The sequence below is a fragment of the Janthinobacterium sp. SUN033 genome (assembly GCF_030397595.1).
Lineage (GTDB): Bacteria > Pseudomonadota > Gammaproteobacteria > Burkholderiales > Burkholderiaceae_D > Janthinobacterium > Janthinobacterium kumbetense.
In genome coordinates, this window is sequence record NZ_JAPQNV010000005.1 from 172319 (window position 1) to 403004 (window position 230686).

The following is a 230686-nucleotide window of genomic DNA, read 5'->3' on the forward strand; positions in this document are numbered from 1 at the left end:
AATGCGGGCGCCCTGATCGGCTACGCGCGCTACCGCAACATGCTGGCGCAAAAGTCGGTGCAGGGCTACAAGAAGCACCCGATCCTGTTCCAGGAATGGGCGTACATGGATATCGACAGCACGGGCACGCCTGTGGCGCCTGTTGCCGATTCTGCTAAAAAATAAGCGCGGCTTATAACAACAAGGAATCATTATGTTTGCTTATATCCTGCGCCGCTTGTGGCAGATGCTGCCCACCATGCTGGGCGTCGTCCTGCTGGTGTTTATCTTGTTCAACTGGGTGGGCGGCGACCCCGCCTACATCCTGGCCGGCAAGATGTCGAGTGCGGAAAGCATCGCCAACATCCGCCGCCAGCTGGGCGTCGACCAGCCGTACTACGTGCAACTGTGGATCTTCATCAAGCAGATCGTCACGTTTGACTTCGGCCAGAGCTGGGCGACGGGGGAATCCGTGTCGCACATCATCACGTCGCGCCTGGGGCCGTCGATGATGGTGCTGATCCCGCTGACCGTGCTGGAAACGTTTTTTGGCGTGGCGCTGGCGCTGGCCATCGCGTTTGTGCGCGGTTCGCTGACGGACCGCGCCGTCATGATCGCCTGCACGGTGGGCATGTCGATTTCCATCCTCGTCTACATCATCGTCTTCCAGTACGGCTTTGCCTACAAGCTGGGCCTGTTCCCCGTGCAAGGCTGGGGCGACAGCTTCTGGGAAAACCTGCTGCGCTATTCCACCTTGCCCATCCTGATCGGCCTGGCCGTGTCGATCGCGCCCACGCTGCGCCTGTTCCGCACTTTCGTGCTGGACGAGGCCAACCAGGATTACGTGCGCACGGCGCGCGCCAAGGGCTTGAAGGAAGGCCGCATCATGTGGGTGCACGTGCTGCGCAATGCCGGCATTCCCATCATTACCTATGTGATGTCGAACTTGCCGGCCCTGCTGATCGGCGCTTTCCTGCTCGAGCGCTTCTTCGGCATCCCCGGCATCGGGCGTGAAGTGATTCTGGCCGTCGAGCGCAGCGACTTTCCGGTGATCAAGGCGATCACCGTGTACGTTGCCGCCGCCACCATGCTCTTCAACCTGCTCACCGACCTGCTGTACCAGGCGGTCGATCCTCGCGTACAACTGAAGTAGAAAGAGACGATGTCGAAACCTCATACATCGCCCGGCCTGTGGGCCCTGGCGTGGCGCCGTTTGCGCGGCGACAAGATTGCAATGGTATCGCTGGCCGTGGTCGGCGCCTTTTTCCTGCTGGTGCTGGCCTCCGCCAGCGGCCTGGTGGCCTCGAACTGGGAAGACGAAGTGGCCGTCAGCTATGCGCCGCCCACGTTTGTGGGCGCCGACAAGGACGCGGCCGCGGCCGGCGACGGGGCCATTCCCCTGGCCGACGAGCGCAGCGCGCCCACGCCCGTCAACGTGCTCGATCCGCTGGCCGACGACATCGCCGAATTGCGCGCCGAGTTGAAAAGCGATCCGTCCGCCGGCGTCGACATGTATGGCGTCACGGACCCGCTGGCCGACGACTTGACGGCCTTGCGCGCCGGCATGGGCAAGGCCAAGAAACTCGTCACGCACAAGGCGGCAACACTGCCGTTCGGCGCCGACAAGTGGGGCCATGACATCCTCCAGAAAACCATCAAGGGCGGCGAAACCTCGATCGTCGTGGGCCTGGTGGCCGCCTTGCTGGCCGTCGTGCTGGGCACCATCTTTGGCGCCGTGTCCGGCTACTTCGGCGGCATCGTCGATGATTTCTTCAACTGGTTCTACAGCATCTTCACGTCGATCCCGTCCATCCTGATGATTTTGACGGTGGCGGCCGTGCTGCAGCAAAAGGGCGTGCTGACCATCGTGCTGATCCTGGGCTTGACGGGCTGGACGGGGCCGTACCGCCTGATCCGCGCCGAATACATCAAGCACAAGGCGCGCGAGTACGTGATGGCGGCCGACGCCATCGGCGCCTCGCACTGGCGCAAGATGTTCTCGCACATCTTCCCCAACGTCAGCCACGTGGCGCTGGTGCAGATGTCCATCCTCGTGGTGGGCTTCATCAAGGCGGAAGTGATCCTGAGTTTCCTCGGCTTTGGCGTGCCGGTGGGCACCGTCTCGTGGGGCAGCATGCTCAACGAGGCACAAAATGAACTGATCCTGGGCAAATGGTGGCAGTTGACAGCCGCCGCCACGGCGATGGCCGTGCTGGTGACGGCGTTCTCGCTGTTTACCGATGCCTTGCGCGATGCGCTCGACCCCAAAGTGAAATAGGAGTTGCTCATGGACCAGAATAACCTGTTGGAAGTGCGCGACCTGCGCGTCACTTTCCGCCTGGACAAGAAGACCACGTTCGAAGCCGTCAAGGGCATCTCGTTCAACGTGCCGCGCAACAGCACCGTCGCCCTGGTGGGCGAATCGGGCAGCGGTAAGTCCGTCAGCTCCCTGGCTGTGATGGGCTTGTTGCCGCCGGACAATACCATCATCGACCCCGCTTCCAGCATCCATTTCGGCGGGCGCGACTTGCTGCAACTGTCGATCGCCGAGCGGCGCACCATGTGCGGCAAGGATATCTCGATGATCTTCCAGGAACCGATGTCGTCCCTGAACCCAGTCTTCACGGTGGGTTTCCAGATCGCCGAAGTGTTGCGCCAGCACATGGGCATGAACCGCAAGCAGGCGCGCGCGCGCACCCTGGAATTGCTCGAGGAAGTGGGCATACCCGACCCTGCCACGAAAATCGACGCCTACCCGAGCCAGATGTCGGGCGGCCAGCAGCAGCGCGTGATGATCGCCATGGCCATCGCCTGCGAACCGAAGCTTTTGATCGCGGACGAGCCGACGACGGCGCTGGACGTGACGATCCAGAAGCAGATCATGGACCTCATCGCAGCGCTGCAAAAGAAACACCAGATGTCCGTGCTCTTCATTACCCATGACCTGGGCCTGGTGGGAGAGATTGCCGACCAGGTGATCGTCATGCGCCACGGCGAAGTGCGCGAGACGGGGGATGTGCGGCAAGTGTTTGAAGCGCCGCAAGACAGTTATACGAAAGCGCTGCTGCATTGCCGCCCGTCCCTGGACGAGCGCCCTTGGCGCCTGCCCGTTATCGCCGATTATATGGATGGCAAGGCGGGTCCCGGCATCGAGGTGAAGCAGCGCACGCGCGGCTACACGCCGGGCGACGAACCCGTGCTGGTGGTCAATAACTTGAGCAAAAGCTTTTATACGCGTACAGGCTTGTTCGGCAAGCGCGAATTCCAGGCCGTCAAGGATGTGTCGTTCACTTTGCCCCGCGGAAAAACGCTGGGCGTGGTGGGCGAGTCCGGTTCCGGCAAGACGACGGTGGGCCTGACCCTGCTGCGCCTGCACCAGGCGACGGGCGGCACGGCCATGTTCCACGGCAAGGACCTGATCGCCATGCCGAACAAGGAGTATTTGCCGTATAAACGCCGCATCCAGATCATCTTCCAGAATCCATATGCCTCGCTGAACCCCCGCTTCACGGTGGGACAGATCCTGCTGGAACCCATGCGCATCCACAAGATCGGCGCGACGGACCAGGAACGCATCGCCAAGGCCTACTGGCTGCTCGATAAAGTCGGCTTGCCGGAACAGGCCTTCCACCGCTATCCGCACGAGTTTTCCGGTGGACAACGCCAGCGCATTGCCATTGCCCGCTGCCTGACGATGCAGCCGGAAATTCTCGTCTGCGACGAATCCGTGTCGGCGCTGGACGTGTCGGTGCAGGCGCAGGTATTGAACTTGCTGCAGGATTTGCAGGATGAATTCGGATTGTCGTACATCTTCATCTCGCACGATTTGTCCGTCGTCAAATACATCGCCGACCAGGTGATGGTGATGCACAAGGGGCAAGTGGTGGAACTGGCCGATTCGGATGAGCTGTACCGCAATCCCGTGCATCCGTACACGCGCACGTTACTAAGCGCCATACCGAAGGGCGTGCAAATATAAACACGCTTTTACGGTAAGATAGCGGCCATGCCCAACCTCATTTACCTGCTCGAACATTACGGTGTCCTGATTGTCTTTGGCATCGTGCTGGTGGAGCAGCTCGGCCTGCCGATTCCCGCCTTTCCCATCCTCGTGGTGGCGGGGGCGCTGGCCGTCGATGGCGACATGAATGGGGGACTGGTGCTGGCCGCCGCGCTCAGCGCCTGCCTGATCAGCGACTTCACGTGGTTCCGCGCGGGTCGCCATTTCGGCAAGCGCATCCTGCGGCTGCTGTGCCGCATCTCGCTGTCGCCCGATTACTGCGTCAGCCAGACGGAAGACAAATTCAAGCGCTGGGGCCCGAAAGCCCTGATCGTCTCCAAGTTCGTGCCGGGATTCAATACCGTGGCCGCGCCCATGTCGGGCGCGCTGGGCACGCCGCCGGGCCTGTTCTTCCTGTACGCGGGCCTGGGCGCCTTGCTGTGGACGGGCACGGGCATCGTCGTCGGCGTGATTTTCCATGCCAGCGTGCAGCAGGTGCTCGACTTGCTCAGCACCATGGGCAGCACGGCCTTGCTGATGCTGGCCACCTTGCTGGGCTTGTTCCTGCTGTACAAATTCCTCGAACGCCGGCGTTTCCGCCAGGCCTTGCAGATCGAGCGCATCGGCATCGATGAATTGCTCGAACTCATAGAGCAGGGCGAAGAGCCGCTGATGGTCGATGCGCGCAGCGCCACGGCGCAGGCGCTGGAACCGGCCGTGCCGGGCGCCTTGTTCTTCAATGGCAAGGAACCGGTGCCCGCCATGATCGCCATGGACAAGGACCGCCACATCATCGTGTATTGCAGCTGCCCCAACGATGTGACGGCCGCGCAAGTGGCCAAGCTGCTGCACCAGCACGGCTTCCACCGGGCCAAGCCCCTGCATGGCGGCCTCGATGCGTGGAATGCCGCCTACCGCTCGGACCAGCCGGCGCCCGCGAGCCTGCTGGGCGAAGGCTTTCCCTCCTGATCCGGGCTGCCGGCGGCACGCCAGGCTGGCAATAAAACCCGCAGTAAAAACCGGTAGTAATAATACGAAAACACCTTTGCGGCGCGCCCAGGAAGGCAGCGCCGCACCAGCGCCGCCGCGTACCAAGCGGCTTTGCGCAAACTCCGGCATACTCTGTTTTCAAGGTGATTCCTGCTGCTGTGCAGCATGCTTTTCGCGTGCCTGACGAGTGCAAGTACTTACTATAAATCATTGTTTCTAAGCAATTTTGACGCTGCCTGTTGCATTTGGAGTGGAACTACCAATAAAGGCTTGTTTTGATGTACTTAAACTACAAACTTTGCTTGCCTCCGGGCGCATTCATCCTTTAAGCTTGGCGTCCCATGCGTCCCACTTCATCATTTAAAATCATGAGCGCTTCGTCTTCTCCCGTACTGCCGACTTCCGCCTTCGCCGATGGACCGCGCCTGCTGGCCGACGTGGGCGGCACCAATGCCCGTTTCGCCCTGGAAGTGGCCGCCGGCCACATCACCCTGGTGGAAGTGTTGCCCTGTGCCGATTACCCGAGCCTGTCCGCCGCCCTGCAAGCCTACCTGGCCCTGCCGCACATCGCCGCGGCCGGCGGGCAAGCCGTGCGCCATGCCGTGATCGCCATCGCCAATCCGGTCGACGGCGATTTCCTCAGCATGACGAACCACCACTGGTCGTTCTCGATCCGCGCCATGCGCGAAGAGTGCGGTTTCACGACGCTGGACGTGGTCAACGATTTCACGGCCCTGGCGCGCGCCTTGCCGCAGTTGTCCAACGAGCAAAAGCACCAGGTGGGCGCGGGCACGGCCCGTCCGAACACGGCCATCGGCCTGATCGGCGCCGGCACGGGCCTGGGCGTATCGGGCCTGATTCCTTCGCATGGCGGCTGGATCGCCCTGCAAAGCGAAGGCGGCCACGTCAGCTTCGCGCCGTTCAATGAAACGGAAGTGAGCATTCTGCAGTTTGCCTGGCGCGAATACGAGCATGTCTCGGCCGAGCGCCTGATTTCCGGCGATGGCCTGGAATTGATCTACCGCGCCCTGGCCGACCGCGCGGGCGTGCCGGCGGAAGACTTGCCGGCGGCGGAAATCACGCGCCGCGCGCTGGCTGGCGAATCCCAGCTGTGCGACGACGTCATCGAAGCGTTCTGCTGCATGCTGGGCACGGTGGCGGGCAACGTCGCCGTCACCCTGGGCGCGCTGGGCGGCATCTATATCGGCGGCGGCATCGTGCCGCGCCTGGGCGCACGTTTCGACCGCTCCGGCTTCCGCGCCCGCTTCGAGCGCAAGGGCCGCTTCGCCAATTATGTCTCGCAAGTGCCGACCTTCGTCATCACGGCGCAATACCCAGCTTTCCTGGGCGCATCGGCCATTCTCTCGGAGAAACTCGCCTCCCTGTGATGCGGGCAGCGGGCGGGATGTCGCGCCAGAGCCGGGTAAAACGCGTGTTTTACCCGGTTTTGCGCTTTTCCGCTTTTTATCAGGTACAATTGGCATCGTTGGATGAAACGACGACTGTCGCTTTCCCGTCTGGCTGCATCGTCGCCACGGGAAAAGCAGCTGCTCCGGAGTTCGTTTCATTGCTGGTTATTTAAGGCCAGCACCATGGATGGCAGGACTTTCACTGCATCCGCTTTAGTCCCGCTTTGCGCGCATCGGCCAAGGCGTCGGAAAAACAGCCTCAACTAGTAACCCAGCACGGCGTCATCATCGATGTCTGCCCTCTGTTACGTTGAAATGAACGTTTTTGATTTCTTTCTCTGCATACGAATTGCAACACACATCCGCACAGAATTGCTATGAATACAATTGAGGCTAAAAAAGTCCTCGAAACCGCGTTGCTGTGCGCTCGTGAATCGCTGACGATCCACAGCTTGAAGAAGCTGTTCGTCGATGCGGACGAGAATGGTCGCGTGCGTGGCGTCGGCGTCGGTGCCGACACGATCAAGCAATTGCTGGAAGAGTTGCGCGATGAGTGGGAAGGGCGCGGCATCGAGATCGTCAGTCTCGCTTCGGGCTGGCGCTTTCAAAGCCGCCCGGAAATGAAGATGTATCTCGATCGCCTGACGCCCGAGCGGCCGCCCAAGTATTCGCGGGCGACCCTGGAAACCCTGGCCATCATCGCCTACCGCCAGCCGGTGACGCGCGGCGATATCGAGGAGATTCGCGGCGTTGCCGTCAATTCGCAGACGATCAAGATGCTGGAAGACCGTGGCTGGGTCGATGCCATCGGTTACCGCGATGTGGTGGGACGGCCGGCCTTGCTGGCCACCACCAAGCAGTTTTTGGATGACCTGGGTTTGCATTCGCTGTCCCAGCTGCCGCCGTTGCAGCAAATCAGTGAAATGCAGGGCAATGGGCTGGAAGCCCTGGAAGCAGCCCTGCAAGAGAATTTTGACAAGGCAAGCAATGAGCTTGCCCCCCAGCTTGGTGCAGGTAGCAATACGGCTGTGACAGATGTAGATGTGACAGCAAGCCTTGATGCCGGCCCCGATGCTTCGCCCACGGACGAAGCCTACACTCACGACCCTGCGCCAGAACTAACGGTTGACGCTGCGCCAGGTCAGCACAGCCAAGAAACGAAGAATGAATAATCCGAACACACCCGAGACAGTAACCGCCAGCGACGAAGCCATCGTTGCCAAGCCCAAGCGCCGCACCAAGGCTCAGATCGAAGCCGATACGGCCGCTGCCGCCGCTGCAGGCGACACCGCCGCTGCCAAGCCGAAGCGCCGCACGAAAGCCGACGTGGCTGCCGATGCGCCCGTCGTCGTCGCCGCTGCTGAAACTGAAGCGGCGCCAGCCGCCAAGAAAACCCGCGCCAAGCCGGCCCTGAAGGCCGTGGCCGACGCCGCCGAAGCGGCTGCCGAGGCGGTTGCCGCTCCGGCACCGCGTCCGCCGCGCGCCCGCGCCGCCGCCAAGGCCGCTGCCGCCGTCGCTGAAACGGCGCCGGAAGTTGCTGCCGACAAGCCGGCCGAAGCGCGCCCGACGCGCGGTCCGCGCCAGATGCGTGGTGTACAGGCGGAGCGCGCGCTGCGCCAGCCGCCGCGCGCCGAAGCGCCGCAGGCAGCGGAAGCCGCCCCTGCCGCCGAGCAAGCTGCCGCGCCTGTCGCCGATGTGTTCGATGCCGAAGGCAACCTCGTCTCCGGCCCGCGCCTGCCGCGCGGTCCGCGCAACGACGTGCCGGGCGCCGGCAAGAATGCCGGCAAGAGCCGCAAGAAGGGCAAGGGCCGCCAGGCTGCGCCGGGCAAGCTCAGCGACGCTGATGCTGTCTTCTCGTTCGTCACTTCCGACGCGTTCGACAGCGAAGAAGGCGGCACGGGCCGCGTACAGAAAGCCGTCGTGCGCCGCGACCTGACCTCCGACGACGATGCGCCGAAGCTGCACAAGGTGCTGGCCGAAGCCGGTCTCGGTTCGCGCCGCGACATGGAAGACCTGATCATTTCGGGCCGCGTATCCGTCAATGGCGAGCCAGCCCACATCGGCCAGCGCATCCTGCCGAGCGATCACGTGCGCATCAATGGCAAGTTGATCCAGCGCCGCGTCAGCAAGAAGCCGCCACGCGTATTGGTCTACCACAAGCCGGCCGGCGAAATCGTCAGCCATAATGACCCGGACGGCCGTCCATCCGTATTCGACCGCTTGCCGACCATGAAAGCCGGCAAGTGGCTGGCCGTTGGCCGCCTCGACTTCAACACGGAAGGCTTGCTGCTGTTTACCACTTCCGGTGACCTGGCCAACCGCCTGATGCACCCGCGCTACGGCATCGACCGCGAGTACGCCGTGCGTACCCTGGGCGAGCTGGAAGAGGGCATGCGCCAGAAGCTGCTGGCTGGCGTCGAGCTGGAAGACGGCCTGGCGCAGTTCTCGAAGATCGCCGATGGCGGCGGCGAAGGCATCAACAAGTGGTACCGCGTGGTGATCGGCGAAGGCCGTAACCGCGAAGTGCGCCGCATGTTCGAAGCCATCGGCCTGACCGTTTCGCGCCTGATCCGTACCCGCTACGGCGCCATGACCCTGCCGAGCGGCCTGAAACGCGGCCGCTGGGAAGAGATGGATGAAAATACCGTGCGCGACCTGCTGACCGCCTACGGCATCGAAAAGAAAATGCCGGCATCGGGCGACCCCCGCGCCGCTGGCGCCGCCAAGGGTCGCGAAGCGCGCAAGGCCAGTCGCGATGACGAGCCGAATGGCAACCGCATCGATGTGAGCAACCGCAACGCCGATCCTTTCCCGGTCGCGCCGCGCCGTGGCCAGCCGCAAGGCCAGTTTGCCCGTCCGCAAGGCCAGGGTCGCCCAGGCGGCGCCGGCCGTCCAGGCGACGCGCGTGGTCCTGGTCGTGGTCAGCCGCAAGGTCCGTTCCAGGGTGGTCAGCCCCGCTCGTCGGCATCGTTCGAAGGCGCGCCGCAAGGCCAGGGTCGTCCGCCGCGTGCGGCAGGCCAGGGTCAAGGCCGTCCGGGTGGCGAAGGCCGCGCACCGCAGCGCGGTCCGCGCCAGCCCGATCCGCTGCAAACGGCGTTCGGCTTCGCCAACACGGGTCCGCGCCGCAATACGGGGGGCGGTGGTGCTGGTGGGCAACGTTCCGGTGGCCAGCCGCGTGGCGGCATGGATCGTGGCGGCATGGATGGCATGCCGCGCCGCCGCAGCAAAGGTTAATCGGGAAGAGTTTCTTCTTGCGCGCCCGCCGATCTGCCGCGGGTGCGCGCTCTTGTAACTGTTGTAAGCCGGGCCGCTCCGCGTGTGCGGCATTGCGGCGAAGTTAATAAGAGGTTATAATCTGCAGCCTAATAAAAGTTCTCCGCAGGGTTGTTTGGTGGGGAGTGCTTTCATCTGGTTGGGGAAATACAAGAAGATGGGCAGATGCCCATTTTTTTTTTGTTGAACCGTTTGTAATGGCTCCGCAAGGGGCCATATATGACTTGAATGCGTGTTTTTGCATGTTGTAGGCGCCCGATGTGGCGCTGTCATGCCGAAAACGGGCCTTATTTCTGGAGAATTTCTTGCAGCAGTTGGGATTAATTGAAAAGACAGTTACAGGTCTGGGCTATGAGCTCGTTGATGTCGAACGTGCCGAGCGCGGACTGCTGCGCGTCTTTATTGATTTCAGCGCCGCCGATGCCGCTGAAAAAGGTCCGATCACGGTCGAAGACTGTGCCACGGTGAGTCACCAGTTATCGCATGTGTTGACGGTAGAGAACGTTCCTTACGAGCGCCTCGAGATTTCTTCCCCGGGTCTGGATCGTCCGGTGCGCAAGCTGGAAGACTTTGTCCGTTTCGCAGGTCAGGAAATCATCGTCAAGCTGATGGTGGCGATGCCGGGTACGAACAACCGGAAATCGTTCCAGGGGATCTTGCAAGAACCCGTGGGCGATAAATTGTCGTTGGAATTTGAAGGTAAGGATGGTCCGGCGATGTTGGAGTTTACGCTCGCGGATGTGGATAAGGCACGCTTGGTGCCGCAGGTGGTTTTTAAGGGACGCAAAGCATGAGCCGCGAAGTTTTATTATTGGTTGACGCGCTGGCGCGCGAAAAAAACGTCGATAAAGATGTCGTCTTCGGCGCCCTCGAATTCGCGTTGGCGCAAGCCACGAAGAAACGGTATGAGGGTGAGGTAGACATCCGCGTTTCGATCGACCGCGAAACGGGCGAATTCGAATCGTTCCGCCGCTGGCACGTGGTGCCCGATGAAGCGGGCCTGCAATTGCCGGATCAGGAGATCCTGCATTTCGAGGCAAAAGAACAGATTCCGGATATCGAAGTCGATGACCACATCGAAGAACCGATCGAATCCGTCGAATTCGGCCGCCGTTTCGCCCAGGATACCAAACAGGTCGTCCTGCAGCGCGTGCGTGACGCCGAGCGCGAACAGATCCTGGTCGACTTCCTGGAACGCGGCGATTCGCTCGTCACCGGCACCATCAAGCGCATGGAACGTGGCGACGCCATCGTCGAATCGGGCAAGATCGAAGCGCGTCTGCCGCGCGACCAGATGATTCCGAAAGAGAATCTGCGTATCGGTGACCGCGTGCGTGCTTTCATCTTGCGCATCGACCGCAACATGCGCGGCCCGCAAGTGATTTTGTCGCGTACCGCGCCAGACTTCATCATGAAGCTGTTTGAACTGGAAGTGCCGGAAATCGAGCAAGGCATGCTGGAAATCAAATCCGCAGCCCGTGATGCTGGCGTCCGCGCCAAGATCGCCGTCTACACGGCCGACAAGCGCATCGACCCGATCGGTACTTGCGTCGGCATGCGCGGTTCGCGCGTGCAGGCCGTGACCGGCGAACTCGGCGGCGAACGTGTCGACATCGTGCTGTGGTCGGAAGATCCGGCGCAGTTCGTCATCGGCGCCCTGGCGCCGGCGAACGTGTCGTCGATCATGGTCGATGAAGAAAAACACGCGATGGATGTCGTCGTGGACGAAGAAAACCTGGCAATCGCGATCGGCCGTTCCGGCCAGAACGTGCGCCTGGCCTCGGACCTGACCGGCTGGAAGATCAACATCATGACGGCCGAAGAATCGGCTGACAAAGCTGCCCAGGAAACGGCTGCCGTGCGCATCCTGTTCATGGAAAAGCTCGATGTCGACCAGGAAGTGGCCGATATTCTGGTGGAAGAAGGTTTCGCCAGTCTGGAAGAAATCGCTTACGTGCCAATTTCCGAAATGCTGGAAATCGAATCGTTTGACGAAGATACCGTCAATGAACTCCGTACCCGTGCGCGTGATGCGCTCGTGACCGAAGCGATTGCTTCGGAAGAGGGTCTGGAAGGCATGGACGAGGCGTTGGTCGGTCTGGAAGGCATGGACCGCATTACCGCCGGCAAGCTGGGTCTGGCTGGTATCAAGACCGTTGAAGCATTTGCAGCACTGGCATACGACGAATTTGGCGCAATCCTGGCCTTGTCTGCGGACCGTGCGCGTGAACTGATTACAAGTGAATTTAAAGATGTGACCGACGATGAGATGAAGTTGGTTGACTCGAAATACGACGATCGTGCCAAGGCGTTGCAAGCCAAGGCATGGAGTCTGGCCGAATCCGCAAAGGCTTAATTTGAGTATCTTTATCATCTCCGCGACACATAGAAAAGAGGACTGAATGGCGAGTAACAACGTAGCCCAATTTGCCACCGAACTGAAGATGCCTGCAGATTTGCTGCTGACGCAGCTGCGTTCTGCCGGCGTCGAGAAAAGTTCGACGTCAGATCCATTGTCGAAAGATGATAAGGACAAGCTTTTGGATCATCTGCGCCGCACACACGGCGCAGCGGCTGACACAGAAAAGAAGAAAATCACCGTGACCCGCAAGGAAACGACTGAAATCAAGCAAGCTGACGCCACCGGCAAATCGCGCACCATCCAGGTGGAAGTGCGCAAGAAACGCACTTTCGTCCAGCGTGACGAAGCTGCGCCGGTCGCGGCTGAACCGGTCGCGCCTGCCGCACCGGTGATCGATCCCGCCGACGTGGCGCGCCGTGAAGAAGAAGCCCGTAAACAGGCTGAACTGATCGCCCGCCAGGAAGCCGATCTGCGCGAAAAGCAAGAACGTCTGGCCAAGCTCGACGCGGAAAAAGAAGCCCAGGCGAAAGCCACGCAACAGGCTGAATTGGCTGCGAAGAAAGAAGCTGAAGCGGAAGCGAAGAAAGCGGCCGCCAAGGCTGCCGCCGCGCCTGCCGCCAGCGCCGCTGCGCCTGTCGTTGACGACGCCGCCGCCGAAGCGAAAAAAGCTGCTGCCGCTGAAGAAGCGAAGAAGAAAGCCGCCGCCGCTGCTGTTGCCGCCAAGGAAGCCGCTGACAAAGCGGAAGCCACCGAGCGTGCACGCAAGGCCGTGGCCGACGAAGTCGCCCAGATCAAGGCCATGATGAACGCGCCACGCCGCGCCATCAAGGCTCCTGAGCCTGCGCCGGTACCGGTCAAGCCGAAGGCGCCGGAAGGCACGCTGCACAAGCCTGCGGACAAGAAACCTGGCGACAAGCCGGGCGACAAGAAGCCTGCTGTTGCAGACAAGAAATCCATCAAGTCGGCGAATGTGTCGTCCACCTGGTCCGATGACGCGAAAAAACGCGGCACCACCGGTGGTCCCAAGCCACGCGGCAACAGCGGCCCAGGCGGCCGTGACAGCTGGCGCGGTGGCGCGAAGGGCCGTCGCCCGACGCACCATGACGACCGTGAATCGAACTTCCAGGCTCCTACGGAAGCCGTCGTCAAAGACGTGCACGTACCGGAAACGATCACCGTGGCCGAATTGGCGCACAAAATGTCCGTCAAGGCATCCGAAGTCATCAAGCATTTGATGAAATTGGGCCAGATGTGCACGATCAACCAGGTGCTGGACCAGGAAACCGCCATGATTCTGGTGGAAGAAATGGGCCACAAGGCGTTTGCCGCCGAACTGGACGATCCGGAGGCGCTGCTGGCCGACGTGGGCGAACACGCGCACTTCGAAACCAAGCCACGCGCACCGGTGGTCACCGTCATGGGTCACGTCGACCACGGCAAGACCTCGCTGCTGGACTATATTCGTCGCGCCAAGGTTGCTTCCGGCGAAGCGGGTGGCATTACGCAGCATATCGGCGCTTACCACGTCGATACGCCACGCGGCATGATCACCTTCCTCGATACCCCGGGTCACGAAGCGTTTACCGCCATGCGTGCCCGTGGCGCCAAGGCAACCGATATCGTCATTCTGGTGGTTGCCGCCGACGATGGCGTGATGCCGCAAACGAAAGAAGCGATTGCCCATGCGAAAGCAGCCGGCGTACCGCTGGTGGTGGCGATCAACAAGGTCGACAAACCAGGCGGCAACGTTGACCGCGTGACGCAGGAACTGGTCGCCGAACAAGTCGTGCCGGAAGAATACGGTGGCGAATCGCCATTCGTGCCGGTGTCGGCAAAAACGGGTCAAGGTATCGACGACCTGCTGGAACAAGTGCTGTTGCAAGCCGAAGTGCTGGAACTGACGGCACCGGTCGAAGCGCCTGCGCGCGGCCTGGTAGTCGAGGCGCGTCTGGACAAGGGCCGTGGTCCTGTCGCGACGATCCTGGTGCAGTCCGGTACCTTGCGCCGCGGCGACGTGATCCTGGCTGGCTCTTCGTATGGCCGTGTTCGCGCCATGCTGGACGAGAACGGCAAAGCCATCGCTGAAGCGGGTCCTTCGATTCCGGTCGAAATCCAGGGCCTGACGGAAGTGCCGGTTGCCGGTGAAGAAGTCGTCGTCATGGCTGACGAGCGCAAGGCGCGTGAAATCGGTCTGTTCCGTCAAGGTAAGTTCCGCGACGTGAAACTGGCGAAACAGCAAGCTGCGAAACTGGAAAACATGTTCGACCAGATGGCCGAAGGCGAAGTGAAAAACTTGCCATTGATCATCAAAACCGACGTGCAAGGTTCGCAAGAAGCGCTGGTCGGTTCGCTGCAGAAACTGTCGACCTCCGAAGTGCGCGTACAAGTGGTCCACGCTGCCGTCGGCGGCATCACGGAATCGGACGTCAACCTGGCAGTCGCCTCGAAAGCGGTCATCATCGGCTTCAACGCCCGTGCTGATGCCCAGGCACGCAAGCTGGCCGAGTCGAATGGCGTGGACATTCGCTACTACAACATCATTTACGATGCGATCGACGAGATCAAATCGGCGTTGTCGGGCATGTTGGCACCAGAGAAACGCGAAACCGTCATCGGCCAGGTCGAGATCCGCCAGGTTATCCTGGTCTCGAAAGTGGGCGCGATTGCCGGTTGCCTGGTCACCGATGGCGTGGTCAAGCGTGCTTCTTCCGTCCGCCTGTTGCGCAACAACATCGTGGTGTGGAGCGGCGAGATCGACTCCCTGAAACGCTTCAAGGACGATGCGAAAGAAGTTCGCGCCGGTCTGGAGTGCGGCCTGTCGCTGAAGAACTACAACGACATTCAGGTTGGCGACACGCTGGAAGTGTTCGAAGTCCAGGAAATCGCTCGTACCCTGTAATCACAGCAGCAATGGCGCGGACATATCTTTGTCCGCGCAAACACGTGGGGCGCATTGGTCAACGGGCAACCGTTTGACCCATGCGCCCTGCGGCACTTAGGACAGCATAAAATCATGGCTAAACATAGCAAAACCATGCCAGCGCGCGGCTTGCGCGTGGCCGACCAGATCCAGCGCGATCTGGCAGAAATCGTCGCCTACGAATTGAAGGACCCGCGCGTCGGCACGATGATCACCATCACCGAAGTGCAGATCACGCCCGATTACGCGCACGCCAAGGTGTTTTTCACGATGTTGAAAGACAGCAAGGAAGCCATCAAGAACACCACCGAAGGCTTGATGGCCGCGGCCGGCTTCATCCGTGGCTTGCTGGGCAAGCGCCTGCACATCCACACCTTGCCGATGTTGCATTTCGTGCACGACAGCTCGACCTCGCGCGGCATGGAAATGTCCTTGCTGATCGACAAGGCCAACGCCACGCGCGCGGCTGACGCCGAGCCGGACGCGAAACCCGAGACGGACGAGCAATAACAGTGGCGGGTCCGAAGAAACCACCGGGCATCAAGCGGGTGCGCGACCTGGTCGATGGCGTCTTGCTGCTGGATAAGCCTGTCGGCTGGTCCAGCAACGACGCCCTGATCAAGGCCAAGCGCGTGCTGAACGCGAAGAAGGCGGGCCATACGGGCACGCTGGATCCGTTCGCCACGGGCCTGTTGCCGCTGTGCTTTGGCGAGGCGACGAAATTCTCGCAGGACTTGCTGGAAGCCGATAAGACCTACGAAACCCTGGTGCACCTGGGGCAGACGACGGATACGGGCGACACGGAAGGCGAAGTGCTGGAAACGCGCGACGTCAACGTCACCGAAGAGCAGATCGAAGCCGTGCTGGCGCAGTTCCGCGGGCCTATCCTGCAGACGCCGCCCATGTACTCGGCCTTGAAAAGGGACGGCAAGCCCTTATATGAGTATGCAAGGGCCGGCATCACCCTGGAACGCGAAGCGCGCCCGGTGACCATCCACAAGCTCGAGTTCCTCGGCTACGAAGCCCCGTTCCTGAAATTGTCCGTGATGTGCAGCAAGGGCACGTATATCCGCGTGCTGGGCGAAGACATCGGCCATGCCTTGGGTTGCGGCGGCCATTTGAACGCCTTGCGCCGCACGCAGGTGGGCAACCTGACCCTTGACGGCGTCGTCACGCTCGATGAATTGACGGCGCACGCCGCGCCGTTGAGCTTGTTGGCGCCCGTCGATGCATTATTGTCGAGTTTCCCCGCCGTCCAGCTGACGGAAGAATTGGCCAAGCGTTTCCTGCACGGCCAGCGCATCGCGCTGGGCAAGGAAGACGTCGCCGTGCCAGCCGAGCCGGGCAGGGTGCGCGTGTATCACGACAGCAAACTGCTGGGCACGGGCCAGTTGCAGGAATACAGCATCCTGGCGCCAGAACGCTTGATTGCCACGGCGCATCAATAAGTCACAGCAACGTCATATTACCCAGCGACACTCGTTAAACAGTGTCGCTTTTTTAAACAAACCGTCCCCGACTGCGGGAGCCGCCAGCATTTTTAGATAGCGTTGCAACGCAACATGCTATACTACGCGGTTCCGGAAATAGATTAGCATTCGGGTATCTCGTACATCTTGTACGCACTCCGCAGTTTTTCAGTAACTACTACGACCATGTCAAATACAAAACGCGCAATTCGTAATATCGCCATTATCGCCCACGTTGACCACGGCAAAACCACGCTGGTGGATCAGCTGCTGCGCCAGTCCGGCACCTTCCGTGAAAACCAAGCGGTCGACACCCGAGTCATGGACTCGAACGACCTGGAAAAGGAGCGCGGCATTACGATTCTGTCGAAGAACTGCGCCGTTGAGTACGAAGGCACCCACATCAACATCGTCGACACCCCAGGCCACGCCGACTTCGGCGGCGAAGTGGAACGTGTTCTGTCGATGGTGGACTCGGTTCTGCTGCTGATCGATGCGCAAGAAGGCCCGATGCCGCAAACCCGTTTCGTCACGCGCAAGGCGCTGGCACTTGGTCTGAAGCCTATCGTTATCGTCAACAAGATCGACCGTCCAGGCGCACGTCCGGACTGGGCCATCAACCAGACGTTCGAACTGTTCGACAAGCTGGGCGCTACCGACGAACAACTGGACTTCCCTATCGTTTACGCTTCGGGCTTGAACGGCTATGCCGGCCTGACCGAAGACGTGCGCGGCGGCGACATGAAGCCGATGTTCGACGCCATCCTGGAACACGTTCCAGTACGTGACGACAATCCGGAAGGCCCGCTGCAAATGCAGATCACCTCGCTGGACTACTCGTCGTACGTCGGCAAGATCGGCATTGGCCGCGTCAACCGCGGTACCGTCAAAGTCGGCCAGGACGTGCTGGTCATCAATGGCCCAGGCGCTACCCCGATCAAGGGCCGCATCAACCAGGTGCTGAACTTCAAGGGCCTGGAGCGCGTGCTGGTGGACGAAGCCGTCGCCGGCGACATTTGCCTGATCAACGGTATCGACGAAATCGGCATCGGTTCGACCCTGTGCGCAGTGGACACCCCAGAAGCGCTGCCTATGCTGACCGTCGACGAGCCGACCCTGACCATGAACTTCATGGTCAACAACTCGCCACTGGCTGGCCGCGAAGGCAAGTTCGTTACCTCGCGTCAACTGCGTGACCGTCTGGAAAAAGAATTGAAAGCCAACGTTGCTCTGCGCGTGGCACCAACCGACGACGACACGATCTTCGAAGTATCGGGCCGCGGCGAGCTGCACCTGACGATTCTGATCGAAAACATGCGTCGCGAAGGCTTCGAGCTGGCCGTTTCGCGTCCACGCGTGGTCTTCAAAATGGTCGATGGCGTGCGCCACGAGCCGTTTGAAAACCTGTCGGTCGACGTGGAAGAAGCCAACCAGGGCGGCGTCATGGAAGAACTGGGCCGTCGTCGTGGCGACCTGCAAAACATGGAATCGGATGGCAAGGGCCGCGTGCGTCTCGAGTACCTGATCCCGGCACGTGGCCTGATCGGCTTCCAGGGCGAATTCATGACCCTGACCCGCGGCACCGGCCTGATGAGCCACGTATTCCATGAATACGCACCAGTCGACAACACCCGTGGCGAAATGGCTGGCCGTCGTAACGGCGTGCTGATCTCGCAAGACGACGGCGCCGCTGTTGCTTACGCCATCTGGAAACTGCAAGACCGCGGCCGCATGTTCGTGTCGCACAATGACCCGGTCTACGAAGGCATGGTCATCGGTATCCACTCGCGCGACAACGACCTGGTCGTCAACCCGATCAAGGGCAAGCAGCTGACCAACGTGCGTTCGTCGGGTACCGACGAAGCGGTGCGCCTGGTACCGCCAATTCAGATGTCGCTGGAATACGCAGTCGAATTCATCGAGGACGACGAACTGGTGGAAATCACGCCTAAATCGATCCGTCTGCGCAAGCGCTTCCTGAAAGAGCACGAGCGTAAAAAAGCGTCGCGTGATTCGTAATCTGTTGTAGAGCATGGCCTGCGGGCCATGCCGCTCCGGCCCGCTGCGCCGCGTCACCGTCACTGGTGAGGCGCGCAGCGGGTTTGTCATTTGCAGCTCCTGTTTTTTGTAGACACCATGACTTCCTCTTCTTTGCCTTCCCGCCGCCTGTCCGTTGCCCCCATGATGGACTGGACCGACCGCCATTGCCGCAAGTTCCACCGTGAAATCACGCGCCACACCTGGCTGTACACCGAGATGGTGACGACGGGCGCGCTCGTGTACGGCGACGTGGAGCGCCATCTGCGCTTCAACGAGGAAGAGCATCCGGTGGCGCTGCAGCTGGGCGGCAGCGACCCGGCAGACCTGGCCACCAGCGCCAAGCTGGGCCAGCAGTGGGGTTACGACGAGGTCAACCTGAACTGCGGCTGCCCGTCCGAGCGCGTGCAAAAGGGCGCGTTCGGCGCCTGCCTGATGGCCGAGCCGCAACTGGTGGCCGACTGCGTGAAAGCCATGCGCGACGTGGTCGATATCGACGTCACGGTGAAACACCGCATCGGCATCGACGACAGCGAATCGTACGACTTCGTGCGCGACTTCGTCGGCACCGTGGCCGACGCCGGCTGCAAGACGTTTATCGTGCATGCGCGTAACGCCATCCTGAAAGGGCTGAGTCCGAAGGAAAACCGTGAAGTGCCGCCCCTTAAGTATGACTATGCCTACCGTTTGAAGCGTGATTTTCCGCAATTCGAGTTCATTATCAACGGCGGCATCAAGACGCTCGAGGAAATCGACCTGCACCTGCAGCACCTCGACGGCGTGATGCTGGGCCGCGAGGCGTATCACAACCCGTACGTGATGGCGCAGTTCGACCAGCGCTATTACGGCGACGACGCTCCCGTCAAAACGCGCGAACAGGTGCTCGAAGCGATGATTCCTTATATTAGTGCGCAGCTGGAGAAAGAAGCGGGGCGCTTGAAGCTGAACAGCGTCACGCGCCACATGCTGGGCCTGATGCAAAACCTGCCCGGTGCGCGCGGCTTCCGCCAGACCTTGTCCGATTCGAAGAAGCTGGCTTCGGGCGACCCCCGTTTGCTGCTGGAAGCGGCGGCGCGCCTGTCGTTGCCTGCCTGATGAGCGGCGATTGCCATGGTCTTGCGCGCCAGATTGACGGCTACCTGCAAGCCGTCAGCGCGCTGAAGGACGATGGCAGCCTTTTCGCATGCTCCTGTCTGGGCCCCGTGGCACCGCAGGCGGCGTTCGACGCGCTGTGCCGCGCGCTGGAGATCGCACCGGACGGCATGCGCCTGCAGCCGATCGGGAGCGTGGTGTGCAGCGGCGTCCTGTGCACGCCGCGCCAGTGGCTGCTCGAGCGCTTGCACCCGGCGAGCGAGGCCGACCGCCAGCCGCTCGATGCGCGCCTGTTCGATGGTTTCGAGAGCGAACTGGCCGTACTGCTGGGCAGTGCGCCCCGCTGGTATCAACTGGTATCGTCCGGTCAGCGCAGCCTGACCAGTCAATTGGGCGCCATCTGGAGCGTCTTTGTCTTTGGTACAGAGCGTCACGCCTATGTGATGCATTGCAGCTGGGACCGCTGAGCAAACTTGTCTATACCGGTGCCCCGGCGCACTGGTATTGTCCGCACCACCCCCTCCTCTGAATACCACTTCCGAAACGATGTCATATGGCTATGCCATGTGTTGTAAATGCGCTGTTTCGGCGCACGGCCGCACTGTCGTGGGGCATTTCTATGGGGCAAGAAACGGCGTTGTTGCCATTTCCCCGAAGAAAGTTAATCAGCCATTTATTCAGGTACTTATTGCTTGCTTTGAGGCAAAATTTACACCTATAATTGATTATAGACAAATATTTCTCATATGAATGTTTGATGTTGATCTCACATCATCGGTGTCAAAAATTCAGTCCGTGGAACAAATTTGCATTCGCAGTCACTGGGGGTTTTCAGGGCTGTTGTAGACCAGGAAGTACCCCAGGCTGCGTGCGGCCGGATACCGCCAGCATACCAATGGGTAAGGGCGGATGCCGGTGTTGCGCAGCCTTCGTCTTGTCGTGCCGGGCAAAAATCCTTATCAATAGTTTCATTTACGAAGAGCCGAAATGAATTTAGCAAAAATGAAGGTTGGTACCCGCCTGGGCCTGGGTTTCGCCCTGGTACTGGTTCTGCTGGTGGCCGTGACCGTCCTCGGCATCGCGCGCATGGCGCAAATCCAGGAACGTCTCGATCACGTGATCAATGTCAACAACGTCGTCACCCGCCTGGTGATCGACATGCGTGGCAACGTCAGCGACCGCATCACCTCGCTGCGCATCCTGACCCTGATGACCGACGCGGGCGATATGGAGCCGGAAATGGCGCGTATCAAGACGCAAACGACCACCTATCAGGAAACGCAGAAGAAGCTCGAAGAGAAATTTGCCGTCGAGTCGACTTCTGAAGAAAAAGCCCTGCTGACCTCGATCAAGGAATACGAAGCCGCCGCCATGCCGGCCATCGCCAAGGCGTCCGCGCTGTGGATGGCCAACGATGCGGAAGGCGCCACGCGCGTGATGATCAAGGAAATCCGCCCGGTACAGAAAAAATGGATGGAAGCGCTGGAGCAACTGGCCGTGCTGGAAGACAAGCTCAATGAGCAGATGCAGTCGGACGCCCGCAAGGCATTCGACAGCGCGCGCCTGTTCATGATCATCCTCGGCGTACTGGCCGTGGCGATGGGCGTGGCGGCGGCACTGGTGATCACCCGCGGCTTGCTGAAACAGTTGGGCGGCGAACCTGACTACACGGCATCGATCGCCGGCAGCATCGCCAATGGCGACCTGTCGATCGGCATCCACACGCAGCCATCGGACAATTCCAGCCTGCTGGCGGAAATGAAGGAAATGCGCAACAGCCTGGTGGGCATCGTCGGCCAGGTACGTGTCGGTACGGAAACCATCGGCACGGCGTCGCGTGAAATTGCCGACGGCAATATCGACCTGTCGTCACGTACGGAAATGCAGGCCAGCGCGCTGGAGAAAACGGCGTCGGCCATGGAAGAGCTGACCTCGACCGTGAAACAGAATGCGGACAATGCGCGGGAAGCCAACAAGCTGGCTGCCACCGCCTCGGACGTGGCCCTGAAGGGCGGCTCCGTGGTGTCGCAAGTGGTTGACACCATGAGTTCGATCAATGAATCGGCGAAGAAAATTGTCGACATCATCGGCGTGATCGATGGCATCGCCTTCCAGACCAACATCCTGGCGCTGAACGCGGCCGTGGAAGCGGCACGCGCCGGCGAACAAGGCCGCGGCTTTGCCGTGGTGGCGTCGGAAGTGCGCAACCTGGCCCAGCGTTCCGCTGGCGCCGCGAAAGAAATCAAGATCCTCATCGACGATTCAGCCGAGAAGACGGAACGCGGTACGCGTCTGGTCGGCCAGGCTGGCGTGACGATGGGCGAAGTGGTCGACAGCGTGCGCCGCGTCACCGACATCATGAGCGAGATCGCCAGTGCCAGCCAGGAACAAAGCGCCGGCATCGAACAGGTCAACCTGTCGATCATCGAGATGGATGGCATGACGCAGCAAAATGCGGCCTTGGTGGAGCAGGCAGCCGCCGCGGCGCAAAGCTTGCAAGACCAGGCGGCCGAACTGGCCCACGTGGTCAGCATCTTCAAACTGGTCGAAGGCGAAGAAAAGCCGGCAGCGTATGTGCCGGCCCCCGTGGCGGCTGTGGCTGCGCCCGTTGCCGCGCGCAAGCCGGCGCCCGCATTGCGCCCGGTGAAATCGCTGGCACGCAAGGCGGAAGCGGCAGCTCCCGTGGCTGCTCCGGCGCCGCGCAAGGCGGCAAGCGCCGGCAACAATGACGAGTGGGAAGAGTTTTAAGCGCGGCCAACAGCGCACAGGAAGTTGTAATTACCGTATCTGATAATCATGGGGAAGCACATGTTTGAGAATAAGCGTTTGATGAGTGTTGCAGCAGCCTTGCTGGTGTCCGTTTCTTCCGCAGCTTTCGCTGCCGAGGTGCCGGCGTCGTTCGATGCCAAGAACTGCAAGGCCGACTATCCGAAAGCTTCGTTGATGAACGAAGAGCAGGGCACCGTGACGATGTCCTTCCTGGTCAATGCCGATGGTAGCGTTGCCGATTCGAAAGTTGAGAAGAGCAGCGGCTTCAAGAACCTGGACAAGGCCGCCATCAAGGCCCTGTCCGCGTGCAAGTTCAAGCCGGGCACCAAGGATGGCGCCGCAGCGCAGACCTGGACCAAGGTCGACTACGCCTGGAAGCTGGACTGATCCACCTATTGCCGGGAGCCTGGCTCCCGGCATGAGCTCTCCGCTACGGGCGGCGCCTGCAAGGGTGCCGCCCGTAGTGTTATGTGTGCCAGCCAACGGCACTGTCGCCGCCGATTCTGTTACCCTCGAAACATACCTTCGGGATCTCCCACCACAAGAGGCCTACCATGCAGCGCATCCTGACACTTTCCCTTCTTGCCGCCAGCGGCATGCTGCTTTCCGCCTGCGCCTCGCTGGGCACGCCCGTGGGCTTGCAGGCGGGGCAGACCGTGGCCGTCGTCAATAGCCTGAGCTGGGACAATCCCCTGACGGGCAAGCGCGACGGCGTGCGTACCAGCTGGCCCATCAAGGACGGCAAGATTGCCCCTGAGTATTTTCCGCTGGCGCAGCTGAAGCAATGCGAGGCGGGCGGCAAGCCTTGCGCCTGGGGCGTGATGCGGGCGCAGCGCGGCGCGCCCGCTTTGCAGTATGCGGACGGCGGCGTCGACCTGGCCGTGAACGTGGCTATCGACGTGGCGCGGCGCCAGGATGCGCGCCAGGGAGAAACGCAGACGGCGATGGCGATTCCGCAGGATGTGGCTGCGCTGGCTGGCCGGCAACAGGTGCAGCCTAGCTGGAAATTGAAGTATGGAAAGGTCGAGCAGGTGGAGCTCGATTACGGCGTGCGCTACCAGGTGTGCGTGCAGCGCTACGATGCGGCCGGCAAGGCCATCGATACCTGCGCGATACCGTTTATTTGAGGAAACATGCCGCGCGCGCCGTTTGTGGCGGCTTTGCGACACTTCATGTTGCGGCGTGCGTCGGGGTGTAACAATCGGTAAAAGCACAGCAAAGCGCGGCGTAATTTCTTATAGTACTTAATTAAGGTAGTACACCAGTATTGGTACCCGAGGAGAATTGCAATGAAAACCCTGTTGGCAGTAATTTCGCTGGCCGCCCTGGGGGGCTGCGTCGTGGCGCCGCCTGGTCCCGCGTATTACGGTTCGCGCGCGCCACAGGGGGCTTACAATCCCTATGAATGGCATACGGTCTCGTCCGAGCCGGTGCAGTCATCGCGCGTGGTGAGCGCGCCGCGCGTGGAATACACGAATGAACCCGTGTATGTGCAGCAGCAACCGGTGTACGTACAGCAGCCCGTGTATGTGCCGGCGCCCGTGTACGCGCCGCAACCGTATTATTACAATCCGCCCGTATCGATCGGGCTGGACTTCGTGTTTGGCTTTGGGCGCTACGGTGGACACCGCGGTGGCTGGGGTGGGCACGGACGTTATTACGGCCGCCGCTAGTCAACATCCCACCAAATTTACTGCGCGTCGCGATTCGCGGGCTGCGATGCTCGCTGTACTAAAGTACAGCTGCGCTTCTCCCCCACGACTCACTGCCGCTCGCTACAATTTGGTGAGAGTTGTGACGTAATATGAACTCAGTGGAAATACACGGAACTCTGGTGCAGCACGTCCGCCGAGCACAGGATGTACATCGCCGCCGCTGCCAGACCTATTTGCAAGGCGCCAAAGCTGATCGGGATGAGGCGGGACATGTCGTACTCCTGAGTAGTGTGAGGTGTGGTCAGGCTTTCATCATAGGATGACTCGGTGCCTTAGGGCATCGGATGAATGTCCGCCACGATGTAGGACAACACCTCGTCCCTGGCGCCCCGTCTCGCTCTCCGGCCGCCTGAGTAACCCCCAATCAATTATTCCGATTTCTGACTTCCATAACCGGCGCTCTGCGGTGTTGCCCACTGCTAGCAGTGCTCGCACTGCGTCGCAGCGGGCGCCTTGCATAGCATCCGGTTCTGTTCGTCATAAATTCACAATAATTTCCTGAGGATTACTTAGCGGTTTTTCCAGCGCACTACAGGCTCTTCCGGCGCCGTGTCCGGCACGTTCGAGATCGCCAGCCAGTGCGTCAGGCGTTCCGGATGCTTGAGATTGATGCCCATGCCATCGATGATGCCCACCTGTTCCAGCATGCGCGCATCGATTTTCGCCTTCGACACCGTGGGCGCGCCCATGACCATGCGGTCATATGCCTTGCGCGCCTTGTGTTCCCACTTGTGCAGATTGCTTTCGTCGAAGCGGTTCGCTTCGAAATACACGGTCAGGGTGCCATCGAGGTTGCCGAAGCCGACAATGCCCGCGCCCTTGCGGATGGTGGTGGTGTTGTCGATGTCAAATTCCGCCGTGGGCACGAAAATGCCGGCGCGGCCATCGATGTCGGGACGTCCCACGGGCGTTTCCTTGCCGTAGGAACTCGTTTCGGTAATGGTTTTTTCTGCAGACATGGTGCGTGTGGTGGCCGTGCCGGGAGCGCGATCGGGCCCGGCAGCGCCAGTCATCCTGTTCAAAAAATGCGTGCTGATGATCAGGGCGGGGTAGTGGCCCTGGCGGAGCGATGCTTGGCATTGCTTGATACCCCGCTATTGTAGCGTCAATTTAATTCTTTTTGGCAACATTTCCTGGGAATTATGCTTCCGTTTGGGCCATAAAAAAAGCCGCCCGGCCTGATGGCGGAGCGGCTGTTGCACGACGACTTCAGACTCAGGCGGCAGTCTTGCGGCGTGCCATGAAACCCAGCAAGCCCAGGCCCAGCAGCATCATCGCGTAGCTTTCCGGTTCCGGCACGGCCGTCGTCACCGAGACGTTGTCCAGGTAGGAACCATAGGTTGGCGCGGAGGCCGGGCCGATCGATTCGAAGCGCAGCAAGGTGGACGAACCGAGCGCGGTCACGTTCTGGCTGTAGGTTTGCCACACGCCGGTGGTATTGCCGACCAGGGCCGTTGGCGTCAGCAGGGTCGAACCCCAGTAGACGTTCATCAGGCTGCTTGCTCCGCCTGGCGTATTCGGGCGGCCCGAGTAGGCAAACGACAGCGCATACGTGCCGCCGGCCGTGGTGGCGAGCGATTGCGACACGGACGTCAGGCGCTCGGCGTTGAGTTCCAGGTATTGCGTGCCGGCGGCAGCGACGGGGTTGAAGCCGCTCTGGCCGCCTTGCGTGGCGCCCTTCTGGATTTCAAAGGCCGTATTGCCGCTGACGGATGAGGTCCAGCCCGTCACGGCGCTCAATTGTGCGAATGGGGTGGTGATGGCGTTGCTTTCGAAGCTGCCGTTGACGACCAGTTCGGTCGCGGCGTTGGCGCCGCCGGCAGTGATCAGGGAGGCCAGCGCGGCAATCTTGAAGAGGGTAGCAGGCATTTTCATGTGGGTCCGTTCTATTATTTAAAAGTTAATTTCATTTCCTAAATGACATTTAAAGAATATCACTAAAACTCACGAAAAAAACTGCTGCACGATAAAAATATTTGTAATTGTGAAATCATTCATGTTCAAAATTGCATTAATTTCCATGGTGAACCAATTGCAGTGCTGCCGCAGGGTGAGCGCGGCCCTGAGGCTGCTTGCCCCGGAGTATTTTTGTGACATCGGGACGTAAAAAAACCTGCATCGAAACAACAACGATGCAGGTTTTTTGCGTGCCGCCCGCGTGCGGGTCCGGCTATTGATGCCATAGCCGCGACGTGCGCGGGACTAGAACGCCAGCCGTCCTTGCAGGTAAACCATGCGCGGCGCGCCCACCAGCTTGCCCAGGTTACCGTCCGAGGTGCGCGTGAAATAGCGCTTGTCGGCGAGGTTGTTGACGCCAGCAACCAGTTCCAGGCCGTTCTGGCCCGGTACTTTCCATTTCACTTGCGTGTTCCACGTGCGGAAGCCGGGAATGACGCCCACGCTGCCGGCCAGGTTTTCCGCCACGGTGTTGGCCTCGTCGGAGAACTGGCGGCTCTGGTGGCTGCTCGACAGGTCGAAGCCCCAGGCGCCCAGCTGGTAGTGGGCGCCGACGGTGTCCGTAGTGCGCGAATAGAAGGGCACGTCATTGCCCGCGTTCACGCCATCCTGCAAGGTGGCCTTGGTATAGGTGTAGGTGGCGTAGGCGTTCAAGCCGGCCAGCGGGCCGGATTGGTCGAAGTGGTAGTCGACGGCCGATTCCAGGCCCCGGTGATGCGTGGCGCCCACGTTGTAGAAGACGACGTTCTCGCCGCTGCCGACGGACTGGATCTGGTTGTCGAACTTGATGTTGAACAAGGTCGCTTCGGCAGATAGCTGGCCGCTCTTCCAGCGCGCGCCCAGCTCGGCGGTTTTCGCCAGTTCCGGCTGCAGCGGGTTCTTGCTCGACTGTGCATTGAGCTGCGTATTTTGCACGGCGCCAAACGAGCTGTTGTAGTTGCCGAACAGGGTGACGTTGTTGTTGAGCAAGTAGGCCACGTTCAGCGAGGGCAGGGCTTTGTTGTTGAGCAACTCGATCTTTTGGTCGGTCGGCAAGTGGTTGAAGCGCACCGTCTTGATGTGCTCGTAGCGTACGCCCGGCGTGATGCGCCAGGCGTCGATGGCGATCTTGTCGTCGATATACACGGCTTGCGCATCGGTGGAGTTGTCGGCGAAGCGCGTCGGCGCCTGCTGCACGCCGCTGGCGATGACGACGTTGTAGATGCTTTCATCGGCCCGTTCGACCAGATAGCGGTAGCCGACGGTGACGTCCTGCGACACCTTGCCGGTCGTGAAGCGCTGCGTGTAGCGCGGTTCGATGGCCGTCGTTTCATAGTTGCGCGGCTGATGCCCCAGGTTTTTTCCGCTGATCAGCGTGCTTTCGCGCGAGCTCTTGTTGTAATAGGCGCGCACCTCGAATTCTTGCGTGCCGGAAATGGCATTCAGGTAGCCGATGTCGAAGGCCTTGCGCTCGCCGCTCCAGAAGTCGGTGGGGCGCGTGTTCTGGAACGGGTCCTGCTTGTATTGCGCGGCAGTCAGGCCGCCCGGCGTGCGCGACGTCACGTCATAGTAGGACAGCTTGCCGTACACCTCGGCCGTCGGGCTCAGGTCGTAGCGGAATTTGAGGGCGAAGTCGTTGACCTTTTCATCGCTGCCCACGCGCCAGTCGCTGCCGCGGATGCCGGAATACAGCACGGCCAGGCCCAGGCCGCTGTCGAGCTGGGTGCCGGCAAACACGCTGGCCTGGGTGTTATGCCCCACTTCGCTGTACGAGTTGTAGCGTACGGTGGCGTCGCCCGTGATGCCTGGCGTGGTGGGCACGCGGCGCGTCTTGAAGTTGATGATGCCGCCCACGTTTTGCGGGCCGAAGCGCACGGCGCCGCCGCCGCGCACCACGTCGACCGTTTCCACATTGGCCAGGCTGACGGGTGCGAACGACAGTTGCGGCTGGCCATACGGTGCCACCGACATCGGAATGCCGTCGAGCAAGACCGTGCTGCGCGGCGAATAGCGTCCAGCCAGGCCGCGCACGCCGATATTCAGGGAAATGGCGCTGCCGGCGCTGCCCGAGTTGTCGCTGATCTGCACGCCGGGAATGCGGCGCATCACGTCGCTGAGGCTGGTCGCGCCCGAGTTTTCGATGTCATCCTTTTGCACCACCGTGCGGGCGCCCGCGAAATTCTTCGTGCTGGCGGCCATGCTCGTGCCCAGCAGGTTGCTGCTGACCTGGATGGATTCCAGGATGGGACCGGCGTTATCGGGCGTATTGGCGTTCTGTGCCTGCGCGGCAAGGGACGTACCCAGGCAGGCGAGGGCGATGGCCAGCGCGCACGGGCGCAGCGAAAAAGGCAGTGGGGAAAGTGTGGCAGCCATGCATGGATCTCCGTAGGGACAATGGTTGCGCGGGCATTTTGGGCGGCGCGACAACATCGTGGCGTGGGCATCCTGCGCAAGGGGATAAGAATGATAATGATTCTCATTTTATCCGTCAATTGCGAATATTGCGTAGTGGCGGTATGCCTGCCCGCAGGGTGGGGAAGTGTTGCTGGCGCGGTACAGCGGGCGGCCTTGATTGCCGCTTGGCACCAGTGCTCGGGTGCGGCGGCATTGTGCGCGCTTCTTGTATACTCCCGTTTTTGCAGCCGTCAGACGTGAACGTACAATGAGCCAGACAACTGAAACGACACCAGGCAATCCCCCCGTGGAACGCCGCCAGGGCGACCAGCCGGCAAGTGCTGCGCGCAAACTCAATCTGCTGGTGGTCGACGACAACCAGGAAGTGGGCGAATCGCTGGCCATGCTGCTCGAAGCGCTGGGCCACCACGCGGTGGTGGTGCGCAACTGGCAGATGGCCGTCGAGCAAGTCAAGCTGTGCGTGCCCGACGCCGTCTACCTCGACATCGAAATGCCCGGCATCAGCGGCATCGAAATCGGCCGCCGCCTGCACCACAACCCCGAAACGGCCAACGCCGTGCTGATCGCCGTCACCGGCCACAGCCTGCCCATGTACATGGACGACGCGCTGGCCGTGGGCTTCCGCCACTTCCTCGTCAAACCCGTGCGCCTGGACGACCTGGCGACGACGGTGCAGTCGGTGCTGGCGGGCTGAAATGTGTGCTATGGTTTGCGGCCCATCCCCGGGCATCCGGATACAGGCACGCAATGACCATGCATTCCCCGCAGCAAGCTGCAAGCACCGACCTGGCCAGCCGCTATCTGGGCGTACTGGCCGATTTTGATACGGCCTTGCTGGACCGCCATGCGCCGCATGCCGATGCGGAAAAGCTTTCTGGCCTCTTCCTTCCCAGCGTGCCGCCCAACTGGCTTGGCGCCCGGCAGCGCATCATGATCGTGGGCTGCGAAACGCGGCAATGGAATGTGTTGCCGGTAGGGGAGCGTTTTAGTTCGCTGGAGTACTATGTTGAGCGGTCGATGGCCGTGCATCAGGCTTATTTTGCGCAGCAATTGTCACGCGCGGATATCAAGGGCCGTGCCTTTCATAATTTCACGCGCGCGGTGGCCCGGCGTTCCGGCAGCGATGGCTTGATCTATGCCAATCTGCTGTGCATGGCGTGGAATAAAGGTAGTCCCGTCAAATGTCGGCATTTTGAGGTCATCAAGAAGTACTCCAAACTGCTGCTGGATGTACAAATCGCTTTCTTTCAGCCCGAGATCATCATCTTTGCCAACGGCAGCGCCACGGCCGGACATCGGCGCGATTTCTTTCCGCTGGCCCGCGATGCGCAGGGCAAGGCGCTGGGCTGCGATTACGTCGAGGATGGCATACCGAATGCGCAATTGTGGCAGTTCCCGCTGCACCACAGGGATTGCTACCGCATCCAGCATCCTTCGTCGCGCTCGCCAAGTGCGGCGCGGGCGCGCGAGTTTTTGCTGGGCCTGCTCCCCGCCCGCTGAGAGGACGCCCCGGCAGTGGCATGCCGCCGGGATACTGTTCGTCTGTTAGGGCCGGCTCAGCGACCACTGCTGATTATTCGCATTGGTCAGGTTCCACTGGATGATTTGCGCGTTTTCCAACGTGCTCAGGTTCAGGACGTCCAGGGTCAGGTTGCTGTAGCGGTTGGTAATTGTCTGGTAGCCGGACGCGGGGCTGGCGAAGCGCCATTGCTGGCCCAGTCCGCCCCAGTAGCTCCATTGGGCGATATTCGTGCCCGCCGTGGTCGAGTTGTTGTAGTCGTCCAGGCCCAGCAGGCTGTTCGCATTGATCAGGCTATAGTACCCGTCGCCATGCCCCACCACATACCATTGCTGGTGTTTTGCTCCCGTATAAGTTTGCTGCTGCACCAGCGCGCCATTCGCCGTGCCGGCGCCGGCCACGGCCAGCGCCTTGCCGCTCAGGCGCGAGTGCAGCACCGTGGGGCCGTCCGAGATGCCGCCGCAGCTGGCGACCGTAAAATTGCGCGTCAGGCTGGGCCAGCCATCGCCGTACGTCATCTTTAATATGTCGAGCTTGGCCGCGCCATTGTCGTTGACGTCGTAGTAGTGGACCGAGGTGTAGTTGCAGCCATCCTGCTTGAGCACGCCGATATGGCCCGGTCCCTTGTATTTGCCGTCAAGGTTGGGCAGCACCGTGCGCGTGCCGCTGTACGGCCCCGTGACGCTGCTGGCGCGCTGCACTTCTACATAGTATGTGCTGGCGGCGCCCTGGCAGCATTTGCCGCGGTTGACGAACAGATAGTAATACTCGCCGTCGCGCGTGATGTAGGGCGCTTCGATATCCTTGCCGCCGCCACCGAGGATGGTGGTGACGTTGCCGCTCGTCTTGCCTGTCGCCTGGTTGATTTCCGTCACGCCGATGCCGCCGAAAAACGAGCCGTAGGACATATAGACCTTGCCGTCGTAGTCGCGGAACAGGGCCGGGTCGATGGCATTGATTTCTCCTCCGCCCCCATACGATTGCACGACGATGCCCAGGTCCGTCCAGCTGGGGTTTTTCAACGAAGCCGAGCGGGCCACGCCGATGGCCGACACGGAGGTACCGAAGGTGGACACCGAGTAATACAGATAATAGTAGCCATTCATGTGGATCACGTCCGGCGCCCAGTACGAGCCGCTGAAGTTGGGGATTTTATTGGCGATCCAGGCCGGCGGCGTGCTGAACACGGGCGCAGGGCCGGCCGACCATTTCAGCAGGTCCGTCGAGGTGGAATACCAGATGCCGTCGCCCGTGGTGAAATTGAAATACGTGTCGCCGTCTTTTGCCAGGGTACCGGGGTCGTGCGCGTTCGGCACGCCCGTCAGGGTGATCGCCTGCGCATGGGCGCAGAACATCAGGCAGAGTGCTGCCAGGATTTGCTTCATCGTTGTCTCCGTACTGTTTTTATGGGGCGGTCCAGGCCGCACGCCAGAGTAGGGCGATGGTCGAATTTGCACTAATGAATTTTTTGCAGGAAGCGATACCGGGGCCGATATCGGTGAAGGCAGAAAGCGGCGCCGGAATAGAAAAAGCCCGGTTCGAAAACCGGGCTCTTCTTTATTCTGTGGGGTGGCTGATGGGGCTCGAACCCACGACAACAGGAATCACAATCCTGGACTCTACCAACTGAGCTACAGCCACCACTGTCTTACTTACCTGTTTAGCTGTTTTGCTGAACAGGTGCCGAATTATACAAAGAACTCGGCAAAGTGGCAAATCTAAATGCAGTCTTTTTTAAAGAATCGAAAGATTGCATGAAAACGGTCGCTTTTGCTCACCCAGCTCACACGGACAGGTGTTCGACGGGCGGGTGCAAGTCCAGCAAACCGGCGAAGGCTTTCGCCAGGGACTCGACCTTGGCCGTCGTGTAGCCTTGCAGCCGTGGCGCGTCGTTGTTGATGCGGCGCAAGCTTGCCGCATCGAGCAGGCGGGCCAGCTGGCGTGCCACGGCGTCGCCCGTGTCCACCAGGGTGATCTGTTCCTGCGTATGGGCGCGTACCGTGCGTTCGATGGCTTCCTGCACGAACAGGTAGTGCGTGCAGCCCAGCACCAAGGTGTCGACGCCTTGTTCCAGCATGGGGGCGATGTAGCGTTCCAGCATGGCGCTGGTGGCGTCCAGCGGATCGGTGCCCAGTTCGCATTGCTCGATGCGGTCGGCCAGGCCGATGCAGGGCTGCAAGATGAACGTGGCGCCCGTGGCGGCGCTCACCTGCTCGCGCAAGGCCAGCAGTTTGTCGCCGCGCAAGGCGCGTTCCGTGGCCAGCACGGCGATCTTGCCGTTGCGGCTGATGCCTGCCGCCGGTTTCAAGCCCGGTTCGACGCCGACGATGGGCAGGTCGGGGTAGCGCGTGCGCAAGGCCTTGATGGCGGCGATGGTGGCCGTGTTGCAGGCCACGACCAGCGCCTTCGCGCCTTGCTGCAATAAAAAGGCGGTGATCGCCAGCGAACGGTCGATCACTTGCTGTTCCGTCTTGTCGCCATACGGGGCATAGCCGGAGTCGGCAAAGTAAATCAGGTCTTCCTGCGGCAGCTGCGCGCGGATATGGCGCAGTACCGACAGGCCGCCCACGCCGGAGTCAAAAATGCCGATGGGGGCGTCCGGGCGGGCATTGCTTGCAATAGAAGTCATATAAAGCCGAAGAAGATAAAAAAACGCCGCGCTGTGTTGCCGCGCGGCGTTAATGGTAGTGCTTGTTTAAGCGACCGTCACGGGAATCTTGCTGACGCTATTGAGTTGCTCGATCTTTGCCTGCCACTCTTTCGGGCCCGTGTTGTGCACGGAGGTGCCTTTCGAGTCCACGGCCACCGTCACCGGCATGTCGACGACGTCGAATTCGTAGATGGCTTCCATGCCCATGTCGGCAAAGCCCAGCACTTTCGCGCCCTTGATGGCTTTCGACACCAGGTAGGCGGAACCGCCCACGGCCATCAGGTAGGCCGACTGGTGTTTCTGGATCGATTCGATGGCGACCGGACCGCGTTCGGCCTTGCCGATCATGGCGATCAAGCCCGTCTGTTCCAGCATCATGTCGGTGAACTTGTCCATGCGCGTGGCGGTCGTCGGGCCGGCCGGGCCGACCACTTCGTCGCGTACCGGATCGACCGGGCCGACGTAGTAAATTACGCGGTTCTTGAAGTCGACCGGCAGCTCTTCGCCCTTGGCCAGCATGTCCTGGATGCGCTTGTGCGCGGCGTCGCGGCCCGTCAGCATCTTGCCGTTCAACAGCAAGGTCTGGCCCGGCGTCCACGAAGCGACTTCTTCCTTCGTCAGGGTGTTCAGGTCGACGCGCTTGGATTTTTCCGTGTCCGGCGTCCAGTGCACTTCCGGCCACGACGACAGCGATGGCGGTTCCATGTAGGCAGGGCCCGAGCCGTCCAGCACGAAGTGGCCGTGGCGCGTGGCGGCGCAGTTCGGGATCATGGCGACGGGCTTCGACGCGGCATGCGTCGGGTGCATCATGATCTTGACGTCGAGCACGGTCGTCAGGCCGCCCAGGCCCTGCGCGCCGATGCCCAGCGAGTTGATCTTGTCGCACAGCTCGATACGCAATTCTTCCAGTTTATTTTGCGGGCCGCGTTGTTTCAGCTCAAACATGTCGATGTCTTCCATCAACACCTCTTTTGCCATCAGCATGGCTTTTTCGGCCGTGCCGCCGATGCCGATGCCCAGCATGCCAGGCGGGCACCAGCCGGCGCCCATGGTCGGCACGGTCTTCATGACCCAGTCCACCAGCGAGTCGGACGGGTTCATCATGATCATTTTCGACTTGTTTTCCGAACCGCCGCCCTTGGCAGCCACTTTCACGTCGACGGTATTGCCTTCAACCAATTCCATGTGCACGACGGCTGGCGTGTTGTCCTTGGTGTTCTTGCGGTCGAAATGCGGGTCGGCCACGATGGAGGCGCGCAGCTTGTTGTCGTCGAAGTTGTACGCGCGGCGCACGCCTTCGTTGACGGCGTCGGTAACCGTGCCGCTGAAACCTTCGAAGCGCACACCCATGCCGATTTTCAGGAAGACGTTGACGATACCCGTGTCCTGGCAAATCGGACGCTTGCCTTCCGCGCACATGCGCGAGTTGGTCAGGATTTGCGCGATCGCATCTTTTGCCGCCGGGCTTTGCTCGGCCGCATAGGCGCGCGCCAGGTGTTCGATGTAATCAGCAGGGTGGTAGTAGCTAATGTACTGCAACGCTGCGGCGACGGATTCGATCAGGTCTTCTTGCTTTATGACAGTCATGGTGTTCTCGCGGTAGATAAGAAGGGTAAGACTTTGATGCTAGTTACTTGATGCCTGGTGCTGCTTGCTAATTAGTACGGGAGCGCCAGAAAAATGTTCAGGGCTAGGCGCCTTGCCGAAGGCAGTACGAATGTACGGCGAGGCAAGGCAACAACGCCCTGGACTTTTTTATGGATGCTCCTTAATGCGGTCGTGCCTGGTTCTGTGTCACCGTCATGATGCGGTCGGTGTACGCGATCGCCATGGCGGAAATGATGAAGACCATGTGGATCACCGTCTGCGCGATGATCACTTCCATCTTGTAGGAGTTGGCATTGATGAAAGTCTTCAGCAGGTGGATGGACGAGATGCCGATGATGGCCATCGCCAATTTCGTCTTCAGCACGGAAGCATTTACATGCGACAACCATTCCGGCTGGTCTGGGTGGTCATCGAGGTGCATGCGCGAAACGAAGGTTTCGTAGCCGCCAATAATGACCATGATCAACAGGTTCGAAATCATGACCACGTCGATCAGGCCTAATACCACCAGCATGATGGTCGCTTCGTTCAGCTTGGTCGGCAGGGCGCTGCCGGGCACGGCGACGGCCGTCAGTACGTGCTGCAGGGCTGCATCATTGCCGAACACGGCGCCGATCAGGTCGGATAATTCCACCCAGAAATGGAAGACATACACGCATTGTGCGAGGATCAGGCCCAGGTACAGCGGCAACTGCAGCCAGCGCGACATGAAGATGAAGGCGGACAATGGATGCAGCTTGGTATGTTTGGCAGACGGTGGTAGGTGGTCGATCATGTAGGGGTTCCTGGGGGAGTAAATACCAATTTTTGGCATGCCCGACATTTTACACTTGCTGTCGATTACTGCGCATGGCCTTGCTCTGTATTATTGGGTTTGATGAAACACAAAGTGGTATTGAAGCTTCGGCGCGCCAGGCATTTTCCCAGTGAAAATACTGTACGGCGTCCCCTTGACGCCCATCGCCGAAGGCGCTTATGGTTAGCCTTGACAGAGGAAAACGCTGCAGAAAATGCGCAATGTAAGGCGTCCGTAAGACAGGGCGCTTATCGTGTTAGCAAACAATTACTACACTGGAGACAAGCATGGCCGCTACAGAAAACCAAGGACAGGGCACGCAGCAGCAAGGACCAGAAGAGTCGCGCGTATTTGAACCATCGGCGGCCTTTGCCGCACAAGCCACCATTTCCGGCATGGCCGCGTACCAGGCCATGGTGAAAGAGGCGGAAACCGATTACGAAGGCTTCTGGGCCAGGCTGGCGCGCGAAAACCTGAGCTGGAAAAAGCCGTTCACCCGCACCCTGAACGAAGACAATGCCCCGTTCTACAAATGGTTCGAAGACGGCCAGCTGAACGTGTCGTACAACTGCCTGGACCGCAATATCGAAAATGGCCTGGGCGACAAGACGGCTATCATCTTCGAAGCGGACGACGGCACCGTTACCAAGGCTACCTATAAAGAACTGCACGAAAAAGTCTGCAAGTTCGCCAACGGCCTGAAATCCAAGGGTATCGCCAAGGGCGACCGCGTCATCATCTATATGTCGATGTCCGTCGAAGGGGTTGCCGCCATGCAAGCCTGCGCGCGCATCGGCGCCACCCACTCCGTCGTGTTCGGCGGCTTTTCCGCGAAATCCTTGCAGGAACGCATCATCGACGCGGGCGCCGTGGCCGTCATCACGGGTGACGAGCAATTGCGCGGCGGCAAGAAGCTGCCATTGAAATCCATCGTCGACGAAGCGCTGGCGCTGGGCGGCTGCGATACCGTGAAAAACGTCATCGTGTATAAACGCACGGGCAGCGACTTGCCGATGGTGGCGGGCCGCGACACGTGGCTGCACGACCTGGTCGCAGGCCAGAGCGCGCAATGCGAACCGGAATGGGTCGATGCCGAGCATCCATTGTTCATCTTGTATACGTCCGGCTCGACGGGCACGCCGAAGGGCGTGCAGCATTCGAGCGGCGGCTACCTGCTGTGGGCCGCGCTGACGATGAAGTGGAGTTTCGACATCAAGCCTGACGACGTCTTCTGGTGCACGGCCGACATCGGCTGGGTGACGGGCCACAGCTACATCGCGTATGGCCCGATGGCCGTGGGTGCCACGCAAGTGGTGTTCGAAGGCATCCCGACCTACCCGAATGCGGGCCGTTTCTGGGAAACCATCAAGAAACACAACGTCAGCATCTTCTACACGGCGCCAACGGCCATCCGTTCGCTGATCAAGGCGGCCGACGTGGACCCGAAAGTTCATCCAGGCAACTACGACCTGACGAGCCTGCGTTTGCTGGGCACGGTCGGCGAGCCGATCAATCCGGAAGCGTGGATGTGGTACTACAAGCATATCGGCGGCGAGAAATGCCCGATCGTCGATACCTTCTGGCAAACGGAAACGGGTGGCCACATGATCACCCCGTTGCCGGGCGCGACGCCGATGGTCCCCGGTTCCTGCACCCTGCCATTGCCGGGCATCATGGCCGCCATCGTCGACGAAGCGGGCCAGGACGTGCCGAACGGCCAGGGCGGCATCCTGGTGGTCAAGCGCCCATGGCCATCGATGATCCGCACGATCTGGAACAACCCCGAGCGTTTCAAGTCCAGCTATTTCCCGGAAGAACTGGGCGGCAAGATGTACCTGGCAGGCGACGGCGCCATCCGCAACAAGGACACGGGCTACTTCACCATCACGGGCCGCATCGATGACGTGCTGAACGTGTCGGGCCACCGCATGGGCACGATGGAAATCGAATCGGCCCTGGTGGCAAACCCGCTGGTGGCCGAAGCGGCCGTGGTAGGCCGTCCGGACGACACGACGGGCGAATCGATCTGCGCCTTCGTCGTGCTCAAGCAAGCGCGTCCGACAGGCGAGGAAGCGAAGAAGCTGGCCCTGGAGCTGCGCAACTGGGTCGGCAAGGAAATCGGCCCGATCGCGAAGCCGAAGGAAATCCGTTTCGGCGACAACCTGCCAAAAACCCGCTCCGGCAAAATCATGCGCCGCCTGCTGCGCGTGCTGGCCAAGGGCGAAACGATCACGCAAGACGTGTCGACCCTGGAAAACCCGGCCATCCTGGAGCAGTTGAAGGAAGCGTCGTAATGAAAGGTCGGTCCCTGCGGGGGCCGACCATGGCCTGTATTGGGCCGCGGCTTGTCGTTGTGTGCTTTAACTTTTACCCCATGGTAAATAACTTTGGCAGTCCGTAGAATCTTTGCTATAATCTGCGGCTTCGCGACAAGCGAGAAATAGTACGCAATGCGAGCAAGTAGATGCATTGCCTGCAGGAGAGGTGGATGAGTGGTTGAAGTCGCACGCCTGGAAAGCGTGTATAGGTTCATAGCCTATCGGGGGTTCGAATCCCCCTCTCTCCGCCACGGATAGTAATTAAGTAAGATCAGGACGTCTCAGGAAGTCCCTCAAAAACCGCTTAGAGCCTTGATTCTAAGCGGTTTTTTCGTTTTTCAGCGTCTCGGGATGTGCCAAGGCATATCAGGATATCCAACTTTTTTGAGGGAATGCGCCGGGCCGGATTCCCCCATTCTTGGCTACCATTCCCGCATAACTGTCCTATAGTGGTTCCAGACGCATTTGCGAAGGAGACCACCATGGCAAAGCTCATCGTCCCGCTGACCGAACTTCAGGTCAAAAACGCCAAACCAAAGGAAAAACCATACAAGCTGTCCGATGGCGGCGGCCTGTTCGTGGAAGTCATGCCGAGCGGGTCCCGAATCTGGCGCTGGAAGTTTCGCCAGGCCAACGGCAAGGAGAACGCACTGACGTTTGGTCCTTATCCGGAAATTACGTTGCAGGATGCGCGTGAAAAGCGCTTGGCTGCGCGGCGCTTGATGCTGCAAGGAATCGACCCCGCCAAGCATCGCGACGACGCCAAACGCCTGGCAAAGGATAAGGCGTCCAACACCTTCGAAAAAATCGCGCGCGAGTGGCACGGCAACAAAGTGCCGACGTGGAGCGAACGCACCGCCAAGAACACCATCCAGCGCCTGCAAGCGGACATCTTCCCAGCCATCGGCCGCATGCCGATCGATGAGATAAAGCACCGCGATCTGATCGCCGCACTGCGCAAGATCGAGGAGCGTGGCGCAAGTGAAGTCGCCCATCGCCTGAGAGCGCTATGTGCGTCAATTTTCAGCTACGCGATTCAATGCGGATTCACAGAGCGCAATCTGGTCACCGATATGAAGGATGTGTTGAAGACCGTCCGCGCCGGACACTTCGCCGCCATCAACGCCGACGAACTACCGCAGTTCCTGGCCATTCTGGACCGCAACGAAGCGCGCATGTTCGCGCCGACGCGCATTGCGCTGCGGCTGATGCTGCTGTGCTTTGTGCGCACCAGCGAGTTGATCGAGACGCCCTGGAGTGAAATTGACCTGGAGCGCGGCGAGTGGGTCATTCCATGGCAACGCATGAAGCGCGGCAAGCTGACCGTCAATCCGGATATGACCAACCATCATGTATGCCTGTCGCGCCAGGCGCTGGAGCTGCTGCGTGAACTGCACGCGATCACGGGCCGCAGCAAGTACCTGTTCCCGAATCAGCGCGACCACGAAAAGCCGATCAGCAATAACACGATACTGGTGGCGCTTGGACGCATGGGATACAAGGGCAAGATGACCGGCCATGGCTTCCGGGCGCTGGCCATGAGCACCATCAAGGAGCGCCTGGGCTACCGGCATGAAGTCGTGGACCGCCAGCTGGCACATGCGCCGAAGGACAAGGTGACCAGTGCCTATGACCGGGCGCAGTTCCTGGCGGAGCGGCGCCGGATGATGCAGGATTGGGCCGACTACATCGATGCCGTCAGCGGCAAGGGAGCGCCGCCGCTGACGCCCAGATTAACGCTGGTCAGCGATGAGTTCAGTCCGGATGGCGGAACAGGAGGGCACCATGTCTGAGTATGTACTGCGCCTCATGGATGCGCTTATCAAGCAGACCGCTTCCAAGGAAAAATTACATAAACTGGCTATCGGAGTCTTTGTCCGGGCTGCAACGCTGCCGGTCAATGCCAGTGGCGCCAGTCCAGCACGCGCCGGTTCCAATTCTGCGTACTACGAAAAGCGCACTTGACGAAACGAACCACTTGCAAACGTCGATAGCAGGCATAGAATGAAGCTCTCTTATGTGGGAATCGCTCCCACGAGGGCATGCATCGAGCATGTACCTATGCTTAGCGGCATAGGCGTTGCGGTCGTTACCCGCCACCATGATACATAGCAGTTTCTGCTAGATATATCGCCGGGCCATGCAGAAGCATGCACATCTCGGCACGATAAAGCGCTGCCTTCAGCGTCTTCATATCCCACAATCCGCAAGACGGATTGCCTGGATGATTGCGCCCGATGGGCGCTTCCTCAAACAGGAGCAAGACTCCTGCCCTGATTGGTTCGCATGCCCCGCGAGGTAGCGCACCGTATGAAGCACAGCATGGCTTTGCCGCAAGCCGCACCGTCAGCAGAAATGCCAGCGATGCGATGCCATCGCGGCTGCTGCCAGCGCATGTGCTTCAGAGTCGCCAGTATCGTTACCGCGAGTGCGATGCTGGCTTATATGCCGTCGCCTGCCATGGCTGCGTGCACGCGTCGTTACTGGCGGCGTGCTGCCAGTGACGACGCGCCGCCGACGGCATAGGCCCAGGCGGCAAGCGGAATTCCACCGCGTGATGTTGTTCAGTGACGGGGCCAGGCGCCCCCCATCGCAGGCAAGCCTTGCGATGTCCTTTGCCCGCTACGGGCTGATTAGTAGAAGTTGATCCGTGCACGATGTGCACTCCATGGACCCTGGGTGATTGGTCCCCGCTGCGGCAGCTTCCTCCGGGAGCGCGCAGCGGTGCCACACGCGCATGCGGCGCGGGCAGGCAGTAACAGCAACCGCATACACGGGAGTGGTGTCCCGAGGCCCTTGATTCAACCTTTCCTGCCGAGGCAGTGAGGGTGGCCAGAAACACTTACCAGACAGGATTACACCACGCGGCATCGATGTGAAAACCAATGATCGGAAGGATGACTTTGCCATGCGCGACTTGAACTACCAGCTCAAGCAACTGTGTCACCGCAACCGGGATGGCAGCTTTGCGACGCAGGCCGACCGCGAGCGCCTATTAAACCTGTGCGCCAACGACCTGGCGGAACGGGGCTTCCAGCATATGAGCGTGGACAGTCTGAAACCAAAGCATGTGGCGGCGCTGCTCGACAAGTGGAAGCAGGATGGCGTCAGTACTGGAACGATCAAGAATCGCATGAGCGCTCTGCGCTGGTGGGCCGAGAAGATCGGCAAAGAGAACATCATTGCGCGCACCAACGGCGAATACGGCATCGCGGAGCGGGTGTTTGCCACCAACGTCTCGAAGGCGAAGGTGCTCGACGCCGATACGCTGGCCCGCGTGAGCGATCCCTATACGCGCATGTCCTTGCAGTTGCAGGCAGCGTTTGGATTGCGGCGCGAGGAAAGCATCAAGATCAAGCCGGGATGGGCCGATGGCGGGAACATCCTGCGTCTGCGGGATAGCTGGACCAAGGGCGGTAAGTACCGGGAGGTGCCGATTGCCACCATGCAGCAGCGCGCCGTGCTGGAAGCGGCCAAGGCGCTGGCAGGAAAAGGCAGCTTGATTCCGGCGCGGTTGCGGTATCGGGACCAGTTGAACCGCTTTCGTGCCCAGTGCGACAAGGCTGGCATACATGGTGTGCATGGGCTGCGCCATGAGTACGCGCAGCGGCGCTATGCCGAGTTGACTGGCCGACCTTGTCCAGCCAGTGGCGGCGCGACGTCCAGGCAGCTGGATGCGTCGCAAAAATTGGTGGATAACGCTGCGCGGCTGAAGATTTCGGCGGAGATGGGGCATGGGCGTGAGCAGGTTACGTCCATTTATCTGGGTAGATGACCGCCCACTTGCATCAGGGGCGCAGCGCATGGAATAGAAGAGATGCAGAAGGGGCAGCGCTGGCGCTGCCGGAATGATCGCGGAGAGTCGGCATGACTCTTCATTGTTTGCTGTTCATCAATCGAAGGAGAATCTTATGAGCACGACTAAAAAATTCCTCCGCTTGCCTGCGGTAATCGAGGCCACCGGCTGGTCTCGCGCCACAATCTGGCGCAAGGTGAAGGCGGGCGTGTTGCCAGCGCCGATTCCCATCGGCCCCAAGTCCATCGCTTGGGACGCTGAAGAAATCGCCCAATGGCAACAGCGCTGTATTGACGCTAGGCGTGGAGCCGCTTGAGTGTGAGTTAATGGTGGCTGGATTAGAAGCGCCCCACCTCGTAAGACCTCACGGGGAAGGCCTACCGGCCCTCTCCGAATCGTGCGGTGCTGCCGCGCAGCGGCAGCACCGCACGCCTGCGGCGCGCGTTCATGGTTCTAATTAGCTATCAACTGAGCATGCTTTTACGGCGTCCAATGCATCAGTCTGTGTCCGAATGGCGGACCTGATCCTGATTGCCCACTACTGGTGGCCCATTGAATGTGACTATTAATTGACGCATCTATAGATCTAATAGCTGCTCTGATTTTTATTGATGTAAGTGCGCGTCATCTATAAGGCCAAGAGGCAGGCCATTTTCTCCCCTACTGCTAAAGTGCGCAACTGTAAAGCCCGAATAATCTCGTTGAACGTCAACCGGTACATCATTATCAACAAGTAGTATTTGACAAGGTATGTTAAGATCTTCTGCCGCTTCTGCCAATGAGAGCATATATGAATACATATTCTTATATTTTGTTGGGTCAGAGACGCCTTCCTTGGTATCTTCTTTTAAATCTGTTTCGTTATATTTGGATTGAGTTTTCCCAAGGTATTTCCCAACAGTATCTACCATTAAAAATGCCGGTAAATTCATATCTCTACGAAGTGTTAAATTAAATAATATGGATAGATATCCAATGGAGAGAATTGTTCTAAGCCCGCCAGAAGTAATATCTCCATAGTCTCGATTGCGTAGCACCGGTAGCAAAGTGCTCTTGGATATGGAAATATCGCGCCTATCTTTAATATTTACAATCTCTAAATAACTGGAAAGTAAATCTCCGAGCGTAGAAAGCACCTCCTCTAATGAAGGCGCTAACTTACGCATTTCATTAAGTTTGGTTGTTAAATTTACGATTCTTTCTCCCAGAGACGTAGCCTCGTCAAAAAGCAATTTGTGCTGACGACGAATTTTTGCGCTGTCCTCTACTTGGCGGAGCTTTTCTTTGACAGTGGCAAGCTCTGAAGAAATTCCGTCCCTTTCCGATAAGTAAGGCGTTATTATTTGGCTGGTTTCTACATCCAATAACCGCCTTGCCTTCTCTTCATCTTCCTTTAACACTAACATTTCGCTTTTTGCGATAGAAAGTTTGTCTCTCTCCTGTTGAATTAGAAGATTTATGTCCTTAATGCGGCGATTAATGGAGTTGATTTCGTGTGTTGCATTTTTGCTCTCGTCAATCTGATATTCTTCGTTTATTTCGTTCAAATGGACTGTATTTTCACATATTGGACAGGGAAATGTACTTTGGGCGGCATCTCCAATAAGCGCCTTTGCTTCAACAATACTTTTTATTTTATCAACGTCAATCTGATAATCATTCTTTAATCTGGAAAATCGCTCTATTGCAGCCATACTTCTTTCTGTATGAAGATCGTTAAGTTTAATTCCCAAGGAAATTTCAACTAGCTTCTCTTTTAGGTAAGCATAAGATTGGTTGTCAGATACAATTGATCGGTTTATGAGGGACAAATTTTCTTGTAGTATCGTTACTTGTCGTGTTAACTCGTCACGCGAATCTAATAGTTCAATTGATGATTCAAATCTCGTCTCGCGTAAAAATTCAGATATTGAATCATATTTGCTGTCGAGTTTATTTTTTTGTGCTGTTACGCGTCCAAGCTCATCTTCCAGACCCGTAATATTCGAGTCGAGTAAGTTGAAAATATATTTGAATGTTTGTTTATTTTTGTTTGATAGTGGCCAGTTTCCATTGCCCAGAAATCCTTTACTGCCCACATCATCCTGCTTCAGATAATTATATTTAAACAAATCTCTGAAGCTAAGCCTTACCATCGATGATTCTACTTTTGATGGTGCTTCCTTAACCTTGAGAATTGGAAGATTGAGAGCACTAAGCAAAAAATCGGAAAGGTAGCCATCTGGCGCTGAACTTGATGAAAAATCAGCAGCTAGCAGTTTAGGATATACGGTATCTAGAGTATCGAAGGTCGATTGATAAACTTCGACATGTTTTTGTGGCTGGAAAATATCGCGCTTGATTACATAGGTAATATTATTTAGCGATAATTCGATAGCAAGGTATTTTACAGATGTTTCTATCTCACGTTCATAAATGAAGTTCTTTGCCCCGAGCGCGTAATTAATTAATTCAAGAATGCTAGATTTGCCTGTGGCAGAATCGCCGTAAATAATATTTACGCCTCGGTTAAATTGGGTGACGTAATTTTTTCGATGTCCGACTAAGATAAGCTGGTTAATGATAATGCTTGGCTTGGTTGACATATCACTCTTCTTCTCTGAATGTTTGGTTTAACATTTTATTGATATTGGATGTTGATTCTGATTTTAGTGATATTAATTCTGATAAAAAATAACTCACTCTTGAGAAGTATTCGCTCTGTAGTGAGTTAGCTGTTATCTCGCCATCTTTGGATAATTGATAAAGAAAACCATCTTTTTTCCGATATACAGGCTCGATAAGTTTTCTTGCAATCAAATGTTTAATTAAGGTTTTTACCCATTGTCTATCAAAAAGTGAATCCAGATTTACGGTAATGCTATTGATTGACGTAGACTCATTATGATTTAGCGTTACATCGCCTCGACCGTATCGCTGAAGAGTTTTTTGAAGAATGGTTGGATTTTTTATTAAATAAAAAAATACCGAAACTCTTTCATTATTCAAAAGTGGAATACCTCGCGAAGATAGGCCAAGATATTTGAATATCAATAATGTTAGACCAATGTTAAGACTTAGATCCCGATCCGGTATAATGAAAGGTAGTTTTTTCATGGTTGATGTTCTAAGCTAGCTCTTACCTTGTCAAGGGCAGTAATCGAACACTCTTCCGTCCACCAAATATCATCTGATAAATCATTTGCTAGCTGATGTAACATTCCCTTTTTATGTAATCCATGGATAAGAGGAAGTGCACTCTTTAAATAAGTGGAATCTTCAGATATGATTTTTTCGTGGACTTCACTTACTAGTTTGCCGGGTGTCATTTCGTTTGTATGCAGAAATTTATCGTAAGAATCATGATATAAAGTTCTTATTCTTGTATATAAATCGCCTAATTTTTTTTGATCTGATGCGCTACTAAAAAGTTTCCTTGCATACTCGGCGTTTAAAAAATGCTCTTTTGAATGTGTAATTGTTGCCTGATGTACATCCGCTAAAATCAATTTGATTACGAAATGTTCATCTGAAAATTGCTCTGCATTTTCTAATTTTTGGGCAGCAAGTTGTATTTCGCCGCTGCCCTGTATAAATTCCTTGAGGAACTTATTGGTCGCGATCACGACTGTCGAATATTCGGACTCTGGTTTGCAAATTGAAAGATGTGAGTCATCACAGGCAATAATATCTTTGTCTTCGCAATCTATACTACTCGCGCTAGATTTTTTTACGACATCATCATAAGTTCCATAAAAATACTTGATGGCCGGTTTTATCGATAGTTTAACCCACTGTTCATTTAATTTTGGGCAAATGTCGCTTAGCGGAGCCAGGTCGCGAATCTGTTCGTGACTGGTAAATAATTGGCCAAATGATGCTAATTCTGTGCCTAAATGTGGAACGGCGAGAGAAATAACAAGCTTAATTTTTGTAATTCCTGCTTCTAAAGTTTCTTTTACAATAAAATTTTTTGTTATTAAACCACCCATGCTATGCGCAATAATTATAATATTTTCATAATCATCTAAATGGAACCGAATGTTGGTCTTTAATAGTTCGGATATTTCGTCAATTCCGATATTTTTCTCGTTCTTTTTCGATGAAGTCTTGAACAGCGATTTCAGTTTGTCTAGCATGTTGTTAGCTGCTACTGACGTGTTTGAAAATTTCGAAAAATAATCAAATGTCGCGATATCAAAATGCTCGGCAACGATAGCGGATTTTAAGATATGCTGATAGAAATGGGACCCGTTTTCGTGTTTCCAGGTTTCCACACCTCCACAGAAACCGTGGACAAATAGGATCACATTAGGCTTGTTAGATTTGGTGAGAATGTTCAGCATAACCGTTTGTATTGGGTGAATTTGCTGAAGCGTAGCGCATAGATTAATTAATAGCAATCAATTGAGCAAAAAAGGCGCTGGCGCCATGCGTATATCCACCTCACTGAATCCTGCGTGACCTCTCGAATCTTGCCTGTGTTGTCGTAATGGCATTGATCCTCCGTCCTGTGACGTTGTATGACGTCGTTGTATACTGAAGTCATCAAATATTGATAGAGGCAATGATGAGCATGAGTGAGCAATAAACTCGGTTGCTAACCCAAGAGAAGCTGGCTGCAGCATAAAAATGTTACTGGTAAGCAGTAGCTGGTTTCAAGCGTAGTTGACAGAAGTTACCAGTCTGAAGGTATGCACGATTCAACGTTTTAAGTTAGATGTACCGTCAATTTTCAGCGTATCGCATGTCCTTGCCAAGGCATTTGGATGCGAAGACATAGCCGTATCTTGTTGATGAAATCCAGCTTGTTACACGTGTACAATGATCTGATGGCTCGCCCCGTAGGCCATCACACCATGGTGAAATCGGCCATCGCATTTTCGATTGCAGCAACCATGCTGCAACTATGCCAACATCGGTAAAAGCCGCGTAAGATGCAGGCTTCGCGGGCGTAGCTCAATGGTAGAGCAGTAGCTTCCCAAACGGCTAACGCATATGGCCAGGAGGGGTATGTTTTGGGTTATGTTGAAATTTCAAATCGCCATAATCTAGGATGTATGCGGGTCCTGGCTGAGGATTTGTATCCCCCTCTCCGCCATAGACACAAAAGCAAAAGGCCACCCTCGGGTGGCCTTTTTGTTTTTGTGCTTGGCGGAGAGAAGCAGGGCGCCTGCGCGCCCTGCGCGGGGGATTCGAAGGGTCGGGCCTACCGGCCCGGCCCTCTCCGAATCTACTGACTGCTGCCGCTGCGCGGCAGCCCGCGCGCCTGCGGCGCGCGTTCGTGGTTCTAATCGGATTTCGATTACTCAAGCTTCCACAGCGCCCAGAGCATCAGTTCATGTCCGAATTGCGGATATGACTCCGGCCCCGCGCAACCCGGTGCATTAATTAGTTTGTATCCAAATGACGACTTTTCCCCAGCGCCGCGCGTTAAGCTGGACACGCGCCCTACTCCATATTCTTACATTTAGGAGGACTGCTAAGTAGATAAAGCCTATACTCGCATTGCGAACGGTACGCGCGGATGCCGACTCTAGGAGTAGTGATGCGAAAACTAAAAATGACTACAATAATGTTTGCCATGCTTGTATTAGCGGGATGCGCATCAACTACTTTGGAGAGCAAGGTATTCAAATCATATAGAGTGGGCGAGACAAAGACTGCGACAATAGGGGATGCTTTTCTAGTCGATCAAAATGGCTCGGAAAGAACCGTGAGAACTTGGGTTGGGATTCTAAACTCCGCAGACGGCTGGCAGGTTTCGAAGGTGGCGTCAGAGGACTATATTCGCCGGGAGTTACTTTACTCTGGTAGGTCGGGGGATATTATTAAAGTAGCTTATCGAGAATATCGAGGCGGGATGGCGGCACCAGCATTTTTCCAAAACGTCGAGTACGACTTGAGTACCTCGAAAACCATAAGGTTTATGCGATTTACACTTGATGTCGTCAGTGCGACAAATCAGTCAATAACCTACAAAATAGTCTCCGATAGAGAGAAATGATCGTGTTTAGACTGCATTTCTATTTATCCCAAAGTAATGAATGAAATGGGTCCGAAAAATCAAGTCAGAATGTTCTCATTATGCCGCATATGATACATGTGCAATGTGTATTTTTGCTAAGGTAGGGCAGTTTTTTTAACCTGAAAATTGACATGGCTGGGGCCAGGTCGTAACGGTGGACCTGACCCTCGTCTACGCACCGAAGGTGCGCGTTCGTGGTTCTAATCAGGTTTCGACTGAGCATGCTTCTACGGCGCCCAACTCATCAGTCCGTGTCCGATTGACGGACCTGACTTCGGCTCTTCATTGCCCCCCCTTTGCTGTACAGCCGCCACATACGCATGCGACTGCTTGCATCTCACTCCACCAATACCTGCCAGTAATTGTTACGACCCGCCTCCAGGGGAGGTCTTTTTTTCTGTGCGGAAAGGCGCAGCTATTGGGGGAGAAGCGCGCTATTGCCGTGTAGTACTCGTACAGCAGACTATGAAAATTTGTTGCTGACATCGATCAAGGTCGGCACAGATGCATGTCAAATGTTCCCATTTTGACGCTGTCTATTACCGTTGATCTACCGTGCTAGCTTCGGCCTATATTCCTGCTAAATCTGCTCTCGTACCTGCAAAAAATGGTTCGGTCGAAGTGTTACCCGGTGATTTAATGGTTCAGTCGCTGCACAGAGCGGGGCAGGATAGGTGAAGTTAGCTAACCGAAGGTTAGCTAACTTCCCACCTGCTTATTCGCACTTTGTGCTCAACGTAACGCTCCAAGTTGGATTTTCGAATGAGCATGCATTTACTGCACCTTTTCGTGAGTCCGTGTCCGAATAGCAAACCTGACCCTTGCTCCCCCTGTTCCCAACAGATCGTCCTCTCGCGGACCACTACAGCCGGTCGGCGCGTGTTGGTCGTGATTTGAACCGTATGCTGTGATTATCGAAAAACGAGCATGCAGGTGGTCGCCACCGGCCACAAGCGGAGTCTGGACATTGTAGTGATAATGTATGAGTTTCCTGCATGGAAAATTGGTATTGTTGACAGTTGACGGGTTCAGTGCGGCATTCTTTCAGGAATTCGGCTACTTCTGATATTCGGCTATTTTTTGATTTCAAGGCGCCTCCCTTCGGCTAGAGGAAAAAAATGCCAATGGTAACGCTGAGGCGGATGGGATACTCTGTCGGCCTTGCCCGTCTACAATTTCCTTCCTGTGATTGCATCGGCAATCATTGTCCCGAAAATATGAGTCTGTATCTATTTTCATTTTTAGCATGGCGAAGAGAGGCAAGCTGCCTGCGCGGTTCGCGCGGAGGATTCGAAGGCATCGCCCATGCTTGGGCGTGCAGCTCCGAATCGCCCAATTTGCTGTTGCTGCGTAGCAGCCTCGCTTAAAAGTGGGTTTTTAGAAGTATCCTAACGACATAGGGAGACTCCCCAAAGCTTTGCAGCACAAAGTTTCCACTAAACTAATTTAGCTCTAAGTGATAAAATTTAAGAAAGACCCTCTGTGAAAAATAGGTGAGAAAATAATGACGGATGCCCAATGTTTTGTTGCGGATATTGTTTTGCTAACAGTTAACAGGCACGAATTGTCTGAACTGACGGCCGTACTTGAAAAACATATAGCTGGTAAGTTAAAGCGATACCAAGGGGAAAGCAACGAGATATATCTTGATGCAGGCGAGATCAACGGTCAACGGGTAATGGTTGCAAAATCTCTTCTTGGTTCTACGGGCGACGGGGCTTCCTACGACACCGTCACTAATATCCTAGCAGATCTTTCTCCTCAAGTGATTGTTGCGGTAGGGATCGCGTGGGGGGCAAAAAATGTCGATGGACAAAAAATTGGTGACATCCTCTTGTCTACCAGACTACGCGATGCGCAGCACCACAAGGCGGTGGACAACAGTATCGTTGCACGTGGTACCATCTCAGCTGCTACTGGCACGCTACTAAAGACTTTTACTGCCGCTGCTGACATGAATGGTCAACGTACGCATGAAGGGCTTCTAATATCTATCGAAACACTATTTGATGATGAGAAACATCGCGATAGGTTCATCGCTGCCGACCAAGGCCAAGCGATCGGCGGTGAAATGGAGGGGAGTGGTCTACTAATGTCACTCCGCCGAGCAAAAGCAGACAGGGTCGAGTGGCTAATTGTCAAGGCTATTTGTGACTGGGGATTTAAGAAGAATGAATCTCAAGAAAAGAAAGAGCTAGATCAACAAGTAGCTGCAAAGAATGCTGCAGAATTGTGTGTCACTACAATTGCAAATTTCCGGTTAGTTGCAGCAAAGAAAAATAGTGGTATTGCTCCTTCCTTGCCCTTGGCGCCGCCTTCTATTGTGACTTCCGAATCCGACATTATGAGCCCACTTTCCTTAGAACGGAGCATTGAAAAAACCGTTCAGGCGTATATTCGAAAAAATTCTAGCTTCTCTTTAGACGTAGGATTTCCGATCAAGCACAAAGATTGGAATGAGAAAATAGTTTTCGAATTATACAAGCTAACTGAAGAACTTGGTGGTTCGAAATATTTTCTTTATGTACACGAGGGTGCCAATCAAAGTGGCACTCATCTCTTCTTACGAACAAGCAAACATTTGCAAAATGGATTCCCATTAGTTATCTTGACAGAAAAACCTTCTGCGCTAAAAGAAAGTGAGCGTAGAAAAGACAATCTGAAAGCAGTTTTTAACACCAATAATGTATACTTTATTGACGACTTTGGAAGGCAATTTTTATATAAGGAGTACATTGAGGGATTTATCCCTTACAACGTACCCGTATACGTCGAAAGCCTTACTAAAACAAGCCATGCTGGCGACTCGGAGTCGGCGCTCCATCAATTAAAATCTTGGTACGGCTCAATATCCGCTCCACTTATGGTGGTAAAGGGATATGGTGGAATTGGAAAGACCACACTTATTAAGAAATTCCTGAATGAAATCCACTTAAGCAATCCTGAAACAGGAATTTTTTTTGTTGACTCTCCAGAGATAATTGGAGAACTGGAAACGATTACCCGCTCTCGTAAAAAGATTGATGATATCTATGATTTTTATCATGCACAATCAATCAAGCAAACAGCTGATACAGAAAAACTTAGTAAAGATCTTCTTTCTCTTTCAGTTGATAACGGAAGCTTAATAATAGTGCTGGATGGAATTGATGAGGTTATTGCAAAACTGGGAGCAAAATTTGATGCGGTTAGTTTTATTGGTTCAATTTCAACTATTTACTCAACAAATCTTCAACGCGCAAAAATAATTATTACATGTCGAGATTATTTCTGGGATTCATTGCAACATGGGGTGCCTGTAAAAAGCATAGATTTACAACCATTCAGCCGCTCAATGGCTGATGAATTTTTTCAGAGATCACTGGATACACCGCCGAAAATTCAGAAAGCACTCTCTATTGCTGATAAATTTGCGCTTAAGTCAGAGGAGCCAGGCGAGGTCTATATCCCGTATGTTTTGGATTTAATAGTCTATTTAATTAAACAAAAAACGGAATTCGGCAATGAAACTTTAAGTAGGATAGATCATGGCCCCTTACTTAACCCATTAATATCAAATGATTTCCTGGTTGCAAATATATGCCACCGAGATATTACAAAGCTTCATGCTATCAGTGTGGAAAGTCAAATTGAGTTTTTTATACATCTTTCTGTTGCTAAAGATGGTCACATCTCAGTTTTTGACGTAAAAAATCTTCTTGGCGGCTTGCCAACACAAGCTGATGAGGTGGGGGATGACACTATAGAGCGACTAAAAGGACATCCGTTGTTGGTGTACTCATCTAACAAGCTTTACTTTCGATATGATTTTTTTAATGATTATTTTAAATCATTATATTTGGCAAAATATTTTCTAACGAAAAATATTGACCTGTTGAATAGTGAGTTTGTTGAAATCTCCGCCTACTACCTTCGATTCGACGGCGAATTTATGCAATCAGTATCAGAGCGATTACATTTTGATGATGAGTTGACACTATTTGGAATTGAAACTGTTGACAAGCTTCGTGATGGATTGTATTCCCTAGAGGGACGCACTCGTTATAACTACTTGCGCGCCTGCTCTGCGGTATTCTGTTTATTTTTAAATTTGCTAAAAAACTCTGGGAGTATTAAATTTGATGTCTCAGCTTGCAGTAAATTACTAAGAGATTTTTTTGCAAAGGATGAGCAAATTAATGGATTGCCGCTAATTAACGTAGGAAGTAATTCGGCTGCGAAGCCAATATTTGATTTCCGAGGCTTGATATTGAATGAATGCTACTTTGAGGAATATGACTTCTTCTGGGAGTGCTTCATCGATGAGGGTACGCAGTTTATTAATTCAACATTTAAGTCGCTGGAGCCAAGAAAAGGGGTTCGCCCTAATTTCTATGTGGACACCTTCGAAAATTGCGATATATCAGGAATTTCACATCTGCTTACAGCAAAGAAGGCGGCTGCGTCGAGTCACATGAGTGAGGTCAGAGAGGACTTGGTACAACTCTTCAGGCTCTTCTATGAACGAGGTAATTTTTATCCTCGTAAGCAGGAACAAATTCGAGGTAGAGTCTTTACTGGAAAATACCTTCCTACTTTACTTAAACACGGTGTAGTTGAAGTATTTATTGATCAAAAGAAAACAAGCTTGGGCCAGCAATATCGTGTCAAGCCGGCGTTTTCATCTATTGTCAAACATCTAGAGCAAGGCGGTCCATGTATCGAACTCGATCGTGCAGCTCACCTATTTGCGAAGTAAGTCCAAAAATTACACATGTTCCGCCATATGGGTACTTTTAGCGTGAGTATTCAGCCTGATCGAGCGGCCAAGGACTATAAGGAATTTTTCATACCCTTTGACGACTAGTTGGTTACTATGTAATAGTGTTGGTGCTGATTGAAAATTGATCCGGTAGGTCAGGTTTCGACCAGCGTCAACGCCAAAGAAAAGAATAGATAGACGTATTTGAATCGAATTCTTCTATCTTGGTCACTTGCACTTCCTGTGTATTATCAATGGCCGCTTGTGTTATTAACGGGAGGGCGAAAACTTGTTAGCCGAGCGCTGCTCAATATTAGCTAGACTAAATTATTACCTTACAGATTAGGCGATTGATTGTGTAATTAATGCAGCAGGTTTTTAATTTGGTAGAAAAATTAAGAGATTTTTTAAAACCCCATTTTTGAGAAAACCTATTGCTAATAAGTAAAAATATGTTTCATGCTGACCGAAATAAAATTGAGGGTATCCTCAGGTCAGAAGTTCATCGAAAGCACTTTATTTTGTGGTTTCCAGAGCATGATTCGAATTCCCCTATCGTGCTACGTAACATCTAGGCGAAGAAAGCCCGCCAAAGCGGGCTGTCTCACTCCACAACCAAACCAACAACTCAGAACTGGTTCATCGTATTGTCTTTACCAGCCGCCTTCAGCGCCGCTTCGCCGCTGAAGTAATCCTTGTGGTCGTCGCCGATGTCCGAGCCGGACATGTTTTGATGTTTCACGCAGGCGATGCCCTGGCGGATTTCCTTGCGCTGCACGCCGGCCACGTAGCCCAGCATGCCCTGGTCGCCGAAGTATTCCTTGGCCAGGTTGTCCGTCGACAAGGCTGCCGTGTGGTAGGTCGGCAGGGTGATCAGGTGGTGGAAGATGCCGGCTTCGCGGGCCGAGTCGGCCTGGAAGGTGCGGATCTTCTCGTCGGCGGCGATCGCCAGTTCCGTCTGGTCGTATTCCACGCTCATCAGCTGGGCGCGGTCGTAGGCGGACACGTCCTTGCCTGCCGCTTTCATGCCGTCGAAGATTTGCTGGCGGAAGTTCAGGGTCCAGTTGAACGACGGGCTGTTGTTGTACACCAGCTTGGCGTTCGGGATGACCTTGCGGATTTCGCTGACCATGCCGCCGATTTGCGCGATATGCGGTTTTTCCGTTTCGATCCACAGCAGGTCGGCGCCGTTTTGCAAGGAGGTGATGCAGTCGAGCACGCAACGCTCTTCGCCGGAACCGGCGCGGAACTGGAACAGGTTGCTTGGCAGGCGTTTCGGACGCAGCAGCTTGCCTTCGCGCTTGATGATGACGTCGCCATTGCCCAGCGCGTCGGCCGACACTTCTTCGCAGTCGAGGAAGGAGTTGTATTGGTCGCCCAGGTCGCCTGGTTCATTGGTGACGGCGATCTGCTTGGTCAGGCCGGCGCCCAGCGAGTCCGTGCGGGCAACGATGATGCCGTCGTCCACGCCCAGTTCCAGGAAGGCGTAGCGGATGGCGCGGATCTTGGCCAGGAAGTCTTCGTGCGGCACCGTGACTTTACCGTCCTGGTGGCCGCATTGTTTCTCGTCGGATACCTGGTTTTCGATCTGGATGCAGCAGGCACCCGCTTCGATGAACTGTTTCGCCAGCAAATAGGTGGCTTCGGCATTGCCGAAACCGGCATCGATGTCGGCGATGATGGGCACGACGTGGGTCACGTGGCCGTCGATCTTCGCCTGGATGGCTTGCTTGGCATCGCCCTGGGCCGCGTCCAGCTGGCGGAACAGGCCGCCCAGTTCGCGGGCATCGGCCTGGCGCAGGAAGGTGTACAGTTCCTTGATCAGGGCCGAGACGGCGGTTTTTTCATGCATCGACTGGTCCGGCAGCGGGCCGAACTCGGAGCGCAGGGCGGCGACCATCCAGCCGGACAGGTAGAGGTAGCGGCGGTCGGTGCTGTTGAAGTGCTTCTTGATCGAGATCATCTTCTGTTGACCGATGAAACCGTGCCAGCAACCGAGCGACTGGGTGTACTTGGATGGGTCCGCATCGTAGGCGGCCATGTCGTTGCGCATGATCTTCGCCGTGTACTTGGCGATGTCCAGGCCGGTCTTGAACTTGTTCTGGGCGCGCATGCGGGCGGCGGACTCGGGATTGATGGCGTTCCAGGCGCTACCTTGTTGGTCTTTCAAACCAGCAACAGCCTTGATGTCGTCTTGATATTGGGACATGTGAATCTCCTAAAAAGAAAAGCTATGTTTGAGAAAATCGCCGAGTGCGCCACAACGTCTTGTCGAAGCAAACTGCATGACTAAATAGTAGGCCGATTCGCGCCGATCTTCAAGTCTTATATAAGACATATAACTTAAATTTAATCGTTATTTTTCAACGACTTAATTATAATTTTTCAGGATGTGAAATGAATTTTCAAAAAGTGAGAGCATTAATGGATGAGTCTGCCGTTTGAAATCCCGCGATGTGAAACGCCTTTTCAGATTTTGGTGCAGCGCGACAAATCGGGGCGAAAGGAGCCACCCGAAGGTGGCTAGCGGTACATTTGTTTTAATATCATGCTCCGCTTGTGAAAGGTAACGTCAGCGATGCAGATTAACGGTATGGATTTACCCGGCGAGTATATTGCTTTTGCGGCAAGATATCGGGATGCGGCAGGATTCTGCAATGTGAGGCTGAAGGAGGAGCTCGATTCTTTCGGTCGCGTCCTGCAGACGGAATTGGCGCACATCTATACGGATGCCGTCGAATTGACTGCCCGGACAGCGCAGCTTGGGGCGTATTTCGTCGGCGATGGCTGCTATGGGGAGCCTGGAAGCGGCAGTACTGGCCCGGGAGCCATGCCGGACATCATTGATTTTACAGAAATCATCTGTTTCGGCATGGCCGGTGACGGGAGTCCATTCTGTCTCGATTTCAGGGGCGCCCGGGGCGCACCATCCGTCATCTTGTGGGACGATGATTACTGGCGGAAGATTTCAAACTCCTTTGCAGACTTTCTATCGCTATTTTCCTGATCGCTTGCCGGGACAGTTGCTGCAACGCACGAGGCAAGCCCGTGCGCTGCCCGAGGCTAGCGTCCCACCGTCTGCCGCTGGTCCTTGATGAACAGGGCCGTCAGCATGCCCACCACGCACACGCCGATCACGTAATAGGCGGGGCCCAGTACGTTGTTCTTCAGCATCAGGGTCACCACCACGGGTGTCAGGCCGCCGAAAATCGCATACGACAAGTTGTAGGAAAACGACAGTCCCGAGAAGCGTACCTGGGCCGGAAACGCTTGCACCAGCACGTAGGGCACGGCGCCGACGACGCCGACGAACAGGCCCGTCATGGCGTACAGGGGCAGCAGCAGGTCGGGGCGGGTGCCGACGGTGGTGTAGAAGAGGTACGTGGAAATGGCCAGCAGCACGGAACCGACGAAGATCACGCGCTTGCCGCCCAGGCGGTCGGCCAGCATGCCGGCGATGATGCAGCCGAAGGCCAGGCACAAGGTCGCCACGGTATTGGCCACCAGCGTGGTGCGCGGCGCGATGTGGTGGATCTTTTGCAGCAGGGCAGGCGTCATCAGGATGACGACGACGATGCCGGCCGACAACATCCACGTCAGCAGCATCGATACGACGACGGCGCCGCGGTGGCTGCGCAGCACGGATTTCAAGGGCATTTCCGTCGCCAGCGCCTTGCGCTGCTGCATTTCCGCAAACACTGGCGTTTCATGCAGCCAACGGCGCAGATACATGGCGCCGAAGCCGAAGATACCGCCCAGCAAGAACGGATAGCGCCAGGCGCCATCGGTGATTTCCGCCGGCGTGTAGACGGTATTCAAGCCCGTCGCCACGAGCGAACCCAACAAAATACCGACAGTCAGGCCGGCCGTCAGCACGCCGCAGGCAAAGCCCGTGAAACGGCTGGGCACGTGTTCGGACACGAACACCCAGGCGCCCGGCACTTCGCCGCCCACGGCCGCGCCCTGGAAGATGCGCATCAACAGCAGCAGCAGCGGGGCGGCCAGGCCGATGGTGGCATACGTGGGCAGCAGGCCGATCAGCAAGGTCGGCACGGCCATCATCAGGATGGAGAGGGTGAACATGCGCTTGCGGCCGAGCAAGTCGCCGAAGTGGGCCATGACGATGCCGCCCAGCGGACGCACGACGTAGCCGGCGGCGAAGATGCCGAAGGTTTGCAGCAGGCGCAGCCATTCCGGCATTTCCGGCGGGAAGAACAACTGGCCGATGGCGTTGGCAAAGAAGACGAAGATGATGAAGTCGTAGAATTCCAGGGCGCCGCCCAAGGCGGCCAGCGACAGGGTCTTGTAGTCTTGCTGGGTGAGGGGACGGCTTGCGGCGTTGCTTGCGGCGGTGTCGGAGGTAGGCATGTGTCTCGTTCTTGTGTGTTATGGGAGATTGCCAGACCTAGCATACGCATTTCCGCCGCGTGAGTAAATGCGGGGGAGGGGGGAGCCGCCTCAGCTGTGCTTAATACAACGCCGCTATCATCGGCGTTGACTTCATTGCAAAGGACACAGTATGCACATCATGATCGTGGGCGCCAGCCGGGGCCTGGGACGCGCGCTGGTGGACGGTTTGCTCGCTGACGGGCACGCCGTCATCGGCGTATCGCGCCAGCAACCTGCCGACTTGCCCGCCGGCCAGGGCACGCAGCTGCAATGGATCGCGGCGGACCTGGCGGCGCCCGCCGAGGCGGTCGAACGCATCGCGCGTGCAGCGCCGGCCGCGCTGGACGCGGTGATCTACAACCTGGGCGTGTGGGAAGAAAAGGCCTTCAGCGACGAGTATGCTTTCCTCGGCGATGCGGACGACGCCATCGTCGACATGGTCAATACGAATATCACGGCGACGATCTTGCTGCTCAAGCGCCTGGTGCCGCGCTTGCTGGCCAGCAACAAGCCGCAGCTGATACTCACGGGGTCGACGTCCGGCCTGCGCCAGAGCGGCCGCCCGGAAGTGACGTTCAGCGCGTCGAAATTCGCCTTGAACGGCATCGCCGACGCCTTGCGCGAAGGTTTCCGCGAACAGGGGCTGGCCGTGACGGCGCTGCAACTCGGTTACCTGAATACCTACGATGGCTTGTCCGTGCCGCTGGCGGACGCTAGCGCGCGCGGCGAAGGCGAGCTGATACCCGTGCATGACGTCGTTGCCGTCGTGCGCATGCTGCTGAACCTGTCGAACGCCTCGTTCGTGCGCGAACTGGTGATGCCCGCGCTGCGCGACGAGCGTTTCTGACTCTTACGCGTCCTTGCCGTAGACCTCGGACCAGCCGAGACGCTCTTCCAGCCACTCGTCCGCTTCGGATGAGTCCATCTGCAGCAGCAGGGCGCCCAGGCGCAAGTTGCCCTTGGCCAGGGCCAGCACGGCGAACACGGATTCCAGCATGACGGGGTCGAGCTGGCCCTGCAAGTCGCGCGCGGCGATGGCGGGCAGTTGCGCCCAGGCATCGCGGTAGCTGTCGGCCAGCCAGTCCGGCAGAGGCGGATTGTGTTTGCGGTGGCGCTCGATTTCAATCAGGGCGATGAGCGCATAGAAATCTTCTTCGCGCGCTTGCGCGCCGCCCAGCATGGCGACGAGCTGGGGTACGGCCGCATACGAGGCGACGCCCACGTCGCCCTGGTGGTGCAGCTCTTCCCACAGCTCATGCCAGACGTCTTCGCCCGCCTGCATGGCCTTGAGCGCCTCGGCCACGTCGTAAGGTACGCGGTAGCCGCCTTCTAGGGTGGGCCAGAGGGGATCGTCGAGTGATAACAGCATGGTTTTCCTTGATGGGACAGCTCGGCTGAGCAAACGCGCACTATACAAGCACCCGGCGCACGCAGAGCGCGTAGCCGTCGAACTCGCGCAAAGTCTGATAGGCGACGCCCGTGTCAAAGTCCTTGCACCAGGCTTCGTCTTCGATGTCGCCCGGCTCGCTCGACCAGTGCCAGTTTGGCCGGAATGCCTCTTTCAATGTCGCATACAGCAAGGTCTGCTCGCGTCGATCCGGCAAGCTGTGGCCGAGGCTGGCGGCCCAGTCCGACGTGGCTTGCCACGAGTCGTACTCCGGCTCGAGCTTGTCCGGCTGCAATAGCAGATGGTAGTCGGGCGCGCCATCCTTGCCGAGAATCAGGCCGGCATAGCGCTCGCCCTGCCGCAAGGGGACGGGGGCGGCCGCCGCTGGCGCCAATTCGACCCGGCGCACGGCGCAGGCGCGGCCGCTATAGGTCTTGCGAAAGTTGTATTGGGTGCCGTTATCGAAATCGTGGCTCCAGGCCAGGCGGGGCAGGATGGCGTCCGCTTCCGACGACCAGTACCAGGCATCCGGGAAGGCGTCGCGCAAATTGGCGTGCAGCAAGGCCAGTTCGCTGCGCGTGGGCAGGCAGGCGCCGCGCGCCGCGGCCCAGTCGAGCGCGGCTTGCCAGGGCAGGGCGCCGGCTTCGCCGGGCAGCAGGAACAGCTGGTAGCCGGGGGCGCCAGCGTGGCCAGGCATGATGCCCGCGTAGCGTTCGCCGGCAATGGCGCCCAGCACGCCAGGGCAATGCCCGAACCAGCCATCGTCTTCTTCCTCGGCAATAAAGGCCGTGATCAGCGCCTGAGGCGCGGGCGGCGCGCCGGCCAGCAGGGAGTTGAAGCAATTGATGGCCGAGGCGTGGGGCGTGCCGGCGCCATTGGCGATACCGACGAGAAATTCGCCCGCCCAGTCGGGCAAGGTGGTGATCAGGCGCGGCAGTTCGTGCAGCAGTGCCATGCAATACGCCGTCTCGCCGTAGCGCCAGGCGGCGCGGTTGGCTATCTGATAGGCGCCGTAATCGTGTTCGGCTTGCACGGATTGAAAGATGGCCAGTGCGTATTGCGCGCCTTCCTTGCCCGTCAGCGCATCGAGCATGGCGCAGTAGCGCTGGAAGCGCTGCTGGGCTTCATCGGGCGGCGTGGTGCTGTCGTCGTCCTGGATGATGTTGCCCAAAATTAAAAGTTCGGCTTTCCAGTGTTCGAATGAGGATGGCATGGAATGAATGAAATGATCGCGACGAGCTGCCATTATGACCTGTGCCGCCCGTGATTTTATTGATGGTGGCAGATTTCTTTTCGATCAAAATGCATCGTCCTTGTTTTCGTGTTTATCAATTCGGCTTCCTGTGGTGACTCATCGTTACAAATGAATTTTATTAGATGGTTGTGGTGCGATATTTTTCTCTGCTTGAAATGGATAATAAGAAGGCGGCGCTGGAATTAATATATTTTTATGCCGTTCAATTCAGCAGTTGCCTATCATATTTTTTACTTATCGTGAATAATTCGGGTCGAGTGAAATATCATTAACCTGATCGGAATATCACGTGAATAGTAGAATTTTATTTTGTGCGTTGGCTTTTGCTGCCTTGTCGGCCTGTGGCGGCGGCAGTAATGACGCGGCGGACAATGGTGGCGTCGTGGCGCCACCCGTAACTCCCCCCGTCACCGTGGTCAATACGCAGCCAGTCGCGCAAGCCGGGCCGGCCCAAAGCGTGGTGGTTGGCAGCGTCGTGACCTTGGATGCGAGTACCAGCTCCGACGCCAATGGTGATGTATTGACCTACAAATGGGTGATGAGTTCCAAGCCCGTCACCAGTGCCGCCGCCCTGGATTCCTTATCCGCCGTGAAACCAACCTTTACCGCCGATGTGGAGGGGGTGTACGTGGCCACGCTGATGGTCAATGATGGCAAGATCAGCAGCGAGCTGTCGTCGGTGACGGTTGCCGCGTCGGTAGCCAATGCCCCGCCTGTCGCCAACGCGGGGCAGTCAATGACCATTGTTGCGGGTATGGGTATCATGTTGGATGGTAGCGCAAGCAGCGATGCGAATGGCGATATCCTCACCTATAAATGGAGCCTGGTATCGAAACCTGCCGGCAGTACTGTACGGATCGTGGATGCAAACTCCGTGCGTCCGTATGTCGGCGTGGATTTGCCGGGTGCCTATGAACTGAGCCTGGTTGTCAACGATGGCAAGGTCGATAGTGCGCCGGCTTTCGTGACGACGACGGCGGTTGTCGGCAATGCCCGGCCATTGGCCAATGCGGGCGTGGCGCAGAACGTGCTCAAGGGGAACACCGTTATTCTTGATGGCAGCGCAAGTTCCGATGCGAATGGCGATGCCCTGACGTATTACTGGACCCTGACTTACCGTCCTGCGGGGAGTACTGCCACGTTGTCGTCCGCAACGCTGGTGAAACCCTCTTTTATCGCCGACAAGGCTGGCACGTATGTCGCCACGTTGCGTGTGTGGGACGCAACGACATCGAGCGATTCAATGAGCGTCACGATTACGGCGACGTCCACGAATGCCGCCCCGGTGGCGAATGCCGGGGTGGATCAGCGTGTGCAGGCAGGTGCGTATGGTGTGACCCTCGATGGCAGGGGCAGTTCGGATGCGGACGGCGACAATCTCAGCTATAAATGGACGTTCATCTCCGTGCCGCCAAATAGCATGCTGCAACCGTTTCCCGGCGAATTGTACCGCAGCCAGGCAGTCAGCAGATTTTGGGCGAATGTGCCGGGAACCTATGTCGTCAGCCTTGTCGTCAATGACGGTACGGTCGACAGTGCACCATCAACCGCCACCATTATTGCCACTGCAAGCTCGACCAATGCGGAGCCGATGGCCAATGCGGGCATAGATCAGGTTGTCGCACCAGGAACGACCGTGCGTTTGACGGGACTTGGCAGTACGGATGCGGACCACGATGTCTTGACATACCGCTGGCAGTTGAAGAGCAAGCCTGCTGGCAGTGCGGCCGTGCTGTCGTCGCTGACTGACGCGCAGCCGACATTTGTCGCAGATATGGCCGGTGATTATGTCGCGACATTAATCGTCAACGATGGCTCGGTGAATAGTGGCGAAGATAATGTCACGGTAACGGCGACGCCGAATCTGCTCAATTTATACCAGGTGCAGGACAATGGGGCCGGTCCGGTCGAGACGAAGACCGGCTTGCCTTACCTCGCCAATGCGACGGTACAGAAGTCGTGCTCGGGATCGTGCGCGGCCAACTTTACGGTCGATACCTTCAAGGTGGCCGCCGCCGGGACGAGCTTCATGATTACCAATGTGACGGCCGTCGACAGTACCGGCAAGGTCGTTCCGGCCATCGTCGGTCTGGTGTCGGGCCAGGTCATTCCTGCCGGCAGCAGCGCCACCTTCTCGCTGGTGTCGCCCAAGACGAATGGCGCAACGGCTAAACTGAGCTATAAGTTCTTTGTGGCGGACACGGGCCAGTCTTTCGTTTATAACGCCGACTTCACGTCAAACTAAGTGATGTAACTCAGTGATGTAACTAAATGATGTAACTCAGTGATGTAATATGGCGAACGCCGGGCTTCGGTTCCGCGTTCGCCAGCCCCACTTGCCTCCATGCCCCATGCCCACCTGGACTTCCCCGCCACAACTCGTCGCCCTGGCCGCCTTTTATGCGCAGGCGCAAGCCCATCCGGGTGCCATCGGCGACGCGGCCTTTTTCGACGCCGTCACAGCCGCACACTGGCCCACCAACTGCTGGAGTTACGTGGAAGCATCGTTCGCCATCATCGCGCCCGCCTGCCTGCTGCGTCCGCATCTGACCGCCGAGCTGATCGCCTTGCCGATCGACGCCATGATCGCGGGCGGCCTGGACGATGCGGGGCAAGTCATCGCCATCGGCCTGGCCTGCGCCACGCGCGATGCGCCGTATGTGGCGGTGAGCGCAGAGGGCAAGCGCTGGCTGACGCAGGTGTGGCCGGGACTGGAAGAGCTGGTCGAGACCGTGTTTCAAGCCAGGCTGCAGGAGGCGCTGGCGGAAGATGAGGACTAGGCAAGCCAGCCCTTGACTTGGAAAGCCCGTTTACGTTATGGTATACGTAACTACTTACATATATCCCGCCCAACATGTCTTCCAACTTGCAAACCTACGGCTCCCTGATGCTGGCCAGCCGCCTGCGCCGTCTTTCCGATCAACTGTATGCGGGCGTCGATACCAGCTATCTGGCCGCTGGCGTCGAGCTGACGTCGCGCTGTTTCCCCTTGTTATTGCTGCTGCGCGACAACGGCCCGACGGCGATCACGGCCCTGGCCGCGCAGATCGGGCAGACGCACCCGGTGGTGGTGCAGCTGGGGCGCAAGCTGCTCGATGCCGGCGTGGTGGTGGAGATGCCGGACGCCAAGGATGAGCGGCGCCGGCTGCTGGCGCTGTCCGACGCCGGGCAAGCGTTGCTGCGCAACATGGCGCCCCTGTGGGACGATGTGCGCGCGGCCGTCGATAGCGTCTTCGAGCACGGTACGCCGCAGCTGATGGCCAGCCTGGACCGGGCCGAAGCGCGCCTGCAGGCGCAAGGTTTCGGCGAAACGATCGCCGCCTGCCGGCGCCTGCGCGAGCGGGCGGCCGTGGAAATCATCGATTACGCCGCGCAATACGCGGCAGACTTCAAGCGGCTGAACATCGCCTGGCTGGAGCGGTATTTCTATGTCGAGGCGCTGGACGACAAGGTGCTGTCCGATCCGCAACGCTCGATTCTCGACGCTGGCGGGCAGATCTTCCTCGCGCGCCTCGATGGCCGCATCGTCGGCACCTGCGCCCTGATCCGCGCCGGCGACGCCAGTATCGAGCTGTCGAAGATGGCCGTCACTCCCGAATGCCAGGGCCTGGGCATCGCGCGCCGCCTGATCGAACGGGCCTTCGACGCCTTCGAGGCCAGCGGCGCGCAACTGCTGTTCCTGGAATCGAACAGCAAGCTGGCGCCCGCCATCCGCCTGTATGAAAGCAGCGGTTTTACGCACGTGGCGCGGCCGGCCGGCGACGCCCATTACCAGCGCGCCGACGTCTACATGGAGTGGCAGGGCCGCTAGCGCACGCGAGGGCGCCACGCGGCGCTCCCCATCGGCCGTCTCCCGCGTTACAATACGCGCATCCATAACGGAACTTAGGTTCCACTATTCCGAGACGCCGACGCCGCATGCCTTCCTTCCCGATGCCCTTCCCGCAGTTGATCGTTCCACCCGAGCCCACCCAGGCGCGCAGCAAGCTGGCCTTCGAGCGCTTGCTGCTGGTAGGGGAACAGTTGCTGGCGGAAAACCGTTTCGATGAAATCGGCGTGGCCGACCTGGCAAAACTGGCGGAAACCTCGGTGGGCACGTTTTACCGTTTATTGGGCGACAAGGACACCTTGAGCCGCTTGCTGCTGCAGCGCTTTTTTTCCGACATGGTGGAAAAGGTCGAAACCCTGACGGAGCTGCGCCAGTGGGAAGGGCGCAGCCTGGAAGACTTCATCCGCGCCATGGTGGCCATGTTCGTGGCCGTCAACATGGGCCGGCGCGGCGTGCTGCGCGCCCTGATCACGCGCTGCTCGCAGGATGCGCAGTTCCGCGACAAGGTGCACCAGATCAACCATCTGATCTCGCAGCGCACGGTTGCCGTGCTGGCCAGCAAGTCGGCCAGCATCCGCCATCCGAATCCCACGCAGGCGATGATGGTGGTGCCGCCCGTGCTGCTGGGCATCCTGAACCAGCACGTGTTGTCGGGTTCGCTGTCCTTCCTGTCGGCGGCCGCGCTGGAAGATGAGCTGGTCCGTGTTGCTTTAAATTACCTGACTTGAGATATTTAGCGATTTAACTTGAAATCGGAATTCGGATTCCGTATTATGTTTTCCAACAGCAGGAAAATATATTCCTGCACCTGAACACAAAGCATGTTCAACAGCAAGGAGACAGAATGCGGCGTCACACGACATCCGATGTTCCATTGCATTATCTCGACCTCGGTCCCGGCACACAGGCAGGGCAGGGCGATCCCGTGTTTTTGTTGCACGGCCTCGGTTCCTGCGCCGAAGACTGGCGCCCGCAAATCGACGCCCTCGGCAGCAGCCATCGCCTGATTGTGCCTGACCTGCGCGGCCATGGCGCCAGTCCCGCGCCCAACGGCGACTGGCAGATCGGCGACTTCGCCAACGACCTCTTCAACCTGATGGACCAGCTTGACGTGGCGCGCGCGCATATCGTCGGCTTTTCCCTGGGCGGCATGGTGGGCCTGGAAATGGCCAACCGCGCCCCCGGCAGGGTCGCCAGTTTGTGCCTGATCAATTCCCAGCCGTTCCAGGGCAGCAAACCGGCCGCGCTGCTGTTTGCCTACTGGCTGCGCCGCACGGTGATCGCCACCTTCGGCTTGAAAGCCATGGGCAAGATCATCGGCAAAAAACTGTTTCCCGATCCTGAACAGCAAGCCCTCGTCGAGCGCTTTGCCACGCAGATGGCGGGCATGGACAAGCGCGCCTACCTGGCCGCGCTGGACGCCATTTTCCACTGGGATATCGACACCCATTTCCAGGCCCTGGCCATGCCCGTCCTGATCATGGCGGCGGACCAGGATTACACGCCCGTCGCCAGCAAGCGGGCCTTTGCCGCACAGTTTCAGCAGTGCGAGATCGAGATCATCGCGAACTCGCGCCACGCCACGCCCCTGGACCAGGCGCAGCGTGTGAATACCTTGTTGCAGTCCTTCCTTACCATAAATTCAAAATAAACAGGCCACTCGCCGCACGGGCCGGGGGCCGGAACACAGTCATCGCAGGGCAGGTGCACGCTTTTTGCGCGCGGGTACCGTTACGTCTTGCGATTCTGGAATCCGGCCGTTTTCCCTGGCGGTAAGCAAGCCTGACATTGGAGACGCTATGAAACTTGCTTTGAAATTGATGCCCGCCGCCCTCGCCGTTGCCGGCGCGTTTGCCACCCAGGCCCAGGCGCAGGAAGCCAACCCGGCAACTGCCGTCAGTGCCCAGGAAGCCAGCGATGCGAAAGAACGCATGGAAACCGTGACGGTCTCTGCCCGCCGCCGCGAAGAGCGGCTGCAGGACGTGCCGCTCGCCGTCACGGCGTTTTCCGCCAAGGCCCTGGAACGGGCGAATATCCAGAACCTGGCCGATTTGCAGGAGCGCGTGCCGAACCTGACCGTGTACGCATCGCGCGGCACGAATACCACCCTGACGGCGTTTATCCGCGGCGTCGGCCAGGCCGACCCCGTCTGGGGTGTGGACCCGGGCGTGGGCATTTATTTCGACGACGTCTACATGGCCCGTCCGCAAGGCGCGCTGCTCGACGTGTTCGACGTGCAGCGCATCGAAGTGTTGCGCGGCCCGCAAGGCACCTTGTACGGCAAGAACACCATCGGCGGCGCCATCAAATACATTTCGCGTCCGCTGGCGAAGGAAAACGGCGCTTCGGCGGAAGTGGGCCTCGGCAACTACAACCAGCGCAACTTCAAGGCCGCCTTCAACGTGGCCAACGAAAACGGCACGTGGCGCGCGCGCCTGGCGGCTGCCAAGCTGGACCGCGACGGTTTCGGCCGCAACACGTTCAACGGCGAACAGGTCAGCGACCAGGACAGCACGGCCGCGCGCCTGTCCGTCGGTTACTTCCCGCAGGACATCCCCTTGACCGTCGTGCTGAGCCTGGACGCCACGGACGACAAATCGGGCGTGCGCGGTTTCCAGCGCATGGGCGTGAGCGCTTTCGATCCGCTCAGGCGTCCGCCCAGCACGGATGCGTATGACATCCAGAGCGGCATGCCGGGCAATAACTTCACGCACAACCGGGGCGGTTCGCTGGTGGCCAACTACACCTTGTCGAACGACTGGTCCGTGAAAGTGATCGGCGCCAAGCGGCGCAGCACGTCCGAGCAAACCATCGACTTCGACGGCTTGCCGCAGCCCATCGCCGACGTGTTTGGCGATTCGCGTGACGAGCAGAAAAGCCTGGAATTGCAGGCGTCCTACAGCGGCGACTATGGCGCCGGCGTGATCGGCCTGTACCGTTTCGAAGGCACGGCCGGCGGCGGCATCTACAACAATTTCCTGGGACGCCAGTTCCAGGCCGCCGTCAGCACGGTGGAGACGGACAGCACGGCGCTGTACACGGACTGGACCTGGCCCGTGGGCAAGGCGTGGAGCATCAATGCGGGCTTGCGCCACACGCGCGAGGAAAAGCGCGCCATCGTGCTCAACCGTGCTTTTGCCGACGTGGGCTTCACGCGGCCGATCCAGACGGCGGCCGATTTCGACAAGTCTTTGTCGGTCAGCAATACCTCGCCGAAATTGTCCGTGCGCTATGAAGCGTCGAAGACGACGAATTTCTACAGCAACTTGTCGCGCGGCTTCAAGTCGGGCGGCTACAACGTGCGCGCCAACAATCTGGTGGTGCCCGATTCCGCGCGCCCGTACAAGGATGAAAAACTCGATGCGCTGGAAGTGGGCATGAAGTACGCGGCGCCGGACGATACCTTCGACGCCAACGTGGCCCTGTTCTACAACCGCTACAAGGATATCCAGTTGTCCGTCTTCACCAGCTACGTGCAGCCGGGCGGCTTGCCTGGTTTCTATGGCGACTTCACGAATGCGGGCAAGGCCACCGTGAAAGGCGCGGAGTTCGAATTCTCGTGGCGGCCGAACCGCCAGTGGGAAGTCAACGGCTTCCTCGCCTTGCTCAATGCCAGCTATGACGAGTTCATGAGCGGCGGCAAGAACATTGCGGATACGCAAAAGTTCAGCAATACGCCGCGCCGGCAAGTGGGCTTGAACCTGACGCGCACGGACCGCGACGTGTTTGGCGGCGCCCTGCGCAGCATGGTCGGTTACGGCTACCGCAGCAAGGTGTATCCGACCACGGACTTGAGCGAAGTGCTGGCGCAGGGCGGCTACAGCATGTGGACGGCTGGCGTCGTCTGGGAAGCGCCGAAGAACTGGACCTTCAGCTTGCATGGCAGCAACCTGGGCAATAAACGCTATCGCACGGATGGCTACAACATTCCTGCGCTGTTCATCCTCGACGGTTTCTATGGCCCGCCGCGCCAGATCATCGCCAAGGCAGGCTACAAATTTTAAGGTTCTCAACTATCGGGGCTGGACCCGCCGGGTCCGGCCTCGCTGGTCGTAAGTGCCGGCTTGATATGCATCAAGCCGGTTTGTTGTCGCTGTTTTCGTCCTTAATAATAATCAGGAGACTGGCATGGCACATCTGAATCAGCAACTGCGTCACTTCTTATCTGCACTCATCGCCGCCTGCGGCTTGCTGGCCGCGCTGCCGGCCGCAGCCGGCCAGTGGGACTTCGGCCTGTACGCGAGCCTGTGGGGCTCGCGCGAATACCAGGTCTGGCTACCGAGCAACTACAATCCGAACACGCCGCTGCCCGTCGTGTTGATGCTGCACGGCTGCGGCTCCGAGCCCAACAGCATGGCCGCCGTCAGCCGCTACAACGAACTGGCCGACAGCGAAAACTTCATCGTCGTCTATCCGCGCCAGAACGTCACGGCCAACCCGATGCGCTGCTGGAATTTCATGTTGCCGCTGAACCAGGAGCGGGGCACGGGCGAACCGGCCGTGCTGATGGGCATTTTGAACAAGGTCAAGAGCAAGTATGCGGTGCAGGACAGCCGCGTGTATGTGACGGGCATCTCGGCCGGCGGCGCCATGGCGTCCATCATGGCCGCCTGTTATTCCGACGTGTTCGCTGCCGTGATGGTGCATTCGGGCGGCATGTACAAGGGCGCCACGGGCATGATCACGGCCGCCGATTCCCTGTTCAACGGCAGCTCCTTCGACCCGAAAGTGCGCGGCAAGGATGCCTGGCGCTGCTCGGGGTCGCCGCGCCGATTGATGCCGACGATGGTGTTCCACGGCACTTCCGACATCGTCGTCAACCCGATCAACGGCGAGCAAACCATCGAGCAATTCCTGCAAACGAGCGATTACGGCGACGATGGCCTCGACAATGACAGCGTGCGCTACCGCGCCGACAGCATCGTGCGCCAGACGGTGCCATACGGCCGCAGCTATTCCATCGACACGTATTTGCACAACGGCGCCGTCATCGCGCAAAAGTACACGGTCGAGGGCATGAACCACGCGTGGAGCGGCGGCCCTCCCGGCTGGCCATTCAGCGACGAGCTGGGCCCGGACGCTACCGTGATCAGCTGGAATTTCTTCAAGAATTACCAGCGCTGATGGCGTAGGGAAATTTTCATCTTGTAGAATGGGGCGCCGCGATTGCGCTCCACTGTATGCCTGTGAAAAATCCCATGCCCGCTTGCCGCCTGCTGTCCTGCCTTGCCGTCGCCTTGCTGTCCGCTTGCGCCAGTGGCGGCCCGCCCGCCCCATCGGCGGCCTACGCACTGGCGTTCGAGCGTGCCGCCCTGCAGGACAGCATGCGCAGCGAATGTGACTGGAGCGTGCGCTACGCGCCCGTCGCAGCAAAGGACGTCAGCGTGGCGCAGTTGCAGGCGATCGCCACGGCGCGTCTGGCGGCCTTGCAACTGGCGCCCGCCTGGACCTTGTCCATGCCCGGCAGCGCGGCGCACGCCTTTACGGAGTCGGAGCAGGACCGTGCCGGGCTGCAATTGCTGCTCAGCATCGTCTTGCCGGCCATGGAGCGCTACCCGGCCGGCGTCTTCGCGCGCACGGGCTTGCGCCACGTCGTCCTGGTCAAGGATTTGAGCGTGGACGGCCAGCGCCGCCTGGCCATGCCGGCGCCGGAAATCGACAGCGTCGTCTACGCCGACAACCTGCTGGCCGCGATGTGTCCGTCCGGCATGGAGCTGCGCGTGCACCACGAGTACTACCACTTCATCGAATACCGGCTGTTCAACGATTTCTATTACCGCGACCCCGCCTGGCTGGCCCTGAACCCGCCCGGCACAGCCTACGGCCAGGGCGGCGCCACGGCCTATGGCAAGGGCTTCCAGAACCTGGGCCACCCGCAGCCGGGCCTCGTCAGCCTATACGCAGCCTACGGCCCCGAGGAAGACAAGGCGGAAGTGTTCGGCTGGATGATGACGCCCGCGTATGCGTTGCGGCTGGAGCAATGGAGCCTGGCGGATGCGGCGCTGGCGGCCAAGCGGCAAAGCTTGACGGAAGTAGTGGGAACCTTGGCGGATTCTTACTAAATATCAAGTATTTCCTTGCCATCTCATGGCATTTTCGGTTCTCCAGCTTGATTAAGAGCATATCCCAGTAGGGAGCGTCTTCTGCTGGCAGCACATCAGGAGCGCGGACAAGGCGTGAGGAGGACGCGTGGCGAGCCACGCAACGACGATCAACGCAGTCCCCGCTTCTGAGGCGCGCCAGCGGGAGATGTATTCATCTACTGGGATAGGCTCTAAATGCAAGTGCGAATGAGGAGAACTCCATGGACGGTGACGAGTCGATATCGGGTGCCCAGCGTCCCTTGCGCCTGCGCCTGGGTGTCTCGCCCAAGGTGCCCGCCGGCGTGCTGATACCGCAGCGTATCGCCGGCAGCGAGGCGATCTGCGGTGGTATCGAGTACCGTGTGCTGTGTGTTTCGACGCATGCCGACTTGCCGCTCAGTAGTTTGATTGCCTTGCCAGCCGCCATCGATATCGTGACGGATCAGGGCAGGCTGCGCAGTATCTGCGGCCTCGTCACGCAAGCGAGCGCCGGCGACAGCGACGGTGGGCTGGCCAGCTACCAGCTGGTGCTGACGGATGCCTTCGCCATCATGGAGAAGCGCTGCAATACGCGCGTCTTCCGGCGCCTGACGGATATCGAGATCGTCAAGACCCTGCTCGACGAGTGGATACGCAGCAATACCGTGCTGGCGCACGCCTTCCAGTATGCATTTGCCGATTTCTTCGAGGCGCAAATGTATCCGCAGCGTGAATTTGTCATGCAGCACAATGAATCCGATGCAGCCTTCGTGCGCCGCTTGCTCAAGCGTAGCGGCGTCGCCTGGTTTTTTCGTGCGGTGGGCAATACGGATACGCATGCCGAGCCGGCGCATACCCTGGTGCTATTCAACCATGCCGATGGCTTGCGGAAAAACATGGCGGATACCGTGCGCTATCACGCGGACCGCGCGACGGAACAGCGCGACACCCTGACGTCGTGGAGCGAAGTGCGCAAGCTGCAGGCGGGCAAGGTGACGCGCCATAGCTGGAATGAAGAACACCCGCGCGCGCGGCCGTTCATGACTGCCGATGCCTTGGGGCGTGGACAGCAGGGCATGCATGGCAATGCCGTTGCCGCCACGCTTGATGATTACCGCGTGCTGCCTCCGCGCGCGGGCATCGATCATGAGGCCTTGTGCCAGCTGGGCATGCTGGCCATGCAGCAGCACGATTACGAGAGCCATTGCTTTCACGCCGAAGGCAGTGTGCGCGACCTGTGCCCGGGCGAATACTTCAGCCTGGCCGAGCACCCGGACATTGACGCCTTGCCGGTGGCCGAGCGTGATTTTGTCATTACATCGCTGCAGGTGGCAGCGCAAAATAACTTACCCCGAGAGCTTGCCGCCAGGGTAGCACGCCTGTTTGCGCGCAACCGCTGGCTGGCCGATGACATAGCGCTGTCGCAGCGCGAACTGGCGGCGGCGGTGGATGATGGCCCCCTGCGCATGCATATTGCACTGACTGCCGTGCGGCGTGCCCATCGTCCCATCCTATGACACGCGCATCGACCTGCCGTCAGTCACCATGCAAAGCGCCGTGGTGGTGGGGCCGGAGAATGAGGAAGTTCATTGCGACGCGATGGGCCGGGTCAAGGTTCGCTTTCCCGCCACGCGCAAGCTGGACCACGAGCATGCGGGCGGCACGGGCGCCTCCGATACGGATGCCGATTCGGCCTGGATACGCGTCGCGTCGAACTGGGCGGGGAACGGACCTGGCAGCATGCAGCAATGCGGCTACCTGGGCTTGCCCCGCGTGGGCAGCGAAGTCCTGCTGGCCTTTCTCGGGGGCGACCCGGACCGGCCTATCGTCGTCGGCCAGCTGTACAACCACAACGCGCAGCCGATCGCCCTGAGCAAGGCAGGCGACTTGCCCGGTAACCGTTACTTGTCCGGCATTAAGAGCCGCGAAATCAAGGGCACGCGTGGCAACCAGCTGCGTTTTGATGATGTCCATGGGCAAATCAATGCCCAGCTTGCCAGCGATCATGGTTCCACTCAGCTCAACCTGGGCTGGCTGACGCAGGATAGGCGCAACGGCCAGGGCACGGCGCGCGGCGAGGGTGCCGAGTTGCGTACCGACGAGCAAATGGCCATGCGGGCGGGCAAGGGCATGCTGATTTCGGCCTGGAAGCGCCTGAATGGCGATGGCAGCCATATGGCACGCAGCGAATATCTGGGCCTGATGGAAAACTGCCTGGAATTGTTTCGCTCGCTGGGCAGCTATGCGGTGGCGCATCAGGCACTGGAACAGGAAGACCAGGCGCAGCAGGCATTGCAGCAAAGTTTAAAAAGTTGGGAAGGCGGCAGCAATACGGAGCCCCGTGCCGAACTGGGCGCTGCGGCGGCGATTGCCGTCACGGCGCCCGCCGGCATCAGCTTTGCCAGTTCGAAGGCCATCGTCAGCTACGCCGCCAGCAATGTCGATACGGTGGCGCAGCAGCATCTGCAAGCGGTCGCGGGCCAGCGCTATAGCGTGAATGCGGGCAAGGGCATATCGCTGTTTTCCCATACGGACGGCATCCGCGCCATCGCGCACCATGGCAAGTTCCTGCTGCAAAGCCAGCATGACGACATGGAACTGAATGCGGGGAAAAACCTGAAACTGACGGCCAGCGACGGCAAGCTGACTGGCATGGCCGATGAAATCGTGTTGATCTCCAAGCACGGCGCCTTTATCCGCATCGCCGATGGCATCACCTTCGGCAGCAAGTCGCCGCTGAATTTCAATGCACCCAACTTCGTTTTCAATGATCCGCAGAGCATGGCGGTGCAATTGCCAAACTTTGCCGAGGGCAAGACCGACCAGCAATTCATTTTTCAATACGAGGGCGACGACAGTCCCGTCGATGGCGTGCCGCAAGAACCGCAGCTGGCGCCGCAGGCGCACTTTGCAGTGAAGCTGGGCGATGGTTCAGCGGCGGATGGCCGCAGCGATGGGTGCGGCAAGACGGACGTGCTGGAGCGCACGGCGATGCACCTGGCCGCCATCGAAGTGTTCAACAACAAGGATTGATGACGCCAGGAGAGTGCGATGGGCAGTTATCCGACAGTGCCGTATGTCGTGGGCGACGATGTGGCGATCCTGCATTGCGAACGCAGCGTGTGCAAGAAGGTCAAGATACGCCGCAATCTGCCGGGCAATATCATCGTCATTCATGGCGTCAACGATGTGGGCGTCAGCTACAAGGCGGTGGAAGAGGGCTTGTGCGAAGGCCTGACGCAAAGGCTGGGTCGCGGCTTTACGGCCGCGTCTTACCGCATGCCTGTGGCGGCGGACAAGGACAGGCTGGAAGACGATCCCGACGCCGTCTTCTTCAAGCGCACGATTGCCAAGGACACCAACAGTCCCGTGATTCCATTTTACTGGGGCTACCGCGAAGTGGGAGTGAAATGCAGCAATATCAACGGCCAGTTCGTCGACCGCTACGGCAACCGCCTCGACAAGGACCTGTCCAAGGAAGGAGGTCCTTTCGGCAACGCCACCAGCAGCTTACCCGACATGTGGCGTCCGGGCATGTATGCACCTGCGGATCCCATGGGCGATGCTTTGCGGCCCCTGAGGACGGCGCCCGGGCGCATGTACATGGTGCTGGCGGCGCAGCGCCTGGCCGCACTCATTTCCATGATCCGCGATTATGACGCGGAAGACACCGTCAGCATCGTTGCACATAGCCAGGGTTGCCTGCTGTCGCTGCTGGCGCAAGCCATGCTGATGGAAAAGGGACTGGCGCCGGCCGATAATCTGATACTCACGCATCCGCCGTACAGCCTGGTGGACAGCCTGCCCCTGTTGATGCGAGGTGCCGCCTGGTTCGACGGCGGCGAGGATGCGGCAATGAAGTCCTATTACCATTTGCTCAGTGGTGCGCAGACCTTGGGCGCGCGCCTGAAGACCTTGGTGAATATAGTTACCGGCGTGGCGAAGGGCAACGGCCAGGCATGCAAGCCGCCGTTTTCCGACCTGAAAAAGGACGAACATCGTGGCATGGTCGGCAGCCGCTGGCAGAGTGCCGACGACCGCGACAATCGCCGCAAAGTCTATCTGTATTTTTGCCCTGAAGATATGACCGTGGCGCTGGATAACATCCAGGGCATAGGATGGGATGGCGTGCCCGATTATGCGTCGGGAAGTGAATTGATGGAAGAAGAGGAGACATCCAGTCTTGATGGGTACAGTATTTCTTCCGGACATACCAAGATGGTGGAACACAAGCAGGTACGCGGCGCGCTGGCGGAACTGGGGGGCAGATTTTATCAGCGCGTATTCAGCGAGAAGACCAGGCTGGATCCGGCCACTGGCAAGACCACGGTTTCATTGGTGGGCAAGCCGCCGCCTTTTGATTTTCCGTTGCGCCTGCCGACGGAAACGGAGCAGTCGCACGTGGAGGTTTCGCTGCGAAAACACCGTGCACAACATCAGGCGGTGGCCTGGCCTGTCAATGCCCGGTTGGGAAAGATGGAGCAGCGCAATGGCATACGCACCATTACGGGCGAAGCATTGAAGCAGCCGGTGGCCGCCGATTTACGCGGCATGTCGCAAATCGATCCTGCGAATATCCCGGCAACGTCCATGATGAGAAACCGTCCTGTTGCCGATCAGGGACCCGCGGAGGAGGTTGATCCTTGCGATGCTACGGTCGCACTGACGAGCGGGACTGGCATGCAGTTACGTAGCGAATATCGTCCTGATCCGGGAGGCTATCAAAAGTTTCCCGAGCGGCTAGAACACCTTAATCCACGAGAGTTGGCATTGATGACGGCAAGCTACAACAAAGAACAGGGACTGCACGTGAAAGACAAGCTTGATCAACGTGAAATCGTGTCCGCGCTACGCTACCCTGACAGCAACGTCGTGGCGAAAATTCAGGAAAGTCCGAACGAGGCGCGCTTGCGCTGGCAGCGCGAGGTCAGTGCCAAATCTTTCCACAGTTCCATTATCGGTAGCGCGAAGAATCATCGCCAAGTGACGGCGTATGACGTGGCCATTGGCAGTGGCAAGGCGTCGTCGGATCCGCAGTTTTATGCGTATCTGTGTGCGGTGGCGGATTGGCGGGTGAAGAACCTGAAGAGCAACGAAAAAGGGCGTAAGGGAATACGGATAAAAGATAAATTCATATTGGAGTTTGCTCCCTATTTATCCGTAGAACCTGGATGGAGAAGTGCTGCGATCAATGGCAGCATTGACTATTACAACACTGGGATCTTGCCTGTAGGATTGCCCTTGCTATCAGGGCCGTTGTGGAAAATTGTAGTGTCACAAACAAAAAACATAAAAATAGTGAGTGAAAAAAGCAAAATAAAAGAATTGTCGAAGCCCCGTCGGTAGCAACTTGCCTGGGCCGAATATTGTCTCGCCGGAATTGCAGACCAAAAGGTGATAGCTATGATGACGCTTCGTTGGTTGGGAATATCATTAGTTGTTGTAATTTTATTTTTTGGTTTTTTATGGCTCAATGCCTTATCGAAGAGTCAGGCGCGTGAAATTGCATCCCAGTTGCAGGCGCAACAGCCAACGAAACCTGTGGAATCTGGGCAAGAATACGTGCTGGAAGTGATCGGATTCGGTGTGACAGTGGACAAATACCGTCAGGGTAAATTGTGGGAAGCTTTGCAAAAAGGAAGTGCTTATACCAGCATACGCGAACAAGACCCCAAGAAATACCCATGGACGGGTGATGACAAGGATGGGGAGGGCGGCAGTAGGGCCTACGATGCGCTGGAAAATGGCATCAATTTCACTCCGATGAACTGGGGCTTGCCATCCTTCTATGCAGGTACTCCCATCCTCGACCCGGCCGCACAACCGAGTTTGATAGAGCCGATGGCGGGACTCGTGGCTGGCGCTGGTACGGGGGGCATGCCCTTGCATCTATTTTCCGTGGCTTCATGGAAGTTGGATGAACATCCCGATCAATTGCTGATTGATGTTTTTGATTTTTTCGATAAGCATCCTGACGTACCCTACGTCGCCTTACACTCGGAGGACAGCGTTGGTACGCGGGATGGCAACCGGAAGCCAGGTACTGCAAGGAAATTGGTAAACGGATATTTCATTCCAGATATGCCCGATGCCACGGCAGTATTTATCCTTGCGCGCCGAGAGCGAATAGAACCGTTGCGCCCTTTTGTATGGGATGACCCAGCGAATAAATTCGTTAGGGAACAACTCCGTGCCATGTACAACGAACTGATGCAATCGCTTCCCTCACGCGAGAAACAGAAACGACCTGACGCCTTCAGCGAGCGTCAACCCACCGTCGCCGAATGGCTCGCCGCCGCCGCTACCTTCGCTCAGCGGCCCGATATCCGCGGCGTGGGCTTGCATACCTTCGATAAACTCAACCCATGGGAAAATCGTCCGCCGCGCGACTGGAAACCGACGCCGTGGTTCCCCATTCCATGGAACCGGGAACAGATGGAAACCTTCGACCGCTTGCCCTCGTTCGGTTTCGTGCACCGGCCCGTATTCGTCAAATTTACGGATGAGGAAGGCAAGCCTGTCACGCGGCGTGATGCGCGCCAGAAGATATTCAATGCTGGCTGGCAGCAGGCACTGCAGACCTTGCCGGAAGCGGAGCGCGGCAAGGGGCCGGCGCGCGTCGTGGCCGGTACGGGCAAGCAGCCGGAACAGTTGCTGATGCTGGAAGGCATGTTGCATGACTACGCGGCACAGGGCGGCCCGGAAATCGACAGCGGCAAGAGCGCGCAGTTCATCAATACCGATCATCGCCTGGGCAATACCGGTGCGGCCACCTGGTTCATGCAGATGGCCATCGGCGTGATGGGCAGCTATCGCGACGGTGGCGCCAGTGCGGCGATCAATCTGCGTGACAATAACGAGGCGAGCATTATCTTCATCACACCGCCACCGGACGCAACCCGCAAGAAACAGGATGCCGGCGGCGATATCTTCCGCAGCCGTATCACGCCAGCCGTCGACCCCGCAAACTACGCGGCGCCATCGGTGGAAGCCATCCTGGAAAGCCAGGCGGGACAATGATTCTGGAGGCAGCATGCGCAAAGTCATCCGGTTGGGCGACGCCACTTCGCACGGCGGCAAGGTGCTCAGTTGTGCCGCCACGCATTTTACGGTCAATGGGATTCCTGTCGCCTGCGTCGGGGACTTGTGCAGCTGCCCCATCAAGGGACATCAGGGTTGCAAGATTGCCAGCGGCTCATCCCGGCACAGCATCAACGGCATCGCTATCGCCTTCGAAGGCGATAGCACCACCTGCGGCGCCAAGTTGCTCGCTGGCGGCGCCAGCTTCCGCACGTCCTGACGTCCGCTCCTCTTGGTATTTCCTGGTAACTATATAATCTGCGCTTGGGCGATACCCGCCCTTGAACGTCGATGAAGGAATGCCATGCCTGGATCCATGCCTAGATATATCGTGCGCCCCTTGGCGCTGTGCGTAGTGTCGGCTGTGTGCCTCTCTGCCAGTGCCGCCGAGGCGGTGGCGGTGGATGCGCAGCAGCGCGCGTCCTTGCTGGAATTTTATGCGCAGCAATATCCGGGCGAGCCGGCTGCGCGCACCGTGTTCGAGAGCGTGCCCGTGGTGGGCGGACGCGGCAGCGAAGTGGTGGGCAGCGTGGAAACGGCGCCGTATCGCGGTCATGGCGCGCTGTGCCGCACGCAGCGCACCAAGTTCGTGCTGCACGGCGAGGGCAGGCAGGCGCGCTGGCAGGAGGCGGGCATGGAATATTTTGCCTGGCTCGACCGCGGCACTTGCCGCGCCGTGGCCGAACCCGTGCGCATGCTGCAGCGCGTCCCCGATGCGGAACTGGAAGGCGTGTTGCTGTACCAGAAACCGCTGCTGGAGCGGGCGCGCTTATTGATGGCGGGTAACACGGCCTGCGCCCCGTTGCGGGCGCTGAAGTTTGCGCTGGCGGCCGTCGACGTGGGCGCCGCCGCACCGCGCGCCGAAGAGCGCTATGCGCTCGTGTTCAAGAGCGACCGCGACAGCTACGCCCGTGTCTGGCTGCGCAAGAGCGGTGCCCAGTATGACGCGTGGAATGTGACTTGCCCGCCAGTGCTGTAAGCTGCGCCCCCTCGATTGTTTTTTTTGACTGTTGCAACCATGAACGAAAATTCCACTTCCGCCCGCAGCTGGGGCACCATCGTCACGCACAGCGACGAGATGGCCATCATCTACCGCTATGTCGACACTTTCCATGACGATTGGGACCTGTCGTCGCAGCCGGACCGCATCATCATCGCCTGGCGTTATGAGGACGAGACGGGCATGCCCGCGCCGAACGAGCGCGAGCACATGGAAGAGCTGGAAGCGGCGCTGGCGCCCGTGGTGGAAGAGCAAGGCTTCGCCACGCTGGCGCTGGTGTCGACGGGCGAGAACCTGCGCGAATGGATTTATTACACGCAGTCGGGCGAAGAATTCTTCAATCGCCTGAACACGGCGCTGGCGCCGCGTCCAAAGTTCCCGATTGAAATCCGCAGCGCGGCCGACCCCGCCTGGTCCACGTATGCAGGCTTCATGGCCGCGTTACCGAAGTAATTACGTCAATGAATTACGTCAACGCGGCCGTCACGATGCGCGTGGCGGCCGTGATGATGTCCTGGTTCGTGTCCGCTTTTTTCTGTTCGCGCGTGTAGTACACGGCGATGATCAGCGGCGCGCCGCTGGCCGGGTAGGCGACGCCGATGTCGTTGACGCTGCCATACGCGCCCGAACCCGTTTTATCCGCCACCTGCCAGCCGGCAGGCACGCCGGCGCGGATGCGCTTGTCGCCCGTCGTGTTGCCGCGCATCCACGCGTCCAGTTGCTGGCGCTGCGGTGCCGGCAAGCTATTTCCCAATAACAATTGCTGCAAGCTGTGCGCCATGGACGCGGGGCTGGCCGTGTCGCGCACTTCGCCGGGGATGGCGCTATTCAATTCCGTTTCCCAGCGTTCCAGCTGGAACACCGTATTGCCGATGCTGCGCGCAAACGCCGTCACGGCTTGCGGTCCGCCCAATATTTTCATCAAGAAATTAGCCGCGCTATTGTCGCTGTACTGCAAGGTGGCGGCGCACAGGTCGGCCACGTTCATGCCGTCGGCCAGATGCTTTTCCGTGATGGGCGAATACGTGACCAATTCTTTTTTCTCGTAACGCACGTGCTGGTCCAGCAAGCCCGGCTGGCTGACGCTGCGGGCCAGCACGGCGCCCGCCAGCATGGCCTTGAAGGTGCTGGCCAGGGGGAAGCGTTCGTCGGCGCGATAGGCAACGCGCTGTTCGCTGCCGTGGCGCCAGGCGGCAACGCCGAGGCGTCCGCCTGCGGCCTGTTCCAGCGCGGCCAGCTGCGTCTGGGCGGCGGCGATGCCGGTGGCGGGCGCGGCAAACAGCAGCGGTGTCGGGCACAGCAGGGCGGTGCCGCCGGCCAGCAGGAGGTGGCGGCGGACGTGGTTCAGGGATTCAGTCATGGTCGGTCAGTGTTGTTGAAGTGGAAAGGGTGGCCAGCAGTTCGCCGATGGCAAGCAGGTTGGCCGGTTTGGTCAGATGGTGGTCGAAGCCGGCCGCGCTCGATTGGCTGCGGTCGTTTTCGGCGCCCCAGCCCGTCAAGGCAACGAGCACGACGTTGGCGCCGGCCGGTATCCGGCGCAGTGCGCGCGCCACTTCGTAGCCGTTCATGCCGGGCAAGCCGATGTCGAGGAAGATGACGTCCGGTAAAAATTGCGGCGCCACGGCCAGGGCCTGTGCGCCGTCGTGGGCCACTTGCGTGGCATGGCCCATCATGTCGAGCACGGCGGCAAGGGTATCGGCCGCATCGACATTGTCGTCGACCACCAGCACGCGGAAATGCGGGCCGCCGGCGGCGCTGGCGGGCGTGGCCACTGTTGCGGGCGCTGCCGCTGCCTCCGCCAGCAGGGGCAGGCGCACGCTGAAGGTGCTGCCCAGGCCGGCGCCGGGACTGGCCGCCGTGGCGCTGCCCCCATGCAACTCGGCCAGGCGCCGCACCAGCGACAGGCCGATGCCCAGCCCGCCCTGCGCGCGGCCCATGTTTTGCCCCACCTGCGTAAACATGTCAAACACGGTCGTGATCGACTCGGCGGGAATGCCGACGCCGCTATCCTTGACCTCGATCAATGCCTCATTGCCATCGCGCCGCGCGCGCAAGCTGATCTGGCCACCGGCCGGCGTGTACTTGGCGGCATTGTTGAGCAGATTGCCCAGCACTTGCGCCAGGCGCGTGGGGTCGGCCTCGAGCGGCAGCGCCTGCTCATCGACTTGCACCTGCAATTGATGGCGGCTGGCCTCGATCAGCGGCATGCTCGTTTCCACGGCGCTGGCGATGATGGCTTTCAGATCCGTGCGTTCCAGCTTGAGTTCGATCTGCCCCCGCGTGATGCGGGCCACGTCCAGTAAATCATTGACCAGATGCACCATCTGATTGACTTGCCGTTCCATCACGTCGCGCACTCTCGCCACGGTGGCAGGCTTGTCGGCGGCCAGGCGCATGATTTGCAAGCCGTTGCGGATGGGCGCCAGCGGGTTGCGTAGTTCGTGCGCCAGCGTGGCCAGGAATTCCGTCTTGCGCCGGTCCATTTCGGACAGATTGTCGGCCAGTTGGCGCAATTGCTGCTCAGAACGCTTGCGCTCGCTGATGTCGCTGAACAATACCGTCAGCAGGCGGCTGCCGGGGCCGCCCAGGCGCGCGGCGAAGACTTCGAACCAGCGCTCCATGGCCACGGCTTCGTTTTCGTAGCGTACGGGCTCGCCGGTCTTGACGACCTGGTCGTACAGGTCGAACCAGTGCTGGTCATGGTCGGGCACGAAGCTGCGGATGGTCTTGCCGATGGCATTGTCTAGTCCCGATTGCTTGACGAAGGCGGGGTTGCCTTCCAGGTAGCGGAAATCGACGGGGCGGCCTTGCTCGTCGTACAGCATTTCGATGACGCAAAAAGCCTGGTCCATCAGCTCGATCAGGGTGCGGTAGCGCTCCTCGCTGCGGCGCAGCGCATCTTCCACCTGTTTCTGGCGCGTGATGTCGAGCAGGACGCCGGGCAATTGCAGGGGCGTGCCATCGGGCGCGTATTCCGCGCGGCCCCGCGCGATGACCGAGCGGTACTGGCCATCGCCGGCGCCGACGCGGTAGCTGGCCTCGAACGGCGTGTGCGCCTGCAGCGCCTGGGCAATCTGCGCGCTGACTTGCTCGCGGTCATCGGGATGGATGATGTCCAGGTAGCGCGCCAGCGGCGCCGCCGTGGCCGCATCGGCATTGACGGGGAACAAGCGCGCCATATTGCTGTCGGCCGTGACCCGGTCTGCCACGATGTCCCAGTTCCAGGTGGCCACTTCGCCGGCCGCCAGGGTCAGGCGCAGGGTTTCCTCGTTCTGCTTGCTGGTCGTCAAGTCGAGCGAAATGCCGGACAGGGCGATCACGTTGCCGGCGCCATCGCTGGCGCAGGTGCCGCGCATGTGCGCCCAGTGCAGTGAACCGTCGGGCCAGCGCACGCGGATGTCGATTTCGAAATCGCTGGCGCTGGCGATGGCCGCGTGCACCACCGTTTGCCAGTGCTGCAGGTCGCCGTCGAGCATGGCGCCCGTCAACTGCGCGTAATCGATGCGGCTGTCAGGCGGCAGACCCAGGTTCGCCTTGAAGGCGTCGGAGCCGGCCATGCTGCCGCTGCCCAGGTCGATCTCCCACGTACCCATGCGGCCGCCCTGCATGGCCAGGCGCAGCCGCTGTTCCGTTTGCCGTTGCCGCGTCACGTCGCTATGCGAGCCCAGCCACTCAACGATGCTGCCATCGGGCGCCAGCACGGGCAGCATGCGCACGAGCATGTTGCGGTAGGCGCCGCTGACGTGGCGCAGCCGGTATTCCGCTTCGAACACGCTGGTCAGGTGCGATGGCATGACGTAAGGCAAGTTGCGGTCATCGGGATGCAGGGCATTGACCCAGCCGCGGCCCAGCAGTTCGGCCTCGGTCTGGCCCGTGAAGGCGCGCCAGGATGGCTGGTCGGCATCGAACTGGCCGAAGGTTTTCGTGCTCCAGACGATGTCGCAATGGGCGCTCAGCAGCAGATGCGCCGCCTGGGCGGCGACGGTGGAGGACGGGACGGCGTTGCTGGGCTGGCTGGGTTCTGGCATGGAGGCTATCGACGATGGTGCAGGGGGGCGCCGCCGCACTGGAATGGGGCGGTCTGGCAACTTCATTCTGGCGATATTACAACTATTTTTACCCTCGGGGCTGTCTCGCAGGGCAGCAATTCCGCTTTCGGCTGGCCTGGCGAAAAGGCGCGTCACGCGGCATGGCATCGGAGGAAATAGCAAGGCGAGCACGCTATTGTGGCTGAATAACCACTAGTCTGGCCTTTATGTTGATGAATGAATATTTTACATAACAATATTCTTGCAGCGTATAAGGCGCTTGAATTAAATTGGCGCCTTACTTAAAAGTTGGTGTTCATCAGACATCCCGGAGATGCGGCCAGAACCGCTGTCAGCTTGGACGACAGCCAGGGCAGAGCCAGTGACGCCGAGAGCGGAGAAACATCCGCTCGCGCTGTTGCACCGAAATGGTGCAAACGATCATCCAGCGCCGTACATAACCCGGAGACAGGTTTCGCAATTCTTTTTTAAACTTCTGGGAAACAACATGATCAAGATGTCCAAGATGCACAAGCGTTTGTGCGCCAAAAGCGCTGCTATGCTGGCACTGTCCGCTGCCTTGCCTATCGGCTCGGCTTATGCTGATGAAGTCGCTGCTGATACGACCCCTGCCGCCAGCCAGCTGGAAACCGTGACCGTGACGGCGCAGCGCCGCAAGGAAAATATCCGCGACGTGCCCGTCTCCGTGTCGCTGCTGCGTGATGAAAAGCTCGACGTGCTGGTGTCCGGTGGACAAGACATTCGCGTGCTGGCCGGCAAAGTGCCGAGCCTGAACGTGGAATCGTCGAATGGCCGCACCTTCCCCCGTTTCTACATCCGCGGCTACGGCAATACCGACTTCAACATCTTTGCATCGCAACCTGTTTCCCTGATTTACGACGATGTCGTGCAAGAAAACCCTATCCTCAAGGGCTATCCGATTTTCGACGTGGCTGGCGTGGAAGTGCTGCGCGGCCCGCAAGGCACCTTGTTCGGCCGCAATACGCCTGCCGGCGTGGTCAAGTTCGAATCCGTCAAGCCGAACCTGGACAAGGTTGAAGGCTATTACAACGTTTCCGCCGCCACGCACAACACCACCAATTTCGACGGCGCCGTCAACGTGCCGCTGAGCAAAGAATGGGCCATGCGTGTCTCGACCTTGCGCCAGCACCGCGACGATTACGTCGACAACACGTTTACGGGCCAGAAAAACGCGCTGGACGGCTACAACGAACACGCGGAACGCGTGCAACTGATGTATGCGCCGAACGGCACGTTCAACGCCCTGTTCAACGTGCATCAGCGCAGCACCACGGGCAGCGCACGCGTGTTCTTCGCCAACGCCATCAAGCTGGGCACGAATGACCTGGTCGACGGTTTCAATCCGACCAAATCCTACACCGATGCCTTGAACTTCCAGGAGCTGCGCACCAATGGCGCCAGCGCCCGCCTGAGCTGGGAACTCGACGGCGTCAAGCTGTACTCGATCACCGGTTTCGAACGCGTGGGCAAGTATGTGTCGCATGGCGACATCGACGGTGGCGCAAAAGGCATGGTGCCAGCGATTCCATTCCCGGTGGAAACTGCTGGCGGCATCAAGAGCGTGAAACAATACTCGCAAGAATTCCGCGCCGAATCGAAAAATGCCGGTCCGCTCAATTGGCAGGCTGGCGTGTACTACTTCAACGAAGATGCCAACGGCTACACGGATAACTTCGGCGGTAGCGACCATGCGCTCGTTTCGCACCTGGCCAGCCGCCAGAAAAACAGTGCCTGGGCCACCTTCGGTTCCGTCAACTATGCCGTCAACGATGACTTCATGCTGCGTGCAGGCTTGCGTTACACCAAGGACAAGAAGGATTTCAACACCGTTGAAGCGGACCGTATCGTCCAGATTTCTCCGACCAGCGCCGATGTCAGCAAAGCCAAGGTCAACTGGGACCTGAGCGGTACCTACAAGTACAACAAGGACGTGAACTTCTACGGCCGTGTCGCTACCGGTTTCCGCGCGCCAAGTATTGCGCCAGCCAGCGACAAGGTGTCCGTAACGGTTGCCGACGCGGAAACCATCACCTCGGTCGAAGCGGGCATCAAGGCCGACCTGTTCGAGCGCCGTGCCCGCGTTGCTTTCAGCCTGTACAACTACCAGGTCAAAAACCAGCAACTGACGGTCGTGGGCGGCACCTCGAACGTGACGCGTTTGATCAACGCAGCCAAGACGAATGGCCGCGGCGCGGAACTGGAACTGGAAGGTTTTGTTACGCCTAGCCTGAAGATGTCCCTGGGCGGCAGCTACAACTTCACGGAAATCAAGGATCCGAGCCTGTCGGTGGCCACGTGCCGCAGCTGCACCGTGACCGATCCGAAAAACGCCGCCGGCTTCGCCATCATCAATGGCAATCCGTTGCCGCAAGCGCCGAAGTGGACGGTTACCGCCACGGGCCGTTATTCGATCCCGATGGAAAACGGCGAATTCTTCGTCTTCACGGACTGGGCTTACCGCAGCAAGATCAACTTCTTCCTGTACGAGTCCACCGAGTTCACCGGCAAGCCGATGGTCGAAGGTGGCTTGCGCGTGGGCTACACCTGGGATGCCGGCAAGTATGAAATGGCCGTTTTTGGCCGCAACATCACCGACACCCAGCGTATCACGGGTGCCATCGACTTCAACAACCGCACGGGCTTCATCAATGAGCCACGTCAGTTTGGCGTTCAATTTAAAGGCAACTTCTAATTGCCAGACTTCAGGTGCCGGCCATGTGCTGGCGCCTGCATTGCTACCCGCCCGGTTCGCCGTGGCGGGTTTTTTTATGGGTGCTCGGGAAGCTGCGCCAGCCGCCGCGCCCACGCGGGAATGGCTTGCCGCCAGAAATCGTCGATGGACTCGGCGCGTACGTCGAGACCGAGGAAGCGGGCGGCCGGCAGCAAGGCCGACGCCAGCAGGTCGGCAGCATTGCTTGCCGTATCGAAGGCGAGGGCGCCCGTCTGCTTCGACAGTTTTTCGCCACTGTCGTTCGTGACGACGGGCACGTGCAAAAAGCCGGGATGGGGCAGCCCCAGCACATCCTGCAGATACAGCTGGCGCGGTGTGGAATCGAGTAAGTCCGCCCCGCGCACCACCTGCGTGATGCCTTGTGCGCCATCGTCGACGACGACGGCCAGCTGATACGCCCAATAGCCATCGCCGCGCAGCACGATGAAGTCACCCACTTCGCTGGTCAAGTCCTGCCGCTGCGGGCCGGCCCAGCGGTCGGCAAAAGCGTACACCGCATCGGCCCCTTGCGGCACCCGCAGCCGCAAGGCCCGTGCCGCCTTGCCTGGCGCCAAGCCGTGGCGGCAAGTGCCCGGATACACGGTAGCTGCGCCCTTGGGCCCGCCCGCCTGCAGCACCGAATCCTGGATCTCCTTGCGCGAACAGCCGCACGCATACACAAGGCCATCATCCTGCAACTGTTTCAGCGCCGCCTCGTATAGCGGCAAGCGCCGGCTCTGCCACGTCGCCTCGCCATCCCACTGCATGCCGCAGCGCTGCAGGCTGGCCAGGATGCCCCGATCGGCACCCTCGACATTGCGGTCATAGTCCAGGTCCTCGATGCGCAGCAGCCACGTTCCATGATGCACCTTCGCATCGAGATAACTGGCCATGGCGGCAACGAGCGAACCCATGTGCAGTGGGCCGGAGGGCGAGGGGGCGAAGCGGCCGATGTAGGGGACGGGCGTTGAGGTCATGCAAAAATTTTTATGAAAATCTGATGTGCTGGTGTCGCAGAGTTGATTGGCATATTGTAAGTCTGCAATGGAAAGTATCGTTCAGAGTGAAAAGTAAGTCAAATTCGAACTTGATTTTTTAATTTTTTGCTCTTAAAAATAGTTTTTTAAATTGTCTTCCATGCATACTAATATAGATAGTGGCAAATAATTGATGTCGTAAGATTGTGAGGGTCATAAAATGCATCTACCTCGCCCCATGATCCAGATTGTGGAAGAGTAAGTTGGAAGTTTTCAAAAAACCATCCCCTCATTTTTTTCGTGTATTTCCCTTCCGATTTTGATTGAATTTCATTAGTATTTTTTTCTGGTCCAATATCCCAGAATTTTATATGGCCATTATTTTTTTCAAAAAAAACAATTGCAATTATGGTTTCTTTCGGTTTATTTTCGTTTTTTAATGTTGTCTTGTAAGATATTATCTCGCCATCTCTTTTTATCCAATCCTTCCATATTTGTTTTTTTGATTGTGATAGTAAATCATTTCGTTTCATACCTCTGAATAAGGTAATGAATTTTCCGATATTGATGGATCCGTCAGTAGTATTTATTTTCATAATTTATCTCATTTTAATTTTATTTTTGGACCAATTTTTACAACCTTGGTTTTGAAATCGGATAGGAAAAATTGTTTGCCTCCACCATTGCCAAAAATAGTGGCATCTTGAGCCATTGCAATGCTAGTTGCTACACACGTATCTTTTTTAACTTTATAAGCCTGTACGTCTGGACGATAACCAAATTTTCTATGCGGTAATACTTGCAGTAATTCACCTAGCTTTGACTTGCTTTCAGATGCTTTTGTCAATGTATCATCGTCAAAATAAAATCCTGATTGTCCTGGAACTCCTCCGTAAATAATGGTATTTGCTTTCAAGATCGTATTTTTCCAGTTGTCTCTACCTTTGTATATACCATGTCCTTGCCATTGGCTTGCCCAAGCTGCTGGATTTTTGCCAATACATGGATCGCAATTTGTATTTTTATTGCATTTTTTTGATAACCCTAGTGGGTCGACCCAACCAGTTGGATTTGTTGCATATCTATAGCTATTTAATCCTCCCAGTAATTTGATGGGATCTTGCGTCAGGTAACGTCCTGGCTCAGGGGCATAATACCTATAGCGATTGTAAAACAGCCAAGTCTCTTGATCTTCATACTGCCCCTGAAACCGCAGCGGCTGCTCGATTTCCCCTTCCACATGCAGCAAGCGCCCCCAGGCTTTGTAGCGCCCGCTCCAGACCACGTTTCCTTGCGCATCTGTCAGCTCGCGTGGCGTGCCCAGGTGGTCGCAATGGTAGTGGGTGATGCGGTCGTGTGCTGCGGCGCCGCCGGCTGCTGCCTGGATACCTTGCCATGCCGATACATGATGCGCTTCAATGTCCGCCTGTTCTTGCGCAATGGCTGCCTGCAGTTCGGCGTCGTGCCGGGTGGCGGGTAAATCCCACTGCGCGATGCGCGGCAGGTAGACCGCACTTGCCTGGCGGCAGGTTGGCGAACTGATCCTGGCCAGCGGCACGAAGCTGTCTGGCTCGTACAAATATGTGACCGTTTCTTCGTGTCCAAGTTCCTGCGCCAGCGTGTCACCGTCCCAGACGAAGAAGGTGGTGGCGGCGCTAGTGCGTACGGGCTGGTCTTTGGTGATGTCCTGCCGATTGCTCCAGTGTGCTTCTTCTACCCGCTTGGCGATGCGGCGGCTGAAGGCGTCATAAAAATAGCGGGCGCGGTGGCGCGACTGGCGTTCTGTCCTGGTGGTGTGGCTGAGGCGGTTTTCGGCGTCGTATTCAAGCGCCAGGTCGCTCCACGTCGATTCCCTGCCCGGTGGATGGAAGCGCTTGCCGGTGGCGTTGCCTTGCTCGTCGTAGTCGTATTCCGTATCGCCGTAGCGTTGCAGGACGTTGCCGGCGGCGGGAGCCGTGTCGAGCAGATTGCCGGCCGGGTCGAAGGTGAAGTGTTCGGCCAGGCCCGCTTGCACGGCAGACAGCAATTGCCCGACGGGGTCATAGGCGTAGCGCAGATTGCCAAGCGGGCCGGTGGCCGTAGTGCCCGTCTGCAAGATGGTGCGCAGGTTGCCTTGCGCATCGTAGTCGAAGCGGCGTTCGCGCACAGGGGCGGGCGCGTCGGCGCCGCGTGCCAGGGTCAGCTGGGTGAGCCGCGATTGCGGGTCGTACTGGCGCGTGGCCAGCAAGCCGCTGCTGCCCAGCTGCCGCTGCTTTTCCCGGTGCAGCTTGTCGCGCTCCACGTCGACCACGGCCTTGCCTTGCCACAGCACGCCATGCCAGTGGCCGGAGCCGTAGCGTAGGGTATCGATGCGGCGTCCGTTCGGCAAGACCGTCTGGATGCGGTTGCCCAGTTCGTCATAGGCATGCGTCATGACAAAGCTGGCGTCCGGTACGCGCGGGGCGTTCGGCAACCGTGCCGTCTCTGGCAAGTCTTGCAGGAAGCAGGCGCTGCGCTCCTCGATCAGCTGGCCCAGCGCATCGTGGACAAAGCGCTGTTCGGCTTGTGGCGCGGACACGGCCGTCAGGCGGCCCAGCGCATCGTAGGCGTAGCGCACCACGCCATCCGCCGTGGTCTTGACTTGCAACAAACCGAGCGCGTCGCGCAGCAGCTGCGTGCGCTGGCTGCCGCACTCGGTAGCCGTCAGGTTGCCGGCCTGGTCGTAACTGTATTCGGTGCGCTTGCCGTCGAAGCCTGTTTCCGACGTCAGCCAGCCTTCCGCGTGATACGCGAGCCGGTAGCTTTCGCCCTTGGCATTGATCAATTCCGTCAGTTGCAGCGCGCCATCGTAGCGATACTGCAAAGTTTGGCCGATGGCGTCCGTGCGTTCGACGGGCAAGCCCTGGCCGTTGTAGCGGTAGCGCGTTTGCTGACCGGCCGCATCCACGTGCAGGAGCAGATTGCCGTCCCCATCGTAGGCGTATTGCTCCCAGGTTTGACTGGGCGCCGTGAGACGGATCAGCCGGCCCAGCGCGTCATACTCATAGCGGGTGGCATGGCCCAGTGCATCGCGGGCCGCTGCCAGCCGCCCCAGCGCATCGTAGCGGTATTCGCTGGTGTGGCCGGAGCAATCCGTGTAGCTGGTCAGCGAACCCTGGCGGTTGTACTGAAAATGCTTGCTGCCGCCCCTGGCGTCGATCAGCTCCACCAGTTGGCCACGCTGGTCGTAGCGGTAGCGCGTGACGTGGCCCAATGCATCCGTGATGCTGACGGGACGGCCTGCCGCGTCGTATTCGCGCAGGGTGGTGTTGCCCAGCGCATCCGTGAAGGCGATAGGTTGATTTCCGGCATCGTATGCGATGCTGCTGCTGTGTCCCTTGGCATCGATGCTGCGGGTCAGGTTGCCGGCTGCATCGTAGGTGTAGCGGATAGCGGCGCCGTTGGCGTCGATATCGGCCAGCAGCATGCCGTCGCGGTCCCATTCGCGCCGGCCCAGCGAGGCGGTTTTGCCATTGATGACGCGGCGCACTTCGGTGACCAGCCAGTTGGCGTCGAAGGTGTATTCGAGGACGCCGCCGTTTTCCGTGACGCGGCTGGTGTCGTTGTCCACGTAGTCGATGCGTGTGTGCTCGCTGCCATCTTGGGCGCGCGTGGCGACGGCGCGCGCCTGGTAGCTGTTGGCCAGGGTGACGGGGAAACGTTCGACCAGCTCCTGCTCGCTCAAGGGGGAACCGCTCCAGCGGGCGCGCAGCGCGTCCAGGCTGATCCATTCCAGCTCGTAACTAAAACCCGTGTAGCTGCTGCACGACGTGAGCAGGTGGTGACGATAGCTGTAGCAACGCGTGTCACCGAGCGCATTCGACTGGCTGATCAGGTTGTGGCGCGGCGGGAAGGGCGCCAGGGTATCGTTCGTCTCGACGGCATAGGCGTAGCGGACGTGGCAGAGGCGGCTGCCGTCTGGCAACACCTCGTCGACTCTTCCGATGTGGATGGCCTTTTCCGACTCCCCGCGCATGGCTTCGAGCACGCCGCCATCGTCGCTGCGCAGGCGCAGCACTACTTCGCCCGGTTTTGCATCGATCAACCGTTCGATGCTGATGCCGCGTCCATCGCGCCCTTCGCTACGCACGAGTGCAAAGCGTTGCGTGGCGACGGGAGCGGTCGGGGCCAGCATGGCGTTGACGCCGTCGTAGCCATGCGGCAGCCAGCCGCCTTCAGCGCGCGCATAGCGGTCGATGCTGCCGTCGCGCCACAGCACGGTAAAGGTGTCGGCGCCGTCGCGCGTGAGCGTAAAACCTTCCTTGCGGCTGTCGTGCCGCTGGCCCGGTTCCAAACCAGGCAGGCGCAGGGCGCGGCCGCTGTCGTCGTGGTAGACGATGCCTGCCTTGCACAGCGACAGGCTGGTGGTGTAGGGCGTGGACCAGCGCGCGCCCAGCAAGCCCCCGTCTTCGCATTCGGCGCCGGAGCGGTAGCAGCGCGTCCAGGCGATGGGGATGCTGCGTTCGAGCGTGAAATCCGTCTGGTACAGGATTTCCTGCCCCGTGCCGAAATGCACGGGCTTGCGGCCCTTGACGGGTTTTTTCGCGGGGCCGCTATCCTTGGGGCAGCAGTCGGAAGGCGGCTCCGATTTCGGTTCTTTCTTGCCACGGCTCTTGCCGTCGTCGCCGCCGTTTTTTGGGGGAGGTTTGTCGAGTTTTGGCGGCGGCTTGTCCGGCTTTTTGCCGACCAGCTTTTCCTTCACCTTGTTGATGGTCGGCGCCGCTTTTTTGCCGAGAAACTTGCTCAGTATTTTTCCGCCGGGAATCTTGCTGAAGAGCGCCGTTTGCAGTAATGTGCCTGCCGCATTCGTGACGATGTCCGAGGCCGTACTGAGTAAATCAGGGGTCTTGCCTGTCAATATGTAGTCGGCCGCCTGGTCGAGCACCGTGGCCGACGCTTCCATGGCCGTGCCTGTCACAACGGTCACCGTGCCGGTAACCGCGCCAGTTGCTGCCGCTGTTTCCATCGCGGCAGCTGCCGGCAGGCCAACGCCGGTTGCCGCAGCGCCCAGTCCGGCGACACCCAGCACGGCACTGCCTGTCAGCACGGTGCCCCCCACGTCTACCAGATCTTCGGCGGTGCCATGCATTTTCTTGGAGCCATGATCCTTGTAATCTTGTGCCGCTTCCCGTGTCGCCGCCTTCAGTTCCTTGAGCATGGGCTTGGCCGCTTCCGCGCCCCGTTCATAAATCTTGCCCATCGTATTGCGCGAATTCATCCATACTTCGCGCCCCATCTGCACCAGGCCGGCGCCGTTGGCGCGGTGGATGGGGCTGGCGACCTTGGTGTCGACCTGTTTGCCGACGGTGCCGCTCTTGACGCCACCCGCCTTGCCGGCCGCGTCGCCCTTGACGGTGGGAATGATGCTGCGCTGGTGCAGGATGACGGGCTCGCTGTGCGACTTGACGTTGGGCGAGGCGTTTTGCGCCTCTGAAAATTCGCCGATGATGTTGTAGGGAATAGGTGGCGTGCTGGAGCCGACGGGTGTCTTGCAAATGTCGGGGCTGAGGCTGACGCAATAGAAGCGCGAGGCCTTGGTGACGGTTTCATTCGTCATGGTTTCTTGCCTTGCCCGGCGGCTTCGCCTAGCGCTTCCTGCGCCTGTTCCAGCAGTTCGATGCGGGCGATTTGCGCCGGCTCCATCACGTGCAGCAGGCGCGACGCGACCTGGCCCGCGTCGGCCGGTACGATGGCGCGCCACACCAGTTCCACGGTGGCGGCCTCGGGATCGACCAGCACCGTATCGATGGCCAGGCGCCGGACGAGCAACTGGTCGTTCTTGTCCGCCAGCAGCAAACACAGCACCTGCCGAGGCAGGGAAAAGCGCAGCACCGTGTTGCCGCGCGGGTCGATGCGGGCCGAGCGATGGTCGTGACGGCACAGATTGGTCAAGGTGAATTGTTCCAGTCCCGCCAGATGCGGGCATTGCTGGTCGGGCGGCGTGCTGTTCCAGTAGGCGAAATCGAAGTCTTCCGGCAGGGCGGGGATGTCGTCGGCATCCCATTGATCCTTGACGACGATGTTGCCGGCCAGCGCGCGGCGCGGCAGCCAGCCACGGCCGATAACGGCCAGCCCCGCTGGTGGCGGCAATTCCTTGCCGCCGGCGCCTTGCCAGAACTGGGCGGCCGTGCACGGCAGCGACGGCTGCGTGATACGGGGCGCGGGCAGCTCATCGATATGTTTCCCATCCAGGTACCAGTGCCGCGCGAAACCGCGTCCCAGGGGATTGGCCTGGCAGGAGTCGTGCGCCGCCGCGGTGCAGTCATCGGCCGCGATGCGGCATTGCCCGCCATACGCGTAGGCATAGTGCAGCGGCAATTGCAGGAACGCTACCGGTGCAGATAGCTGCCACGGATTGGGCCGCAGCAAGCCCACGGTGGCGATGCGGGCACAGCCTTGCACCAGGCGCGTGAGGACGGCTTTCTTGCGGAAGGCGCGTTCGCCGCATACCTGCAGGGTTTTGTCGATCAGGGTTTTCTTTTCCGATTGCACCTTCAGGTTGACGAGAAATTGCGGCATCGCCTGGCCGCGCGGCGCGTGCGCCACGCCATTGACGATCACGTCGCAACCCGGCTTGTATGGCGCGAAGTCGCTTTCCTGCACGGTGCCCGCCTGCGTGTCGTCGTCCAGGTGCAGGTCTTGCGTGGCCAGCGGCGACTGGCGCGCCATGGGCAGCAGGCTGGCCAGGCCATCCGCGCCGCAGGGGCCAAGCATGTAGCCCATGCGCGCCACCACCACATGGAAGGCCTCGCCAAACTGGTCGAGCATGTCGAACTGGCTGGCCGCGTGCGGCGTGCGGTTGTCGAACAGCAGGTTGGGGATGTTGAAATGGGCTGTGCCGGCGTCGTTCATCGTCAGCCCGGATTGTTGTCGATGTCGTCGCCATGGATCTGCACCTTCGATCTGCCGCGGATGATGATTTCATCGGCAACGAGTTCGATGCGACCCGGCGTGATGGTGATGCTGGACGTGCCCACCGTCATCGTGTGCGAGTCGGCGGCCGTGAGTGTGCTGTCGGCGCCGACGATGACGCTTTTCGCCAGGCCGATCTGCTCGGCCTGCGCCAGCACCACGGTGGTGTTCATGGCGCCGATGACGGTGGTCTGGTAGGCGGCGCCGATGGTCAGCACCTTGGCCAGGCCGATGGTTTCGTCCTTGGCCAGGGTCACCCGTTCCGAGCGGTGGCCGTCGATCTGCACCTGCTCGTTGCCGCCCACGTGTTCGCGGCGGTTGTCGCCAATGTCGATGTGTTCGTCATGGTCGACGCGCTCACGGCGGTTGTTGTGCACGGTGATGTCTTCATCGTGGTCCACCGTTTCCGTGCGGTCGCGCTTGACGTGCACGGTTTCATCGCGGTCGACGGTTTTGCGCCGGTCATTGCCCACCCAGTGCGATTCGTCATGCTCGACCTCGATGCGCTGGTCTTTTTCCGCATGCAGCCACAGTTCTTCCGCATCCTTGCGGTCTTCGAAGCGCAAGGCGTTGGCGTGCGCGGTCGAACCTTTCTTTGAGGAACGGCTCAGCATGCCGCTCTGCGTCTTGTTCGCCGGTAGCTCCCACGGCGGCATGTTGCGCGCGTTGTAGACGCAGCCGATGATGAGGGGCATGGCGACGTTACCGTCGAGAAATTGCACGGCCACTTCCATGCCCACCCTGGGCAGGCTGATGTGGCCGAAATTCGGGCCGGCCCAGTTCGATATCACGCGTATCCACGGCGAACTCTTGTCGTCGAAGGTACCCAGGCGGTCCCAGTGGAATTGCACCTTTACGCGCCCGTAACCGTCCGTGTGGATTTCCTCGCCGGGCGGCCCGACGACGGTGGCCGTCTGCACGCCGTAGATCTTCGGTTCGCGGCTGTGGAAATTGCGGCCGGGGCGCCAGGGGATGGCGCGGGCGATGCAGGTAAAGGTGTTGCTGTAGTGCGAAGTGGCGCCGTGTCCTTGCTGATAGTTGTTGCTGGCGTAGTGGTGTACGGACAGGATCAGGTATTCGCTGGCGGCGCTGTCGAAATGCCCGCCCAGGGTGAACCAGCGCCCTGGTTGCGCCGTGCGATCGTTGCCTTGCGCCTCGAACAGCTGTCCCTGGGCGTCGCGCTCTTCCATGCGGCGCCGGGCCAGCTGTTCTCCATCGTCGATGTTTTTAAAACCGTAGCTGCCCGTGTTTTCATACACTTCCAGCGATGGCACGGCGCCCTGACGGTTCAGCGAGTCGCGGCTGGCGCGGGCGCTGCGCGGATTCTTGAAATTGAAGCTGGCCACCGTCATCTGGCTTGGCGCCATGCGCCGCACGGTGCTCCATTGATGTACGCCATCGTCTTCCAGGGAGCCGGCCTGGTGCTGGAAGGGGATTTCACTCAGATCACCATCGATGGGCTTGCCGGATGTGCTGTCGTCGGACAGCCACAAGGTGTGGCCGTCAAGGCGGTGTTCGTAGCGGTAGTGCCAGCCCAGTTGTTCCCAGTGGCGGTGCAACAGGTTGTGGTCGCTCTCGTTGTGCTGGCACGTGTAGGTGATGGCGGGATCCGGGCCGCCGGGGGCCAGCTTGTAGTCGCGCATCAGGTAATCATCGAAGACCTTGTCCGTCAGCGCCGCCACCGTCAAACCGTGGAAGGCGACATTGTTTTGGCGCAAGTGCAGGTGCGACAGCCACGGTTCCAGCACCATCTCGTAAAACGCAAAACCGCCGTCCGTGCGCAGGAAGCGAAATTCAAATACGTAGCCATTGAAGTAGCGCAAGGTGCCGTCTTCGCGCACCAGGTCGACGGTCACCATCTTGCCCATCACTTTGTCGAGCGCGATGGCGGCGTCGTCGGACAGCACTTCCACCACATAGGAAAAGTCGCGCGACAGGCTTTCGCTCGCGGCAAGGCTGTTGGCCAGGAACTGGATACCGGCGGGGCCATCGCCCTGCGGAAAGTGCAGGCGCAGCAGGCGCTGGCCCTGCATGTCGCCCGTTATTGCCATCCATGCCGCCGTCGTATCGGGGAACTGGCTCATCGTGCATCGCTTCACGGTAGGGATCGTTGGCCGACTGTAGCAATAGCGAACACAAGCGTTTTGCGCGGCCGCAAGGTTCAATCGTTGAATGAGGGCATCAATTGCATTTCGTAGTGCATGTCATCGCGGTGGCGTGGCGCTGCCGTATCGCCGAGGAAACTGTTGCAACCGAGGCCGCCTTGTGGCGCGGCCGTCAGCGCCATGCCCCGCACCTCGCTGGCGCGCAGCATCAGCACGATGTCGTAGCGCACGAGCGGCTGGCCGAACAGCATCAGCATGTGGCGCAGCGCCTGGCTGGCCGGGGCACGGGGCAGGAAGCTGGCGTGCTGCTGCGCCGTGAGCGGGCCGAGGCGCAGGCGCACGGCCAGGTCGGGACGGCGGCAGCGCGCGCCGACGAGGGCGCGCTGGCCCAGCACGGCGTTTTCCCTGCCCAGCGCCGTTTGTTCGCGCGGCGCCAGTACATCCATGGCGCCCGTCGCCTCGTCGATGTGGCAGGGCACGCCGAAATGGTCGCCGAGGATGCGCGCCATGACGATGGACGAGACGTCGTGTTGCTGGAGCAAGCCGCTGTACAGGCCGGCCGCCGCCTCGTCCTGGTCCGGGCGGCAAGCGGCCAGGGCCAGCAGGCGCGACAGGAAGTCGCCCGCATGGCCGGCTTGTTCGATGCGGTATTTTTGCCAGGCCTGGTAAAACAGGGCGACGGCGCGGCTGGAAAACAGGTCGAGAAAAGCGCGCGGGCCATTCTCGCGTTCGCTATGCTGGTGCGCGGCGATACGCTCCGAATAGTGGCTGGGCAAGCTGCCCTGGCAACCCAGCAGGCCCATGAAGGCGGGCGTGAGGTGGATGGGCTGGCCGTGACCGGACAGCAACGCTTGCAGCAGGGTATCGGCATCGGCTATGCCGCCGGTCGTGAGCGCCTCGACCTGGCTGGCGGGAAAGCGCAGCGAGACGCTATTGTCGAAGCGCACGAACTTTGCCAGCGCCGTGTGCTCGTCGACGCCGTGTGCGGCCAGCCAGGCCAGCAGCAGGCGCAGCGCCTGGAAGCACTCGAAGCGCTGCGGCGCGTCGAGCAATTGCTGGATCACGCTGGCGTGGCGTCGGCGCTGCGTTCCGGGCATCGCAGGATTTCCTCGCCGCTGCGTTGGGACCGCAGCGTCAGTTGGGTAAAGCAGTTGAGCTGGCTGTTCAGGGCGAAATAGCGCTGCAGCACCTGGGCAAAAATATAGATGCTGCAGCCGACGAAAGCTTGCTCGTCGATGCCCAGGCGGATGGCGATGCCGGGCATCAGGGTGGGAAACGGTACGGTGGGCATCCACGCGCGCGTGCTGCCGTGCTCGAGCGTGAGGATGCCCTGGATCAAGCGTTGCGTGGCGGGCGAGCGGGGCAGGTCGTACAGACTGAGCATTTTCTGGAATTCGCCCAGGCCCGCTTGCGTCAGGCTCGAGTAATTGAGCGACAGATGCGCAATCAGGCGCCAGTGCGTGTCTGCCAGGAAACGCACGCTGGGCGTGGGCTTGCGCAAGAAGCGCGCGGGGATGCCGTCGGGCACGTCTTCGGCCAGCAGGTCGCCGCCGGGCAAGCCGTAGTGCAACTGCACGGGCAAGTCGCGGTTGCTGCACAGCAGCTGCGTCGAGACGGTGGCGCTGGCCGGGCTGTCCGGGGAGAATTGCGGGTCGATCAGGCTCAGGCGCATTTCATGGCCGGGGCTGATGGCGGCCACGGCTTCGTCGCGGCGCGCCAGCCAGTATTGACCATATTCCTGGCCACGCTCCTGGTCATATTCGGCCTGGGCGCCTTGCAGCGAGGCATACAGCGGCAGGAAGGCGCTCAGGCGATCGCCGGCCTGATCCTTGCGCACCACGGTGACGGCTTCGATGCTGTGGATGTCGTAGGCAAACGCATGCGTGGCATCGGCCACCAGGGCGTAGTCGGGCTCGGTATGCGTGAGGCGGATCGGCACGCCGGACTTGGCGAACAGGTTGACGACGGGCGTGCAGCCGAGCAGCAGGTTGTCGCGGCTGGCGCCGGACAAGAGCCGCGCTTCGTGGCTGTCGCTGCGCACGCCCTTGAGCGGCAGGTGCAAGGTGAATTGGCGGCACTGTTTTGGCAGCAGGGGCGCCAGCAGCGACCATCCGATATCGATGAAGTGAAATTTTTCCGGAAAGGCAAAGTATTCGGTCAGCAGGCGCAGGGCCGGGTGTGAACGGGCGGAAATGGGAATCAGCGCCTCGTCGTCCGCATAGCCGGCCGGCGCCAGCAAGGTGCCATTGACGGCTTGCCACGGCCCGTGTTCGTCCAGCGCCACGTAGGCGCCCGCGCCGTGCAGGAACAGGGCGTCGAGCAGGGCCGCGCGCACGGACGGTTCGCCATCGGCAAACAGGCGCAGGCTGGAAAAGCCGGCCTGATCCAGGTGGTACTGCTCGCTGCTGCTGGTGAACTGAATGCTCAGCAAGGCGCTGGCGCCGGCTGGCAGGCGCAGGCCGGGCGGCGCGTCGAGGAGCGGTGAAAAATGCAGGCGAGAAATGGTCAGCGGCGCCAGGGTCACGTCATACGCGCTGGTGAACTTGCAAGCCACGCCCTGCACCGGCTGCGAGCGCAGCACCGTGCCGCGCGCCACATGCGCAAGCTGGGCCAGCTGGCCGCCGCCCGGCGCTTCGTCGGCGGCGATGCGCACGATGGAGCACGAGGGAAACGGCCGCAGGTAGTGCGGATACAGGGTTTCGAGCAGGGAATGGGTAAATTGCGGATAGGCGTCGTCGAGGCGCTTGGCGACCCTGGCCGTGAGCAGGGCGACGGACTGGATCAGGCGCTCGATGTGCGGGTCTTCGCACGTCTCGCCGGCGATCAGCAGGCGCCCGGCCGCCTTCGGATAGCGGCTGGAAAACTCGCGCGTGTACTGGCGGAACAGGCCCAGTTCACGCTCGTAATACGGCAATAGTTGTTCCACGGTCGCGCTCTCCGCCAGCAGGAAAGCTCCATGCTGGCATCAGGCGCGACCGTGTGTGTTGATGCGTAACAATGAATTTTAGAAATGGTACTCCGCGCGTATCATCGGCGTCTTCGCCGTCTGGCCCACGTTGCCCGTGGTGGCGGGCGAGTTGCCGAACTTGTTCTTCCAGTACTGGTATTCCAGGCCCACGCGGAAGGTGTTCTTGGCGCTGCCCAGGGCCGCGCCTACGTCGAACATCACTTGCATGTCGATATTCGTTTCCACTGCCGTCTTGCGCCCCACTTCATCGTTGCCTTTTGAATCGATGAGATTGAAAAAACCTTCGAACGAGAACAGCGGCGACAGGGGGATGCCCCAGGCGCCCGTCAGCATGGCGTGCGTTTTATACGTGTAGCGGCCCGTCACTTGCGAGATGGGCGGGAAGGCGCCGCTGGGGGCGTTGCTTTCGCGCAGCAACAGCAGGCTGGTGTTGAAGAAGCCGGGCACGTCCCACATCAGGGTGGGGCCGGCCACCAGCATGCGCTTGCGCGAGTTGTAGCCGACGTCATTTTTCGTGTTGACGTCGAAGCCCAGGGTAACGCCGACGCCGCGCACAGGGCCGAACTTGATGTCGCTGCCGCGCACCTTGCCGATGTCGATGGTGTTGCGGTAGACCAGGTACGCCTCCTGTGCGCCGGACGTTTTGCCCAGTGCGCCAGGGTCCTTGCTGTCGGACATGAGGAAATCGAGGTTGACGAAATTGCTGCCGTATTTGTAGCCGCTGGCGTGCGTGATGGCAAAGATGTTTTTCTTGATGTCGTCCGGATTGAATGGCTCGCGGTAATCATTGCCGGCGCGCCAGCTCAGCGCGGTATCGCTCCATTCGGCAGCCTGGGCGGTCGCGCCCACGCCGAGGGTGGTAGTGAGGCAGAGCAACAGACACGGTATGGTTTTTGGCACTTTCGGCTCCTGATGGCGGTGTGGGAAAACGGGAACTGGGGATGGCTGGACGCGTAGTCTGCATGTAGCGCTGCAATGGGATAACGCGCGCCGTTCAATCCATGATGCAAGCATCGCCGCGCCGGGCGATATGTCTTGTGCGCATACTTACTATCAGTTCCTGCATATAATCATCGCACCTTCTCGTCCTTGCGGGGCAAGGCGGACGCTGCAAAGCTGATAATTTTTTTCAAAATTGTATACAGGTGTTGTTTTTTTGTGGAAATAGAAATGCACGCCGCCGCGCCCGCCCCCCAAGCGCCGCGGATGCCGATACGATAGAGACTGAGTGTTGATTTTTTCCACCGATCGGCATCCCGCATACCACGCAGCGAGGCACGAAAAAAACAATGACGGCACGCCTGGAACTCATCGATATCAGCAAGCGCTATCCGGCCGTGGTGGCCAATGACGGCATCTGTCTCACCGTCGCGCCCGGACAGATCCATGCCGTGCTTGGCGAAAACGGCGCCGGCAAATCGACCTTGATGAAAATCATCTACGGCGCCGTGCAGCCCGATGGCGGCCGCATCCTGTGGAATGGCCGTGAAGTCGAGATCGCCAACCCGTCGGCCGCGCGGGCGCTGGGCATCGCCATGGTGTTCCAGCACTTTTCCCTGTTTGACACCTTGACGGTCACGGAAAACATCGCCCTCGGTTTGCCCGCCGGCACTAACATGGCGGAGCTGGCGCAGCGCATCGAAGCGACGGCGCGCCAGTACGGCCTGGACCTGGAGCCGCAGCGCCACGTGCACACGCTTTCCGTCGGCGAATGCCAGCGCGTGGAAATCGTGCGCGCCTTGCTGGCCAAGCCGCAACTGCTGATCCTCGATGAACCGACGTCCGTGCTGACGCCGGGCGCCGTGGAAAAACTGTTTGCCACCTTGCGCCAGCTGGCGGCCGAAGGCTGCAGCATCCTGTATATCAGCCACAAGCTCGACGAGATCCGTGCCCTGTGCCACACGTGCACGGTGGTGCGCTCCGGCAAGAACGCGGGCGTGTGCGACCCCTCGCAGGAATCGGCGGCCAGCCTGTCGCGCATGATGATCGGCGCCGAGCCGCCCGCCGTCACGCGCGTGGCGCGCACGCCGGGCGCCGCCATGCTGAGCGTGCGGCAGCTGGATCTGCCGAAGAGCCACCCGTTCGCCACGCAATTGACGGATATCAATTTCGACGTGCGCGCGGGAGAAATTGTCGGCATCGCGGGCGTGTCCGGCAATGGGCAGCAAGAATTGCTGGCGGCCTTGTCTGGCGAGGACATGCGCGCGGCCGCCGGCAGCATCGTGCTGAACGGCACGCCGACGGGACGCTTGCCGCCGGGACGCCGGCGCGCCCTGGGCTTCGGCTTCGTGCCGGAAGAAAGGCTGGGACGGGGCGCCGTGCCCGACATGGGACTGGCCGACAATGTGTTGTTGAGCTTGCAGACACCTGCCACCATCCGCCACGGTTTCGTGCGCCACAAGGCCATCGCGCAGCGGGCGGCCGCCATCATCGCCCGCTTCCAGGTGAAGGCGGGCGGGCCGCAGGCGCTGGCGCGCAGCCTGTCGGGCGGCAACTTGCAGAAATACATAGTCGGACGCGAAGTCCTGCGCGAACCCACCGTGCTGGTGGTGGCGCAGCCGACCTGGGGCGTGGACGTGGGCGCGGCCGCGCAAATCCGCGCCGAATTGCTGGCGCTGCGCGACGCGGGTTGCGCGCTGCTGGTCGTGTCGGAAGAACTCGACGAATTGTTCGACATCAGCGACCGCTTGCTGGTGATGGCAAAGGGAAAGATCTCGCCGTCGCTGGACGTGGGCGAAGCCAGCGTGGCGCAGGTGGGACAATGGATGAGCGGGCTGTGGCCGCAGGAGGCCATCCATGGCTAAGTTTGCCTTGCGGCTGGAAGCCCGTCCCACACCGTCGCGGTTGATGTCGTGGCTGTCGCCCGTGCTGGCCGTGCTGCTTACGGTGCTGTGCGGCGCGCTGTTGTTTCTTGCGCTGGGACACGATCCGCTGGCGGGCCTGGCCGTCTTCTTTGTCGAACCCTTGCGCGACGCGCACGGCTGGTCCGAGCTGGGCATCAAGGTGGCGCCCCTGCTCTTGATCGCCGTGGGCCTGGCCATCTGTTTTCGCGCCAACATCTATAACATCGGCGCGGAAGGACAGCTGACCCTGGGCGCCATCTGCGGCGGCGCGGCCGCCCTGTACCTGGATGACGGCGTGGGCGGCGCGGCCATCATCGGCGTGTCCTTGCTGGCCGGCATGGCGGGCGGCATGGTGTGGGCGGGCCTGGTGGCCTGGCTGCGCGACCGCTACAACGCCAGCGAAATCCTCGTCTCGCTGATGCTGGTGTATATTGCCCAATTGTTGCTCAGCTATCTCGTGTATGGCGTGCTGCGCGACCCGGAAGGGTTTAATTTCCCCCAGTCGAAACTGCTGTCCGATGGCTTGCTGTTGCCGATGGTGATCAGCGATACGCGCTTGCACGTGGGCATCGTGTTTGCCTTGCTGGCCTCCTTGGGCGGCTGGCTGTATCTGTCGCGCAGTATTGCCGGTTTTCGCCTGCGCGTGGGTGGCATGGCGCCCGCCGCCGCCCGCTATGCCGGTTTTTCCTCGCGCAAGACCTTGTGGTCATCGCTGCTGATCTGCGGCGCCCTGTCCGGCCTGGCGGGCGCCTGCGAAGTGCTGGGACCGATGGGACAGTTGACGCCCACGGTGTCGCCCGGCTATGGCTTTGCCGCCATCATCGTCGCCTTCGTGGGGCGCTTGCATCCCGTGGGCGTGATTTTTTCCAGCTTCGTCATGGCCCTGTTTTATATCGGCGGCGAACTGGCGCAATCGCGTCTCGGCTTGCCCAGCGCGATCACGGGCGTGTTCCAGGGCATCTTGCTGTTCGCCTTGCTCGCTTGCGACGTGCTGATCCAATACAAATTGCGCTGGAGGAAACATGGATAACCTGGCTTTCACCATCGCGCCCCTGATCGCCGCCAGCATCAATGCGGGCACGCCGCTGATGCTGGCCGCCCTCGGTTTATTGGTGAATGAAAAGGCGGGCGTGGTGAACCTGGGCGCGGAAGGCATGATGCTGGTTTCCGCCATCACGGGCTTTGCCGTGGCCGTCAACACGGGCAGTCCCACCCTGGGTTTCTTGGCGGGGGCGGGCGCCAGCATGCTGCTGTCCGGCTTCTTTGCCTGGCTGACCGTATGGCTGGGCACGAACCAGTACGCGACGGGCCTGGCCTTGTCTCTGTTCGGCGCGGGCGCGTCCACGTACATCGGCTTGAAGTATGTGGGCAACAGCTTGCAGAATGGCCGCTTCGGCATCCCTTACCTGGAAGACATTCCCGTGCTGGGGCCGGCCCTGTTCCGCCAGCATGCGATGGTGTATCTGTCCTTGCTGCTGTGCGTGGCCATCGCCTGGTTCCTGTACCGCACGCGGGCGGGCCTGGTGCTGCGCGCCGTGGGCGAGTCGCCCGCTTCCGCGCATGCGCTGGGCTATCCCGTGCGGCGCATCCGCCTGGCGGCCGTGCTGTTCGGCGGCGCCTGCTGCGGCCTGGCCGGCGCCTTTTTGTCGCTCGTCTACACGCCCCTGTGGGTCGAGGGCATGGTGGCGGGGCGGGGCTGGATCGCGCTGGCGCTGACCACCTTTGCCACCTGGCGCCCCGCGCGCGTGGTGGGCGGCGCCTACCTGTTCGGCGGCATCACGATATTGACTTTCCACGCGCAGGCGCTGGGCGTGCCCATCGCGTCGCAACTGCTGTCGATGCTGCCGTATCTGGCGGCCATCGTCGTGCTCGTGCTCATTTCCAGCAATGCCAATTACATCAAGCTCAACATGCCCGCTTCGTTGGGGAAAAATTTCAATCCCGGAAATTAATCACTCACCACAAGGAAAACCATGTCCAAGAAACTAGTATGCGCCGCCGTTTGCAGTGCTGTTTTGATGCCCGTCATGGCCGCCGCTCCCGCGACGGCTCCGCTGAATGTCGGCTTCGTGTATATCAGCCCCATCGGCGACGCGGGCTGGACCACCCAGCATGACCTGGCCCGCAAGGAAATGGAAAAGGCGCTGGGCAGCAAGATCACCACCAAGTATGTGGAAAACGTGCCGGAGAGCGCCGATGCGGAACGGGTGATCCGCGACCTGGCGCAAACGGGCAGCAAGCTCGTCATCACGACTTCGTTCGGCTACATGAATCCCACCTTGAAAGTGGCGAAGCAATTTCCTAATGTGAAGTTCATCCACCTGACTGGCTACAAGACCGCCGTCAACGTGGCCAACACGAATGCGCGTTTTTATGAAGGCCGCTACCTGGCCGGCGTGTTGGCGGGCAAGATGAGCAAGACCCATGTGGCCGGTTATGTGGCGGCGTTCCCGATCCCCGAAGTGTTGCAGGGAGTTAACGCTTTCACGCGCGGCATGCGCAGCGTCGACCCCAAGGCGGAAGTGAAAGTGGTGTGGGTGAATAGCTGGTTCGACCCGGGCAAGGAGCGCGACGCGGCCATCACCCTGATCGGCCAGGGTGCCGACGTGGTCACCCACCACACGGACTCGACCGCCGTGGTGCAGGCGGCGGAAGAGAAGGGCAAGTATGCGATCGCCTACCACTCGGACATGAAAAAGTACGGTCCGAAGGCGCAGCTGGCCGCCGTCACCCACCATTGGGGCGACTACTATACGAAGCAGGCGCAAGCCGTGCTGGACGGCACGTGGAAGTCCAGCAGCACCTGGGGCGGCATCAAGGATGGCATGGTCAAGCTGGAAGGCATCAACGCCGCCGTGCCCGCCGACGTGAAACAGTTTGTATTGGCGCGTGAGAAAGACTTGGTAGCTGGCAAGCTCAATCCTTTCAGCGCGCCGATCAAGGATAACGATGGCAAAGTGCGCCTGGACAAAGGCGTGCTGGACGATGCAGCGCTGACGAAGATGGATTATTTTGTCGAAGGCGTGGCAGGGAAAGTTTCCGGAAAGTAATAGGTTTGAGTATAAACTTGCTGTAATATTGCCGGAAACGGGAGCAGGGCCGGGGATACATGCGCATTCCCGGCCCACCCACAGAGCAGAGCTTGAACAAGCCCGTACCGGAGATTGACCCATGGATAGACTGGAAGTATTCAAGATTATCGCGCTGCAAGCGAGCAAGGGCGAGCTGACGTTCCCCGCCAACGTCAAGGCCACCTTGAAGCTGCAGGAAGCGCTGGACGACCCCGATTGCCATATCGAAGCGGCCGCCCGCATGGTCATGGCCGAGCCGCTGTTGTCGGCCAGGGTCGTGGCCTTGGCCAACTCGGCCGCCTACAACCGTTCCGGCAATGAAATCGCCAACGTGCGCGCGGCCGTCTCGCGCCTGGGTTTTGCCACGTTAAAGTCGATGGTGGCGTCCGTCATCGTGCGCCAGCTGGGCAGCCAGATCACGGACCCGCAATTGCGCGCCAAGGCGGCCAAGCTGTGGGAACACACGGCCCACGTGGCCGCGCTGAGCCAGGTGATCGCGCGGAAAGTCACGCACGTGGACGTGGAAACGGCCATGTTCGCCGCCATCGTGCACGAAGTGGGCGGCTTTTATCTGCTGTCGCGCGCCGAGGAATATCCGGGTTTGCTGGACGACAATACCGAAGACTGGATCGAATACGGCGAAAAGCTGATCGGCCGCGGCGTGCTGCGCCAACTGCAAGTGCCCGACATGGTCTTGCAGGCCGTGGAAGGCATGTGGCATGGCGGCAGCCCGTTCCCGCCCCGCACCCTGGGCGCGACCCTGGTGCTGGCCAACGATCTGTCGCCTGTCGGCTCGCCCCTGCATCCGCCGGAAAGCGCCGCGCGGCGCCAGGCGGCCGCGAAGATCGACTTCGGCATCGGCGGCAGCACCTTGCACACCATCCTCGACGAATCGGCGGAAGAGATCGAATCGCTGGCGGCGGCCTTGTTGGTCTGACGCGGCTTCCATCGCCCATCCCCGCCTCTGCCGCGGGGATTTTTTTCGTCCGCATTTTGATCCATCTTTCCCCATGGCATACAATCGCCGGCTCGGCCATCCGCCGGACCGCTTTCCTCCTCTTACCCAAAGGATATTATGCAGAAGCTGTTTTCTTCCCTCGCCCTGACTGCGCTGGCGTTTTCCGCCCAAGCCGCCAGCGGTTTGCCCATCGTGCAGGAAGCGCCCCTGCGCGCCCACCTGGCCTTCCTGTCCAACGATTTATTGGAAGGCCGGGGCACAGGCCAGCGCGGCGCCGACCTGACGGTGGCTTACCTGGAAACCCAGGCGCAGATGGCCGGGCTGCAACCCGTGCGCGGCAGCAGCTACCGCCAGAGCGTGCAAATTGCCGGCGTGAAATCCTTGCCGCAAGAGAGCAGCCTGCAAGTCGTGGCGGGCGGCAAGGCCGTGCCGCTGGCGTTCGGCCCGGACTGGGTCTGGGCCACGGGCGACTCCGTTGCCGCGCATACCTTCGATGCGCCGCTCGTGTTCGTCGGCTACGGCATCACGGCGCCGGAAGAAGGCTGGAACGATTTCAAGGGTGCCGATGTCAAAAACAAGATCGTCGTCATGATGGTCAACGACCCGCAGCCGACCGCGCTTGATCCGAACCGTTTCGCCGGCAAGGCGCTGACCTATTACGGCCGCTGGACGTACAAATTCGAGGAAGCCAGGCGCCAGGGCGCCGCGGGCGTGTTGCTGATCCACACGAAACCGTCCGCCTCGTATGACTGGAGCGTGGTGCAGAACAGCTGGAGCGGCAGCGAGCGCTTCCAATTGGCGGACCGCACTGCCGGCACGCCGCTGCAGGGCTGGATCGCGGAAGACGCGGCGCGCCGTCTGTTTGCGGCTGGCGGGCAGGACCTGGACGCCTTGCGCGCGCAGGCGGAAAGCAAGGACTTCAAGGCCGTCGCGCTGAACGCCAAACTGTCGGGCGAAATGAAATCGGCCGTGCGCAAGGTGGAGCAATTCAATATCGCCGGCATGGTGCCGGGCACGGACCCGAAACTGAAGGATGAAGCCGTCATCTACAGCGGCCACTGGGACCACCTGGGCAAGCAAGGCAAGGATGACGAAAAAGCGGGCGACACGATCTACAACGGCGCCGTCGACAATGCCTCCGGCACGGCCGGCTTGCTGGCCATGGCGCAGGAAGCCGTCAAGCAACCCGCGAAGCGCACGCAGATCTTCCTGTGGGTGGCGGCCGAAGAACAGGGGCTGCTGGGCAGCGCCGCCTACGCGGCCGACCCGCTGTGGCCTTTGGACAAGACGGCGGCCGCGCTTAACCTCGACAGCTTGAATTTCGTGGGCGCCACGCGCGACATCGGCGCACAGGGCAGCGAGCGCACGGAATTGGGCGCGATCGCCGCCACGGTGGCCAAAGCCATGGGCATGCATATCGCGGCAGCCCGTCCCGACCTGGCCGGCGGTTATTTCCGTAGCGACCATTTCAGTTTTGCCAAGGCGGGCGTGCCCGCGTTTTCCATCAATGGCGGACGCGAGTACATCAAGGATGTCGAGGCATCGAAAGCCAAGGCGGCCGCCTACGGCCCCCGCTACCATCAGGTCACCGACGAGTACGACGCCAGCTGGGATTTGTCCGGCATGACGCAGCAGGCGCAATTTACGCTGAACCTGGGGCAAGCCGTGGCAAATGGCGCGAAGATGCCGGCCTGGAAGGCGGGCGATGCGTTCGGCAAGGCGCGCGCGCCAGCGAAATAGGGACGTAAAAAAACCGCTCGGCCGAGCGGTTTTTTTTCGCGCTGGTTCAGGTGGCGCTTGCCCGTTCCAGCCGGCGCTGCGTGTGGCGGTACTTGCTCCACACCAGCAGCATCAGCAGCGGCATGGCGCCGCCCACCATGCACAGGGCGGGCCAGCCGCCGGCGGCAAAGCTGGCGCTGGCCAGGGCCGAACCGGCCGAGGCGCCGATGAAGCCGCCCGCGATGAAGACGGTGGTGACCCTTGCCCGAGCATGCGGCGCCAGTTTATAGATGATGGATTGGTGCGTTACTTGCAGGCCCATCACGCCCATGTCCAGCAGGACGATGCCGATCAACAACAGCACCAGCGAATGGGCGCCAAAGCCGATCAAGGCCCAGCCTGCGATCGAGGCGACGGCCAGCAGCCAGGTGGCCTGGCGCGCGTAGCCGCGGTCGGCCATGCGGCCCGCCGTGTTGGCCGCAAAGGCGCCCGTGGCGCCGGCCAGGCCGAACAGGCCGATCTGCATTTCCGAGTAGTGATACGGCGCGCCGCTGAGCAAGAAGGTCAGCCCCGTCCAGAACACGCTGAAGGTGCCCAGGCCCAGACCCGAGAACAGGGCGCGCTGGCGCAGCAGCGGTTCCTGGCGGATGATGTCGGCCAAGGAGGCCATCAGCTTGCCGTACTGCAGCTTGCCACGCGGCGCTTCATTGGGCAGGATGCGGCGCAGCATGACGAGCAGGGCGGCCACGACGATGGCGGCCAGCACGTAGACGGTGCGCCAGCCGCCGCTGATCTGCGACACCGTGCCGGACACGGTACGCGCCAGCAAGATGCCCAGCAACAAGCCCGTCATGACGGTGCCCACCATGCGGCCCCGGCTGTGATCCGGCGCATACGACGCCACCATGGCCGTGACCACCATCAATGCGCTGGACGTGATCCCCATCAAGACGCTGGCGATGGCAAAGACGATAATATTCTGGCTGGTAGCGGCCAACAGCAAGGCGCCGATCTTGGCGATCAGCATCCACGTCAGCAACTGGCGGCGGTTCAGTACGTCGCTGAGGGGCACGAGGAACACGATGCCCAGCACGTAGCCGATCTGCGTGGCCGTGACCAGGTAACCGGCTTGCGGCACGCTGACGCCGAACGAGGCGGCCAGCATGGACGTGAGCGGCTGCACGTAATACAGGCTGGCGACGAGCACGCCGGCGGACAGGGCGAACAACAGGATGCGGGTGGAGCTCAGCAGGGTGCTGGCATCGACGGAAGAGCTTGCAGATTTCATGCGGTACAGCTTTCTTGGAATAATGCTTTTGGATGAGCATGATAGCGGGGCTGCACATTTCCTGCCGGGCCGGGCCGATTTTGCGGCAGGGGGCAGGCAAGACGGCAGGCAAGACGGCAGGAAAAACGGCGGGTAAACACGCCAGGCAAAAAAATCCCGGCGATCGTTGCCGATGGCCGGGAAAAGGGTATAGGGGGATATACCGAGGGAGAGTTAAAACTTAACGAGCGCCCGCCAGTTCCGCATGCACTTGCGCCGTGATTTCATACGAGCGCAGCCGGTGCTTATGGTCGAAGATCTGCGAAGTGATCATCAGCTCGTCGGCGCCCGTTTCGGCGATGAAGGCGGCCATCTTCGCCTTGACGGTGTCCGGTGCGCCGATGGCCGTGCACGACAGGACGGAATCGAGCATGGCGCGTTCCTGCGGACCCAATTGCTCCAGGTAACCGGGCACGGGCGGCTGCAAGCGCGACGGGCGGCCCGTGCGCAGGTTGACGAACGCTTGCTGCATCGACGTGGCGCGCAAGTGCGCTTGCTCATCCGTGTCGGCGGCAAACACGTTAAAGCCCAGCATCACGTATGGTTTCGCCAATTGTTTTGACGGCTTGAAGTGTTCGCGGTAATACGCCACGGCTTGCATCATCATCTGCGGCGCGAAGTGCGAGGCGAATGCATACGGCAAGCCCAGGTGGGCGGCCAGCTGGGCGCCGAACAGGCTGGACCCGAGTATCCACACGGGTACTTTCGCGCCCTTGCCGGGCACGGCCAGCACGCGCTGGCGCGGCTCGTCGGACATGTAGTCGATCAATTCCAGCACGTCTTGCGGGAACTGTTCCGCATCGGATTGCAGGTCGCGGCGCAGGGCGCGCGCCGTCGTCTGGTCGGAGCCGGGCGCGCGGCCCAGGCCCAGGTCGATGCGGCCCGGATGCAGCGCTTCCAGGGTGCCGAACTGTTCCGCGATGACCAGCGGCGAGTGGTTCGGCAGCATCACGCCGCCCGCGCCCACGCGGATGGTCTTGGTACCGGCCGCCACATGGGCGATCACGACGGCTGTGGCGGCGCTGGCGATGCCGGGCATGCCGTGGTGTTCGGCCAGCCAGTAGCGGTTGTAGCCCCAGCGTTCGCCGTGCTGCGCCAGGTCGAGCGTGTTCTTGAACGACTGGCTGGCGTCGCTGCCTTCGGCGATGGGGGCCAGGTCGAGTATGGAAAATGGAATCATGGTAGCGATATCGGGACGTGGTGGAAAATCACAATGGACGATTTGTCTATCCCCTGACCCCAGTAGGGTCGGCCTTGGAAGCGGCAGGGATGACAGGCTGTGCACATGATAATGCGAATCGGGAATTTGCGTACTGATCGGTAAAAAACTCGTATCGATTGGAAATCGGTGCGGGCGATGCTAGAGTTGGCCTCCCCACTTTATGCGCCCCGCCATGTTCAAGAAACCCATCCTGCTGACTTTGATGAGCCTGCTGCTGCAGCCCTCCGTTCACGCCGCGCCCGTCAGCCAGCAGGCGCAGGACACGGCCCGCTACGCGCTGGCCACCTATCCCGAACCGCTGATCGCCAGCCTGGCGAAGATGATCAGCTACAACACGGTGGCCGACCCGGCTGTGCCCTTTGCCGACAATCCACAGCACACGGGCTTCAAGCGCTACCTGGCGGCCGAGGCGCAGCGCCTGGGATTCGATTTCCAGGATCACGGCCACGTGCTCGTCATCGGCATGGGCAGCGGCAGCGAACGGGTGGGCGTGATCACGCATGGCGACGTGCAGCCTGTGAACCCCGCGAAATGGGCCCGTTCGCCGTTCGAGCTGGATCGCGGCAGCGAACCGGGCAAGCTGCTGGGACGGGGCACGGAAGACGACAAGGGGCCCATCGCGACGGCCCTGTATGCGATGAAAGCCATCCAGGACAAGCAGGTGCCGCTGAGCAAGCGCATCGAGCTGTACGTGTACATGGCCGAGGAATCGGACTGGGAACCGTTGAAACAGTTCCTGAAAACCCATACGCCGCCGCAGGTCAACATCACCATCGATGCGGAATACCCGGTGGTGACGGCCGAGAAGGGCTACGGTTCCATCAAGCTGACCCTGCCGCCGCGCACGGCCTTGCCGGCCAAGGGCGGCCCCGTGCTGGCGAAGCTGGCGGGCGGCTTTTTCGGCAGCCAGATCCCGGAAGACGCACAAGCCGTGATCGACCACGCGCCGGCCGCGCTGGAAGCGGCCATCCGCGCCCGCGCGCAGGGCCAGCAGGGCGTGCGCTACAGCTACGCGCGCACTGGCGATACCTTGACGGTAACGGCGCTGGGCGTGTCGGCCCACTCGTCGAAGCCGGAAGACGGCGTCAACGCCATCAGCATGCTGGCCGACGCGCTGGCCGTGCAGCCCTGGCAGGGCACGCAGGCGGCCGACATGCTGTCGTTCCTGAATGAACTGGTGGGTACCGGCATCTACGGCGAGCGCTTCGGCCAGATCGCCTACCGCGACGGTTTCATGGGGCCGATGACGGTAGCGCCTACCGTACTCAAGCAAGATGGCGGCGCGCTGGAACTGAACATCAACCTGCGCCGTCCGCAAGGCAAGACGGCGGCCGTGCTGCAGCAACAGGTGACGGCCGCCTTCGATGGCTGGAAGGCGCGGCGCCAGGTGCCCGCTACCCTGCAGGTGCAGATCGGCGAACCGTGGCTGCAGACGGACGCGCCGCAGATTCCCACCCTGCTGTCCGTGTTCGGGCACTACACGGGCATCGCGCATCCGCAACCAGTCGCCATCGGCGGCGGCACCAATTCGCGCCTGTTCCCGAACGCCGTCAGCTTCGGCCCGGCCATGCCGCACACCGTGTACACGGGGCATTCCGAACACGAGTTCATCACGGAAAAACAGCTGCTGCTGAATCTGCAGATGTACACGGCTGTCCTGATCGAGCTGGCGAAATAGCGGCTTGCAAAAACAGAGGGAAGTCATAGACTGCAAGCCTGAGACGCATCCGGGCACTGAACTTTTGATGGGGGCGCCGGTCTTACGTTTCCATGTAGGAAGGGAGCAGCTATGCATGCACAACAGGAGACCCGGCTGGCGCCAGGCAGGGCAGGCGGCGTCGCGCCGCGCCGGAGCCCGCACGAGGGGCGGTCATGAACTGGCCGCTGGAACTGGAAGTGGCGCACAAGCTGGCGCAGATGCGGGGCTGGCTGGAAGACCAGCGTGCCGGCGCCGTGCGCCTGCGCGGCGGGGACTGGTTTGCGTGGGCCACTGCGGGCGCGTCGAACAGCCACTACCATACCGCCGAGTGCGGCTGCGCGGAAGTACTGGTGACGCGCGACGCCGCCTATATCTTGACGGACGAAGCCGAAGCCATGCGCATGCGCGAGGAAGAAGTGCGCGGGCCATGGACGTGGCAAGTGTCACCCTGGATGCAGCCGCAGCTGTATGAATTGCGCGAGCATTTCGTGCAGCATGCGGCCGGTGGCGCACCGGTCCTGTCCGACCGGCCGGGCTTGCACGAACGCAGCCTGCCCGTAGCCTTGCGCGAAGAGCGGCTGGTGCTGCTGGAATCGGAACAGCTGCGCTACCGGCAGGTGGGGCAGCTGGCTGCCCGCGCGGCCGCGGATGCGTTGCGCCAGGCCCGCCCCGACTGGAGCGAGCTGGAACTGGCTGCTGCCTGCGCGCGGGCGCTGTGGCTGCGGGGCTTGCAGGCCGTGCACGTGCTGGTCAGCGGGGCGGAGCGTCAACAGCGGTATCGTCGCGCACCGCCAGCCCAGGTGGAGCTGGGCCCGCAAGCCGTGCTGGCCCTGTGCGCGCGGCGTTTCGGCCTGTGCGCTAGCCTCAGCCGTCAACGGCGCTTCGGCCCGGCGCAGCATCGCGCCGATGGCGCGGCGGTGGTCATGGACGATGCCGATGCGGCCATGCTGGCGCTGGAAGCGGTGGCGCTCGACGCTTGCGAAACGGGCCATGCGCTGAGCATGGTGTATCACGCGCTCGACAGCGCCTACGCGTATGCAGGCCAGCCCGACACGGTACGCACCAGCCGACAGGGCGGCATCCACGGCTACCTGGCGCCCGAAGTGGCGGCCGGCGCGCACACGGAAATCATCCTCAAGCGGGGCATGGCGCTGGCCTTCCACCCCAGCCTGCCCGGCAGCACGGTGGAAGACACGTTTTTGCTCGACGGCAGCCAATTGCACAACCTGACGCATGACCCGGCCTGGCCCTCGGCCTTGGTGCAGGGGCGCAGCCGGCCGCTGACCCTGGCCTTGGCTTGAAAATGATAACTGCGTGCCAACTGCGTATCAAGTGTGTGCCAAGTACGTGCCAAGTGGCGGCCAGGCGTGGAGGAAAGCGGCCAGCGCCGGCCAGCGTTGATACCGATCAATAGCGCTGCATCACGCCTTTTTGCACGCTGACCTTGTCGCCGATCTGGAAGGCGGGCTGGGTGTTTTGCACAAAGGTGCGCGTCGTGCCGTCGTCCAGGCGCAAGGTGACGCGGTACAGCATGTTGCCAGCCGCCCCCGAAGTGCTGCCGGCCGTGCCCGACGTACCCGCCTGCATGTCGCCACTGCCTTGCTCCATGCTGCGCGGCACGGTTTCTATCGACTGCACCGTGGCCGAGCTGATGTTCATCGTGGACTGGTTCGCGTCGTTGCGCATGTCGTTGCTCATGCTGCTCTGGGCGTTGCTCGTATCGGCGGCCGTGCTGCTGGCGGTGCTGGCCGTGCTGCTTTGCGGCGTCGTGCCGGCCGGCGCGGCATAGGTTTCGCCGCTATTGCTGCGCGCCAGACTGGTTTTGTCCGTGGAATGGCAGGCTGCCAGCAAGGCGCATGTCAGGCCGGTCAGCAGCAGGGTGGTTTTTGATCTCATCTTGGTCTCCTCATGGTCGCACATTCAGGATCGGCACCCGCGGTGATGCGGATGGCGGCGATTGCTGCATGTAAGAGCATGGCGGAACAGGGATGTTCGGCGGCCGTCATTGTCGATTGAGCTAGATCAAGTGTCTAATTGCCGTGCTTGGTATAAACGATGCTGGCAATTACCACTTCGTGCGGCTGCACGTTTCCTCACTGTTCAATCGGGAGAAAAAATGTCATCTGGCCCTACAGCAAAACTGATCGATGAATTGGTGCTGGCCATCGGCGGCACTGCGCACGATGTCCGTGCGCGCCATGTGCTGGCCCAGGCCTTGCATGGCCTGGTGCGGCTGGCGCGCTCGGAACAGTTGCTGGAGATGCAGCGCGATACGGCACGCGCCATGGGGGCCGGCAGCCGGCGCGAGACGCGCGCCCTGATGCGGCGCCTGGGCAAGCGGGGCCAGGGACAGTTGCGGCTGGCACTGCAGGATAGCGAAGCGGACCGCGCCTGACGGGCGCGAGCCATCCCCCGTTCAGGCTTCGGGCAGCGGCGCGTCCTTGCCAAGGGCAGCGGCGACCATTTTCGGCCACAGGAAATACAGCGGCAGGCAGACCGCCGCGGCAGCCGTGACATCGACCACCCAGTCGCTGACGGCGCCATGTCGGTAGGGCAGGAAACTCTGGATGAATTCGTCCAGCGCGCCCATGGCCGCCACCATCAGCACCGACAGCAGCGCCCGGCGCGCCATGCCGCCGCCCGTGCCGCTGAACAGGATCAGGGCCAGCACGCCATAACCGAAGGAGTGCAGCACGCCGCCCGACGCATACTGGCCCACGTCCGCGCGCACGCCGGGAATGTCGCCGATCAGGATCACCAGCACATATAGCACCAGCGCGGTGCGGTAGCGCAGGCGTTCGTAACGGTCGGCAAAACACAGTTCGGGCAAGGGTGCAGGCATGAGGCGTCAGGACAGGTGGAAAGGACGCCACAATATCATGGGCAGGGCGGGCCACCGTGTTTTTGCGCAAGAGCTTGCTGGACAGGCAAAAAAAAGGCCCGCGGGGGCGCGGGCCAAAAACCCAAATGAAATGGGTCAAGAGTTGAGAGTTGCTCGGTACTTACCATGTCGCGCGCCTTGCGGGCGCCCGCCACGGTCGTGAAAGGGGAGTGGTGTGCCATCGCGGCACACCTGTCTGTAGTCAGGCATATCGGTTGCCTGTACAGCAGATGAAGCAAGTATAGGAGGTGAAGATGACGGCCTGATGACACGCCGCAACATTTTTTTGCGGCAGCGCAAATTGTCGGAAAGAGTGTGGAGCATGGCAAGAATAGCCATGTTTCAAGACTGATAGCGAAAAAAAAGCCCGCTGGTGAAAGCGGGCTTAAAACTATTTTCTTGGAGGAGAATAGTGGAGACAGGTGCATTATGCTGCGTTGCACGATATGTGTCTAATGATCTTTTCGGATAACCATTATTCTTTTTTGATATAACTTACCGCGCCTGCCTTCATTCCTTCACGGCCACCGTGTAATTGAGCGCCATGCGCCCGCCATCGACATAGATGGTCTGGCCCGTCATGTAGGTGGCGTCGTCGCTGGCCAGGAAGGCGGCGATGCCGGCCACTTCTTCCGGCTCGCCACAGCGGCCCAGCGGCGTGCGCGACAAAATCGTGTGGCGCGCTTCCGGGCTCGACAGCACCGCCTGCTTGGCCAGTTCCGTCAGGATGGTGCCCGGCCCGATGCCGTTGACGCGCACGCCGTGCGAGGCCAGGTTCAGGGCCATGACCTTGGTCAGCTGGTTGATGGCGCCCTTCGACACCACGTACGGCACCTGGTTCGGAATGGCCAGTTCCGCATTCACGCTGGACATGTTGATGATGCAGCCGCTGTTGCGCTTGACCATTTCGCGCGCCACGGCCTGGCCGCACAGGAACATCGATTTCAGGTTGATGCGCATGACCCGGTCGAAATCGTCTTCGCAGACGTCGAGGAAATCGGCCGCGTGCGTGACGCCCGCATTGTTGACGAGGATATCGATGTGGCCGAACTGGGCCAGGGTTTCCTTCAGCATGGCGTCCACGTCCGCCTTCTGGCTGACGTCGGCGCAAAAGAAGCGCGCCTGCGGGCCGAGGGCAGCGGCCGCCTGCGCGCCTTCTTCCTTGATGTCGACCAGCATCACTTGCGCCCCTTCGGCGATCAGGCGGGTGGCGCAAGCCAGGCCGATGCCTTGCGTGGCGCCCGTGACGATGGCGGTTTTACTGACTAATTTCATGTGTGCTCCTCGGCGGGGTATGGGGGCCGCGCTGCCAGGAACACCAGCCCGCGCGGCAATGGGCAGATTTTAATCCCTGGGCAGGAATCAGAGGAGGATGGGCTCGTTCGGCAACTGGTTGCCGCGCGTGCCGTTGGCGGGGAAGTGGCTTTGCAGCAGGGTATTGAGCTGCGCCAGCGCTTCCAGGGTGCTGTCGTGGTAATTGCCATCCTTGAACCCTTTGGTCATGGTGCGGCACACGGCTTGCCACTGTTCCGGCGTGACGCGGCGGCCCACGTTGCGGTCGGCCACGATATCGACCTGGTGTTCGGCCAGGTTGATATAGATCAGTACGCCGACGTTGTCTTCCGTATCCCACACGCCATACTGGGCGAACAGTTCGCGCGCCCGCTCGCGGTTGCTCACGCCCTGGTACGCCATGCCCGGCGTCAGGGCCGCTTCGACGATCAGGCGCACTTCCGCCTGGTGCATCGCTTCACCGTCGGCGATGGCCGTCTCGATGGCTTTCAGGGTGCGTTCCGGAAAGGCGTGGCGCGCCGTCGCCGGCGTGCCCCGCAAATGTTTCAAGGCCCGTCCGCAGCGTTGTCCGAATGTCAGTTGTTTCGTCATTACCAATCTCCCGAGGCGCCGCCGCCGTCAAAACCGCCGCCACCGCCACCGAAACCACCGCCGCCACTGCTGCCACCGCCAAAACCACCGCCGCCGCCGAAGCCGCCGCCGCCGCGGTTGTTCAGCGCCTGGCTGAGGATGCTACCCAGCACGACGCCCGTGGCGCCGCTGGACCAGTTGCTGCCGCGCTGCAGGCGCGTCGGTCCGCCGCGCGAGCGGAACAGGGTCAGCACGACGAGGAAGCCGAAGAACAGCAGCGGCAGCCAAAAGGTCATGCCGCCCGCTTCCACGGTGGCTGGCGCCTTTTGCTGTGCCGCAGCGGGGAATTGCTCCTGGTTCAGCAGGGTGGCAATCGAGCCCACGCCGGCCACCAGGCCGCCGTAGTAATCGTTTTGCTTGAAATGGGGGGCGATCACGTCTTGCAGGATGCGTTTCGATTGCGCATCCGTCAGCACGCCCTGCACGCCGCGGCCCGCCTCGATGCGCAGGCGGCGCAAGGACGAGGGGTTGTCCTTCGCCACCATCAGCAGCACGCCGTCATCGACGCCCTTGCGGCCCAGCTTCCAGGCATCCGTCACGCGGATGCTGTATTGCTCGATGGCTTCCGGTTCCGTGCTCTTGACCAGCAGCACGGCGATCTGGCTGCCCGTCTTGGCTTCATAATCGGCCAGCACGCCTTCCAGCGCCGCCTTTTGCTTGGCGTCCAGCATGCCGGCGTTGTCCGTCACGCGCGCGGCCAGCGGCGGCACGGGCTGCAAGCCCTGTGCGCCGGCTGGCGGCATCGTCCACAGCAGCAGCGCCGTCGCCAGCGCCGCGAGATAGGACCAGGCTTTCATCTTATTTGCCAAAGTTGACGGTCGGTGCGGTCGAGATGGCTTTTTCATTTTCCACCGTGAACGATGGCTTGACCTTGTAGCCGAAGACCATGGCCGTCAGGTTGTTCGGGAAGCTGCGCGCATGCACGTTGTAATCCTGCACGGCAACGATGTAACGCTGGCGCGCCACGGTAATGCGGTTTTCCGTGCCTTCCAGCTGCGACTGCAAGTCGCGGAAGCTGGTGTCGGCCTTCAAGTCCGGGTATTTCTCGGACACCACCATCAGGCGTGACAGGGCCGACGACAGCTGCCCCTGCACTTGCTGGAATTTTTCGAACGCGGCCGGGTCGTTCAGCACTTCGGGCGTGATCTGGAAACTGGTGGCGGCGGCGCGCGCCTTGGTCACCGCTTCCAGCGTTTCGCGCTCGTGCGTGGCATAGCCCTTGACGGTATTGACCAGGTTGGGGATCAGGTCGGCGCGGCGCTGGTACTGGTTGACCACTTCGCCCCAGGCGGCCTTGGTGGCCTCGTCCTTGCTCTGGAAGTCGTTGTAGCCGCAGCCCGTCAGGATGCCGGCCAGGACGGTGACGCTCAGCGCCAGGCGCAGCCATTTGGTGAATTGATTGGTGATTTGCATGATGGGTTCCGTGCAGAGTAAGGGAGGTGAGGCAAATATACCTGAAACGGCCCGTAATGTCGGTTTAATAAGCGCCGGCGGCCGCCCCCGGCTGCCTTGCTTGGCCTGCGCCGCGTTACAATACGGGGTTTGCAACTGAATATAGAGAAGGTGTGCCGTGAATTTCATCAATAAATTATCCGCCGCGTGGACGGCCAATAATTCCCTGCTGTGCGTGGGCCTGGACCCCGACCTGGCGAAACTGCCGGCCGAACTGCGCGACCTGCCTGATGGAATCACCACCTTTTGCACGCGCATCATCGATGCCACGGCCGACCTGGCTTGCGCCTTCAAGCCGCAGATCGCGTATTTTGCCGCGCTGGGCGCGGAAAAGCAGCTGGAAGACATCTGCCGCTACGTGCGCGAGAATTATCCGCACATCCCCCTGATCCTCGACGCGAAACGGGGCGACATCGGCGCGACGGCCACGCAATATGCGCGCGAAGCGTTCGAGCGCTACGGCGCCGACGCCGTCACCGTGAACCCGTACATGGGCGAGGATTCGCTCGATCCCTACCTGGCGTGGAAAGACCGCGGCGTGATCATCCTGTGCCGCACGTCGAACCCGGGCGGCTCGGACCTGCAATTCCTGAATACGGACGGCGAACCGCTGTACCAGCGCGTGGCGCGCCTGGTGGCCGAAAAGTGGAATAAAAACGGCCAGTGCGCGCTCGTCGTCGGCGCCACCTTCCCTGAAGAACTGGCGCAGGTGCGCGCCATCGTCGGCGACATGCCGCTGCTGGTGCCGGGCATCGGCGCCCAGGGCGGCGACATCGCCGCCACCGTCGGCGCGGGCCAGACGGCGAACGGCATGGGCATGATGATCAGCTCGTCGCGCGCCATCATCTACGCCACGCCGCAGGCGGGCGAAGACTTCGCCGACGCGGCGCGCCGCGTGGCCATTGAAACGCGCGATGCGATCAACGCGCACCGCGCGTCTGATGGTGGCTGACATAAGCTACTGCGCGTCGCGATTTGCGGCCGGCGATGCTCACTGTGCCATAGCACAGTTGCGCTTCTCGGCCGCAACTCCCATCCGCTCGCTACGCTTCTGTCAGGCACCGTGATGACTGTTGTTTGTCATCCATAAAAAATGCCGGGCTAGCCCGGCATTTTGCATTTAGTCACGCTGTGGTGCGACGATCTCCGCGTAATCGTAGAGTTCTCCCAGAATTTCCTCGCCCCGCTCATCGACGGATTCCGACAGCACGTCGATTTCCGTAAACAGCATTTCGATGGTGCGGGCGCCGGCGTCGCCGTCGAACAGGCGGGCGGCGCGGTGCTGTTCCCAGCGCAGGCTTTCCGCTTCGCTCAGGGTTTGCGGGAAATTGCGGGCGCGGTAGCGGAACAGCAGTTCCTGCAGGCGTTCATCGGCAAACGAGGGGCGGGCCGTGGCCAGCTTGGCCGGCGTGTCGCGGCGCAAGGATTCGAGCAGGCGGCGGTCGTCGTTGCTGACGAAACCATTGTACAAATCTTCATCCACGTCCAGCGCGGTATTCGCGCCCGGGCGCTGGAACACTTCAGCCCAGACGGCATCCATGTTCGGCGCCGCGGCGGCGAATTGCGCGTTGACCTTCGCCGCGTCCAGATCGATGCCCCATTGCGCGGCCATGGTGGGCGACAGCGTCTTTAAATTGCCGACCAGCATGGGCGACTTGTTCAGGTGCACGCTTTTCACGGGCAGGCGCGTCATGCCTTCCGGCATGGCGTCCTTGCGCGTGAACAGGCGCGTGCGGATGGTGTCGGCGTCCAGCTGGAACAGCTCGCGCGGGTCGTAGGCGCAATCCCAGACGAGGATTTCATTTTTATTGCTCGGATGCGTGGCCAGCGGCCAGACGACGCCCAGGCAACCCCGTTCGGCGGGGAACATGCCCGACACGTGCAGGAAAGGCTGGCGCTCGCCGGCGGCCAGGTGCATGCCCATTTCGCTGGCGACCCTGTCCTTCTTGTGCAGCGCCAGGCAGAATTCGAACAGTTTCGGCTGCTTTTCCTTGATCAGGCGTGCCAGGGCGATGGTGGCGCGCACGTCGGACAGTGCATCATGCGCCGCTTCGTGGACCAGGCCATTGGCCTTGCTCAAGTGTTCCAGTTTAAAACTGGTCTGGCCATCGTCGCGCTTCGGCCATTGAATGCCTTCCGGGCGCAGCGCGTGCGTCATGCGCACCACGTCGAGGATGTCCCAGCGGCCGCAATGGTTCTTCCATTCGCGCGCATACGGGTCGATCAGGTTGCGCCAGAACAGGAAACGCGTGACTTCATCGTCGAAACGGATGGTGTTGTAGCCCACGCCGATGGTGCCCGGCTCCGAAAAGGCCGCTTCGATGGTGGCGGCGAACTGGTGTTCGGGCACGCCCAGCTGCAGACACTGCTGCGGCGTGATGCCCGTGATCAGGCACGATTGCGGGTCGGGCAGGAAATCATTGGCAGGCTGACAATACAGCATGATGGGTTCGCCGATCTCGTTGAGGTCGGCATCCGTGCGGATGGCGGCGAACTGGGCCGGGCGGTCGCGGCGCGGCTGGGCGCCAAAGGTTTCGTAGTCGTGCCAAAGAAAGGTCTGGTTAGTCATTGATGGTCGTTGCTTGATTGGTTATCCGGGCCGCCAAAAGCGGCCGCTGCTACAGTTTTCTGAAAACCTGCCGATACTACACGAGAGGATGGTCATCATCGCGTTTCCCGCATGGTGGCATACATTGCCCGTTCAAGGAGGTCTATCGTGTCAATTCCCATCGCCGCAAGCGGCAATTCCACCCCTTCCGTGACTTCCGTCAGTACGGGCGTTGCCGGCAAGGACGATAAAGTCCAGCAAAAGGACGGCGTCAACGCTGAAATGAGCGTGAATGACCGCACCAAGCTGCAATTGAACGCTTCCATCATGCAGGCGTCGCTGAACGTGTCGATCGGTTCCGAGAACGAACCGCTGGCGCTGCTGTACAAGACGGCCATCACCAACATCAATGAAGCGCTGAAGGGTCAGTACGGCGAGGATGCGATCCAGAACGCGGCTTCGCAGGATAACAGCGCCGAAGCGACGGCGAACCGCATTGTATCGCTGTCGACAGGTTTTTTTGATGCCTTCAAGAAACAGAATCCCGGCCTGGACGACGATACGGCCCTGACCAAGTTCATGGACACCATCAGCGGCGGCATGGAAAAAGGCTTCAAGGAAGCGCGCGACATCCTGGGCGGCTTGAAAGTGCTGAATGGCGACATCGCCGGCAATATCGACAAGACGTACGAGCTGGTGCAAAAGGGCTATGCCGACTTCATCGCCGCGCACAGCAGCAAGAAGGATGATGCCGCCAAGCCGGCCGACAGCAAGGCCGCCTGATCATTATTACGCCGGAAGCGCCTGAGAAAATGTCCAGGGCTAGGCGCATTGCCGAAGGCAGTACGAATGTACGACGAGGCAATGCAACGACGCCATGGGCTTTTTATCAGGTGCTTACCCGGTTGCGGCCGCCGGCTTTTGCCCGGTACAGCGCCGCGTCGGCCGCGGCGATCAGCGCATGGTCGTCCTGTTCGGCCGCCAGGCTGGCCACGCCGAAGGAACCCGTGATGTGCGGCAAGGCGCTGCGCATGTCGGCGAAGATGACGGCGAGCTGCATGCGCTCGCACAAGCGCTCGGCCACCCGCAAGGCCACGTGTTCGTTGGTATCGGGCAAGATCACCATCATTTCCTCGCCACCGTAGCGCACGGCAAAATCCGTGGGCCGCAGGGCCGCGCCCAGCACTTGCGCAGCGATGCGCAGCGCCTGGTCGCCCGCCTGGTGGCCGTGCGTGTCGTTGAAGCGCTTGAAATGGTCGAGGTCTATCATCACCAGCGACAGCGGCGAGCCGCTGGCGTGGGCCGTGACGATCATGTTGGGCAGTAAATCCGTCAGCCAGGCGCGGTTGTACAAGCCCGTCAGGCTGTCGACCATCGACAGCTGGCGGTAGAATTCGCCCAGTTTCTGGCGCCGGCGCAGCAGGGCATTGGCGGCGCGGATGCGGAAGGACAGCAGCCGCAGCAGGTTGCGCGCCAGGCCGTTCGACTGTTCGATCAATTCCCAGACGATGGCCGCGTCGATCACCAGCAAATCGGTTTCTTCCAGGGCGGAAATGGCGGCCAGGTTGCTCGCTTCATCGAGCACCGATTGTTCGCCCACGCTTTCGCCGGGCAAGACCTTGCTGACGGTGCCGTCATCCATGCCCGTGTGGGTGTCGGCGGCCACGGCCAGCGAGCCGCGCAGGACGATGTACAGGCTGGCGCCTTGCGTGTCGGCAATGGCTTCACCCGCTTCCAGGCGCATCACGGGGCAGGGCGCCAGCATGGCGGCCGTCTGGCTATCCGCCCCATCGCGAAATAGCTGTAAATCGCCGATGTTGCAGCCTGAAGCGCCGAAGTTGCCGATCTGTTCCACAATCACACTTTCAAAAAGCCGGCGCGCGAGCAGGGGGCCGGTAGCTTCATGATAGCGTAAAGCGGCCTTGGCTGTAACGCCAAAGGCTTGCTTGAGGTCACTTACTGTGAGAAATACGACAATTATTTCATTGCCGCGTCAATACGCTGGAATGCTTGCGCTTTTGTTATGGATGTTGCCGCGCGCGAAAGGCGGGCCGGATGTGCAAAGGCAGCCTTGAACGGCTGCCTCAGTCTCTGAAAATCCTGCGGGTGGGGATTACTCGGCGGTTTCTTCCGCTTCGGCCGTATCGATCACGGCATTCTTGCCGGTGGCGTGGCGCTTGCTGTCTTGCAGGCGGCCCAGGGCGCTATCGATGGCGCGTTTCAGTTTGTCGGTGGCGCCGGCAACGGATTGATGCACGGTGGCGTTCTGTTCGGTCACGGCGATCGGTTGATAGCCAGCAACGCGTGCTTCCATGACGCAGCGGATATCGTCGGCGCCGCCTTTCGGGCCATTCGTGTCGCTGATGTGGACTTCGATGCGGGTCAGGTTGTCGCGGAAGCGGTTCAGTGCGCTTTCAAGTACGGATTGCACATGTTCGTTCAGTCCAGCGGTGTTGGCGATGGTGCTGTCGGTATGAATATTGATTTGCATATGCTTACTCCTGTCAATTCAAAAAAAACCCATCTCAGGCGCTTTGCATGGCAGTGGTCAAACCCGCTGCCAGGGCGCGTCGGCGCCTGGTTCTTGCCTCATGCACTTGATCCCTGTGCATGACTTATCTTACTCCTCTTTCCAGTATTTCAAGAGGGTGCGCACGATTAAGATGAGCTTAACCCTTCAGCCAGGTCAAGTTCCCACTACGAAATTATTTACCCTCAGCCATTGATGAGACCGGCCGCGATATTGATCGACAGCCCCAGCACGACCAGGTTGAAGAAAAAGCTCAGCACGGATTGTCCCAGCACGATTTGCCGCATCATGCGCGTCTGCACGGAAACGTCCGACGTTTGCACGGCGACGGCGATGGTGAAGGCGAAATACAGGAAATCCCAGTAATCGGGGCTTTGCTCGTCGTCGGGAAACTTCAGGGGGCGCAGCGCGGGATCGGCCTGGTAGTACAGGTGGGCGTAATGAAAGCAGAACAGGGTGCCGACGAGGAACCAGGAACCGACCAGGGTGAGTATCGTCAGGCCGTAGTGCAGCGCGCGCTCGTCCGGCGCCATGTCTTTCATCGAGGATAGCTGCGAAACGATGGCCACCAGGCTCATCACGGATGCGACGGACAGGGCCGACAGGACGGTTGCCGCCCGCTCATCCTGGCGCGCCGCCATGGCTTTGACCTTGTGGTGGTTGGCGCGCATCATCATCCAGGCCATCGTCGCCAGGTAGAACCAGACGGCGACATTCCACGCCGTCAGCAGGCGCGTCATCTGTTGCCAGGATGCGGGCAGCAGCAGGCCGGCCGCCACGCCGATGGCCGTGGCCATGCTCAGGTGGGGGCGGCTGCGGATGAAGCCGTGGAATGGAAGCGTGATTTTCATGGTGCGGATTCGTCAGTGGGGATAGCGCATCTTAGACCTTATGCGCTCGCCGCGGTGGCCGTCCTGGCGGCCGCTTCCTTCTCGTGGTGGGGGAAGCGGTCCATGCGCGACAGCACGGGGAACAGCACGGCCCAGATACCCGTCACGGCCAGGGTGGCGGCGCCGCCGAAGAGCACGGCGCGCACGAGGCCGAACCAGCCGGCCGTCAAGCCCGATTCGAATTCGCCCAGCTCGTTCGAGGCGCCGATGAAGACGGCGTTCACGGCGCTGACCCGGCCGCGGATCTCGTCCGGCGTCTCGAACTGCACCAGCAGGTGGCGGATGTAGACGCTGACCATGTCGCCGGCGCCCATCAGGAACAGCGCCGTCAGGGCCAGCGGGAAATAGCTGGTGCTGCCCAGCACCAGGGTGCCCAGGCCGAAGACGGCCACGCCGCCGAACATCCACGCGCCCACGCGGCGCGTGATGGGAAACATGGCCAGCGCGATCGAGCACAGGGCGGCGCCGGCGCCCGGCGCCGTGCGCAGCAAGCCCAGGCCGCTGGGTCCGGCATGCAGCACGTCATGCGCGAGCGCCGGCAGCAGGGCCGTGGCGCCGCCGAACAGCACGGCAAACAGGTCGAGCGAAATGGCGCCCAGCACGATGGGCTTCGACCAGACGAAGCGCAAGCCTTCGAGCAGGGTATGCCAGCTGACGGGTTCGCGCTTGACCACTTGCGGCGCCGGGGTGGTGGCGCGCATCAGCAGGACGGACACGACCAGCAGCGCGGACGAGATCAGATACACGACTTTGGGGCCGAAGTAATACAGCAAGCCGCCCAGGGTCGGCCCCAGGATGATGGCCACGTGGGAACTGGACGAGCTGAGCGCGACGGCGCGGCTGAAGTGTTGCGTGGGCACCATGTTGACCAGCACGGCTTGCGTGGCCGGCATCATGAAGGCGCGCGCGCTGCCGAACAGCACCAGCACGGCAAACACGGGCCAGACGATGGAAATATTGCTTAACGTAAACGCCAGCAGGGCCAGCGCGCAGGCCAGCTGCGCCGCCAGGCACCAGGCGATGATGTTGCGGCGGTTGTAGCGGTCGGCCACGTGGCCGGCCGGCAAGATGAGCACGAGGAAGGGCGCGAATTGCGCCAGGCCGATCAAGCCCAGGTCGAACAGGCTGCCCGTGATCTGGTACACCTGCCAGCCGATGGCCACGCTTTGCATCTGCACGGCCACCGTGCCCAGCACGCGGGCGGAAAGATAACAGGCGAAGTTGCGGTGACGCAGGATACTGAAGCCGTTGCCGGCAGAGGCGAGAGACATGAAATTTCCAGGAAACAGCGGGGTGGAGCGGCAGCGGATGCCGCGCCAGCAGCACCCCGCTGTCTGGATGCTTACTTGGCCAGGTCGGCTTCCGTGGTGAAGGCGTCCGCGTAGAATTCGTCGGCCGGCAATTGACACAATTGCACGAAATCGCGATTGGCCGACTCGACGACGATCGGTGCGCCGCAGGCATACACTTGATACGCGGACATGTCGGGCAAGTCGGCGATGACGGCCTGGTGCACGAAGCCCGTGCGGCCTTGCCACGCGTCTTCCGGCAGCGCGTCCGACACGACGGGCACATAGGTGAACTGCGGCAAGTCGGCGGCCCACTGGCGGCACAGGGCGTCCATGTACAGGTCGTGCGGACGGCGGCCGCCCCAGTACAGGGTGATCGGACGCGGCGACTGCTCGTTGATCATGTGCTCGACGATGGCTTTCAAGGGGGCAAAGCCCGTGCCCGAGGCCAGCAGCACGACGGGCTTGTCGGAATCTTCGCGCAGGAAGAAGGTGCCCATCGGGCCTTCGAAGCGCAGGATGTCGCGCTCCTTCATGCTGCCGAACACCTGGTCGGTGAACAGGCCGCCCGGCATGTGGCGGACGTGCAGGCTCACGGGGCCGCCTTCGACGGGCGCGCTGGCCATGCTGTAGCTGCGGCGTTTGTTGTCGCGCAGCATGATTTCGATATACTGTCCGGCGCGGTAGTGCAGGCGCTCGCTGGCTGGCAATTGCAGGGTCAGCACGACGACGTCGGGCGCGACTTTTTCGATGGTGGTCACGCGCGACGGCATTTTCTTGATCGGGTAGTCGCTGCTGCCCGCCACTTCGCGCGCCTGCACCACCAGGTCGCCCTGGGGCACGGCGCAGCACAGCAGCGAGTAGCCGGCCGCCGCTTCATCTTCCGTCAGGGAGCGGGCCTGGTATGGCTTATGCTGTACGCTGCCGGACACGATCTTGCCCTTGCAGGAACTGCAGGCGCCGCTTTTGCAGCTGTACGGCAGGCCGACGCCGGCGCGTATCGCCGCCGACAGGACGGTTTCGTCCGCTTCGCAGCTGAATTGGTGGCCGCTGGGCTGAACAGTAATTTGAAAAGTCATACAATCCTTGAGATGAAAAATATGTTAATGCACTCTTTGCGCAAGCCTTCAGGCTTGCCGCGCTTGCTGATCCTGGGCTGCGGCGACGTCGGCATGCGGCTGCTGCCCCTGCTGCGCGCGCGCTTTCGCGTCTTTGCCGTCACCAGCCAGCCGGCGCGCTGCGCGCAGTTGCGGGCGGCCGGCGCCGTGCCCATCGTGGCCAACCTCGACGAGCGCGCCAGCCTGAAACGGCTGGCGGGACTGGCGACGATGGTCGTGCACCTGGCGCCGCCCATGTCATCGGGCTTGCTGGACCGGCGCACGCGCAATCTGGTCGCCATTTTACCCGAGCATGCACGCATGGTGTATGTGAGTACCAGCGGCGTGTATGGCGATTGCGGCGGCGCCTGGGTCGATGAGACGCGGCCGACGGCGCCGGCGAATGCGCGCGCGAAGCGGCGCGTGGACGCCGAACAGGTCTTGCGCGGCTGGGGCGCGCGCCGCGGCGCCAGCGTGGCCATCCTGCGCGTGCCGGGCATTTATGCGCAAGACCGCCTGCCGCTGAAGCGCTTGCGCGAAGGCACGCCAGCCCTGGAAGCCAGCGACGACGTGTACACCAACCATATCCATGCCGATGACCTGGCGCGCGTCATCGAACGAGCCCTGTGGCGGGGCAAGCCGGGACGCGTGTATCACGCCAGCGATGACAGCGAACTCAGGATGGCCGAGTATTTCGATGCCGTGGCCGATACGTTTGGCTTGCCGCGCCCGCCGCGCCTGCCGCGGGCCGAGCTGCGGCAAGTGGTCACGCCGATGCTGCTGTCGTTCATGTCCGAATCGCGCCGCCTGCACAATACCCGCCTCAAGCGCGAGCTGGGCGTGCGCCTGCGCTACGCGCGCGTGGCCGATGCCTTGCAGGCGATGGCAGCCGATGGCGCCGGCATCGGGTAAAATGGCCGGTTATCTGCGCACTTTGCTGGGCCGGCGCGCAGCGCGCCGTTCCCGCGCTGCGCCACTCACTTAAGGACTACAGCATGAGCACCCTCACTTACGAAGAATACCTGGACGAGGTCACCACCGTCCTGACGGAACTGTACGACCTCGACGACGAGGCCGCCATCAAGCTCGTCGTGGCCGCGCAGGACGCCGAATTTTTTGTCCCGCACGATGCGCATGAGGAAATGCGTACCGTCGAACAAGCCAAGAAAGATGCGGTCACCTTGTTCGAGCGCAAGCAGAATCGCCAGCAAACGCAGGAAAAGCAGCAGCAGCGCGTGCGCCAGCAAAAGAAATAAGAACGTGGGCCTGGCCGCTGGGGCCATGGCGCAGTACGGGTCTCGGCGCAACACCGGGGCCGTGACCTTTGACGCAGCGCAAACGCGTCATGGCGCGCTGGCGATATGGTGAGCAATGTCGTCACGCGTCTGGGCTCTTGTGGCGGGCTCCGCATAGCGTGACGCTGTTTCCCGTCAGCAGGAGCGAGCCATGCGAGCTACGAGTCACCCCAGCAAGGAACAGGTACGCGCTTATATGCGCCGTCGCGAACGTGCGCTGCAGCCGCCGCCGCCGCCCGATGAAATCCGCCGGCAACTTGCCTGGTGCCGCGTGGATGCCGTTCCGGGTACGTGCCAGCTTGCCACCCCGGCCGGCGTGGCCGCGCAAGGCTGGCATCTATCTGCCGAAATGGCGCGCCTGAGCGCCCTCATGGCCATAGTTTGGCTCATGCATAGCGGTGTTGCTCATCGTAAAAATTGATGACTTGCAGCAAATTTTTCCAATTTGAGTTATCCTCTAGCACATTCCAAGTGCGTCAATTCTCTTCAATTATCACAATTTTGCGTTAAGTTACGCAAAAATCAACAATAGCGTGTATTATATTGTTTGCGGCGTAAAAGCCGCATAAGTGATGGCGCTTTTTAGTGTGTTTACCCTGAATTATTGCAGAAGAGACATTCGGTTTCTTTTTGCTCTAATACAACAAGTACGGATTTTCGATCATGTCTCTCAAACAAATTACCTCTTTGCCTACCTACAACCCGAATCGCGTCCTCGATGCGATCATCGACAAGCTGCAACTGAAAAACGATGCCGCCTTGTCGCGAGCCCTGGAAGTGGCGCCACCGGTCATCAGCAAGATTCGTCACAACACCTTGCCGATCGGCGCCACGATCCTCATCCGCATGCATGAAATCAGCGATTTCAGCATTCGTGAACTGCGCGAGTTGATGGCTGCCTAAGAGCGCCTGACAGACGGCAAACTGAGAGGTGCCGTCTGGGTACGTCAGGCTTGCCGCGTGCGGCAGCCACATCTGTTTTCCGCTTTTCTATTGCGGGTCGCGGTTCAGCACCGGACGATCGACATAGAAGCGCCCCATTTCCAGGCCAGTCGAGGACGACTTGACCACCGCTGCGGCCAGTGAGGCAGGGGCGCTGGAAAATGCGGTGCTGGCAGCCCCGGTCGCGCGGCCCGAATACGCCGTCGCCTGTACCGCCGCACTGGAAAACGCCGTTTGCACGGCCCGGCCCGAGTAAGCAGTCGCTTGCACCGCCGCACTGGAAAACGCCGTTTGCACGGCGCGGCCCGAGTATGCCGTCTCCTGCACCGCACGTCCCGAATACGCCGCCTGTACGGCGCGCCCCGAATACGCGGTTTCAGCGCGGATATAATCTTCCCCGAACGTTTGTTCATACAACTGCTTCATGCGCTCGCCCACGCGATGGTGCGCCGCTTCGTCGTCTTCGCCGCGCAAGCCGATGTAGGGGAAGTGATGGAGGAAGTAGCCGAACACCTGTTCGCAGTCGGCCGCATATTTCAGGGTATCGAGGATGTGGTAGTGCCAAAAGGTATCGACGTCCATCAAGGGCGCCGTCTCTTCTTGCGGAAACTGTTTCATCAGGATCAGGAAGCGGCGGTATTCGAATTCCACCGCGTTGGCCTTCTCCAGACTCCATCCTTCGCCTGACTCCCGGTGCATCAGTTTGACCTTGATCGCGTCCAAATTCAAATCGGCAATAGCCTTGAAACTGTCGTTCGTATCCATGAATGTCCTTTGGTAAAGAGCGTTGTGGGAAATACGGTGAAACAAGGGAAAGCGGCGCGTGTGTACTCCTGGCAAGTAGTCAAGGAATGCCTTGCCCATGGCGGGCAGGCGCTAAGTTGTTCTACATCAATATTGCATCTTATTACGAAATATGCAAGCTGAGCTTGATTCATGCGGGGCGCGTGCCGGTCAGCCGCTGGCCCGGCTTTCTTCCTCGTAGGGAAACGCGGTGGCGTCCGCGCCCAGCGGCACGCTGACGTGCACGCTCATGCCGGCGCCGGGGCTGCTTTCGATGTAAAAAGTGCCACCTAGCAACTTGATGCGTTCTTCTATCCCCACCAGGCCAAACGAGCCGAGCTTGTTGCGCCCGTCGATGGCCGCGCCCACGCCGTTGTCGCTGACGCTCATCGACACCGTATCGCGGCACTTTTCCAGCTTGACCTGCACGCGGCTGGCATTCGCATGCTGGGAAATATTGCTGAGCGACTCTTGCAGGATGCGGAACAGGGCCGTCGCGCATTGGTCGCTGAGGCAAATGTCGTCATGGCTTTCGCTCACTTCGCAGGCGATGCCCGTGCGCTGGCGAAATTGCGCCACCTGCCATTCGACGGCCGCATTCACGCCCAGGTCCAGCACGGTAGGGCGCAAGTCGTTGATGATCTGCCGCACGCTCTTGATGGTGGCGTCGATCTGCTCCAGGGTCGAACGGGCGCGGGCATTCAGGCGCGGGTGGCGGCGCTGCGTGCGCGAGGCCAGCATGTCGGCGTCGATGCGCAAGACGAGCAGATTCTGTCCCAGGTCGTCGTGAATTTCGCGCGCGATGCGCTTGCGCTCTTCTTCCTTGATCTGGTCGGCATGCGCGGCCAGGCGGCGCAGTTTCTGGTGCGACAGCTGCAATCGGATCTGGCTGGCGCGCAATTCCTCCGTCATGCCCGTCGCCATCTGGATGGCGCGCCGGCGCGACGACGCCAGGGTGTGGAACAGTACATACAGCAGCATGGTGCTGGCAAAGCCGATCAGCAGGGCCAGCCACGGCAGGAAGGCGTCGAAGCGCGAATACAGGTCGCTCTTGCGCACGCTGAACAGCGCTTGCCAGGCGCGGCCATTGTGCTCGATCAGCAGCGTGCTGCTCAGGTAGCGGCCCGAACTGCCGGGCTGCCACCATGGCGCATGCATGCCCGCCGCCGTGCTGTCGAAGATGGGGCGCATGTCGTGCGGCAATTGCAGCGGCACGTCCCGCTGTTGCAGCGCCTGCGGGCCGATATCGAACAGGGTCAGGCGGACGTTGCGTACCGGCATGTCGGCCAGCGCGCTGCGCATCATCGTCACCAGGTCGTAGCCGATGCCGACGGACCCTTGGTAGGCGGCGCGCCTCTGCTCCACCGTCTCGACGGGCATGCCGAAGCGGTACACGGGCAGGCGCATGGCCATGCCCGTCAACTGGGGACGGCCGTCCATCGGCACGGGCACGCCGGAATTGCTGATGTGGCCGGAATCGCGCGACTGCGCCAGCGCTTCGGCGATCTGCGGGCGCGAGGCGATGTCGTAGCCATACTTTTCCGGGGCGCTGGCGATCGGCTCGATGTATACGAGCACGGAATACTGGGCGCGCGGGCCGGGCGGATGGATGGCAAACGCCGGATAGCCGTCGCGCCCGGGCGGATAGTCGCGCCGCATGACCGTTTCATAAGCGGGGCGCTGCGTCTCGTCGAGTTCCTGGCTGTAATTGAGATTCATCACGCCCGGATAGTTCTGTTGCAGGGCGATGTTGGCCACGTAGCGGTGGAATTGCTCGCGGCTCACGTGTTCGTTGGCCTGGAACAGGCTGGCCGTACCGCGCAGCAGGTTGGCATACGACTTGGTGCGCGATTCGATGTTTTTCTGGGTGTTGCGCGCCAGATTGCTGAATTGTTCGCTGGCATCGCTTTCGATCGACAGCGAAGCGGCCATGTAGAACAGCAGGCCCACCATCGTCGACACGACAAAGCCGAACAGCCACAGCGGTCTTTTTTCAGCAGCTAAGGGGTGTTCGCCGGCAGTAGAAGACATCGCCATCCGCATCAGGAAGAGGAATCGGGTGCCGCCTGTGTGGTGGTGGCTGTACTCAGTTGCACAAGGACTATCGAAATTGCAAATTGCTCAATAGCTGCCTAATATACAAAACTATCGTGAATATAGTCAACAGGCAATATTTCTCTTTGAAACGAAAAAAAACCGCCGCAGCGGTTTTTTTCGTGTGCCGTCCAGCCCTTATTTGGCGGGCTGCCAGCTGTCTTTCAGGGTGACGATGCGGTTGAAGACGGGCTTGCCCGGCTGGCTGTCGACCCGGTCGGCCGCAAAATAGCCGTGGCGCTCGAACTGGAAGCGCTGTTCCGGCTGGGCCAGTTCCGCGCCCGGTTCCAGCCACGCCTGCACCACTTCCTTGGCCAGCGGATTCAGGGCCAGCTTGAAGTCCTTGCCGCCCGCGTCCGGCTGCGGGTCCGTAAACAGGCGGTCGTACAGGCGTACTTCGGCGGGAATGGCCGTCGGCGCGCTGACCCAGTGCATATTGCCCTTGACCTTGTAGTTGGCGCTGCCTTCCGTGCCCGACTTGCTGTCCGGGAAGTAGGTGCAGTGCACGGCGATGACCTTGCCGTTTTCATCCTTGTCAAAGCCCGTGCACTCGATGACGTAGCCGTAGCGCAGGCGCACCTTGCTGCCCGGCTTGTCGTCGATGGGCGGATACAGGCGGAAATAGCCCTTGTTCGGCACTTCCATGAAGTCGTCTTCCTCGATCCACAGCTCGCGCGAGATGGGGAAGGTGCGCAAGCCGCGCTCCGGGAAGTGCGGGTGCACGGGCGCCGTGCATTCCACGCTGTCGTTTTCAGGGAAATTGTCGATGATCAGTTTCAATGGACGCAGCACGGCCACCGAACGGGGCGCCTTCGGGTCCAGGTCTTCGCGCAAACAGCCTTCGAGCACGCTGTAGTCGATCCAGCCGTCGGACTTGGTCACGCCCGTGCGTTCGCACATCAGTTGAATCGCTTCCGGCGTGTAGCCGCGGCGGCGCATGCCCACCAGGGTCGGCATGCGCGGGTCGTCCCAGCCGTCGACGATTTTTTCTTCCACCAGCTGGCGCAGCTTGCGCTTGCTGGTGACGATGTAGGTCAGGTTCAGGCGCGAGAATTCGAACTGGTGCGGCACCGGTTGCTGGAAGAAGCCGCCGGCGGCCAGGGTTTCCAGCAGCCAGTCGTAGAATGGGCGGTGGTCCTGGAATTCCAGGGTGCAGATCGAATGCGTGATGTTTTCCAGCGCGTCCGAGATCGGGTGCGTGTAGTCGTACATCGGATAGATGCACCAGGCGTCGCCCGTGCGGTGGTGGTGCGCATGGCGGATGCGGTAGATGGCCGGGTCGCGCAAGTTCATGTTCGGCGAACTCATGGCATCTTCGCTCATCTTCGCGCGCAGGATGTGCTCGCCATCCTTGAACTGGCCCGCCTTCATGGCGCGGAACAGGGCCAGCGATTCGTCGCGCGGACGGTCGCGGAAGGGCGAATTCTTGCCCGCCTGGCCGAAATTGCCCCGGTTGGCGGCCATGTCTTCGGCGCTCTGGCTGTCCACATAGGCAAAGCCGGCCGTGATCAGGTACTCGGCCATCGCGTACAGCTGGTCGAAATAGTCGCTCGCGTAGTGCAGGTGGCTCTGGCCATCGGCCTGCTTCGGTTCCCAGTCAAAGCCCAGCCATTTCACGCTGTCCATGATGGTGTCGACGTATTCCTGCTCTTCCTTCGCCGGGTTGGTGTCGTCGAAACGCAGGTTGCACTGGCCGGCGTAATCGCGCGCCAGGCCGAAGTTGACGCAGATCGACTTGGCGTGGCCCACGTGCAGGTAGCCGTTCGGTTCCGGCGGGAAACGCGTGATCACCTGGGGCAGGCCGGGACGCACATGGGCGCCGGCAGCCAGGTCGGCTTCGATGATGTTACGCAAGAAATTGGGCGCCAGCGCCGGCGCGGCGTTATTCGGTTTATCGTTGCTCATTGATCAATGCGGAAGAGTGACAGTAAAAAGCATTTTACCGTACCGCAAGCGCTTTATAAGCACGTATTTGCCCCCATTTCCCGGCATGCAAGCGACGCGGGCGCCGTTCTATAGGATAATTCGCCTTTAATTAGTAGAAAAACGTGACCCCGGAGCCTTTTATGGAAAATTTATATAACGTCCTCGGTGTCGCGCCCAATGCCAGCGACGATGAAATCAAGAAGGTTTACCGTTCGCTGGCCATGCGCTTCCACCCCGACCGCAACCAGGCACCCGGCGCCGAGGCGCGCTTCAAGAGCGTCACCAAGGCGTATGAGATCCTGGCCGACCCGGCCAAGCGCGCCGAATACGACCAGAGCGTGAACCACCGCATCATCATCGATCCGGAAGCGGAAGCCTATGCCCTGTGGTGCGGCGTGTTCCGCCTCCACGGTACAGTATTACCTGCCGATTAAATCGATGCGGCCCGCATCAGCCGGCCAGAATTACTTGAAAAACAACAACAACGGCGCTGTTCATCCAGCGCCGCGCATCACATTGGAAAGCACAGCATGAGAAGAGTACACCCTGAATTCGCGTATCAGTCGCGCGAGCTGGAAGGCCAGATCGAAGGCATCCTCGGCGACCCGCCGAACCGCAAGAACTACAAGAGCATGGTCGACGCGCTGGTGGGCGAATACGCGAGCGGCGGCGGCATCGAAGACGTGAACATGCTGGCCTTCGCGCTGGTCGACCACATCACCTTCAGCGACCCGAAAGGCTTGCTGGCCGAAAGCGAAGACTACGAATTCGGCGATACGGCCCGCGTGTTTTCCATGGCCGCGTGCGCCGCGCCGGAAGCGGCCAAGATGTACGCCGCCATCGAGGAAAGCTTCCCCGACCTGGCGCGCCAGGCCATCATCACGGCCTTCCTGCACAAGAATCCCCGCCTGTGGGACGACGACGACCAGTCGCTGGACCAGCTGGCCGCCAATGACGACGGCGACGACGAGCACGATGAAGACGAAGCGACCGACGATTTCGCCCAGATGTTTGACCAGGATGGAGATGACCATGGCCGATAATAATGATCAAAAGAGCAATCTTCCCGCGCTGACGAAACAAGTCACGGAATTGGTGCTGTCCGGTTCGCTGGGCCACGCCGAGCAGGCGTTTGCCGACGCGGCCGACCAGTACGGCGATCTGGCCGTGGTGGAAGTGCTGAATGCCATCCCGCCGCAAGTGACGGCCCTGCACCTGGCCGGTTTCGACGGCGGCAAGATGTCGCTGGCCACCTTGCTGGTGCCGCCGAAAGCCTGGGCCGACAGCCTGGCCTTCATCGCCGCCACCTGGAGCGACGACCAGATCGAGGACGATCCGGAACGCATCGCCGAAGCCCTGTTCGCGCATATCCACGGCGTCGTGTTTTCCACCGACGACGCCGAGCGCCGCCGCGAGCTGCTGCTCGAAGCGTCCGCCACCGACTGGGGCGCCACGGCGTTCGCCATCCTGTTCTCGATGGCGCCGAAGGAAATCCTCGAAGTGGCGGGCGAAATCGTCATCAAGGGACCGTACGTGACGGGCGTGACGTCGTCCGACAACGACGTCGTGCCGCTGGCCATTGAGCTGGCGCAAGCGAATGAAGATGGCTGGGACCGCTCGCTGTTCGAACTGTTCCCCGACTTCCGCCACAGCGCCGACCTGGCCGACGCGGAATACTCGGACGACCCGGACGAAGAGCCGACCATGTTGCAGCGCAGTACCAAGGAATTGCTGTACCGCCTGCGCAAGCAAGTGCCGAGCACACGCAGCGCGCCGCGTTCCAGCACGCGCCGCAGCCTGGGCACGGGCATTTTCTCGTAATGAAAGCAGGGAACGTCTAATGCTGCCAGCAATTGTTGTAGAGAATCTTCCGCGCCTGGTGCGCGCCATCAAACTGTTGCCGGGCGACCCGCGCGAAGACGCGGCCCTGAACCTGGCCGATGAATTGACGGGCATCACGGCCATGGTGGCCGAGAAGTTCACGAATGAACGCACGGCCGACGGCATCCAGAAAGCGCTGTATCTGACGGTGGGCGGCGTGTCCTTGGGCCTGGAGCAGGCCGTCACGCATGAAGGCGACCAGGCCGCGCTCGATTTCCTCGTCGAGCACGGCGCCGAGCACGCGTTCCAGGTGGGCTTTCGCCTGATCAAGGAATTGTCGCAGCTGCCCGAAGACGCCCTCGTCGGCGAATACGACCAGGATCCCGTCTACCTGCAGCGGCGCCTGCGCGAGCTGTTCATCGATATTTGCCAGGCCGACCCGAACCAGAACTGGGCCGGCTATGAAAAGTATGCGTTGCAGTTGCAACAGCGCAAGGAAGTGCAAGCCGTCGTGCGCCTGGCCGGCTGGCTGCGCCGCCACCACGACAATGGCCCCGTCAGCGACAGCGACTTGAATGCCGAAGGCGTCATCGCCCTGGCCATCATCTTCGCCATCGAAGGCGGCGGGCGCGTCATCGCGCGCACGGGGCAGAAGGAGTTTGAACGTTTCGTGCGTTCCGTGCGCAAGAACAAGCCCGACTTCGAGGAAGGCTGGGCCGCCCTGGTGGCCAAGGTGCCCGTGCAGCATCACCCGGTGTTGCTCGACCGCATCGCTTCGTACCGCCGCAGCTGCACCGTCGTGCATAAAATCCTCACGCGGGCCAGCATGAAGAGCCTGTTCGAGGACCTGGAAAACTATGCGGGTTCGGAGCTGGACGCCGACTACTCGTAATGCAGTACGTGGGCCGGCGCCTGCCGGCCTACGCTCCCCCTTCCAGCGCCGCTTCCTCGGCCAGTTTCACGAATGCCGCCACCAGCGGCGACGTTTCTTCTTCCCTTTGCGCCAGTAACAGACTGGTCGTCGCCTGCGGGTCGTCGATCGGGCGGTAGCACACGCCATCCATGCGGATGCGGTCGAACGAGGCGGGCAGCACGGAAATGCCGCAGCCGGCCGCCACCAGGCCGATGATGGTCGACGCCTCGCCCGCTTCCTGCGCCACCTGGGGCACGAAGCCGGCCGCCTTGCACAGGCGAAAGATCTGCGGATAAATCCCCGTGCCCGCATCCTTGGGATACATGACAAAACCTTCGCCCGCCATGTCGGCAATCGCGATGGCCTCCTTGGCCGCCAGCGCGTGGGCGACGGGCAGCACGAGGAACAGCGGGTCCTGGCGCAGTTGCGTCAGCTTGATATCGGAGGGGTACGTCGTTTCCGGCGGGCGCACGAAGCCCAGGTCCATGGTCCGCCCCGAGATCGCTTCCAGTTGATGCAATGTTGCCATCTCGTGCAGGGTCAATGTGACGTGCGGAAAGAGCTGGCGGTAGCGGTTGATGACGGTGGCGAAATATGGCGTGAACGGCGTGGAAAAGGTAAAACCGATGCGCAATTCGCCCGCTTCGCCCCGCTGGGCCCGGCGCGCCGTCACGGCCGCCTGTTCCGACAGGGCCAGGATGCGCCGCGCATCGTCGAGGAACAGCGTGCCCGCCTGCGTCAGCCGCACGGAGCGCTTGTTGCGCTCGAACAACTGCGCCCCCAATTCCGCTTCCAGCGCCTGGATTTGCTGGCTCAGCGGCGGCTGGCCGATGTGCAGGCGCTCGGCCGCGCGCGTGAAGTGCAACTCCTCGGCGACGGCGACAAAGTAACGCAGGTGGCGCAGTTCCATATTCGTCCAGTAATCGTTTTAAAGTATGAGTTGGGCCTTAAATATATATTGGACGATATGAGTTGGCAATCCTAAGATGAGGACTCGCTTCTTTCACGAACACGGCCATGTCTGATTCATCGCTTGCCTTTGCCTCCGCCGCCACTCCGGCGCTTTCGCCTGCCGCTCCCGCTTCCCGCACGGCCATCGCCAAGGGTTCCATCGAATTCAAGCGCAGCAACCGCGCGCTGTTCTTTGGCGGCTTTTCCACTTTCAGCTTGCTGTACTGCATCCAGCCCCTGTTCCCGCTGTTGTCGCACCAGTTTCATCTGACGCCGGCGCAAAGCAGCTGGTCCCTGTCCGTGTCGAGCGGCTTGCTGGCCATCTCGCTGGTGCTGCTGAGCGCCGTGTCGGACAGGGTGGGCCGCAAGCCGCTGATGGTGGCGTCGATGTTTTCCGCCGCAATATTGACCATTTTGTCTGCGTTCGCGCAGGATTATGCGCAGCTGCTGGCCATCCGCGCCGCGCTGGGCGTGGCCCTGGGCGGCATGCCGGCCGTGGCCATGGCGTACCTGGGCGAGGAAATCGAAGGGCCGTCGCTGGGCTTGTCGATGGGGCTGTATATCGCCGGCAGCGCGTTTGGCGGCATGTCGGGACGGCTGGTGGCATCCATGCTCAGCGATTTCCTGTCGTGGCGCTGGGCCTTGGGCGTGCTGGGCGTGGCCGGCGTGCTGGCGGCGGCGGAATTCTGGCGCAGCCTGCCCGCGTCGAAGAACTTCGTGCCTAGCACCAAGGGCTGGAATGCCTTGCCGCATGCCATCAAGCAGCATTTTTCGGATAAGGGCTTGCCGTGGCTGTTCTGCCTGGCGTTCGTGCTGATGGGCTGTTTCGTCAGCCTGTATAACTACATCGGCTACCGCCTGCTGGCCGCGCCCTTCGGCTTGCGCCAGAGCACGGTCGGCTTGCTGGCCTTTTTGTACCTGATCGGCATCTTCAGTTCCGTCTGGGCGGGCCGCCTGGTGGACCGCCTGGGGCGCCGGGGCGTGCTGTGGATCATGCTGTCGGTGATGCTGTCCGGCATTGTATTGACCCTGTTCGACTCGCTGCCGCTGATCGTCATCGGCATGGCGCTGGCCACCTTCGGCTTCTTTGCCTCGCACTCGATCGCCAGCAGCTGGGTCAGCCGCCGCGCCCGCGCGCCGCAGGCGCTGGCCTCGGCCTTTTATTTGCTGTTCTATTACCTGGGTTCCAGCCTGATCGGGTCCGCCTCGGGCATGATGTGGGGCTTCGACGGCTGGACGGGCGTGGTCGTCATGCTGGGCCTGTGCCTGGGCGGCGGCGTGCTGATCGCCTTGCGCCTGCGCCATTTGCAGCCGTTGGGCGCGCGCGAAGCCGTCGGCTGAGCGGTTATTTGGGGCAGTTGCCGATCATCGTTTCCCCCTGCTTGCCCGCGCGCGTGGTCACGCACAAGGTGCCCAGTGCGCTGGTGATTTTATAGGTGCGGCTGCCCTTGGCCTCGTTCGCGCCGATCTCCTCGATCCTTGACGCTTCATACCATTTCGGCGGCACGGCCGCGTAGGCCTCGGCAAATCCCTGCTGCATGCGCTTGAAACCCGTGTCCTCGAATTTCTCCCCACCCCGTTGCGGGAATTCCTTGCGCAGCTCCTTGTCGATCTTGCCCACGTCGCGCTTGGCTTGCGCCAGGATGTCGGCCGCGCTGGGCGGCGCGACGAGCGTGATCGCTTCCGGCATTGCCGGCGCCGGCGCCTGTTCGGCGGCGGGAACGGGCAAGGGGCGGCTGACGGGCGCCGGCACGGGCAGGCGCGGCGGGCGTGCGGCGGCCGGTTTTGCGTCGGGCAACGGTACGGGGACCGGCTTGGGCGGCGCCGGGAGCGTGTGGCGCAGCCAGGTGATGGCCGGGCCTTGCGGCAAGTGTTCATCCATGACGGCGCGGGGCCGCGACTGCAAGACGATATACGCAAAGCCAAGGTGCAGCAGGACGATCAGCAGCAGGCCGGGAGCACGGCGGGGCAGGGTAGTTGGCGAGGTCATGGAGGGCATGGTGGTTCAGGTACGTCAATGTATCTGAAGGATTTGATAATTATCTAAAATGTCACCAGTGCTTACAAAAAAGTGCCACATGGAAATTTCGATGCCATGGCGGCTGGAGGGGAACCCTGCGCCAGTCTGGTGATCCAACCCGGACACCACGCGAACAGGAGATCATCATGATGCAAGTAAAGGAAGTGGCACGGCGCTTTGGCGCCATTGAACATGCGATCGGCCAGGCGGCCCAGCTGTGCGGCAAGCAGCAGGGCATGCCGATGGACTTGAAGGATTGCATAAACCAGCTGGACCAGCAAAAGAACGCCGTGCGGCAAGCCATCGACACGCAGGACGATGCGCGCATCCGGCAAGCCGTCGACCAGATGGAATCGCTGGGCGACCGCGCCAAGCGGGCATGCGGCACGGCGGCCAGCGTGACGCCGGAAATGAAGAGCGCCGTGCTCAAGGTGCATGATGAATTATCGGACCTGAAGCACCAGCTGCATTAGGCGTGCTACATCTGGCGGAACAAATGGGCATATAAAGGGCTGACGCGCAGTTGCGCCGGATGCTGGCGCAGGGTCAGCGACAGCTTGCCGGCATCGTCACGCACGGCCGTGGCAATGGCGCTGGCGTTGACGATGGTGCCCCGGTGGATTTGCCAGAATTGTTGCGGGTCCAGCTGAGGCAGCAACTCTTTCAGGCTCGTGCGTATCAGCGCTTCGCTATCCTGGCACACGACGTTGATGTATTTGTCCAGCGCTTCGAAATACACGACATCGGCCAGGGCGATCATGCGCACGCTGTTGCCGACGGCGGCCCGTATCATTTGCAGGCGCGGCGCGGGCGGCAGCATGGCTTGCAACTGGCTCAGCAGGCGGGCCATGTTGCCGTCGCTGGCGGATTCGGCTGCCGACGCTGCCGTGGCGGCTGGCGCCGTCGCTGGCGTTGGGCTTGCCGTAGCTGTAGCTGTACCGTTGCCGCCGGCGCTGTCGCGCAAGCGTTGCTGCAGGCGTTCCACCGTCTTGCCCAGGCGCGCATCGTTGACGGGTTTTAAGACGTAATCGGCGGCCGCGTGTTCGAAGGCGGCCAGCGCGTATTCGTCGTAGGCGGTGACAAACACGATGTGGGGGAAAGGCACGCCGTCCGGCCACTGTTCCGCCAGTTCCTCGGCCGCTTCCAGGCCCGTCTTGCCCGGCATCTTGATGTCGAGAAAGAGTATGTCGGGTTGCAGCGCCAGGCCTTGCTGCAAGGCTTCCACGCCGTTGGGGCAAGTGGCAACGATGTCGAGCTCCGGCCACAGCCGTTGCAAGGCGTGTGCGAGGGCGGCGGCGAGGATGGGTTCGTCTTCGGCGATCAGGGCGCGCGGCGCGCGTGGGGTATGTGGACTCATGCGAGGTGGCTCGTGATGGTGGGTGGAAGGGGAAGTGTCAGGCGGGCGGTCGCGCCTGCCGGATGGTTGGCGCTCAGCGACAGGCTGGCGGCATCGCCATGCATGCCGTGCAGGCGTTCGCGGATATTCGCCACGCCCAGGTGCGTACCCTTGGTCTGGCCCGGATGGTCGAGGCCCAGGCCATCGTCGCTGACGGTGAGCAGCAGCACGCCTGCGTCCGTGGATGCCTGCACGTGGATGTGTCCGCCTTCGATCTTCGGTTCCAGGCCGTGCTGGATGGCGTTTTCCACCAGCGGTTGCAGCAGCATGGGGGGCACCTTGATCTGGCGCAAAGTGTCGGGCAAGTCCAGCGTAAAGCGCAGGCGCGCACCCATGCGTATCGACATCAGGCCCAGGTAGGCTTGCATCAGGGAAAATTCCTGCTCCAGGGTGGTGGACCCGGCACGCGAGGAAGAGAGGGTGGCGCGCAGATACTGGATCAGCTGGTCGAGCAGCAACTGGGCGCGCTCCGGGTCAAAGCTGATCAGGCCTTGCAGGTTGGCCAGGGTGTTGAACAGCATGTGCGGCTCGATCTGCGCCTGCAGCAGCTGCAGCTGGGCTTGCATAGCCTGGCGCGCCACGGATTCGGCGCGGGCCTTTTCCTGGGCGGCTTCCATTTGCAGGCGGGCAATTTTTTCGCGGCTGGAGAAAAACAGCACGGCGCCGCCCGTGGCCAGCAGGGTGAATACGAGCGTGCCCATCATCTGCGTGGGCAGCAGGTTTTCGAAGCCGCCCACGTCCACGCCCGTCAGCCAGCTGAACAGGGTCAGGCCCAGCATTTGCGCCACGGGCACGGAAATGAGGATGATGAGCATGAAAGGCAGGAATTTCGGCCGCTGGCCTTCGCCCCACAGGGTCAGGCGCATGCCGTCGATCAGCAAGAAGGCGATCGTGCCGATGCACATCGAGGCGATCAGGTTTTGCCCGAAATGGCTGCCCGGATTGAGGATGAAGGTAATGACCAGCGCGCAAATTACGTTCAGCGCCAGCGCATAGCGCGCGTCGGGCAGCATGCGGTAGTACGGGGACCTGGCCTTGGCAACTGGCGCAGCGGCGGATGGAGCGTCGGTTTTCATGGTGGTGTCTGCTGGTAGCGATGGGGCATTGTGTGCCAGCGCAAGCCTGGGCGCAACCGGGCTGCGACGAAACGGGGCTGGCGCGCCGCCATTCGCCGCGGAGGATCGCCAAACGGGGCCGCTTTACTTTTCAGGGCAGGCACGCAATAGTATGGCAAGACAGTCTGTATCCATGGAATTGCTATAAAGGAAGCATCATGTGGCCTTATCCACGCACCCTGGCGCACCGCGGCGGCGGCACCCTGGCGCCTGAAAACACCCTGGCCGCCCTGCGCTGCTGCCTGGCTTACGGCTACCGCGCCGTGGAATTCGACGTCATGCTGGCGTCCGACGGCGTGCCCGTCGTCGTGCACGACCTCGAACTGGGCCGTACCGTGGCCGGTCGCGGGCATATCAACGATTACACGGCCGCGCAGCTGGGCGCGATGGAGGCGGGCGCCTGGTTCGGCCCCGCTTTCGCGGGCGAAGGCGTGCCCACCTTCGATGCCGTCGTGAACTATTGCAAGGCGCAGCGCATCTGGATGAATATCGAAATCAAGCCGGCGCCCGGCTTCGACGTACCCACGGGCAAGACCGTGGCGCTGGCCACGCGCGATCATTTTGCGCAGGAAATCGCTGCAGGTGAATTATTGCCGCTGCTGTCGTCGTTCAGCATTGCGGCGCTGGACGCGGCGCGCCAGGCGGCCCCGGAACTGGCGCGCGGCTGGCTGGTCGAACAGATACCGGATGGCTGGGCGCGGACGGCCCGCGAACTGGGCGTGGTGGCGCTGCATTGCGACCACCAGCAGCTGACGCGCGCGCAGGCGCTGGAAGTCAAGGAAGAGGGATTGGGATTGTTTTGCTACACCGTCAACACCCCGGAACGGGCCTGCGAGCTGCTGGCCTGGGGTGTGGACGGGTTTTGTACGGACAGGATCGATCTGATCGGAGCGACGGAATAATGCGATGCATACTCAGCGGAAATCCGGGGTCAGTCCCTTCGGGAGTGGAATTTTCCCCATTGGAAAAAATTCCCCCGGACGGGGCTGACCCCAGCAGTTGCCGTCTAGTCAAACATTAAAAGGTGATACGCATGCCGACCGTCAAGTTGCGCCCCGTCAACGGCGCCGCATTCTTGATGAACGAGGTGTGGCTGTACGCCAGTTCATTCGTCAGGTTGTTCGCCTTGATGTAGAACTGGGCTGGCGTCGTGCCGATGCGCGTGTCGTAGTTGGCGGACAGGTTCAGCATGTTGTAGCCCGGCGTGGCCGTTTCGAACGCTGCCACTTTATCCTGCTTGCCCACGCGGTAGAACTCGGCCACGCCGCTCCATGCCTGCCAGTTGGCGTCGACCTTCACGCCGACGCGCTGGGCCGGGATGCGCGGCAAGTTGCCTCCGCCGTCGGCCAGCTTGGCCCGCACGTAGTCGCCGAACACGCTGGCGCCGAACATGGGGTTCAATTGCTGGCGGATCTGGCCTTCCACGCCAGTAAACGTGGCGTCGCGCTGGGCGTACTGGATCAGCTGGAAGCCTTCGTGGTTGTCCAGGGTGGAGCCGAAGATGTAATTATCCACCTTGTTGCGGTAGGCGCTGGCCGAGAAGGTCGTGGCGCCCGCATATTTGCGCAAGGTCAAGTCGATATTGTTCGACGTTTCCTTGCCCAGGTTTTGATTGCCCAGCTCATACGTGGCCGTGGCCATGTGCACGCCGTGCGCATACAGTTCCTCGGCGCTGGGCAAACGGTGCGTGCGGGAAATGGTCGAACCGAGCGAATATTGCGGCGCGAATTTCCACACGGCGCCCAGGGAGATCGAGGTGCCCTTGGCGCTGCGGTCTTGCAGGGTGGTGCTGTCGACCGTGATGTCTTGCCATTCGTGGCGCAAGCCCGCTTCGAAGCGCCATTGGTCGAGCTTGTATTCCTCGACCAGGAAGGCCGCGTGCTTCTTCGTTACCGTCGGCGCCACGTACGCTTCTTCGCCCAGGGCGGAGAAATCGCGCTTCGACGTTTGCAGGCCGACCACGCCGCGCCAGCCGAAGACGGGATGGTGTTCCATTTCCAGGCGTGCATCGTGGCCCTTGTTCTTGAAGGTGGTGGCGATTTCCGTGCCTTCGATTTCATCGTGCTTGTAATCGGTAAACGAAGCACGCAGGCGCAGCTTGGCGAAGCCGGGCACGGGGTCGCGCAATTCGCCGCGCACGTCCCAGCGCTCGCTTTTCAGTTTCACGTACGGCACGCTGCCGTGGTCATGGTCGTGCTCTTCTTCATCGCCATGGTCGTGGCCTTCGTGGCCACCGCAGTGCAGATGCGTGCCGTGCGGGTGGCAGCTTTCGAATTCGTGATTGTGGCCAGGCAAGCCGTATTCCGCATGCTGGCTCGTGAAGGCCAGGCCCAGGAAGCCGCGCTGTCCCACCCACGACACGCCCACGCTGCCCGTGTCCGTCTTGTTGTAGCTGCCGGCCACTTTCGAGCCGCCTTCCCAGCCGCTGCCGACCTTGTATTCCTTCGCGTCGCGCTTGACGCCTTCCGCGTGGAAGGCGATGTTGCCGGAGCCGCCAGTGACTTCAAAGGCACCCGCCTTTTCGCGCGCGGCCGAGTTGGCGCGCACTTCCGCGCTGCCTTCAAAACCTTTCACCGGCACGCGCGTGGGGATTTTCTTGTCGATCACATTGACCACGCCGCCGACGGCGCCGCCGCCGTAGGCCAGCGCGGACGGGCCGCGCAAGACTTCGATCTGTTCCGACAGCATCGGTTCGGCCGCGACGGCATGATCGGGGCTGATGGTCGACGCGTCCTGCACTTCCGCGCCATCGGACAGCACTTTCACGCGCGGGCCATCCATGCCGCGGATGATGGGACGACTGGCGCCGGCGCCGAAATGGCTGGACGTGATGCCCGGCTGGCCGGCCAGGGTTTCGCCCAGGGTCGCTTCGCGGGCGCGCACCAGTTCCTCGCCTTCGAGCACGGTGACGGGCGTGCTCATGTCGTCGCTGCCCAGGGCCAGAGCACTGGCCGAGACGGTCACGGCGGGCAAGGTTGTCGCCTGTTGCGCCATGGCGCTGGCAGGGGCGGCAAAGGCCAGCATGATGGCCAGCGCGAGGGGAGTGGGTTGGTGAGGACGGACGGACATGGGCAAGAATTCCTTTATCGGCGATCGGTTTGACGGGTCGGGGCAGGCCATTGCCGGATGGGGTGGCTGCCAGAAGATGATAATGATAACCCATTATCATTACTGTGTGACAGTTTTTCCGGGCAGGGGAGTCAGGCGGATGGTGTATTCTGTCGGCTATGGAACGCACAACACGTCAAAAAACCGCTATTCAAGCCGCCATCGAGTCGGCCCAGCGCCCCTTGTCGGCGCAGGAAATCCTCGAACAGGCCAGCTTGCAGGTGACGCAGCTGGGCATCGCCACCGTTTACCGCAACTTGAAATCGCTGGTGCTGGAAGAAAAGGTACACGTGGTGACCTTGCCGGGTGAAAACCCGCGCTATGAGTCGAACACGGCCGCCAATCACCACCACCACCATTTCCAGTGCACCACGTGCCAGCGCGTGTTCGACGTGCATGATTGCCCGGGCGACTTGAAGCGCATGGCGCCGCAAGGCTTTGTCGTCGAGCGCCACGAACTGACCCTGTACGGCCGCTGCGCCGACTGCAATGCGGCCGCCGGCGCCACGGCCACAGCGGGGAGCGCCGTAGTTGCCACCACTGTGCACGCCTGCGCCAGCCACCACGACCCGGCCTGAGCGGGCAGGTTGTCGATGTTGGCACGGGCGCAACAATGCCCTGGCCCGCCGTCATTGCCGCACCCCATATCACGTATAATCTTCCCTTTAAAGCTGCCGCCACTCTTTGCCAAAAAAACATGAAATCAACTGAAATCCGCGACAAGTTCCTCAAATTTTTCGAGTCCAAGGGCCATTCCATCGTCCGTTCCAGCTCCTTGGTGCCAGGCAACGATCCGACCTTGCTGTTGACGAACAGCGGCATGGTGCAATTCAAGGACGTGTTTACGGGCACGGACAGCCGTCCGTACACGCGTGCCACTTCCGTGCAGCGCTGCGTGCGCGCCGGCGGCAAGCACAACGACCTGGAAAACGTCGGCTACACGGCGCGTCACCACACTTTCTTTGAAATGCTGGGCAACTTCAGCTTCGGCGACTATTTCAAGCGCGACGCGATTCAATACGCGTGGGAACTGCTGACCAAGGTATATGGCTTGCCGGCCGATAAGCTGACCGTCACCGTCTACATCGAAGATGACGAAGCGTACGATATCTGGGCGAAAGAAATTGGCGTGCCAACCGAGCGCATCATCCGCATCGGCGACAACAAGGGTGCGCGCTACGCGTCGGACAATTTCTGGCAGATGGCAGACACGGGCCCATGCGGTCCATGCACGGAAATCTTCTACGACCACGGCGCCGACATTCCTGGCGGCCCGCCGGGCTCGCCTGACGAAGACGGCGACCGCTTCATTGAAATCTGGAACCTGGTGTTCATGCAGTTCAACCGCGATGAAGCGGGCGTCATGCACAAGTTGCCGAAGCCATGCGTGGACACGGGCATGGGCATGGAGCGCCTGGCCGCCGTGTTGCAGCACGTGCATTCGAACTATGAAATCGACCTGTTCCAGCACCTGATCAAGGCCGCCGCGCGCGAAACGGGCGCCACGGACCTGGAAAACAAGTCGCTGCGCGTGATCGCCGACCACATCCGCGCCGCCGCCTTCATGATCGTCGACGGCATCATCCCGGGCAGCGAAGGCCGCGCGTATGTATTGCGCCGCATCATCCGCCGCGCCTTGCGCCATGGCCACAAGCTGGGCCAGACGAAACCGTTCTTCTACAAGCTGGTGGCTGACCTCGCCATCGAGATGGGCGGCGCCTATCCCGAGCTGGAAGAAGCGAAGGACAACGTCGCCAACATGCTGAAGGCCGAGGAAGAGCGTTTCGGCGAAACCCTGGAAACGGGCATGAAAGTGCTGGAAGCGCAGCTGGCCAAGGATGCCACGGGCATCGACGGCGCCACCGCCTTCACCCTGTACGAAACCTACGGCTTCCCGCCGGACTTGACGGCGGACATCTGCCGCGAACGCGACATCACGTTCGACCAGGCCGGCTACGACGCGGCCCTGAAGGAAAGCCAGGAACTGTCGCGCAAGGGCGGCAAGACGCACAAGGACAGCAAGGTCGAGTACACGGGCGAGAAAAACACCTTCGTCGGCTACGATCAATTGACGTTCAGCAGCAAGGTCGTCGCGCTGTACGCGGCCGGCACGCAGGTAGCTGAACTGAAAGCCGGTGAAGCGGGCATCGTCGTGCTCGACACGACGCCGTTCTACGCGGAATCGGGTGGCCAGGTGGGCGACCAGGGCGTGATTTCCTCGGGCGCCGGCAGCTTTGCCGTCAGCGATACCCTGAAAATCCAGGCCGACGTGTTTGGCCACCACGGCGTGCTGGAATCGGGCGTGCTGAAGGTGGGCGACGCCGTCTCGGCACAAGTCGACACGGCCAAGCGCGCGCGCACCATCCGCAACCACTCGGCCACGCACTTGATGCACAAGGCCTTGCGCGAAGTGCTGGGCAGCCACGTGGCGCAAAAGGGTTCGCTGGTCGACCCCGATAAAACCCGTTTCGACTTCAGCCACAATGCACCGATGACGGCAGAGCAAATCGCCGCCGTGGAAACCATTGTCAATAAAGAGATCCTGGAAAACCGTGCCACGCAAGCGCACCTGATGTCGTTTGACGATGCCGTCAAGCATGGCGCGATGGCCCTGTTCGGCGAGAAATACGGCGACGAAGTGCGCGTGCTCGACATCGGCAGCTCGAAAGAGCTGTGCGGCGGCGTCCACGTGCAGCGCACGGGCGACATCGGCCTGTTCAAGATCATCGGCGAAAGCGGCGTGGCCGCCGGCATCCGCCGCGTGGAAGCCGTGACGGGCGAAGGCGCGCTGGCGCTGGTGCAAACCATCAACCGCCGCCTGGTCGAGGCAGCCAATGCCCTGAAGGCGCAGCCGGAAGAGCTCACTGCCCGCATCGGCCAGGTGCAGGACCACGTGAAGGCGCTGGAGAAGGAACTGGCCGCGCTGAAATCGAAACTGGCGTCGGGCCAGGGCGATGAACTGGTCACGCAAGCCGTCGATGTCCACGGCATCAAGGTGCTCGCAGCCGTGCTGGACGGCGCCGACGTGGCCCGTCTGCGCGAAACCATGGACAAGCTGAAGGACAAGCTGAAAACGGCCGCCATCGTGCTGGCCAGCGTGGCTGACGGCAAGGTCAGCCTGATCGCCGGCGTCACGGCCGACGCGACTGGCAAGGTCAAAGCGGGCGAGCTGGTGAACTTCGTTGCACAGCAAGTGGGCGGAAAAGGCGGCGGACGCCCCGATATGGCGCAAGCGGGCGGCACCGATCCGAGCGGCCTGGCGAACGCCCTGGCCGGCGTGCCGGCTTGGGTCGGCGAACGCGCGAAATAAGGCGTAAGCTAGGCCCCATGCGGGGTTTTCGCCCCACAGCCCCTTGAAAACGGCCCGCAGACGGTGTTTGCGGGCCGTTTTGCCGTGTGGAATCTCGTTGTGACACCACAACAGCCGATGAACTATTTTGGTGCAGCGCGTCAATGCCCCTGATTTAGAGTAGTATGTCGAAAATCAGTACAACAAAAATGGCGGGATATTGATGATGAGCGACACACTACTTGATACCGAGATTATGGAATTTCATAAAGAACTCGACGCGCGGGGTTTGAACTGCCCCTTGCCGATTCTGAAGGCGAAAAAGGCTTTGTCAGAGCTGCAGAGCGGGGAAGTGCTGCGCATCATGGCAACCGATCCCGGTTCCGTGCGCGACTTCCAGGCTTTTGCCAAGCAAACGGGCAATGCCCTGCTGTCGCATGTGCAGACGGGTACCGAATTCGTCTTCCTGATGCAACGCAAATAATTCTGCCAGCCGGGGCCGCCGTGGCGCGGCCTGGTGAATACCCTGCCGTGTGCGTCACTTTCATGCCCTTTTGCTGCCTTGCAGCGTAGCGGCGGACTCCCCTGAAATCCTCAAAGCTGGACAGTTTAGATGGATTGCTCTAACAAAAAATCGCACGATCGTGCTTAAATTCGGTTCAAGATTCAAATTTCTCTTATAATCGAACGCACAATCAGCACTTGATCCGTCATTTTTATAATTTCCCAAAGGCATAGCTATGAAAGTCTTGGTACCCGTCAAACGCGTGGTCGACTATAACGTCAAAGTCCGCGTCAAGAGTGACGGCACTGGCGTCGATACCGCCAACGTCAAAATGTCGATGAACCCTTTCGATGAGATCGCGCTGGAAGAAGCGATGCGCCTGAAAGAAGCCGGCAAGGTCACTGAAGTGGTCGCCATCTCCTGCGGCGTGACGCAGTGCCAGGAAACCCTGCGCACGGCCATGGCCATCGGCGCCGACCGCGGCATCCTGGTGGAAACGACGACTGAACTGGAACCGCTGGCCGTGGCCAAGCTGGTCAAGTCCCTGGCCGAGAAAGAACAGCCGCAACTGATCATCCTGGGCAAGCAAGCCATCGATGATGACAGCAACCAGACCGGCCAGATGCTGGCAGCCCTGCTGGGTTGGCCGCAAGCCACGTTCGCCTCGAAAGTCGTGCTGGAAGACGGTAAAGTCACCGTCACCCGCGAAGTCGATGGCGGCCTGGAAACCCTGGCATTGACCTTGCCAGCGATCATCACCACCGACCTGCGCCTGAACGAGCCACGCTATGTGACCTTGCCGAACATCATGAAGGCCAAGAAAAAGCCGCTCGAGACCGTCAAGCCGGAAGACCTGGGCGTCGATGTTGCGCCACGCCTGAAGACCCTGAAAGTCGTCGAGCCAGCCAAGCGCTCGGCCGGCATCAAGGTCCCGGACGTCGCTACCCTGGTCGCCAAGCTGCGTACCGAAGCCAAAGTCATCTAAGCGGCTTTGCCGTCTACCCAGAACAATTACAGGACATATCATGGTCGCATTAGTTATTGCTGAACACGACAACGCTACCTTAAAGGGCAGCACCCACCACACCGTGACCGCGGCTGCCCAATGCGGCGGCGACGTGCACGTGCTCGTCGCAGGCTCGAACGCATCGGCCGCCGCCGCTGCCGCCGCGCAAATCGCCGGCGTGACGAAAGTCATCGTCGCCGACGCGCCATACTTCGCCGACGGCCTGGCCGAAAACGTGGCCGAGCAAGTGCTGGCCATCGCCGGCAACTACAGCCACATCCTGGCGCCAGCCACCGCCTACGGCAAGAACATCCTGCCGCGCGTGGCCGCCAAGCTGGACGTCGCGCAAATCTCGGAAATCACCAAGGTCGATTCCCCGGACACCTTCGAGCGCCCGATCTACGCCGGTAACGCCATTGCCACCGTGCAGTCTGGCGACAAGGTCAAGGTCATCACCGTGCGCACCACCGGTTTCGACGCCGCTGCCGCCACCGGCGGTTCGGCTGCCACGGAAACCGTTGCCGCCGTCGCCGACGCGGGCAAGTCCGCTTTCGTGGGCCGCGAACTGGCCAAGTCCGACCGTCCTGAACTGACCGCCGCGAAAATCATCGTGTCGGGCGGCCGTGGCATGGGTTCGGCGGAAAACTTCCACATCCTGGAACCGCTGGCCGACAAGCTGGGCGCCGCCATGGGTGCTTCGCGCGCCGCCGTCGACGCCGGCTTCGTGCCGAACGACTGGCAAGTGGGCCAGACGGGCAAGATCGTCGCGCCATCGCTGTACATCGCCGTCGGTATCTCGGGCGCGATCCAGCATCTGGCCGGCATGAAAGATTCGAAGACCATCGTCGCCATCAACAAGGATCCGGAAGCGCCGATCTTTGCCGTGGCCGACTACGGCATCGTGGGCGATCTGTTCGAGATCGTGCCGCAACTGGTCAAAGAACTGGGTTAAGTCACACCCCTTCCGGTTTTGTTACTGACAAAGCCACGCCGGCCCGCCCCACACGGCGAGCCGCGCGTGGCTTTTTTCTTGGAGAAAAGAAGATGAGCTATCAAGCCCCGCTGAAAGACATGTTGTTCGTGATGAACGAACTGGCCGGCCTGGCCGAAATCCACACCTTGCCCGGCTGCGAAGACGCCACGCCCGACACGGCCGAAGCCGTGCTGGAAGAGAACGCCAAGTTCTGCGGCGGCGTGGTGGCCCCCTTGAACGGCCCCAGCGACAAGGAACCGAGTTTCTGGCACGACGGGCAAGTCACGACGTCGAAAGGCTTCAAGGAAGCGTTCAAGGCGTATGGCGAAGCGGGCTGGCAGGGCGTGCAGCATCCGACGGAATTCGGCGGCCAGGGCTTGCCCAAGCTGCTGGCCACGCCGTGCATCGAAATGCTCAACTCGGCCAGCATCTCGTTCGCCCTGGTGGCCCTGCTGTCGGACGGCGCCATCGAAGCGCTGCTGACGGCCGGCAGCGACGAGCAAAAGGCGGTGTATCTGGAAAACTTGGTGTCGGGCAAGTGGACGGGCACGATGAACCTGACGGAGCCGCAAGCGGGGTCCGACCTGGCCGCCGTGCGCACGCGCGCCGTGCCGCAGGACGATGGCACGTATAAAGTCTTCGGCACGAAGATTTTCATCACGTACGGCGAACACGACATGGCGGAAAACATCGTCCACCTGGTGCTGGCCCGCACGCCGGACGCGCCCGCCGGCGTGAAAGGCATTTCGCTGTTCATCGTGCCGAAATTCCTCGTCAACGCCGATGGCAGCCTGGGCGCGCGCAACGACGCCCATTGCGTGTCGATCGAACACAAGCTGGGCATCAAGGCCAGCCCGACGGCGGTATTGCAGTTCGGCGACCACGGCGGCGCCATCGGCACCCTGGTGGGCGAGGAAAACCGCGGCCTCGAATACATGTTCATCATGATGAACGCGGCCCGCTTCGGCGTGGGCTTGCAAGGCATCGGCCTGGCCGAGCGCGCCTACCAGCAAGCCGTGGCGTTCGCCAAGGACCGCGTGCAGTCGCGCGACCTGGCCGGTTCGCCTGGCCCCGTCTCCATCATCCACCACCCGGACGTGCGCCGCATGCTGATGTCGATGCGCTCGCAAACGGAGGCGGCGCGCGCGCTGGCCTACGTGGGCGCGGCCATCAGCGACGTGGCGCACCACCATCCGGACGCGGAAGTGCGCGCGGAAAGCCTGGCGACGTATGAATACCTGGTGCCCGTCATCAAGGGTTGGGCCACGGAAATGTCGCAGGACGTCACGCGCGACGGCGTGCAAGTGCATGGCGGCATGGGTTTCATCGAAGAAACAGGCGCCGCCCAGCATTACCGCGACGCCAAGATTCTCACCATCTACGAAGGCACGACGGCCATCCAGGCGAACGACCTCGTGGGCCGCAAGACGGTGCGCGACGGCGGCGCCGTGGCGAAAGCCATCATCGCCCAGGTGCGCGCCACGGAAGCCCAACTGGGCGAACTGTCCGGCGCCGACTTCCAGGCCATGCAGCGCCACCTGGCCGAAGGCAGCGCGGCCCTCGAAGCGGTAGTCGAGTATGTGGTGGCGAACATGAAGACGGATATCAAGGCCGTGTTCGCGGGCAGCGTGCCCTATTTGAAACTGGCCGGCATCGTGCTGGGCGGCTGGCAAATGGCCCGTGCGGCCGTGGTGGCGCAGCAAAAGTTGGGTGAAGGCAGCGGTGACGCTTCGTTCTACAAGGCAAAAATCGCCACGGCGCGCTTCTTTGCCGACCACATCCTGTCGCAAGCGCCAGGCTTGCGCGCCACCATCATCGACGGCAGCGCCGGCGTGATGGCCTTGTCGGAAGAGCAGTTTTAAGTTGAAACTTGGCCGGCGCAAGCTGGCTGAATGCAAAAAAGCGCTGGAGATCACTCTCCAGCGCTTTTTCTATATTAAGAACGCCTGAGAAAGCGCTCAGGGCAAGGCGCCTTGTCGCAGACAGCACGCTAGTGCGGCAAGACAAGGCAACGCCGCCATGGGCGCTTTCTCTGCGTTCTTAACGTCGGGCAATGCCGTTGCCGGAATTGCGCACCAGGTCGCCAGCGGCCAGGCCAGGGTCCTGGTCAAACGCGAAATCGGCCTTGGCGCCCGTTTCGTACTGCACGGTAACGGTCCACACCTTGCTGTTTTTCATGTGGCCTTCGACTTGCTTGCCCGCGAAAGCGCCGCCGGCGGCGCCGGCCAGGGTGGCCAGGTCCTTGCCGCGTCCGCCACCGACCTGGCGGCCCAGCAGGGCGCCGGCCACGCCGCCGCCGATCATGCCCAGCGCGCCGCCTTCGCCCGCTTTTTCAGCGACGTTGACTGCCAGCACCTTGCCGCACTCGGCGCAGATCTGTTGCTGGGCTGGTTTGCTGTTCTGGCCCGCATACGAATTGCCCGCCTTTTGCGCGGCCTTGGCGTTGATGATGGCCTGGTCGTATTCGCCCTTGGCGTCGCGCAGGCATTGCATGCGGGCTTTCGAGCTGGTTTCTTCTGCGCACAGTTTCTTGTCGTCCGCATAGCGCGTGTTGGCTTGCTTGGTGTCGTACGCGTATTGCGCTTTCGGCGACAGGTTTTGCGCGAAGGCGGAGGTGCTGAACAGGGCCGTGACGGCGACTGCGAGGATGAGTGGGCGACGAATCATGATCTTCTCCTAGGGGTGTTGAATGTGCCAGTAATGTCGGCATTGTGAATGCAGTATAGAGGAAAATCATGATTGCTTACCAACACTTACATGTGCGTGCGGCAGGTGCGATCCGATGCTATTTCCGGGTGGAAATTAACCGTAGGCGCCGCCTGTATACAGCAAGTCGAACAGGCGCGCCATGGTGGCGATCAGCACGCCTGCGCCTAGCATCAAGGTAGCGACCAGTACCACGGCCAGGGGCCAGCCCGTGTCCGACTGGCGGCTGGAGGTGGCGTTGTAGCGCGCGTCCCACTTGTCGTCCGGCATCAGACCCAGAACCAGCGCTTCCAGGAAGCCGCCCAGGGCGGACAGGGTCAGCGGCAATATCTGGTAAAACCAGTCCGCTTCGGGAAACAGTTGGCGCAGCAGCAGCGAGGCGGGCAGGGCGGCCAGGTGCAGCCAGCCCCAGCGGTCCTTGGCGCCGTGCAGGTAGAAGCGGTGGGCGCCCAGCATGCCCAGCAGGAAGGCCAGCAGTGTCGTGAAGGCCTTGTTCTTGTGCGACTGTTGCAAAATGGTAGCGGTGGTCATGGGACTCCAGAGTTGCTCATCGGTAAAGATTGCCAGTATCGGTCATTGCTTGCTGCAACGATAGCACTTTCAGGCAGCGTTCAGGCGATGCTGTCGTGCAATATCAACGCCTGGACGTGGCATGGCAGGCACGATAGACGCACGCGCCTATTGCGTCTTCGGCCATGACTGGTCATAATGTTTGATTAGCCCAAATTACACGCCCGTCATCATAACGCTTGCTGCCTGGCGGTAAAGCGCGCTATAATTTGCGGCTTTTTCCGCCTCAGCACACTTTTTGGAAATATTATGGTCGTTATTCGTTTAGCTCGTGGAGGCGCCAAGAAGCGCCCGTTCTTCAACATCGTCGCTACTGACTCGCGCAATCGCCGCGATGGTCGCTTCATTGAGCGTATCGGTTTTTACAACCCGATGGCGCAAGGTGGCGAAGTTCCACTGCGTATCACCGCAGACCGTCTGGCCTACTGGCAAGGCGTTGGCGCACAATTGTCGCCAACCGTTGCTCGCCTGGTAGCTAGCAACAACAAAGCAGCAGCTTAATTAGATCACTGGTTTGACGGTCAAGACTGCATCCGGGGTGAAAGTCCCCGATGACCTGGTACAGGTAGGCTATGTCTCCGGTGCTTATGGCATTGCTGGCGGGGTCAGGATCACTCCTTTCTCCGACGACGCGGATGCATTATTAAGCGTCAAAACCTGGTGGTTTGATAAACCGACCTTGCATGATGTTCAAGTCAGGCAAGCGAAGTTACACGGCGGCGACGTCGTGGCCCAGCTGGTGGGTGTGGTCGGGCGGGATGCCGCAGAAGCGCTGAAAGGCGTCTCTGTGCAAATTCCGCGTAGCCATTTCCCGACGCTGTCGGCCGATGAATTTTATTGGTCCGATCTGATCGGACTGACAGTCGAGAATTTGCAAGGCGAGTGCCTCGGCACAGTGCACGACATGATGAGCAATGGTCCGCAGTCGATCTTGCGCGTTACGCCCGTCGCCACTGCCGATGAGACCGTTGAAAAGGCGCCTGAGCGCCTGATCCCGTTTGTTGGCCAGTTTGTCATTAGCGTTGACAAGGCTGCCAGCAAGATCACGGTCGACTGGGGCCTCGATTATTAAACCGCCTGCGCTTAACTTTGCGCCGGGCAAACTTTGCAGGATGGTGAACGATGCAATTTGATGTCGTGACCCTGTTCCCGGAAATGTTTGCCGCGCTGACGCAGTCGGGTGTGACCCGGCGCGCCTTCGAGCAGGGGAAGTGTGGCTTGTCGCTGTGGAATCCCCGCGATTTCACCACCGACAATCACCGTACCGTGGATGACCGCCCGTATGGCGGCGGCCCCGGCATGGTCATGATGGCCCGCCCCCTCGAAGCGACAATTAATGCCGCGAAGCAACGTCAGACCGATCTCGGCCTGGCGGCGCCCCGCGTGGTGTTCATGTCGCCGCAAGGCCGTCCGCTGACGCACGAGCGCGTCACGCAGTTGAAAGCCGAACCTGGTTTGGTGATCCTGTGCGGCCGCTATGAAGCCGTGGACCAGCGTTTGCTGGACCGTTGCGTCGACGAAGAAATCAGCGTCGGCGACTTCGTCCTGTCGGGCGGCGAGCTGCCCGCCATGGCGCTGATGGATGCGGTGATCCGCCTGTTGCCGGGTGTCTTGAACACCGAGGCATCGGCCATCGAGGACAGCTTCGTCAATGGCTTGCTCGATTCGCCGCACTACACGCGGCCGGAAAGCTATGAAGGCATGGCCGTGCCGCCCGTCTTGATGGGTGGCAATCATGCCGAGATCGTCAAGTGGCGCCGCCAGCGCATGCTGGAAGCGACCGCGACAAAGCGGCCTGACCTGCTGGTCAGTGCGCGCGCCGCCGGCTTGCTCAGCAAGACCGACGAAAAATTCCTGGCCAGCCTGTAAACCGTTCTCGGACGGCCAGCAGGGTGGCTTTGCAGTGCCGGGCATGTTGCCCAAATTGGTAATACCCATCCTCTACCGGGCGGATAGCACGCTATCCACAGTGCGCCGGCATGATGGTTTTCGGAGTTATAAAAATGGACTTGATTCAACAATTAGAGCAAGAAGAGATCGCCCGTCTGGGTAAATCGATTCCTGACTTCGCACCAGGCGATACCGTTATCGTCAGCGTCAACGTAGTCGAAGGCACGCGCAAGCGCGCCCAGGCTTACGAAGGCGTCGTTATCTCCCGTCGTAACCGTGGCCTGAACTCGAACTTCATCGTTCGCAAGATCTCGTCCGGCGAAGGCGTTGAGCGTACGTTCCAACTGTACTCGCCGCTGATCGCTTCGATCGAAGTGAAACGCCGTGGTGATGTTCGCCGCGCCAAGCTGTACTATCTGCGTGAGCGTTCGGGTAAATCGGCGCGTATCAAAGAAAAATTGCCAAATCGCCGCGTTGTGGCGAAAGCAAGCGCGTAATATCAGCGTCTGCGTTGGGAAAAGGGGTGCCTCTCGGCGCCCCTTTTTTATTCTGAATTGCTATTGAGGCAAGCTGCCATGGCCACCGTCGCATTTGATCCCAAACAACTCGCCATCGATTCGATCGCCGGCGAGGCGGCGCTGGACGCCGAACGCCTGACGCCGGACTGGCTGCGCCGGCGCCTGGCCGAACAGCCCGACTGGCAACCCGAGATTACCCAGGATTTCCTGTCCGTCCGCGCCGTGCCCGTGCGCGCCGCCGTGCTCATTCCGCTGGTGCAACGGCCACAGGGCTTGACCATCTTGCTGACCATGCGCACGGACCACCTGAGCAGCCATGCGGGCCAGGTCAGCTTTCCTGGCGGGCGCAGCGAACCGTTCGACGGTTCGCCCGTGGCCACGGCCCTGCGCGAAACGGAAGAAGAAGTGGGCCTGGCGCGCGAACACATTGAAGTGCTGGGCTGCCTGCCCGACTACCTGACGGGCACCGGCTACCAGGTCACGCCCGTGGTGGGCCTGGTGACGCCGCCGTTCGAGCTGCGCGCCGACCCGTCGGAAGTGGCGGAAATCTTTGAAGTGCCGCTGGCCTTCCTCATGGATGGCCTCAACCACCAGCGTCTGTCCGTGGAATTGCCCGGCGGACGGCGCTCGTTCTACGCCATGCCCTACGAGCGCTTCTACATTTGGGGCGCCACCGCCGGCATGCTGCGCAATCTGTTTCACCTCTTGCGCGCGTAAAATGGCACCCCGCACGTAATAAGTTTGATTCCAGCACTGCACTGCGCTATCGTAGCGGGCATTGCGGTATTGCTGAAAAAGACAAAAAGGACCATTGATGACATTTCTCTCCATACTTTGCGCATTGCTGATCGAGCAGCTCAAACCTTTGCGCGCGGACAATCCGATCTACGCCGAAATCAAGAGCCTGGCAATGCGCATGGAGACCTGGTTCAATGCCGGCCACGCCAACCACGGCCGCATGGGCTGGTTCCTCATGATCGGCGTGCTGATGGTGCCGACGGCCGGCGTGTACTGGCTCTTGCGGCATTACCAGCTGACCCCCCTGGCCTTCGTCTGGAATGTCCTCATCGTCTACCTGACCCTGGGTTTTCGCCATTACAGCCATTACTTCACGTCGATCCAGCTGGCCCTGAGCGCCGGCGACGAGGCGTCCGCGCGGACCTTGCTGGCCGAGTGGACCAAGCTCGACACGGTAGGCATGGAAGCGAGCGAAATCGCCCGCATCGCCGTGGAAAAAGCCCTGATCACCACGCATCGCAATGTGTTTGGCGTGTTCTTCTGGTTCCTCATGCCGCTGGGCCCTGCCTGCGCCGTGATGTACCGCGTGGCCGAATACCTGGCGCGCGCCTGGAACGAGCCCGAGCACATGCGCAATGAAGCGTTCGGCCAGTTCGCCGCGCGCGCCTTTTACCTGATCGACTGGATTCCCGTGCGCCTGACGGCCGTGGCGTTTGCCGTGGTCGGCAATTTCGAGGATGCCATCTACGCCTGGCGCAATTTCGCCCAGCGCTGGCAGGACGAGGCCATCGGCATCATCCTGACGGCCGGCGGCGGCGCCATGGGCGTGCGCCTGGGCACGCCGGCGGAAACGGCGGCCCGCGTGGTCGTCACGCCGGACATGGCCGTCGACGACAGCGACAGCGAAAGCGATATCCTGCCGGGCGAAGAGCCGGGCGCACGCGCCTTGCAGAGCACTGTGGGCCTGGTCTGGCGCGCCTTGCTGCTGTGGATGCTGTTGCTGCTGTTGATGTCGGGCGCCGTTTTCCTCGGCTGACGCGGGCGCACACGCGCCATCCATGCGCCTTGCGCGTGGAACAAGGTTAAAATAGGGGCTGGCGCGTTACGCGTGCCGGCCCCTGTTTGCATCGTCAGGGCAGATCGAGGTAGAACCCAAGTCTTCTATAAGATATAATACTGGCTTACCGCAGCAAACGTAGTTGAATTACCAGCCCGGCTTACCCGCCGGGGCCATTCACGCAATCCAGTCCCGACAAGCCACATGGCCGAGTTATCTCAAAAAACAGGGGAACTCTCAGACGAGTTCTTCATCCTTGGTCTCACCAGCAATGGCAAGCAATTCCGACCCAGCGATTGGGCCGAGCGCCTTTGCGGAGTGATGTCCTGTTTCAATCCCGAAGGCGGCGGGCGCAATGCGCACCTCCAGTATTCGCCCTACGTGCGCCCGACCGTCGTCAACGGCGTCAAGTCGGTGGTCGTCAACACGAAGTTGCGCGAGATCGAGCCGATGGCGTTTCACTTCGTGCGCGAATTTGCCAAGGATAACGACCTGCAAATCGTCGAAGCCTGCTTCCTGCCGCCCCCCGAAGAAAAGTAAGTACCGCTCCATTGATTTGCCTCAAGCCCGCCACGGTGGGCTGGCGTAGCGTGGACACTCTGCCTCAAACGGAGTGGCGACATGCGCATCGGCGACATCTGTACCCTGCACACCATCCATTGCCAGCGTGACACCAGCGTGCAAGATGCGGCGCTGCTGATGCGCCAGCACCACGTGGGCGACCTGATCGTGGCCGAACAGCCGAACGGCGAGCGCGTTCCCATCGGCATCCTCACCGACCGCGACATCGTCATTTCCGTCATCGCCCTGGGCCTCGACCCCGCCAGCCTGCTGGTGGGCGACATCATGAGCGCGCAACTGCTCACGGCCAGCGAAGACGAAGACGTCTACGACATCATCGAACGCATGCGCGTCAACGGCATCCGCCGCTTGCCTGTGGTCAACAGCCTGGGCGCGCTTTCCGGCGTCGTCAGCATCGACGACCTGCTCGCCTTCCTGGCCCAGGAGATGGCCGAACTGGCGCGCATCAGCAGCGGCCAGCTGGTTTACGAAAAGCTCACGCGCAAATAAGCCCGCATTGCGCAATTTCAGTCAAATCCTCGTGACCTGAAAATGCTACAGTCGCAGCTCGTTCAACGGGAAGCGTCCATGCACTATCTGGCCAAGGCACTCTGGTATATCGAATCGCATTATGCGGAGAATATCTCGCTCGGCGACATCGCCCACGTGGGCGGCGCCTCGCCGTGTCACCTGACGCGCGCGTTTGGCCTGGCCACGGGCCACTCCGTGATGCGCTATGTGCGGGCGCGCCGGCTCAGCGAGGCGGCGCGCGCGCTGGCGCAGGGCGCGCAAGACATCCTCGCCGTCGCCTTGCAGGCTGGCTACAGTTCCCACGAGGCATTTACGCGGGCCTTCCGCGAGCAGTTCCAGCGCACGCCGGAAATGGTGCGGGCCCAGCGCCATGTCGCCAACCTCGCGCTGGTGGAGGCCATCAAACTGGATGTGGCGCCTGGCGTGGCGCTGGAAGCACCCCGTTTCGAGCAGGGCCCCGCCTTGCTGGTGGCGGGCCTCGTCGAACGTTATCGCGCAGAAACGGTTGCCGGCATCCCCGCCCTGTGGCAGCGTTTCCTGCCCCATGCGGCGCCCGGCCAGCTCGTGTATGGCGTGTGCTGCAACAATGACGATGCGGGCAATTTCGATTACCTGTGCGCCATGCCCGTGAACGACTTTTCCCAGGCCCCCGACGGCTGGACGCGGCTGCGCATCGCCCCGCGGCGCTATGCCGTGTTTCATCACCGCGGTCACATTTCCACCATCCGCGCCACCTGGCACACGGTGTGGAACGAGTGGCAGCCCCGGTCCGGCCTGGAAGTGGCCGACGCGCCCGATTTTGAACGCTACGACCAGCATTTCGATCCCGCCAGCGGCAGCGGCGGCGTGGAAATCTGGCTTCCCTTGAAAGCTTGACCATGTTCCCGACCTTGTCTGCGCCGGCTGCCGGCGGCACCGCGCTGCGCCAGCGCCTGTTGCAAACCGTCGCCGCGCTGGCGGCGGGCCTGCCCCTGTACTGGGTGCTGGGGCCGCAGCCGCTGGGCTGGCTGGCCTGGTGCGCGCCGCTGCCCGTGCTGTGGCTGGCCCTGCGCTCGTCGCGCCGCGATGCGGCCTGGATGACGTTTTTGGCCGCCTTGCTGGGTCTGTCATCGAACGTTGCCTATTTTCGCCTGCTCATGCCCTTGCCGGCCGTGCTGGCCGTGATGTTCGTCAAGGCACTGCTGTGGCTGCTGGTGGTGCTGGCCACGCGGCGTCTCGTGCTGCGCTACCGCTCCGGCTGGACGGTGCTGGCCTATCCCGTGCTGTGGGTGGCCATCGATACGGCGATGGCGGCCTTGCTGCCCGATGGTAACTGGGGCAGCCTCGCGTATTCGCAGGCGGATAATCTTGCCATCCTGCAGGTGGCGGCCCTGGCGGGCGTGCCTGGCCTGTTGTTCTTGCTGTGCCTGGCGCCATCCGCGCTGGCCTTGCTGCTGGCGGGCGGCCGCGCATATGCGCCAGCGGCGGGCGCGGCCGCGCTGCTGCTGGCGGCCGCGTTCGCCGGCGGCGCCTGGCGCGTGCAGGGAATGTCTGGCGCGCCGGCGCCTGGCGGGCCGCTGGCGGGGCTGGTGGCCATCGATGACTTTATCGGCCCGGCCACGCCGCCCGCGCGCGCGCAAGCCGTCTGGGACCAGTACGCGCGCCATGTCGGGCAACTGGCCGGGCAGGGCGCCACGCTGGTGCTGTTGCCGGAAAAGATAGCCGTGCTGGCCCCTGCGCAGGCGGACGCCGTGCGGCAGCGTTTCCAGGCGCTGGCGCGCAGCACGGGCGCGTGGATTATCCTGGGTATCGGCGTGCAGGACGCTGCCGGCCGGCGCAACCTGGCCTGGCTGTTCGCGCCCGATGGCGCCGCGCCTGTCAGCTATCAAAAACATCATCTGGCGCCGCCCGAGCGCGAGTTTCTTGCTGGCAGCGCGTATGCCGTGCAGCCGGTGGCGGGGTTCGCCATGGGCCTGGCCATTTGCAAGGACATGCATTTTGCGCCTCTGGGGCGGGCATACGGTGTGGCCGGCGCGCAAACGATGCTGGTGCCGGCCTGGGATTTCCAGGTCGATGCCTGGATGGGGGCGCGCATGACCGCGGTGCGCGGCGTGGAAAACGGTTATGCGGTGCTGCGCGCGGCGCGCGAGGGCGTGCTGACGGTCAGCGATGCGTATGGGAAGTTGCTGGCGGAGCGGGCCAGCAGCGCCATGCCGGGCAGCACCTTGCTGGCGCCGCTGCCGGCAGCGCGGCCCGTGGCCACCTGGGCCGGTTGGCTGGGGCCGCTGTTCGGCTGGCTGTGCGTGGCGCTGGGCGTGATCCTGCTGGGCGTGGGCCGCCGCGCCGCGCCCGCCGCCTGACGCATAACGCCACGTTTTGTTGCAATGCGCAAAACCGTATTGCACGGCCTTCTTTTATATTCTGCGCGGGCGGCCACATAATCGCCGTTGATAATTGCACCATTACCGTGCATATTATAGGCACGATGCCGGCATATATATTGCACTGCAATAAGTGGTGTTATTTGGTATTGAGAAATTCGCGCATCCGGTATTAATTGGTACTTAATTCAGCCACGAAGTCATACATATCGCCGCGGAAGTAGGAGCGGCAAAATTCCACGGCGCGGCCATCGCGCAAAAAGCCCAGCCTTTCCACCGACAAGCCCGCGTCGCCTTCCTCCGCCTGCAACAGGCTGGCCTGCTCCCCCGTCAACAACAAGGCGCTGAGGCGCTGCAAGGCGCGCACGGGCCGGTTGCCCGCCTGTTCCAGCGCGTCATACATGGAGATATCGACAGCGTCGAGGTTCGGCAGGCAGCTGGCGACGATGGTCGCGTACTCCAGGCACATCGGCACCTCGTCCGCATAGCGGATGCGGTGGAAGCGGTACACGGGCGCGCCCGGCGACAGCCGCAGGCGCAAGGCTTCTTCCGGCGTGACGGTGCCTTCTGCGCGCTTGAGCCACACGCTGCGCGGCGTGCGTCCGCGCGCGCGCATGTCCTCGGAAAACGAGGTCAGTTTGGCGAAGTTTTTCTCGATGCGCGTATTGATGAAATTGCCCGAGCCGGGGCGCCGCACCAGCAAGCCCTCGTTGACGAGGCCATCGATGGCCTTGCGCACGGTGATGCGCGAAACGGACAGGTCGCTGGCCAGCTGGCGCTCGGCCGGCAAGGCTTCCTCGGGGCCGAGGATGCGCTTGTCGATCGCTTCGCGCAGCGCGCGCTGCAGTTGCTGGTACAGGGGCAGGCTACTCGTCTGCCCCAGGCCTTGCATGATGTGAGCGAGGGTTGTCATACGCTGAGGGTCTCCGTTACGGCGCGTTGCAGACGCGCTCTGTATCTGTTTTGTGTCGCTGGATAATACCAAAAAAGGCCGTTATAAAACCAATTTGAATTATCAGGCCAACAATTTATGCCTGGCCTCCCCCGTATTTAAGCCGCGCATACGGGCTACGGATTGATTTAGATAAAGTGGTCTGTGTGATTCAAACAACGTTATAAAAAAAAAGTTGCAACTGGTAGTGTTCTGGTATTGGATAGTAGTATATTGGCGTTGAATTGGTTTTGTAAGTGGTTGTGCCGAAGGGTCTGCAGCATGCCGGCGTGAGTGGGCGGGCTGGAAAGAAGACCTACGTTAAAAATGAAAAGGTTCCAATCCTGGAGCCTAAATCAAGGGGGAGTACATGAAACGCAATTTGACACCTGCAGCTGCCGTCGTGAAATCCGGATCGCGTAGCCGTACGCCGATCGCCGCGGCCGTTGCCGTGATGGTCGCTGGTCTGGCTTTTTCGGCGCAGGCGCAAGAAGCACCCGCCGACGACGTGACGACCGTCACCGTGACCGGCGTGCGTGCCTCGCTGGAAAAGTCGCTGAAGCAAAAACGCAATGCGGATTCCGTGGTGGAAGTGGTGACGGCCGAAGATATCGGCAAGATGCCTGACCGTAACGTGGCTGACGCGATCCAGCGCCTGCCAGGTGTGAATACCCAATCGTCGGCCGGTGGTGAAGGCGGCTTCGGCGAAAACGACCGCGTCAGCCTGCGCGGCACCAGCCCCAGCCTGCAGCAAACCCTGTTCAACGGCCATGCCATCAGCACGGGCGACTGGTTCGTCTTGAATCAATTCGGCGGCAACGTGGGCCGCAGCAGCAGCTTCTCCTTGCTGCCGTCCGAGCTGGTGAGCTCGGTAGTGGTGAAAAAGAGCGCCACCGCTGATCTGGTGGAAGGCGGCGTGTCCGGTGCGATCGATGTGATTACGCGCCGTCCGTTGGAATTCAAGAACCAGATCACGGCCGAAGGTTCGATTCAGGCTGTCTACAACGACCTGTCCAGCAAAACAGAACCGCAATTTTCTGGTCTGGTGAACTGGAAAAATGATACCAATACCCTGGGCGTCATGCTGCAGGGATTCTCGCAAAAGACGTCGGTACGCCGCGATGGCCAGGAAATCCTGGGCTACACCAGCATCACTGCGGATAGCGCGGCGGCCAAGGCCGATCCGTCCTTGGCCGGCGTGCGGGTGCCTACGTTTATTGGCGCGAGCTATTTCACCCAAAAGAAAACGCGTGAAGGCGGCGCGTTTGACGTCGAATTCAAGCCCAACAAAGACTTGACCCTGGACTTTAACGGCTTCTACTCCCAGTTGAAGGCGCCTAACCAGAATACCAATTTCCTGGCAGCGCCCGGCAATTCGGTCCGTGCGGATCGTTCGAACCTTGTTCCGACGAATTACACCGTCAAGAACGGTACCTTGGTCGGCGCTACGTTCGCCTCCAATGCTGGCGAAGTAGACAATGCCTACCGTCCCGATGCCGGCGGCGAGACGTACTATCTCGATTTCAATTTCAAGTACCGCGCGAGCAAGGACCTGACCTTTACCGGGAAACTGGGCAAGACCCACGGCGTGGGTTACGACCGCGACGATGTTTATTATCAAAACAATGTCAATGGCGGCATGGCGTATGCACTCAACGGCATGAACCCGGCGACCGTTTCCTATCCAGGTGGTAATACTTCCTCGCCACAGGGAACCGGCTGGATCGGCGGCGGCGAATCGCAATCGGTCGACAAGGAACTCTACACGCAGATCGATGGCGAATTGCGCCTGTCGAGCGGCATCTGGGATTCCATCAAGTTTGGTGCACGCTTCACCGATCATAAACGTAGCGCCGAGCACCCGTATGAAGCCGGCCCTGGCAAGTTAGGTTTTATCAATCCAGGTCCCGTCTGGAATGGCACCATGTTCCCAGGCAATTATGGTAACAATCTGGGTGGAAATGTGCCAAACAATTACTTCCTGTACGATGGCCAGGCGCTGGCCAATTGGGGTGCCGTGCCAGGCAACCGCAACGTGGACCGCCCGGCACGCCAGAACTGGAGGGATGAGTTCAAGCTGCAAGAGAAAACCCAGGCCGTGTACGGCATGGCCAATGTCGCTGGCGACAACTGGAGTGGTAACTTCGGCGTACGTGCCGTGCATACCAAGCAATCGTCGACGGTCAACTCCAGCGGCGGCCCGCTCTCCACGGCATTTGGCGATTACTCGCAAAACACCTACGAGCGCAGCTACAATGATTTCCTGCCTAGCGCCAACATCAAGTTTGATGTCAACCGCGATATCGTCGTTCGCGCAGCCTTGGCAAAGACCATTGCGCGTCCCGACTATAGCGCATTGGGTGGTGCAGTTTCGTTGAATGACGATACCATCAGCGGCACCAAGGGGAATGTGAATCTCAATCCGGTGCGCTCGAATAATGCCGAAGTCAGTGCCGAGTGGTATTTCGCACCGAAATCGGCGGTGTCGGCCGGTATTTTCTACATGGATTTGAACTCGATCGTGGCACAGCGTAACGTCAATGCGACCTATTTCAACTCCAAGGCCGGTGTGAACAATCTGTATCAAATTACCGAGTCTTTCAATACCAAGGGCAAGAACAAGGGTGTCGAGTTGAGCTATCAGCAACCGGTGCTGGGTGATTTCGGCGTCCTGGCCAACTACACCTACGCCGATGGCAAGTTGAACGATGGCAGCGAACTGGTGAACGCGTCGAAAAACACCTATAACCTGACCGCTTTCTACGAAGCCCACGGTTTTAGCGCGCGCCTGGCCTACAACTATCGCTCGGCTTACAAGGCCGGCGTGGACCGTGGCGCCAGCCAGCACGTCGACGACAGCAGTACTTTGGCAGGTTCGCTCAACTACAAGATCAACGAACACTTCACGATCACGTTCGATGCGCTTAACCTGACCAATGAAACCATCAAGATGTACGCCGAAAACAAGGAACAGCCACGCGCTTTCTATAGCAACGGCCGTACTTTCTACCTGGGCTTGCGCGGCAAGCTGTAAGCAAGACGATCAGGCCTGATGCGTCCGCGTCAGGCCAGGTCTTCCTCGGTCTTTCAAGCAAGTTCCTGCTTCAGGGGCTTGCTTTTTTTTTGCGCTCACCGGCTGGGCGGCTTCTGGCTTGTTCATGCCTGGGCTGTCCCCGCCGGTTGCCAGCATGACTTGCGCTGCCAAGCTTGTATCCTGCGGCGCAAGGTTTTTTGCCGCCTCCTTGCCGCAAGCAGGAAGGCGGTTTTTCTCATTTGGATTTGTTTGATCATGACTATTGCACCTCAACGCTACCTCGCCCTCGACGTCTTGCGCGGCCTGACCGTGGCCCTGATGATCGTCGTCAATACGCCTGGCGACTGGGGCAGCGTGTACGCCCCGTTCCTGCATGCCGAATGGCATGGTTTTACCCTGACGGACCTGGTCTTTCCCAGCTTTTTGTTTGTCGTCGGCAATGCCTTGGCCTTTGCGTTGGGCAAGTATGAAAACCTGGGCCATGGCGCCGTGCTGGCCAAGCTGTGCAAGCGCAGCGCGCTGATCTTTTTACTGGGCTTCCTGCTGTACTGGTTCCCCTTCTTCAAGATCGACGACGCGGGCCAGTTCGCCTGGTCGCCCCTGTCGCACACGCGCATCCCCGGCGTGCTGCAGCGCATCGCCGTATGCTACCTGGCCGCCGCGCTGATCCTGCATTACTGGAAGACGCGGGGCGCGCTGGCCTTCAGCGCCTGCGCCTTGCTCGGCTACTGGGCCATCCTGGCATGCTTTGGCGACTACAGCTTGCACGGCAACGCGCCGGCCAGGCTGGACCTGATCCTGCTGGGCGACAGCCATTTGTACCACGGCGAAGGCATCGCCTTCGATCCGGAAGGCATCCTCGGCACCTTGCCGGCTATCGTCAATGTGATTGCCGGTTACCTGGCGGGTAGTTTCCTGCGCCAGGCGACGCCGGCGCGGCTGCGCTCCAGCTTGTATCAGCTGGCCGTGGCCGGCGCCATTTGCGTGGCGGTGGCTTTGTGCTGGAATGAAGTGTTTCCGATTAACAAGAAGCTGTGGACCAGCTCTTACGTGATGCTGGGCATCGGCCTGGACTTGCTGCTGCTGGCGCTGCTGATGTTCATCATTGACGTGCGTCAAATGACGGGCTGGACCTACTTCTTTGAAGTCTTCGGCAAGAACACCCTGTTCATCTACCTGGTGTCGGAAGTGCTGGTGATTGTCGCGTTTACCGTGCGCATCGGCAGCGTCAACCTGTACCAGTGGCTGTACCAGCAGTGGTTTACGGGCTGGGCGCCGGCGCGCGTGGGATCCATGCTGTTTGCCGTCAGCTTCATGTTGCTGTGCTGGCTGATCGCCTACGCGATGGACAAGCGCAAGATCTATATCAAGGTCTGAAACTTGACGTCAGCCCATGCCGCGTGGCCAGGGCGGCGATACCCATTCTTGGGTGGATGGTCGAAAAAAAAGCAGCCCCGGCCTGAGCCGGGAACTGCCTTGCGTCTGCTTGAGGGCGCAGGAATTACTGTGCCGCTGCTGCCGGTGCCGCCGCCGCTGCCGTGGCAGGACGGTTCAGCCACAGGATCCAGTAGCGGGCCAGGTCGCCCACGCCGTCGCCGCCCTTGACCGTTTCCAGGACCTTGATGGCGTCGTCTTTCTTGCCGGCCATGGCGTAGGAATAGCCGAGGCGCAGCTTGGCGTCTTCAGCACGTTTCAGGCCGCCCTTGGCGATGCCTTTCTGGATCAGGTCGATACCTTTGTCGAACTGGTCCATCGTCACGAAGGCGTAGCCCAAGTTGATCAAGCCCGTGCCATCCTTGCTCTTCATGGCCGACGCTTCGCCGCTGGCGATGTTTTTCGCATCGTCGGCGGCAGCCTTGTTGGCCTGGTCGCGCAGTTTCTTGTGCTTGGCAGCATTCGCGCCCGTGCCCAGCACGCCTTTGGCAAAGCCGGCGTCGATGACTTTTTTCGCTTCCGTCGGGAAGGCGTTTTGCAAGGCGATTTCAGCCATGTCGCTGTAGTCCTGTGGCGGCATGGTGTCGACGGCCTTGAATTGCAGGCGCAGCACGTCCAGCGCGAAGCGGTCGGAGTAACCGGCCTTGCCTTGCAGGCGGCCCAGCAGGTCGCTCCAGTAGTCATCCGACGGGTAGTAGCGCACCAGGTTTTCCATGGCGATCAGGTAGGTGGCCGGATCCTTGCTCTTCGAACCCGTGTTGGCCAGCAATTGCAGTTCTTCGATGGTCGGCGTCTTGCCCGCTTGCTGCTTGGCCGTCACGTCGGCCATCAGTTCCTGCTTGGCGCGCGCGAAATCATTGCTGAAGTAATACGCGCGGATGATGTAGGGACGCACGGAGGCTACGTCGCCCGTTGCCGTCTGGTAACGGGTGAACCATTTGATGGCGTTCGGGTAATCCTTGGCGTTGTAGTGATAGTTCGCCAGCGCCTGGATGAAGTCGCCTTCCGATTTCTTGTCCAGCTTGCCCGATTCGATCACCGCTTCCAGTGCCGTCATGGCCATAGGCGCATTGTTGGTGGTCGAGGCCAGCGCCACGCGCAGGCGGTTCAGCACGAACGTTTCATACGGCGTCAGGGCCGGCATGGCGGCAGCCTGGTCGATGCGGCTTTGCACGTCGGCGTAATTTTTGGCATCCATCGATGCCTTCACGGCGGTCGGATCGAGCAGCTTGAACACTTCAGGGCGCACCGAGTCGGCCGGAGCGGCAGCGGCGGCGGCTGGCTTGGCATCCTGCGCGTGCGACAGGGATGGCAGGACATTCAGGCCGATGGCGGCCAGGAGCAGGCTAAGACGGGCAAGACGGAATTGGGACATGGTCAATCCTTCAATCAATAACAAAAATACGCACCTGCACTGGCAGCCGCAACATCGTGCAGTGGCATTGCCAGAGGGGCAAGGAAGCTCGAAAAAACACACATTCTGCCAGTCTGCCTGCATAAGTCAAACAGAAGCGGCATGATACGAAGCGGCTATTGTCACATAAACGGCTGAGCGGGTGCGGCAAACGTGCGCGCCAGGGCTTGCCCTGCGGCATCGAACAGCAGGCAGCGCTGCGCCGGCAGATGCAGGCGCATGGCGTCGCCCGCCTGGCGCAAGCCTTCCTCGGCCGGCAGCTTGACGGCCAGCATCTCGGTCACGCCCGGCATGCTGGCGTAAACGATGGCCACGTCGCCCAGGTATTCGACATGGCTGACGGCCGCGTCGATGACGTTCTCGCCTGCAGCGTCCCCGTCCTGCAGGACGACGTGCTCGGCGCGCACGCCCAGGGTCAGCTGGTCGCCCGGCGCCACGCTCCCGCCCTGCGCTTCGACGTCGATCACGGCGCCGCCGGGCAGGCGCACGGCCACCGAACCGGGGCCGTTGGCGACGGCTGTGCAGGCGATGAAGTTCATCTTCGGCGCGCCGAGGAAGCCGGCCACGAACAGGTTGCCGGGATTGTTATACAGCGCATGCGGACTGCCCACCTGCTCGATGCGCCCGCCGTTGAAGACGACGATGCGCTCGCCCAGGGTCATCGCCTCGACCTGGTCGTGCGTGACGTAGATCATGGTGGTTTTCAATTCCTGGTGCAGGCGCGAGATTTCCACGCGCATCTGCACGCGCAGCGAGGCGTCGAGGTTCGACAGCGGTTCGTCGAACAGGAATACCTGCGGCTTGCGCACGATGGCGCGGCCGATGGCGACGCGCTGGCGCTGGCCGCCCGACAGATCCTTCGGCTTGCGTTTCAACAGGGGCGTGATCTGCAGGATCTCGGCCGCGCGCTCGACGGCGGCGCGCACCTCGGCCTTCTTGTGCCCCGCCAGCGAGAGGGCGAAGGCCATGTTTTCGAATACCGTCATGTGCGGGTACAGGGCGTAGCTCTGGAAAACCATGGCCAGGCCCCGCTCGGCCGGCGCGATATCGTTGGCCAGCTTGCCGCCGATATGCAGTTCGCCGTCCGTGATGTCTTCCAGCCCCGCGATCATGCGCAGCAGGGTTGATTTACCGCAACCGGACGGCCCCACGAAGACGACGAATTCGCCGTCGCGGATATCGAGGTCGATGCCGTGGATGACCGGGTGCTTGTCGTCGTACAGCTTGACGATGTTCTTTAACGCGATATGTGCCATGAAGTGGTTCTATCCTAGCTGGCGCTGGCCGGCGCGGACGTGGCGCCCGTGTCAGTCTGGCCGGAGGCATCCTTCGGTCCGATGCGCATGAAGCGCGACAGGATCAATACGGGCACGGCCGACACCAGCACCCACAGGAAAAAAGTCTTGTAGCCGAGCGCCGTCTGGATGTCGCCGCTGATCATCTTGAACAGCACGAAGCCCAGCTGCATCACGCCGGTGGCGAACGCATAGTGGGCCGTCTGGTACTTGCCGACGGAGACCACCTGCATCATGAACAGGATCAGGCCGACGAAGCCGAAGCCATAGCCGAACATTTCCACGCTGAGCGCGGCCGTGATCAGGGTCAAATCGGTGGGCATGCTGTGGCTCAGGTAATAGAACACCAGGTTCGGCAAATTCATGGCCAGGATCAGGAAGAACATGGCGCGCTTCAGGCCCAGCCACGACGTGAAGTAGCCGCCGCCGATGCTGCCCAGCAGGAATGCGACGGTGCCGGCCGTGCCGTACACGGCGCCCACTTCCGTCGTCGACAGGCCCAGTCCGCCCAGTTCGCGCGCTTCGCGCAGGAACAGCGGGCCGATGGTCTGCACTTGCGCCTCGCCTGCGCGGAACAGGATGATGAAGGCGATCATGCCCCAGATGCCGGGCTTTTTCAGGAAGTCCACCAGCACGTCCCACAGGGTGCGGCTGATGCCGGCCACGCTCTTGTCGGCCACGGCCGCATTGCGCACCTGCGGCAGCGCCCACAGGTGGTACGCGGCCAGCGACAGCATCATGGCGCCGATGATCAGGAAGATCACCGACCATGCCGGCTTGATGCCGATTTTTTTCTCCAGGTAGCCGGCCAGGATCACCAGGCCGCCCAGCGAGATGAATTTGCCCGCGTTGAAGAAGGCGCCTTGCCAGCCCGCGTAGGCCGCCTGCTGCTTGTCCGACAGGCTGGCGATATACAGGCCGTCGCAGACGATGTCGTGCGTCGACGAGGCCAGCGCGGCGACGAACAGCACGGCGATGCAGGCGGCAAACCACAGCGGCGTTTGCAGGGCCAGCGCGATCAGGCCCAGGCTCAGGCCACCGGCGAACTGGAACAGCACCACCATGGTCTTCTTGCTCGACGCCAGTTCCAGGAAGGGGCTCCACAGCGACTTGAAGACCCAGGCAAAGCCGATCAGGCCCGTCCAGCGGGCGATCTGGTCGTTCGGCACGCCCATGCTCTTGAACATCAGGCCGGCCACCAGGGCCACGGCGTAGAACGGCAGGCCCTGGGCGAAGTACAGGGTCGGCACCCAGGAAATCGGGCTGCGTTTGCCAATGTTGGTGCGCTTGTCGTGCATGGAGGCTTCCTTATCGAGAGACGTTTTCATTTGACTGCGCCGTCCATGCCGCGCATGAAGAAGCGTTGGGTAAACAGGAAGGCGAGCAGGGTCGGCACGATGGTGATCAGGGTGCCGGCCGCAATCACGCGCGTGCTGCTGCCGAAGGTGCCGCGCAAGTACAGCACGCCCACCGACAGGGGGAATTCATCGGGTTTGCTCATGACGATGGAGGGCCAGATGTATTCATTCCACGATTCGACGGCCGTCAGGATGCCGACGGTGGCCAGCCATGGCGTAATCAGCGGCAGCATGATGCGGCTGAAGATCACCCATTCGGAGGCGCCATCGACCCTGGCCGCGTCGATCAGGTCTTGCGGCACTTCCTCGAACGCCTGCTTGAGCAGCAGGATGGCCACGGCCGTCACCACGTTGGGCAGGATCACGCCCGTGTAGGTGTCGACCAGGCTCATTTGCGTGATGGTGATGAAGTTGACGAGGAAGTTCACTTCCGACGGCAGCACCAGCGTGGCGAGAATCAGGCCGAATACCAGTTTGCGGCCGCGGAATTTCAGGCGCGCCAGCGGATACGCGGCCAGTGAGCACAGCAGCAGTTTCCAGAACACGGTGAACACGGCGATCAGCACGGAGTTCCTGAAGAACGACCAGATCGGGATCGCATTGAACACTTCGATGAAGTTGTCGAAGGACGGCGCCTTCGGCCAGAAGGTGGGCGGGAAGGCGAAGATATTGCCTTCCGTGGAAATGGCCGTCACCAGGGTCCACCAGAAGGGGAAGACGCAGACGACGGCGATCGCGCACAGCACGGCATAGTGGCCCAGTATTTGCAGGCGGGTTTTCAGGGGGCGGGAACGTTTTTGCATGGTCATTCCCGGTCAACGGTGCTTGGGTTTGAGGTAGCGCAGGCACAGCAGGGCGATGCCGATGCAGAATAGGGACACGACGAAGCTGGCGGCCAGCGCGCGCGGCAGTTTCAAGTGCTTGAGGCCCTGGTCATACGCGTAGTACAGCGCCGTGAAGGTGGAATTCATCGGGCCGCCCTGGGTCAGCACGTCGACTTCCTGGTACGCCTTCAGGGCCGCCAGCACGGACAGGATGGAGCACAGCATGATGGTGGGGTGCAGCATGGGCACGGTGATCTTCCAGAAGCGCTGCCAGCGGTTGGCGCCATCGAGCATGGCCGCTTCCTGCATGTCCGACGGAATCGATTGCAGCGCCGCCAGGTACATCACCATGTACCAGCCCAGGCCGCGCCACAGGGTGACGAACATGACGGCAAACAGGGCCAGGCTGTCGTTCGACAGCCAGCCCACGGGTGCGTTCACGAGTTTCAGGGTCAGCATCACGTAGTTCAGCGCGCCCTGCTCGTGGAACATGAAGCCCCACATGATGCCGACCACGGACACGGTCGTCACCACGGGCACGTAGAAGGCGGCGCGGAACAGACGGATGCCGGGCAGGCGGTTGTTCACCAAGACCGCCAGGGTGATGGCGCCCACCTGCACGAAGGGCACCATCAGCAGGAACATCAGCGAATTCTTCAGGCCCGAGACGAACATCTCGTTGTTGAAGATGTAGCGGAAGTTATCCAGGCCGACGAAGCGCGTTTCGCGTATCAGGCTGTAGTCGGTGAAGGCCAGCACGGAGCCGTAGCCGACGGGCCAGAAGGAAAAGGCGGCCAGCAGCAGCAGGGCGGGGGTCAGGAACAGCCAGGCTTGCAGAGTGTGGCGGTGGGAGAATGTCATGGTGTCCTCAGTGGCGCGGCAGGGTGGCCAGCTTGCGGTTCCAGATGGCGACGGCCTGGTCCAGCGCCTGCTTCACATCCTGCTTGCCCGTCACGCCCGCCTCGACGGCTTTCACCAGCGAGCGGCGCAGCTCGTCGTAGTCGTCGATGCCGGCCACGTACAGGGTGCGCGAGTGGCCCATCGACAGGGCGCCGGCGGCGACCGCCTTTTCGGCCGCGCCCGCGTTGGTCGGCGTGGCGAGGAAAAACGGATCGGCCGCCGCTTTCACCGTGGTGGGGAAGACGCTGGCCTGGCGCGCGAACGCCAGCTGGTTCTCGTCGTTCGTCAGGAAGCGCGCGAACTTGCCGACCGATGGCAACTGGCGCGCCGGCACGCCTTTCGGAATGGCGAAGTGCACCAGCCAGCCGCCGTCGGCGATGCCGGTGGGGCCCAGCGGCGCGGGCGCCACGTCTGTGATGGCGTAGATGTCTTTCGCGTCGCCGCGAATGCGCTGCATGGCCGTCGGCGGCGCCAGCAGCATGCCCAGGCGGCCGCCCTTGTAGGCGTCGATCACGGCGGGAAAATTATCTTCGGCGAACAGGCTTTCCTTCAGCAGGCCGCCGACTTTATAGGTGTCGGCCAGCTTCTGCACCAGCGCCACGTGCTGCGGCGAATTGAAGACGGCCCGGTTGTCGGTGATCACGGCCAGGCCCTGCTGCATGAACAGGCCATCGATTTTCGACAGCGCGGGGGCGATGCCGGCCTTGCCCGTGCGTTGCGCGATCTGGCGCGCGAACGCCAGCTGTTCATCGAGGCTGGCGGGGCCGCGCGCGAGGCCCGCCTGCTTGAAAATGGCGGTATTGAAGGCGATCACCGCGACATTGCTGTACATGGGAAAACCGTAGGTGCCGCCCTTGAAGCGCAAGTCCGCCAGGGCGCTGGGGATGTAGCTGGCGCGCGCCTCTGCGATCAGGCCATCGACGGGTGTGAGCAAGCCGTCGCGCGCGAATTCGTCGGCCCAGGGCACGTTCAGGCTGACCAGCGCGGGCGGCGTGCCGGCCACGATGCGCGTGACCAGCTTGGTCTGGATGACGTCCCACGGGAAGTCGATCCATTCGATCTTGACGCCGGGATTCTGCGCCTCATAGCGCGCCACCACCGCATTGAAATACGGCGTGAACTTGGGCTTCATGCTGAAGGTCCAGAATTCGATTTTCTCGGCAGCCCATGCCTGCGGCGCGAGCAGGCCCGCGCAGGCAACAACCGCCAACAGTCTCTTGATCGTCATTTTTATCCTGGAGCGCGAGGCTCCAATGTCCATGAGTCCGCGGCGCGGGTACATGCCCTTGCCGTCGCTTATATTCGGGTGCTACGGACGGCAGCCGCGCCCCGTGCCGGGGGCGCAGCTGCCGCTTGCTGCTTAATTGGTTTTGGTGACCTTGCTCAGGTGACGCGGCGCATCCGGGTCCATGCCGCGCGCGGCCGACAGTTTGGCCGCCATCACGTAGAAGGACTGGATGGCGACGATCGGATCGAGATCCGGCGTGGCCGCCACGGGCAGGGTCAGGTCGCGCTCGGCCACGTCGGCTGGGGCCGCCAGCAAGACCTTGGCGCCGCGGCCGCGCATCTCGGTTGCCAGTTGCAGCAGGCCGGCTTGCGTCGGGCCGCGCGTGGCGAAAATCAGCAGCGGGTAGCCGTCTTCGATCAGGGCCATCGGGCCGTGCTTGATTTCGGCGCCGCTGAAGGCTTCCGCCTGCAGGGCCGAGGTTTCCTTGAATTTCAGCGCCGCTTCCAGCGCCACGGGGAAGCTGATGCCGCGGCCGACGACCATGATGTTGCGGGCCGGCGCCAGTACGTCGATGGCGGGCGACCAGTCGACGCGGGTCGCTTCGAGCAGCGCTTCGGGCAGCGCTTCCAGGCCCGCCTGCAGTTCGGGGTCGTTCTGCCACTGCGCCACCATGCGCGCGCCGGCGACCAGGCTGGTGATGAAGCTCTTGGTGGCGGCGACGCTTTGTTCCTTGCCCGCGCGCAGGGGCATGGCCCATTCGGCGGCGTGCGCCAGTGGCGAATCGATGTCGTTGACGAGGGCCACGGTGGTGGCGCCGCCGTCGCGGAAGTAGCGGATCGGCTCGACCACGTCAGGGCTCTGGCCCGATTGCGAGATCGAGATGGCCAGCGTGTCGCGCGTCACCAGCGGCGACTTGTTCAGGGTCACCAGCGACATCGGCAGGGACGCGACGACACGGCCCAGGCGCGCCATGATCAGGTAGGCGACGTAGTTGCAGGCGTGGTCCGAGCTGCCGCGCGCGATGGTCAGCGCGGTCGAGAACGAGGTGCTCCTCAATTTGCGGCCCAGTTCCGCGTAGCGTTCCGTGTCGCTGGCCAGTTGCAGGGCGACGCATTCGGCGGCGGAAATGGCTTCTTTAAGCATCATTGAGGTCACAGATTTCTCCTTCTATATACACAGCTTTGAGTTTGAGATCGCGATCGAGTACCACCAGATCGGCGTAAGTACCGGGGGCCAGCCGGCCGCGTTCTTCCAGGCCCAGGTAATCGGCGGCGTTGGTCGACACGCGCTTGGACGCGTCGGCCAGGTCCAGTCCCAGTCCCACCAGGTTGCGCAGCGCCTGGTCCAGGGTCAGGGTGCTGCCCGCCAGGGTGCCGTCGGGCAGGCGCACGCCGCCCATGCACTTCTGCACGGCGTGGCGGCCCAGCATGTATTCGCCGTCCGGCATGCCGGTGGCGGCGGTGGAATCGGTGACGCAGTACAGGCGCGGGATGGCGCGCAGGGCCACCTTGATGGCGCCCGGATGCACGTGCAGCAGGTCGGGGATCAGTTCCGCGTATTCGGCGTGCGCCAGGGCGGCGCCGACCATGCCCGGCTCGCGGTGATGCAGGCCGCTCATGGCGTTGAACAGATGCGTGAAACCCATGGCGCCATGTTCCAGCGCGGCCACGCCGTCTTCGTACGAACCGAGCGTGTGGCCGATCTGCACGCGCACGCCGGCGTCGGCCAGGGCGCGCACCAGGTCCAGGTGGCCGGCGATTTCCGGCGCCACGGTGATGACGCGCAGCTTGGCCAGCGTTTGCAGGCGCTCGATTTCAGCCAGGCTGGCGGCGCGCGCGTAGTTCGGCTGCGCCCCCAGCTTGCCGGCATTGATGTACGGGCCTTCCAGGTGGGCGCCCAGCACGCGCGCCGTGTTCGGGCGGCGGTGGTTGGCGGCGATGCCGATGGCCGTCAATGCCATGTCGATATCTTCCGGCGGCGCCGTCATGGTGGTGGCCAGCAGGCTGGTGGTGCCGTGGCGCGCATGGATGCCCGCGATGGTGTACACGGCTTCGCCGCCTTCCATGATGTCCTTGCCTGCGCCGCCATGCACGTGCAGGTCGATAAAGCCGGGCAGGATGTAATCGTCGCTGTTGCCCGACGGGTGGAGCGAATCGCCCGTGATGCTGTCGACCCGCTCGCCGAAGGCGATGGCGCCGTGGATCCAGCCGCCGGGGGTAAGGATATTGCCTTTGATAGTGCTGCTCATCTGCGCGACTCCGCTACGAATTCATAATAATCACTGCGGCAATACGAGTGGGTCAGTTCCACCGCTGCGCCGTTGTCGAGATAACTGACACGGGTGATGTGCAGCATGGCTTCACCCGTCTTGATATTGGCCAGCTTGGCCTGTTCCGCCGTGGCGTTGACGGCGCGGATATGCTGCAGCGCGCGCATCGGGATGGTGCCGCGCGACTCCAGGTAGCCGTACAGCGAATCGGTGACCTGCTGCGGGTCCGGCATGTACAGGGCGGGGATGGTGGTCGTCTCGATCGCCATCACCACTTCGTCGGCCGTGCGCAGGCGGCGCAAACGCGCCACCGGCATGTGCGGCGACAGTCCCAGCGACAGCAGTTCCAGCGGCGCGGCCGCGCCGATATCGCGCTGCAGCCAGCGCGAGCCGGCCGTGAAGCCCCGCTGGCGCAATTCTTCCGAAAAGCTCGTCAGGCGCGACAGCGGCTGTTCCAGCTTGGGCGTGATGTAGGTGCCCGAGCCGCGCTTGCGCGTCAGCATGCCCCTGTCGCACAGCATGTCGATGGCCTTGCGCGCCGTGACGCGCGAGATTTCCAGGATGTCCGACAGCACGCGCTCGGAAGGCAAGGCCTGGTTGGCGCGCCAGTCGCCGCTGGCGATGCCGTCCGACAGCATGTTCGCCAGCTGCATGTAGAGCGGCGTGTCGCTGGCCGGATTGGGTTTGAAGGCGGACAGTTTGGCCAGCATGGTCATTGCTCCTGCAAGTGCTTGCGTATCAGGCGCAGGCCGCCTGCGGCCGAGTCGCCCTGTGCCGGCACGACCAGTTGCAACAGTGCTGCCGGCAGATAGCTCGACAAGGGCGCCGCCAGGCCGCCGCACAGGGCCACGGGCAAGGCGCCGGCCGGGTCGAGCGCCCTGGCGATGAGGGCGATCTGCTGGCCCGCGTCCACCAGGATGGCGCGCGCCACCGCATTGGTGGCTGCGTGTTCGAGCACCAGGCGCGCCAGTTGCGCGAAATTGGTCTGGCTGGCGGCGGCCAGCCAGACCTGCATGGCGTCGCGCTGGCCGCCGCAGGCATCGATGATGGCCGTGGCGAAGGCGCTGCCGGGCACGCGCCCGTCGGCCACCTGCTGCGCATGGTTGATGGCGCGCATGCCGATCCAGGCGCCGCCCGCTTCGTCGCCGGACGGGAAGCCCCAGCCGCCCACTTCATGGCGGCTGCCGTCCGCGTGCAGCACTTCGCCCACGCTGCCCGTGCCGATGGCCACGATGGCGCCCGGCTGGCCCGCATGCGCGCCCAGCAGGGTGGTCAGGGCGTCCGATTCGAGCGCGACGGCGGCATAGCCGGGATTGTGTTCGATGAAGCTGGCGGCCCACTGCTTGTTGTGCACGCCGGCCAGGCCCAGGCCGATGGCCATGCGCTGCAGCGGCGGCTGTTCCAGTCCGGCGGCGCGGAAGGCCAGGGTGACGGCATGCGCGACGGACGTCCAGGCCCGTTCGATGCCCAGTCCCAGGCCGGATGGGCCGCTTTGTCCCTGCGCCAGTTCCTGGCCGTCGAGGCGCGCCAGGCGTACGCGGGTTCCGCTGCCCCCGCCGTCGACGCCGATTATGTATTCGATCATGTTGTGCAGTCCCGCGTTTGGTTGATTGCGCCTGTCTCGGTTCTTTTATTTGTCGGGCGGCGAAAAAGCTGAAGGCACTATATTGTCGCCCCGATGGCTTGTCAACAGGTATTTAAGTGGTATTAACAAATGCGTTGCGCGCTGTCGCCGCATGCCCGAGGGCATGATTGCAAGTGATTGTTAATAAAGGGATTTTCATGCTTGCCGAATGGTATTGAAATTGGCCTTGTTTAATGCCAATTTTTTCAGACTGGTCTGCGCCGCGCGCGGTAGTGTTGCTTCCGCGCATGCTTGGCAAGGGACGCCATGAAGAGTAAAGTCCGCCTTTTACACCTGAGTTGGAAGAGCATGATGAACGACAAGGCAGCAAAGAGCGATTACTGGGACGACTGGCAGCAAGAGGCGCTGGCCGCTGGCGTGTCGGCGCCGCTGGCTGCGCTGGGCATGGAAATGATGCGCACGCACCGCAAGAACCGCTGGCCGAAGGATTTCCTGGGCCGCGAAAGCGATGGCCCGGTCATGATCGAAATGTGCCTGGAAGACGAAGCGGAAACGGAATTGTTCTTCATCGAGAACCTGTATCCCTACGATGCGGCGCTGATCGAAAAGACGCGCCGCCGCCTGTGCCTGCACTGAGAGTGCGCTGACGCGCGACTGGAACGGCCGCCTTGTGCGGCCGTTTTGCTTTTCGGGTGGCATTTTCATGGGGGAGTGTCATAATGGCCCAGGCATTTCCGCCCAGGTATGGAGTAGATAATGAGCAAGGCACAGGACAGCAAGAAAGAAGCCAAGAAGGAACCGGCCAAGACCATGAAGGAAAAGAAGGAAGCCAAGAAGGTCAAGAAAGAAGAGCGCAAGCGCTGATCATGCGCCTGCGTCGCTTACTGTCGCGCCCGTGGCGTGCGCCGGCCCTGCTGGCGGCGTTCGCCCTGCTGGCCGTGGGCACGCCCGTGTCCGGCGTGCTGGCGCAGCAAAAGCCGCCGCCATCCACGTTCGGGCAGGTGGTGGGCAACGCCGTGCTGTGCATCGACCAGATCGACAACAAGGCCTTCTATACGTATCTGCTGACGGCCTTCGGCCCCGCCTACAAGCATGAGGGGGGCGCTTACTGGTTCCGCACGGATGCCACCTTGTGGGGCGCGCCGATTACCGACGTGATCGTCAGCGACGATACCAGTCCCCTCGTCTTCATGGGCGTGGTGGCGGACGCGACGCCGGAAAAGCTGGAACCGGCCATCCGCGGCGTCTCGGGCCTGCGCTTCAGTAAGCTCGACAATTCCGCCTTTCCCGTCCGTGGTTCCGTGCCTGGCAGTAAAATCGTCTACTTCCGCAGCAAGGCGAAAGTGTATTGCGCCAAATACAAGCCGTTGCCGCCCGCCCGCACCCGATGAGGGGTTCGGCTTGCCGCCGCGCATTTTGATCGTTTCATCCGCAGGGTCTCCATGTACACGCATTATTTCCAGCTCAAGCAATCGCCGTTTTCGATCGCCCCCGATCCGCGCTACCTGTTCATGAGCGAACGCCACCGCGAAGCGCTGGCGCACCTGCTGTATGGCGTGGGCAGCGGCGGCGGCTTCGTGCTGCTGACGGGAGAAATCGGCGCCGGCAAGACCACCGTGTGCCGCTGCTTCATGGAACAGATTCCGGAAAATTGCCAGCTCGCTTACATCTTCAATCCGAAATTGTCCGTCGAGGAATTGCTGCTGTCGATCTGCGAGGAATTCCGCATCGCCCTGGCGCCCGGCGTGGCCAGCGTGAAAGGCTATGTCGACGCCATCAATGCGCACTTGCTGGCCAGCCATGCGCAAGGCAAGAATAATGTGCTGATCATTGACGAAGCGCAAAACCTGTCCGCCGCCGTGCTGGAGCAGCTGCGCTTGCTGACCAACCTGGAGACGAGCGAGCGCAAGTTGCTGCAGATCATACTGATCGGCCAGCCGGAACTGCGCGCCATGCTGGCCCGGCCGGAACTCGAACAGCTGGCGCAGCGCGTGATCGCCCGCTATCACCTGGGTTCGCTGACGGCGGACGAGACGGCCAGCTATATCCGCCACCGCCTGGCCGTGGCGGGCAGCACGGCGCAGACGCCGTTCGCGCCGCGTTTGATGGCGCAGATCCATGCCTTGAGCAAGGGAGTGCCGCGCCGCATCAACCTGCTGTGCGACCGCGCGCTGCTGGGTGCCTACGTGGAAAACCAGCCGCAGGTGACGCGCCAGATATTGCGCCGCGCCGCCGGGGAAGTGTTTGCGGAAGAGGGGAAGTCGGCTGCCGGACGGGGTCTGCGCTGGCCGCACGTGGCCGGTGGCGTGCTGGCCGGCGCCGTGGTCACGGCCGCGCTGGCCTGGCATTTCATGCCGCGCCCGTCCGCCGTCCCCCCTGTACCTGCCGTGGCCGCCTCTGTGCCGGCCGCCTCCGCCGTCGCGGCCGCTTCCTCCGTAGCGGCTGCCGCCGCATCCGTGCCCGCACCGGCCAGCGTGCCGGACCGCAACGCCGTGCTGCGCCAGCTGGCCAGCCTGTGGGGCGAGCAGTTGCCGGCCGGCGACGCTTGCCAGGCGGGTGCCCGCGCCGGCCTGCGCTGCCTGCAGAGCCGGGGCGGTATCGCCGAGCTGCGCGTGCTGGACCGTCCCGCCCTGCTGGCCTTGCGCGACGGGGAGGGGACGGAACAACTGGCGCTGCTGACGCGCGTGCACGACGAGAACGCCACCGTGCTGCTCGATGGCAAGCCACAAAGCGTGCCGCTGGCCCAGCTGGCGCAGCGCAGCGATGGCAGTTTCACGACCTTCTGGCGCGCCCCGCGCAGCTGGCGCGACGAAGTGCCGCTGGGCGCCCGCGGCGCCGACGTGGACTGGCTGGCGCAGCGCCTGGCGCAACAGCAGGGCTTGCCTGCACCGGCCGCCAATCTGCCGCTCGATGCCGAGATGCAAGGCCTGCTGCGCGCTTTCCAGCAGCGCCAGAACTTGCGGGCCGATGGCCTGGCGGGCCCGAAAACATTCATACGCCTGATGCAGCTGGGTGACAACTCGGAGCCGCGCCTGAGCAGCGCAGCTCCTGCCGTGGCAGCGCCCGCTGCGACGGCGATGGTGGCGGGGAAATAAGATGTCCTACATACTTGAAGCACTGAAAAAATCGCAAGCCGAGCGCCAACTGGGCGAGTTGCCGTCGATTCACGCACCGCAAGTGCAGCTGCACGATGCCGCCGCATCCGGCGCCGCGCGGCGCGCGCCCGTGTGGCTGGCGCTGGGCGGTGTGACGGTGGCCGTGGCTGCCGCGCTGCTCCTGTGGCAGCCGTGGCAGGCGGACGCGGCAGCGCCTGCGGCCGTCGCCCCTGCCGTGCTGGCCCAGGCCGTGCCCGCGCCGCTGCCGGCAGCGCCGCCGCCTGCTGTCCCCGCGCCCGCGCCCGCGGCTGCGCCCGTACCCGTACCCGTACCCGTGCCGCCAGCGGCCACCGCCGCGCCCGTGCACCATGCGAGGGCCGTGCCGGAACCGAAGCAGGAGACGCCAGGCCAGGCCGCTCCGCCTGTCCCCGCTCCCGCGCCGGCGCCGGCCATGCCCGCGCCAGCGCCCGCGCCCGCGCCGGCGGCCGAAGAGAACGTGCCCGGCATGCGCGACTTGCCCGAGCCGATACAGCGGCAAATCCCCGCCATCGCCATCGGCGGCTATATCTATTCGAAGAATCCGGCCGACCGCCTGTTGCTGATCGACAAGATTTTACGCCACGAGGGCGAGGAGCTGGCGCCCGGCCTGGTGCTGGAAAAGTTGCAGCCGAAGGCGGCCATCTTCAGTTTCAAGGGCTACCGCTACCGCGTGCCATATTGAGTTGTTGTGCATCAAGGCCGGGCCGCCATAGCTGAACCATACTGGCCAGGCCTGGTCAAACCAGGGTCGCTGCGACCGTGAGCGCGGCCGGGGAGGTCCGATGATTGCTGCCGCAACTGCTGGCGAGGGTGTGCTTGATGCGCAGGGCCTGGGAAACCTGGCGCGCATCGACCATATCGTCGTGCTGATGATGGAAAACCGCTCGTTCGACCACATGCTTGGCTACCTGAGCCTGGAAGGCGGGCGCACCGATATCGATGGCTTGCAGGCAAGCCATGCCAACGTGCATGCGGGCGTGCGCTACCCCGTGCACCATTTGCTGCGCACGGCCTTTGGCCCGCAGCAAGACCCGTCGCATACGGGCATGTCGGTGGCGCAGCAATTGCAAAACAATAACGGTGGCTTTGTCGACGATTATGCGCAAACGCATCCGGGCGATCCCGATATCGACCTGGTCATGGGCTACTACAATGGGGCCGACTTGCCCATGTACGATTTCCTGGCGCAGCAATTCTGCGTCTGCGACCGCTGCTACAGTTCCGTGCCGGGCGCCACCTGGCCCAACCGCCTGTATGCGGTCAGCGGCAAGGCGGCCGGCAGCAAGGACAGCAAGCGCGTGCCCCTGTATGCGAACAAATCCTTCGTGCGCCACCTCGAGCGGGCCCAGGTCAGCTGGAAGTTTTATTCCGCCTGGAAACCCTGGAGCTTGGCGCTGACGGACGACCATTACCGCTCGTCCGACATGTACGAACCGTTCGGCTCCAGCGCCCGCCGCTATGGTTTCATCGGCGATGCGCTGGCGGGCGCCTTGCCCTCGGTCAGCTGGATCGATCCCCATTTCTTCGACAATGACGACCACCCGCCGGCCGATATCCGCGCCGGCCAGGCGCTGGTGGCGCAGGTGTACCAGGCCCTGTCGCGCGGTCCCGCCTGGGCGCGCACCTTGCTCATCCTCAGTTATGACGAGCACGGCGGCTTTTTCGACCATGTGCCGCCACCCGTCGCCGTGGACGACGACCCCGCGTTTCGCCGCTACGGCGTGCGCGTGCCCATGCTGCTCGTGTCGCCGCTGATCGCGCCTGGCAGCGTCAGCCACGAGGTTTACGATCACGCGTCGATCATCAAGACCATCCTGCAGCGCTTTTGCCGCGCCGCCGATGGCGCCTTGCCCCAGATGGGCGCGCGCGTGGCGGCCGCCAGCGGCCTGGGCGCCGTGCTGACCCTGGCGCAGCCGCGTGCTGCGCCTGCCGTGCCCGCAGCCGTGCAGGCGCAGCGCGCCGCCTGGGAAGCGGATGTGCGGGCGCAGGATTTCGCCCTGCTGGCGCTTGCTTCCCCGCCGGATGGCGCGCTGGCCGCCGCTGCCGCCGTTCCCTTCCAGTCCGATGCGGAGGCGGGCGCGATCGCCGCCCACCGGCAATTGGCGCGCAGGGCGAGGAATGCGCAGGCGGTGGATGGTAGAACGGCGAGTAAAACGGCAAGTCAAGCGGCGGGAGCGGCAGCGCCGAAGCCGGTGGGCAGGCGCCGGCGGCAGGGCGGCAAGCCGGGGCCCGCCAATGCCAGGAATGGCGGGAAATCCGGCGGCGCTTGAGTTGCGCGATGAGTTGCGCTATGAGTCGGGCGATGCGCGGCGCCTGCGCCAGGCGGCAGCGCCGGTGGGCTGCGTATAATCATTCCTTCTCAATCAAGGAGTGACCATGCACGATGCGATGCCCGCACACCCGGTACTCGGTGTGATCGGCCGTTCCGGTAGCGGCAAGACGACCCTGCTGGAATTTGTAGTGAAGGAAATGGCGGCGCGCGGCTTGCGCGTCAACCTGGTCAAGCACAGCCACCATGACCTGGCGCTGGAACCGCCGCAAAAGGACAGCGCCCGCCTGCGCCTGGCCGGCGCGGCGGAAGTGCTGGTGGCGTCGCCGTACCGTTTTGCCATCGTGCATGAACTGCGCGGCGCGCCGGAACCCAGCCTGGCGCAGCAATTGGCCCGCATGGGGCCGGCAGACCTGACCCTGGTGGAAGGCTTCAAGACGGACCCCATTCCGAAGCTGGAAGTATTCCGTCCGGAAGTGGGGCAGGCGCCCCTGTATCCGCATGACCCGCATGTGGTCGCCGTCGCGTCGGACAGCCCGGCGCCGACCGACTTGCGCGAGGGCGTGCAATGGTTGGACTTGAATGCGCGCGAACACGTGCTGGCCTGGTTGCTGCTGCAGTTGGAAAATAAGCTGGAAAAATAAGCTAAAGGTTTGCCGGCGGCATCCGTTAACAAGGGTAGAACCTCATTGGAGAAACGTATGGACGTCGGAAGCATTGCTCAACTGTCAACCACGATGGCGGAGACAGGCACGCGGCAAGCCGTCGGCTTGACTGTCCTGAAAAAAGCCCAGGATATCCAAAGCTCGACCGCCACGGCCTTGCTGGCAGCGTTGCCACCGGTACAGTCGGCGCCAAGTCTGCCGGCTCACCTCGGCAACCGCATCAACACGACCGCCTGAGCGCAGTCCCGCGGCGCCCGTCTGGCGCTCGCATTACTTACGCCCACACCACCGTCATCGACGGTGGCGCGTGGGCGTTTTTGTCTGCAGCCTGCCTTCCTTCCATTTTTCTCTCCGCCCCTGTCAAGTTGATTAATTGACCATGGTTCGCCATGGCACGGCCGATTCAGTAGAATGGCGTCCATCACCTCGCGTTGCCCATCAGCGCAGCCCGGGGCGTGCCATTACTTTGACCCATGCAAGAGGATTTCCCATGAACAAACGTCAAGCTCTCATCGCCGCCACCCTCGCGGGCATCTGTGCCGGCACCACCCTCAACGCGGCCGCGCACGATGGTCCCGCCCCTGGCGACAAGGAAAAGTGTTATGGCGTGGCCAAGGCAGGGCAGAACGATTGCGCCTCATCCGACGGCGCGCACTCCTGCGCGGGCCAGGCGGAGGCGGACAACTTGCCGACGGAATGGACGTATGTTGCCAAGGGCACGTGCGAACAGGCGGGCGGCTCCGTCAAGCCCATCAAGGCCGGCAAGGCGGCAAAACCGGCCACGCAGCCGTAAGCATCCGCCGCCTGCCCATGCCGCCGTCAGTTCAAGCGCTTGCCGGCGTCGGTTTGCGCGCCGCGCACTACCGCGACTTCCTGGCGCGCCGCCCCAGGGTGGGCTGGCTGGAAGTACACACCGAAAATTATCTGCAGCCGTCGGGCTGGGATAACCATGTATTGGACACCCTGCGCCAGGATTACCCCATCAGCCTGCATGGCGTGGGCCTGGGGCTGGGATCCGCGCGCGGTTTTTCCGAGAGTCACTTGCAGCGCGTGCGCGCCGTGGTCGAGCGCATCGAGCCGGTCCTCGTGTCGGAACACCTGTGCTGGGGCGCCGTGGCGCAGCAGCAACTCAATGATCTGCTGCCGCTGGCCTTGAATGGCGCCGCCCTCGATTTGCTGTGCGCCAGGGTGGGGAGGGTGCAGAATGCGCTGAAAAGGCCGATTTTGCTGGAGAATGTCTCCACTTACCTGCGTTTTGCCGACGATGCCATGAGCGAGGCGCAATTCCTGGCGGAGCTGGCGCGGCGCAGCGGCTGCGGGCTGCTGCTCGATATCAATAACCTGTATGTGAACCAGTGCAACCACGGCGAAGACGCCTTGACGGCCATGCTGTCCATCGCGCCGGGCAGCGTGGGCGAGCTGCACCTGGGCGGCCATCTGGTAACGCCGCATGCCGTGATCGACCATCACGGCGCCGCCGTGGCTGATCCCGTCTGGGACCTGTATGCGGCCGCCTTGCAGCGCTTTGGCGCTATTCCCACGCTGGTCGAATGGGATACGGACTTGCCCGCCCTCGATGTCTTGCTGGGCGAGGCGGACAAGGCGCAAGTCATGCTGGCGCGGCATGCGCCGCCAACGCCATGGCAGGGAATAGCGCTGCCGGCGCCGCCGCCCGCGTCGCTTGATGCGTTGGCGGCCGGCCAGCAAGCGTTTGCCACGGCCTTGCTGGATGCCGAGGCAGCATTGCCATCGTTCGCGGGCGAGGCGGTGTCGCAGCGTTTTGCGCTGTACCGTGGCAATATGAGCGCCACCTGGCGCCGCACCCTGGCGCACGCCTATCCCGTCGTGCTGGCGCTGGTAGGCGAGGAATTCCTGGGCGGCCTGGCGCGCGCGTATGGGCGGCAGATGCCATCCGATAGCGCCGATTTGAACCAGTTTGGCGCCCGTTTCGCCGATTTTCTGGCCACTTTCCCGCATATCTCCGGCTTGCCCTATCTGCCGGACATGGCGCGCCTGGAATGGGCCGTGCACCTGGCCCATTACGCGGACGATGCGCAGGGCCTGACGCCCGAGTCGCTGGCCGCCTTGCATCCCGATCAGCTGGAAGCGCGGCGCTTCAGCTTGCATCCCGCCTGCGCCTTGCTGGCATCGGATTGGCAAGTGGCGGCCCTGTGGCAGGCGCATCAGGAGGGAGAGCGGCAGGGGAGGTTTCCGCAGGATATGCAGGTGGCGAGCTGCGCGCTCGTATGCCGGCCGGGCTGGAAGGCGCAGGTGCTGCTACTGGATGCGGCTGCGCATGCCGCCTTGCTGGCGTTAAAGCAGGGGCAGACGTTTGGCGCCGCGCTCGATGCGGCGTTCGAGCTGGACCCCGCATTCGACCTGGCCGCGCACTTGCGCCAGTGGCTGGCGCATGCGGTGTTGACGACCTGACTGTTTATTCGAAGGCCCGCAGCAGACGCGCTTCGCCCGTCTGATCGCGGTACAGGGCATTCGCGGCCAGAGTGGCGTCCATCATGCGCGTGACTTGCTCTTCTTCAAAGCGGGCGAGCTCGGCCGTGGCCGCGACGAGGGCCAGTTCCAGCCTGGCGCGCGCGCTCTGGTACAGGCTGCTGGTGTATTTGTCTGTGTTACGCAGCAATTCTTCCGCGTTTTCTATTACCTGGCGCAAGTCGCCGATCAGGCGTTCCTGGCTGCGCGTACCTTGTTCGGGATGGTCCATGGCGCTTCCCTTCTGCAATCGATATTTATCTGACAATAACGACGTGTTTGCAGCTTGATCCAGGCAGCCGGCTGGCAGGGCGCTGGCTGGACGCATGGGGCTGCTTTCGCGCCCCATGCAGGCATCAAGCGGGAGCGACGACCGTGATACGGATATCGCCCACGCTGACGACCTGGCCGGCGCGGATCTTGGCGGTCTTGCGCAATTCCTTCTTGCCATCGACCTTCACCACGCCGCTATCGACCATGACCTTGCCTGCGCCACCGCTGTCGCACAGGCCGACCAGCTTCAGCAGCTGGTTCAGCTCGACGAACTCGGATGTTAAATCAAAGCTTACTTTTTGCATTGTATCCCTTATTGCAACGATGTGTTTTAAACACTTAATGACGGTGTCAACTAAGGTCATAGTTTACATGAAGCCAGGAGGAATGCAGGCTGAGCCTTAACTTTTGTTGGGCCGCGTCATGTCCAGGGGCACGATCCACGCACCGAATTGCTCTTCCGTCACAAAGCCCAGGGCCAGCGCCGTTTCCTTCAAGGTCGTGCCTTCATGCTGGGCCTGCTTGGCGATTTGCGCCGCCTTGTCGTAGCCGATGTGCGGCGCCAGCGCCGTGACCAGCATCAGGGAGCGTTCCATCAGTTCGGCGATGCGCTCGCGGTTCGGCGCGATGCCGTGCGCGCAATGCTCGTCGAAGCTGCGCATGCCGTCGCCCAGCAGGCGCGCGCTTTGCAGGAAGTTGTGCGCAATCAAGGGCTTGAAGACGTTCAGCTCGAAATTGCCCGAGGCGCCGCCCACCGTGATGGCGACATCGTTGCCGAATACCTGGCAGCACAGCATGGTCAGCGCTTCGCACTGCGTGGGGTTGACCTTGCCCGGCATGATGGAGCTGCCCGGCTCGTTTTCGGGGATGGTGATTTCACCGAGGCCGGAACGGGGGCCGGACGCCATCCAGCGCACGTCGTTGGCGATTTTCATCAGGGCCGTGGCCAGGGTTTTCAGCGCGCCATGGGCGGCCACCAAGGCGTCGTGGGCCGCCAGCGCGGCAAACTTGTTGCTGGCCGTCTCGAACGGCTGGCCCGTCAGGCGCACCAGTTCCGTGGCGATGCGGCCGGCAAATTCCACGTGGGCATTCAATCCCGTGCCCACGGCCGTGCCGCCGGCGGCCAGCTGCAGCAGCGGCGGCAACGATGCCGTGATGATGTGCTCGGCAAAGTCCAGCTGCGCCACGTAGCCGGAAAATTCCTGGCCCAGGGTCAGCGGCGTCGCGTCCTGCAAGTGGGTGCGGCCGATCTTGACGATGTCGGCAAACTCCGTCGCTTTCGCGTCCAGGGTGGCGCGCAGCTGGCGCAGCGGCGGCAAGACGGTGTTGGCGACGGCCAGGGCGGCGGCCACGTGGATGGCGGTGGGGAAGATGTCGTTCGAGGACTGGCCCAGGTTGACGTCGTCGTTCGGGTGCAGCAGGCGTCCCTCGCCCCGCAAGCCGCCGATCAGCTCGGAGCCGCGGTTGGCCAGCACCTCGTTCATGTTCATATTGCTTTGCGTGCCAGAGCCCGTCTGCCAGACGGCCAGCGGGAATTCTGCTTCGTGCTTGCCGGCCAGTACTTCGTCGGCCGCCTGCGTGATGGCGATGGCTTTCTTGCCATCCAATAGACCCAGGTCCAGGTTGACGTGGGCGGCCGCGCGCTTGACGGTGGCCAGGGCGGCGATCAGTTCGGGCGGCATCTTTTCCGTGGAGATATGGAAGTGCTCAAGCGAGCGCTGCGTTTGCGCTCCCCACAGCCGGTCGGCGGGTACGTCGATCGGGCCGAAACTGTCGCGTTCGATTCTGCTACTCATGGCATCCCTTTCATCGATGGAGGTGGATCGAGTGTACTCCAGGCGTCAAAAAAGCACAGGATGATGCTGTATTGCATCATTTTTACCCTGACCCATCTATATTTTTGCGATTTCCTGCCGTTAAAGACAGGCGAGTTCCCCTTCCTATCCTGTTATCAAAGCGATCAGTCCATGCAGAGCAGCATCTTTCCCCGTTGGTCCCTGATCGCGTGCGCCGCCGCCAGCCTGGCCTTGCCGCCCGTCATGGCGGCCGAACTGGGTGACATGGCCGTGCTGTCGCACGTGGGGCAGCCCCTGCTGGCCGAGATAGAACTGACGGCCCTGGCGCCCGAGGAAGCGAGCGGCGTGGCCGTGCGCCTGGCTTCGCCCGATGTGTACCGCGGCGGCGGCATCGGCATGGATCCGGCCCTGCAAACCTTGACCATCAGCCCGCTGGAGCGCGGTGGGCGCCACTATGTGCGCGTGACAACGCGGCAAGCGATCCAGGCAGGCCATGTGCACCTGTATTTATTGCTGGGCAGTGGCAATGGCGCCGTCGTGCGCCTGGGCACCTTGTGGCTGACGCCGGCCCCGCCCGCCGCCGTCGCCCCTGTCAGCGCGCCAGCCAGGCCCGCCGTTCCGGCGCCCGCGCCCGCGCCCGTGCCGCAACCGTTGCCATTGCCGCGCGCCGTCTCCGCCGCGCCGTCGCCCGATGCCGCCGCCCTGGCGGCCCGCGCGCGCGCCGAGGGCTTGGTGCGCCCGGCGCGCGTGTTCGTGCCGCCGCCCGCCGCGCCCGCGCCGCCCGCTGCCGCACTGCGTCCGGCGCCGTTGCGCCGCGCCACGGCGCCCGTCGCCGCTTGCGCGCCGCAAGCCAATATGGAGCAGGCGCAAGCATGCGTGGCGCTGGACGAGAAAAACGCGGCTTTGAATGACAAGCTCGGCGAATTGGAAGGCAAGATCGGCGCCTTGCAGCAGGCGCTGGCTCAGCCTGCCGCTGCTGCTGCCGCCGCTGCGCCGGCTGCCGCGCCGGCTGAGGCGCAGGCGCCGCATGCCAAGCCCAAGCCCCTGCACGCGGCGCCCGCAGCCGAGAAGAAGGCGGGCGGCAACGGTTTGCTGTGGCTGGGTATCGGCACCCTGGCCTTCCTGCTGTTGACGGCCCTCATCGTGTACGTCGTGCGCAAGCGCAAGCAGGCGGCGGGGCCTAGTGCGCCGTCGAAATACTGGGTCTTGCTGCGCAAGCCATTCGGCCGCAAGAAGAAGGAGGCGTCCGTGCTGACGGAAGCGGTGGAAGAGGGCGCGGCGGACGAGCCGGAACCGGAGCCGTTCTCGCGTTGATGATGTTGCAAGGGCTGCGACAAGGCGGCGCCGGAATTTGATATAAAAAAAGATATTGAAAAAAGACAGAAAAATGCTTGTATCGCGTGTTGCCTGTTTCTTAAATATGGTGATATGATTAATTCAGTGGACTTGCTCTACGACAAAACGGCCCCAGCCTGGCGCAGTCACCAACGATAGTGTGGCGCGGCAAACAGGTGTAGCGTTGCATAAACGCCTGGGTCTGGAAGCGGTTCGCGATGCCGACGATGTGCTCGCGAACGCCGGATGCAACCGGCAGCGAGGCGACGCCAGGAGATACCTGGGGCTCGCCTTCCAAATTCCCCCTCCTTGTTTCCCGAGCGCCGCAGATGGCGCGCTCCCCGGCAAGGCGGCAGACGTAAAAAAAGCACCCGCGGGTGCTTTTGTCGTTTCTGGTGCTGCCATATGGCTTACATGCGGGCGCGCGAACCTTGCATGGCGTTCGGCAGCTGCGTCATCCACGGTTCCGTGATGGTGCGGATTTCGCGGTCGTTGGCCAGGATTTGCTTGAGCAAGTCGATCTTGCGCAGGCGCGAGGCGCCGGCCAGGGCGGGTATCTTGCCCGTCATGACCGTGCTGGCGGCGCTGGCGCACTGGTTTTCCAGGGCATCCAAGTCATTCCAGTCGCTCGAACGTGCGGCCACGACCATTTTATTGGTCATTCCTGCAATATTTTCATACATCGAGATAACGTCGTTGGAGGTCATGAGCACACCCGTAACTAGTGAATGGATTACCGCTTGTCTAGATTAACGGCGTGCTTAACGGGAACTTGAGGGTGTTTTTGAAAAAAAAGTGAAAATAATCTGGATAATTTTGGCGATCCGCCGGAATCGCCCGCAAACCCGCATGGATGCAGGGTCGGCGATGCCGGCGGTGGGGGATTTATTTGACGAGTTCTTCCAATCCCGCGCTCAGTTCGGCTGGCGGCGGCATCTTGTCGACCAGTACCGAGGGCGGCAAACCGAGCGCTTCGGCCACGTTGCCGGGGTAGCAGGCGATGATTTCTTCATTGCTCAGGGCGTTTTCATCGATGCGGGCGCGCCAGGCGGCCAGGTGGATGATGGCGGCCAGGCGGTTCAGCGGCGCCTTGGCCAGCGGGTCGGGAAAGGCGGCGATGGCGTCGGCAAAGGCGCCGGGGAACTTCCAGCGGCGCGCCAGTTCGGCGCCCACCTGCGCATAGTCATAGCCCAGCGAGACCCGCTCCGCGTCGAGCCGGCGCGCATCGAGCGGTGGGGCGATCTTGTCGAGCTGCATGGCTTGCTCGGGCATGGCGGCATGGATCACCAGTTGTCCGATCGCATGCATCATGCCGATGGTGAACGCCAGGTCCTGGTTGTCGCCCGTCTGCCTGGCGATCCAGCGGGCCGACACGGCGCTGTGCAGGCTGTAGCGCCAGAATTGCGGCAGGTTCAGGCCGGGCACGGCCTTGAAGCCGCTGACCAGGCCCGAGCTGATGACGAGGGTGCGCACGGTAACAAAGCCGAGCATGAGCACGGCGTCTTCCACCGTGCCGATGCTGCGCGAGACGTGGTAATAGGCTGAATTGGCCAGCCGCAGCAGCTTGGCGCTCAAGGCCGGGTCCGCTCCCAGCTGGCGCGCGATGTCTTCGGTGGCGATGGCGGGGTTGTCGAAACTGCGCACCAGTTCATCGACGATCTTCGGGGCGGCAGGCAGGGCGTGGGGTTGCTGGAACAGCGCTTCCAGTTGCATGGCAATCTCCTTGGCGTACACGCGGCACGGGGTCGTAAAACTATAGGCCGATTTTTTGTCCGCATGCAAAAAAGTTCCGGGATGCTTTTTGCATGGGAAACAGGCTATGATTTTGACTATTCCATCGAAAGGATCGCCATGCACGGTTTGCGTTTTTCCTGGTCCCGGACGCCAGTCCAGGCCGCCATCGTCCTCGCCCTGGCCGGCGTCTCGCTGACCGGCTTGCCCGCCCGGGCGCACGGCCAGCCGGCCGCCGCCGATGTCGCTGGCGCCGCCGTCCCCGCCGCCTTGCCCGGCGACGACTTCTATGACTACGTGAATGGCGACTGGCTGCGCGGCACGGAGATTCCGGCCGACCGCAGCAGCTGGGGTTCGTTCGCCATCCTCGCCAATGCGACCAACGAGCGCATCATCGCCCTCGTCGAAGGCCTGGCGGCGGCGCCGCAGGCCGATGCCTCCGCGCGCCAGGTCAGCGATTTTTACCGTTCCTGGATGGATGAGTCGGCTATCGAAGCGAAAGGCTGGGCCCCGATCAAGCCCTTGTTGAGCAAGATCAATGGCATACGCGACCAGGCAGGGCTGGCCCGGGCGCTGGGCGAGAGCTTGCGCGCCGATGTCGATCCGCTCAATTCCACCAATTTTTATACGGAAAACCTGTTCGGCCTGTGGGTGGCGCAAGACTTGAACGACACCACGCGCAATGTCGCCTACCTGCTGCAGGGCGGACTGGGCTTGCCCGACCGCGCCTTTTACCAGGACGACAGCGCCCGCATGCAGGGCTTGCGCGCCGGCTACCAGGCGCATATCGCCGCCATGCTCAAGCAGGCCGGCTACGGCGATGCGCCGGCCCGCGCCGCGCGCGTGTTTGCGCTGGAACAGCAAATTGCCGCCAGCCACGCCAGCCGCGAGGATTCGGCCGATGTCGCCAAGGGCAACAACGCGTGGCGCGCCGCCGACTTCGCCAGCAAGGCGCCGGGCCTGGACTGGCAAGCCTTCTTCCAGGCGGCGGGCCTGGGCAAGCAGACGGATTTCATCGTCTGGCATCCGTCGGCCATGACGGGCAGCGCCGCGCTGGTGGCGAGCGTGCCGCTGGCCACGTGGAAGGATTTCCTGGCCTTCCACGCCATCAACCATTTCAGCACCACCTTGCCGAAGGCGGCCGCCGACCAGCGCTTTGCCTTCTATGGCAGCGCCCTGAGCGGCACGCCGCAGCAGTCGCCGCGCAGCAAGCGCGCGCTGGCCGCGACGAATGCGGCCCTCAGCGACGCCGTCGGCAAGCTGTACGTGGAACGCTATTTCCCGCCGGAATCGAAAGCCCGCGTGCAGGAGATGGTGACGAATATCGTCGCCGCCTTCTCGCGCCGCATCGACAAGCTGGACTGGATGGCGCCGGCCACCAAGGCGCAGGCGCAGGAAAAACTGCAAACCCTGTACGTGGGCGTGGGCTATCCGGAGCGCTGGGACAGTTACGCTGGCTTGCGCGTGGTGCGCGGCGATGCGCTGGGCAATGTACAGCGGGCGGAACAGTTCCACTATCGCCAGGAGCTGGCCAAGCTGGGCCAGTCGCCCGACCGCAAGGCCTGGGCCATGCCGGCGCAACTGGTCAACGCCGTCAACCTGCCGCTGCAAAATGCGCTGAACTTCCCGGCCGCCATCCTGCAGCCGCCATTCTTCGACCCGCAGGCATCCGACGCGGCCAATTACGGCGGCATCGGCGCCACCATCGGCCACGAGATCAGCCACAGCTTCGATGACCAGGGCGCCCAGTTCGACGCCCAGGGCAAGCTGCGCGACTGGTGGACGCCGGCCGACCTGGCGCATTTCCAGACGGCATCCAAGCAATTGGTGGCGCAGTTCGCGGCCTATAAACCATTCCCCGACCTGGCCGTGAATGGCCAGCTGACACTGAGCGAAAACCTGGCCGATCTGGCCGGCGTGGCGGCCGCGCACGATGCGTTCACCCTGTCGCAGCAGGGCAAGCCGCTGCAGGCGGGCGCCGACCGCGATTTCTTCACGGGCTATGGCGTCAGCTGGCGCAGCAAGGCGCGCGAAGCGGCGGCGCGCCAGCAAATCCTCACGGATGGCCATGCGCCGGCGCAATACCGTGCCGCCACCGTGCGCAATCTCGACGCCTGGTACCCGGCCTTCGACGTCCAGCCGGGCCAGCAGCTGTACCTGGCGCCGGAGCAGCGCGTGCGCGTCTGGTAAGAGTGCTGACGCTGCCGGCCGGGGAGCTGGTCGGCAGCGTAAAATGGCGGAACATATCGACAGGACCGCCATGCAGCCAAGCCCACCGCAAGACCCCATCCACGCCATCACGGGGCGCACCCTGGCCCATTACGACGCCAGCGCCGAGCAGTTTTTCGAAGGCACGCGCGACCACGACGTCAGCCAGAACATCGCCGCGCTGCTGGACGCCATCGGCAAGCCGGCGCCGCTGTCCATCCTCGACCTCGGTTGCGGCCCGGGCCGCGACCTGAAGGCGTTCACGGCCATGGGGCATCACGCCACGGGCGTCGATGGCTGCCCACGCTTCGTCGAGATGGCGCGCGCCTACAGCGGCTGCACCGTGTGGCAGCAGGATTTCGTCGACCTCGATTTGCCGGCCGCGCACTTCGACGGCGTGTTTGCCAATGCCGTGCTGTTCCACGTGCCCAGCGCCGTCTTGCCCGGCGTGCTGCGCGCCTTGCACGCTTGCCTGAAGCCCGGTGGCGTGCTGTTCAGCTCGAATCCGCGCGGGCAGAACCAGGAAGGCTGGAATGGCGCCCGCTACGGCAGCTATCACGACGAGGAGACGTGGGCCGCCTACGTGCAGGCGGCCGGTTTCAGCCTGCTCGACCAGTACTACCGTCCGCCGGGCTTGCCGCGCGACCAGCAGCCGTGGCTGGCCACCGTGTGGCGCAAGTCCGCGTGATCGCCGATATTGGCGCAAATTGAGCATGTGTTAGGAACCGTACAGAGCATTGATCCCCCGACCCGTAGTATGGACACATCGACACGCAGCAAGCAGTTTGCAACAGCGTGTGAGCCGCAGTACCGGCCCTTCGGGGCCGGACAACAGATGTACCAACTACAGTGAGGATCCATCATGAACAAAGATCAAGTCGAAGGTAAACTGAAGGAAGTCGGCGGTAAAATCCAGGAAGCCGCTGGCAAGATCGTCGGCAGCGAAGAACAGCAAGCCAAGGGCCTGGCAAACCAGGTCGAAGGCAAAGTGCAGAAGAAAGTCGGCGACGTCAAGGACGCGGTGGAAACCGTCACGCGCAAACCGTAATCTGGCGCACGCATAAAAAAACCGCCGCCTGTCGCGAGACAGGCGGCGGTTTTTTATTTGATGCCGGTCAAACCTATTTCACTGGATTGGCCAGGTTCTGCTTGAAGAACAGCTCGATTTTCTTGTACACGTGGCGCTGGCCCGCGCGCGACGAGATGCCGTGCTTGGCGCCCGGATACGTCATCAGGTCGAACTGCACGCCGCGGTTCACCAGCGCGTCGATCAGGCGCGTGCTGTTGCTGAACAAGACGTTATCGTCGGCCATGCCGTGCACCAGCAGCAGCGGCGACTTCAGGCCGTCCAGGTGGGCGAACACGGTGCTGGCCTTGTAGCCATCGACGTTTTCCTTCGGCATGCCGAGGAATTGCTCCGTGTAGTGGGTGTCGTACAGCGACCAGTCGGTCACGGGCGCCACGGAAACGCCCATGGCGATCTTGTCGGAGGCGGCCGACAGCAAGCGCAGGGTCATGAAGCCGCCGTAGCTCCAGCCGAACACGCCGATGCGTTTTGCATCGACGAAGCTTTGCTTGCCCAGCCAGTCGATGCCGACCAGCTGGTCCGCCACTTCCGCCGCGCCCAGGTTGTGATAGATGGCGTCCGTAAACGCGCGCTCGCGGCGCGACGAACCGCGGTTATCGAGGCGGAAGACGACAAAGCCCTGCTGCGCCATGTACTGGTCGAAGTTGTTGCCCCAGCGGCGAGCCACGTGCTGCGAGTGCGGGCCGCCATACGTCGACAGGTAGACGGGATAGCGCTTGCCGGCGTCGAAGTTCGACGGCTTGACGATCGAATAGTGCAAGGTCTGGCCATCGTTGGCCTTCAGGGTGCCGTATTCCGTCGGCAGGTGGTCCGCCTTGTACTTGTAGTACGGGTGGCTGGCGTTCAGCGCGTTTTCTTCCAGCCAGCCCACCATGGCGCCGTCCGGACGGCGGATGCTCACTTGCGGCGGCGTGGCCGGGTCCGAGTACGTGTCGACGAAGACTTCGCCATTGCGCGAGAACGTCGTGTCGTGCCAGCCATCGGCCTTGGTGACGCGCTGCGGCTTGTCGGCCGTGCTGCCGTCCAGCGCAAGGGCGTAGGTCTGCTTGTCGATGACGGCGTCGCGGTTCGACGATACGTAGACTTTACCCGTCTTCTGGTTCACGGCCAGCACGCTGTCGATGCCCCACTCGCCGGAAGTGACCGGGTGCAGCAGCTTGCCGCCCATGTCGTACAGGTACAGGTGGTTGCGGCCCGTGCGCTCGGACGACCACAGGAACTGGCCGTTCGGCAGGAAGCGCAGGTCGTCATGGATGCTGACCCAGGTCTTTGACGTTTCCGTCAGCAGGGTGCGCTGCGCCAGGGTGGCCGCATCGACGGCGACCAGGTCGAGGGTCTTCTGGTCGCGCGACTGGCGCTGGTACACGAGCGACTTGCCGTCCGCGCTCCAGTCGGCGCGCACCAGGTAGATGTCCGGGTTCGTGCCCAGGTCCACCTGGCGCTGCGCGCCCGTTTCCGGCGAGACGATCAGCAGCTGCACCAGCACGTTCGGGTCGCCCGCGGCAGGGTAGCGCTGTTCCACGACGTCGGTGCGGTCGGCGAAGATTTCGAAGCGGCGCACGACGGGTACGGGCGCTTCGTCATAGCGTTTATAGGCGATGGCGGAATCGTCGGGAGCCCAGTAGTAGCCGGTGCGCTGGCCCATTTCTTCCTGCGCCACGAATTCGGCTTCGCCGTTGCGTATCGTGCCCTTGCCATCGGTGGTCAGCTGGCGTTCCTTGTTCGTCTTGAGGTCGATCACATAGATGTTTTGATCGCGCACAAACGATACGTAGCGGCCTTTCGGCGAGATTTTCGGATCGAGCACATTGCCCTTGGCGACCAGGCGCGCCTTGTCCGGGTGGGCCGCGTCGACCAGGTACAGATTGCCGGCCAGCGGCACCAGCAGCTGCTTGCCGTCCGGCGACCAGCTGTAGCTGAGAATGCCGTTCAGGCTGGCCGTGCGCTCGCGTTCGCGGCGCGCCTGCTCTTCGGGCGAAATCGTTTCATTCGGCACCAGCGCCTTCGAGTCGACCAGGCGGTGCGTGCTCTTGTCCTTCAGCTTGAATTCCCACAGGTCGAGCTGGAACTGGTTGTCCGCGCGGCCGCGCAGGAACGTGACGCGCTCGCCGTCGGGCGAGACCTTCAGGTTGCGCACGCCGGGGCCGGCCAGCGCCGGATCGGCGTGGATGCGTTCCAGGGTCAGCTTTTCAGCCGATGCGGGAACGCTGGCCATCGCGGCCAGAAAACAAAGAATAAAACGCATGGATGTCTCGGTGATTGTAAAGGGATGTCAAGAAGATGCTTGACAGCAAACGATACCAGAGCACGGCGTTTAATGCGATAGGGCCAGCCACGGAATAATCCGGCAATTGCCTTCTTTACTTTGGCGGAAAGAGTACGGCGCTGGGGCTTTGTATGGCGAAGCAGGGAGGGCGGCATGCATAAATTGCGCGCCGCCCTGTGTCCCATGCATTGTTTCAATGCGCCGCGCGCAGGCGCTGTAGCGACAGCCGGTTCAAGTACCAGGTCAGCAGCACGGCGGCGACCGTCAAGCCCGTGACGAGGCCGATCCAGAAACCGGCGGCGCCCATCGGCTCGGCCGGCGACCAGGGGAAGCCGGCTGGCGCGAGGCCCAGCACGTAGCCGATCGGCAGCGAGAAGCCCCAGAAGGCCAGCAGCTGGATCAGCATCGGCTGGCGCGTCACCTTGTAGCCGCGGATGGCGCAGGACGTCGCCACCTGCGTCGCGTCGGACAGCTGGAACAGGGCGGCGAACAGCAGCAGCTGCGCGCACAGGGCCTGCACTTGCGGGTCGGACGTGTAGGCTTGCGCGATCTGGTGGCGGAACACGGTGATGACGGTGGCCGAGACGATGGCCGCCGTCAGCGACATGGCCACGCCCACCCACGAAATGAAGCGCGCGCGGCGCAGGTTTGCTTCGCCCACGGCGTGGCCCACGCGCGTGACCAGCGCGATGCCGAACGTGAGCGGCACCATGAAGACGACGGACGAGAAATTCAGGGCGATCTGGTGCGCGGACACCTGGATCACGCCGAAGCGCGCCACCAGCAGGCTGATGACGCCAAACGCGCTCACTTCGGCAAAGTAAGTCACGCCGATGGGCAGGCCCAGGCGCAGCATGGGGCCGATGGACGACAACTGCGGCCCTTCCCAGTGCGTGAACGGATACGTGGCGCGGTAGGCGGGCGCGATCTTGATCCAGGCCAGCATGGCCAGCAACATCATCCACACGCAGCAGGTGGTGGCCACGGCGCAGCCCACGCCGCCCATCTTCGGCATGCCCCAGTGGCCGTAGATCAGCAGGTAGTTGACGAGGATGTTCAGGCCCAGCGCGGCCAGCGCGATGACCATCACGGGCTTGGTCTGGTTGATGCTGGTGCTGTAGCCGTACAGCGCGCGGTAGGCGGCGAACGGCGGCAGCGCGCAGCTGATGATGTGCACGAACAGCTTGGCCTTGGCTGCCACGTTTGGCTCCAGCATCAGGTGGTCGAACACCAGCGCCGCCATGTTCGTCAGCAGGCAAGCCACGAGGCCCACGAGCAGCGCCTTCCACAGCGACTGGCGCACGATGTGCGGCACCCGGTCGTGGCGCGCGGCGCCGATTTCATGCGCCACCAGCGTATTGATCGCCATCATGATGCCGCTCACGGTGACGAGTACGATGGACCAGATGGCCGCGCCCAGCGAGACGGCGGCCAGTTCCTCGGGATTCGTATGGCCCGTCATCGCCACGTCGGCCGCGCCCATGCCGACGGTGGCCAGCTGGCCGATCAGGATGGGCCACGCCAGCTTCCACAGCGAAGAAATTTCAGTACGGACGGCGGGCAGGGTGAACGAGGTAGTGTGTGGCATGGTCGGCAAGCTTGACTAAACACAAGATTCTACCGGCATTCGCCGTGCTTGTCCGCCGTGCCGCCCCCGGGGGCGGCGCGCGGTAATCATTTGTTACAGCTAAGTGGGCCAGTCGCGGATAGACTGCGCGCTCTATTTGGCAAAATGACCAAATAGTCAACCGCAGTACCCTGACTATGGAGTAAGACCATGTTGAAGAAAGCTTTGAACTGCGCCCTGCTGCTGGGCGCCGCCATGACGGCCGAACTGGCCGGCGCCGGCGAACTGACGCTGTATTCGCGCGACGATTATCACGGCCGCTCGCACACCGTGCGCGACGCCGTGGCCGACCTGGAAGAGGTCCGTTTCAACGACACGACGCAAAGCATCCGCGTGCGCTCGGGCCGCTGGGAAGCGTGCGAGGAAGCCGATTTCCGCGGCGCATGCTTCCTGCTCGAGGCGGGCGAGTATCCGTCGCTGGACGGCCATGCCAACAAGATCACCTCGCTGCGCGAAGTGCGCGGCGGCTGGGATGGTTATCCGGGCCGCGACCGCGACCGGGGGCGCGACTGGGACGGCCGCCGTGACCGCGACCGCGAGCGCGGCCATTTGCCGGGGCGCGCGCTGGGCGGCGAACTGACCCTGTACACGCGCGACGACTTTGTCGGCCGCAGCCTGACCGTGCGCAATGGCGCGTCCGATCTGCGCGAACGCGACTTCAACGACACGGCGCAAAGCGTGCGCGTGCGCTCCGGCTATTGGGAAGTGTGCGAGGACGTGGATTTTCGCGGCCGCTGCCGCACCCTGGAACCCGGTGAATACGCGAGCCTGGAGCGCCTGAGCAACCGCATCTCGTCGGTGCGCGAAGTGCGCTGACGCGGGGCTGCGCGTCAGCGAAATGGCAATAATCGGCTCCCGCAGGGCCGGTTATTGCTTTTGGTAACAATTTGTTGTCCTTTTCTCATACTTTGTTACACCGTTTTTTCTACGGATGGCTACACTGACATCAGTTGTCATGTCGATCACTTGCCTTTGCCGCCACCGGAGACCGCCCCATGAATCGCCCGTTCGCTTTTGCCCTGCTGTGCGCCAGTTCGCTGTTTGTCCACCTCGCGGCGCAGGCCGGCGAGATCCGCCTGTACACCGACGATAATTTCAAGGGCAGGGTGGTGGTCTTGCGCGATACGACCGATGACCTGTCGCGCGTCAATTTCAATGACGCCGCGTCGAGCATCCAGGTCGAGTCGGGCAGCTGGGAAGTGTGCACGAATTCCGATTTCAAGGGCGATTGCAAGACGCTGGAGCGCGGCGACTACCGCTCGATGCCGGGCATGAACGACAAGATTTCATCCGTGCGCGAAGTCGGCGGCAGCGGCAGCAGCAGCGGCGGCCGCCGCGCGGCGCTGGAACTGTATGCGGACGGCGGCCAGCGCGGCGCGTCTGCCGGCATCAACGCGGACCGCGACGACCTGGTCGACATCCGCTTCAACGACCGCGCCAGCAGCGCGCGCATCGAATATGGCTACTGGCAGCTGTGCAGCGATTCCAACTACCGCGGCAGCTGCCGCGTGTTCGGACCTGGCAGTCACGATGACCTGGGTAGCCTGAGCGGGCGCGTGTCGTCGGCGCGCCTCGTCGATCCGCGCGAAGAGAACCGTCCGCAGAATAACGAGGGACTGGTGGTGCTGTACGGCCGCGCGTTCCTGAATGGCCCCGGGCTGCAGGTGAACCGCGACGTCAGCGACCTGGTGCGCCTGAACTTCAACGACCAGGCGGCCTCCATGACCATCCACGAAGGCACCTGGGAAGTGTGCACGGACTCGCAGTTCAGCGGCACCTGCGAGCGCATGGGACCGGGCAAGTATGAAACCCTGGGCGCGACGCTGGAAAAGCGCATTTCCTCGCTGCGTCGCCTGTATTGAATGCGCGACCGGGCCTTCGCCGAGGCCTTGTATTTGTTACACTAACATCCTGGCGTTTTGGCCAGGCGAATCATCACCAAAGAATGAAGAATGGAGTTAATCATGACGGGCCCTTTCAAACACGCGCTGGCATGCGCGGCGACCTTGCTGCTCTCGCTGGGGGCGCATGCAACCGCCCATGCGGGCGATATCACCTTGTTCGAGGATGATAATTTCCGGGGCCGCGCCGTGAACCTGCGCGAGACGACGGACGATTTGTCGCGCTTTGGCTTCAACGACAAGACGTCGAGCATCCTGGTGCGTTCAGGAACCTGGGACGTGTGTACCGATGCCGGCTTCCGCGGCAATTGCAAGACCCTGGGGCCGGGCGAGTACCGCTCGATGCCGGGCATGAACGACGCCATCAGTTCGGTGCGCGAATCGGGGCGCGGCGACGGCTACAATCCGGGACGCCCCGGGCGCGATCCGGACCGCGGCCATGGCGGCTATGGCCGTGGCGGCACCCTGGAAGTGTATTCGGGCGCGGGGCAGAATGGCGGCTCGGCGCGCCTGAACCGCGATACGGACGATTTCGTCAGTATCGGCTTCAACGACCGCACCACGAGCATCGTCATCTACAACGGCTACTGGCAGCTGTGCAGCGATTCGAACTACAACGGCGTGTGCCGCATCTTCGGCCCCGGCCGCCACGACGACCTGGGGCGTGGCCTCGATGGGCGCGTCTCGTCGGCGCGCATGGTCGACGAGCGCGAAGCGCGCCGCCAGCAGCAGTATGAGCAGCAGTACCAGCGGCCGCAATACGAGCAGCAGTATCCGCAACAGCAATATCCGCAACAGCAGTATCAGCAGCGCGGCGCCGTCCTGCTGTTCCCCGAAGCGGGCATGCGCGGCGAGCCGCTGGCGCTGGACCGCAATGCGGAAGACCTAGTGCGCTACAACTTCAACGACCGCGCCTCGTCCATCGTCGTCAACGAGGGCCAGTGGGAAGTGTGCAGCGATTCGAACTTCCGCGGCCGCTGCGAAGTGATCGGGCCGGGAGAATACGGGCGCCTGAACAGCATGGAAAACCAGATTTCCTCGCTGCGCCGCGTGCGCTGATCGCGTCTTGACGCGATACTGACAGGCCGCCTGCCGGGTTGATCCCGCCAGGCGGTTTTTACATTCCCTGCCGTGTGCTGACATTTGCTTGCCCTTTGTTACACTCGCCGCCTGCCGCCTGGACTACACTGGCGAAAATGTCTCAGTATTGGAGTTGTCATGGTTCGATCTTTCCGGCCCGCGCTGCTGTGCGCCGCCACCTTCCTCGCCCCCCTTGCCGCATCGGCGGGCGAAATCACCCTGTTCGAGGATGCCGGTTTCCGCGGCCGTCCGGTCACCCTGCGTTCCGATGCGGGCGACCTGTCGCGCATGGGCTTTAACGACAAGACCTCCAGCATCATCGTGCGCTCGGGCACCTGGGAAGTGTGCAAGGACGCCAATTACCGTGGCAACTGCCGCACCCTGGGGCCGGGCCGCTACGACACCATGCCGGGCATGAACGACGCCGTTTCCTCGGTGCGCGAAGTGGGCAGGCCGGGTCATGGCGGCGGCGATCACCGTCCCTACCCGCCGCGGCCGAACCGCCCGTATCCGGAGCCGGAACGCCCGTACCCTGGCCACGGCCATGGCGGCGGCCACCGTCCCGACATGAATGGCGCGGTGCTGATGTTCCCCGATGCGGGCATGCGCGGCCGGCCCGTGCGCCTGGACCGCGAAGTGCATGACTTGAGCCGCTATGGCTTCAACGACCGCGCCGAATCGATCGTCGTCAATTACGGCCGCTGGGAATTCTGCGTCGACGCGAACTTCCGCGGCCGCTGCGTGGTGATGGGGCCAGGCAGCTACGGGCGCCTGCACCATGGCCTGGATCGCCGCATTTCCTCGCTGCGCCGCGTGCGCTAGACCTTTTCCGCTGCCCTTGCACCGCCCGCGCGACCCGTGTCCCGCGGGCGGTTTGGTTTGTGCGTCCGCTGTCCTTCGGCCAATTCGTGTACTCTTCCCATAGGCACTTCAACCATGGGGAGCAGGCACGGTGGAATATAAGGATTATTACAAGGAACTTGGCGTCGAAAAGACGGCGACCGAGGCCGAGATCAAGAAGGCGTACCGCAAGCTGGTACGCAAATACCATCCCGACGTGAGCAAGGAGCCGGACGCCGACAAGCGCACCAAGGCCCTCAACGAAGCCTACGGCGTGCTGGGCGACGCGGAAAAGCGCGCCGCCTACGATGAACTGGGCCGCAGCGCGCAGGGCCATCCCAAGGGAGAGCCCTTCCGCCCGCCGCCGGACTGGGGTGCGGGCTACGAATCGTCGGGCGCCGACGACAGCGACTTCTTTGCCGACCTGTTCGCCCACGTGGGCGGGCGGCGCCGCGCCAACAGCACGTTCCAGATGCAGGGCGAGGACAGCCACGCCGCCATCACCATCGATTTGCAGGACAGCTACCAGGGCGCCAAGCGCCATATTGTCATGCGCGTGCCCGAGGCGGATGCGCAAGGCCACGTGGTGACGCGCGAGCGCACGCTGGAAGTGACGATACCGAAAGGCGTCACGGAAGGCCAGCAGCTGCGCATGAAGGGGCAGGGCAATCCGGGCAGCGGCGGCGCGCCGGCCGGCGACCTGTACCTGGAAATCCGCTTCCGGCCCGATGCGCGCTACAAGGTGGAAGGGCGCGACGTCTTCGAGACGGTGCCCGTCACGCCGTGGGAAGCGGCGCTGGGCGGCGAGATCGACGTGCCCACGCCATCGGGCACGGTGTCCGTCAGCGTGCCGCCCAATTCGCAGACGGGGCGCAAGCTGCGCCTGAAGGGGCGCGGCATCCCCGCCGCCCAGCCGGGCGACCTGTATCTGCTGCTGGAAGTGGTGCTGCCGCCGGCGAACGATGACAAGGCGCGCGAACTGTATGCAACCATGGCGCGCGAGATGGCTTTCAATCCGCGCCAGAAGCTGGGAGGGTAAATCATGACAAACAAGGTAATTGGCGAATTGCTGGAAGACCGTGCCCTGAGCCTGGAAGAACTGGCGCGCGCCTGCGCCGTGGAGCCGGATTGGGTGGTGCAGCACGTGCAGACGGGCGTGCTGCTGCAAAATGGCCCGCCGGCGGGGCAACTCACGGCCTGGCGTTTCACGAGCCTGGACCTGGTGCGCGCGCGCCGCCTGCACGAAATCGAATCCGTGTTCGACGCGAACGCCGAACTGGCCGCGCTGGTGGTCGACTTGTCGGAAGAAGTGGCGCGCCTGCGGCGCCGCCTGCACGTGCTGGGCGTCGAGTAGACCTTATGCCGGCTCGCCGTGCCGCTGCACGGTGAGCCGGGCAATATAGAACTGCCCGTCGACGACCACCCGGTGCGGGATGCCGGCCACGTCGAAGCCGGGGCCGCCGTCTTCCATCCATTCCTGCGCCAGCGAATCGAATTGCTGCGGCGTCATGCGCAGCATCTGCGCCGTGATGACGAAGCGCGCGCCAGGTTTTTGTTTGTTGACGAAGTCGTCGATGCCGGCCATGTGGTTCCTTATTAAAGTGTTACCCGCATCATACCTGTGTCAATTGTGAACTCACAACGCCTAACAAAACCGTAGCGAGCGGCAGCGATTTGTGGCTAAGAAGCGCAACCGTACTTTAGTACGGTGAGCATCGCAGGCCGCAAAGCGCGACGCGCAGTAGGTTTTGTTTGGCGTTTAAAACCCTTGGGCCAGTAGCGGCAACTGCTCCGCGAACCGCTCCGTCAGCCACTTGCCCGCCTGGCCCGGCGGCGTGTCGGCGCGCTGGATCAGATAAATCGGGTAATTCTCGCCATTGTCGACGGCCAGCGGCAGGTGCACCAGGCGGCCTTCCGCCAGGTCGTCGCGCACCATCGCTTCGGGCATGTTGCCCCAGCCCAGGCCCGCGCGCAGCAGTGCGTGCTTGGAACCGAGGTCGCCCAGGCGCCAGTTGCGCAATCCCAGCACGCCGAAATCCTGGCCTTCCGTCAGCACGCTGCGGTCGCTGAGCACCAGCTGCACGTGTTCGCGCGCCACGTTGGAGGAAATCGGGCCTGCCAGCTGCGCCAGCGCGTGGCTGGGCGCGGCCACGGGAATCAGGCGCACGTGGCCCACGGCCAGGCGCTCGAAGACGCTGGCCGTGGCCGTCATCCAGCCACCGAGGCCGATATGGCAGCTGCCATCCATCACCAGTTGCGCCACGGCGCCCATCGCCTCGATGCGCAGGCGCAGGGCGACGGTGGGGAACTGCGCCTGGAACGCTTCGAGCACGCGCACCAGCACGCAGGTGGGAAACATCACGTCGACCACCACCGACACTTCCGCCTCCAGCCCGCCGGCCAAGGCTTTGGCACGCGCGCGCATGCCGTCGACCTTCAGGGCCACGGCGCGCGCGTCGGCCAGCAGGGCCTTGCCCGCGTCCGTCAGGGTGGGCTTGCGCTTGCCGCGGTCGAGCAGCACCACGTTCAGTTGTTCTTCCAGGTTGGCGATGGTGTAGCTGATCACCGACTGCGTGCGGTGCAACTGGCGCGCCGCGTGGGCGAAACCGCCCGCGTCGATGACGGCGACAAACACGCGCAACTGGTCGAGCGAAGGCTGGCCCGGTTCTCTCATGCTGACTCCATATCTAGAAATTCGATGCTAATCATTTATATTTACACGGTTTTCTCGATGGTAGACCCGAACTATGCTGTGTGCAAGGGCTGCGATGCGGCCATTCCCGTCACCCATCTTCACAGGAGCACTTCATGAGCAAGGTCTTATACATTAATAGCAGTGTGCGCAACAGCGGTTCCCTTTCTCGTCAATTGTCCGGCGAATTCGTCGCCAAACTGGCCGCGCAAGGGGCCAGCGTCGTCGAACGCGACCTGGCGGCGCAGCCCGTGCCGCACTTGACGGAAGAGGTGATGGGCGCCTTCTTCACCCCGGCCGACCAGCGCAGCGCGCAGGCGGCAGCGGCCGTGCAATTGTCCGATACCCTGGTTGACGAATTGCTGGCGGCCGACGTGCTGGTGCTGGCCGCGCCCATGTACAACTTTTCCGTGCCCTCGACCCTGAAGGCGTGGATCGACCACGTGGCGCGCGCGGGCCGCACGTTCCAGTACACGGCGACGGGCCCGGTCGGCTTGGCCACGGGCAAGAAAGCGGTCATTTTCACGGCCAGCGGCGGCGTCTACAGCGAAGGCCCCGGCGCCGCGTATGACTACCTGAGCACTTATCTGCGCACGGCGCTGGGCTTCATCGGCATCACCGAGATCGAGTTCGTGCAAGCCGAAGGCGTGGCCATGGGCGAGGAAGCCGTCAGCAGCGCGATCGCCAAGGGCCGCGCCTCGATCGAAGCCCTGGCTGCCTGAATCAGGCTCGCCTCTAGTTCCAAAGGGGGATTGCCAATCTGCCATGGTTGACATAAGCTTGCCGGCGGCACGCCCCGTGCCGGCCCGGCGAGCGGTTCGCCATGAAAGTCCCTCATGCACAAGTTGGCAAGCGCAATATTGTTCGGATGTTCTTTGTTTTCAGCAGGCATTGCGCTGGCGCAAACTGCGCCAGCTGCGCCGTCCCACGTGGGGCGCCATGCCTCCACGCCCGAAGATATCCGCGCCATCGAAAAAGTCGTTGCCGATTTCCAGGCGGCCCTGATCGCCAAGGATGTCAAGCTGCTGTCGTCGCTGCTGCTGCATACGAACATCCTGTTCGCCTCGCCTGCCGACGACGATTTCATCAAGAAAATGCGCGACACGACGGACGTCCACTTCGACGGCGTCGGGGCGGCCGGCTATGTCGGTTTCGCCAACTTCATCAAGCGCGAACCGCAGCGCACGGAAGAAAAATTCTACAACGTCAAGATCACCCAGGACCGCCATGTCGCGTGGGTCAACTTCGACTACGAATTCCTCGTCGGCAATAAATTGTCCAACTATGGCGTGGAAGCGTGGCAAATGGTCAAGCGCGATGGCGAATGGAAAATCCTCAGCGTCGTGTGGTCCATGCATTCCGCGGCCGAGGCCGGAAAGTAGGGGGCCGGCGACGCCGCGTCAGTCGCGCGGCAGCTCGCGAATTTCCACCGTCCCCCCTGCGTTCAGTACGGGGTTTCCGATTAACAATTTTTTTGCATCGTCTATACTTTCAGCTTGTACACGTATATAACCTGACAAGTGTGGCGTGACCGGTTTGGCCTGGCCGGACCGGTGCACGCAGATACCGGGACCGATGGAACTGCCGCCGCAGAAGCGGCCGCTGGCCCTGAGCATGGCGAAGTAATCTTCCCAGGCCGGCGTGGCGACGTCCACCGGTGTTTCCGTGTCGTCGTGCATGAAGATGAGGTAGTCATTCATCCATTTTCTCCTGTGCCGCGTTATAAAAACAAAGCCGCATCGGGTATCCCGAGCAGGCGTGAACGCATGGTTTTACCTTTTTACCGCGTCAGTCCGTAGAGACAAGCTGTCCGGCCATGTCATTTTTGGAGCGAACATCGTGCCGATAAAGTATGTTGATTTTTATGAGGTGAATTACACGGCGGAACCCTTGCGGGGCTGCAAGCTATGGGGCGCCTACGTTGCCATCTATGCCCCGTCGCGCAACCCCATGCACCGGGTCAACCTGGTGAAAAAGCGCCGGGTATCGGCCGACCACCAGTTTACAACGGAAGCGGACGCCGTGGCGGAAGCGGGCGAGGTGGCCGTCAAGCTGGTCGAGCGGCGCCAGCGCCGCTATGTCTTCCACCCCTGAAGCTCGCGTGGCTTGTTTCGGCGCAAGTTATTGCGAATGAGCACAGTCCGGGCGTAGCCGGTGCAGGCGCGCCGGCGCAGTTGCCCGTATCATGCGAACTATTGCCACGCCAGAGGACCGCCATGAAACGCCAGTTGCACCTGCTCGTCATCGATCCGCAAAACGATTTTTGCGACTTGCCTGCCGCATGGCTGCCGCCAGACGCCGCACCGGCGCTGGCCGTGTCCGGCGCCCACGCCGACATGCTGCGCGTGGCGCAACTGATCCGCGAAGGGGGCGGCGGTTTGACGCAGATCAGCATCACGCTCGATGCGCACCACCGTTACGACATCGCCCACCCCGCCTTCTGGCGCACGGGCGATGGCGGCGCCGTGCCGCCATTTACGCAGATCAGCGCGCAGCAGGTGCGCGACCGCCTGTTCCTGCCCGCCGCCAGCGGCGCCTTGCCGCGTGCGCTGGCCTATCTGGATGCCTTGCAGCAAGCGGGGCGCTATCAATTGATGGTGTGGCCCGTGCATTGCGAGATCGGCAGCTGGGGGCAGAATGTCCACGCGGCCGTGCGCGCCGCCTACAACGCGTGGGAAGTGGAGCGGCTGCAAGTGGTGGCCAAGCTGAGCAAGGGTTCGAATCCATGGACCGAGCATTACTCTGCCGTCATGGCGGAAGTGCCCGATCCGCAGGATGCGGCCACCCAGCTCAACCGCGCCTTCCTCGATACCTTGCTGCCGGCGCAGCAGATTTATATCACCGGCGAAGCGGGCAGCCACTGCGTGAAAGCCAGCACGGAGCACATCGCCGACTACCTGCAAGCGCAGCAGGGACCGCAGGCGTTGGCGCGCCTGGTCTTGCTGACGGACTGCATGAGCCCCGTCACGGGCTTTGAAGCACAGCAGCGCGACTTCCTGGCCGCCATGCAAGCGCGCGGCGCGCGGCTGGCCACCTCCGCCGACGTCTTGCCCGAACTGCAGGCGAACGCGATTGCCTGAGCCATTGTCGATTGTGTCCTGCTGAAATGCTTGCAGTGGCGTACTATTCTGGCTTCAGGAAGTTGGAGAAAACACACATGACCCCGATAGTGCGCAGTTTGCTGGAAACCGATCTGTATAAATTTACAATGTGGCAAGCATTGCTGCACGGTCATCCGAATACCCATACCGAATACGAATTTGTCTGCCGCAACGCCACGGCCTTTCCCCTGGCCGAACTGAAGGGCGAGCTGGAAGAGCAGCTCGACCATTTATGCTCGATGTCGTTTGCCGACGACGAGCTGGCCTATCTGCGCACCCTGCGTTTCATGAAGAGCGATTTCGTCGACTTTTTGACGGTGTTCCGCTTCCAGCGCAAGTTCATCGAAGTGAGCACGGATGGCGACACCTTGCTCGTGCACGCGGCCGGGCCGCAAGTGCACGTGATGGGCTTCGAGATTTTCGTGTTGTACATCATCAACGAACTGTATTTCCGCCGTTTCGACCTGGACGCGGCCATGCGCGAAGGGCGCCACCGCCTGGGCTTGAAAGTGGCGGCCGTGAAGGAATTCGGCAAGCTGCCAAGGCGCAAGCACCCATTCGAATTTTCCGATTTCGGCGTGCGCCGGCGCTTTTCCGGCGCCTGGCATGACGAAGTGGTGCAGCGCCTGGCGCGCGAGGTGCCCGAATATTTCAAGGGCACGTCGAATGTCTACCTGGCGAAAAAGCTCGGCATCGTGCCGATCGGCACCATGGCCCATGAATACATGCAATCGTTCCAGTCGTTTGGCGTGCGCCTGCGCGACTTTCAAAAGGCGGCACTGGAAGACTGGGTGCAGGAATACCGGGGCGACCTGGGCATCGCCCTGACAGACGTGGTCGGCATGGACGCCTTCCTGGCCGACTTCGACCTGTATTTCGCCAAGCTGTTCGACGGCTTGCGCCACGATTCGGGCGACCCCGTCGAGTGGGGCGAGAAGGCGCTGGCCCATTACGCGGCCCTGCGCATCGACGCCAATACCAAGCGCCTCGTGTTTTCCGACGGCCTGGACCTGGACAAGGCATTCGCCCTGTACCAGCACTTCGCCGACCGCATCATGACGGGCTTCGGCATCGGCACCAATCTCACCAACGATGTCGGTTTGACGCCGCTCAACATCGTCATGAAACTGGTGCGCTGCAATGGCCAGTCCGTGGCGAAATTGTCGGATTCGCCGGGCAAGACCCTGTGCAAGGATGAAACTTTCCTTGCCTACTTGCGGCAAGTGTTTCACCACCCTGCCGTTTAAGGCGCCGGCACGGACATTGACAGCCCGTGCCGCCTGCCGATATTAAAACCCGGTCACCACCGTGTTCATGTGCTCGACCTGGGGCGGGGCGGCGAAGAATTCGCCCACCAGGCCGCGCCATGCCTGGAAGTCGTCGCTGCCGCGGAAATGCACGGTGTGGTCTTCCAGCGTCGTCCAGCCCACGACGAGGCGGTAGGCGTCGCCGTTTTCGATCGAGCGCTCCAGGCGCATCGACTCGCAGCCGCGCGCGCGCTGGAACAGGGGGATGGCTTTCGTCACGGCCGCTTCGAAGGCAGCGTGCGTGGCCGATTTGATCTGGATGTGGGCAATTTCAAAAATCATGGCAAGTTCCACTGAGGAATGAAGGAAGCTTGATCTTGCCATAATTCGGCCGCGCGGGGGAGAGCGCCTCAGCCAGCGAGCGTAGCGACGCCTGCGCGCCGCCCGCCCGCGTGGCTGGCCGTGCGCTGGTCGATATCGCAGCCGTGATGCGTCTGCACGATGGCGTGCGCCCGTTCCCGTTCATGCGCATTGCCGATGGCCACGACGAGGCGGAACATGCCGCGCCACGCGGCCTTGCCCTGTATGGGGACGGTGGGGACGGCCTCGTCGTCGACCGTGTCGAGCTGCACGGCCTGCGCGGGGAAACCATCGTCGAGCAGGGCGCTGCGGGCCTGCTGCGCATCGGCAAAATGGTCGAAGATACGGATCAGGGCAGGCGCAGCAAGGGGGCTGGTGGCGGTGTGCATGGCCAGGCTTTCGAGAGGGGGCGTCCGAGTTTGACCTGCCAGCCTGTAAAAAATTCTGCCTCAGCCTGTAAAATCCTCGATCAAGGCGCAAAAGTTTGATAAATATCCAGTATGGTTGCCAAGTCGCGCTAAGATACGCCCTGCGGTGTGTCCTGCAGGCAAGGATATGGGATCAATCTTTCATAGGAGAACTAAATGGCAGCGAAGAAAATTCTGTTTTTGACCGGCGATTTTGCAGAAGATTATGAGACGATGGTGCCGTTCCAGGCCCTGCTGATGCTCGGCCATACCGTGCATGCCGTGTGTCCCGGCAAGAAGAGCGGCGAGACGATCAAGACGGCCATCCACGATTTCGAGGGCGACCAGACCTACACGGAAAAGCCGGGCCATTTGTTCACCCTGAACGCCAGCTTCGACGACATTGACCCGGCGCACTATGACGCCGTGATGATCGCCGGCGGCCGTGCCCCCGAATACCTGCGCCTGAACGAGAAAGTCATCGCCGCCGTGCGTCATTTCGCCGACGCGGGCAAGCCTGTCGCGGCCGTCTGCCACGGCGCGCAATTGCTGGCCGCCGCCGACGTCATCCGCGGCAAGCGCATTTCCGCCTATCCCGCCTGCGCGCCGGAAGTGAAGCTGGCGGGCGGCACGTATGCCGACATCGCCGTCACGGACGCCGTCACGGATGGCCAGTTCGTCACGGCGCCCGCGTGGCCCGCGCATCCGGCCTGGCTGGCGCAGTTCGTCAAGCTGCTCGGTACCGAGATCCGTTTGTAACCTTTACCAGCCCGGCAGGCCGCAGCGCTTGCCGGGCGCACTACTTTTCAGATTCGAGTTCTTCATGCATGCGCCGCGCAGTCAATCTTCCCGCAAACAACTTCCAGCGTCGCGCTGGCGCCAGCGCCGCCTGGCGCAAGCCGAGTCGGGCCTGAGCGCCGCGCAGGAACGCCAGCTGGCCACTCTGCACGAGATTTCCACCTTGCTGGCGGGACAGCACGCCATCGATGCGCTGTGCCGCGGCTTCCTGCGCCACGTGATGCAGTTCGCGCAAGCGGAAGGGGGCACCGTGCGCATCCTCGATCCGCAGCACGATACCGTGCACATCATCGTGCACGAGGGCATTTCCGACGCCATGGTGGAAGAGGAACACTGCATCCGCAACAACGATTGCCTGTGCGGCGCGGCCGTGGCGCAGGGCGTGATCCAGATCCGCGATTTCCGCCAGGTCGATGCCTTGCAGCGCTACCGTTGCCAGGACGAAGGATTTATCGCCATCGCCGTCTTTCCCATCCTCGCGCGCGACCAGGTGGTGGGCAGTTTTTCGCTGCACTTTGCGCGCCCGCAAGCCGTGCATGCGCAGCAGCAGGGCTGGCTGGAAACGCTGGGCCAGAGCCTGGGCATCGCCATCGAAAACCAGCGCCTGATCGCGCGCGAAAAGGAATTCGCCGTGGCGCGCGAACGCAGCCTGCTGGCCGAAGGCTTGCATGACAGCATTGCGCAAAGCCTCAACTTCATCAGCCTGCAAGTGCAGATGCTCGACGATTCCGTGCGCCGGGGCCAGCTCGACGAAGCGGCCGAAGTGTTGCCGCTGATGCGCATGGGCGTCGAGCAAAGCTACCAGGACGTGCGCGAATTGCTGGTCAATTTCCGCACGCGCTGGCATGGCAGCGACCTGGAAAGCAAGCTGTCGGAAGTGCTGGCCAAGTTCGAGCTGCAGACGGGCGTCGTCGGCACCCTGGACATGAGCGGCAATGGCGCGCCGCTGGCGCCCGAGCAACAGTTGCAGATCCTGTTCATCGTGCAGGAAGCGCTGTCGAATATCCGCAAGCACGCGCAGGCGAGCAACGTGGCGCTGCGCGTGGTCAACGGGCGCGATTTCGCGCTGCAGGTGCGCGACGATGGCGAAGGCTTCGCCGCCAACCTGCGCGACAAGAAAACGGAATTGCAGATCGGCTTGCGTATCATGCAGGAAAGAGCCGAGCGGCTCGGTGCGCAATTTGCCATCGACAGCACGCCCGGCGGCGGCACGACGATCTCGCTGGCCTTGCCGGCAGCCCGGCGCCAGGCCGCGTAACAGATGACTTATCCCTATCAGGCCACAAACATAGTGAACGCACCAATCAAAATCCTGCTGGTCGACGACCACACCTTGCTGCGCAGCGGCGTCAAGCTGCTGCTGCAGCGCAATCCTCAATTCCAGGTGGTGGGCGAGGCATCGAACGGGCTGGACGGCGTGCGCCTGACGGCCGAACTGCGGCCCGACGTGGTGCTGATGGACTTGAACATGCCCGGCGTGTCCGGCGTCGAGGCGCTGCAGCTGATCTTGCAGGACTTGCCGCAGATGGTCGTGCTGATGCTGACCGTGTCGGAAAACGCGGCCGACCTGGGCGCGGCCCTGCGCGCGGGCGCGCGCGGCTACCTGCTGAAAAATATCGAAGCCGAGCAGCTGGGCCAGGCCATTTGCCGCGCCGCCGCCGGCGAATCCGTGATCGCCGACGCCATGACGGCCAAGCTGGTGTCGCAGTTCCGCGCGGGGCAGAACGCGCCCCAGGCCGACTATGACAAGCTGACGCCGCGCGAACGCGAAGCCATGGCTTGCCTGGCGCAAGGATTGAGCAACAAGGAAATCGCGCGCCAGCTCGATGTGGCCGAAAGCACGGTGAAAATCCACGTGCAAAACATCCTCAAAAAGCTTAAGCTCAGCAGCCGCGTGCAGATCGCCGTGTATGCCGTCGAGCGTGAGTTGAGCAAATAAAGATCAAACAAAGTGCAAATAGTGCGCAAGGAATGCGCGATTGTTTGATCTGCATGGCGTTCCGGCCTAGACAACCCTAGTTCCTTTGACGTATGGCCTTGACCGTGCCTGCGCATTACACTCTTAGTCATTCGCTAATCTAATAAGAGAGTGTCATGCATAAGGTCAACGTCGATGGCTTGCTATCGAGCCAGGCTCTGTTTCGCCATATTTCCCCTTCGCAATTAGAGCAATTGCGCCAGGATGTCGTGCGCGTCGAAGTGGAAAAAGGCAAAGTACTGTTCCGCAAGGGCGAAGTGGCGGAAGGCGCCTATGTGGTGGTCTTCGGCCTCGTCAAGCTGAGCGTGTTTTCCATGGAAGGTACCGACAAGGTACTGGAACTGATCCGTCCGGGCCAGAGTTTCGGCGAAGCCATGATTTTCCTCGATGAACCGTATCCGTTCTGCGCCGAAGCGCTCGAGCACTGCCTGCTGCTGCGCATTCCGCCGCACGCGCTGCTGCGCCTGCTGGACCAGTCGCCCCGTATCGCGCGCCAGATGATGAACAGCCTGTCGCATCACCTGATGGGTTTTATCCGCAACGTGGAGCGCTGCTCCGTGCAGAACGCCACCCAGCGCGTGGTCGAGTACCTGCTGCAAGCGTCGGACCAGCAGCGTTCGAACGAGGTCAAGCTGGACCTGAAGAAAAGTCTGCTGGCATCGTTCCTGAACCTGGCGCCCGCCACCCTGTCGCGCGTGCTGCACCAGTTGACGGACTTGCATTTGATTAAAGTCAGCGGTTCGCTGATCCAGATCCAGCCGGACGCCTTGAAAACCTACCGCCATGGTTCCGCCACGGCCATGCTGAACTAAGCTTTTTCAGCAGGCAAGGTCAGCCGCCAGAACAGCAGGGCGAGCAAGCTGACCGCCGCGCCCAGCGCGCATACCCCATGCCAGCCCGCCAGCGCATACACGCTGGTGGCGGCAATCGCACCGAGTCCGCTTCCCACCGCATAAAACAGCATGTAGCACGCCACCAGGCGGCTGTGCGCGTCGCTATCCTGCTTGAAAATCAGGCTCTGGTTCGTCACGTGGATGGCCTGGCCCGCCAGGTCCAGCGCGATGATGCCGACGAGCAAGGGCCACAGGGACGCGCCCGCAAAGCTGAGCGGCAGCCACGCGGCCAGCAGCAGCAACAGGGCTGCGCCCGTCGTCCACTGCGCGCGGCCATTATCGGCCAGCGCCCCGGCGCGCGCCGCCCCCAGCGCCCCCACCACGCCCACCAGGCCAAACGCGCCGATGGCCGCATGGCTGTAGCCTTGCGCCGTCAAGGGCAGCACCAGGGCGCTCCAAAAAATATTGAACACGGCAAACATCAGCAGGGCCAGCGTGCCCCGCACGCGCAAGACTTTGTTGTGCATCAACATCCCCGCCATCGAGGCGAGCAGGGCGCCATACGCCAGCCGTTCGCTGGCCGGCTGCGCCGGCGGCAGCTTGCGCCACAGCAGCAACAGCAGGGCGCAGGCGATGGCCGCCGACACAAAGTACACGGCGCGCCAGTCGGCCACATCGGCCACCACGCCGGACAGGGTGCGCGCCAGCAGCAAGCCGATCACCACGCCGCCCTGCGCCATGCCGACCACGCGGCCCCGCTCGTGGCTGGCTGCCGCGCTGGCTGCATACGCGATCAAGCCCTGCGTCATGGCCGTGCCCAGCAAGCCGACCAGCAGCATGCCGCCCAACAAGGCGGCCGTGGAGCGGGCGCAGGCCAGCGCCGCCAGGGCGATGGCCAGCAAGCCCAGCTGGAACAGGGTCAGGCGGCGCCGGTTCAGCATATCGCCCAGGGGCACCAGCAGCAGCAGGGCCAGCGCGCAGCCGAGCTGCGTGGCCGTGATGACCATGCCGCTGGCCGCTTCCGTCATGCCGAATTCCTGCGCCAGGGTGGCGAGCAAGGGCTGAGCGTAATACACATTGGCCACGCTGAGGCCGGCCGCCGTGGCAAACAGCCAGACGAGGGAAGGGGGAAGTGCTGTCGTGATGGGGAGGTTTGTATCGCGCATGGAGTGTCAATCAAGTGGTTTCAAATTAAAACCAGTTGGAGTCTACGCCGGGAAGTTTTAAAATGCAACCACTCAATCCTGGAGAATGCCCGTGGCCAAGCGCAAGAGCCTGAAAACCGACCCCTGTCCCGTGGCGCGCGCGCTCGATGCGATCGGCGAGCGCTGGTCGCTCCTGATCGTGCGCGACGCCTTCGACGGCATGCGCCGGTTCGGGGAGTTCCAGAAAAGCCTGGGCGTGGCGAAGAACATCCTGGCCGACCGCCTGCACACGCTGGTGGAAGAGGGCATCTTTACGGTTGCCCCCGCCTCGGACGGCACGGCGTATCAGGAATACGTGCTGACGCCCAAGGGACTGGCGCTGTTTCCCGTCGTCGTCGGCCTGCGCCAGTGGAGCGAGGCGCAATTGTTCGAAGCGGGCGAGGCGCACTCGACCCTGCTGCAGCGCGCCTCAAGCTTGCCCGTGCGCCGCATGGACGTGCTGGCGCCGGACGGCAGCGTCTTGCAGGCGGGCGACACCGTCGTGCACAAGGTGTCGCCACCATGACGCGGGTGGCCGTGCTGGGCGCCGGCATCACGGGCGTCACCACCGCTTACGCGCTGGCGAAACGGGGCGTCAATGTCACCCTGATCGAGCGCCACCGTTATGCCGCCATGGAAACGTCGTATGCGAACGGCGGGCAATTGTCGGCCTCGCACGCGGAAGTGTGGAACCACAAGGCAACGATTTTGAACGCCCTGAAATGGATGGCGCGACGCGATGCGCCCTTGCTGCTGCATCCATGGCCCAGCTGGCACAAGCTGAGCTGGTTTGCGCAATTCCTTGCCGCCATGCCCGCCTACGAGCGCAACACCATCGCCACGGCGCGCCTGGCGATCGCCGCGCGCGCACACTTGTTTGCCTGGGCGCAAGCAGAAAACATTGACTTCGATCATCGCCGCGCCGGCATCCTGCACGTCTACCGCGACCAGCGCGGCTTCGAGCGGGCGGCCGGCGTGTCGCGCCTGCTGGCTCAGGGCGGGCTGGAGCGGCGCGCCGTCATGCGGCAGGAAATGCGCGCCATCGAGCCGACCTTGCAAGGCGACTTTTACGGCGGCTACTACACGGACAGCGATTCCACGGGCGACATCCACAAATTCACCAGCGGCCTGGCAGACGCCTGCCTGCGCCTGGGCGTGGCGTGCCGCTACGGCGCGCAGGTCACCGCGCTGGCGCGCGAACACGGCAAGGTGCGCATTGGCGTGGGAGACGGCGCGGGCGAGGACAGCACCCTGTTCGACGCCGTCGTCATCTGCGCGGGCACGGCCAGCCGCGCCATGGCGGCAATGCTGGGCGACCACGTGAATGTGTATCCCGTGAAAGGCTATTCGATTACGGTGCAGCTCGACGACGCAGCCAGCCGCGCGGCGGCGCCGAAGGTCAGCCTGCTCGACGACGCGACCAAGCTGGTCAGCAGCCGCCTGGGCGAAGACCGGCTCAGAGTGGCGGGCACGGCGGAATTCAATGGTTTCAATGACGACATCCGCGCCGACCGCATCCGCCCGCTGGTGCGCTGGGTGGAGCAGTGTTTTCCGGGAGTCAATACGCGCAAGGTGATCCCGTGGGCGGGCTTGCGCCCCATGCTCCCGGACATGCTGCCGAAAGTGGGGCCGGGCAAGGCCCCGGGCGTGTATTACAACACGGGCCACGGCCACCTGGGCTGGACCCTGGCGGCCGCCACGGCGGAGATGGTGGCAGAGGTGCTGCTTAGTTCTTCGGCAGCAAATCGCTGAGCGCGGCGCGGCCCTTGACGGTGAGGAAGGGGCCGACCTTGCTGTACGGCAGTAAAAAGTCGTTTTCGCAGCCGCTGCCGTTCGAGTCTTCCCAGAAGGACACGCCTTCCGGCTTCAGGGACAGGTGGAAGCGGCCGCGGCCGTCGTAATCCGTGCCCTTGCATTCGGCATCGATTTTCACGTCCTTGAACAGGGCCTGGCGCAAGCGGTCCGGCAATTCGGCCTTGTCGTCGCCATCGCTGGCGCTGGCGCCAAACCAGTTCCACACGTCCGTTTCCTGGCCCGTTTTGACGTCCCAGGTACGGAATTTGATGGAGATGCCGCTGGCGCCATAGCCTGCCGCCCAGCGGTAGAACTTGACCGTCACCCAGCGCGGCGACCAGTAGGTCGGCTCCGCATACACTTCGTCTTCCGTCGTGAACCCGTTGCGGCCCAGGTATTCGCGGCGCGTGGCATAGAAGTCGGCCAGGTCTTTTTTACTTTTTGCCAGCACGGCGCGCAACTGCGCATTGATTTTTGTCACGCCATCGCCGGGCGCGATCAATTCCACGGTGATGGTGTCGCCCACTTGCAGGTTGCGGTATTGCTTGCCTTCGAAGGCGATCGGCTTGCTCGTCTTGGTGCTGGGAAAATCTTCCAGCGCCAGGTTGTAGGCATCGCTGGCGCAGGATGGGTGCTCGCGGTCGCCCGCCGCTTCCAGCAGGGTCAGGGCCAGGGGCAGGGTCTTGCCGCTTTTCGGGTCCGCCCAGGTGCCGGTGACTTTGCCATCTTGCGGTGCATTCAGGGACCAGGTGCCCGTCGTGTCGCCCTTGGCGTCGAGTTCCTGCCACAGCGTCTTGCCGTTCGGCTTGGTCAGCATGATCGGCGTCTTGTAGCGCGTGTAGTAATAGTTGCCGCTGCGGTCAGACCCTTGCGTGGGGCTGGGCTGGTTGAAGCAAGCCACGATATTGGCCTTGCCCACGGTGCCCTGCCACACCCCTTGCACGGGCGGCTCGGCCGCCATGGCGGCGTGCAGGGCGGGCAGGGTCAGGCAAGCAAACAGAAAGCGGCGCATCGGTTGTTCCTCTCGTGGGCGAAGGCCGATTCTACATGGCCCCGCCCACGAGATGCCACACGTCAACTTATTTGCCGGGACGCTCCTGCGCCACCACGGCCATCGCCGCGCCCAGGTATTGCAGCATGGCTCCGTCGACGAAGCTGCCTTCCATCAGACGCGGTTCCTGCTGGTGCGCCTGGCGGAATTTCAGCTGCGTGGCCGGGTTCGTGCCCGCATACGAGCGGAACAGTTCCAGCCACTGCCGCGCCAGCTGCAGCACGGCCGGGTCGGTGGGCGGCGTGCGCGCATCCATGGCGGCGCGCACGGCGGCGATCAGGGCCGGCCACTCGCCCGAACGCCTGCCGTAGTTGGCCACCAGGTACGCGTATTCCTGCTCGTCGAGGCAAGGTCGATACAGCGCAATGCGCGAGGCATTGAAGGCGGCGATGATGAATTGCATCACGTCCGCATCGACGCTGGTCGTCGCTTGCATCGATGGTTCCTGTTCGTGCATGCTGTTCAGGCGCGCGAACAGGCCCGGGTGGGCGCCCGTGTCGCGCACCAGCTTGACCATCCATTCCGTGGCCAGGGCTTGTGCTTGCGCATCGCCGGGGCCGGCGCCCGCCTCCTTGACGGCGCGCACCCTCGCTACCAGTGCCTTCCATTCCTGTTCCACGGCGCTATCTGTCAGCAGCGGCAGCTGTTGCAGTTCTTCGGGACTAAAGTATTTATCGTACATGGTCATTAACTCCATAGTGGTGAGCCACTCGGCCAGTTCCGGCGCCTGCCCCTGCGCCAGTTGCGCCTGCAGGGTGCGCAGGCGTTCGCGCAGGGTGGAAGCTTGCGCGATCTGGCGTTCAAGCATGGCGATCTGCTGCGCCACGATGGAATGCAAAGGCAGGTCCGGGCCGGCGAGGGCGTTGGCGATATCGGCCAGCGACAGCCCGAACTTGCGCAGCGCCATGATCCGGTGCAGCCGGTCCATGTCGCTGTGCTGGTACAGGCGGTAGCCAGCTTGCGTGCGCGCCGAGGGCGAGAGCAGACCGATGCTGTCGTAGTGGTGCAGGGTGCGGATGCTCAAGCCTGTCATCTTGGCCAGTTCACCGATTTTCAACAGCATGGGGTACTCCTTTCCGGGTGCGTGCAAGCAGAATCGCACCTGACGTAACGTCAGGGTCAAGCGGAATTTTCAACTGAATCAACTGAATCAACTGATCGTCAGCCGCTGCCGCAGTTCCTGCAGCAGGGTGCCTGTTTTCGGCGTCAGCTGGCGCGCCAGCGGCCACGCCAGGTACAGGGGCAAGCCTTGCGTGGCCAGTGCCGGCAGCACCGCCACGATGGCGCCCGTGGCCAGGTGCTCGTGCACCAGCCACGTGGCCAGTTGCGCCACGCCCAGGCCGGCCAGTACGGCGGCCGTGCGCGCTTCCGCGTCGCCCACCGTCATGCGGGGAGAGGCCAGGCGGTGTTCGACCTGCCCGCCCGTGGCGACGTCAGGGAAGACCCACGGCATGGGCGAACCGTCGCCGCGCCCGTAGGCGATGCAGTCGTGGCCATCCAGATCCGCGATGGACGCGGGCGTGCCGCGCCGCGCCAGGTAGCTGGGCGCCGCGCACAGGATCAGCTGTTCGTCGCCCAGGTGCATCTGGCCCAGCGCGGCCGGCCAGTGCGAGGGCGCGCCGATGCGCACGGCGATGTCGATGCGCTCCTCGAACAGGTCGACAAAGCGGTCGCTGAAGGCGATCGACGGCTGCAAGCGCGGATACTGCACGCACAGTTCCAGCAGCGCAGGCATCACGCGCAGGCGGCCGTACGAGGCGGGCACGCCGATGCGCACCTTGCCCGCCAGCTCCGTCGCGTGTTCGCCCAGCACGTCTTCCGCATCCATCAGTTCCTGCAGCACGCGCTTGCAGGTGGCGTAGTAGGCGCGGCCCGCGTCGCTCAATTTCAGCCGGCGCGTGCTGCGCTCGAACAGCAGCACGCCCAGCCGCTCTTCCAGCCGCGCCACGCTCTTGCTGACGGCCGAGCTGCTCAGGTGCAGGCGCTCGGCCGCCCTGGTAAAACTGCCCGCGTCGGCCGTGGCGAGAAATGGCGTGAGGCCCTTGAGATGTTCCGATGAAAACATGATCCGCGAATTTTATTCATGAATAGGGTGAAATAGTATCGTGGATAAGAATTGATGTCGCGGATATGATGTTTTTTTCTTTCGGAGGCTTTTTCTCATGCAAAAACACGCTCTCATCATCGGCGCCAGCGGCATCATCGGCAGCAACCTGGCCACGCACTTGCTGGCGCAGGGCTGGCAGGTGACGGGCGTTTCGCGCGGCCGCACGCCCGTGCCGGCAGGCTGCACTTCCCTGCAATTGGATGCCACGGATGGCGCGGCAGTAAACGCCGCCCTGGCGGGCCTGGACGCCAGCCACGTCTTTTTCACGGCCTGGGCACGCCAGGCAAACGAGCAGGAAAACATCCGCGTCAATGGCGCCATGGTGGCCAATGTGCTGGCCGCGCTGGGACCGGCCGGCCACTTGCGCCATGCGGCGCTGGTGACGGGCCTCAAGCATTACCTGGGACCGTTCGACGCGTATGGCAAGGGGAGCGTGCCCGTCACGCCATTTCGCGAAGAGCAGGGCCGGCAAGCGGTCGAGAATTTCTACTATGCTCAGGAAGACCGGCTGTTTGAAGCGGCCGCGCAGTACGGTTTTACGTGGAGCGTGCACCGCCCGCACACCATCATCGGCTATGCGCTGGGCAATGCCATGAACATGGGCCTGACCCTGGCCGTGTATGCGAATTTGTGCAAGGCCGGCGGCCAGCCCTTCGTGTTTCCCGGTTCGTCCGCGCAATGGCACGGCTTGTCCGACATGACGGACGCGGGCCAGATCGCGCGCCACCTGGCGTGGGCGGCCGACAGCCCGGCCGCGCGCAACGAGGATTTCAATATCGTCAATGGCGACGTCTTCCGCTGGAAGTGGCTGTGGCCGCGCCTGGCCGCCTATTTCGGCGTCGAGGCGGCCGACCTGCCCGAGGTGATGGCGCCGCTGGCCGAGCGCATGCAGGATGCCCCCGCCCAGTGGCGCGCCATCGCGCAGCAGCATGATCTGGCCGAGCTGGATGTCGGCCGCCTCGCTTCCTGGTGGCATACGGATGCCGACCTGGGCCGGCCGATGGAAGTGATGACGGACATGGGCAAGAGCCGCAAGGCCGGCTTCCCCGATTACCAGGATACGCAAGACGCCTTCTTCAAGCTGTTCGAGAAGTTGAAGGCGGAGCGCGTCATTCCGCGCTGACGGACTCCGCGGCAGCCGGTGGCGGGGTTGTCGCGGCTGCTGCCGCCGCCGCATTGGCCGCATTTACCTTGTGCTGCTGCGCCCGCTGCCATTCCAGGCCCGGGCGGTCGACGCGAAATTGCAGCAGCCGCCCCTGCACCACTTCCGTCACGTACGCCGTGCGGCCATCGGGACCGCCGAAGGTGATGTTACTCGGCTTGGCGCCGGGCACGCTGATCTCGCGCAAGATGCGGCCCTGCGGCGACAGTTTGACCACGCTGCCCTTGCCGTAGCGCGTCACGTACAGGTTGCCGTCGACGTCCACGCGCATGCCGTCCATGCCGAAATCGTCGAACTTGATCAGCAATCGCTTGCCGCTCAGGCTGCCGTCGGCCGCGATGTCATACATCCAGATATTGCGCTGCACGCTTTCATTCACGTACAAAATCTTGCCGTCGGGACTGACCTCGATGCCGTTGGCCGTGCCCATGGTGTCGAGCGCCAGGGTCACCGTGCCATCCTGCGCGATGCGCCACACGCGGCCCGTGTTTTCCTTCCAGTTCGGGTCGCTCGCATACAGCACGTCATCGGCCGTGATGGCGATATCGTTCGGCTGCGTCATGCGCGGCTCGCGCGCGTGGATGGTGAGCGCGCGCGTGGCCGGGTCCACCAGGTAAATCGTGTGTTCCATGTAGTCGGCCAAATACATCTGGCCGCGGCTGCCGAAACGGATGCCGTTGGCGATGCTGGTGCCAGGCAGGGTCAGGTACACCTCGCCCATGCCGCCCGGGCTGACCTTGCCGATGGTTTGCTGGCGAGCAAAGTTGACGGCATAGATATTGCCATCCGCATCCACGGCCGGGCCTTCGATGCCCTTGGTGAAGGAGTGCGCGGGCGTGAGGGTGGTGGCGAGGAACAGCGTTTCGTGCGCGGGCGGGCTGGCGCAGGCGGACAGGTTGGCCAGCGCGGCGGCCAGCACGGCCGTGCGCAGCGACGGCAGGGCGTATCGGGAATGAGGCATCGGGTGTTCTCTGTATGGCGAAGGTGGCGTATGTTACCCGACGCGCGCCGACACAGGCGCCGGGCTAGGTTACCACCTAGGCCGCCACCACGACGAGGTCGGGGAAGTCGTCCTGCCAGCCGTCCCATTCGTCTTGCAGATGGGCGTGCATGCCGGCCCGGTCTTGCGCCTGATCAAAGGTGTCGGCGCTGGCCAGCAGAAAATGGGCGATGGCGCGCAGGGTGGCCGGGTCGGCGTGGATGGTCACGTCGGAGCAGGGCAGGGGCCGCTCGGCGGCGGCTTCCTGCAGATAGCAGTGCAGCGATAAATGTGTGCTCATGGGTGTCGGTGGCTGATATAGGCGCCCAGCATGGCGTGTGCGTTCAGCGCTGTGCGGGCGGCGTCCAGTTCCTCGGGCGGCAGGTACCAGAAAGTCAAGCCGGCATGCTCTTCGCAGCGGCCATACGCCAGCATCGCGTCGCGCAGCGCTTGCCGGCGCTCGGGCGGCAGCGCATCCAGTCTGGCTTGCGTGAAACCATTGATCGGATATACATCGCGCAGGTGCGAATCTTGCAGCCCGCGCCGCTTGATGGCGGCCCAGTTATTTGCGGGGCAAGGAGTGCCAAAGGTCATCGGATGGGCTTCATCGATCTGCCGGTAGCCGAGTGCGTAGCCGGTGCCATAGCCCTGCGTTTCAGCGTAGCAGTACACATATTCGCAATGCTCAAACAGGCCGGGTATGGCCCGGGCACCGTCGAACAACGGCATCAGCGCAAGCTTGCTGGCGCGTATGGACAGAACCAGCTCCGAGCCCGATGAATACATGGCTTGCGCGTCGCAGTTGACGGCCTCGTCAGCTTCGTCGGGCGGCACGAGACGCGGCGAAAGCAGTCCGATGCCGTCGGTCTCTGGCGCGAACAGCATCTTCTCGTAATTTCGCTGTGAGAACTTGACGATCTTGCCGCGCTTGTTGCCGTAGCGCTCGACGGGTTCGCCGATGTGCGCGAACCAGGCGAACAGCTGCGCGCTGGCCGCGGCGGCAATGAAGGGGGTATTTTTCTTGAATTCGCCTACCAGGAAGTGATATTGATCCATGTGTCGCCAGAGTGAATGGGTAACGCGCATGATGCCATGTGCGGGAGCGTGCGGCTAGCGCGCACGCGAGGAATGGCGCAGGTCTGGATGCACGGTGACGTAGCAGGACGGGTGGAATGGAAAAAGATGCGCGACAGGACGGCGCAATGGCCGGGTTGAGGCGTATGATGGAAATACGGATGTGGTTGCCGCAATGCAGTGCGACCGGCATGGGCCGCACGTCTTGCAGGTTTTTTTCGTGGTTTTGGCAGTACTGACAACGAGGAGACATCATGGACAAACCCGAATTCATCCTGGCCGCCAAGGCCATGGAAACCCTTGAGATGTATCAAACGTTTTACGGCCACTCCAGCGAATACCAGGCGCACCAGCAGGAAGTATTGAAACTGCTGCGCCACAAGGGTGCCTCCCTGCTGGTGTCGGACCATGGCCCGGCGAAGTTCCTGCTGGCGTTTGCCGATGCGCTGGAGGTGTCGGGCTTGCCGGGGGAATACGTGCCGTTGAGCCGCAGGTAGGGCGGGCCGGTAATGGCAGGGGGCGTCTTCTACGGAGCGCGCGCCTAGCCGCCTTTCGCGCCCTCGTTCAGCGAGACCCTGGGCAGGCGCACGGTAAACACCGTGCCGCATTCCAGGCTCGACTCGGCGCCGATGGTGCCGCCGTGCGCGCTGGCGATTTCACGCGCGATGAACAGCCCCAGTCCGATGCTGGTGGCATTCGGTGCCTTGTGATCGTCGGAAACGGCCAGCTGCACCAGGGGATCGAATATGCTCTTCAGCGAGGCTTCCGGGATCTGGCGGCCGAAATTTTTGACCTGTACCACGGCCGTATCGGCATCGCCGCTGGCCGTGATGGTGACGGGCTGGTCGTCGGTGCGATATTGCGCGGCATTGTTGAGCAAATTCGAAAACAGCTGGGCCAGACGGGGCGCATCGAAGTCGCCGATCATCTCGCCCGTGGTGCTCAGTTCAAACTTGCATTGCGGGTGGGCGGCCGAGGCATCCTCGACGGCTGTCCTGCAGATTTCCCCCAGGTCGCCCAAGGTTGGCGAAACGGGCATGTGTCCTCCCAGCTGCGTCCTGGCGAATTCCAGCAAGTCGTTCACCATGGTGGTCATGGCGGCCGCGCTGCGGGCAACCCGTGCGCCGATCTGCACCGAGGAAGAGGCGCTCGCGCTCGGCCGGCTCAGCAGCGCGCCTGCCATCGTCATCGTGTTCAGCGGGCTGCGCAGATCGTGGCTGAGGATGGCGAGAAAGGTATTGCGGGTGCGGTCGCTCTGCTGCGAATAGCGGATGGCCGATTCCTGCAGCGCCTGGTCTATCGCTTCATTGAAGCGCAGGATGTCGTCCGTTGCCGTTTTCGACGCCACCGACACCTGCGCCATCCACAATCGCAGAACGCTGGCCCGCATGGCGCGAAATTCCGCCGTCAGCTGCGGCAGGGTGAAGCCAATCTGCTGGCGCAGGGAACCGTGCGTGGCCGCTGCCGTTTCCTTGCCCGTTATTTCCGATACGCCCGTGGTCGATTTCTTCTTGCGCTGCGCCGCGTTCTCGATGACGTCCATGTCGCGCACGATGGTTTGCAGCATCTGCTTTGCATGATCGCGCAATTCCGCTTTCGAGATGGCGGCTCCGGGAATGGGCAGCGACCTGGCGAAGAGTTCCCACTCTTCCAGGATCGGCTCCAGATGGCCGGTAATAAAGCGCGACAGTTTCACGGTGGACCAATGCGTTGATGGAAGAGGGGCCAGTGTACGCCGTTGCGGCGAGGGGTGGGGGATTGCGTTCCGGCCGAGGGCGTCATATGACCATGATTGCCACTTTCCGGTCGCTTCGCGTGGGTGGCAGCATTTCGGACAGTGTTCCGCCATGGATCTGGTAATCACCTCGCAAGGGCCGTGGTTCGCCAGTCCATTCCTTCTGCTTGTCGGCGGCTTGTGCCGTTGCAAAGAGCGCGAGCGCCATGGCGCAGCGGGCAAAGTGAGGTTTCATCGATGCTCCCTGATTTCAATATGAAGATGGTCGTCGTGCCCTTTCAGAGACCGGACGCGCCCACCGGCGATCGTCTTTTGCACCTCCTCATCGTTAAAGAAGACCTTATCCCTGGGCTGAACTTCAAGCATGGTCAACTCCGCTATGCGCAACGGTGGGGGAGCTGGCATTGTTTCGCATTTCTTTCCTTCTGGAATTGCGGTATCACAAACTATGGCGAGCTGGAACCGGATTCTTCGATGCCATGACGGCGAAGACCTGTTACCCGGCAAATGAGTTCTTCATGGCTTGTGACAATATGTGAATATGTTGTTGCCTATTTGGTGCACACTTTGCTGCATATCAATCCGGGAGTGTCGCCATGGCCAGGTCACGCAGCTTGCCGCCACGCTTGTTGGGAGCAGGTTTCCGTGGTTTTTCCCTGCTGCCGCTGGCCATCTCATTTGTCGTGCTGGTGTGCCTGTCGCTCCTGGCGATCCAGTTCTGGATGACCTTGCGCGCACGGGAAGTACAGCTGAGTGAGGCGGCCCGCGAAAGCGCCAATCTGGCGCAATCTGTTGCGCAGCATGCCTATGACACCATCAAGGAAGCCGATACGGTGCTGGTCGGACTGGTGGAGCGGGTGGAAACAGACGGTGTTTCCGATAGCGAATTGGCCCGTGTGCACAAATTGCTGGTCGCCCGTGTCGCCGAGCTGCGCCAGTTGCACGGCATCTTCATCTATGCGAGGGATGGCAGCTGGCTCGTGAATTCGCAGAAAACGCTGTTGAGCAATCTGAATAATTCTGATCGGGATTATTTCAACTACCATCGAACGCATGAGGACCGGGGGCCCTATGTCGGACCTCCCGTGCGCAGCAAATCAACGGGGCAATGGATAGTCACGGTATCGCGGCGAATCAATATGCCCGACGGAAGTTTCGGCGGCGTGGCGCTGGCGACCATCGACATGAATTATTTCAGGCTGTTTTATGAACGCTTTTCGATAGGGAAAAAAGGCGCCATTTTCATTGCGAATGGAAAAGGCATTCTTTTATTGCGAAGGCCTTTCGATGAAAGCCTGTTGGGACGCGATATTTCGCAATTCCCCGTGTTCCACGATTATTTGCCCAAAAGTCCCGTTGGCACGGCCGTGATCAAGTCGGGCGTCGATGGCGTGACGCGTATCAATAGTTATCGAAGGGTCGAGGAATACCCGCTGGTGGTCTCTGCCGCACTGTCACAGGATGAAGTCCTCGCTTCGTGGCGTCTCGACACGATTTTACAGAACGCGGTAGGTGGCGTGCTGGTGCTGCTGATTGCCTTCATCGGATACCGCGTGGTGCGGCAAATCGATTTGCGGGTCAAGAGCGAGGCTGGATTGCTCGAGGCGCGCAATGAACTGGAATTGATCAATGAAACCCTGGCCCGCCTTGCCAACCAGGATGGATTGACGGGGCTGGCGAACCGGCGCCACTTCGACCAGTCGCTGCTTGCCGAGTTCAGCCGTGCGCAGCGTGAAGACGGCTCGCTTGCGCTGGTGTTGATCGATGTCGACTTCTTCAAGCAATACAACGATATCTATGGCCATGTGGCCGGCGATGAGTGCCTGAGAAAAATCGGCAAAGTGGTCGGCTACAGCATGCGCCGGCCGGGCGACCTGGCGGCACGCTATGGTGGCGAGGAAATGGTCATTTTATTGCCTGGAACGGATTTGCCGGGCGCCCTGGCGGTGGCGGAAGGTGTTCGCCAGGCAGCGCAATCGCTGGGCGTCGAGCATCGGGGCAATCCCCTGGGCGTGGTGACGGTCAGCGTCGGCGTGGCGGCTTTCATGCCGACGCACCTGGAAAACCAGGCGGTCGAGCTGGTTGAACTCGCTGATACGGCACTGTACAAGGCCAAGGCATCCGGCAGAAATCAAGTCTGTTATGCCTCGCCTTGCGAATCGGCCGAGCAGGACGCGACTGCTTTTGCGTTTCGATAGCGATTGCTGACGGCGGAGGGGGGCGCGTGCGCAAGCCTTGTCCATGTACAATCGGCAACATCCGGATCGACGTATCCGCCCCTTCACTGCGGAGTACGCCTGAGCGTGACACAAACATTGCAAACCTGGCTGCTGGCCTGGCGGGAAGCCTTCACGTGCATCGGCCTGGGAATGCGCGATGCGCGTCATGCGGGGCTGTGGTGGCGCTCCGCGCTGTGGTGCATGGCGGTCGTGGCCCTGTGGCTGGGGCTGTATGGCTGCTTCGGCCGTTTTTTTGTCGAGCTGAGCGCCATGCTGGCGCTGGTGTCGGTTACCGGCTTGCTGGGCCTGGGCGTGATGGATGGCGTCGGGACACTGGCCAACGGGCCTGCCACGCTCTCGCAGATGGGCAATATCGCCGGCGGCCTGGGCAGCGCCGCCAAGGCCCTGCTGTCGATCGGCCAGATCGCCCTGGCCTTGCTGGCGCTGGCCACCTTGTTCTATGTCATGGTCTTTATCGTCGGCGTCATCGGCACGGCGCGCCTGCCGTTGCGCTGGTTGTTGCTGGAACGGGCCAAGGCTGTGGCGGCACGCCGCTATGCCCCGTGGCAAGCGCCGGCCGGCCTGGAGCTGTCCGCCCCGCGCCCCGTCTGGCGGCGCCTGTTGCTGCTGCTTTCCCTGCTGATCCCCGTGTGGGCCATGTGCGTGCTGGTCTCGTACCTGCTGGCCTGGAACGTGCAGATGATCTACAGTGCGGCGGCCGAAGACGTGCTCGGCGCAGAACAGCAAGCGGCGTTGCGCCGCGCGCAGCGTCCGGCGATTGCTGCCCTGGGCCTGCTGCTGTGCTTGCTGATGCTGATACCGGTGTTCAATTTACTGGTGCCAGCCTTGCTGTGCAGCAGCGTTTGCCATTTGCAGCGCCGCGGCTGGCGCACAACGGGGTCAGCAACCAACGTGGAGTGAACAAGGAATAAACATGAGTGAACACGCAAGACGCGGCACCCTGGAACGCGCGATTGAAATCGCCGCCGCCACCCATGCCGGCCAGACGGACAAGGGCGGCGCGCCATACATACTCCACCCCTTGCGCGTCATGCTGCGCGTCGCCCCTGGCGCCCAGCAAATTGTCGCCGTACTGCATGATGTGGTGGAAGACAGCGATGGAAAAATCACCTTCGACGACCTGGCGCGCGAAGGATTTTCCCGGGAAGTCATCGACGGCGTGCGCGCCGTGACCAAGATCGAAGGCGAGTCGTACGACGATTTCATCGCCCGCGCGGCGTTGAATCCGGTCGGCAAGGCCGTCAAGCTGGCGGATCTGGCTGAGAACAGCGATTTGTCGAGGATAGGGGAGCCGACGCGGAAGGATTTGGAGAGGGTGGAGAAGTATCGGAGGGCGATGGGATATTTGCTGGGGGAGGTTCTTTAGTCTCAACGTGGCACTGCGCGATCTTGCGCTGGTTCAATGTCGTGGCTGTAATTAGCGATAACGCCATTAACGTACAGGGATTTGATCCTTCGCAATGCTCAGAAGATGTATAACGGCAAAAATTGTCGAGCGTGCATCTCTTGGCGATCATGCGAGGATTCTCGCCAATTACTGCGGCGCGAGACATCGTCAATAAAATGCGTTACAAGGTTTGACAGGCAGTATGCATCGCGATGCAATGCAAAGCTAATCCGCATATTTTTTGAATTCAGCTTTGTCCAAGTTATTTATTTTAATGACCCTACTACCCCCCGGATAAGACCACTCATACATCACGACGACCATTTTCACATCACGATTAAATAGCGGGACGGATGACATGAAACGCCTTCTCGCTGTTTTTCCGCTCCTTGTCGTTGCTATGGCCATGGCTCAGTCCGCTCCCAAATGGTTATTTTCTTACCAGTCAATCAAAGGCCGCTATGCCATCTATAGCGGAGGCCTGAGCGATCCGCAACCGTCGACCGGTAAAGACAAGCGCATTGCATTCTGGATCGATGGCAAGGCGGCAAAGCAGCTATTCGATGCGATGGGGCCGGACTTGCGCAACGCATGCGGCGCGGATGGCGAATATCGCCTGCGCCAGCGGGCGGAAGTGCGCTGTTCCTATCATCCCCGTGATGGCCATCATTGCGACTTTGGCTTTGATCTGGTGACCGGGCGCAGCATCGGCGGCTCCGTATGCTGAGGCGCGCTAGCCTGCTATTCGTCGCGCTACTGTGCTTGTTGTTGGCGCACCAGGCCAGGGCCGTATGGGAATTCGTGCAAAAGGATTTTTCAGGGGCGTACGCGATTTATGGCGCATATCTCGACGATGCCGTGGCACCGGTTGCGGGCGATACCAAAGTTGCGTTTCGTTTGACGGGAGCCGCTGCAAAGGACATGTTTGACGCCATCGGGCCGGATATGCGCGATGGCTGCCCCGACCCGCAAATACGCATTCGCAATCGTGACATGCTGCTGTGCCGGCATCGTCCGAAAGATGGCTATCGCTGTGATTTTGGTTTCGATTTGTCGACGGGCTTGAGTATCGGGGGAGCGGTGGGTGGGGCGGTGTGTGGGGAGTAATGGGGGCGACCGGTCACCGGGTACGAGCAAGAGCTTTGCGGATGGCTTGTTCGACGGGGCGGTCTATCAGCGCCAAAACGAAGACCACGACAGCGGTAACAATCATTCCCTCCAGTAAAGCTGGATCGGGGAAAAGTTGCTGATTGGTGATGGCACCGGGCACGGTTGCTCGTTTCCAGACAAGGAGCAACAGTGCGGCACCCGCGGCGAGAAGCATGGCCGGTCGACGATGGTGCAAGCGGGCGATTTGTCCCATCAGCAGCAGCGCGATACCCCACGCAAAAGGATAGAAGCCGTGGTCGAACAAGATCATGCGCTCATCGTAGTATGCGCCGGTGTACCAGGCAAAACGGGAGAGGCCGAAAAGACCATAGGCGACGAGGGCTACGGCTAGCACGAGGAAACTGGAGGAAAGGAGGCGAGCAATTTTCATGGTTGGGGTTTCTCTGCCAAGGCCTCGATATTGTGCCCGATCAGGTGGCCTTGCTGCTTGGTTACTTGGATAGTCTTGTCTTTGCTGAATATGGCTCGCTGGCCGTGTTTGTAGTCTTGCTTGCTATTTTTTTCTCGCGCCGGCGTGGCTTGCCAGGCCACCTTTGCGTATGATTTTACCGGCTAAAGGGCGAGGGGCAGGTCCGCCATTCGTACACGGCCTGAGCAGTTCATGTTGTCGCTAGGAAAAACCGCCTGCGGCGCAAAACCTAGTCAGACGAATCGGAGAGGGTTGCGCTTGCAAGCGCAACCCGGTTTTGCGGCTATCGGACGAGCAGTGCTCGTCCCCCGCAAAACCCCCGCGCCCGTACCGGACGCGGATTCGACGCCCGCGCTCTGCATGCATGGAATAAATAGAAAGGGCCTCCCCGCCAAAACGGGGAAGCCCTTTTATTTATTCAGTGGTGGAGACGGCGGGAGTTGATCGTTGAACCCAAGAAGCTCGTAAGCCCTTGACTCTGCTCGATTTTTTCTATGCGATGGTTTCGAGTGAACCACCAAAGTGAAGCACCTGCAAAGTGGTCCGAGAGTGTATAGTTTGCCATGATTCATCAGAGCAACTTGGTGATAAATCAGTGACCGAACCTAGGCACCGACAGCTCTAGCGAACCGGAGTTCGCAGTGGTCCCACCACATCCTTTGCGGACGTGTTAACGTGAACGGACAGGAGGGGGCTTCGAAAATGTGCATCTCTACGTAGAAAAATAGTAATAAATTAGGGGAGTTGATAAATATGATGGATTTCTTTGGTACTGGAAATTATGCAAAAACAAGTGATTTAGAATCACTAAAAACAGCTTTAAGAAATGAATTAGTTGGCATTAAGAACGAAATAGTTGGTGTCAAGAATGACATAGGTATTCTGAGAAATGATATTGATTTAAAGGTTACAGACTCGGAAGAAACTGCAAAAAATTCTGCTGCGAGTGCAGTTGAAGCGGAAGAGCGAGTAATAGAGCTAGAGTTACAGTTCAAGTCAGAACTTGAAGGATTGCAGCAAATTAGCATTGCCGCAAAAGCAGAGGTTGATAAAATCACTGCTGAATGTGAAAGAATTGTTAATTCAAACAAAGAATTGCATTCCTCCATTGAAAAAACAACAGAACTATTTGATGGAATGCTTGAAGTGAAATCCGAAGTGGATTCTGCAAAATCGAACATTCATTCAAATATTGAAGTAATTAATGACGCACTGAAAAAGAGCGAAGTGTTACCTGAAGCTGTTGAAAAAGTAGAAGAATTGCTTAATAGCGCTAGCGAGCTATCCTCTAAAATTGGTGATCTTTTGTCTCATTCTGCATCAAAAAAGGGTGAAATTGACGATCTGAGAGATAAGATATTAGGAAAAGAAATCGTAGTAGATGGTGCCAATGTTCATGTGGATGGCATAAAGGATAAACTTGAAAAATCCTACATGGAAATTGATTCGAAAATTGAAAATTTGGATGGGGGAATCCAAGATATTATTGATTCAATAAAATCAAGTCACGATCAACAACTTTCAAAGCATACGGAGAACTTTGAAACTCTTGTTTCAAATTCCAAAACCCGTATTGTAGAAATTGATACACAACTTAAAGATCTCCTTCCAGGGGCAATGGCTGCTGGCTTGAGTGCGGCCTACGCAAAAAAGAAAGATGATGAAACGGAATCTCTCGTAAAGTCTGAAGAAAAATTTCAAACCGCAATTCGAAATATGATTTTCATTTCAGCTATTCCTTTTGCTGTTGATGTGTACCTTTTGTTCTGGGAAAAAATTGGAATTATCAAAGTAATACAAGACACCCCAAACCTATTGATTGCCATTTTGCCACTATACTTGCCTGCAGTTTGGATTGCTATTTCTTTGAACAAGAAAATTAATCTGTCAAAACGACTTATTGAAGAATACACACATAAAGAAGTATTAGGTAAAACGTTCTCTGGAATATCAACTCAGATAGAAACGCTTAAAGCAGATGTTAGCATCAAGGAAGAGTTGCGCACGCAGTTGCTGTTCAATCTGTTGCATGTAAGCGCAGAAAATCCAGGCAAACTCATTACCGATTATAATAAGAGCGATCATCCACTGCTCTCCGTGTTGGAAAACAGTAAAAAGCTCACTGATTCTATGGAAGCGTTGTCAAAAATACCGGGTTTGGGGAGGATTAGTAAAATTTTAGCTGAACGTGCTGAGAAGAAAATTGAAGAAAATGCAATAGATGTTGCTAAAGGACTCGATTTAAATGATTTGTTGGAAGGTGAAAATAGTCCTGAACAAGAACCTGAGCCTGCTAAATCATAGAATTTTGCAATAAATAAAAAGCCCCACAAGTGGGTAATGCCGTTCAATTAAGACTGGACGGTATTTTTATTTTGAGGCTTGTAAACGCCCGTGCCAGCTGTTAAGGCCACCTCTAATAACTCATTTTTGACGATGCGAGGCGGTGTACAAGCAGGGTATGACGAATTTCGGCGGTCGATTAGGCGAGGTAGGGATACGATTCGTACACGGCCTGAGCAGTTCATGTTGTCGCTAGGAAAAACCGCCTGCGGCGCAAAAGCTAGTCAGAGGAATCGGAGAGGGTTGCGCTTGCAAGCGCAACCCGGTTTTGCGGCGCCGAGCTGCGCTCGCCGAAGTCCCGCAAAACCCCCGCGTCCGTACCGGACGCGGATTCGACGCCCGCGCTCTGCATGCATGGAATAAATAAAAAGGGCCTCCCCGTCAAAACGGGGAAGCCCTTTTATTTATTCAGTGGTGGAGACGGCGGGAATCGAACCCGCGTCCGCAAGCACTCCACAGACAGTTCTACATACTTAGCACTATCATTTAATTTAACTCAGCCAGCACGGATGTGCACGTTATGGGCAAGCGAGTTACCTATTATTTAGTCGGACGCTAAGTAACCCAGCATACGACGAGTCCCTG

At 61.2% G+C, this 230686-nt stretch carries 205 protein-coding genes, 2 tRNA genes and 1 other RNA gene (2 of these 208 cut by a window edge); 125 read left to right on the forward strand and 83 right to left on the reverse strand.

The annotated features are described in order from the left end of the window. The 20 genes from OX460_RS21405 to OX460_RS21500 all read left to right on the forward strand — a co-directional run. A protein-coding gene (locus OX460_RS21405) for an ABC transporter substrate-binding protein (RefSeq protein ID WP_081345921.1) crosses the window boundary here: on the forward strand, window positions 1-165 show its 3' portion. The gene continues 1674 nt to the left of window position 1, outside the view; only the last 165 of its 1839 coding nucleotides appear in the window; the start codon falls outside the window, past its left edge; it ends in the stop codon at window positions 163-165. A 28-nt stretch (window positions 166-193) separates the two neighbouring features. Beyond that, the gene (locus tag OX460_RS21410; protein ID WP_034782513.1) at window positions 194-1132 is read left to right on the forward strand and encodes an ABC transporter permease; all 939 of its coding nucleotides are present in this window, start codon (window positions 194-196) and stop codon (window positions 1130-1132) included. A gap of 9 nt (window positions 1133-1141) precedes the next feature. Beyond that, entirely contained in the window at window positions 1142-2257 is a 1116-nt protein-coding gene (locus OX460_RS21415) for an ABC transporter permease (protein ID WP_289899864.1), read from the forward strand. Between the two features lie 9 nt (window positions 2258-2266). Then, entirely contained in the window at window positions 2267-3958 is a 1692-nt protein-coding gene (locus OX460_RS21420; protein ID WP_289899865.1) for an ABC transporter ATP-binding protein, read from the forward strand. A gap of 27 nt (window positions 3959-3985) precedes the next feature. Next, window positions 3986-4948 carry a VTT domain-containing protein gene (locus OX460_RS21425; RefSeq protein ID WP_289899866.1) on the forward strand — a complete coding sequence of 321 codons (963 nt, stop codon included), beginning with the start codon at window positions 3986-3988 and terminating at the stop codon, window positions 4946-4948. A gap of 389 nt (window positions 4949-5337) precedes the next feature. Beyond that, complete coding sequence (locus tag OX460_RS21430) at window positions 5338-6357, forward strand: glucokinase (RefSeq protein WP_077400303.1); 1020 nt, start codon at window positions 5338-5340, stop codon at window positions 6355-6357. Between the two features lie 398 nt (window positions 6358-6755). Further along, window positions 6756-7550, forward strand: a complete 795-nt coding sequence (gene scpB, locus OX460_RS21435) for an SMC-Scp complex subunit ScpB (protein WP_230538713.1) — start codon at window positions 6756-6758, stop codon at window positions 7548-7550. After that, a complete protein-coding gene (rluB, locus tag OX460_RS21440) occupies window positions 7543-9612 on the forward strand; it encodes a 23S rRNA pseudouridine(2605) synthase RluB (protein ID WP_289899867.1) in 2070 nt (689 codons plus the stop codon). Before scpB ends, rluB begins: the two co-directional genes overlap by 8 nt. Before the next feature lie 344 nt (window positions 9613-9956). Further along, a complete protein-coding gene (gene rimP / locus OX460_RS21445; protein WP_035828693.1) occupies window positions 9957-10445 on the forward strand; it encodes a ribosome maturation factor RimP in 489 nt (162 codons plus the stop codon). Then, the gene (gene nusA / locus OX460_RS21450; RefSeq protein WP_077400312.1) at window positions 10442-12007 is read left to right on the forward strand and encodes a transcription termination factor NusA; all 1566 of its coding nucleotides are present in this window, start codon (window positions 10442-10444) and stop codon (window positions 12005-12007) included. Before rimP ends, nusA begins: the two co-directional genes overlap by 4 nt. Before the next feature lie 46 nt (window positions 12008-12053). Beyond that, on the forward strand, window positions 12054-14912 hold the full coding sequence (infB, locus tag OX460_RS21455; protein ID WP_099665291.1) for a translation initiation factor IF-2: 2859 nt from the start codon (window positions 12054-12056) through the stop codon (window positions 14910-14912). A gap of 114 nt (window positions 14913-15026) precedes the next feature. Then, window positions 15027-15443 carry a 30S ribosome-binding factor RbfA gene (gene rbfA / locus OX460_RS21460; protein WP_099665290.1) on the forward strand — a complete coding sequence of 139 codons (417 nt, stop codon included), beginning with the start codon at window positions 15027-15029 and terminating at the stop codon, window positions 15441-15443. Between the two features lie 2 nt (window positions 15444-15445). Continuing rightward, window positions 15446-16381: a tRNA pseudouridine(55) synthase TruB gene (gene truB, locus OX460_RS21465; protein WP_289899868.1), complete on the forward strand. Its 936-nt coding sequence runs from the start codon at window positions 15446-15448 to the stop codon at window positions 16379-16381. A 207-nt stretch (window positions 16382-16588) separates the two neighbouring features. Then, the gene (gene typA, locus OX460_RS21470) at window positions 16589-18421 is read left to right on the forward strand and encodes a translational GTPase TypA (RefSeq protein WP_076569139.1); all 1833 of its coding nucleotides are present in this window, start codon (window positions 16589-16591) and stop codon (window positions 18419-18421) included. Window positions 18422-18538: 117 nt separating this feature from the next. Further along, window positions 18539-19534 carry a tRNA dihydrouridine(20/20a) synthase DusA gene (dusA, locus tag OX460_RS21475; protein WP_099665288.1) on the forward strand — a complete coding sequence of 332 codons (996 nt, stop codon included), beginning with the start codon at window positions 18539-18541 and terminating at the stop codon, window positions 19532-19534. Continuing rightward, complete coding sequence (locus OX460_RS21480) at window positions 19534-19998, forward strand: hypothetical protein (RefSeq protein ID WP_289899869.1); 465 nt, start codon at window positions 19534-19536, stop codon at window positions 19996-19998. The genes dusA and OX460_RS21480 overlap by 1 nt, the downstream gene beginning before the upstream one ends. Window positions 19999-20518: 520 nt before the next feature. Next, a complete protein-coding gene (locus OX460_RS21485) occupies window positions 20519-22279 on the forward strand; it encodes a methyl-accepting chemotaxis protein (protein ID WP_289899870.1) in 1761 nt (586 codons plus the stop codon). Between the two features lie 60 nt (window positions 22280-22339). Further along, complete coding sequence (locus OX460_RS21490; protein WP_077408994.1) at window positions 22340-22687, forward strand: energy transducer TonB; 348 nt, start codon at window positions 22340-22342, stop codon at window positions 22685-22687. Window positions 22688-22854: 167 nt separating this feature from the next. After that, the gene (locus tag OX460_RS21495; RefSeq protein ID WP_251349824.1) at window positions 22855-23427 is read left to right on the forward strand and encodes a hypothetical protein; all 573 of its coding nucleotides are present in this window, start codon (window positions 22855-22857) and stop codon (window positions 23425-23427) included. Window positions 23428-23589: 162 nt separating this feature from the next. Then, a complete protein-coding gene (locus OX460_RS21500; RefSeq protein ID WP_077400334.1) occupies window positions 23590-23973 on the forward strand; it encodes a hypothetical protein in 384 nt (127 codons plus the stop codon). Between the two features lie 551 nt (window positions 23974-24524). Here OX460_RS21500 and OX460_RS21505 read toward each other — a convergent pair. From OX460_RS21505 to OX460_RS21515, 3 genes are all read right to left on the reverse strand, one after another. After that, window positions 24525-24974 carry a hypothetical protein gene (locus OX460_RS21505; protein WP_035825219.1) on the reverse strand — a complete coding sequence of 150 codons (450 nt, stop codon included), beginning with the start codon at window positions 24972-24974 and terminating at the stop codon, window positions 24525-24527. Window positions 24975-25230: 256 nt separating this feature from the next. After that, a complete protein-coding gene (locus OX460_RS21510) occupies window positions 25231-25890 on the reverse strand; it encodes a PEP-CTERM sorting domain-containing protein (RefSeq protein ID WP_099665284.1) in 660 nt (219 codons plus the stop codon). Window positions 25891-26217: 327 nt separating this feature from the next. After that, entirely contained in the window at window positions 26218-28323 is a 2106-nt protein-coding gene (locus OX460_RS21515; RefSeq protein WP_289899871.1) for a TonB-dependent siderophore receptor, read from the reverse strand. Window positions 28324-28612: 289 nt separating this feature from the next. On the opposite strand from OX460_RS21515, the gene OX460_RS21520 reads away from it, so the two are divergent. Further along, entirely contained in the window at window positions 28613-29059 is a 447-nt protein-coding gene (locus OX460_RS21520) for a response regulator (RefSeq protein ID WP_161789566.1), read from the forward strand. 5 nt (window positions 29060-29064) lie between these two features. Beyond that, a complete protein-coding gene (locus OX460_RS21525; protein ID WP_289899872.1) occupies window positions 29065-29865 on the forward strand; it encodes a hypothetical protein in 801 nt (266 codons plus the stop codon). Between the two features lie 45 nt (window positions 29866-29910). Here OX460_RS21525 and OX460_RS21530 read toward each other — a convergent pair whose 3' ends face one another. From OX460_RS21530 to OX460_RS21550, 5 genes are all read right to left on the reverse strand, one after another. Then, on the reverse strand, window positions 29911-31269 hold the full coding sequence (locus OX460_RS21530) for a family 43 glycosylhydrolase (protein ID WP_289899873.1): 1359 nt from the start codon (window positions 31267-31269) through the stop codon (window positions 29911-29913). A 180-nt stretch (window positions 31270-31449) separates the two neighbouring features. Beyond that, window positions 31450-31525, reverse strand: a tRNA-His gene (locus OX460_RS21535). A gap of 142 nt (window positions 31526-31667) precedes the next feature. Beyond that, window positions 31668-32513 (reverse strand): glutamate racemase, encoded by an 846-nt coding sequence (gene murI / locus OX460_RS21540; RefSeq protein ID WP_289899874.1) that lies wholly within the window; start codon window positions 32511-32513, stop codon window positions 31668-31670. Between the two features lie 66 nt (window positions 32514-32579). Continuing rightward, complete coding sequence (locus OX460_RS21545; RefSeq protein WP_099665278.1) at window positions 32580-34121, reverse strand: fumarate hydratase; 1542 nt, start codon at window positions 34119-34121, stop codon at window positions 32580-32582. Between the two features lie 181 nt (window positions 34122-34302). Further along, on the reverse strand, window positions 34303-34917 hold the full coding sequence (locus OX460_RS21550; RefSeq protein WP_077400355.1) for a YqhA family protein: 615 nt from the start codon (window positions 34915-34917) through the stop codon (window positions 34303-34305). Window positions 34918-35225: 308 nt separating this feature from the next. Here OX460_RS21550 and acs point away from each other — a divergent pair, with 308 nt between their 5' ends. The 6 genes from acs (at window position 35226) to OX460_RS21580 (ending at window position 41368) form a co-directional block, all read left to right on the forward strand. Beyond that, window positions 35226-37232: an acetate--CoA ligase gene (gene acs / locus OX460_RS21555; RefSeq protein WP_099665277.1), complete on the forward strand. Its 2007-nt coding sequence runs from the start codon at window positions 35226-35228 to the stop codon at window positions 37230-37232. Window positions 37233-37416: 184 nt separating this feature from the next. After that, window positions 37417-37507 (forward strand) — tRNA-Ser (locus OX460_RS21560). 231 nt (window positions 37508-37738) lie between these two features. Then, a complete protein-coding gene (locus tag OX460_RS21565) occupies window positions 37739-39049 on the forward strand; it encodes an integrase arm-type DNA-binding domain-containing protein (protein WP_289899875.1) in 1311 nt (436 codons plus the stop codon). After that, window positions 39042-39221, forward strand: a complete 180-nt coding sequence (locus OX460_RS21570; protein WP_289899876.1) for a hypothetical protein — start codon at window positions 39042-39044, stop codon at window positions 39219-39221. The genes OX460_RS21565 and OX460_RS21570 overlap by 8 nt, the downstream gene beginning before the upstream one ends. A 943-nt stretch (window positions 39222-40164) precedes the next feature. Continuing rightward, window positions 40165-41031 carry a phage integrase N-terminal domain-containing protein gene (locus OX460_RS21575; protein WP_354669840.1) on the forward strand — a complete coding sequence of 289 codons (867 nt, stop codon included), beginning with the start codon at window positions 40165-40167 and terminating at the stop codon, window positions 41029-41031. A gap of 136 nt (window positions 41032-41167) precedes the next feature. Next, window positions 41168-41368: an AlpA family transcriptional regulator gene (locus OX460_RS21580; RefSeq protein ID WP_289899878.1), complete on the forward strand. Its 201-nt coding sequence runs from the start codon at window positions 41168-41170 to the stop codon at window positions 41366-41368. A gap of 289 nt (window positions 41369-41657) precedes the next feature. On the opposite strand, the gene OX460_RS21585 is transcribed toward OX460_RS21580, so the two are convergent. Genes OX460_RS21585 through OX460_RS21595 form a run of 3 tightly spaced genes read right to left on the reverse strand, consistent with a single transcriptional unit; the run spans window position 41658 to window position 45377 of the window. Next, on the reverse strand, window positions 41658-43637 hold the full coding sequence (locus OX460_RS21585) for an AAA family ATPase (RefSeq protein ID WP_289899879.1): 1980 nt from the start codon (window positions 43635-43637) through the stop codon (window positions 41658-41660). Between the two features lies 1 nt (window position 43638). Continuing rightward, entirely contained in the window at window positions 43639-44148 is a 510-nt protein-coding gene (locus tag OX460_RS21590; protein WP_289899880.1) for an ABC-three component system middle component 4, read from the reverse strand. Next, on the reverse strand, window positions 44145-45377 hold the full coding sequence (locus tag OX460_RS21595) for an ABC-three component system protein (protein ID WP_289899881.1): 1233 nt from the start codon (window positions 45375-45377) through the stop codon (window positions 44145-44147). The genes OX460_RS21590 and OX460_RS21595 overlap by 4 nt, the downstream gene beginning before the upstream one ends. A 1202-nt stretch (window positions 45378-46579) precedes the next feature. Here OX460_RS21595 and OX460_RS21600 point away from each other — a divergent pair. Together OX460_RS21600 and OX460_RS21605 are read left to right on the forward strand one after the other, a co-directional pair. Further along, complete coding sequence (locus tag OX460_RS21600; protein WP_289899882.1) at window positions 46580-47038, forward strand: hypothetical protein; 459 nt, start codon at window positions 46580-46582, stop codon at window positions 47036-47038. A 1525-nt stretch (window positions 47039-48563) separates the two neighbouring features. Further along, window positions 48564-51797 carry an NACHT domain-containing protein gene (locus tag OX460_RS21605; RefSeq protein ID WP_289899883.1) on the forward strand — a complete coding sequence of 1078 codons (3234 nt, stop codon included), beginning with the start codon at window positions 48564-48566 and terminating at the stop codon, window positions 51795-51797. Between the two features lie 631 nt (window positions 51798-52428). Here OX460_RS21605 and OX460_RS21610 read toward each other — a convergent pair. Beyond that, window positions 52429-54009: an isocitrate lyase gene (locus tag OX460_RS21610; protein WP_034784508.1), complete on the reverse strand. Its 1581-nt coding sequence runs from the start codon at window positions 54007-54009 to the stop codon at window positions 52429-52431. A gap of 369 nt (window positions 54010-54378) precedes the next feature. Here OX460_RS21610 and OX460_RS21615 point away from each other — a divergent pair, with 369 nt between their 5' ends. After that, a complete protein-coding gene (locus tag OX460_RS21615) occupies window positions 54379-54807 on the forward strand; it encodes an SMI1/KNR4 family protein (RefSeq protein WP_289899884.1) in 429 nt (142 codons plus the stop codon). A 56-nt stretch (window positions 54808-54863) separates the two neighbouring features. Here OX460_RS21615 and OX460_RS21620 read toward each other — a convergent pair whose 3' ends face one another. Next, entirely contained in the window at window positions 54864-56168 is a 1305-nt protein-coding gene (locus tag OX460_RS21620) for an MFS transporter (RefSeq protein ID WP_099665267.1), read from the reverse strand. Window positions 56169-56319: 151 nt separating this feature from the next. Between OX460_RS21620 and OX460_RS21625 the strand changes: the two genes are divergently transcribed. Next, window positions 56320-57036 (forward strand): SDR family NAD(P)-dependent oxidoreductase, encoded by a 717-nt coding sequence (locus OX460_RS21625; protein WP_289899885.1) that lies wholly within the window; start codon window positions 56320-56322, stop codon window positions 57034-57036. Between the two features lie 3 nt (window positions 57037-57039). On the opposite strand, the gene OX460_RS21630 is transcribed toward OX460_RS21625, so the two are convergent. Both OX460_RS21630 and OX460_RS21635 read right to left on the reverse strand, forming a co-directional pair. Beyond that, window positions 57040-57558 (reverse strand): hypothetical protein, encoded by a 519-nt coding sequence (locus OX460_RS21630; protein ID WP_289899886.1) that lies wholly within the window; start codon window positions 57556-57558, stop codon window positions 57040-57042. Between the two features lie 40 nt (window positions 57559-57598). Then, entirely contained in the window at window positions 57599-58789 is a 1191-nt protein-coding gene (locus OX460_RS21635; RefSeq protein WP_289899887.1) for a hypothetical protein, read from the reverse strand. 331 nt (window positions 58790-59120) lie between these two features. On the opposite strand from OX460_RS21635, the gene OX460_RS21640 reads away from it, so the two are divergent. The 15 genes from OX460_RS21640 to OX460_RS21710 all read left to right on the forward strand — a co-directional run bounded on the left by OX460_RS21640 (window position 59121) and on the right by OX460_RS21710 (window position 77255). Next, the gene (locus OX460_RS21640) at window positions 59121-61076 is read left to right on the forward strand and encodes a PKD domain-containing protein (RefSeq protein WP_289899888.1); all 1956 of its coding nucleotides are present in this window, start codon (window positions 59121-59123) and stop codon (window positions 61074-61076) included. 106 nt (window positions 61077-61182) lie between these two features. Next, on the forward strand, window positions 61183-61611 hold the full coding sequence (locus OX460_RS21645) for a hypothetical protein (protein WP_289899889.1): 429 nt from the start codon (window positions 61183-61185) through the stop codon (window positions 61609-61611). A 74-nt stretch (window positions 61612-61685) separates the two neighbouring features. After that, complete coding sequence (locus OX460_RS21650) at window positions 61686-62642, forward strand: bifunctional helix-turn-helix transcriptional regulator/GNAT family N-acetyltransferase (protein WP_289899890.1); 957 nt, start codon at window positions 61686-61688, stop codon at window positions 62640-62642. Between the two features lie 107 nt (window positions 62643-62749). After that, window positions 62750-63388: a TetR/AcrR family transcriptional regulator gene (locus OX460_RS21655; protein ID WP_218965280.1), complete on the forward strand. Its 639-nt coding sequence runs from the start codon at window positions 62750-62752 to the stop codon at window positions 63386-63388. A 116-nt stretch (window positions 63389-63504) separates the two neighbouring features. After that, window positions 63505-64311: an alpha/beta hydrolase gene (locus OX460_RS21660; RefSeq protein WP_289899891.1), complete on the forward strand. Its 807-nt coding sequence runs from the start codon at window positions 63505-63507 to the stop codon at window positions 64309-64311. A 148-nt stretch (window positions 64312-64459) separates the two neighbouring features. Continuing rightward, on the forward strand, window positions 64460-66664 hold the full coding sequence (locus OX460_RS21665; protein WP_289899892.1) for a TonB-dependent receptor: 2205 nt from the start codon (window positions 64460-64462) through the stop codon (window positions 66662-66664). Between the two features lie 124 nt (window positions 66665-66788). Then, complete coding sequence (locus OX460_RS21670; RefSeq protein WP_289899893.1) at window positions 66789-67784, forward strand: PHB depolymerase family esterase; 996 nt, start codon at window positions 66789-66791, stop codon at window positions 67782-67784. 74 nt (window positions 67785-67858) lie between these two features. Then, window positions 67859-68722: a hypothetical protein gene (locus tag OX460_RS21675; protein WP_289899894.1), complete on the forward strand. Its 864-nt coding sequence runs from the start codon at window positions 67859-67861 to the stop codon at window positions 68720-68722. Window positions 68723-68964: 242 nt separating this feature from the next. After that, window positions 68965-70239: a type VI secretion system Vgr family protein gene (locus OX460_RS21680; RefSeq protein ID WP_289899895.1), complete on the forward strand. Its 1275-nt coding sequence runs from the start codon at window positions 68965-68967 to the stop codon at window positions 70237-70239. Beyond that, complete coding sequence (locus OX460_RS21685) at window positions 70217-71755, forward strand: type VI secretion system Vgr family protein (RefSeq protein WP_289899896.1); 1539 nt, start codon at window positions 70217-70219, stop codon at window positions 71753-71755. Before OX460_RS21680 ends, OX460_RS21685 begins: the two co-directional genes overlap by 23 nt. A gap of 18 nt (window positions 71756-71773) precedes the next feature. After that, entirely contained in the window at window positions 71774-74068 is a 2295-nt protein-coding gene (locus OX460_RS21690) for a DUF3274 domain-containing protein (RefSeq protein ID WP_289899897.1), read from the forward strand. Window positions 74069-74125: 57 nt separating this feature from the next. Continuing rightward, entirely contained in the window at window positions 74126-75742 is a 1617-nt protein-coding gene (locus OX460_RS21695; protein WP_289899898.1) for a DUF2875 family protein, read from the forward strand. 13 nt (window positions 75743-75755) lie between these two features. Continuing rightward, window positions 75756-76022, forward strand: coding sequence for a PAAR domain-containing protein (locus tag OX460_RS21700; protein WP_099665253.1), 267 nt, complete (start codon window positions 75756-75758; stop codon window positions 76020-76022). Window positions 76023-76118: 96 nt separating this feature from the next. Beyond that, a complete protein-coding gene (locus tag OX460_RS21705; RefSeq protein WP_289899899.1) occupies window positions 76119-76781 on the forward strand; it encodes a hypothetical protein in 663 nt (220 codons plus the stop codon). A 39-nt stretch (window positions 76782-76820) separates the two neighbouring features. After that, window positions 76821-77255, forward strand: coding sequence for a DUF695 domain-containing protein (locus OX460_RS21710; protein ID WP_289899900.1), 435 nt, complete (start codon window positions 76821-76823; stop codon window positions 77253-77255). A 13-nt stretch (window positions 77256-77268) separates the two neighbouring features. Here the strand turns inward: OX460_RS21710 and bla are convergent, their stop codons facing one another. Together bla and OX460_RS21720 are read right to left on the reverse strand one after the other, a co-directional pair. Beyond that, entirely contained in the window at window positions 77269-78162 is an 894-nt protein-coding gene (gene bla / locus OX460_RS21715) for a class A beta-lactamase (protein ID WP_289899901.1), read from the reverse strand. Beyond that, window positions 78155-80830, reverse strand: coding sequence for a PAS domain-containing protein (locus OX460_RS21720; protein ID WP_289899902.1), 2676 nt, complete (start codon window positions 80828-80830; stop codon window positions 78155-78157). Before OX460_RS21720 ends, bla begins: the two co-directional genes overlap by 8 nt. Before the next feature lie 508 nt (window positions 80831-81338). Here OX460_RS21720 and OX460_RS21725 point away from each other — a divergent pair. After that, window positions 81339-83564: a TonB-dependent receptor gene (locus OX460_RS21725; protein ID WP_289899903.1), complete on the forward strand. Its 2226-nt coding sequence runs from the start codon at window positions 81339-81341 to the stop codon at window positions 83562-83564. Between the two features lie 74 nt (window positions 83565-83638). On the opposite strand, the gene gluQRS is transcribed toward OX460_RS21725, so the two are convergent. From gluQRS to OX460_RS21765, 8 genes are all read right to left on the reverse strand, one after another. Continuing rightward, window positions 83639-84559: a tRNA glutamyl-Q(34) synthetase GluQRS gene (gene gluQRS, locus OX460_RS21730; RefSeq protein ID WP_289899904.1), complete on the reverse strand. Its 921-nt coding sequence runs from the start codon at window positions 84557-84559 to the stop codon at window positions 83639-83641. A gap of 167 nt (window positions 84560-84726) precedes the next feature. Continuing rightward, window positions 84727-85155, reverse strand: a complete 429-nt coding sequence (locus OX460_RS21735) for a hypothetical protein (RefSeq protein ID WP_251349857.1) — start codon at window positions 85153-85155, stop codon at window positions 84727-84729. An 8-nt stretch (window positions 85156-85163) separates the two neighbouring features. Further along, on the reverse strand, window positions 85164-90134 hold the full coding sequence (locus OX460_RS21740; protein WP_289899905.1) for a PAAR-like domain-containing protein: 4971 nt from the start codon (window positions 90132-90134) through the stop codon (window positions 85164-85166). After that, on the reverse strand, window positions 90131-91429 hold the full coding sequence (locus OX460_RS21745) for a DUF2169 domain-containing protein (RefSeq protein WP_289899906.1): 1299 nt from the start codon (window positions 91427-91429) through the stop codon (window positions 90131-90133). The genes OX460_RS21740 and OX460_RS21745 overlap by 4 nt, the downstream gene beginning before the upstream one ends. Before the next feature lie 2 nt (window positions 91430-91431). Beyond that, window positions 91432-93573 (reverse strand): type VI secretion system tip protein TssI/VgrG, encoded by a 2142-nt coding sequence (gene tssI / locus OX460_RS21750; RefSeq protein ID WP_289899907.1) that lies wholly within the window; start codon window positions 93571-93573, stop codon window positions 91432-91434. 77 nt (window positions 93574-93650) lie between these two features. Further along, window positions 93651-94691, reverse strand: coding sequence for a type VI secretion system baseplate subunit TssG (gene tssG / locus OX460_RS21755; RefSeq protein WP_289899908.1), 1041 nt, complete (start codon window positions 94689-94691; stop codon window positions 93651-93653). Further along, window positions 94655-96520 carry a type VI secretion system baseplate subunit TssF gene (tssF, locus tag OX460_RS21760; RefSeq protein WP_289899909.1) on the reverse strand — a complete coding sequence of 622 codons (1866 nt, stop codon included), beginning with the start codon at window positions 96518-96520 and terminating at the stop codon, window positions 94655-94657. The genes tssG and tssF overlap by 37 nt, the downstream gene beginning before the upstream one ends. Before the next feature lie 78 nt (window positions 96521-96598). Next, complete coding sequence (locus OX460_RS21765; RefSeq protein WP_081922859.1) at window positions 96599-97411, reverse strand: outer envelope protein; 813 nt, start codon at window positions 97409-97411, stop codon at window positions 96599-96601. A 440-nt stretch (window positions 97412-97851) separates the two neighbouring features. On the opposite strand from OX460_RS21765, the gene OX460_RS21770 reads away from it, so the two are divergent. The 6 genes from OX460_RS21770 (at window position 97852) to OX460_RS21795 (ending at window position 105174) form a co-directional block, all read left to right on the forward strand. Next, a complete protein-coding gene (locus OX460_RS21770) occupies window positions 97852-99366 on the forward strand; it encodes an ABC transporter ATP-binding protein (protein ID WP_289899910.1) in 1515 nt (504 codons plus the stop codon). Further along, a complete protein-coding gene (locus tag OX460_RS21775; RefSeq protein ID WP_289899911.1) occupies window positions 99359-100435 on the forward strand; it encodes an ABC transporter permease in 1077 nt (358 codons plus the stop codon). The genes OX460_RS21770 and OX460_RS21775 overlap by 8 nt, the downstream gene beginning before the upstream one ends. Then, window positions 100428-101357 carry an ABC transporter permease gene (locus OX460_RS21780; RefSeq protein ID WP_099665241.1) on the forward strand — a complete coding sequence of 310 codons (930 nt, stop codon included), beginning with the start codon at window positions 100428-100430 and terminating at the stop codon, window positions 101355-101357. The genes OX460_RS21775 and OX460_RS21780 overlap by 8 nt, the downstream gene beginning before the upstream one ends. Before the next feature lie 21 nt (window positions 101358-101378). Next, on the forward strand, window positions 101379-102455 hold the full coding sequence (locus tag OX460_RS21785; protein WP_099665240.1) for a BMP family ABC transporter substrate-binding protein: 1077 nt from the start codon (window positions 101379-101381) through the stop codon (window positions 102453-102455). Between the two features lie 121 nt (window positions 102456-102576). After that, window positions 102577-103413, forward strand: a complete 837-nt coding sequence (locus tag OX460_RS21790; RefSeq protein WP_077400451.1) for an HDOD domain-containing protein — start codon at window positions 102577-102579, stop codon at window positions 103411-103413. A 138-nt stretch (window positions 103414-103551) separates the two neighbouring features. Beyond that, window positions 103552-105174 carry a M28 family peptidase gene (locus OX460_RS21795; RefSeq protein ID WP_289899912.1) on the forward strand — a complete coding sequence of 541 codons (1623 nt, stop codon included), beginning with the start codon at window positions 103552-103554 and terminating at the stop codon, window positions 105172-105174. A gap of 46 nt (window positions 105175-105220) precedes the next feature. Here the strand turns inward: OX460_RS21795 and OX460_RS21800 are convergent, their stop codons facing one another. Both OX460_RS21800 and OX460_RS21805 read right to left on the reverse strand, forming a co-directional pair. Beyond that, window positions 105221-106441: an MFS transporter gene (locus OX460_RS21800; RefSeq protein ID WP_251349868.1), complete on the reverse strand. Its 1221-nt coding sequence runs from the start codon at window positions 106439-106441 to the stop codon at window positions 105221-105223. Window positions 106442-106661: 220 nt separating this feature from the next. Then, the gene (locus OX460_RS21805; RefSeq protein WP_251349869.1) at window positions 106662-107660 is read right to left on the reverse strand and encodes an LLM class flavin-dependent oxidoreductase; all 999 of its coding nucleotides are present in this window, start codon (window positions 107658-107660) and stop codon (window positions 106662-106664) included. A gap of 214 nt (window positions 107661-107874) precedes the next feature. Here OX460_RS21805 and OX460_RS21810 point away from each other — a divergent pair, with 214 nt between their 5' ends. Together OX460_RS21810 and OX460_RS21815 are read left to right on the forward strand one after the other, a co-directional pair. After that, the gene (locus OX460_RS21810) at window positions 107875-109380 is read left to right on the forward strand and encodes a dipeptidase (protein ID WP_289899913.1); all 1506 of its coding nucleotides are present in this window, start codon (window positions 107875-107877) and stop codon (window positions 109378-109380) included. A gap of 194 nt (window positions 109381-109574) precedes the next feature. Beyond that, window positions 109575-110702: a M24 family metallopeptidase gene (locus OX460_RS21815; RefSeq protein ID WP_099665235.1), complete on the forward strand. Its 1128-nt coding sequence runs from the start codon at window positions 109575-109577 to the stop codon at window positions 110700-110702. Between the two features lie 106 nt (window positions 110703-110808). Here the strand turns inward: OX460_RS21815 and OX460_RS21820 are convergent, their stop codons facing one another. Next, on the reverse strand, window positions 110809-111297 hold the full coding sequence (locus tag OX460_RS21820) for a hypothetical protein (protein ID WP_289899914.1): 489 nt from the start codon (window positions 111295-111297) through the stop codon (window positions 110809-110811). A gap of 220 nt (window positions 111298-111517) precedes the next feature. Between OX460_RS21820 and OX460_RS21825 the strand changes: the two genes are divergently transcribed. Next, entirely contained in the window at window positions 111518-111796 is a 279-nt protein-coding gene (locus OX460_RS21825; RefSeq protein ID WP_143451371.1) for a hypothetical protein, read from the forward strand. A 21-nt stretch (window positions 111797-111817) separates the two neighbouring features. On the opposite strand, the gene OX460_RS21830 is transcribed toward OX460_RS21825, so the two are convergent. From OX460_RS21830 to OX460_RS21850, 5 genes are all read right to left on the reverse strand, one after another. After that, window positions 111818-112243, reverse strand: a complete 426-nt coding sequence (locus OX460_RS21830; RefSeq protein WP_251349872.1) for a VanZ family protein — start codon at window positions 112241-112243, stop codon at window positions 111818-111820. Between the two features lie 549 nt (window positions 112244-112792). Next, window positions 112793-113557: an SDR family oxidoreductase gene (locus tag OX460_RS21835; protein WP_289899915.1), complete on the reverse strand. Its 765-nt coding sequence runs from the start codon at window positions 113555-113557 to the stop codon at window positions 112793-112795. A gap of 87 nt (window positions 113558-113644) precedes the next feature. Beyond that, window positions 113645-114166 (reverse strand): TPM domain-containing protein, encoded by a 522-nt coding sequence (locus tag OX460_RS21840; protein ID WP_289899916.1) that lies wholly within the window; start codon window positions 114164-114166, stop codon window positions 113645-113647. After that, window positions 114166-115002 carry a TPM domain-containing protein gene (locus tag OX460_RS21845; RefSeq protein WP_289899917.1) on the reverse strand — a complete coding sequence of 279 codons (837 nt, stop codon included), beginning with the start codon at window positions 115000-115002 and terminating at the stop codon, window positions 114166-114168. Before OX460_RS21845 ends, OX460_RS21840 begins: the two co-directional genes overlap by 1 nt. A gap of 1 nt (window position 115003) precedes the next feature. Next, entirely contained in the window at window positions 115004-115618 is a 615-nt protein-coding gene (locus tag OX460_RS21850; protein WP_034759964.1) for a LemA family protein, read from the reverse strand. A gap of 157 nt (window positions 115619-115775) precedes the next feature. Between OX460_RS21850 and pyrF the strand changes: the two genes are divergently transcribed. Further along, window positions 115776-116609 carry an orotidine-5'-phosphate decarboxylase gene (gene pyrF, locus OX460_RS21855; RefSeq protein ID WP_289899918.1) on the forward strand — a complete coding sequence of 278 codons (834 nt, stop codon included), beginning with the start codon at window positions 115776-115778 and terminating at the stop codon, window positions 116607-116609. A gap of 168 nt (window positions 116610-116777) precedes the next feature. On the opposite strand, the gene sbcB is transcribed toward pyrF, so the two are convergent. Then, the gene (gene sbcB / locus OX460_RS21860; protein WP_289899919.1) at window positions 116778-118226 is read right to left on the reverse strand and encodes an exodeoxyribonuclease I; all 1449 of its coding nucleotides are present in this window, start codon (window positions 118224-118226) and stop codon (window positions 116778-116780) included. A 147-nt stretch (window positions 118227-118373) separates the two neighbouring features. Between sbcB and OX460_RS21865 the strand changes: the two genes are divergently transcribed. Beyond that, window positions 118374-118988 carry a DUF5610 domain-containing protein gene (locus tag OX460_RS21865; protein ID WP_289899920.1) on the forward strand — a complete coding sequence of 205 codons (615 nt, stop codon included), beginning with the start codon at window positions 118374-118376 and terminating at the stop codon, window positions 118986-118988. A 106-nt stretch (window positions 118989-119094) separates the two neighbouring features. Here OX460_RS21865 and OX460_RS21870 read toward each other — a convergent pair whose 3' ends face one another. From OX460_RS21870 to OX460_RS21890, 5 genes are all read right to left on the reverse strand, one after another. Beyond that, window positions 119095-120060, reverse strand: coding sequence for a GGDEF domain-containing protein (locus OX460_RS21870; protein ID WP_092612043.1), 966 nt, complete (start codon window positions 120058-120060; stop codon window positions 119095-119097). Between the two features lie 258 nt (window positions 120061-120318). After that, complete coding sequence (locus OX460_RS21875) at window positions 120319-120696, reverse strand: HPF/RaiA family ribosome-associated protein (RefSeq protein WP_034781728.1); 378 nt, start codon at window positions 120694-120696, stop codon at window positions 120319-120321. Window positions 120697-120920: 224 nt separating this feature from the next. Further along, window positions 120921-121586, reverse strand: a complete 666-nt coding sequence (locus OX460_RS21880) for a DUF1345 domain-containing protein (RefSeq protein ID WP_099665226.1) — start codon at window positions 121584-121586, stop codon at window positions 120921-120923. A gap of 38 nt (window positions 121587-121624) precedes the next feature. After that, window positions 121625-122896, reverse strand: coding sequence for an MFS transporter (locus tag OX460_RS21885; protein ID WP_289899921.1), 1272 nt, complete (start codon window positions 122894-122896; stop codon window positions 121625-121627). Window positions 122897-122967: 71 nt separating this feature from the next. Then, entirely contained in the window at window positions 122968-123993 is a 1026-nt protein-coding gene (locus tag OX460_RS21890; RefSeq protein ID WP_251349880.1) for a CDP-6-deoxy-delta-3,4-glucoseen reductase, read from the reverse strand. Between the two features lie 12 nt (window positions 123994-124005). On the opposite strand from OX460_RS21890, the gene OX460_RS21895 reads away from it, so the two are divergent. From OX460_RS21895 to OX460_RS21905, 3 genes are all read left to right on the forward strand, one after another. Then, complete coding sequence (locus tag OX460_RS21895; RefSeq protein ID WP_099665223.1) at window positions 124006-124923, forward strand: SDR family oxidoreductase; 918 nt, start codon at window positions 124006-124008, stop codon at window positions 124921-124923. Window positions 124924-125006: 83 nt separating this feature from the next. Continuing rightward, window positions 125007-125267, forward strand: a complete 261-nt coding sequence (locus tag OX460_RS21900) for a hypothetical protein (RefSeq protein ID WP_034759943.1) — start codon at window positions 125007-125009, stop codon at window positions 125265-125267. A gap of 702 nt (window positions 125268-125969) precedes the next feature. After that, window positions 125970-126209 (forward strand): hypothetical protein, encoded by a 240-nt coding sequence (locus OX460_RS21905; protein ID WP_029496207.1) that lies wholly within the window; start codon window positions 125970-125972, stop codon window positions 126207-126209. 87 nt (window positions 126210-126296) lie between these two features. Here OX460_RS21905 and OX460_RS21910 read toward each other — a convergent pair whose 3' ends face one another. The 3 genes from OX460_RS21910 to OX460_RS21920 form a co-directional block, all read right to left on the reverse strand. Continuing rightward, the gene (locus tag OX460_RS21910; RefSeq protein WP_289899922.1) at window positions 126297-127013 is read right to left on the reverse strand and encodes a hypothetical protein; all 717 of its coding nucleotides are present in this window, start codon (window positions 127011-127013) and stop codon (window positions 126297-126299) included. A gap of 189 nt (window positions 127014-127202) precedes the next feature. After that, window positions 127203-129062: a CHASE domain-containing protein gene (locus tag OX460_RS21915; protein ID WP_289899923.1), complete on the reverse strand. Its 1860-nt coding sequence runs from the start codon at window positions 129060-129062 to the stop codon at window positions 127203-127205. 201 nt (window positions 129063-129263) lie between these two features. Next, the gene (locus tag OX460_RS21920; RefSeq protein WP_251349883.1) at window positions 129264-131030 is read right to left on the reverse strand and encodes a glutamine--tRNA ligase/YqeY domain fusion protein; all 1767 of its coding nucleotides are present in this window, start codon (window positions 131028-131030) and stop codon (window positions 129264-129266) included. A gap of 161 nt (window positions 131031-131191) precedes the next feature. Between OX460_RS21920 and OX460_RS21925 the strand changes: the two genes are divergently transcribed. The 4 genes from OX460_RS21925 (at window position 131192) to OX460_RS21940 (ending at window position 133764) form a co-directional block, all read left to right on the forward strand. After that, window positions 131192-131485 (forward strand): DnaJ domain-containing protein, encoded by a 294-nt coding sequence (locus OX460_RS21925; protein WP_010395442.1) that lies wholly within the window; start codon window positions 131192-131194, stop codon window positions 131483-131485. A 96-nt stretch (window positions 131486-131581) separates the two neighbouring features. Further along, window positions 131582-132094 (forward strand): hypothetical protein, encoded by a 513-nt coding sequence (locus tag OX460_RS21930; protein WP_034781751.1) that lies wholly within the window; start codon window positions 131582-131584, stop codon window positions 132092-132094. Continuing rightward, window positions 132084-132872: a hypothetical protein gene (locus tag OX460_RS21935; protein ID WP_289899924.1), complete on the forward strand. Its 789-nt coding sequence runs from the start codon at window positions 132084-132086 to the stop codon at window positions 132870-132872. Before OX460_RS21930 ends, OX460_RS21935 begins: the two co-directional genes overlap by 11 nt. 19 nt (window positions 132873-132891) lie before the next feature. Beyond that, window positions 132892-133764: a hypothetical protein gene (locus tag OX460_RS21940; RefSeq protein WP_077400518.1), complete on the forward strand. Its 873-nt coding sequence runs from the start codon at window positions 132892-132894 to the stop codon at window positions 133762-133764. Window positions 133765-133792: 28 nt separating this feature from the next. Here the strand turns inward: OX460_RS21940 and OX460_RS21945 are convergent, their stop codons facing one another. Beyond that, on the reverse strand, window positions 133793-134695 hold the full coding sequence (locus OX460_RS21945) for a LysR family transcriptional regulator (RefSeq protein WP_077400521.1): 903 nt from the start codon (window positions 134693-134695) through the stop codon (window positions 133793-133795). Window positions 134696-134802: 107 nt separating this feature from the next. On the opposite strand from OX460_RS21945, the gene OX460_RS21950 reads away from it, so the two are divergent. Continuing rightward, entirely contained in the window at window positions 134803-136077 is a 1275-nt protein-coding gene (locus OX460_RS21950; protein ID WP_289899925.1) for an MFS transporter, read from the forward strand. Window positions 136078-136081: 4 nt separating this feature from the next. Here OX460_RS21950 and OX460_RS21955 read toward each other — a convergent pair whose 3' ends face one another. Continuing rightward, a complete protein-coding gene (locus OX460_RS21955; RefSeq protein WP_289899926.1) occupies window positions 136082-136735 on the reverse strand; it encodes a hypothetical protein in 654 nt (217 codons plus the stop codon). 167 nt (window positions 136736-136902) lie between these two features. Here OX460_RS21955 and OX460_RS21960 point away from each other — a divergent pair, with 167 nt between their 5' ends. Further along, window positions 136903-137229 carry a hypothetical protein gene (locus OX460_RS21960; RefSeq protein ID WP_070257487.1) on the forward strand — a complete coding sequence of 109 codons (327 nt, stop codon included), beginning with the start codon at window positions 136903-136905 and terminating at the stop codon, window positions 137227-137229. 5 nt (window positions 137230-137234) lie between these two features. Here the strand turns inward: OX460_RS21960 and OX460_RS21965 are convergent, their stop codons facing one another. Both OX460_RS21965 and OX460_RS21970 read right to left on the reverse strand, forming a co-directional pair. Then, the gene (locus tag OX460_RS21965) at window positions 137235-138113 is read right to left on the reverse strand and encodes a LytTR family DNA-binding domain-containing protein (RefSeq protein ID WP_289899927.1); all 879 of its coding nucleotides are present in this window, start codon (window positions 138111-138113) and stop codon (window positions 137235-137237) included. Next, a complete protein-coding gene (locus tag OX460_RS21970) occupies window positions 138110-139228 on the reverse strand; it encodes a histidine kinase (protein WP_289899928.1) in 1119 nt (372 codons plus the stop codon). The genes OX460_RS21965 and OX460_RS21970 overlap by 4 nt, the downstream gene beginning before the upstream one ends. A gap of 197 nt (window positions 139229-139425) precedes the next feature. Between OX460_RS21970 and ugpQ the strand changes: the two genes are divergently transcribed. Beyond that, a complete protein-coding gene (ugpQ, locus tag OX460_RS21975; RefSeq protein ID WP_289899929.1) occupies window positions 139426-140169 on the forward strand; it encodes a glycerophosphodiester phosphodiesterase in 744 nt (247 codons plus the stop codon). Between the two features lie 115 nt (window positions 140170-140284). On the opposite strand, the gene OX460_RS21980 is transcribed toward ugpQ, so the two are convergent. Further along, a complete protein-coding gene (locus tag OX460_RS21980; RefSeq protein ID WP_289899930.1) occupies window positions 140285-142336 on the reverse strand; it encodes a TonB-dependent receptor in 2052 nt (683 codons plus the stop codon). A 158-nt stretch (window positions 142337-142494) separates the two neighbouring features. Between OX460_RS21980 and OX460_RS21985 the strand changes: the two genes are divergently transcribed. From OX460_RS21985 to OX460_RS22010, 6 genes are all read left to right on the forward strand, one after another. Then, a complete protein-coding gene (locus tag OX460_RS21985) occupies window positions 142495-142953 on the forward strand; it encodes a transcriptional repressor (protein WP_289899931.1) in 459 nt (152 codons plus the stop codon). A gap of 119 nt (window positions 142954-143072) precedes the next feature. Further along, window positions 143073-145685, forward strand: a complete 2613-nt coding sequence (alaS, locus tag OX460_RS21990; RefSeq protein WP_289899932.1) for an alanine--tRNA ligase — start codon at window positions 143073-143075, stop codon at window positions 145683-145685. Between the two features lie 235 nt (window positions 145686-145920). Further along, window positions 145921-146148 carry a sulfurtransferase TusA family protein gene (locus OX460_RS21995; protein WP_010395510.1) on the forward strand — a complete coding sequence of 76 codons (228 nt, stop codon included), beginning with the start codon at window positions 145921-145923 and terminating at the stop codon, window positions 146146-146148. A 256-nt stretch (window positions 146149-146404) separates the two neighbouring features. Continuing rightward, window positions 146405-147154, forward strand: coding sequence for an electron transfer flavoprotein subunit beta/FixA family protein (locus tag OX460_RS22000; RefSeq protein ID WP_034759884.1), 750 nt, complete (start codon window positions 146405-146407; stop codon window positions 147152-147154). Window positions 147155-147194: 40 nt separating this feature from the next. Further along, entirely contained in the window at window positions 147195-148127 is a 933-nt protein-coding gene (locus OX460_RS22005) for an FAD-binding protein (RefSeq protein WP_077400542.1), read from the forward strand. A 92-nt stretch (window positions 148128-148219) separates the two neighbouring features. After that, on the forward strand, window positions 148220-150010 hold the full coding sequence (locus OX460_RS22010; RefSeq protein ID WP_289899933.1) for an acyl-CoA dehydrogenase: 1791 nt from the start codon (window positions 148220-148222) through the stop codon (window positions 150008-150010). 178 nt (window positions 150011-150188) lie between these two features. Here OX460_RS22010 and OX460_RS22015 read toward each other — a convergent pair whose 3' ends face one another. Beyond that, entirely contained in the window at window positions 150189-150815 is a 627-nt protein-coding gene (locus OX460_RS22015) for a glycine zipper 2TM domain-containing protein (protein WP_099665213.1), read from the reverse strand. 135 nt (window positions 150816-150950) lie between these two features. Continuing rightward, window positions 150951-151385: an NINE protein gene (locus OX460_RS22020; protein WP_289899934.1), complete on the reverse strand. Its 435-nt coding sequence runs from the start codon at window positions 151383-151385 to the stop codon at window positions 150951-150953. Window positions 151386-151673: 288 nt separating this feature from the next. Between OX460_RS22020 and rpsP the strand changes: the two genes are divergently transcribed. From rpsP to OX460_RS22070, 10 genes are all read left to right on the forward strand, one after another. Beyond that, window positions 151674-151925 carry a 30S ribosomal protein S16 gene (rpsP, locus tag OX460_RS22025; protein ID WP_010395524.1) on the forward strand — a complete coding sequence of 84 codons (252 nt, stop codon included), beginning with the start codon at window positions 151674-151676 and terminating at the stop codon, window positions 151923-151925. Window positions 151926-151938: 13 nt separating this feature from the next. Next, window positions 151939-152496: a ribosome maturation factor RimM gene (gene rimM / locus OX460_RS22030; RefSeq protein WP_289899935.1), complete on the forward strand. Its 558-nt coding sequence runs from the start codon at window positions 151939-151941 to the stop codon at window positions 152494-152496. A 50-nt stretch (window positions 152497-152546) separates the two neighbouring features. Further along, the gene (gene trmD, locus OX460_RS22035) at window positions 152547-153293 is read left to right on the forward strand and encodes a tRNA (guanosine(37)-N1)-methyltransferase TrmD (protein ID WP_099665211.1); all 747 of its coding nucleotides are present in this window, start codon (window positions 152547-152549) and stop codon (window positions 153291-153293) included. A 134-nt stretch (window positions 153294-153427) separates the two neighbouring features. After that, window positions 153428-153811, forward strand: a complete 384-nt coding sequence (gene rplS / locus OX460_RS22040; protein ID WP_035825414.1) for a 50S ribosomal protein L19 — start codon at window positions 153428-153430, stop codon at window positions 153809-153811. 78 nt (window positions 153812-153889) lie between these two features. Next, entirely contained in the window at window positions 153890-154549 is a 660-nt protein-coding gene (locus OX460_RS22045; protein WP_289899936.1) for a CoA pyrophosphatase, read from the forward strand. Window positions 154550-154646: 97 nt separating this feature from the next. Continuing rightward, window positions 154647-155606 (forward strand): CobD/CbiB family protein, encoded by a 960-nt coding sequence (locus OX460_RS22050; RefSeq protein ID WP_099665209.1) that lies wholly within the window; start codon window positions 154647-154649, stop codon window positions 155604-155606. Window positions 155607-155831: 225 nt separating this feature from the next. Continuing rightward, the gene (locus tag OX460_RS22055) at window positions 155832-156167 is read left to right on the forward strand and encodes a DUF3579 domain-containing protein (RefSeq protein ID WP_029496213.1); all 336 of its coding nucleotides are present in this window, start codon (window positions 155832-155834) and stop codon (window positions 156165-156167) included. 81 nt (window positions 156168-156248) lie between these two features. Then, a complete protein-coding gene (locus OX460_RS22060) occupies window positions 156249-156698 on the forward strand; it encodes a CBS domain-containing protein (RefSeq protein WP_289899937.1) in 450 nt (149 codons plus the stop codon). Window positions 156699-156776: 78 nt separating this feature from the next. Further along, the gene (locus OX460_RS22065; protein WP_289899938.1) at window positions 156777-157595 is read left to right on the forward strand and encodes an AraC family transcriptional regulator; all 819 of its coding nucleotides are present in this window, start codon (window positions 156777-156779) and stop codon (window positions 157593-157595) included. Window positions 157596-157597: 2 nt separating this feature from the next. Further along, the gene (locus OX460_RS22070) at window positions 157598-159058 is read left to right on the forward strand and encodes a carbon-nitrogen hydrolase family protein (protein ID WP_289900084.1); all 1461 of its coding nucleotides are present in this window, start codon (window positions 157598-157600) and stop codon (window positions 159056-159058) included. Between the two features lie 193 nt (window positions 159059-159251). On the opposite strand, the gene OX460_RS22075 is transcribed toward OX460_RS22070, so the two are convergent. Then, a complete protein-coding gene (locus OX460_RS22075; RefSeq protein ID WP_034781815.1) occupies window positions 159252-159992 on the reverse strand; it encodes a GntR family transcriptional regulator in 741 nt (246 codons plus the stop codon). A gap of 388 nt (window positions 159993-160380) precedes the next feature. On the opposite strand from OX460_RS22075, the gene OX460_RS22080 reads away from it, so the two are divergent. Then, on the forward strand, window positions 160381-163044 hold the full coding sequence (locus OX460_RS22080; protein ID WP_289899939.1) for a TonB-dependent receptor: 2664 nt from the start codon (window positions 160381-160383) through the stop codon (window positions 163042-163044). Window positions 163045-163299: 255 nt separating this feature from the next. Continuing rightward, entirely contained in the window at window positions 163300-164421 is a 1122-nt protein-coding gene (locus tag OX460_RS22085) for a heparan-alpha-glucosaminide N-acetyltransferase domain-containing protein (RefSeq protein WP_251349898.1), read from the forward strand. 124 nt (window positions 164422-164545) lie between these two features. On the opposite strand, the gene OX460_RS22090 is transcribed toward OX460_RS22085, so the two are convergent. The 10 genes from OX460_RS22090 to OX460_RS22135 all read right to left on the reverse strand — a co-directional run bounded on the left by OX460_RS22090 (window position 164546) and on the right by OX460_RS22135 (window position 175351). Continuing rightward, window positions 164546-165853 (reverse strand): hypothetical protein, encoded by a 1308-nt coding sequence (locus OX460_RS22090; RefSeq protein ID WP_099665204.1) that lies wholly within the window; start codon window positions 165851-165853, stop codon window positions 164546-164548. Window positions 165854-166014: 161 nt separating this feature from the next. Beyond that, a complete protein-coding gene (gene ugpC, locus OX460_RS22095) occupies window positions 166015-167148 on the reverse strand; it encodes a sn-glycerol-3-phosphate ABC transporter ATP-binding protein UgpC (protein ID WP_289899940.1) in 1134 nt (377 codons plus the stop codon). Window positions 167149-167162: 14 nt separating this feature from the next. Continuing rightward, complete coding sequence (locus tag OX460_RS22100) at window positions 167163-168485, reverse strand: MFS transporter (RefSeq protein ID WP_077400590.1); 1323 nt, start codon at window positions 168483-168485, stop codon at window positions 167163-167165. 26 nt (window positions 168486-168511) lie between these two features. Then, window positions 168512-169348 carry a carbohydrate ABC transporter permease gene (locus OX460_RS22105; RefSeq protein ID WP_289899941.1) on the reverse strand — a complete coding sequence of 279 codons (837 nt, stop codon included), beginning with the start codon at window positions 169346-169348 and terminating at the stop codon, window positions 168512-168514. Between the two features lie 12 nt (window positions 169349-169360). Next, window positions 169361-170230 (reverse strand): sugar ABC transporter permease, encoded by an 870-nt coding sequence (locus OX460_RS22110; RefSeq protein ID WP_289899942.1) that lies wholly within the window; start codon window positions 170228-170230, stop codon window positions 169361-169363. Between the two features lie 7 nt (window positions 170231-170237). Further along, window positions 170238-171497: an extracellular solute-binding protein gene (locus tag OX460_RS22115; protein WP_289899943.1), complete on the reverse strand. Its 1260-nt coding sequence runs from the start codon at window positions 171495-171497 to the stop codon at window positions 170238-170240. 132 nt (window positions 171498-171629) lie between these two features. Next, on the reverse strand, window positions 171630-172643 hold the full coding sequence (locus tag OX460_RS22120) for an SIS domain-containing protein (RefSeq protein ID WP_071079063.1): 1014 nt from the start codon (window positions 172641-172643) through the stop codon (window positions 171630-171632). After that, window positions 172633-173745: an N-acetylglucosamine-6-phosphate deacetylase gene (gene nagA, locus OX460_RS22125; protein ID WP_251349904.1), complete on the reverse strand. Its 1113-nt coding sequence runs from the start codon at window positions 173743-173745 to the stop codon at window positions 172633-172635. The genes OX460_RS22120 and nagA overlap by 11 nt, the downstream gene beginning before the upstream one ends. Continuing rightward, window positions 173742-174476: a GntR family transcriptional regulator gene (locus tag OX460_RS22130; protein ID WP_070282815.1), complete on the reverse strand. Its 735-nt coding sequence runs from the start codon at window positions 174474-174476 to the stop codon at window positions 173742-173744. The genes nagA and OX460_RS22130 overlap by 4 nt, the downstream gene beginning before the upstream one ends. A 2-nt stretch (window positions 174477-174478) precedes the next feature. Continuing rightward, window positions 174479-175351, reverse strand: a complete 873-nt coding sequence (locus OX460_RS22135) for a BadF/BadG/BcrA/BcrD ATPase family protein (protein WP_251349905.1) — start codon at window positions 175349-175351, stop codon at window positions 174479-174481. 348 nt (window positions 175352-175699) lie between these two features. On the opposite strand from OX460_RS22135, the gene OX460_RS22140 reads away from it, so the two are divergent. From OX460_RS22140 to OX460_RS22180, 9 genes are all read left to right on the forward strand, one after another. Beyond that, window positions 175700-175987: a hypothetical protein gene (locus tag OX460_RS22140; RefSeq protein ID WP_029496217.1), complete on the forward strand. Its 288-nt coding sequence runs from the start codon at window positions 175700-175702 to the stop codon at window positions 175985-175987. Window positions 175988-176217: 230 nt separating this feature from the next. Further along, on the forward strand, window positions 176218-176742 hold the full coding sequence (locus tag OX460_RS22145) for a hypothetical protein (protein ID WP_289899944.1): 525 nt from the start codon (window positions 176218-176220) through the stop codon (window positions 176740-176742). Between the two features lie 51 nt (window positions 176743-176793). Continuing rightward, window positions 176794-178446 carry an AAA family ATPase gene (locus OX460_RS22150; RefSeq protein WP_289899945.1) on the forward strand — a complete coding sequence of 551 codons (1653 nt, stop codon included), beginning with the start codon at window positions 176794-176796 and terminating at the stop codon, window positions 178444-178446. A 1-nt stretch (window position 178447) separates the two neighbouring features. After that, a complete protein-coding gene (locus tag OX460_RS22155) occupies window positions 178448-179167 on the forward strand; it encodes a general secretion pathway protein GspB (protein WP_289899946.1) in 720 nt (239 codons plus the stop codon). Window positions 179168-179267: 100 nt separating this feature from the next. Next, entirely contained in the window at window positions 179268-180755 is a 1488-nt protein-coding gene (locus OX460_RS22160; protein WP_289899947.1) for an alkaline phosphatase family protein, read from the forward strand. A 106-nt stretch (window positions 180756-180861) separates the two neighbouring features. Continuing rightward, entirely contained in the window at window positions 180862-181398 is a 537-nt protein-coding gene (mobB, locus tag OX460_RS22165; RefSeq protein ID WP_289899948.1) for a molybdopterin-guanine dinucleotide biosynthesis protein B, read from the forward strand. 57 nt (window positions 181399-181455) lie between these two features. Continuing rightward, the gene (locus OX460_RS22170; protein WP_034781856.1) at window positions 181456-181656 is read left to right on the forward strand and encodes a YjfB family protein; all 201 of its coding nucleotides are present in this window, start codon (window positions 181456-181458) and stop codon (window positions 181654-181656) included. A 253-nt stretch (window positions 181657-181909) separates the two neighbouring features. After that, window positions 181910-182212, forward strand: a complete 303-nt coding sequence (locus OX460_RS22175; protein WP_289899949.1) for a DUF2282 domain-containing protein — start codon at window positions 181910-181912, stop codon at window positions 182210-182212. Window positions 182213-182229: 17 nt separating this feature from the next. Beyond that, window positions 182230-183849, forward strand: a complete 1620-nt coding sequence (locus tag OX460_RS22180) for a DUF692 family multinuclear iron-containing protein (protein ID WP_289899950.1) — start codon at window positions 182230-182232, stop codon at window positions 183847-183849. Window positions 183850-183853: 4 nt separating this feature from the next. Here the strand turns inward: OX460_RS22180 and OX460_RS22185 are convergent, their stop codons facing one another. From OX460_RS22185 to fumC, 3 genes are all read right to left on the reverse strand, one after another. Beyond that, the gene (locus tag OX460_RS22185; RefSeq protein WP_034759786.1) at window positions 183854-184138 is read right to left on the reverse strand and encodes a hypothetical protein; all 285 of its coding nucleotides are present in this window, start codon (window positions 184136-184138) and stop codon (window positions 183854-183856) included. Window positions 184139-184262: 124 nt separating this feature from the next. Then, on the reverse strand, window positions 184263-184484 hold the full coding sequence (locus tag OX460_RS22190) for an RNA-binding S4 domain-containing protein (RefSeq protein WP_071079051.1): 222 nt from the start codon (window positions 184482-184484) through the stop codon (window positions 184263-184265). Between the two features lie 96 nt (window positions 184485-184580). Next, window positions 184581-185975 (reverse strand): class II fumarate hydratase, encoded by a 1395-nt coding sequence (gene fumC / locus OX460_RS22195; RefSeq protein ID WP_289899951.1) that lies wholly within the window; start codon window positions 185973-185975, stop codon window positions 184581-184583. A 171-nt stretch (window positions 185976-186146) separates the two neighbouring features. On the opposite strand from fumC, the gene OX460_RS22200 reads away from it, so the two are divergent. After that, a complete protein-coding gene (locus tag OX460_RS22200; RefSeq protein ID WP_289899952.1) occupies window positions 186147-187289 on the forward strand; it encodes a hypothetical protein in 1143 nt (380 codons plus the stop codon). Between the two features lie 431 nt (window positions 187290-187720). On the opposite strand, the gene OX460_RS22205 is transcribed toward OX460_RS22200, so the two are convergent. Beyond that, window positions 187721-187972, reverse strand: coding sequence for a flagellar protein FliT (locus OX460_RS22205; RefSeq protein ID WP_289899953.1), 252 nt, complete (start codon window positions 187970-187972; stop codon window positions 187721-187723). Window positions 187973-188195: 223 nt separating this feature from the next. Continuing rightward, entirely contained in the window at window positions 188196-189023 is an 828-nt protein-coding gene (locus OX460_RS22210) for an HDOD domain-containing protein (RefSeq protein ID WP_099668200.1), read from the reverse strand. 138 nt (window positions 189024-189161) lie between these two features. Here OX460_RS22210 and OX460_RS22215 point away from each other — a divergent pair, with 138 nt between their 5' ends. The 3 genes from OX460_RS22215 (at window position 189162) to OX460_RS22225 (ending at window position 192297) form a co-directional block, all read left to right on the forward strand. Continuing rightward, the gene (locus OX460_RS22215) at window positions 189162-191231 is read left to right on the forward strand and encodes a M13 family metallopeptidase (RefSeq protein ID WP_289899954.1); all 2070 of its coding nucleotides are present in this window, start codon (window positions 189162-189164) and stop codon (window positions 191229-191231) included. Between the two features lie 70 nt (window positions 191232-191301). Further along, window positions 191302-191937 carry a class I SAM-dependent methyltransferase gene (locus OX460_RS22220; protein WP_289899955.1) on the forward strand — a complete coding sequence of 212 codons (636 nt, stop codon included), beginning with the start codon at window positions 191302-191304 and terminating at the stop codon, window positions 191935-191937. 174 nt (window positions 191938-192111) lie between these two features. Next, window positions 192112-192297 (forward strand): CsbD family protein, encoded by a 186-nt coding sequence (locus OX460_RS22225; RefSeq protein ID WP_077400637.1) that lies wholly within the window; start codon window positions 192112-192114, stop codon window positions 192295-192297. 73 nt (window positions 192298-192370) lie between these two features. Here the strand turns inward: OX460_RS22225 and OX460_RS22230 are convergent, their stop codons facing one another. Beyond that, a complete protein-coding gene (locus OX460_RS22230) occupies window positions 192371-194581 on the reverse strand; it encodes a S9 family peptidase (RefSeq protein WP_289899956.1) in 2211 nt (736 codons plus the stop codon). A gap of 214 nt (window positions 194582-194795) precedes the next feature. Further along, complete coding sequence (locus OX460_RS22235; protein WP_289899957.1) at window positions 194796-196190, reverse strand: MATE family efflux transporter; 1395 nt, start codon at window positions 196188-196190, stop codon at window positions 194796-194798. Between the two features lie 189 nt (window positions 196191-196379). Here OX460_RS22235 and OX460_RS22240 point away from each other — a divergent pair, with 189 nt between their 5' ends. The 6 genes from OX460_RS22240 to OX460_RS22265 all read left to right on the forward strand — a co-directional run bounded on the left by OX460_RS22240 (window position 196380) and on the right by OX460_RS22265 (window position 201404). After that, window positions 196380-197045, forward strand: coding sequence for a beta/gamma crystallin family protein (locus tag OX460_RS22240; RefSeq protein ID WP_289899958.1), 666 nt, complete (start codon window positions 196380-196382; stop codon window positions 197043-197045). Window positions 197046-197224: 179 nt separating this feature from the next. Further along, window positions 197225-198091, forward strand: coding sequence for a beta/gamma crystallin-related protein (locus tag OX460_RS22245; protein ID WP_289899959.1), 867 nt, complete (start codon window positions 197225-197227; stop codon window positions 198089-198091). 102 nt (window positions 198092-198193) lie between these two features. Then, a complete protein-coding gene (locus tag OX460_RS22250; protein ID WP_180278612.1) occupies window positions 198194-199189 on the forward strand; it encodes a beta/gamma crystallin-related protein in 996 nt (331 codons plus the stop codon). 159 nt (window positions 199190-199348) lie between these two features. Further along, on the forward strand, window positions 199349-200032 hold the full coding sequence (locus OX460_RS22255) for a beta/gamma crystallin-related protein (protein WP_099665184.1): 684 nt from the start codon (window positions 199349-199351) through the stop codon (window positions 200030-200032). Between the two features lie 130 nt (window positions 200033-200162). Next, window positions 200163-201089, forward strand: coding sequence for a DnaJ C-terminal domain-containing protein (locus OX460_RS22260; protein ID WP_099665183.1), 927 nt, complete (start codon window positions 200163-200165; stop codon window positions 201087-201089). Window positions 201090-201092: 3 nt separating this feature from the next. After that, the gene (locus OX460_RS22265) at window positions 201093-201404 is read left to right on the forward strand and encodes a MerR family transcriptional regulator (RefSeq protein ID WP_046685292.1); all 312 of its coding nucleotides are present in this window, start codon (window positions 201093-201095) and stop codon (window positions 201402-201404) included. A gap of 3 nt (window positions 201405-201407) precedes the next feature. Here the strand turns inward: OX460_RS22265 and OX460_RS22270 are convergent, their stop codons facing one another. After that, entirely contained in the window at window positions 201408-201635 is a 228-nt protein-coding gene (locus tag OX460_RS22270) for a hypothetical protein (RefSeq protein ID WP_099665181.1), read from the reverse strand. 174 nt (window positions 201636-201809) lie between these two features. Then, a complete protein-coding gene (locus OX460_RS22275) occupies window positions 201810-202724 on the reverse strand; it encodes a LysR family transcriptional regulator (protein ID WP_251349921.1) in 915 nt (304 codons plus the stop codon). 134 nt (window positions 202725-202858) lie between these two features. Between OX460_RS22275 and OX460_RS22280 the strand changes: the two genes are divergently transcribed. Then, window positions 202859-203464: an FMN-dependent NADH-azoreductase gene (locus OX460_RS22280; RefSeq protein WP_289899960.1), complete on the forward strand. Its 606-nt coding sequence runs from the start codon at window positions 202859-202861 to the stop codon at window positions 203462-203464. A gap of 153 nt (window positions 203465-203617) precedes the next feature. Beyond that, window positions 203618-204124 carry a nuclear transport factor 2 family protein gene (locus OX460_RS22285; protein ID WP_289899961.1) on the forward strand — a complete coding sequence of 169 codons (507 nt, stop codon included), beginning with the start codon at window positions 203618-203620 and terminating at the stop codon, window positions 204122-204124. 18 nt (window positions 204125-204142) lie between these two features. On the opposite strand, the gene OX460_RS22290 is transcribed toward OX460_RS22285, so the two are convergent. Next, window positions 204143-204442, reverse strand: coding sequence for a hypothetical protein (locus OX460_RS22290; protein WP_099665177.1), 300 nt, complete (start codon window positions 204440-204442; stop codon window positions 204143-204145). Window positions 204443-204581: 139 nt separating this feature from the next. Here OX460_RS22290 and OX460_RS22295 point away from each other — a divergent pair, with 139 nt between their 5' ends. The 3 genes from OX460_RS22295 to pncB all read left to right on the forward strand — a co-directional run bounded on the left by OX460_RS22295 (window position 204582) and on the right by pncB (window position 207090). After that, complete coding sequence (locus OX460_RS22295) at window positions 204582-204836, forward strand: hypothetical protein (RefSeq protein ID WP_099665176.1); 255 nt, start codon at window positions 204582-204584, stop codon at window positions 204834-204836. Window positions 204837-204958: 122 nt separating this feature from the next. Further along, on the forward strand, window positions 204959-205822 hold the full coding sequence (locus OX460_RS22300; protein WP_289899962.1) for a cysteine hydrolase: 864 nt from the start codon (window positions 204959-204961) through the stop codon (window positions 205820-205822). A gap of 77 nt (window positions 205823-205899) precedes the next feature. After that, a complete protein-coding gene (pncB, locus tag OX460_RS22305; RefSeq protein WP_099665174.1) occupies window positions 205900-207090 on the forward strand; it encodes a nicotinate phosphoribosyltransferase in 1191 nt (396 codons plus the stop codon). Between the two features lie 42 nt (window positions 207091-207132). On the opposite strand, the gene OX460_RS22310 is transcribed toward pncB, so the two are convergent. Together OX460_RS22310 and OX460_RS22315 are read right to left on the reverse strand one after the other, a co-directional pair. After that, a complete protein-coding gene (locus OX460_RS22310) occupies window positions 207133-207432 on the reverse strand; it encodes an antibiotic biosynthesis monooxygenase family protein (RefSeq protein ID WP_034781921.1) in 300 nt (99 codons plus the stop codon). Window positions 207433-207500: 68 nt separating this feature from the next. Beyond that, entirely contained in the window at window positions 207501-207839 is a 339-nt protein-coding gene (locus tag OX460_RS22315; RefSeq protein WP_289899963.1) for a hypothetical protein, read from the reverse strand. 195 nt (window positions 207840-208034) lie between these two features. Between OX460_RS22315 and OX460_RS22320 the strand changes: the two genes are divergently transcribed. The 4 genes from OX460_RS22320 (at window position 208035) to OX460_RS22335 (ending at window position 211445) form a co-directional block, all read left to right on the forward strand. Continuing rightward, on the forward strand, window positions 208035-208616 hold the full coding sequence (locus tag OX460_RS22320) for a DJ-1/PfpI family protein (protein WP_099665171.1): 582 nt from the start codon (window positions 208035-208037) through the stop codon (window positions 208614-208616). Between the two features lie 64 nt (window positions 208617-208680). Next, window positions 208681-209913: a GAF domain-containing protein gene (locus OX460_RS22325; RefSeq protein ID WP_099665170.1), complete on the forward strand. Its 1233-nt coding sequence runs from the start codon at window positions 208681-208683 to the stop codon at window positions 209911-209913. Between the two features lie 3 nt (window positions 209914-209916). Further along, window positions 209917-210594, forward strand: coding sequence for a response regulator (locus OX460_RS22330; protein ID WP_170846465.1), 678 nt, complete (start codon window positions 209917-209919; stop codon window positions 210592-210594). 155 nt (window positions 210595-210749) lie between these two features. Then, entirely contained in the window at window positions 210750-211445 is a 696-nt protein-coding gene (locus tag OX460_RS22335) for a Crp/Fnr family transcriptional regulator (RefSeq protein WP_034759676.1), read from the forward strand. On the opposite strand, the gene OX460_RS22340 is transcribed toward OX460_RS22335, so the two are convergent. Further along, window positions 211442-212632, reverse strand: coding sequence for an MFS transporter (locus tag OX460_RS22340; RefSeq protein ID WP_289899964.1), 1191 nt, complete (start codon window positions 212630-212632; stop codon window positions 211442-211444). The two genes, OX460_RS22335 and OX460_RS22340, sit on opposite strands and share 4 nt — an antisense overlap. A gap of 91 nt (window positions 212633-212723) precedes the next feature. On the opposite strand from OX460_RS22340, the gene OX460_RS22345 reads away from it, so the two are divergent. Together OX460_RS22345 and OX460_RS22350 are read left to right on the forward strand one after the other, a co-directional pair. Further along, complete coding sequence (locus tag OX460_RS22345; RefSeq protein ID WP_289899965.1) at window positions 212724-213176, forward strand: helix-turn-helix domain-containing protein; 453 nt, start codon at window positions 212724-212726, stop codon at window positions 213174-213176. After that, a complete protein-coding gene (locus tag OX460_RS22350; protein ID WP_289899966.1) occupies window positions 213173-214402 on the forward strand; it encodes a D-amino acid dehydrogenase in 1230 nt (409 codons plus the stop codon). Before OX460_RS22345 ends, OX460_RS22350 begins: the two co-directional genes overlap by 4 nt. Here OX460_RS22350 and OX460_RS22355 read toward each other — a convergent pair. The 3 genes from OX460_RS22355 to OX460_RS22365 all read right to left on the reverse strand — a co-directional run bounded on the left by OX460_RS22355 (window position 214377) and on the right by OX460_RS22365 (window position 217560). Continuing rightward, entirely contained in the window at window positions 214377-215456 is a 1080-nt protein-coding gene (locus OX460_RS22355; protein WP_289899967.1) for a hypothetical protein, read from the reverse strand. The genes OX460_RS22350 and OX460_RS22355 overlap by 26 nt on opposite strands. Window positions 215457-215523: 67 nt before the next feature. Further along, window positions 215524-216558 (reverse strand): MerR family transcriptional regulator, encoded by a 1035-nt coding sequence (locus tag OX460_RS22360; RefSeq protein ID WP_289899968.1) that lies wholly within the window; start codon window positions 216556-216558, stop codon window positions 215524-215526. Between the two features lie 87 nt (window positions 216559-216645). Continuing rightward, window positions 216646-217560 (reverse strand): LysR family transcriptional regulator, encoded by a 915-nt coding sequence (locus OX460_RS22365; RefSeq protein ID WP_289899969.1) that lies wholly within the window; start codon window positions 217558-217560, stop codon window positions 216646-216648. 97 nt (window positions 217561-217657) lie between these two features. Between OX460_RS22365 and OX460_RS22370 the strand changes: the two genes are divergently transcribed. Next, a complete protein-coding gene (locus tag OX460_RS22370; protein ID WP_289899970.1) occupies window positions 217658-218725 on the forward strand; it encodes an SDR family oxidoreductase in 1068 nt (355 codons plus the stop codon). Here the strand turns inward: OX460_RS22370 and OX460_RS22375 are convergent. The 3 genes from OX460_RS22375 to OX460_RS22385 all read right to left on the reverse strand — a co-directional run bounded on the left by OX460_RS22375 (window position 218712) and on the right by OX460_RS22385 (window position 220799). Beyond that, window positions 218712-219725, reverse strand: a complete 1014-nt coding sequence (locus OX460_RS22375) for an SMP-30/gluconolactonase/LRE family protein (RefSeq protein WP_289899971.1) — start codon at window positions 219723-219725, stop codon at window positions 218712-218714. The two genes, OX460_RS22370 and OX460_RS22375, sit on opposite strands and share 14 nt — an antisense overlap. Before the next feature lie 76 nt (window positions 219726-219801). Beyond that, window positions 219802-220044: a hypothetical protein gene (locus OX460_RS22380; protein WP_289899972.1), complete on the reverse strand. Its 243-nt coding sequence runs from the start codon at window positions 220042-220044 to the stop codon at window positions 219802-219804. Further along, on the reverse strand, window positions 220041-220799 hold the full coding sequence (locus OX460_RS22385; RefSeq protein ID WP_289899973.1) for a hypothetical protein: 759 nt from the start codon (window positions 220797-220799) through the stop codon (window positions 220041-220043). Before OX460_RS22385 ends, OX460_RS22380 begins: the two co-directional genes overlap by 4 nt. 272 nt (window positions 220800-221071) lie before the next feature. On the opposite strand from OX460_RS22385, the gene OX460_RS22390 reads away from it, so the two are divergent. Beyond that, window positions 221072-221314, forward strand: coding sequence for a hypothetical protein (locus tag OX460_RS22390; protein ID WP_251349934.1), 243 nt, complete (start codon window positions 221072-221074; stop codon window positions 221312-221314). A 44-nt stretch (window positions 221315-221358) separates the two neighbouring features. Here OX460_RS22390 and OX460_RS22395 read toward each other — a convergent pair whose 3' ends face one another. After that, a complete protein-coding gene (locus OX460_RS22395; RefSeq protein ID WP_251349935.1) occupies window positions 221359-222513 on the reverse strand; it encodes a HAMP domain-containing sensor histidine kinase in 1155 nt (384 codons plus the stop codon). An 82-nt stretch (window positions 222514-222595) separates the two neighbouring features. Continuing rightward, on the reverse strand, window positions 222596-222787 hold the full coding sequence (locus OX460_RS22400; protein ID WP_251349936.1) for a hypothetical protein: 192 nt from the start codon (window positions 222785-222787) through the stop codon (window positions 222596-222598). Window positions 222788-223148: 361 nt separating this feature from the next. Between OX460_RS22400 and OX460_RS22405 the strand changes: the two genes are divergently transcribed. The 5 genes from OX460_RS22405 (at window position 223149) to OX460_RS22425 (ending at window position 227286) form a co-directional block, all read left to right on the forward strand. Then, window positions 223149-224750: a sensor domain-containing diguanylate cyclase gene (locus OX460_RS22405; protein ID WP_289899974.1), complete on the forward strand. Its 1602-nt coding sequence runs from the start codon at window positions 223149-223151 to the stop codon at window positions 224748-224750. A gap of 105 nt (window positions 224751-224855) precedes the next feature. Further along, complete coding sequence (locus OX460_RS22410) at window positions 224856-225692, forward strand: hypothetical protein (RefSeq protein WP_289899975.1); 837 nt, start codon at window positions 224856-224858, stop codon at window positions 225690-225692. Between the two features lie 13 nt (window positions 225693-225705). Next, on the forward strand, window positions 225706-226158 hold the full coding sequence (locus OX460_RS22415) for a GTP pyrophosphokinase (protein WP_289899976.1): 453 nt from the start codon (window positions 225706-225708) through the stop codon (window positions 226156-226158). A gap of 379 nt (window positions 226159-226537) precedes the next feature. Beyond that, entirely contained in the window at window positions 226538-226906 is a 369-nt protein-coding gene (locus OX460_RS22420) for a hypothetical protein (protein WP_289899977.1), read from the forward strand. Between the two features lie 74 nt (window positions 226907-226980). Then, window positions 226981-227286 carry a hypothetical protein gene (locus tag OX460_RS22425; RefSeq protein WP_289899978.1) on the forward strand — a complete coding sequence of 102 codons (306 nt, stop codon included), beginning with the start codon at window positions 226981-226983 and terminating at the stop codon, window positions 227284-227286. Window positions 227287-227299: 13 nt separating this feature from the next. Here the strand turns inward: OX460_RS22425 and OX460_RS22430 are convergent, their stop codons facing one another. Then, window positions 227300-227719: a hypothetical protein gene (locus tag OX460_RS22430; protein ID WP_099665155.1), complete on the reverse strand. Its 420-nt coding sequence runs from the start codon at window positions 227717-227719 to the stop codon at window positions 227300-227302. Between the two features lie 792 nt (window positions 227720-228511). Here OX460_RS22430 and OX460_RS22435 point away from each other — a divergent pair. Further along, on the forward strand, window positions 228512-230062 hold the full coding sequence (locus tag OX460_RS22435; RefSeq protein ID WP_289899979.1) for a hypothetical protein: 1551 nt from the start codon (window positions 228512-228514) through the stop codon (window positions 230060-230062). Between the two features lie 451 nt (window positions 230063-230513). Here OX460_RS22435 and ssrA read toward each other — a convergent pair. After that, window positions 230514-230686, reverse strand: a transfer-messenger RNA (tmRNA) gene (ssrA, locus tag OX460_RS22440) (it continues 188 nt past the right edge of the window).

Bases quoted from the DNA above. Each gene is read 5' to 3' on its own strand.
- scpB (WP_230538713.1), top strand. From the start codon at position 6,756: ATGAATACAATTGAGGCTAAAAAAGTCCTCGAAACCGCGTTGCTGTGC.
- OX460_RS22215 (WP_289899954.1), top strand. From the start codon at position 189,162: ATGCACGGTTTGCGTTTTTCCTGGTCCCGGACGCCAGTCCAGGCCGCC.
- OX460_RS22235 (WP_289899957.1), bottom strand. From the start codon at position 196,190: ATGCCACACACTACCTCGTTCACCCTGCCCGCCGTCCGTACTGAAATT.
- OX460_RS22275 (WP_251349921.1), bottom strand. From the start codon at position 202,724: ATGAGAGAACCGGGCCAGCCTTCGCTCGACCAGTTGCGCGTGTTTGTC.
- OX460_RS21595 (WP_289899881.1), bottom strand. From the start codon at position 45,377: ATGCTGAACATTCTCACCAAATCTAACAAGCCTAATGTGATCCTATTT.
- OX460_RS21600 (WP_289899882.1), top strand. From the start codon at position 46,580: ATGCGAAAACTAAAAATGACTACAATAATGTTTGCCATGCTTGTATTA.
- OX460_RS21430 (WP_077400303.1), top strand. From the start codon at position 5,338: ATGAGCGCTTCGTCTTCTCCCGTACTGCCGACTTCCGCCTTCGCCGAT.
- OX460_RS21695 (WP_289899898.1), top strand. From the start codon at position 74,126: ATGATGACGCTTCGTTGGTTGGGAATATCATTAGTTGTTGTAATTTTA.
- OX460_RS22375 (WP_289899971.1), bottom strand. From the start codon at position 219,725: ATGCCTCATTCCCGATACGCCCTGCCGTCGCTGCGCACGGCCGTGCTG.
- OX460_RS22315 (WP_289899963.1), bottom strand. From the start codon at position 207,839: ATGCACACCGCCACCAGCCCCCTTGCTGCGCCTGCCCTGATCCGTATC.
- OX460_RS22210 (WP_099668200.1), bottom strand. From the start codon at position 189,023: ATGCAACTGGAAGCGCTGTTCCAGCAACCCCACGCCCTGCCTGCCGCC.
- OX460_RS21995 (WP_010395510.1), top strand. From the start codon at position 145,921: ATGGAATTTCATAAAGAACTCGACGCGCGGGGTTTGAACTGCCCCTTG.
- OX460_RS22385 (WP_289899973.1), bottom strand. From the start codon at position 220,799: ATGGATCAATATCACTTCCTGGTAGGCGAATTCAAGAAAAATACCCCC.
- OX460_RS22325 (WP_099665170.1), top strand. From the start codon at position 208,681: ATGCATGCGCCGCGCAGTCAATCTTCCCGCAAACAACTTCCAGCGTCG.
- OX460_RS22000 (WP_034759884.1), top strand. From the start codon at position 146,405: ATGAAAGTCTTGGTACCCGTCAAACGCGTGGTCGACTATAACGTCAAA.
- OX460_RS22120 (WP_071079063.1), bottom strand. From the start codon at position 172,643: ATGATGCTTAAAGAAGCCATTTCCGCCGCCGAATGCGTCGCCCTGCAA.
- OX460_RS21795 (WP_289899912.1), top strand. From the start codon at position 103,552: ATGCAGAAGCTGTTTTCTTCCCTCGCCCTGACTGCGCTGGCGTTTTCC.
- OX460_RS22225 (WP_077400637.1), top strand. From the start codon at position 192,112: ATGAACAAAGATCAAGTCGAAGGTAAACTGAAGGAAGTCGGCGGTAAA.
- OX460_RS22335 (WP_034759676.1), top strand. From the start codon at position 210,750: ATGCATAAGGTCAACGTCGATGGCTTGCTATCGAGCCAGGCTCTGTTT.
- OX460_RS21410 (WP_034782513.1), top strand. From the start codon at position 194: ATGTTTGCTTATATCCTGCGCCGCTTGTGGCAGATGCTGCCCACCATG.
- OX460_RS22220 (WP_289899955.1), top strand. From the start codon at position 191,302: ATGCAGCCAAGCCCACCGCAAGACCCCATCCACGCCATCACGGGGCGC.
- OX460_RS21610 (WP_034784508.1), bottom strand. From the start codon at position 54,009: ATGTCCCAATATCAAGACGACATCAAGGCTGTTGCTGGTTTGAAAGAC.
- nagA (WP_251349904.1), bottom strand. From the start codon at position 173,745: ATGAGCAGCACTATCAAAGGCAATATCCTTACCCCCGGCGGCTGGATC.
- OX460_RS21775 (WP_289899911.1), top strand. From the start codon at position 99,359: ATGGCTAAGTTTGCCTTGCGGCTGGAAGCCCGTCCCACACCGTCGCGG.
- OX460_RS22390 (WP_251349934.1), top strand. From the start codon at position 221,072: ATGGACAAACCCGAATTCATCCTGGCCGCCAAGGCCATGGAAACCCTT.
- OX460_RS21925 (WP_010395442.1), top strand. From the start codon at position 131,192: ATGGAAAATTTATATAACGTCCTCGGTGTCGCGCCCAATGCCAGCGAC.
- OX460_RS21625 (WP_289899885.1), top strand. From the start codon at position 56,320: ATGCACATCATGATCGTGGGCGCCAGCCGGGGCCTGGGACGCGCGCTG.
- OX460_RS22330 (WP_170846465.1), top strand. From the start codon at position 209,917: ATGACTTATCCCTATCAGGCCACAAACATAGTGAACGCACCAATCAAA.
- OX460_RS21890 (WP_251349880.1), bottom strand. From the start codon at position 123,993: ATGACTTTTCAAATTACTGTTCAGCCCAGCGGCCACCAATTCAGCTGC.
- OX460_RS21930 (WP_034781751.1), top strand. From the start codon at position 131,582: ATGAGAAGAGTACACCCTGAATTCGCGTATCAGTCGCGCGAGCTGGAA.
- OX460_RS21580 (WP_289899878.1), top strand. From the start codon at position 41,168: ATGAGCACGACTAAAAAATTCCTCCGCTTGCCTGCGGTAATCGAGGCC.
- tssG (WP_289899908.1), bottom strand. From the start codon at position 94,691: ATGCCCGGAACGCAGCGCCGACGCCACGCCAGCGTGATCCAGCAATTG.
- OX460_RS21980 (WP_289899930.1), bottom strand. From the start codon at position 142,336: ATGTCCGTCCGTCCTCACCAACCCACTCCCCTCGCGCTGGCCATCATG.
- OX460_RS21740 (WP_289899905.1), bottom strand. From the start codon at position 90,134: ATGACGAATGAAACCGTCACCAAGGCCTCGCGCTTCTATTGCGTCAGC.
- dusA (WP_099665288.1), top strand. From the start codon at position 18,539: ATGACTTCCTCTTCTTTGCCTTCCCGCCGCCTGTCCGTTGCCCCCATG.
- OX460_RS22340 (WP_289899964.1), bottom strand. From the start codon at position 212,632: ATGCGCGATACAAACCTCCCCATCACGACAGCACTTCCCCCTTCCCTC.
- OX460_RS22430 (WP_099665155.1), bottom strand. From the start codon at position 227,719: ATGAAAATTGCTCGCCTCCTTTCCTCCAGTTTCCTCGTGCTAGCCGTA.
- OX460_RS21520 (WP_161789566.1), top strand. From the start codon at position 28,613: ATGAGCCAGACAACTGAAACGACACCAGGCAATCCCCCCGTGGAACGC.
- OX460_RS21675 (WP_289899894.1), top strand. From the start codon at position 67,859: ATGCCCGCTTGCCGCCTGCTGTCCTGCCTTGCCGTCGCCTTGCTGTCC.
- mobB (WP_289899948.1), top strand. From the start codon at position 180,862: ATGCACGATGCGATGCCCGCACACCCGGTACTCGGTGTGATCGGCCGT.
- OX460_RS21900 (WP_034759943.1), top strand. From the start codon at position 125,007: ATGAGCACCCTCACTTACGAAGAATACCTGGACGAGGTCACCACCGTC.
- OX460_RS21915 (WP_289899923.1), bottom strand. From the start codon at position 129,062: ATGTCTTCTACTGCCGGCGAACACCCCTTAGCTGCTGAAAAAAGACCG.
- OX460_RS22150 (WP_289899945.1), top strand. From the start codon at position 176,794: ATGTACACGCATTATTTCCAGCTCAAGCAATCGCCGTTTTCGATCGCC.
- OX460_RS21725 (WP_289899903.1), top strand. From the start codon at position 81,339: ATGATCAAGATGTCCAAGATGCACAAGCGTTTGTGCGCCAAAAGCGCT.
- OX460_RS21780 (WP_099665241.1), top strand. From the start codon at position 100,428: ATGGATAACCTGGCTTTCACCATCGCGCCCCTGATCGCCGCCAGCATC.
- OX460_RS22270 (WP_099665181.1), bottom strand. From the start codon at position 201,635: ATGGCCGGCATCGACGACTTCGTCAACAAACAAAAACCTGGCGCGCGC.
- OX460_RS21605 (WP_289899883.1), top strand. From the start codon at position 48,564: ATGACGGATGCCCAATGTTTTGTTGCGGATATTGTTTTGCTAACAGTT.
- OX460_RS21935 (WP_289899924.1), top strand. From the start codon at position 132,084: ATGGCCGATAATAATGATCAAAAGAGCAATCTTCCCGCGCTGACGAAA.
- rpsP (WP_010395524.1), top strand. From the start codon at position 151,674: ATGGTCGTTATTCGTTTAGCTCGTGGAGGCGCCAAGAAGCGCCCGTTC.
- OX460_RS22005 (WP_077400542.1), top strand. From the start codon at position 147,195: ATGGTCGCATTAGTTATTGCTGAACACGACAACGCTACCTTAAAGGGC.
- OX460_RS22185 (WP_034759786.1), bottom strand. From the start codon at position 184,138: ATGGACCATCCCGAACAAGGTACGCGCAGCCAGGAACGCCTGATCGGC.
- OX460_RS22360 (WP_289899968.1), bottom strand. From the start codon at position 216,558: ATGCTGTTGAAAATCGGTGAACTGGCCAAGATGACAGGCTTGAGCATC.
- OX460_RS21815 (WP_099665235.1), top strand. From the start codon at position 109,575: ATGAACTGGCCGCTGGAACTGGAAGTGGCGCACAAGCTGGCGCAGATG.
- OX460_RS22115 (WP_289899943.1), bottom strand. From the start codon at position 171,497: ATGACGATCAAGAGACTGTTGGCGGTTGTTGCCTGCGCGGGCCTGCTC.
- OX460_RS21480 (WP_289899869.1), top strand. From the start codon at position 19,534: ATGAGCGGCGATTGCCATGGTCTTGCGCGCCAGATTGACGGCTACCTG.
- OX460_RS22300 (WP_289899962.1), top strand. From the start codon at position 204,959: ATGAAACGCCAGTTGCACCTGCTCGTCATCGATCCGCAAAACGATTTT.
- OX460_RS22415 (WP_289899976.1), top strand. From the start codon at position 225,706: ATGAGTGAACACGCAAGACGCGGCACCCTGGAACGCGCGATTGAAATC.
- OX460_RS21905 (WP_029496207.1), top strand. From the start codon at position 125,970: ATGTCTCTCAAACAAATTACCTCTTTGCCTACCTACAACCCGAATCGC.
- OX460_RS22255 (WP_099665184.1), top strand. From the start codon at position 199,349: ATGGTTCGATCTTTCCGGCCCGCGCTGCTGTGCGCCGCCACCTTCCTC.
- OX460_RS22080 (WP_289899939.1), top strand. From the start codon at position 160,381: ATGAAACGCAATTTGACACCTGCAGCTGCCGTCGTGAAATCCGGATCG.
- OX460_RS21850 (WP_034759964.1), bottom strand. From the start codon at position 115,618: ATGCAAATCACCAATCAATTCACCAAATGGCTGCGCCTGGCGCTGAGC.
- OX460_RS21635 (WP_289899887.1), bottom strand. From the start codon at position 58,789: ATGCCATCCTCATTCGAACACTGGAAAGCCGAACTTTTAATTTTGGGC.
- OX460_RS21880 (WP_099665226.1), bottom strand. From the start codon at position 121,586: ATGAAAATCACGCTTCCATTCCACGGCTTCATCCGCAGCCGCCCCCAC.
- OX460_RS22135 (WP_251349905.1), bottom strand. From the start codon at position 175,351: ATGATCGAATACATAATCGGCGTCGACGGCGGGGGCAGCGGAACCCGC.
- OX460_RS21790 (WP_077400451.1), top strand. From the start codon at position 102,577: ATGGATAGACTGGAAGTATTCAAGATTATCGCGCTGCAAGCGAGCAAG.
- OX460_RS21510 (WP_099665284.1), bottom strand. From the start codon at position 25,890: ATGAAAATGCCTGCTACCCTCTTCAAGATTGCCGCGCTGGCCTCCCTG.
- OX460_RS22130 (WP_070282815.1), bottom strand. From the start codon at position 174,476: ATGCTGGCCAAACTGTCCGCCTTCAAACCCAATCCGGCCAGCGACACG.
- OX460_RS22015 (WP_099665213.1), bottom strand. From the start codon at position 150,815: ATGATTCGTCGCCCACTCATCCTCGCAGTCGCCGTCACGGCCCTGTTC.
- OX460_RS21505 (WP_035825219.1), bottom strand. From the start codon at position 24,974: ATGTCTGCAGAAAAAACCATTACCGAAACGAGTTCCTACGGCAAGGAA.
- OX460_RS21550 (WP_077400355.1), bottom strand. From the start codon at position 34,917: ATGATCGACCACCTACCACCGTCTGCCAAACATACCAAGCTGCATCCA.
- OX460_RS22140 (WP_029496217.1), top strand. From the start codon at position 175,700: ATGATGAACGACAAGGCAGCAAAGAGCGATTACTGGGACGACTGGCAG.
- OX460_RS22280 (WP_289899960.1), top strand. From the start codon at position 202,859: ATGAGCAAGGTCTTATACATTAATAGCAGTGTGCGCAACAGCGGTTCC.
- OX460_RS21835 (WP_289899915.1), bottom strand. From the start codon at position 113,557: ATGAAATTAGTCAGTAAAACCGCCATCGTCACGGGCGCCACGCAAGGC.
- OX460_RS21770 (WP_289899910.1), top strand. From the start codon at position 97,852: ATGACGGCACGCCTGGAACTCATCGATATCAGCAAGCGCTATCCGGCC.
- OX460_RS21940 (WP_077400518.1), top strand. From the start codon at position 132,892: ATGCTGCCAGCAATTGTTGTAGAGAATCTTCCGCGCCTGGTGCGCGCC.
- OX460_RS21840 (WP_289899916.1), bottom strand. From the start codon at position 114,166: ATGACGAAACAACTGACATTCGGACAACGCTGCGGACGGGCCTTGAAA.
- OX460_RS21585 (WP_289899879.1), bottom strand. From the start codon at position 43,637: ATGTCAACCAAGCCAAGCATTATCATTAACCAGCTTATCTTAGTCGGA.
- OX460_RS22205 (WP_289899953.1), bottom strand. From the start codon at position 187,972: ATGACCAATAAAATGGTCGTGGCCGCACGTTCGAGCGACTGGAATGAC.
- rluB (WP_289899867.1), top strand. From the start codon at position 7,543: ATGAATAATCCGAACACACCCGAGACAGTAACCGCCAGCGACGAAGCC.
- OX460_RS22155 (WP_289899946.1), top strand. From the start codon at position 178,448: ATGTCCTACATACTTGAAGCACTGAAAAAATCGCAAGCCGAGCGCCAA.
- rplS (WP_035825414.1), top strand. From the start codon at position 153,428: ATGGACTTGATTCAACAATTAGAGCAAGAAGAGATCGCCCGTCTGGGT.
- OX460_RS21545 (WP_099665278.1), bottom strand. From the start codon at position 34,121: ATGACTGTCATAAAGCAAGAAGACCTGATCGAATCCGTCGCCGCAGCG.
- OX460_RS21735 (WP_251349857.1), bottom strand. From the start codon at position 85,155: ATGAAAATAAATACTACTGACGGATCCATCAATATCGGAAAATTCATT.
- OX460_RS21800 (WP_251349868.1), bottom strand. From the start codon at position 106,441: ATGAAATCTGCAAGCTCTTCCGTCGATGCCAGCACCCTGCTGAGCTCC.
- murI (WP_289899874.1), bottom strand. From the start codon at position 32,513: ATGACTTCTATTGCAAGCAATGCCCGCCCGGACGCCCCCATCGGCATT.
- OX460_RS22245 (WP_289899959.1), top strand. From the start codon at position 197,225: ATGAATCGCCCGTTCGCTTTTGCCCTGCTGTGCGCCAGTTCGCTGTTT.
- OX460_RS22065 (WP_289899938.1), top strand. From the start codon at position 156,777: ATGCACTATCTGGCCAAGGCACTCTGGTATATCGAATCGCATTATGCG.
- OX460_RS21655 (WP_218965280.1), top strand. From the start codon at position 62,750: ATGCCTTCCTTCCCGATGCCCTTCCCGCAGTTGATCGTTCCACCCGAG.
- OX460_RS21590 (WP_289899880.1), bottom strand. From the start codon at position 44,148: ATGAAAAAACTACCTTTCATTATACCGGATCGGGATCTAAGTCTTAAC.
- acs (WP_099665277.1), top strand. From the start codon at position 35,226: ATGGCCGCTACAGAAAACCAAGGACAGGGCACGCAGCAGCAAGGACCA.
- OX460_RS21820 (WP_289899914.1), bottom strand. From the start codon at position 111,297: ATGAGATCAAAAACCACCCTGCTGCTGACCGGCCTGACATGCGCCTTG.
- OX460_RS21490 (WP_077408994.1), top strand. From the start codon at position 22,340: ATGTTTGAGAATAAGCGTTTGATGAGTGTTGCAGCAGCCTTGCTGGTG.
- OX460_RS21645 (WP_289899889.1), top strand. From the start codon at position 61,183: ATGCCCACCTGGACTTCCCCGCCACAACTCGTCGCCCTGGCCGCCTTT.
- OX460_RS21665 (WP_289899892.1), top strand. From the start codon at position 64,460: ATGAAACTTGCTTTGAAATTGATGCCCGCCGCCCTCGCCGTTGCCGGC.
- typA (WP_076569139.1), top strand. From the start codon at position 16,589: ATGTCAAATACAAAACGCGCAATTCGTAATATCGCCATTATCGCCCAC.
- OX460_RS22070 (WP_289900084.1), top strand. From the start codon at position 157,598: ATGTTCCCGACCTTGTCTGCGCCGGCTGCCGGCGGCACCGCGCTGCGC.
- OX460_RS21825 (WP_143451371.1), top strand. From the start codon at position 111,518: ATGTCATCTGGCCCTACAGCAAAACTGATCGATGAATTGGTGCTGGCC.
- OX460_RS22320 (WP_099665171.1), top strand. From the start codon at position 208,035: ATGGCAGCGAAGAAAATTCTGTTTTTGACCGGCGATTTTGCAGAAGAT.
- OX460_RS22010 (WP_289899933.1), top strand. From the start codon at position 148,220: ATGAGCTATCAAGCCCCGCTGAAAGACATGTTGTTCGTGATGAACGAA.
- fumC (WP_289899951.1), bottom strand. From the start codon at position 185,975: ATGAGTAGCAGAATCGAACGCGACAGTTTCGGCCCGATCGACGTACCC.
- OX460_RS21530 (WP_289899873.1), bottom strand. From the start codon at position 31,269: ATGAAGCAAATCCTGGCAGCACTCTGCCTGATGTTCTGCGCCCATGCG.
- OX460_RS21960 (WP_070257487.1), top strand. From the start codon at position 136,903: ATGATGCAAGTAAAGGAAGTGGCACGGCGCTTTGGCGCCATTGAACAT.
- OX460_RS22075 (WP_034781815.1), bottom strand. From the start codon at position 159,992: ATGACAACCCTCGCTCACATCATGCAAGGCCTGGGGCAGACGAGTAGC.
- OX460_RS21745 (WP_289899906.1), bottom strand. From the start codon at position 91,429: ATGAACGACGCCGGCACAGCCCATTTCAACATCCCCAACCTGCTGTTC.
- OX460_RS21415 (WP_289899864.1), top strand. From the start codon at position 1,142: ATGTCGAAACCTCATACATCGCCCGGCCTGTGGGCCCTGGCGTGGCGC.
- OX460_RS21565 (WP_289899875.1), top strand. From the start codon at position 37,739: ATGGCAAAGCTCATCGTCCCGCTGACCGAACTTCAGGTCAAAAACGCC.
- OX460_RS21845 (WP_289899917.1), bottom strand. From the start codon at position 115,002: ATGAAAGCCTGGTCCTATCTCGCGGCGCTGGCGACGGCGCTGCTGCTG.
- OX460_RS22310 (WP_034781921.1), bottom strand. From the start codon at position 207,432: ATGATTTTTGAAATTGCCCACATCCAGATCAAATCGGCCACGCACGCT.
- pncB (WP_099665174.1), top strand. From the start codon at position 205,900: ATGACCCCGATAGTGCGCAGTTTGCTGGAAACCGATCTGTATAAATTT.
- OX460_RS21720 (WP_289899902.1), bottom strand. From the start codon at position 80,830: ATGCCAGAACCCAGCCAGCCCAGCAACGCCGTCCCGTCCTCCACCGTC.
- bla (WP_289899901.1), bottom strand. From the start codon at position 78,162: ATGACTGAATCCCTGAACCACGTCCGCCGCCACCTCCTGCTGGCCGGC.
- OX460_RS21705 (WP_289899899.1), top strand. From the start codon at position 76,119: ATGCCTAGATATATCGTGCGCCCCTTGGCGCTGTGCGTAGTGTCGGCT.
- OX460_RS22420 (WP_289899977.1), top strand. From the start codon at position 226,538: ATGAAACGCCTTCTCGCTGTTTTTCCGCTCCTTGTCGTTGCTATGGCC.
- OX460_RS21950 (WP_289899925.1), top strand. From the start codon at position 134,803: ATGTCTGATTCATCGCTTGCCTTTGCCTCCGCCGCCACTCCGGCGCTT.
- OX460_RS22105 (WP_289899941.1), bottom strand. From the start codon at position 169,348: ATGCAAAAACGTTCCCGCCCCCTGAAAACCCGCCTGCAAATACTGGGC.
- OX460_RS22100 (WP_077400590.1), bottom strand. From the start codon at position 168,485: ATGCACGACAAGCGCACCAACATTGGCAAACGCAGCCCGATTTCCTGG.
- OX460_RS22160 (WP_289899947.1), top strand. From the start codon at position 179,268: ATGATTGCTGCCGCAACTGCTGGCGAGGGTGTGCTTGATGCGCAGGGC.
- OX460_RS21615 (WP_289899884.1), top strand. From the start codon at position 54,379: ATGCAGATTAACGGTATGGATTTACCCGGCGAGTATATTGCTTTTGCG.
- OX460_RS21420 (WP_289899865.1), top strand. From the start codon at position 2,267: ATGGACCAGAATAACCTGTTGGAAGTGCGCGACCTGCGCGTCACTTTC.
- OX460_RS22290 (WP_099665177.1), bottom strand. From the start codon at position 204,442: ATGAATGACTACCTCATCTTCATGCACGACGACACGGAAACACCGGTG.
- OX460_RS22250 (WP_180278612.1), top strand. From the start codon at position 198,194: ATGACGGGCCCTTTCAAACACGCGCTGGCATGCGCGGCGACCTTGCTG.
- OX460_RS21485 (WP_289899870.1), top strand. From the start codon at position 20,519: ATGAATTTAGCAAAAATGAAGGTTGGTACCCGCCTGGGCCTGGGTTTC.
- OX460_RS21805 (WP_251349869.1), bottom strand. From the start codon at position 107,660: ATGATTCCATTTTCCATACTCGACCTGGCCCCCATCGCCGAAGGCAGC.
- OX460_RS21785 (WP_099665240.1), top strand. From the start codon at position 101,379: ATGTCCAAGAAACTAGTATGCGCCGCCGTTTGCAGTGCTGTTTTGATG.
- OX460_RS22170 (WP_034781856.1), top strand. From the start codon at position 181,456: ATGGACGTCGGAAGCATTGCTCAACTGTCAACCACGATGGCGGAGACA.
- OX460_RS21895 (WP_099665223.1), top strand. From the start codon at position 124,006: ATGAAAAATATGTTAATGCACTCTTTGCGCAAGCCTTCAGGCTTGCCG.
- OX460_RS22050 (WP_099665209.1), top strand. From the start codon at position 154,647: ATGACATTTCTCTCCATACTTTGCGCATTGCTGATCGAGCAGCTCAAA.
- OX460_RS22400 (WP_251349936.1), bottom strand. From the start codon at position 222,787: ATGAAACCTCACTTTGCCCGCTGCGCCATGGCGCTCGCGCTCTTTGCA.
- OX460_RS22085 (WP_251349898.1), top strand. From the start codon at position 163,300: ATGACTATTGCACCTCAACGCTACCTCGCCCTCGACGTCTTGCGCGGC.
- OX460_RS21495 (WP_251349824.1), top strand. From the start codon at position 22,855: ATGCAGCGCATCCTGACACTTTCCCTTCTTGCCGCCAGCGGCATGCTG.
- OX460_RS22045 (WP_289899936.1), top strand. From the start codon at position 153,890: ATGGCCACCGTCGCATTTGATCCCAAACAACTCGCCATCGATTCGATC.
- OX460_RS21710 (WP_289899900.1), top strand. From the start codon at position 76,821: ATGAACGAAAATTCCACTTCCGCCCGCAGCTGGGGCACCATCGTCACG.
- OX460_RS22355 (WP_289899967.1), bottom strand. From the start codon at position 215,456: ATGCGCCGCTTTCTGTTTGCTTGCCTGACCCTGCCCGCCCTGCACGCC.
- OX460_RS22060 (WP_289899937.1), top strand. From the start codon at position 156,249: ATGCGCATCGGCGACATCTGTACCCTGCACACCATCCATTGCCAGCGT.
- OX460_RS22240 (WP_289899958.1), top strand. From the start codon at position 196,380: ATGTTGAAGAAAGCTTTGAACTGCGCCCTGCTGCTGGGCGCCGCCATG.
- OX460_RS22350 (WP_289899966.1), top strand. From the start codon at position 213,173: ATGACGCGGGTGGCCGTGCTGGGCGCCGGCATCACGGGCGTCACCACC.
- OX460_RS22265 (WP_046685292.1), top strand. From the start codon at position 201,093: ATGACAAACAAGGTAATTGGCGAATTGCTGGAAGACCGTGCCCTGAGC.
- OX460_RS22405 (WP_289899974.1), top strand. From the start codon at position 223,149: ATGGCCAGGTCACGCAGCTTGCCGCCACGCTTGTTGGGAGCAGGTTTC.
- OX460_RS21700 (WP_099665253.1), top strand. From the start codon at position 75,756: ATGCGCAAAGTCATCCGGTTGGGCGACGCCACTTCGCACGGCGGCAAG.
- sbcB (WP_289899919.1), bottom strand. From the start codon at position 118,226: ATGACTAACCAGACCTTTCTTTGGCACGACTACGAAACCTTTGGCGCC.
- OX460_RS21955 (WP_289899926.1), bottom strand. From the start codon at position 136,735: ATGCCCTCCATGACCTCGCCAACTACCCTGCCCCGCCGTGCTCCCGGC.
- gluQRS (WP_289899904.1), bottom strand. From the start codon at position 84,559: ATGACCTCAACGCCCGTCCCCTACATCGGCCGCTTCGCCCCCTCGCCC.
- OX460_RS21660 (WP_289899891.1), top strand. From the start codon at position 63,505: ATGCGGCGTCACACGACATCCGATGTTCCATTGCATTATCTCGACCTC.
- OX460_RS22090 (WP_099665204.1), bottom strand. From the start codon at position 165,853: ATGTCCCAATTCCGTCTTGCCCGTCTTAGCCTGCTCCTGGCCGCCATC.
- alaS (WP_289899932.1), top strand. From the start codon at position 143,073: ATGAAATCAACTGAAATCCGCGACAAGTTCCTCAAATTTTTCGAGTCC.
- OX460_RS21680 (WP_289899895.1), top strand. From the start codon at position 68,965: ATGGACGGTGACGAGTCGATATCGGGTGCCCAGCGTCCCTTGCGCCTG.
- OX460_RS22365 (WP_289899969.1), bottom strand. From the start codon at position 217,560: ATGTTTTCATCGGAACATCTCAAGGGCCTCACGCCATTTCTCGCCACG.
- OX460_RS22230 (WP_289899956.1), bottom strand. From the start codon at position 194,581: ATGCGTTTTATTCTTTGTTTTCTGGCCGCGATGGCCAGCGTTCCCGCA.
- OX460_RS21575 (WP_354669840.1), top strand. From the start codon at position 40,165: ATGCGCGACTTGAACTACCAGCTCAAGCAACTGTGTCACCGCAACCGG.
- OX460_RS21970 (WP_289899928.1), bottom strand. From the start codon at position 139,228: ATGAAAACCGACGCTCCATCCGCCGCTGCGCCAGTTGCCAAGGCCAGG.
- ugpQ (WP_289899929.1), top strand. From the start codon at position 139,426: ATGTGGCCTTATCCACGCACCCTGGCGCACCGCGGCGGCGGCACCCTG.
- OX460_RS22175 (WP_289899949.1), top strand. From the start codon at position 181,910: ATGAACAAACGTCAAGCTCTCATCGCCGCCACCCTCGCGGGCATCTGT.
- OX460_RS21690 (WP_289899897.1), top strand. From the start codon at position 71,774: ATGGGCAGTTATCCGACAGTGCCGTATGTCGTGGGCGACGATGTGGCG.
- rbfA (WP_099665290.1), top strand. From the start codon at position 15,027: ATGGCTAAACATAGCAAAACCATGCCAGCGCGCGGCTTGCGCGTGGCC.
- OX460_RS22190 (WP_071079051.1), bottom strand. From the start codon at position 184,484: ATGCAAAAAGTAAGCTTTGATTTAACATCCGAGTTCGTCGAGCTGAAC.
- OX460_RS22380 (WP_289899972.1), bottom strand. From the start codon at position 220,044: ATGAGCACACATTTATCGCTGCACTGCTATCTGCAGGAAGCCGCCGCC.
- tssI (WP_289899907.1), bottom strand. From the start codon at position 93,573: ATGAGCCAGTTCCCCGATACGACGGCGGCATGGATGGCAATAACGGGC.
- OX460_RS21500 (WP_077400334.1), top strand. From the start codon at position 23,590: ATGAAAACCCTGTTGGCAGTAATTTCGCTGGCCGCCCTGGGGGGCTGC.
- OX460_RS21620 (WP_099665267.1), bottom strand. From the start codon at position 56,168: ATGCCTACCTCCGACACCGCCGCAAGCAACGCCGCAAGCCGTCCCCTC.
- OX460_RS21650 (WP_289899890.1), top strand. From the start codon at position 61,686: ATGTCTTCCAACTTGCAAACCTACGGCTCCCTGATGCTGGCCAGCCGC.
- OX460_RS21875 (WP_034781728.1), bottom strand. From the start codon at position 120,696: ATGCAAATCAATATTCATACCGACAGCACCATCGCCAACACCGCTGGA.
- OX460_RS22370 (WP_289899970.1), top strand. From the start codon at position 217,658: ATGCAAAAACACGCTCTCATCATCGGCGCCAGCGGCATCATCGGCAGC.
- OX460_RS21425 (WP_289899866.1), top strand. From the start codon at position 3,986: ATGCCCAACCTCATTTACCTGCTCGAACATTACGGTGTCCTGATTGTC.
- OX460_RS21570 (WP_289899876.1), top strand. From the start codon at position 39,042: ATGTCTGAGTATGTACTGCGCCTCATGGATGCGCTTATCAAGCAGACC.
- OX460_RS21830 (WP_251349872.1), bottom strand. From the start codon at position 112,243: ATGCCTGCACCCTTGCCCGAACTGTGTTTTGCCGACCGTTACGAACGC.
- OX460_RS21670 (WP_289899893.1), top strand. From the start codon at position 66,789: ATGGCACATCTGAATCAGCAACTGCGTCACTTCTTATCTGCACTCATC.
- infB (WP_099665291.1), top strand. From the start codon at position 12,054: ATGGCGAGTAACAACGTAGCCCAATTTGCCACCGAACTGAAGATGCCT.
- trmD (WP_099665211.1), top strand. From the start codon at position 152,547: ATGCAATTTGATGTCGTGACCCTGTTCCCGGAAATGTTTGCCGCGCTG.
- OX460_RS22200 (WP_289899952.1), top strand. From the start codon at position 186,147: ATGCAGAGCAGCATCTTTCCCCGTTGGTCCCTGATCGCGTGCGCCGCC.
- OX460_RS21910 (WP_289899922.1), bottom strand. From the start codon at position 127,013: ATGGATACGAACGACAGTTTCAAGGCTATTGCCGATTTGAATTTGGAC.
- OX460_RS21810 (WP_289899913.1), top strand. From the start codon at position 107,875: ATGTTCAAGAAACCCATCCTGCTGACTTTGATGAGCCTGCTGCTGCAG.
- OX460_RS22020 (WP_289899934.1), bottom strand. From the start codon at position 151,385: ATGACCACCGCTACCATTTTGCAACAGTCGCACAAGAACAAGGCCTTC.
- OX460_RS22145 (WP_289899944.1), top strand. From the start codon at position 176,218: ATGCGCCTGCGTCGCTTACTGTCGCGCCCGTGGCGTGCGCCGGCCCTG.
- OX460_RS21885 (WP_289899921.1), bottom strand. From the start codon at position 122,896: ATGTCTCTCGCCTCTGCCGGCAACGGCTTCAGTATCCTGCGTCACCGC.
- OX460_RS21630 (WP_289899886.1), bottom strand. From the start codon at position 57,558: ATGCTGTTATCACTCGACGATCCCCTCTGGCCCACCCTAGAAGGCGGC.
- OX460_RS22055 (WP_029496213.1), top strand. From the start codon at position 155,832: ATGGCCGAGTTATCTCAAAAAACAGGGGAACTCTCAGACGAGTTCTTC.
- nusA (WP_077400312.1), top strand. From the start codon at position 10,442: ATGAGCCGCGAAGTTTTATTATTGGTTGACGCGCTGGCGCGCGAAAAA.
- OX460_RS22180 (WP_289899950.1), top strand. From the start codon at position 182,230: ATGCCGCCGTCAGTTCAAGCGCTTGCCGGCGTCGGTTTGCGCGCCGCG.
- ugpC (WP_289899940.1), bottom strand. From the start codon at position 167,148: ATGGCACATATCGCGTTAAAGAACATCGTCAAGCTGTACGACGACAAG.
- OX460_RS22435 (WP_289899979.1), top strand. From the start codon at position 228,512: ATGATGGATTTCTTTGGTACTGGAAATTATGCAAAAACAAGTGATTTA.
- OX460_RS21945 (WP_077400521.1), bottom strand. From the start codon at position 134,695: ATGGAACTGCGCCACCTGCGTTACTTTGTCGCCGTCGCCGAGGAGTTG.
- OX460_RS21965 (WP_289899927.1), bottom strand. From the start codon at position 138,113: ATGAGTCCACATACCCCACGCGCGCCGCGCGCCCTGATCGCCGAAGAC.
- OX460_RS22110 (WP_289899942.1), bottom strand. From the start codon at position 170,230: ATGACATTCTCCCACCGCCACACTCTGCAAGCCTGGCTGTTCCTGACC.
- OX460_RS21985 (WP_289899931.1), top strand. From the start codon at position 142,495: ATGGAACGCACAACACGTCAAAAAACCGCTATTCAAGCCGCCATCGAG.
- OX460_RS21920 (WP_251349883.1), bottom strand. From the start codon at position 131,030: ATGAGCAACGATAAACCGAATAACGCCGCGCCGGCGCTGGCGCCCAAT.
- OX460_RS21515 (WP_289899871.1), bottom strand. From the start codon at position 28,323: ATGGCTGCCACACTTTCCCCACTGCCTTTTTCGCTGCGCCCGTGCGCG.